The sequence below is a fragment of the Rossellomorea sp. NPDC071047 genome (assembly GCF_050270195.1).
GTDB lineage: Bacteria > Bacillota > Bacilli > Bacillales > Bacillaceae_B > Rossellomorea.
The window spans coordinates 541,203-771,888 of sequence record NZ_JBNNJT010000002.1; the positions used below are offsets into that span (position 1 = coordinate 541,203).

The 230,686-nt window shown below is 43.1% G+C and carries 213 protein-coding genes, 3 pseudogenes and 5 riboswitches (2 of these 221 only partly in view); of the genes and pseudogenes, 152 read left to right on the forward strand and 64 right to left on the reverse strand.

Annotated elements, in window-relative coordinates; translation table 11 throughout:
• On the reverse strand, window positions 1-239 hold the beginning of the coding sequence (locus ACQKFO_RS10660) for a sensor histidine kinase (protein WP_427598898.1). It extends 733 nt beyond the left edge of the window; the window shows 239 of its 972 coding nt (coding positions 1-239); it begins with the start codon at window positions 237-239; its stop codon lies off the left edge, out of view.
• Between the two features lie 24 nt (window positions 240-263).
• On the reverse strand, window positions 264-962 hold the full coding sequence (locus tag ACQKFO_RS10665; protein ID WP_427598602.1) for a LytR/AlgR family response regulator transcription factor: 699 nt from the start codon (window positions 960-962) through the stop codon (window positions 264-266).
• Window positions 963-1,128: 166 nt separating this feature from the next.
• On the opposite strand from ACQKFO_RS10665, the gene ACQKFO_RS10670 reads away from it, so the two are divergent.
• The 16 genes from ACQKFO_RS10670 (at window position 1,129) to ACQKFO_RS10745 (ending at window position 13,627) form a co-directional block, all read left to right on the forward strand.
• Window positions 1,129-1,881 (forward strand): ATP-binding cassette domain-containing protein, encoded by a 753-nt coding sequence (locus ACQKFO_RS10670; RefSeq protein WP_427598603.1) that lies wholly within the window; start codon window positions 1,129-1,131, stop codon window positions 1,879-1,881.
• Window positions 1,862-3,028, forward strand: coding sequence for an ABC transporter permease (locus ACQKFO_RS10675; RefSeq protein ID WP_427598604.1), 1,167 nt, complete (start codon window positions 1,862-1,864; stop codon window positions 3,026-3,028). Before ACQKFO_RS10670 ends, ACQKFO_RS10675 begins: the two co-directional genes overlap by 20 nt.
• Window positions 3,029-3,091: 63 nt before the next feature.
• Window positions 3,092-4,144, forward strand: coding sequence for a site-2 protease family protein (locus ACQKFO_RS10680; RefSeq protein ID WP_427598605.1), 1,053 nt, complete (start codon window positions 3,092-3,094; stop codon window positions 4,142-4,144).
• Between the two features lie 120 nt (window positions 4,145-4,264).
• A complete protein-coding gene (locus tag ACQKFO_RS10685; protein WP_427598607.1) occupies window positions 4,265-4,501 on the forward strand; it encodes a hypothetical protein in 237 nt (78 codons plus the stop codon).
• Window positions 4,502-4,575: 74 nt separating this feature from the next.
• Window positions 4,576-5,043 (forward strand): DinB family protein, encoded by a 468-nt coding sequence (locus ACQKFO_RS10690; RefSeq protein ID WP_427598608.1) that lies wholly within the window; start codon window positions 4,576-4,578, stop codon window positions 5,041-5,043.
• A 110-nt stretch (window positions 5,044-5,153) separates the two neighbouring features.
• Window positions 5,154-5,597, forward strand: a complete 444-nt coding sequence (locus tag ACQKFO_RS10695; protein WP_427598609.1) for a cell wall hydrolase — start codon at window positions 5,154-5,156, stop codon at window positions 5,595-5,597.
• A 120-nt stretch (window positions 5,598-5,717) separates the two neighbouring features.
• On the forward strand, window positions 5,718-6,110 hold the full coding sequence (locus tag ACQKFO_RS10700) for a nucleoside 2-deoxyribosyltransferase (RefSeq protein WP_427598611.1): 393 nt from the start codon (window positions 5,718-5,720) through the stop codon (window positions 6,108-6,110).
• Window positions 6,107-6,625 (forward strand): hypothetical protein, encoded by a 519-nt coding sequence (locus tag ACQKFO_RS10705; RefSeq protein WP_427598612.1) that lies wholly within the window; start codon window positions 6,107-6,109, stop codon window positions 6,623-6,625. The genes ACQKFO_RS10700 and ACQKFO_RS10705 overlap by 4 nt, the downstream gene beginning before the upstream one ends.
• Before the next feature lie 340 nt (window positions 6,626-6,965).
• Complete coding sequence (locus tag ACQKFO_RS10710) at window positions 6,966-7,556, forward strand: kinase (protein WP_427598613.1); 591 nt, start codon at window positions 6,966-6,968, stop codon at window positions 7,554-7,556.
• A 166-nt stretch (window positions 7,557-7,722) separates the two neighbouring features.
• Complete coding sequence (locus ACQKFO_RS10715; protein WP_427598614.1) at window positions 7,723-8,163, forward strand: NUDIX hydrolase; 441 nt, start codon at window positions 7,723-7,725, stop codon at window positions 8,161-8,163.
• An 80-nt stretch (window positions 8,164-8,243) separates the two neighbouring features.
• Window positions 8,244-8,426, forward strand: coding sequence for a hypothetical protein (locus tag ACQKFO_RS10720; protein WP_427598615.1), 183 nt, complete (start codon window positions 8,244-8,246; stop codon window positions 8,424-8,426).
• Window positions 8,427-8,771: 345 nt separating this feature from the next.
• Window positions 8,772-9,551 (forward strand): SDR family oxidoreductase, encoded by a 780-nt coding sequence (locus ACQKFO_RS10725; protein WP_427598616.1) that lies wholly within the window; start codon window positions 8,772-8,774, stop codon window positions 9,549-9,551.
• A 128-nt stretch (window positions 9,552-9,679) separates the two neighbouring features.
• On the forward strand, window positions 9,680-10,249 hold the full coding sequence (locus ACQKFO_RS10730) for a TetR/AcrR family transcriptional regulator (RefSeq protein ID WP_427598617.1): 570 nt from the start codon (window positions 9,680-9,682) through the stop codon (window positions 10,247-10,249).
• A 48-nt stretch (window positions 10,250-10,297) separates the two neighbouring features.
• Window positions 10,298-11,230, forward strand: coding sequence for an NAD(P)H-binding protein (locus ACQKFO_RS10735; protein WP_427598618.1), 933 nt, complete (start codon window positions 10,298-10,300; stop codon window positions 11,228-11,230).
• 469 nt (window positions 11,231-11,699) lie between these two features.
• Window positions 11,700-12,272: an ATP-binding cassette domain-containing protein gene (locus ACQKFO_RS10740; RefSeq protein ID WP_427598619.1), complete on the forward strand. Its 573-nt coding sequence runs from the start codon at window positions 11,700-11,702 to the stop codon at window positions 12,270-12,272.
• Entirely contained in the window at window positions 12,176-13,627 is a 1,452-nt protein-coding gene (locus tag ACQKFO_RS10745; protein WP_427598620.1) for an ABC-F family ATP-binding cassette domain-containing protein, read from the forward strand. Before ACQKFO_RS10740 ends, ACQKFO_RS10745 begins: the two co-directional genes overlap by 97 nt.
• Before the next feature lie 55 nt (window positions 13,628-13,682).
• Here the strand turns inward: ACQKFO_RS10745 and ACQKFO_RS10750 are convergent, their stop codons facing one another.
• Window positions 13,683-14,522, reverse strand: coding sequence for a LysR family transcriptional regulator (locus tag ACQKFO_RS10750; RefSeq protein WP_427598621.1), 840 nt, complete (start codon window positions 14,520-14,522; stop codon window positions 13,683-13,685).
• A 99-nt stretch (window positions 14,523-14,621) separates the two neighbouring features.
• Here ACQKFO_RS10750 and ACQKFO_RS10755 point away from each other — a divergent pair, with 99 nt between their 5' ends.
• The 5 genes from ACQKFO_RS10755 to ACQKFO_RS10775 all read left to right on the forward strand — a co-directional run bounded on the left by ACQKFO_RS10755 (window position 14,622) and on the right by ACQKFO_RS10775 (window position 20,713).
• Window positions 14,622-15,470, forward strand: coding sequence for a sulfite exporter TauE/SafE family protein (locus ACQKFO_RS10755; RefSeq protein ID WP_427598622.1), 849 nt, complete (start codon window positions 14,622-14,624; stop codon window positions 15,468-15,470).
• 612 nt (window positions 15,471-16,082) lie between these two features.
• Window positions 16,083-17,372, forward strand: a complete 1,290-nt coding sequence (locus tag ACQKFO_RS10760; protein WP_427598623.1) for a M20 family metallo-hydrolase — start codon at window positions 16,083-16,085, stop codon at window positions 17,370-17,372.
• Window positions 17,373-17,379: 7 nt separating this feature from the next.
• The gene (locus tag ACQKFO_RS10765; protein ID WP_427598899.1) at window positions 17,380-19,029 is read left to right on the forward strand and encodes an amidohydrolase; all 1,650 of its coding nucleotides are present in this window, start codon (window positions 17,380-17,382) and stop codon (window positions 19,027-19,029) included.
• Window positions 19,026-19,247: a DUF3311 domain-containing protein gene (locus tag ACQKFO_RS10770; protein ID WP_427598624.1), complete on the forward strand. Its 222-nt coding sequence runs from the start codon at window positions 19,026-19,028 to the stop codon at window positions 19,245-19,247. Before ACQKFO_RS10765 ends, ACQKFO_RS10770 begins: the two co-directional genes overlap by 4 nt.
• Window positions 19,247-20,713, forward strand: a complete 1,467-nt coding sequence (locus tag ACQKFO_RS10775) for a sodium:solute symporter family protein (protein ID WP_427598625.1) — start codon at window positions 19,247-19,249, stop codon at window positions 20,711-20,713. The genes ACQKFO_RS10770 and ACQKFO_RS10775 overlap by 1 nt, the downstream gene beginning before the upstream one ends.
• A gap of 173 nt (window positions 20,714-20,886) precedes the next feature.
• Here the strand turns inward: ACQKFO_RS10775 and nagZ are convergent, their stop codons facing one another.
• Window positions 20,887-22,557: a beta-N-acetylhexosaminidase gene (gene nagZ, locus ACQKFO_RS10780; protein ID WP_427598626.1), complete on the reverse strand. Its 1,671-nt coding sequence runs from the start codon at window positions 22,555-22,557 to the stop codon at window positions 20,887-20,889.
• 239 nt (window positions 22,558-22,796) lie between these two features.
• On the opposite strand from nagZ, the gene ACQKFO_RS10785 reads away from it, so the two are divergent.
• The 12 genes from ACQKFO_RS10785 (at window position 22,797) to ACQKFO_RS10840 (ending at window position 37,849) form a co-directional block, all read left to right on the forward strand.
• Entirely contained in the window at window positions 22,797-24,086 is a 1,290-nt protein-coding gene (locus tag ACQKFO_RS10785) for a spore germination protein (protein ID WP_427598628.1), read from the forward strand.
• On the forward strand, window positions 24,079-25,158 hold the full coding sequence (locus tag ACQKFO_RS10790; protein WP_427598630.1) for a GerAB/ArcD/ProY family transporter: 1,080 nt from the start codon (window positions 24,079-24,081) through the stop codon (window positions 25,156-25,158). The genes ACQKFO_RS10785 and ACQKFO_RS10790 overlap by 8 nt, the downstream gene beginning before the upstream one ends.
• On the forward strand, window positions 25,148-26,215 hold the full coding sequence (locus ACQKFO_RS10795) for a Ger(x)C family spore germination protein (RefSeq protein WP_427598631.1): 1,068 nt from the start codon (window positions 25,148-25,150) through the stop codon (window positions 26,213-26,215). Before ACQKFO_RS10790 ends, ACQKFO_RS10795 begins: the two co-directional genes overlap by 11 nt.
• 74 nt (window positions 26,216-26,289) lie before the next feature.
• Window positions 26,290-26,736: a hypothetical protein gene (locus tag ACQKFO_RS10800; protein WP_427598632.1), complete on the forward strand. Its 447-nt coding sequence runs from the start codon at window positions 26,290-26,292 to the stop codon at window positions 26,734-26,736.
• Between the two features lie 350 nt (window positions 26,737-27,086).
• Entirely contained in the window at window positions 27,087-27,920 is an 834-nt protein-coding gene (locus ACQKFO_RS10805) for an STAS domain-containing protein (RefSeq protein ID WP_427598634.1), read from the forward strand.
• A 162-nt stretch (window positions 27,921-28,082) separates the two neighbouring features.
• On the forward strand, window positions 28,083-28,637 hold the full coding sequence (locus ACQKFO_RS10810) for a hypothetical protein (protein WP_427598635.1): 555 nt from the start codon (window positions 28,083-28,085) through the stop codon (window positions 28,635-28,637).
• A 119-nt stretch (window positions 28,638-28,756) separates the two neighbouring features.
• Entirely contained in the window at window positions 28,757-29,089 is a 333-nt protein-coding gene (locus tag ACQKFO_RS10815; RefSeq protein WP_427598636.1) for a hypothetical protein, read from the forward strand.
• Window positions 29,090-29,301: 212 nt separating this feature from the next.
• Window positions 29,302-31,365 (forward strand): DUF4179 domain-containing protein, encoded by a 2,064-nt coding sequence (locus ACQKFO_RS10820; protein WP_427598637.1) that lies wholly within the window; start codon window positions 29,302-29,304, stop codon window positions 31,363-31,365.
• A 206-nt stretch (window positions 31,366-31,571) separates the two neighbouring features.
• Window positions 31,572-33,479 (forward strand): PTS mannitol transporter subunit IICBA, encoded by a 1,908-nt coding sequence (locus ACQKFO_RS10825; RefSeq protein ID WP_427598638.1) that lies wholly within the window; start codon window positions 31,572-31,574, stop codon window positions 33,477-33,479.
• Between the two features lie 84 nt (window positions 33,480-33,563).
• Window positions 33,564-35,633 carry a BglG family transcription antiterminator gene (locus ACQKFO_RS10830; protein ID WP_427598639.1) on the forward strand — a complete coding sequence of 690 codons (2,070 nt, stop codon included), beginning with the start codon at window positions 33,564-33,566 and terminating at the stop codon, window positions 35,631-35,633.
• Window positions 35,634-35,638: 5 nt separating this feature from the next.
• A complete protein-coding gene (locus ACQKFO_RS10835) occupies window positions 35,639-36,778 on the forward strand; it encodes a mannitol-1-phosphate 5-dehydrogenase (protein WP_427598641.1) in 1,140 nt (379 codons plus the stop codon).
• 420 nt (window positions 36,779-37,198) lie between these two features.
• Window positions 37,199-37,849, forward strand: coding sequence for a 2OG-Fe(II) oxygenase (locus ACQKFO_RS10840; RefSeq protein WP_427598900.1), 651 nt, complete (start codon window positions 37,199-37,201; stop codon window positions 37,847-37,849).
• Between the two features lie 35 nt (window positions 37,850-37,884).
• Here ACQKFO_RS10840 and ACQKFO_RS10845 read toward each other — a convergent pair whose 3' ends face one another.
• Window positions 37,885-38,844: a DMT family transporter gene (locus tag ACQKFO_RS10845; protein WP_427598901.1), complete on the reverse strand. Its 960-nt coding sequence runs from the start codon at window positions 38,842-38,844 to the stop codon at window positions 37,885-37,887.
• Between the two features lie 149 nt (window positions 38,845-38,993).
• Here ACQKFO_RS10845 and ACQKFO_RS10850 point away from each other — a divergent pair, with 149 nt between their 5' ends.
• From ACQKFO_RS10850 to lysA, 4 genes are all read left to right on the forward strand, one after another.
• Window positions 38,994-39,527: a helix-turn-helix domain-containing protein gene (locus ACQKFO_RS10850; RefSeq protein WP_427598902.1), complete on the forward strand. Its 534-nt coding sequence runs from the start codon at window positions 38,994-38,996 to the stop codon at window positions 39,525-39,527.
• 354 nt (window positions 39,528-39,881) lie between these two features.
• Window positions 39,882-40,418, forward strand: a complete 537-nt coding sequence (locus tag ACQKFO_RS10855; protein WP_427598642.1) for a sigma-70 family RNA polymerase sigma factor — start codon at window positions 39,882-39,884, stop codon at window positions 40,416-40,418.
• Window positions 40,399-41,799 (forward strand): DUF4179 domain-containing protein, encoded by a 1,401-nt coding sequence (locus ACQKFO_RS10860; RefSeq protein WP_427598643.1) that lies wholly within the window; start codon window positions 40,399-40,401, stop codon window positions 41,797-41,799. The genes ACQKFO_RS10855 and ACQKFO_RS10860 overlap by 20 nt, the downstream gene beginning before the upstream one ends.
• Before the next feature lie 120 nt (window positions 41,800-41,919).
• Window positions 41,920-42,096: riboswitch (Lysine riboswitch) on the forward strand.
• A 115-nt stretch (window positions 42,097-42,211) separates the two neighbouring features.
• Window positions 42,212-43,498, forward strand: a complete 1,287-nt coding sequence (lysA, locus tag ACQKFO_RS10865; RefSeq protein WP_427598644.1) for a diaminopimelate decarboxylase — start codon at window positions 42,212-42,214, stop codon at window positions 43,496-43,498.
• A 273-nt stretch (window positions 43,499-43,771) separates the two neighbouring features.
• Here the strand turns inward: lysA and ACQKFO_RS10870 are convergent, their stop codons facing one another.
• Window positions 43,772-44,431 (reverse strand): GTP pyrophosphokinase, encoded by a 660-nt coding sequence (locus ACQKFO_RS10870; protein WP_427598903.1) that lies wholly within the window; start codon window positions 44,429-44,431, stop codon window positions 43,772-43,774.
• A 461-nt stretch (window positions 44,432-44,892) separates the two neighbouring features.
• Between ACQKFO_RS10870 and ACQKFO_RS10875 the strand changes: the two genes are divergently transcribed.
• Both ACQKFO_RS10875 and ACQKFO_RS10880 read left to right on the forward strand, forming a co-directional pair.
• Window positions 44,893-48,618, forward strand: a complete 3,726-nt coding sequence (locus tag ACQKFO_RS10875) for a S8 family peptidase (RefSeq protein ID WP_427598645.1) — start codon at window positions 44,893-44,895, stop codon at window positions 48,616-48,618.
• A gap of 378 nt (window positions 48,619-48,996) precedes the next feature.
• Entirely contained in the window at window positions 48,997-49,248 is a 252-nt protein-coding gene (locus ACQKFO_RS10880) for a hypothetical protein (protein ID WP_427598646.1), read from the forward strand.
• Between the two features lie 85 nt (window positions 49,249-49,333).
• Here the strand turns inward: ACQKFO_RS10880 and ACQKFO_RS10885 are convergent, their stop codons facing one another.
• On the reverse strand, window positions 49,334-50,044 hold the full coding sequence (locus tag ACQKFO_RS10885) for a DUF1836 domain-containing protein (protein WP_427598647.1): 711 nt from the start codon (window positions 50,042-50,044) through the stop codon (window positions 49,334-49,336).
• A 154-nt stretch (window positions 50,045-50,198) separates the two neighbouring features.
• Between ACQKFO_RS10885 and htpX the strand changes: the two genes are divergently transcribed.
• The 3 genes from htpX to rlmD all read left to right on the forward strand — a co-directional run bounded on the left by htpX (window position 50,199) and on the right by rlmD (window position 54,031).
• The gene (htpX, locus tag ACQKFO_RS10890) at window positions 50,199-51,080 is read left to right on the forward strand and encodes a protease HtpX (protein WP_427598648.1); all 882 of its coding nucleotides are present in this window, start codon (window positions 50,199-50,201) and stop codon (window positions 51,078-51,080) included.
• 228 nt (window positions 51,081-51,308) lie between these two features.
• A complete protein-coding gene (locus ACQKFO_RS10895) occupies window positions 51,309-52,472 on the forward strand; it encodes an N-acetylmuramoyl-L-alanine amidase family protein (protein WP_427598649.1) in 1,164 nt (387 codons plus the stop codon).
• A 194-nt stretch (window positions 52,473-52,666) separates the two neighbouring features.
• Entirely contained in the window at window positions 52,667-54,031 is a 1,365-nt protein-coding gene (gene rlmD / locus ACQKFO_RS10900; protein ID WP_427598904.1) for a 23S rRNA (uracil(1939)-C(5))-methyltransferase RlmD, read from the forward strand.
• A gap of 143 nt (window positions 54,032-54,174) precedes the next feature.
• On the opposite strand, the gene ACQKFO_RS10905 is transcribed toward rlmD, so the two are convergent.
• From ACQKFO_RS10905 to ACQKFO_RS10915, 3 genes are read right to left on the reverse strand one after another with little or no spacing between them, the layout of a single operon-like run.
• Window positions 54,175-54,768: a hypothetical protein gene (locus tag ACQKFO_RS10905; RefSeq protein ID WP_427598650.1), complete on the reverse strand. Its 594-nt coding sequence runs from the start codon at window positions 54,766-54,768 to the stop codon at window positions 54,175-54,177.
• Window positions 54,765-55,790 (reverse strand): ABC transporter permease subunit, encoded by a 1,026-nt coding sequence (locus ACQKFO_RS10910; RefSeq protein WP_427598651.1) that lies wholly within the window; start codon window positions 55,788-55,790, stop codon window positions 54,765-54,767. Before ACQKFO_RS10910 ends, ACQKFO_RS10905 begins: the two co-directional genes overlap by 4 nt.
• Complete coding sequence (locus tag ACQKFO_RS10915) at window positions 55,787-56,692, reverse strand: ABC transporter permease subunit (protein ID WP_427598653.1); 906 nt, start codon at window positions 56,690-56,692, stop codon at window positions 55,787-55,789. The genes ACQKFO_RS10910 and ACQKFO_RS10915 overlap by 4 nt, the downstream gene beginning before the upstream one ends.
• A gap of 269 nt (window positions 56,693-56,961) precedes the next feature.
• On the opposite strand from ACQKFO_RS10915, the gene ACQKFO_RS10920 reads away from it, so the two are divergent.
• The 8 genes from ACQKFO_RS10920 to ACQKFO_RS10955 all read left to right on the forward strand — a co-directional run bounded on the left by ACQKFO_RS10920 (window position 56,962) and on the right by ACQKFO_RS10955 (window position 65,243).
• Complete coding sequence (locus tag ACQKFO_RS10920) at window positions 56,962-58,404, forward strand: protein adenylyltransferase SelO (protein WP_427598654.1); 1,443 nt, start codon at window positions 56,962-56,964, stop codon at window positions 58,402-58,404.
• 131 nt (window positions 58,405-58,535) lie between these two features.
• Window positions 58,536-59,108, forward strand: coding sequence for an isochorismatase family protein (locus ACQKFO_RS10925; protein WP_427598655.1), 573 nt, complete (start codon window positions 58,536-58,538; stop codon window positions 59,106-59,108).
• A 161-nt stretch (window positions 59,109-59,269) separates the two neighbouring features.
• Window positions 59,270-60,064 (forward strand): hydroxyethylthiazole kinase, encoded by a 795-nt coding sequence (thiM, locus tag ACQKFO_RS10930; protein ID WP_427598656.1) that lies wholly within the window; start codon window positions 59,270-59,272, stop codon window positions 60,062-60,064.
• A 20-nt stretch (window positions 60,065-60,084) separates the two neighbouring features.
• Entirely contained in the window at window positions 60,085-60,897 is an 813-nt protein-coding gene (gene thiD / locus ACQKFO_RS10935; RefSeq protein WP_427598657.1) for a bifunctional hydroxymethylpyrimidine kinase/phosphomethylpyrimidine kinase, read from the forward strand.
• Entirely contained in the window at window positions 60,894-61,541 is a 648-nt protein-coding gene (gene thiE / locus ACQKFO_RS10940; RefSeq protein ID WP_427598658.1) for a thiamine phosphate synthase, read from the forward strand. Before thiD ends, thiE begins: the two co-directional genes overlap by 4 nt.
• A 155-nt stretch (window positions 61,542-61,696) precedes the next feature.
• Window positions 61,697-62,320 carry a TetR/AcrR family transcriptional regulator gene (locus tag ACQKFO_RS10945; protein ID WP_427598659.1) on the forward strand — a complete coding sequence of 208 codons (624 nt, stop codon included), beginning with the start codon at window positions 61,697-61,699 and terminating at the stop codon, window positions 62,318-62,320.
• Window positions 62,321-62,322: 2 nt separating this feature from the next.
• A complete protein-coding gene (locus ACQKFO_RS10950; RefSeq protein WP_427598660.1) occupies window positions 62,323-63,024 on the forward strand; it encodes an ABC transporter ATP-binding protein in 702 nt (233 codons plus the stop codon).
• On the forward strand, window positions 63,024-65,243 hold the full coding sequence (locus tag ACQKFO_RS10955; RefSeq protein ID WP_427598662.1) for an FtsX-like permease family protein: 2,220 nt from the start codon (window positions 63,024-63,026) through the stop codon (window positions 65,241-65,243). Before ACQKFO_RS10950 ends, ACQKFO_RS10955 begins: the two co-directional genes overlap by 1 nt.
• 72 nt (window positions 65,244-65,315) lie before the next feature.
• Here ACQKFO_RS10955 and nei read toward each other — a convergent pair whose 3' ends face one another.
• Window positions 65,316-66,140 (reverse strand): endonuclease VIII, encoded by an 825-nt coding sequence (gene nei, locus ACQKFO_RS10960; protein WP_427598664.1) that lies wholly within the window; start codon window positions 66,138-66,140, stop codon window positions 65,316-65,318.
• Between the two features lie 137 nt (window positions 66,141-66,277).
• Window positions 66,278-66,384, forward strand: a riboswitch (SAM riboswitch).
• A 93-nt stretch (window positions 66,385-66,477) separates the two neighbouring features.
• Between nei and mmuP the strand changes: the two genes are divergently transcribed.
• Complete coding sequence (gene mmuP / locus ACQKFO_RS10965) at window positions 66,478-67,890, forward strand: S-methylmethionine permease (protein ID WP_427598665.1); 1,413 nt, start codon at window positions 66,478-66,480, stop codon at window positions 67,888-67,890.
• Complete coding sequence (gene mmuM, locus ACQKFO_RS10970; protein WP_427598666.1) at window positions 67,859-68,809, forward strand: homocysteine S-methyltransferase; 951 nt, start codon at window positions 67,859-67,861, stop codon at window positions 68,807-68,809. Before mmuP ends, mmuM begins: the two co-directional genes overlap by 32 nt.
• Window positions 68,810-68,878: 69 nt before the next feature.
• On the opposite strand, the gene ACQKFO_RS10975 is transcribed toward mmuM, so the two are convergent.
• On the reverse strand, window positions 68,879-70,231 hold the full coding sequence (locus ACQKFO_RS10975) for a glucoamylase family protein (RefSeq protein ID WP_427598667.1): 1,353 nt from the start codon (window positions 70,229-70,231) through the stop codon (window positions 68,879-68,881).
• Between the two features lie 316 nt (window positions 70,232-70,547).
• Here ACQKFO_RS10975 and ACQKFO_RS10980 point away from each other — a divergent pair, with 316 nt between their 5' ends.
• Window positions 70,548-72,041: an amidase family protein gene (locus ACQKFO_RS10980; protein ID WP_427598668.1), complete on the forward strand. Its 1,494-nt coding sequence runs from the start codon at window positions 70,548-70,550 to the stop codon at window positions 72,039-72,041.
• Window positions 72,042-72,089: 48 nt separating this feature from the next.
• Here the strand turns inward: ACQKFO_RS10980 and ACQKFO_RS10985 are convergent.
• Window positions 72,090-72,989 (reverse strand): annotated as a pseudogene (locus ACQKFO_RS10985) (Gfo/Idh/MocA family protein).
• Between the two features lie 195 nt (window positions 72,990-73,184).
• Window positions 73,185-73,288, forward strand: a riboswitch (purine riboswitch).
• A gap of 170 nt (window positions 73,289-73,458) precedes the next feature.
• Here ACQKFO_RS10985 and ACQKFO_RS10990 point away from each other — a divergent pair.
• The 7 genes from ACQKFO_RS10990 (at window position 73,459) to ACQKFO_RS11020 (ending at window position 79,835) form a co-directional block, all read left to right on the forward strand.
• On the forward strand, window positions 73,459-74,328 hold the full coding sequence (locus ACQKFO_RS10990; protein ID WP_427598669.1) for a 5'-methylthioadenosine/S-adenosylhomocysteine nucleosidase: 870 nt from the start codon (window positions 73,459-73,461) through the stop codon (window positions 74,326-74,328).
• A 59-nt stretch (window positions 74,329-74,387) separates the two neighbouring features.
• The gene (locus ACQKFO_RS10995; protein WP_427598671.1) at window positions 74,388-75,374 is read left to right on the forward strand and encodes a TRM11 family SAM-dependent methyltransferase; all 987 of its coding nucleotides are present in this window, start codon (window positions 74,388-74,390) and stop codon (window positions 75,372-75,374) included.
• A gap of 180 nt (window positions 75,375-75,554) precedes the next feature.
• A complete protein-coding gene (locus ACQKFO_RS11000; protein ID WP_427598672.1) occupies window positions 75,555-76,388 on the forward strand; it encodes an aldo/keto reductase in 834 nt (277 codons plus the stop codon).
• 344 nt (window positions 76,389-76,732) lie between these two features.
• On the forward strand, window positions 76,733-77,764 hold the full coding sequence (locus ACQKFO_RS11005; protein ID WP_427598673.1) for a fatty acid desaturase: 1,032 nt from the start codon (window positions 76,733-76,735) through the stop codon (window positions 77,762-77,764).
• Between the two features lie 79 nt (window positions 77,765-77,843).
• A complete protein-coding gene (locus tag ACQKFO_RS11010; RefSeq protein ID WP_427598675.1) occupies window positions 77,844-78,335 on the forward strand; it encodes a response regulator in 492 nt (163 codons plus the stop codon).
• Window positions 78,336-78,529: 194 nt separating this feature from the next.
• Window positions 78,530-79,330 (forward strand): AraC family transcriptional regulator, encoded by an 801-nt coding sequence (locus tag ACQKFO_RS11015; protein WP_427598676.1) that lies wholly within the window; start codon window positions 78,530-78,532, stop codon window positions 79,328-79,330.
• 88 nt (window positions 79,331-79,418) lie between these two features.
• On the forward strand, window positions 79,419-79,835 hold the full coding sequence (locus ACQKFO_RS11020) for a DUF1761 domain-containing protein (RefSeq protein ID WP_427598678.1): 417 nt from the start codon (window positions 79,419-79,421) through the stop codon (window positions 79,833-79,835).
• 61 nt (window positions 79,836-79,896) lie between these two features.
• Here ACQKFO_RS11020 and rluF read toward each other — a convergent pair whose 3' ends face one another.
• Window positions 79,897-80,604, reverse strand: a complete 708-nt coding sequence (gene rluF, locus ACQKFO_RS11025; RefSeq protein ID WP_148994458.1) for a 23S rRNA pseudouridine(2604) synthase RluF — start codon at window positions 80,602-80,604, stop codon at window positions 79,897-79,899.
• 189 nt (window positions 80,605-80,793) lie between these two features.
• Here rluF and ACQKFO_RS11030 point away from each other — a divergent pair, with 189 nt between their 5' ends.
• The 3 genes from ACQKFO_RS11030 to ACQKFO_RS11040 all read left to right on the forward strand — a co-directional run bounded on the left by ACQKFO_RS11030 (window position 80,794) and on the right by ACQKFO_RS11040 (window position 82,252).
• On the forward strand, window positions 80,794-81,567 hold the full coding sequence (locus ACQKFO_RS11030; RefSeq protein ID WP_427598679.1) for a MerR family transcriptional regulator: 774 nt from the start codon (window positions 80,794-80,796) through the stop codon (window positions 81,565-81,567).
• 85 nt (window positions 81,568-81,652) lie between these two features.
• Entirely contained in the window at window positions 81,653-81,802 is a 150-nt protein-coding gene (locus tag ACQKFO_RS11035) for a DUF3934 family protein (protein ID WP_082051258.1), read from the forward strand.
• A 249-nt stretch (window positions 81,803-82,051) separates the two neighbouring features.
• The gene (locus ACQKFO_RS11040; protein ID WP_060671790.1) at window positions 82,052-82,252 is read left to right on the forward strand and encodes a cold-shock protein; all 201 of its coding nucleotides are present in this window, start codon (window positions 82,052-82,054) and stop codon (window positions 82,250-82,252) included.
• A 95-nt stretch (window positions 82,253-82,347) separates the two neighbouring features.
• On the opposite strand, the gene ACQKFO_RS11045 is transcribed toward ACQKFO_RS11040, so the two are convergent.
• Entirely contained in the window at window positions 82,348-82,560 is a 213-nt protein-coding gene (locus tag ACQKFO_RS11045) for a hypothetical protein (RefSeq protein ID WP_427598680.1), read from the reverse strand.
• A gap of 307 nt (window positions 82,561-82,867) precedes the next feature.
• On the opposite strand from ACQKFO_RS11045, the gene ACQKFO_RS11050 reads away from it, so the two are divergent.
• From ACQKFO_RS11050 to ACQKFO_RS11085, 8 genes are all read left to right on the forward strand, one after another.
• The gene (locus ACQKFO_RS11050) at window positions 82,868-83,068 is read left to right on the forward strand and encodes a cold-shock protein (protein ID WP_064094055.1); all 201 of its coding nucleotides are present in this window, start codon (window positions 82,868-82,870) and stop codon (window positions 83,066-83,068) included.
• Window positions 83,069-83,503: 435 nt separating this feature from the next.
• Window positions 83,504-84,949, forward strand: coding sequence for a DEAD/DEAH box helicase (locus ACQKFO_RS11055; RefSeq protein ID WP_427598681.1), 1,446 nt, complete (start codon window positions 83,504-83,506; stop codon window positions 84,947-84,949).
• 128 nt (window positions 84,950-85,077) lie between these two features.
• The gene (locus ACQKFO_RS11060) at window positions 85,078-85,944 is read left to right on the forward strand and encodes an AraC family transcriptional regulator (RefSeq protein ID WP_427598682.1); all 867 of its coding nucleotides are present in this window, start codon (window positions 85,078-85,080) and stop codon (window positions 85,942-85,944) included.
• Between the two features lie 511 nt (window positions 85,945-86,455).
• A complete protein-coding gene (locus ACQKFO_RS11065; RefSeq protein ID WP_427598684.1) occupies window positions 86,456-87,472 on the forward strand; it encodes a LacI family DNA-binding transcriptional regulator in 1,017 nt (338 codons plus the stop codon).
• A 151-nt stretch (window positions 87,473-87,623) separates the two neighbouring features.
• A complete protein-coding gene (locus tag ACQKFO_RS11070; protein WP_427598685.1) occupies window positions 87,624-89,732 on the forward strand; it encodes a glycogen debranching N-terminal domain-containing protein in 2,109 nt (702 codons plus the stop codon).
• A 56-nt stretch (window positions 89,733-89,788) separates the two neighbouring features.
• Window positions 89,789-91,039, forward strand: coding sequence for an ABC transporter substrate-binding protein (locus tag ACQKFO_RS11075; protein WP_427598687.1), 1,251 nt, complete (start codon window positions 89,789-89,791; stop codon window positions 91,037-91,039).
• Window positions 91,040-91,190: 151 nt separating this feature from the next.
• Entirely contained in the window at window positions 91,191-92,090 is a 900-nt protein-coding gene (locus ACQKFO_RS11080) for a carbohydrate ABC transporter permease (RefSeq protein ID WP_427598688.1), read from the forward strand.
• Between the two features lie 13 nt (window positions 92,091-92,103).
• Window positions 92,104-92,934 (forward strand): carbohydrate ABC transporter permease, encoded by an 831-nt coding sequence (locus ACQKFO_RS11085; protein WP_149157402.1) that lies wholly within the window; start codon window positions 92,104-92,106, stop codon window positions 92,932-92,934.
• A 515-nt stretch (window positions 92,935-93,449) separates the two neighbouring features.
• Here the strand turns inward: ACQKFO_RS11085 and ACQKFO_RS11090 are convergent.
• The 4 genes from ACQKFO_RS11090 to ACQKFO_RS11105 form a co-directional block, all read right to left on the reverse strand.
• Window positions 93,450-94,442, reverse strand: coding sequence for a LacI family DNA-binding transcriptional regulator (locus tag ACQKFO_RS11090; protein ID WP_427598689.1), 993 nt, complete (start codon window positions 94,440-94,442; stop codon window positions 93,450-93,452).
• Window positions 94,443-94,569: 127 nt separating this feature from the next.
• Entirely contained in the window at window positions 94,570-95,400 is an 831-nt protein-coding gene (locus ACQKFO_RS11095) for a carbohydrate ABC transporter permease (protein ID WP_427598690.1), read from the reverse strand.
• Between the two features lie 33 nt (window positions 95,401-95,433).
• A complete protein-coding gene (locus ACQKFO_RS11100; protein WP_148967978.1) occupies window positions 95,434-96,333 on the reverse strand; it encodes a carbohydrate ABC transporter permease in 900 nt (299 codons plus the stop codon).
• Window positions 96,334-96,494: 161 nt separating this feature from the next.
• Entirely contained in the window at window positions 96,495-97,730 is a 1,236-nt protein-coding gene (locus tag ACQKFO_RS11105; protein ID WP_427598691.1) for a sugar ABC transporter substrate-binding protein, read from the reverse strand.
• 376 nt (window positions 97,731-98,106) lie between these two features.
• Between ACQKFO_RS11105 and ACQKFO_RS11110 the strand changes: the two genes are divergently transcribed.
• The 4 genes from ACQKFO_RS11110 (at window position 98,107) to ACQKFO_RS11125 (ending at window position 106,806) form a co-directional block, all read left to right on the forward strand.
• The gene (locus tag ACQKFO_RS11110) at window positions 98,107-100,272 is read left to right on the forward strand and encodes a glycoside hydrolase family 3 N-terminal domain-containing protein (RefSeq protein WP_427598692.1); all 2,166 of its coding nucleotides are present in this window, start codon (window positions 98,107-98,109) and stop codon (window positions 100,270-100,272) included.
• A 19-nt stretch (window positions 100,273-100,291) separates the two neighbouring features.
• Complete coding sequence (locus tag ACQKFO_RS11115) at window positions 100,292-103,618, forward strand: GH36-type glycosyl hydrolase domain-containing protein (RefSeq protein WP_427598693.1); 3,327 nt, start codon at window positions 100,292-100,294, stop codon at window positions 103,616-103,618.
• A 289-nt stretch (window positions 103,619-103,907) separates the two neighbouring features.
• Window positions 103,908-104,990, forward strand: a complete 1,083-nt coding sequence (locus ACQKFO_RS11120; RefSeq protein ID WP_427598694.1) for a glycosyltransferase — start codon at window positions 103,908-103,910, stop codon at window positions 104,988-104,990.
• 151 nt (window positions 104,991-105,141) lie between these two features.
• A complete protein-coding gene (locus ACQKFO_RS11125; RefSeq protein ID WP_427598696.1) occupies window positions 105,142-106,806 on the forward strand; it encodes a hypothetical protein in 1,665 nt (554 codons plus the stop codon).
• Window positions 106,807-106,879: 73 nt separating this feature from the next.
• Here ACQKFO_RS11125 and ACQKFO_RS11130 read toward each other — a convergent pair whose 3' ends face one another.
• On the reverse strand, window positions 106,880-107,302 hold the full coding sequence (locus ACQKFO_RS11130) for a hypothetical protein (protein WP_427598698.1): 423 nt from the start codon (window positions 107,300-107,302) through the stop codon (window positions 106,880-106,882).
• Window positions 107,303-107,985: 683 nt separating this feature from the next.
• On the opposite strand from ACQKFO_RS11130, the gene ACQKFO_RS11135 reads away from it, so the two are divergent.
• The 10 genes from ACQKFO_RS11135 to ACQKFO_RS11180 all read left to right on the forward strand — a co-directional run bounded on the left by ACQKFO_RS11135 (window position 107,986) and on the right by ACQKFO_RS11180 (window position 117,102).
• Complete coding sequence (locus tag ACQKFO_RS11135; protein WP_427598905.1) at window positions 107,986-108,516, forward strand: sigma-70 family RNA polymerase sigma factor; 531 nt, start codon at window positions 107,986-107,988, stop codon at window positions 108,514-108,516.
• Window positions 108,513-108,962, forward strand: coding sequence for a hypothetical protein (locus tag ACQKFO_RS11140; RefSeq protein ID WP_427598699.1), 450 nt, complete (start codon window positions 108,513-108,515; stop codon window positions 108,960-108,962). The genes ACQKFO_RS11135 and ACQKFO_RS11140 overlap by 4 nt, the downstream gene beginning before the upstream one ends.
• 1 nt (window position 108,963) lies before the next feature.
• On the forward strand, window positions 108,964-110,058 hold the full coding sequence (locus tag ACQKFO_RS11145; protein WP_427598700.1) for a hypothetical protein: 1,095 nt from the start codon (window positions 108,964-108,966) through the stop codon (window positions 110,056-110,058).
• Entirely contained in the window at window positions 110,055-110,990 is a 936-nt protein-coding gene (locus ACQKFO_RS11150; RefSeq protein WP_427598701.1) for a LiaF transmembrane domain-containing protein, read from the forward strand. Before ACQKFO_RS11145 ends, ACQKFO_RS11150 begins: the two co-directional genes overlap by 4 nt.
• Window positions 110,991-111,263: 273 nt before the next feature.
• On the forward strand, window positions 111,264-112,166 hold the full coding sequence (locus tag ACQKFO_RS11155; RefSeq protein ID WP_427598702.1) for a CBO0543 family protein: 903 nt from the start codon (window positions 111,264-111,266) through the stop codon (window positions 112,164-112,166).
• Between the two features lie 461 nt (window positions 112,167-112,627).
• Window positions 112,628-113,893 (forward strand): GTPase HflX, encoded by a 1,266-nt coding sequence (gene hflX, locus ACQKFO_RS11160; protein WP_427598703.1) that lies wholly within the window; start codon window positions 112,628-112,630, stop codon window positions 113,891-113,893.
• Window positions 113,894-114,101: 208 nt separating this feature from the next.
• Complete coding sequence (locus ACQKFO_RS11165) at window positions 114,102-114,578, forward strand: DUF2243 domain-containing protein (protein WP_427598704.1); 477 nt, start codon at window positions 114,102-114,104, stop codon at window positions 114,576-114,578.
• The gene (locus tag ACQKFO_RS11170; protein WP_427598705.1) at window positions 114,553-115,431 is read left to right on the forward strand and encodes a cytochrome c oxidase assembly protein; all 879 of its coding nucleotides are present in this window, start codon (window positions 114,553-114,555) and stop codon (window positions 115,429-115,431) included. The genes ACQKFO_RS11165 and ACQKFO_RS11170 overlap by 26 nt, the downstream gene beginning before the upstream one ends.
• 68 nt (window positions 115,432-115,499) lie before the next feature.
• On the forward strand, window positions 115,500-115,784 hold the full coding sequence (locus tag ACQKFO_RS11175) for a thiamine-binding protein (protein ID WP_427598706.1): 285 nt from the start codon (window positions 115,500-115,502) through the stop codon (window positions 115,782-115,784).
• Window positions 115,785-115,998: 214 nt separating this feature from the next.
• On the forward strand, window positions 115,999-117,102 hold the full coding sequence (locus ACQKFO_RS11180) for a carbohydrate-binding protein (RefSeq protein ID WP_427598707.1): 1,104 nt from the start codon (window positions 115,999-116,001) through the stop codon (window positions 117,100-117,102).
• 226 nt (window positions 117,103-117,328) lie between these two features.
• On the opposite strand, the gene ACQKFO_RS11185 is transcribed toward ACQKFO_RS11180, so the two are convergent.
• The 3 genes from ACQKFO_RS11185 to ACQKFO_RS11195 form a co-directional block, all read right to left on the reverse strand.
• On the reverse strand, window positions 117,329-118,747 hold the full coding sequence (locus tag ACQKFO_RS11185) for an alanine/glycine:cation symporter family protein (RefSeq protein WP_427598708.1): 1,419 nt from the start codon (window positions 118,745-118,747) through the stop codon (window positions 117,329-117,331).
• 286 nt (window positions 118,748-119,033) lie between these two features.
• Complete coding sequence (locus ACQKFO_RS11190; protein WP_427598709.1) at window positions 119,034-120,137, reverse strand: DUF1648 domain-containing protein; 1,104 nt, start codon at window positions 120,135-120,137, stop codon at window positions 119,034-119,036.
• A gap of 3 nt (window positions 120,138-120,140) precedes the next feature.
• Entirely contained in the window at window positions 120,141-120,524 is a 384-nt protein-coding gene (locus ACQKFO_RS11195; protein WP_427598710.1) for a GntR family transcriptional regulator, read from the reverse strand.
• Between the two features lie 326 nt (window positions 120,525-120,850).
• On the opposite strand from ACQKFO_RS11195, the gene ACQKFO_RS11200 reads away from it, so the two are divergent.
• From ACQKFO_RS11200 to ACQKFO_RS11230, 7 genes are all read left to right on the forward strand, one after another.
• Window positions 120,851-121,360: a GNAT family N-acetyltransferase gene (locus ACQKFO_RS11200; RefSeq protein WP_427598711.1), complete on the forward strand. Its 510-nt coding sequence runs from the start codon at window positions 120,851-120,853 to the stop codon at window positions 121,358-121,360.
• A gap of 108 nt (window positions 121,361-121,468) precedes the next feature.
• Window positions 121,469-123,169 carry a transglutaminase domain-containing protein gene (locus ACQKFO_RS11205; RefSeq protein WP_427598713.1) on the forward strand — a complete coding sequence of 567 codons (1,701 nt, stop codon included), beginning with the start codon at window positions 121,469-121,471 and terminating at the stop codon, window positions 123,167-123,169.
• Window positions 123,126-123,968 carry a putative bifunctional diguanylate cyclase/phosphodiesterase gene (locus tag ACQKFO_RS11210; RefSeq protein WP_427598714.1) on the forward strand — a complete coding sequence of 281 codons (843 nt, stop codon included), beginning with the start codon at window positions 123,126-123,128 and terminating at the stop codon, window positions 123,966-123,968. Before ACQKFO_RS11205 ends, ACQKFO_RS11210 begins: the two co-directional genes overlap by 44 nt.
• Before the next feature lie 124 nt (window positions 123,969-124,092).
• On the forward strand, window positions 124,093-124,434 hold the full coding sequence (locus ACQKFO_RS11215; RefSeq protein ID WP_427598715.1) for a zinc ribbon domain-containing protein YjdM: 342 nt from the start codon (window positions 124,093-124,095) through the stop codon (window positions 124,432-124,434).
• A gap of 155 nt (window positions 124,435-124,589) precedes the next feature.
• Window positions 124,590-125,168: a DUF402 domain-containing protein gene (locus ACQKFO_RS11220; RefSeq protein WP_427598907.1), complete on the forward strand. Its 579-nt coding sequence runs from the start codon at window positions 124,590-124,592 to the stop codon at window positions 125,166-125,168.
• Window positions 125,095-126,195 (forward strand): hypothetical protein, encoded by a 1,101-nt coding sequence (locus ACQKFO_RS11225; RefSeq protein ID WP_427598716.1) that lies wholly within the window; start codon window positions 125,095-125,097, stop codon window positions 126,193-126,195. The genes ACQKFO_RS11220 and ACQKFO_RS11225 overlap by 74 nt, the downstream gene beginning before the upstream one ends.
• Window positions 126,192-126,908, forward strand: a complete 717-nt coding sequence (locus ACQKFO_RS11230) for a sulfite exporter TauE/SafE family protein (RefSeq protein WP_427598718.1) — start codon at window positions 126,192-126,194, stop codon at window positions 126,906-126,908. Before ACQKFO_RS11225 ends, ACQKFO_RS11230 begins: the two co-directional genes overlap by 4 nt.
• Before the next feature lie 70 nt (window positions 126,909-126,978).
• Here the strand turns inward: ACQKFO_RS11230 and ACQKFO_RS11235 are convergent, their stop codons facing one another.
• The gene (locus ACQKFO_RS11235) at window positions 126,979-127,332 is read right to left on the reverse strand and encodes a DUF488 domain-containing protein (RefSeq protein ID WP_427598719.1); all 354 of its coding nucleotides are present in this window, start codon (window positions 127,330-127,332) and stop codon (window positions 126,979-126,981) included.
• 234 nt (window positions 127,333-127,566) lie between these two features.
• Here ACQKFO_RS11235 and ACQKFO_RS11240 point away from each other — a divergent pair.
• Together ACQKFO_RS11240 and ACQKFO_RS11245 are read left to right on the forward strand one after the other, a co-directional pair.
• Window positions 127,567-127,737, forward strand: a pseudogene (locus ACQKFO_RS11240) (Lrp/AsnC family transcriptional regulator); the annotation flags it as partial.
• A gap of 10 nt (window positions 127,738-127,747) precedes the next feature.
• Complete coding sequence (locus tag ACQKFO_RS11245; RefSeq protein WP_427598721.1) at window positions 127,748-128,371, forward strand: LysE family translocator; 624 nt, start codon at window positions 127,748-127,750, stop codon at window positions 128,369-128,371.
• Between the two features lie 85 nt (window positions 128,372-128,456).
• Here the strand turns inward: ACQKFO_RS11245 and ACQKFO_RS11250 are convergent, their stop codons facing one another.
• A complete protein-coding gene (locus ACQKFO_RS11250; protein WP_427598723.1) occupies window positions 128,457-128,789 on the reverse strand; it encodes a winged helix-turn-helix transcriptional regulator in 333 nt (110 codons plus the stop codon).
• A gap of 130 nt (window positions 128,790-128,919) precedes the next feature.
• Between ACQKFO_RS11250 and ACQKFO_RS11255 the strand changes: the two genes are divergently transcribed.
• The gene (locus ACQKFO_RS11255; protein ID WP_427598725.1) at window positions 128,920-129,414 is read left to right on the forward strand and encodes a lactoylglutathione lyase family protein; all 495 of its coding nucleotides are present in this window, start codon (window positions 128,920-128,922) and stop codon (window positions 129,412-129,414) included.
• A gap of 119 nt (window positions 129,415-129,533) precedes the next feature.
• Window positions 129,534-129,989 (forward strand): GNAT family N-acetyltransferase, encoded by a 456-nt coding sequence (locus tag ACQKFO_RS11260; protein ID WP_427598726.1) that lies wholly within the window; start codon window positions 129,534-129,536, stop codon window positions 129,987-129,989.
• Window positions 129,990-130,055: 66 nt separating this feature from the next.
• Here the strand turns inward: ACQKFO_RS11260 and brnQ are convergent, their stop codons facing one another.
• From brnQ to ACQKFO_RS11300, 8 genes and pseudogenes are all read right to left on the reverse strand, one after another.
• On the reverse strand, window positions 130,056-131,381 hold the full coding sequence (gene brnQ, locus ACQKFO_RS11265; RefSeq protein ID WP_427598727.1) for a branched-chain amino acid transport system II carrier protein: 1,326 nt from the start codon (window positions 131,379-131,381) through the stop codon (window positions 130,056-130,058).
• 298 nt (window positions 131,382-131,679) lie between these two features.
• Window positions 131,680-133,098, reverse strand: coding sequence for an NAD-dependent succinate-semialdehyde dehydrogenase (locus ACQKFO_RS11270; RefSeq protein WP_427598728.1), 1,419 nt, complete (start codon window positions 133,096-133,098; stop codon window positions 131,680-131,682).
• 21 nt (window positions 133,099-133,119) lie between these two features.
• The gene (locus tag ACQKFO_RS11275; protein WP_427598729.1) at window positions 133,120-134,508 is read right to left on the reverse strand and encodes a hypothetical protein; all 1,389 of its coding nucleotides are present in this window, start codon (window positions 134,506-134,508) and stop codon (window positions 133,120-133,122) included.
• A gap of 51 nt (window positions 134,509-134,559) precedes the next feature.
• Window positions 134,560-135,708 carry an iron-containing alcohol dehydrogenase gene (locus ACQKFO_RS11280; RefSeq protein WP_427598730.1) on the reverse strand — a complete coding sequence of 383 codons (1,149 nt, stop codon included), beginning with the start codon at window positions 135,706-135,708 and terminating at the stop codon, window positions 134,560-134,562.
• Between the two features lie 162 nt (window positions 135,709-135,870).
• A complete protein-coding gene (locus ACQKFO_RS11285) occupies window positions 135,871-137,472 on the reverse strand; it encodes a sigma 54-interacting transcriptional regulator (protein ID WP_427598731.1) in 1,602 nt (533 codons plus the stop codon).
• Window positions 137,473-137,569: 97 nt separating this feature from the next.
• Complete coding sequence (locus tag ACQKFO_RS11290) at window positions 137,570-137,740, reverse strand: hypothetical protein (RefSeq protein ID WP_427598918.1); 171 nt, start codon at window positions 137,738-137,740, stop codon at window positions 137,570-137,572.
• Between the two features lie 82 nt (window positions 137,741-137,822).
• Window positions 137,823-138,027 (reverse strand): annotated as a pseudogene (locus tag ACQKFO_RS11295) (DUF3951 domain-containing protein); the annotation flags it as partial.
• Between the two features lies 1 nt (window position 138,028).
• Window positions 138,029-139,006, reverse strand: coding sequence for a DUF4003 family protein (locus ACQKFO_RS11300; protein WP_427598732.1), 978 nt, complete (start codon window positions 139,004-139,006; stop codon window positions 138,029-138,031).
• 138 nt (window positions 139,007-139,144) lie between these two features.
• Here ACQKFO_RS11300 and ACQKFO_RS11305 point away from each other — a divergent pair, with 138 nt between their 5' ends.
• A complete protein-coding gene (locus tag ACQKFO_RS11305) occupies window positions 139,145-139,354 on the forward strand; it encodes a helix-turn-helix transcriptional regulator (protein ID WP_148994414.1) in 210 nt (69 codons plus the stop codon).
• Window positions 139,354-139,722, forward strand: a complete 369-nt coding sequence (locus ACQKFO_RS11310; RefSeq protein WP_262371798.1) for a permease — start codon at window positions 139,354-139,356, stop codon at window positions 139,720-139,722. Before ACQKFO_RS11305 ends, ACQKFO_RS11310 begins: the two co-directional genes overlap by 1 nt.
• 42 nt (window positions 139,723-139,764) lie before the next feature.
• Here the strand turns inward: ACQKFO_RS11310 and ACQKFO_RS11315 are convergent, their stop codons facing one another.
• From ACQKFO_RS11315 to ACQKFO_RS11325, 3 genes are all read right to left on the reverse strand, one after another.
• On the reverse strand, window positions 139,765-141,243 hold the full coding sequence (locus ACQKFO_RS11315) for a flavin monoamine oxidase family protein (RefSeq protein WP_427598733.1): 1,479 nt from the start codon (window positions 141,241-141,243) through the stop codon (window positions 139,765-139,767).
• Window positions 141,244-141,392: 149 nt separating this feature from the next.
• Window positions 141,393-141,710 carry an ArsR/SmtB family transcription factor gene (locus tag ACQKFO_RS11320; protein ID WP_427598734.1) on the reverse strand — a complete coding sequence of 106 codons (318 nt, stop codon included), beginning with the start codon at window positions 141,708-141,710 and terminating at the stop codon, window positions 141,393-141,395.
• On the reverse strand, window positions 141,711-142,136 hold the full coding sequence (locus ACQKFO_RS11325; RefSeq protein ID WP_427598736.1) for an SRPBCC family protein: 426 nt from the start codon (window positions 142,134-142,136) through the stop codon (window positions 141,711-141,713).
• 310 nt (window positions 142,137-142,446) lie between these two features.
• Here ACQKFO_RS11325 and ACQKFO_RS11330 point away from each other — a divergent pair, with 310 nt between their 5' ends.
• From ACQKFO_RS11330 to ACQKFO_RS11355, 6 genes are all read left to right on the forward strand, one after another.
• On the forward strand, window positions 142,447-143,298 hold the full coding sequence (locus ACQKFO_RS11330) for an AraC family transcriptional regulator (protein WP_427598909.1): 852 nt from the start codon (window positions 142,447-142,449) through the stop codon (window positions 143,296-143,298).
• A 163-nt stretch (window positions 143,299-143,461) separates the two neighbouring features.
• Entirely contained in the window at window positions 143,462-144,238 is a 777-nt protein-coding gene (locus ACQKFO_RS11335; protein ID WP_427598737.1) for an SRPBCC domain-containing protein, read from the forward strand.
• Window positions 144,239-144,298: 60 nt separating this feature from the next.
• Entirely contained in the window at window positions 144,299-144,733 is a 435-nt protein-coding gene (locus tag ACQKFO_RS11340; RefSeq protein WP_427598738.1) for an SRPBCC family protein, read from the forward strand.
• 167 nt (window positions 144,734-144,900) lie between these two features.
• Window positions 144,901-145,767 carry a DMT family transporter gene (locus ACQKFO_RS11345; RefSeq protein ID WP_427598739.1) on the forward strand — a complete coding sequence of 289 codons (867 nt, stop codon included), beginning with the start codon at window positions 144,901-144,903 and terminating at the stop codon, window positions 145,765-145,767.
• Window positions 145,768-145,882: 115 nt separating this feature from the next.
• Window positions 145,883-146,974: a serine hydrolase gene (locus ACQKFO_RS11350; RefSeq protein ID WP_427598740.1), complete on the forward strand. Its 1,092-nt coding sequence runs from the start codon at window positions 145,883-145,885 to the stop codon at window positions 146,972-146,974.
• A 39-nt stretch (window positions 146,975-147,013) separates the two neighbouring features.
• Window positions 147,014-148,036 (forward strand): hypothetical protein, encoded by a 1,023-nt coding sequence (locus ACQKFO_RS11355; protein WP_427598742.1) that lies wholly within the window; start codon window positions 147,014-147,016, stop codon window positions 148,034-148,036.
• A gap of 45 nt (window positions 148,037-148,081) precedes the next feature.
• On the opposite strand, the gene ACQKFO_RS11360 is transcribed toward ACQKFO_RS11355, so the two are convergent.
• The 4 genes from ACQKFO_RS11360 to ACQKFO_RS11375 form a co-directional block, all read right to left on the reverse strand.
• The gene (locus ACQKFO_RS11360; RefSeq protein ID WP_427598744.1) at window positions 148,082-148,735 is read right to left on the reverse strand and encodes an ABC transporter ATP-binding protein; all 654 of its coding nucleotides are present in this window, start codon (window positions 148,733-148,735) and stop codon (window positions 148,082-148,084) included.
• Between the two features lies 1 nt (window position 148,736).
• Window positions 148,737-149,774 carry an ABC transporter permease gene (locus ACQKFO_RS11365; protein WP_427598745.1) on the reverse strand — a complete coding sequence of 346 codons (1,038 nt, stop codon included), beginning with the start codon at window positions 149,772-149,774 and terminating at the stop codon, window positions 148,737-148,739.
• Window positions 149,775-149,846: 72 nt separating this feature from the next.
• Window positions 149,847-151,217, reverse strand: coding sequence for a sensor histidine kinase (locus tag ACQKFO_RS11370; protein ID WP_427598747.1), 1,371 nt, complete (start codon window positions 151,215-151,217; stop codon window positions 149,847-149,849).
• Between the two features lies 1 nt (window position 151,218).
• Window positions 151,219-151,887 carry a response regulator transcription factor gene (locus ACQKFO_RS11375; protein ID WP_427598749.1) on the reverse strand — a complete coding sequence of 223 codons (669 nt, stop codon included), beginning with the start codon at window positions 151,885-151,887 and terminating at the stop codon, window positions 151,219-151,221.
• A gap of 184 nt (window positions 151,888-152,071) precedes the next feature.
• Between ACQKFO_RS11375 and ACQKFO_RS11380 the strand changes: the two genes are divergently transcribed.
• From ACQKFO_RS11380 to ACQKFO_RS11400, 5 genes are all read left to right on the forward strand, one after another.
• Window positions 152,072-152,761: a sigma factor-like helix-turn-helix DNA-binding protein gene (locus tag ACQKFO_RS11380; protein WP_427598750.1), complete on the forward strand. Its 690-nt coding sequence runs from the start codon at window positions 152,072-152,074 to the stop codon at window positions 152,759-152,761.
• Between the two features lie 3 nt (window positions 152,762-152,764).
• Complete coding sequence (gene clpP, locus ACQKFO_RS11385) at window positions 152,765-153,364, forward strand: ATP-dependent Clp endopeptidase proteolytic subunit ClpP (RefSeq protein ID WP_427598751.1); 600 nt, start codon at window positions 152,765-152,767, stop codon at window positions 153,362-153,364.
• A 269-nt stretch (window positions 153,365-153,633) separates the two neighbouring features.
• On the forward strand, window positions 153,634-154,692 hold the full coding sequence (locus tag ACQKFO_RS11390; protein WP_427598752.1) for a C45 family autoproteolytic acyltransferase/hydolase: 1,059 nt from the start codon (window positions 153,634-153,636) through the stop codon (window positions 154,690-154,692).
• A 222-nt stretch (window positions 154,693-154,914) separates the two neighbouring features.
• Window positions 154,915-155,484: a helix-turn-helix domain-containing protein gene (locus ACQKFO_RS11395; protein ID WP_427598753.1), complete on the forward strand. Its 570-nt coding sequence runs from the start codon at window positions 154,915-154,917 to the stop codon at window positions 155,482-155,484.
• A 40-nt stretch (window positions 155,485-155,524) separates the two neighbouring features.
• Window positions 155,525-156,772, forward strand: coding sequence for an ATP-binding protein (locus ACQKFO_RS11400; RefSeq protein ID WP_427598754.1), 1,248 nt, complete (start codon window positions 155,525-155,527; stop codon window positions 156,770-156,772).
• Window positions 156,773-156,816: 44 nt separating this feature from the next.
• On the opposite strand, the gene ACQKFO_RS11405 is transcribed toward ACQKFO_RS11400, so the two are convergent.
• Window positions 156,817-157,491: an NAD(P)H-dependent oxidoreductase gene (locus tag ACQKFO_RS11405; RefSeq protein ID WP_427598755.1), complete on the reverse strand. Its 675-nt coding sequence runs from the start codon at window positions 157,489-157,491 to the stop codon at window positions 156,817-156,819.
• Between the two features lie 515 nt (window positions 157,492-158,006).
• On the reverse strand, window positions 158,007-158,966 hold the full coding sequence (locus ACQKFO_RS11410) for a sodium:calcium antiporter (protein WP_427598756.1): 960 nt from the start codon (window positions 158,964-158,966) through the stop codon (window positions 158,007-158,009).
• A gap of 231 nt (window positions 158,967-159,197) precedes the next feature.
• Between ACQKFO_RS11410 and ACQKFO_RS11415 the strand changes: the two genes are divergently transcribed.
• The 3 genes from ACQKFO_RS11415 to ACQKFO_RS11425 all read left to right on the forward strand — a co-directional run bounded on the left by ACQKFO_RS11415 (window position 159,198) and on the right by ACQKFO_RS11425 (window position 161,448).
• On the forward strand, window positions 159,198-159,755 hold the full coding sequence (locus tag ACQKFO_RS11415; protein ID WP_427598757.1) for a GNAT family N-acetyltransferase: 558 nt from the start codon (window positions 159,198-159,200) through the stop codon (window positions 159,753-159,755).
• Between the two features lie 43 nt (window positions 159,756-159,798).
• A complete protein-coding gene (locus ACQKFO_RS11420) occupies window positions 159,799-160,404 on the forward strand; it encodes a methyltransferase (protein WP_427598759.1) in 606 nt (201 codons plus the stop codon).
• A gap of 126 nt (window positions 160,405-160,530) precedes the next feature.
• Entirely contained in the window at window positions 160,531-161,448 is a 918-nt protein-coding gene (locus ACQKFO_RS11425) for a ketopantoate reductase family protein (RefSeq protein ID WP_427598761.1), read from the forward strand.
• A gap of 183 nt (window positions 161,449-161,631) precedes the next feature.
• On the opposite strand, the gene ACQKFO_RS11430 is transcribed toward ACQKFO_RS11425, so the two are convergent.
• Window positions 161,632-162,210: a biotin transporter BioY gene (locus ACQKFO_RS11430; RefSeq protein ID WP_427598762.1), complete on the reverse strand. Its 579-nt coding sequence runs from the start codon at window positions 162,208-162,210 to the stop codon at window positions 161,632-161,634.
• 86 nt (window positions 162,211-162,296) lie between these two features.
• On the opposite strand from ACQKFO_RS11430, the gene bioD reads away from it, so the two are divergent.
• Together bioD and bioA are read left to right on the forward strand one after the other, a co-directional pair.
• Window positions 162,297-163,025, forward strand: coding sequence for a dethiobiotin synthase (gene bioD, locus ACQKFO_RS11435; protein WP_427598764.1), 729 nt, complete (start codon window positions 162,297-162,299; stop codon window positions 163,023-163,025).
• Window positions 163,003-164,361 carry an adenosylmethionine--8-amino-7-oxononanoate transaminase gene (bioA, locus tag ACQKFO_RS11440; protein ID WP_427598766.1) on the forward strand — a complete coding sequence of 453 codons (1,359 nt, stop codon included), beginning with the start codon at window positions 163,003-163,005 and terminating at the stop codon, window positions 164,359-164,361. Before bioD ends, bioA begins: the two co-directional genes overlap by 23 nt.
• A gap of 248 nt (window positions 164,362-164,609) precedes the next feature.
• On the opposite strand, the gene ACQKFO_RS11445 is transcribed toward bioA, so the two are convergent.
• From ACQKFO_RS11445 to ACQKFO_RS11475, 7 genes are all read right to left on the reverse strand, one after another.
• Entirely contained in the window at window positions 164,610-165,929 is a 1,320-nt protein-coding gene (locus ACQKFO_RS11445; protein ID WP_427598767.1) for a (Fe-S)-binding protein, read from the reverse strand.
• Window positions 165,926-167,338 carry a glycolate oxidase subunit GlcD gene (gene glcD / locus ACQKFO_RS11450; RefSeq protein WP_427598768.1) on the reverse strand — a complete coding sequence of 471 codons (1,413 nt, stop codon included), beginning with the start codon at window positions 167,336-167,338 and terminating at the stop codon, window positions 165,926-165,928. The genes ACQKFO_RS11445 and glcD overlap by 4 nt, the downstream gene beginning before the upstream one ends.
• Window positions 167,339-167,437: 99 nt before the next feature.
• Window positions 167,438-168,337 carry an N-acetylmuramic acid 6-phosphate etherase gene (gene murQ / locus ACQKFO_RS11455; protein WP_427598769.1) on the reverse strand — a complete coding sequence of 300 codons (900 nt, stop codon included), beginning with the start codon at window positions 168,335-168,337 and terminating at the stop codon, window positions 167,438-167,440.
• Between the two features lie 23 nt (window positions 168,338-168,360).
• Entirely contained in the window at window positions 168,361-169,518 is a 1,158-nt protein-coding gene (anmK, locus tag ACQKFO_RS11460) for an anhydro-N-acetylmuramic acid kinase AnmK (protein WP_427598770.1), read from the reverse strand.
• Window positions 169,511-170,425 (reverse strand): BadF/BadG/BcrA/BcrD ATPase family protein, encoded by a 915-nt coding sequence (locus ACQKFO_RS11465; RefSeq protein ID WP_427598771.1) that lies wholly within the window; start codon window positions 170,423-170,425, stop codon window positions 169,511-169,513. The genes anmK and ACQKFO_RS11465 overlap by 8 nt, the downstream gene beginning before the upstream one ends.
• A gap of 16 nt (window positions 170,426-170,441) precedes the next feature.
• On the reverse strand, window positions 170,442-171,530 hold the full coding sequence (locus ACQKFO_RS11470; protein WP_427598772.1) for a DUF871 domain-containing protein: 1,089 nt from the start codon (window positions 171,528-171,530) through the stop codon (window positions 170,442-170,444).
• An 18-nt stretch (window positions 171,531-171,548) separates the two neighbouring features.
• Complete coding sequence (locus ACQKFO_RS11475) at window positions 171,549-171,881, reverse strand: PTS lactose/cellobiose transporter subunit IIA (protein ID WP_315635650.1); 333 nt, start codon at window positions 171,879-171,881, stop codon at window positions 171,549-171,551.
• A 160-nt stretch (window positions 171,882-172,041) separates the two neighbouring features.
• Here ACQKFO_RS11475 and ACQKFO_RS11480 point away from each other — a divergent pair, with 160 nt between their 5' ends.
• The 7 genes from ACQKFO_RS11480 (at window position 172,042) to ACQKFO_RS11510 (ending at window position 178,174) form a co-directional block, all read left to right on the forward strand.
• Window positions 172,042-172,908 (forward strand): MurR/RpiR family transcriptional regulator, encoded by an 867-nt coding sequence (locus ACQKFO_RS11480; protein ID WP_427598773.1) that lies wholly within the window; start codon window positions 172,042-172,044, stop codon window positions 172,906-172,908.
• A gap of 2 nt (window positions 172,909-172,910) precedes the next feature.
• Window positions 172,911-173,216 carry a PTS sugar transporter subunit IIB gene (locus tag ACQKFO_RS11485; protein WP_044339788.1) on the forward strand — a complete coding sequence of 102 codons (306 nt, stop codon included), beginning with the start codon at window positions 172,911-172,913 and terminating at the stop codon, window positions 173,214-173,216.
• 27 nt (window positions 173,217-173,243) lie between these two features.
• Window positions 173,244-174,524, forward strand: a complete 1,281-nt coding sequence (locus tag ACQKFO_RS11490; RefSeq protein WP_315635648.1) for a PTS sugar transporter subunit IIC — start codon at window positions 173,244-173,246, stop codon at window positions 174,522-174,524.
• Between the two features lie 232 nt (window positions 174,525-174,756).
• Window positions 174,757-175,047 carry a hypothetical protein gene (locus ACQKFO_RS11495; protein ID WP_427598774.1) on the forward strand — a complete coding sequence of 97 codons (291 nt, stop codon included), beginning with the start codon at window positions 174,757-174,759 and terminating at the stop codon, window positions 175,045-175,047.
• 19 nt (window positions 175,048-175,066) lie between these two features.
• A complete protein-coding gene (locus ACQKFO_RS11500; RefSeq protein ID WP_427598775.1) occupies window positions 175,067-176,398 on the forward strand; it encodes a 6-phospho-beta-glucosidase in 1,332 nt (443 codons plus the stop codon).
• A gap of 284 nt (window positions 176,399-176,682) precedes the next feature.
• Window positions 176,683-177,606 (forward strand): DMT family transporter, encoded by a 924-nt coding sequence (locus ACQKFO_RS11505; RefSeq protein WP_427598776.1) that lies wholly within the window; start codon window positions 176,683-176,685, stop codon window positions 177,604-177,606.
• Between the two features lie 16 nt (window positions 177,607-177,622).
• Window positions 177,623-178,174, forward strand: a complete 552-nt coding sequence (locus ACQKFO_RS11510; protein WP_427598777.1) for a cysteine dioxygenase — start codon at window positions 177,623-177,625, stop codon at window positions 178,172-178,174.
• A gap of 42 nt (window positions 178,175-178,216) precedes the next feature.
• On the opposite strand, the gene ACQKFO_RS11515 is transcribed toward ACQKFO_RS11510, so the two are convergent.
• Window positions 178,217-179,773: a glycoside hydrolase family 10 protein gene (locus ACQKFO_RS11515; protein ID WP_427598778.1), complete on the reverse strand. Its 1,557-nt coding sequence runs from the start codon at window positions 179,771-179,773 to the stop codon at window positions 178,217-178,219.
• Between the two features lie 416 nt (window positions 179,774-180,189).
• Here ACQKFO_RS11515 and ACQKFO_RS11520 point away from each other — a divergent pair, with 416 nt between their 5' ends.
• From ACQKFO_RS11520 to ACQKFO_RS11590, 15 genes are all read left to right on the forward strand, one after another.
• Window positions 180,190-180,522, forward strand: a complete 333-nt coding sequence (locus ACQKFO_RS11520) for a hypothetical protein (protein WP_427598779.1) — start codon at window positions 180,190-180,192, stop codon at window positions 180,520-180,522.
• 80 nt (window positions 180,523-180,602) lie between these two features.
• Window positions 180,603-180,953, forward strand: a complete 351-nt coding sequence (locus ACQKFO_RS11525) for a MerR family DNA-binding transcriptional regulator (RefSeq protein WP_427598780.1) — start codon at window positions 180,603-180,605, stop codon at window positions 180,951-180,953.
• Window positions 180,946-181,407 (forward strand): SRPBCC family protein, encoded by a 462-nt coding sequence (locus tag ACQKFO_RS11530; RefSeq protein ID WP_427598782.1) that lies wholly within the window; start codon window positions 180,946-180,948, stop codon window positions 181,405-181,407. Before ACQKFO_RS11525 ends, ACQKFO_RS11530 begins: the two co-directional genes overlap by 8 nt.
• Window positions 181,408-181,845: 438 nt before the next feature.
• Window positions 181,846-186,444 carry a glutamate synthase large subunit gene (gltB, locus tag ACQKFO_RS11535; protein WP_427598783.1) on the forward strand — a complete coding sequence of 1,533 codons (4,599 nt, stop codon included), beginning with the start codon at window positions 181,846-181,848 and terminating at the stop codon, window positions 186,442-186,444.
• A 17-nt stretch (window positions 186,445-186,461) separates the two neighbouring features.
• Window positions 186,462-187,949, forward strand: a complete 1,488-nt coding sequence (locus ACQKFO_RS11540) for a glutamate synthase subunit beta (protein ID WP_427598784.1) — start codon at window positions 186,462-186,464, stop codon at window positions 187,947-187,949.
• Window positions 187,950-188,211: 262 nt separating this feature from the next.
• Window positions 188,212-189,258 (forward strand): DUF5937 family protein, encoded by a 1,047-nt coding sequence (locus tag ACQKFO_RS11545; RefSeq protein ID WP_427598785.1) that lies wholly within the window; start codon window positions 188,212-188,214, stop codon window positions 189,256-189,258.
• 12 nt (window positions 189,259-189,270) lie between these two features.
• Window positions 189,271-190,185 (forward strand): ABC transporter permease subunit, encoded by a 915-nt coding sequence (locus tag ACQKFO_RS11550; RefSeq protein WP_427598786.1) that lies wholly within the window; start codon window positions 189,271-189,273, stop codon window positions 190,183-190,185.
• Complete coding sequence (locus tag ACQKFO_RS11555) at window positions 190,182-191,084, forward strand: ABC transporter permease subunit (protein ID WP_427598787.1); 903 nt, start codon at window positions 190,182-190,184, stop codon at window positions 191,082-191,084. Before ACQKFO_RS11550 ends, ACQKFO_RS11555 begins: the two co-directional genes overlap by 4 nt.
• A gap of 123 nt (window positions 191,085-191,207) precedes the next feature.
• The gene (gene nagE / locus ACQKFO_RS11560) at window positions 191,208-192,656 is read left to right on the forward strand and encodes an N-acetylglucosamine-specific PTS transporter subunit IIBC (RefSeq protein ID WP_427598788.1); all 1,449 of its coding nucleotides are present in this window, start codon (window positions 191,208-191,210) and stop codon (window positions 192,654-192,656) included.
• A gap of 232 nt (window positions 192,657-192,888) precedes the next feature.
• The gene (locus ACQKFO_RS11565; protein ID WP_427598790.1) at window positions 192,889-193,605 is read left to right on the forward strand and encodes a DUF2161 domain-containing phosphodiesterase; all 717 of its coding nucleotides are present in this window, start codon (window positions 192,889-192,891) and stop codon (window positions 193,603-193,605) included.
• A 114-nt stretch (window positions 193,606-193,719) separates the two neighbouring features.
• Window positions 193,720-195,588, forward strand: coding sequence for a squalene--hopene cyclase (gene shc / locus ACQKFO_RS11570; protein ID WP_427598791.1), 1,869 nt, complete (start codon window positions 193,720-193,722; stop codon window positions 195,586-195,588).
• 75 nt (window positions 195,589-195,663) lie between these two features.
• Window positions 195,664-196,602: a heme-dependent oxidative N-demethylase family protein gene (locus tag ACQKFO_RS11575; protein WP_427598792.1), complete on the forward strand. Its 939-nt coding sequence runs from the start codon at window positions 195,664-195,666 to the stop codon at window positions 196,600-196,602.
• Window positions 196,599-197,087, forward strand: a complete 489-nt coding sequence (locus ACQKFO_RS11580; protein ID WP_427598793.1) for a dimethylamine monooxygenase subunit DmmA family protein — start codon at window positions 196,599-196,601, stop codon at window positions 197,085-197,087. Before ACQKFO_RS11575 ends, ACQKFO_RS11580 begins: the two co-directional genes overlap by 4 nt.
• Window positions 197,084-198,037 carry a PDR/VanB family oxidoreductase gene (locus ACQKFO_RS11585; protein ID WP_427598794.1) on the forward strand — a complete coding sequence of 318 codons (954 nt, stop codon included), beginning with the start codon at window positions 197,084-197,086 and terminating at the stop codon, window positions 198,035-198,037. Before ACQKFO_RS11580 ends, ACQKFO_RS11585 begins: the two co-directional genes overlap by 4 nt.
• A gap of 90 nt (window positions 198,038-198,127) precedes the next feature.
• A complete protein-coding gene (locus tag ACQKFO_RS11590) occupies window positions 198,128-198,904 on the forward strand; it encodes an arylamine N-acetyltransferase family protein (RefSeq protein WP_427598911.1) in 777 nt (258 codons plus the stop codon).
• Between the two features lie 40 nt (window positions 198,905-198,944).
• Here ACQKFO_RS11590 and ACQKFO_RS11595 read toward each other — a convergent pair whose 3' ends face one another.
• The 5 genes from ACQKFO_RS11595 to ACQKFO_RS11615 all read right to left on the reverse strand — a co-directional run bounded on the left by ACQKFO_RS11595 (window position 198,945) and on the right by ACQKFO_RS11615 (window position 206,011).
• Complete coding sequence (locus ACQKFO_RS11595) at window positions 198,945-199,130, reverse strand: hypothetical protein (RefSeq protein ID WP_427598795.1); 186 nt, start codon at window positions 199,128-199,130, stop codon at window positions 198,945-198,947.
• A gap of 90 nt (window positions 199,131-199,220) precedes the next feature.
• A complete protein-coding gene (locus tag ACQKFO_RS11600; RefSeq protein WP_427598796.1) occupies window positions 199,221-199,472 on the reverse strand; it encodes a YuzF family protein in 252 nt (83 codons plus the stop codon).
• A 141-nt stretch (window positions 199,473-199,613) separates the two neighbouring features.
• A complete protein-coding gene (locus ACQKFO_RS11605) occupies window positions 199,614-203,690 on the reverse strand; it encodes a S8 family serine peptidase (protein ID WP_427598797.1) in 4,077 nt (1,358 codons plus the stop codon).
• Window positions 203,691-203,976: 286 nt separating this feature from the next.
• Window positions 203,977-205,227 carry a helix-turn-helix domain-containing protein gene (locus tag ACQKFO_RS11610; RefSeq protein WP_427598798.1) on the reverse strand — a complete coding sequence of 417 codons (1,251 nt, stop codon included), beginning with the start codon at window positions 205,225-205,227 and terminating at the stop codon, window positions 203,977-203,979.
• 310 nt (window positions 205,228-205,537) lie between these two features.
• Complete coding sequence (locus tag ACQKFO_RS11615) at window positions 205,538-206,011, reverse strand: acyl-CoA thioesterase (protein WP_427598800.1); 474 nt, start codon at window positions 206,009-206,011, stop codon at window positions 205,538-205,540.
• A gap of 149 nt (window positions 206,012-206,160) precedes the next feature.
• Window positions 206,161-206,351, reverse strand: a riboswitch (cobalamin riboswitch).
• A gap of 103 nt (window positions 206,352-206,454) precedes the next feature.
• Here ACQKFO_RS11615 and ACQKFO_RS11620 point away from each other — a divergent pair.
• The 4 genes from ACQKFO_RS11620 (at window position 206,455) to ACQKFO_RS11635 (ending at window position 209,940) form a co-directional block, all read left to right on the forward strand.
• On the forward strand, window positions 206,455-207,234 hold the full coding sequence (locus tag ACQKFO_RS11620; protein ID WP_427598801.1) for a helix-turn-helix domain-containing protein: 780 nt from the start codon (window positions 206,455-206,457) through the stop codon (window positions 207,232-207,234).
• On the forward strand, window positions 207,183-207,392 hold the full coding sequence (locus tag ACQKFO_RS11625) for a hypothetical protein (RefSeq protein ID WP_427598803.1): 210 nt from the start codon (window positions 207,183-207,185) through the stop codon (window positions 207,390-207,392). Before ACQKFO_RS11620 ends, ACQKFO_RS11625 begins: the two co-directional genes overlap by 52 nt.
• Before the next feature lie 13 nt (window positions 207,393-207,405).
• A complete protein-coding gene (locus ACQKFO_RS11630; RefSeq protein ID WP_427598804.1) occupies window positions 207,406-207,774 on the forward strand; it encodes a DUF1761 domain-containing protein in 369 nt (122 codons plus the stop codon).
• A 654-nt stretch (window positions 207,775-208,428) separates the two neighbouring features.
• A complete protein-coding gene (locus tag ACQKFO_RS11635; RefSeq protein WP_427598805.1) occupies window positions 208,429-209,940 on the forward strand; it encodes a flotillin family protein in 1,512 nt (503 codons plus the stop codon).
• 75 nt (window positions 209,941-210,015) lie between these two features.
• Here the strand turns inward: ACQKFO_RS11635 and ade are convergent, their stop codons facing one another.
• A complete protein-coding gene (gene ade, locus ACQKFO_RS11640; RefSeq protein ID WP_427598807.1) occupies window positions 210,016-211,758 on the reverse strand; it encodes an adenine deaminase in 1,743 nt (580 codons plus the stop codon).
• A gap of 75 nt (window positions 211,759-211,833) precedes the next feature.
• A riboswitch (purine riboswitch) is annotated at window positions 211,834-211,935 on the reverse strand.
• 227 nt (window positions 211,936-212,162) lie between these two features.
• Between ade and ACQKFO_RS11645 the strand changes: the two genes are divergently transcribed.
• From ACQKFO_RS11645 to ACQKFO_RS11680, 8 genes are all read left to right on the forward strand, one after another.
• Window positions 212,163-212,954 carry a DUF4397 domain-containing protein gene (locus ACQKFO_RS11645; protein WP_427598808.1) on the forward strand — a complete coding sequence of 264 codons (792 nt, stop codon included), beginning with the start codon at window positions 212,163-212,165 and terminating at the stop codon, window positions 212,952-212,954.
• A 14-nt stretch (window positions 212,955-212,968) separates the two neighbouring features.
• Window positions 212,969-213,574, forward strand: coding sequence for a class F sortase (locus ACQKFO_RS11650; RefSeq protein ID WP_427598809.1), 606 nt, complete (start codon window positions 212,969-212,971; stop codon window positions 213,572-213,574).
• Between the two features lie 122 nt (window positions 213,575-213,696).
• Window positions 213,697-215,085, forward strand: coding sequence for a bifunctional metallophosphatase/5'-nucleotidase (locus ACQKFO_RS11655; protein ID WP_427598810.1), 1,389 nt, complete (start codon window positions 213,697-213,699; stop codon window positions 215,083-215,085).
• A 141-nt stretch (window positions 215,086-215,226) separates the two neighbouring features.
• The gene (locus ACQKFO_RS11660; RefSeq protein ID WP_427598811.1) at window positions 215,227-216,189 is read left to right on the forward strand and encodes an alpha/beta hydrolase; all 963 of its coding nucleotides are present in this window, start codon (window positions 215,227-215,229) and stop codon (window positions 216,187-216,189) included.
• Window positions 216,190-216,203: 14 nt separating this feature from the next.
• Entirely contained in the window at window positions 216,204-217,301 is a 1,098-nt protein-coding gene (locus ACQKFO_RS11665; RefSeq protein ID WP_427598812.1) for a threonine aldolase family protein, read from the forward strand.
• A gap of 220 nt (window positions 217,302-217,521) precedes the next feature.
• Entirely contained in the window at window positions 217,522-218,919 is a 1,398-nt protein-coding gene (locus tag ACQKFO_RS11670) for an FAD-binding oxidoreductase (protein ID WP_427598813.1), read from the forward strand.
• The gene (locus tag ACQKFO_RS11675; protein WP_427598814.1) at window positions 218,916-219,899 is read left to right on the forward strand and encodes a bile acid:sodium symporter family protein; all 984 of its coding nucleotides are present in this window, start codon (window positions 218,916-218,918) and stop codon (window positions 219,897-219,899) included. The genes ACQKFO_RS11670 and ACQKFO_RS11675 overlap by 4 nt, the downstream gene beginning before the upstream one ends.
• Window positions 219,900-220,029: 130 nt before the next feature.
• The gene (locus tag ACQKFO_RS11680; RefSeq protein ID WP_427598815.1) at window positions 220,030-220,395 is read left to right on the forward strand and encodes a PH domain-containing protein; all 366 of its coding nucleotides are present in this window, start codon (window positions 220,030-220,032) and stop codon (window positions 220,393-220,395) included.
• A 167-nt stretch (window positions 220,396-220,562) separates the two neighbouring features.
• Here ACQKFO_RS11680 and ACQKFO_RS11685 read toward each other — a convergent pair whose 3' ends face one another.
• The 4 genes from ACQKFO_RS11685 to ACQKFO_RS11700 form a co-directional block, all read right to left on the reverse strand.
• Window positions 220,563-221,570, reverse strand: coding sequence for a FecCD family ABC transporter permease (locus ACQKFO_RS11685; protein WP_427598816.1), 1,008 nt, complete (start codon window positions 221,568-221,570; stop codon window positions 220,563-220,565).
• Window positions 221,570-222,574, reverse strand: a complete 1,005-nt coding sequence (locus ACQKFO_RS11690) for a FecCD family ABC transporter permease (protein WP_427598818.1) — start codon at window positions 222,572-222,574, stop codon at window positions 221,570-221,572. Before ACQKFO_RS11690 ends, ACQKFO_RS11685 begins: the two co-directional genes overlap by 1 nt.
• A gap of 71 nt (window positions 222,575-222,645) precedes the next feature.
• Window positions 222,646-223,575: an ABC transporter substrate-binding protein gene (locus ACQKFO_RS11695; protein WP_427598819.1), complete on the reverse strand. Its 930-nt coding sequence runs from the start codon at window positions 223,573-223,575 to the stop codon at window positions 222,646-222,648.
• Window positions 223,526-224,371: an ABC transporter ATP-binding protein gene (locus ACQKFO_RS11700; RefSeq protein ID WP_427598820.1), complete on the reverse strand. Its 846-nt coding sequence runs from the start codon at window positions 224,369-224,371 to the stop codon at window positions 223,526-223,528. Before ACQKFO_RS11700 ends, ACQKFO_RS11695 begins: the two co-directional genes overlap by 50 nt.
• A gap of 184 nt (window positions 224,372-224,555) precedes the next feature.
• Here ACQKFO_RS11700 and ACQKFO_RS11705 point away from each other — a divergent pair, with 184 nt between their 5' ends.
• Window positions 224,556-225,605 (forward strand): NAD(P)/FAD-dependent oxidoreductase, encoded by a 1,050-nt coding sequence (locus ACQKFO_RS11705; protein WP_427598821.1) that lies wholly within the window; start codon window positions 224,556-224,558, stop codon window positions 225,603-225,605.
• 33 nt (window positions 225,606-225,638) lie between these two features.
• Here ACQKFO_RS11705 and ACQKFO_RS11710 read toward each other — a convergent pair whose 3' ends face one another.
• From ACQKFO_RS11710 to ACQKFO_RS11720, 3 genes are all read right to left on the reverse strand, one after another.
• On the reverse strand, window positions 225,639-226,343 hold the full coding sequence (locus ACQKFO_RS11710) for a DUF421 domain-containing protein (RefSeq protein WP_427598822.1): 705 nt from the start codon (window positions 226,341-226,343) through the stop codon (window positions 225,639-225,641).
• Window positions 226,344-226,442: 99 nt separating this feature from the next.
• Entirely contained in the window at window positions 226,443-227,168 is a 726-nt protein-coding gene (locus ACQKFO_RS11715; protein WP_427598823.1) for a TerC family protein, read from the reverse strand.
• A gap of 203 nt (window positions 227,169-227,371) precedes the next feature.
• Window positions 227,372-227,680 (reverse strand): hypothetical protein, encoded by a 309-nt coding sequence (locus ACQKFO_RS11720; RefSeq protein WP_427598824.1) that lies wholly within the window; start codon window positions 227,678-227,680, stop codon window positions 227,372-227,374.
• Window positions 227,681-227,911: 231 nt separating this feature from the next.
• Here ACQKFO_RS11720 and ACQKFO_RS11725 point away from each other — a divergent pair, with 231 nt between their 5' ends.
• The 3 genes in view from ACQKFO_RS11725 to ACQKFO_RS11735 are tightly spaced (at most 53 nt apart) and all read left to right on the forward strand, a layout consistent with a single transcriptional unit that may run on beyond the window.
• Entirely contained in the window at window positions 227,912-228,919 is a 1,008-nt protein-coding gene (locus tag ACQKFO_RS11725; protein WP_427598912.1) for a tripartite tricarboxylate transporter substrate binding protein, read from the forward strand.
• Between the two features lie 53 nt (window positions 228,920-228,972).
• Window positions 228,973-229,431: a tripartite tricarboxylate transporter TctB family protein gene (locus ACQKFO_RS11730; protein ID WP_427598825.1), complete on the forward strand. Its 459-nt coding sequence runs from the start codon at window positions 228,973-228,975 to the stop codon at window positions 229,429-229,431.
• Window positions 229,432-229,443: 12 nt separating this feature from the next.
• A protein-coding gene (locus ACQKFO_RS11735; protein ID WP_427598826.1) for a tripartite tricarboxylate transporter permease crosses the window boundary here: on the forward strand, window positions 229,444-230,686 show its 5' portion. 272 nt of this gene lie beyond the right edge of the window; 1,243 of the gene's 1,515 nt are visible here — the first part of the coding sequence; its start codon is at window positions 229,444-229,446; its stop codon lies off the right edge, out of view.

Consider the following 230,686-nt stretch of genomic DNA (forward strand, 5'->3'; position numbering starts at 1 on the left):
CAGGAAGTCTTCATCACCAGGTACGGGAGCAACAGGAGGATCTGAATGAGAAAAAGGGCAATGTTCCACTTCATATCTAGTTTAAAGAAAAAGCTCCCTTTTTTTCTAGATAGTATATACAGAGTGAGAGAGACTACTAGAAATGTTATATAGAAAGGGACGTCCCAAGGCAGATTCAATAGAAGTGCATGCAGATGCACGAACCCGAGCAGGATGAGAGTAACCCAATAAAAATTCATGTGATTCACAGCGTTACCACCTTTTTAAAAGTAATATTTTTGCAGGAAATCGACCTTTTCCTTTGTAATCATGGCTTGCTTGTCGAGTCCTTCAAATGTGATCACATATGAGTTTTTCGCATAGAGAGAGAAGTTCTTGACGTAGTGAATGTTGATGATGAAGGATCGATGAGAGCGGATGAAGTCCCGCTCGCGTAGTTCACCCTCGAGTTCATTCAAGGTGAGATAGGTTTTGATTTCTTCATCCTTGGTGTAGATCGTAGTCGATCGCCCGGATCTTTCAATAAAGACAATGTCCTTCTTCTGCACAATATGGATATCATTCTTTTGTTTTAAATAGAGTCTTCCAGTCAATTCAGCGGACCTTGACTTTTCCATAAGTCGCTCGATGGATTTCATCAAGCGGTCATTTGTATAGGGTTTCATGATGTAGTCATGTACATTCAATTCAAAGGCATGGACGGCATAGCCACTGTTTCCCGTTACGAATATCACGGAAATATCCAGGGCATGGGAATGAATGATATCCGCCAGCTCATAACCTGACAAATGAGGCATCTCGATATCGGCTATCAACACGTCAATCGTTTCTTTCTTGATCTGATCATAGGCTTCTTCTGCCGAAGTGGTGGAAAAGACAATCTCCACATTCTGTATGCGGGAAATGATGCCATTCAATTTATCTAAATCTATCATCCGATCATCTACTAGACCGATTTTCATTTCTTCTCGCCTCGCATCTTCTGAAGTCCCCTTTATTTTACCATTTCTAATGAAGAATTTGGCATTTTCACGACATGAAATGGACTTTTCACGACATAAGTGGAGATTGTTTCCTTATTTGTTTGTATGATGGACCTAAGATAATAAATGGATGGGGTGAGAGAAAGTGATACAGATACAGGAAGTAACGAAACAGTTCAAGGACAAGAAGAAGTATGTCACAGCGCTTAAACATGTCTCTTTTTCAGTGGGGAAGGGTGAGGTCGTTGGCCTTCTAGGTGAGAATGGAGCCGGAAAAACTACCCTGCTCCGAACAATCGCAACGCTACTGACTCCTACTGAAGGATCTGTGAAAGTAGCAGGATACGATACGATTAAACACCCAAATGAAATAAAAACGAGAATCGGTGTATTATTCGGAGGGGAAACAGGACTCTATGACCGATTGACCGCCAGGGAAAACCTTCAATATTTTGCTCTGTTATATGGTTTAAGCAAGCATGAAACGAAGGTGCGCATCGATGATTTGGCGAGGATGTTCGGGATGAGGGATTACCTCGACCGGAAAGTTTCAGGTTTCTCGAAAGGTATGCGTCAGAAGGTTGCCATCGCGAGAACGTTGATCCACAATCCTGATATCATCCTGTTCGATGAACCAACGACAGGGTTGGACATCACGTCTTCCAACGTCTTTCGGCAGCTCGTCCATCAGCTGAAACGCGAAGGGAAAACGATTGTCTTCTCCAGCCATATCATGGAGGAAGTTTCCTTGCTATGCGACAAGGTAGCGATGATGCATAAAGGGGAATTGGTGTATCACGGCGACATCGAACACCTCTATCAAACAGAAGAAAGTCGGGATATGAACTATATCTTTATGAGCAAGTTGGTGAGAGGGGATGAACACTTTGCTTCTTAATATCTATTTGAAAGAATTGAAGGACAGCTTCCGCGACAGGAGAACCCTGTTGCTGACGGTCCTATTGCCCATCTTCATGATGAGTGGACTCGTATTATTCTATGAAAATATGTTTTCCGGTGACGAAGGAGAAACGTACACCCTTGCCGTCAATTCGTCTGTCAGTAAAGAAGTGACAGATCTATTTTCAGGATATGAAACGATTGATATTGTGAAAACTGCTGATCCTGAAAAGTCCCTTGAAGAAGGGGAGGCCCTTGCCGCCATGATTGTAAGTCCTAATTTCATGCGGAACATTGAACAAGGAAAAGAAGCAGGTGTGACCATCATAGGTGACTCCTTAAGCCAGAAATCCAGCAACCTTATGAATATTGTCACCACTGCATTGAGCTCCTATGAGAAACAAGTGACAGCAGAGAGACTCGAAGCTCAAGGGACGGACCTTTCCCTTATTGAGCCATTCAACATCACTCAACAGGAGATGTCAGACGATGACACAAGCATGTTCCTACTTGCCTTCCTTGTTCCATTGATACTGGCCATTTCTATAGGTGTGGGAACGGGTCCATCTGCCGCCGATTTGTTTGCCGGTGAAAAAGAGAAGAAGACGATGGAGGCATTACTCATGACTCCGGTCAAACGCTCCACACTACTGATGGCAAAGTGGCTGACCATTGCAACAGTGGGTGTGGTCACGGGAATCGTAACGCTGGTCGTGCTTGCGATTGAAATCAACCTTTTTACAGAAAATCTTAAAGCTGCTGTATCCTTTGGAGATAATGTGTATATGATCATCATCCTTTCCCTGCTTCTCACCATCGTGTACGCGGTGTTTGTTGCCTCACTTCAAATGATCACCAGCATTATAGGGAAAACCGTCAAGGAAGCACAAAGCTACAGCGCGCCGATCATGATGCTCGCAGCCTTTCCCGGTATGATCATCACGAATGTTGGACTGAATGAACTATCTTTTCAACACTTTGCCATTCCGGTCCTGAACCTGTTCAGCCAATTTAAAGAACTGTTCATGGGTGTGATCGATTATCAGCATCTCTTCCTGACATTCGGAAGCAACCTTCTCTTTATGCTAGTCATATTTGTGATTGGCAGAATCCTGTTCTTGAAGGATAAATGGGTAATGAACTAATAGTATGTATGAGCAATCACTATGGTGGTTGCTTTTATAAACAATGAGTTGGGAGTTATAAAAATGAAGTCATTCTTTACACCAAAATGGTTATCTCTTATTGGGTTATTCCTTTTATTAATGGGGGTTTGGTACGAGCCAACGAGGGAAATGACTGCCGTGATCGGTGGTCTTTTCCTGGCATGGCTGCTTGCGGTTGGCCTGCATGAACTCGGTCATGTGATGACAGGTAGGTGGAAAGGATTTGAATTTGGTTTTTTAGCATTCGGGCCGATTCAATTCGAACAAACGAAAAGTGGTATACAATTAAGAGAAAATAAGCGCTGGTTTTTCTTTGGAGGAGTGGCCATGATGGTGCCGCCCCTTGTGAAAAAAGAAGCCCTTATTCCAAAATGGGCAGCCTTTGCAGCAGGTGGACCGATTCTATCTTTCATAGCAGGAATCATCTTTTATCTATTATTCGATTGGACATCCAACGAGTTTTTCTTCTATCTTGCCATCATGAATGCCTGTATATTTGCCGCAACTATTGTGCCCCTTAAATCAAATATGCGAACCGACGGCTATATTCTCCTCACATTGATCAAAAAGAATGAGGAAGCAGGCAAGCTAATGGACGAATTAGTTATCATGAGAGAGATGCTCAGTAAGAAGCATCCTCTTGAATGGAACCGGGACTTTATACAAGAAGCAAAACAAAAGGAAGCAGTGGAGGAGAATGTGCAGTTTTTCTTGATGAACTACTACTTTGAAATTGAGCAGCATGGTTTTCCCTCCGCTGAAGAAGCCATGGTTCCATATGTTCAGATTCCCATCACGAAAAACAATAAATTCCAGATGGCATTTCTCACTCATATGAAGCAATTATCTTGCTTTTTAAACGGTGAAGCCAACATCAAAGAAATCACTCGCCTTCAGAACTCACTTTCCAACATTGAACCTGTCTCTTACTACAGAGGCAAAGCGATCATTGCCCATCTGCAGAATGATCATGAGAGAGCGAGAAGCTATTTGAAAAAAGTAAATGAAATCATATTAAACAATCAACCACTATACGGATTCTATCAAGCTGAGAAAACACTATCCAACTTGGTCGAAGCGAAGATGACTGGTTAAGAATCAGAGGGATATATCCTGGAGTAACGAGCATCAACAGGAAATCATTGCTGGAAGTAACCATGCAGAAGTTACAGCGTACAAAGAATAATTAGATGATACAACTAATGGAGGATAAACATGGACAATACAGACAAAAGAAACCGATTAGATGAAGCTCCTTTTCAGTATCGGATCAATAAAGATCAATCTGTCTTTATCGAATATGAAGGAAAACGGGTGAAAATTTTAAAAGGGAAGGAAGCGGAAAAGTTTATTAAAAATGTGAACGCGGCAGTAACTGACAAAGCCGTCCAACTGATCATGGCAAAGATAACAGGTAATTTTAAAAGGGGAAATGAACGGAAGAAGAGGTGAGTGTCAATCGCCCTTAACCAGGCCGAGACGGCATCAGCACCCTTTCTGAACAACTCACCTTGAAGGAGGTTAAGATGAATCCCTATTGTAAATCAGCATTACATCAAATTCAGGTTTGTATCGAAACCCTTGTGAAAATGATCAACCAATTGGAAGAGAAAGACCTGCTTGATAGACCTTCACCTGACAAGCATTCCGTCGGAGAACTTTTAGAGCATATTGCGCTTATTTGTGAAGCGGATTGGCGCATTTCCAATGAAGCTTCTCAAGAGGATATGGAAGTTTTTTATTTGTCGGTTTCGTATCAAGATCTAACATCGATACGGGAAGGATTACTGGAACATTTCGAATCACTTTGTTCTAAGTATCAGAACTTATCAGAAAAAGCTCTTCTCACGGAAACAACTTCCCATTGGGGAGTGACGTACACAAGATATGAATGGCTTTTACAAATAGTGGCTCATTTGTATCACCATAGAGGACAACTACATTCTATGCTGGTGCATTGTGGCAAGGACCCAGGGCTTTTAATGTTTGAATAGTGAGAAGGCAGTCAAGCAGTTCTGTCGTACTTAAAAACTAACCTCTCCAAATTTATAAATAATGACATCAATGTGGGCTTTTTTCATAAAATATTTCTGAGGTGAAAAAAATGCCAAGAGTCAAATACACAGATGCAGATGTTGCTTTGATGGCAAGGATGATGCGAGCGGAAGCCGAGGGTGAAGGGAAGCAAGGTATGTTATATGTCGGAAACGTCATCGTGAATCGTGCGAAAGCGGATTGTTTAGACTTTAAAAAGGTGAGAAGTATCCGACAAGTCATTTTTCAAGTACAGGGAGGAAATTATTCCTTTGAAGCCGTCCAAAAAGGGAACCTCTTTTATAACAGGGCGAGGTCGGTTGAAAAAAAATTAGCCAAAAAGAATTTGGATTATTGGGCTCAGCACCCGGCTAAATATGCTCTTTGGTATTTCAATCCCTATGCCCCATGTCCTCCAACCTGGTACGATCAACCTTTTTCAGGTCAATTTAAAAATCATTGTTATTATGAACCGGCAGCGGGATCATGTGCAAGTGTTTATACGGGTGGGTAAGCATACTATTTCCATCTGGCAAATTCTGAAGGGAGCCTCCTGGTTAGCGGGTGTTCCCCTTTTTAAATTGAGATATTATGGTAAAATCAGATTGTGATTTCAATAAGAAAGGAGCCTCTCATGAACTTTTATGTTGCATCAAGCTTTCATAACATTAAGCAAGTACGTGACGTCAGTGAACGATTGAAAAGGAAAGGGTATATCCATACATATGACTGGACGCTGAATGGCAGGGCTTTCACCGTTGAGGAGCTGAAAAAGATTGGTGAAGAGGAACGACAGGCCATCATCGAATCCGATCTGATCCTCGTATTGTTGCCGGGTGGAAAAGGAAGCCACGTTGAACTGGGGATAGCTCTTGGTCTCAATAAACGGGTAATCTTATATTCCCCTTATAACGAAGTAAGTGACTTTGATCAAACAACGACATTCTATCATTTGTCTGAGGTCGAAGTATGTACCGGAACCGTTGAGGAATTAGTAGACTATGTGTCTCCAGGGAAAGTTCTATGAAAAGAGTTCTCATAGCCCTTATACTAGTAGGCTATCCCCTAATTGGGTGTTCCAATCAAGAAGCGCATACCAACTATACTTCTCCTTCCCGGCAGGAAGTGGACGACTTTATCAAGGAAAATGATATCCATCCCTTAACCATTGAAGAGACAAAGGACTCTACCATCCTTTTACTTCAAAATGGAATCTATTATCTATCCAACAACGAGAGTGATAAGTTGGTAGAAGACTATGTCGGATGGAGTGGTAACGACGATCAAAAAGTGAACCTCGGAATGAGCAATACCGGAATGCCCCATGCCCATGTGATCATAAACGACGAGCTCCTCCTCGACGAAGCCAAGGAAGTGAAGGTTGAATTTCATGACGGCACAACGATCATTCAGCCATTAGACGGGAAACGTGGATTAATCTTATTTTATGATAAAAGTAAAAGGGATCTCACCATTCAGAGCGAGCTTCACCTATCGATCTACAATCAAGATGGTACAGTGGTATATGAAGACAGCTTGTAATAATAGAGGGACGGACCTTGATTCTGAATTTAGAATAACCGGTAAGATGTTCATATATTAAAAAGGTGGCACATAATCATAGAATTGTGATTCAGGTTCATAAATCTCGAATCCGGATCAAATGTTGGTCAAACAGGATCATTACTGTACTCTTGTGACCTCCAGACTCCTTTCAATAGACTTAAATATTCCTCTAAGACCTCTTTTTTGTTAAAAGAGGTCATCTCATGCATGAAACTGAGGGTTTATATGAGAGAACGAAGAGTATTTGATGCGAATTTTGCGATATTCCATAACGAACGATCCTATCGAACCAACATGTACAAGGGAGAAGAACATAATGAAAATTCAATTTGATGTAAAGGAACTCCTTGCTACTATTCAAACTAAAGACAGAACCATTTTAGGAATAGACGGCCTAAGCCGTTCCGGAAAAACAACGTTCGTGGAACAACTGAGGGAAACCCTGAAAAAAGAAAAGAGCGACCACCATATCTTTCACATCGATGACCACATCGTTGAACGAAGGCGACGGTATCATACGGGTCATGAAGAGTGGTATGAATATTTTCACCTGCAATGGGATGTTCGTTGGTTAAGAGAAAATTTTTTTAGAAAGCTGAAGCACAACAAGCAAATCACCCTTCCGTTCTATGATTCAAATACGGATTCCCATGACTGTAGAACCATTCCCATGCCTAAGTCCGGTCTCATCATTGTGGAAGGTGTCTTTCTCCAAAGGAAAGAATGGACGGACTTTTATGACCATCTCATCTTTTTGGATTGTCCACGGGAAAAGAGATTTATTCGGGAAGCAGAGTCTGCTAAACAGAAACGGGAAAAGTTTGAAAAGAGATATTGGAAGGCGGAAGATTATTATATGGAAACCTTTTCTCCATGGGAAAGTGCTGATATTGTTTTGAAGACTTGATAACGATTGGATAGCTTAACCAAGCTTGCCTATCATGAAAAGCCTACTTTATAAAAGTAAGACTGGGAACCAGTATCATGATTTTCCAGTATTAATAAATAACGATTGAGTTCCTTTTTGTTTTTTGAAATAATTGGTAGTAATAAGGAAGAGGAGGAGAGGTTTCTTGATTCCAAATGATCAACGCACATCAACTATTTATTCCCCACCCAAACACATCATCTCTGCAGCAACGATCGTACAGAATGAAAAAGGAGAAATCCTGTTAATCAAAGGTCCCAGAAGAGGTTGGGAAATGCCAGGGGGACAAGTGGAAGAAGGCGAGTCCCTGAAGGAAGCGGCCATCCGGGAAACGAAGGAAGAAAGCGGGATCGATATTGAAATAGTCAAATTTTGCGGGGTGTTTCAGAATGTAAGCCGTTCGATCTGTAACACACTGTTTTTGGCCACACCGGTCGGAGGGAAACCGACAACATCCCCGGAAAGTCTGGAAGTCGGGTTCTTTCCGGTTGAGGAAGCCTTGGATATGGTGGATTGGAAGAACTTCATGGAGAGAATCGAATATTGTTTGGATGAAACGAAGCATCCGTTTTACATCGAATTTTGATTGGGGGAGTACCATCAAATTGATAACGAAATAAGGGATAAATTCAATGTGCCTTCATACTCTGTATAAGGGGTGATACTATGTGGTGGTTTGTAATCTTGATTACAGGCACGTTATTATTCGCGTTCCTCATCGATATCCGCCGTAAGAAAAGAGGCAACGACCGACACGTACAGGGAATCCACCCTTCTACTAAAGCTGGTGAAGATCGGAATTACACCATGGGAGGGGGGCGTGACTCCGGTGGCGGTTCGGGGCATTGATCTGAAGAGCTCAGAAGTATTTGAAATTACTGAAGCTTTTTCGAAAACCATAGATTGTCTATTGAAAAAAATTCCATTATTCTTCTAAGTAAGAGATGTTGACGAAAGGGGACTTCAATCAGACATGTGGACAATCTTGTAATGATGAACGAGATCAATAGACTATGAACCTATCATACTGACGGGAGAAGTGTGTCTATGTGACCATCATATACAAGGAGCACCTGGTGTGATTGAATACCCGACACCCTGAGTGGATACTTGTGTATCCACTTTTTTGTGCAGGGATATATACATCTCTTAATGACATCTGCTAGCTTCCTGTAAAAATTGGAGGAATATGCAATGACCAATTTAATAGGTAAAATGGCAATCGTGACAGGGGCAAGCCGCTCAAAAGGAATAGGGGCAGCGATTTGTCGTTCGCTTGCTGGTGCTGGAGCTGATATATTTCTTACCCATTGGACCGCGTTTGATGAGGCGAGTGGAAATGGAGTAGAGAATGAATTTCCGGAAACCTTATGTGAAGAATTAAAACAAATGGGCGTACGTGCCTTTCATATGGAGGTTGACCTGAGCGAAGACGGATCGCCTCGTCGAATAATGGATCGGGTTGAGGAAACTCTGGGAACACCAAGCATACTTGTAAACAATGCCACATTCGAGTCCCCGGCCAATTTCCGGACTTTGAATAAAGACATTCTGGATAAACATTATCAAGTGAACAATAGCGGGACCCTCATGCTGACGATGGAGTTTGCGAAAAGATATGAAGTAGCGTTTCCTGAAAGAAAAGACGGGCGGATCATCAACATGGTTTCAAAGGGACCGGATCCCAATAACCTGGCCTATATCGCATCAAAGGGCATGTTGATCGCTATCACGGAGCCATTATCCGTCGGCCTCGCGCCAATTGGCATCACCGTCAATTCGATTGATCCGGGTCCGACCGATTCAGGGTGGATCAGTGACGAATTAAGGGAACACTTACTTCCAATGTTTCCAATTGGACGTCTAGGTGAACCCGAAGATGCAGCGAAGTTGATCCGATTTTTAGCCAGTGATGACTCCGGATGGATTACCGGGCAGCTAATAAAGTCAGAGGGTGGTTTTTTGGGTAAGTAAATAAGAGGGACGGACCTCCGGCTTAGCGGAGGTCCGTCCCTCTTATTGGTAAAAAATACCTTGACACCAATATCCTATACGAAGTACCATTTAATTAAACACTGGTCAATAAAAAGGATGAGAAATGTATGTCACCGAGAAAAGCAGTAGCACAGGAGCTAACAAAAGAAATGGTGATGGCGGCGGCACGGGAGCTTTTTCGGAAGAAGGGCTACCAGCAGGTGTCCATGAGACAGATTGCGTCTGAGCTTGGGTACAGTCATGGCTCCATTTACTACCATTTCAAAAATAAAGCAGAATTGTTCTATGCCATGATCGAAACCGATTTTAAGCTGTTGGATCAATGGCTGGATGATGTAATGGATCAAGATATGGATAACCAAGGGAAATTGAGGGGGATTCTCCTCGCATTCATTCGATTCGGGCTCAGTCATAAAAGCCAGTATGAAATGATGTTTCTGCTTGCGGATGAGGAAGTCAAAAGCTACGTGAACAAAGGACCGAACGAATCCTATGAAAAATTTGCTCAAGCCCTTATCCAGTTAAGCGAACAAGAGATCACCATCCAGCAGACATGGTCGATATTCCTGGCACTACACGGGTTTGTCAGTCATTACTGCCGTTGTGATGAAACCTATGAAGAAGTGGAGAACCTTGCACAATCGCACGTGAATTTTATCCTGAAATCAATAGGATAAAATTTTTTGGATGTATTTGACCAGTGGTTAATTAAAGGGGGGCTTTTAATGAAAAAGGTAATGGTGGTGGGTGCTTCTGGAGGAATGGGGTATGCCCTTGTAATGGAATTGATCAGCAGGGGTGTCGAGGTCGTTGCATTTGCAAGAGGGAAAGAGAAGTTGACCAGGTTATTCGGAGGTATGGAAACTGTCGAAATCAAGCCTGGGGACGCAGAAAATAAAGACCAGCTTAATCATGCCGCAAAGGGCAGTGACATCATCTTTCATGCGATGAACCTGCCTTATGAAGAGTGGAAACATAAATTAAGTACGATTACGGGGAACATCATTCTTGCAGCGGAACAAAATAATGCCAGGTTGGCCGTTGTAGACAACATCTATGCCTACGGACGAAGCGGGGGCGAAAAGCTGACAGAAGAAAGAGAAAAACACCCTCATACACGTAAAGGCAAACTGCGCTTAGAAATGGATCAAATGATCAAGCAATCTTCTGTTCCGGCACTTATCTGCCATTTTCCCGACTTTTATGGACCGAACGCGACCAACACTTATATTCACTTTACACTAGAGCAATTGTTGACAAAGAAGAAAGCAGGGTTCGTAGGTCCCCGGAATGTCGCCCGGGAATTCATTTATACTAAGGATGGGGCTAAAGCAATGGTGGAGCTTGCGTGCCATGAGGAAGCATTCGGGCATAATTGGAATATACCCGGGGTAGCACCGATAACAGGAAACGAGGTAGAGCAGATTCTAAAAAGGCAGCTTGGGAAAGATAAGGGGCTTTATTATATTTCGAAATCGATGTTTGCTGTGTACGCTCTATTCGCAGGTAAGGGAATGCGCGAGGCGTTGGAGATGCAGTATATTAACTTGGAACCTACCATTCTATCTGGAGAAAAGGTGGATGGATTGTTGGGCACGCGGCAGCACACATCCTATGAACAGGGGATTGCAGAAACAATAGCCTATATGAGAATGTAATCAGACACTGGACCTCCAGCCTGCCTATTTACAAATTTACCAAAAAGTGCAATAATTAAGAAAATGTCGGAGGAGGGAAAGTAAGTTTATGGAACCAACTATTTGCTAATTAATTTATTTTTTAATTAATACGGATTTTTTTATTGAGTGTGAACAGGTCTACGAAAGATAGGCTTATTTGTTATGCTCTTTATGGAATCAGGGCAATTAGAAGGAAACTTACTTTACTGATATCAGGATGATCATGTTTCGTGAAGCATTCAGCTTAGGCTTGCTGTGCCAGGCATTTTTTGCATATGCCTGATTGGGCAGCTTTATGAACATGACGATACATGGATGCTACAGGACTGTAAGAAGAAACCCTCTTCTTACGGTCTTTTTTATTATACAAATGAATAGAAGTGAAGGTCTTTCTTAACGCCATCCATAAAAAGTGTAACGTCAAATATGGATGAGAGAAGGAACGTGTATGTTGGAACTTAAATTAAATGGGATCAAAAAATATATGGAAGCGACGCTGGTCGTGAAGGATGTATCGTTAGAGGTGTATGAAGGGGATAAGGTCGGAATCGTTGGGGCAAATGGAAGCGGTAAGAGCACAATCTTGAAGCTGATTGCAGGAATCGAGCCGATGAATTACTATCCTGGTTACCCCCAGACATCGAGCCATGGGTATGACGAAGGCCTGATTCATATGTCGAGGGGAGCGACAAAAGCGTATCTCGAACAGTCTCCTGTGTACCCAAAAGGGGTGAAAGTCAGTGATGTCCTGAATCTGGCCTTTGAAGAGATTGACAAAGTCGAGAAACAGATGCGTGAACTGGAAGAGCAGATGACCTTTTTACAGGAGGATGAGCTCCAGCGGGCACTTACTAATTACAGTGATCTCACTCAGCTGTTTGAAGTAAAGGGAGGGTATGAACGAGAGGAGAAAATGAGCAGGGTGTGCACAGGGCTGCAGCTGACGGAGAGCTTCTTGGAAAGGGAATTCGACTTGTTGAGCGAGGGGAGAAGACAACGGTCATCCTCGGAAAGCTCCTGATTCACGAGCCGGATATCCTGCTTCTTGATGAACCGACCAATCATCTTGATATGGAATCGATTGAATGGCTGGAGGGCTATCTGAAGAGCTACAAAGGAATGGTTATCATCGTATCCCATGACCGTTATTTTCTGGATAACGTCGTGACAAAAATCATGGAAATCGAGGATATGAGTTCGATTAGCTATAAAGGTAACTACTCCGCTTTTATCAGCCAAAAAGAAGAAAATATGCGCATTCAATACGAGCATTTCAGGGAACAGCAAAAGAAAATCCACCGCATGGAAAAGACCGTGTTGAGTCTGCGTGACTGGGCGATGAGGGCTGATAATACCAAGTTCTTTAAAAGAGCCGCAAGCGTTCAAAAGAAGCTGGATAAGATGGATCGCATCGATAAGCCAGTGTTTGATCGAAGGAATATGAGGTTGGATGTGCGAGCTGCAGAGAGATCCGGAAATGAAACCATCAAGGCGGCGGGACTTTCTAAACGCTATGAGAATAAAATGATTTTTAACAACGCAGACGTCATGATTCATTTTGGAGAAAGGGTAGGCATGCTGGGTCCGAATGGAAGCGGGAAAACCACTTTCTTAAAAATGCTTATGGGAGAAGAGCGTCCGGATGAAGGTGTGTTAGAATTTGGTGCCAATGTAAAGCCAGCGTATTTACCACAAAACATTGCCTTTAATAATGAGGAAGTCACCGTGCTGGACTGTTTCCGGGAGGATATCTCCATACTTGAAGGGAAAGCCCGGGAATACTTGGCAAAGTTCATGTTCTACAAGGGCACCGTCTTCAAGAAAGTGAAGCATCTGTCAGGTGGGGAAAGAATCAGGTTGAAGCTTGCCATGCTATTATTTCAGGATATCAATTTACTGATACTTGATGAGCCGACGAATCATCTCGATATTGATTCAATCGAAACCCTTGAGGCTGCTCTGGATGACTTCGACGGAACGATTTTCTTCATTTCCCACGATCGGTATTTTATCAACCGGATGGCGGAGAGAATCATTGCTGTGGAGGATTATTCTTTGAGGAGCTATCATGGGAATTACGATGAGTATAAACGTGAAATCGAGAGGAAGCGGAGCCTGACGGAAAGGAAAAGGTCTTCTGATGAAAAGAATGAGAAACCATTACAAAAATCTGAAGGCAGCAATGAGGAAATGATAATACAGGCCAAAGCCTTGAAGAAAATAGAGAGTCTGGAAAACGAGATAAGAGAAATTGATCTAGCCATGGAGACAGGTAATATTGAATACGATGAGCTGAATAACCTGTATGGCAGAAAGCTGGATGTCGTGAAAGAACTGGATGCTGAGATGGAACTGTGGCTGCGTTATAGTGAGTGATATTTTAGAGGGACGGACCTTTGCTTCGTGTGGAAGCAAAGGTCCGTCCCTATATTTAAGAAGGACTCTCAATCAACCCGACTAACTCTCTTACGATTGATCCGGATTTTGGATTTTCGGTATACACGGCATAAAATGGCCGGTAAATCACATAAGGATCAATCGGGACTAGCTTTCCTTGAAACACTTCATCTTTGACCAATGAGGTTGACAGGAATGCGATCCCGAGCCCCCTCACTGCGAGCTGCTTGATTAAGTAATGACTGCTTGCTTCAAGGATTTCTGAGGGCACGATTCGCTCGGATCTTAGGAAATCGTCGGCATATTCCCTAGTTCCTGATCCGATTTCACGGAGGATGAGAGGGGAAGAAACCAGATTCATTCTGCTGCTTGCGAAGAAACGCAGTTCGTCCCGGCTGATTACTTCCAAATGAAAGGGCTCGAGTCCCCGTGTTCCCTCTACAAGAGCAAGATCTAGATCTTGGTGATTCAGTGCCTCCACAATGGTTTCATGATTGTGGATCATCAGCTGAAGGCGGACGTGAGGATAAAGGATCTTGATTTTTTTGACAAAGTCGGGAAGAAGTACGTCACTTACGGTGTGAGTGGCCCCGATCCTTAAAAGGATTTCCTCAGTCATTTGTGTGACCTGTTCCATCGATCTCCACAGCTTCAACATCTTCTTGCCTTGTTCAAACACTCCAATTCCTGCAGGTGTTAATTGGAAAGCCTGGTTCGTAGAGGAACGGTGGATAAGTTCGATTCCCAACGCTTGTTCCAATTTTTTGATATGGACGCTCACGGTCGGTTGAGACAGATTCAGGAATTCACTTGTCTTCGTAAAATGCTGAAGCTGGGCGAGAGTGACAAAAGTTCGAATCCAGTCAAGTTGCATAAGGCACCTCCATTACAAAACGTAATCGTCTACATTATTATTATTCATTTCTATTATAACCTACAGAGAGGTATAATGTGAGATGAAGGAAGTGAACTCATGGAATTGTTTTTATTTATGATAGGTGGCGCTGTCATCGGCATCCTGTCCGGTTTCTTTGGTATAGGAGGCGGGATTGTTCTCACGCCAACTTTACTTGTACTCGGCTATGAACCGAGCCAGGCGATCATTCTTTCCTTAATGCTGACATTGGGATCGACTGTGACAGGGACAATGTCACACATCCGATTAAAAAATGTAAATGGGAAATTAGCGATTCTCCTAGGGGTGTTCGGAGTGATGGGGTCAATCATCACCGTGCCATTTGTAAAATGGCTCGATTCAATCAATGGAGCTTCTACCGTTATCTCCATTGTTTATATAGGGATTCTCAGCTGGTTTTCATACCAGTTTTTGAGTAAAAGAAACAAAGAATCAAAAGCGAAAGGAGCAGCTATGGCTCCATTAATCGGACTGTTCACTGGTGTCATCTCGTCTCTTATGGGAGTCAGCGGTGGATTTGTCATGACACCGCTCCTTTCGAAATGGCTGAAGCTTGATCTCACGAAAGCGATCGGAACCAGCATATCGGCAGCCTCTATCATCGTGTTATCAGGAATCGTCTCGTACCTGTATGCAGGAGAAGCACTCGATTATCGTCATGGAATCATGCTGATCATCGGTGCCTTGATCGGAACCCCGATCGGTTCCATCCAGCTGAAACGATTCTCAGGTGTGGTTGTTAAAAAAATGCTGGCAGTATTGTACATGGTGGTCGCAGTCAGTGTTATTTTCAAGATGTTATCCATCTCATCTGTCTCACTGGGATTGATCTTGGCATCGGTGCTCGTATTCTTTGGGATGCTGATTTATTCACAGCAGCGATCGAAGAGAGCAGAGAATTATTGATAGGATTGAAGGCCGAAAATTGGTGGAGTAAGCGGTAGGTACGTATGTAAGTCTCAGGATGAGATGCATGAAATAGAGAGGTCATTCGCATAGCGAGTGGTCTCTTTATTTTTTACGGGGCTTAATGATGTTATTTGAAATTTATGTAAATCGGCTGGATTTTTTTCGAAAACGGCCGGATTATCACCAGAAATGGCCGGATTTATCGGGATTTTGGCTGGATTTTTATGAGAAACGGCTGGATTTATGCTCATTTCGGCTGGATCTTTTCTCCATCGCAGAGAATTGGCAAAGAGACAGGACCTAGTCTCCACAAAAGGGAAAGCTATCTATCCAAATCCCCTGTGTAAATCGCTTCATTTTCAAAAGTCTGGCAGGATTTAGTGAAAATGTTCTAGAAACTAGACTAAATAAGGGAGTGGAAGTCGAAAGGGGGTTGGTGTCCGGTATACAGTGAATAGAGGTTCCTGTTAATTTTTCTGAAATTTCTTTCTTTTTGTCATTCTGTACGTATCACAAGATCTTTTATAGACAAAGTGTCTAATGATAAACAAGCTTTTTCAAAATAAACTTAAGTTAAGTCAATAAAATATGTAAGCAAAGGATGATTCTATGTCAATCAATCGAGAAAGATTAAAGCGTCATCTAGAGGAGTTAGCTCAAATCGGAAAAATCGGGGAAACAGGAGTTTGTCGATTGGCCCATTCCAAAGAGGATCGCCAGGCGGTGGAAGTGGTGAAAGGCTGGATGGAAGAGGCGGGTTTGAAGGCAAAGATTGACGGCTTTGGGAATTTGATTGGAAGGATAGAAGGTTCCGACAAGGATAAGCCGATTCTTCTGCTGGGCTCCCACATTGATTCTCAGCCATATGGTGGAAGGTTCGACGGTACTGCCGGGGCTCTCGGTGCAATCGAAGTGGTTCATAGCTTTAAGGATAATGGGATCGTTCCTGACCGGTCAATTGAAGTGATTTGTTTCTCCGATGAAGAAGGCAGCCGGTTTAACAAAGGAGTGTTTGGAGTCCGGGCTTTAGCCGGGATGTTGGAAGAGGGCGAACTGGACCGTAAAGACAAGCAGGGCATGACGAGAAGAGAGGCGTTGATGGAATTCGGGGTCGAGCCGGATGTAACCGCCAGTCCAGTGTACGAGAAGGGGGATATCGCAGCGTTTCTTGAGTTACATATCGAGCAGGGTCCGGTCCTTGAAGAAAAGGGGAAACCTGTCGGCATAGTATCAGGCATCTCCGGACCGATTTGGCTGACGGTTACACTTGAAGGATTCGCGGGTCATGCAGGCTCGGTGCCGATGACGATGAGGCAGGATGCACTTGTCGGGGCATCGGAGATCATCCGGAAATTCGATGAGCTGGTTAAAAGGGAAGGAACCGAAACAACAGTAGGAACGGTAGGCAGCATGCAGGTGTTCCCGAACTCGAGAAACATCATTGCGGAAAAGGTGGAGTTCACCGTAGACCTTCGTGATATACACGTTGAAGCACGTACGAAACTCGAGGGAAAACTCTATCGAATCATAGAAGAGACGGCAATCGGTTACAACCTTAAATACGAAATCAAGGAAGATACCCGAAGCGAGCCGAGATATTGTGCAGACTGGATCAAGGACATTATGAGAGAGGAAGATGAAAAGCTAGGATTGGATTCTCCGACCTTAATGAGCGGCCCTTTCCATGATGCCTTATTCATGTCCTATATCAGCGATTACGGAATGATCTTTGTCCGCTGTGAAAAAGGCATCAGCCACAATCCACTGGAGTTTGCGGAAATGGATGATATCGAAAAAGGGGTGAAGCTCCTTTATGGGACGGCACTGAGGATCTGTCAGGGACATGGGGACAGGCACCTTGTCCCAAAAGACGGATCAGCTGCTGTTCATGAAAAGTAAGAGAAGAATGGGACGAGGGACCTCTGTCCCATTGGGAGGTGATCGTTTGGGAGCGAATATGCTCTTTATAAACGGAGAAGTGGTTACTGTGAATTCTGAATTTTCCGTTAAAGAAGCGGTTGCCATTCAGGATAATAAAATACTCGCAGTCGGCACGAATGAAGAAATTTTACGATATGCAGGTGAAGGAACGAAGATTGTGGACTTGGAGGGAAGAAGTCTCCTGCCCGGCTTTATTGACGCCCATGCCCACCTCGAACTTTATGGAACCAATAAGCTAGGGGTGAACGTGAAGGAGGCGGGGAGTATAAAAGAACTCCTCAGGAAGTTGAAGGAGAAAGCACGATTGACTCCACAGGGGGAATGGGTACGGGGCTGGGGATATAACCAAAACACTCTTAAAGAGGGAAGGCATATAACCCGGTGGGAACTTGATGAGGTTTCCACCGAACACCCGATTATTGTGGTACGGACATGCGGTCATATATCGTGCGTGAATACGAAAGCATTGGAGCTTGCTGGTGTTCATCCTGAAACACATGACCCGAGTGGAGGGAAATACAGCCGAAAAAATGGCGAACTAACCGGACTGCTGTTAGAAGCCGCACATATGAACATGTTTCTTTTAGCCAATTATTCCGGGGAGGAAGTGGAACAGGGATTGGCCCTCGCATCCCAGGATTATTTGGAAAAAGGAATTACGAGTGTCCATGATGCCGGGGGATACGGGCCTGAACATATTCGATTCCTTCAAAAAGCAGTAGGAGCAAAGAGAGTAAAGCAGAGGGTCTATGCACTATACGGCTCCCTGCATGATTCTGTAGAAATGGTGGGGAAAGGGCTGGAAAGCGGAATCGGGACAGGCCTTGGGGATGAGTGGATGAAAATCGGGCCTGCCAAAGTGTTCATCGATGGAAGCAGCAGTGGTCCTACTGCTAAGACAAGGAAGCCATACTCGAGCAATCCGGATGACTCAGGCATTTTATATTTGAACCAGGAAGAAATAAATGAGTGCCTCGGAAAAGCGCATGAGTCGGGGTGGCAAATCACCGCTCACGCCATCGGGGACAAAGCGGTTGAAATGATGATCGGAGCCATTCGCCAGGCTCTTGAACGACATCCCCGTGAAAATCATCGTCACCGCATTGAACATTCCGGCATGACACCACCGGACCTGATTCACCAGATAAAAGAGTTGGAGGTTGTTCCGATACCAAATCCAGCCTTCATTTATGAATTCGGCGACGGCTACGTGAATGATTATGGAGAACGGGTCGACGTCATGTTCCCCTTAAAGAGCTTTTCAGAAGCACAGATTCCTTATGCCATCGGTTCGGACAGTCCCATCACCATTGTGGATCCCCTCCACGGGATTTACTCAGCTGTCACCCGCATGAGTAAATCCGGTGATGCGATAGGGGCAAGGCAACGAATCACCATAGAGGAAGCGATTAAGGCCTATACGTGGAACGGTGCATATGCGAGCTTTGAAGAAACCATTAAAGGCAGCATTGAAGCCGGGAAGCTTGCCGATCTGGTTGTGTTGAATGAGTCGATTTTACAATGTGAACCTGAAAGATTACGAGAGTTAAAAGTAGAGTTAACGATCCTTGATGGGAAAGTGGAATATGCAGCAAAAAAGGAGGGTGTCTTATGAGTAAAAGCATGTTTACGAAAATCTATTGCTTGTCTCTGATTTTACCGTTTCTACTATTGATTTTCCCCTTGTTTTCAATCGGAAACAGGGCAACCCCGATCATAATGGGGATGCCGTTTTCGGTATTCTGGGTAATTTTATGGATAATCATTACGTTTTTAATCGTTCTTGTACTCTATCGAATCGATCCCGACAAAGATGAAGAGGAGGTCCATTAATGGCTGATTGGCAGATTGCAATGATCATGATGATCGGCTACCTTGTGATTGCACTGGTAGTTGGTGTGATGGCAGGAAGAGGTCATGATAAAAATTCTTTAGATGAGTTTACTGTAGCAGGCGGCGGCCTCGGCTTGGTTGTGATGTGGTTCCTGATGGGAGGGGCAGTGTTTAGCGCCTTTTCATTTCTTGGCGCTCCCGGGTGGGCGTTTTCCAAAGGAGCACCTGCACTTTATATATTAACTTATACCGCTTTTGCGATTCTCCCATGGTACATAATCGGTCCGAAAATCGGGAAAATCGGCCGTAAATTCAATATTTACACGGTTTCGGGCTTTATGAAAAAACGATATGGAGGAAAGACGCTCCCAATCTTAATCGGAGTCATTGCGTTACTCGCTTCCATCCAATACCTTGCGACGCAGATGAAAGGGATGGCCTACATCTTCAATATCATGACAGAAGGGCGAATTCCTCTTTGGCTTGGAGCCCTGCTCGCGTATGGAATCGTAGTCGTCTATGTTGCAACTGGAGGATTGCGGGCAGCGGCATGGTCTGACGTGTTCCAGGGGATCTTAATGATCGTCATCTCGTGGGTAGTGGGACTTGCCATTGTGAATAAGCTCCACGACAGTGTGGGTGGAATGTTTATAAATCTCGTACAGGACAACCCTTCCTTTTTCGAAATCGGAACTGAAGGGTCTGCCATGTCAGGGACAGCTTATACGACCACGATTCTCGTGTCTCTCATAGGGTTCTTAATGTGGCCACACCTCTTTTCGAAGTCATATGCCTCCAATGCGCGAACGATTAAGAAAACCGTATTGGTGTATCCGATCTTTGCCTTGTTCCTTATACCGCTATTATTTGTTGGCTTTTCTGCAGTGAACGTAGTCAACCCAGCTGACATTGGAGCACCCGATGAAATTCTTCCTTACCTGATCACCACCGTCCTTAGTCTTCCCGGTTGGGTTTACGGGCTTGTAGGTGCAGGAGCGTTAGCGGCAGCCATGTCTACTGCAGATGCCATCACTCACAGTGCCTCACTGGAATTTACGGACGGGGTCATTAAGAATGTTAAACCGGACCTTTCTGATAAAACCACTTTGCTACTGATGAGAATCGGTGTGTTTGTCGTCGGGGGGCTTGCTTATTTTATCACCGTATTCGGGGGGCAGGGACTCATCGCTCTATTGCTCGGAGCCTATGGTTCCATTGTTCAATTCGCACCCGGCGTATACGGAGCTCTCTATTCGAAGAGAGTGACAGGGTCGGCTGTCATTACAGGACTAATCGTCGGTACATTCGTCAACTACTATTATCAATTAGTCGCAGAATCTACACCGTTCGACATCCATGCAGGTATTCTTGGATTGATCTGCAACATCGTCATCGTCATCGCGGTCAGTGTTTTCACTCAGCAAAAGAGCGTTAAGATTGCCGAGGAATACCGTAATATCGGTTGATATTTGGTACAGGCAACTCGTTCAATTATGAAGGCTTATAGTCGAGTCCTAAAAATATTGTACATGGATAAAATGATAAATTCGCATGTGAATAAAACCCAAGGATGTAAACATTCTTGGGTTTTTAATTTTAATTATTATTTATTGACATTACATTTTCAGAACATTTTTGTTTATTGCTCGATTTTCTTATTGATGGACTCAATCGATTGATTTAGCTTCGTTAAGTCAACCTCTCCTGTTTGGATATCCTCCAGCTTGTATGCTCTTTTCAATTTAATAATTCGGTTAACGCTGGCGTCAATCCGACGTTCGGATATTTCCCCGTTTTGAACTGCCTTTTTAAGTGCTTCAATTGCAGAGAGTGCTTTATTATAGTCATGGGCGATTAGGATCAGGTCACTGCCCGCTTTTACGGCTTGAACGGTCGCTTGGCCCATCCCGTAGTTGTTCGTAATGGCTTTCATGGTCATATCATCAGTGATTACGGCACCGTTGTAGTTCATCTTTTTGCGTAAGAGGTCTGTGATGATGCTCTTGGATAATGACGATGGATAGGTGTCATCGATCTTGGGGAGCAGGATATGAGCAACCATGACAAGGTCAGCTCCACTGTTGATGGCTTCCCTGAATGGAATCAGTTCCAGGGATTCGAGTTCTTGAATGCTTTTGTTGACAACGGGAAGCTCCAGGTGTGAATCTACGGAAGTATCCCCGTGGCCAGGGAAGTGCTTGATGGTTGAAAGGATTCCCTCGGATTGAATACCTTTCATTGTTTGGATCCCTAATTCGCTGACGATATCAGGGTTATTACCAAAGGATCGATTACCGATCACCGGGTTATCCGGGTTACTGTTAACGTCTAGAACGGGAGCAAAGTTCAAGTTGAACCCATACTCTTTTAGTTCCTTTCCGAGTATCGTCCCCACTTCAAATGAAATATTCGGATCGTTTAAGGCTCCTATCTTTTTATTTGTAGGAAGGTTCACAAGCCCTCCTGGCAATCTTGTGACCTTACCGCCTTCCTGGTCGACACTTAAGAGGAGTGGTAATGGATTATTGACGTTGTCTGCTTTCATTTTATTAAGGAATTGGACCGTTTGATGGGGTCCTGACAAATTATCTGAGAAGAAGATAAATCCCCCTACTTTGTGCTGCTGGATTAGGGTTTTCGTATTTTCATCATCCTGAGTTCCATTCACACCGGCTATGATCATTTGGCCGATCTTTTCATCGAGGCTCATAGTAGAAAGGATATCTGAATCTCCAGTATCCACTTTCTCTTGAGCGATAACTGAAATGTGATCTACTTTGGGATTCTTATTTTCAATCGATGGTTTCGGCAATATCCATTTTAATTGGTAAAAGGAATTCACATCATAGATGAAAATGATCTGAGCATGTGAAGCATCCTGGTAATATTTCGTCGCATTGGGATTGCCACTGACTTCTTTAATGTCATTGAGTCGAATCTGTTGTAGGGCAGGGGCAAAGGAGCGCACATCAAAGATAACGTTATCTTTCAATCCGACTGTCGTAGAATGATTGGAGAAATCTTGGTAAATCCCGGCTTCTGTTTGAACGGAATTGTTTGGTTTCCCCCATTTATCTGTTATTTCATCCACCTGTGTCCTCCCTGCTATGATGGGGATATTCGGCACTTTTCCCTCTTTAGTAGCGGATAGGACTTCTTTTATTGAAGACCCAGGTGAAGACTCATCTTCTTCGGATGAATGTTCGCCCGGTTGATTCGAATCCTTATTTTTTTCGATGGGAAAATAGTTTAGAGTAATCAAAATGAAAGTTAGAGATAAAAGGAGATAAATTATCTTTTTATAAGACATAAGATTCTTCCTTTCTTTTTGAAAGGTAACTTAACGGTACCAGTACTAAGGAATGATATTTTTTCCCGTTTCCTTCTCCATCCTGTATCATGTTCTATTTCTGATAATCATAAACGTATATACTGCGTCAATTAAACGGTTGTATCGGCATTCCTTACATAATACTAGCCTCCCTTTACATATTCACCTTTGATTCGGGGATAGTATTCAAGAGATATGTATAGAAGGAGCCTATTATTATGGATTCTTTTTTAGTGGAAATCGATGCATCGATAGGGGACAATGATGATTTTTTTCAAGTTCATCAAGATTTTGGCGAATTCCCCTTTTTATTGATGGGGCTTAAAAGTCTTATAGATGTGCAGAAAACGATCCAAGCGATCGAGGACCAAGTCATTTCAGGGACGATGGGGGAGCTGCTTCATGATGGAGAGGAAGTCATTGAAGCGATTTTGAAAGGGCAGCTGATCATCTCCATTGTCGGGGGAAATGGGTCTTTTTTCAGTATGGACGCAGTGGTAAAGACGCTGAATCGTTCAATTGAACCTCCTACCAATGAAAATACCCTTCAAGGACCTTTGAGTTCTTTCAATGAGGACATCGATACAAACATTGGGATTATACGCAAAGAGATTGTTTCGAAAGACTTGAATGTAAGATCCTTTTCAGGAGGGAGCGGCCAGACAAGAACGCTTTCAATAGTGTACCGGAAAGAAAGCGCAGATAGGGAATATGTTAGCCGGGTCATCCACCAAATTGAGTCCAATATGGATAAACCACTTCATAACATTCAAGATGTGACGAAGATGTTAGGATTGTCGACCCGCACCCTGATTTCTCCCTTCAACACAACAGAGGCGCCACAAGAAGTATACAGGAGCCTGCAAAAAGGAAAACTTGTATTATTTCTGGATCGAATACCTTTTGCTCTTATTCTTCCAAGTGATTTCTGGGATATGTTCTTCCTTGAGAATGATCGGAACTTCTCTTTCCCGATCATGGTATCAATGAGGATGCTCAGGATTTTAGGTACATTGCTTGCCCTTGTCTTACCAGGGCTGTATGTAGCGTTAGTCGCAGTCAATCCTGAGATGCTCCGTATTGAATTAGCATTATCCGTTGCTCAGACCCGTGAAGGTGTCCCTTACCCGGCATTTGTTGAGACCATCTTCATGCTTCTTATTCTTGAATTAATATTGGAGGCGAGTATCAGGCTTCCGAAAAGCATCGGTCCTACCATTACGATGGTAGGAGGGATCATTCTGGGTCAGGCCGTTGTCGAGGCGAGATTGGTTAGCAATTTACTAATTATTATTTTAGCGGCCACTACGATTGCCAACTCTACCATCATTGGATTTCAAAATTCCATTTCAATCCGAATTTTTAAATATCTTATCTTGATTCTTTCTTCGATTTTCGGGGTATTCGGTATATTGGCAGGAATATTCTCAGTTTGTGCATACTTAGCGGGTATAAGTACTTTTGGGGTGCCTTACCTTAAGGTTAAAGGAGTTAGTAAAAGTGGATAAAAGCTTGTATGTTGTCATTATGTACATTTTAACCCACGTAGGACTTATTCTGTTTTTGTATCCTAGTAATATCATTGAAAGCTCATCTCAAGGACAATGGATTCCGATCATTATCGGAGTGATCGTACATTTCATCATTTTATTCTTGCTCTTAACGGGGCTTGACCGTTTTCCGCAACAAGATATCATTACCATTTATCTGCATGAGGGCAAGTTGATGACTTTCATTTTTCTGTTCCCCACGCTCCTCTATTTTTTTATGGCTAACATCATAACAGTCCGGGCGTATTCAGAAGTCGTTACCATTGTGTTTCTATCAAACACTCCCCTGTGGGCGATCATGGCATTGCTGCTTATCTTATCATGTTATTTAGCTATTAAGGGAGTGGAAGCCATCTTTCGTACAGCTATACTTCTCTTCTTTTTATTATTCCCGTTGGTTTGCTTTATATTGGTGGTTGCGTTTCAGAACGTGGATTGGCACTATGTATATCCCTTATGGAATGAAGACTTTTCATTTTTGACTGACTCCTCTTACCATAGAAGCTTCTTCGCCATTGGTGGTGTATTTCTGTTTATTGGATTTATAAGGCCGGTCCTTCCCTATAAGAGGAAAAAAGTTTTGCTTGCTGCGGTTGCCCTCATTCCCATCTTTATCATATCTGTATATATACCCGTCCTTACATTTGGCCAGGCAACAGCATCTACATTTATGTTCCCTTTCATCATGACGGTGGATGCCATCAATTTGACATGGCTTATGTTTGATCGACTCACCATGTTTTTCTTACTAAGTATAGTGATTTTTATATTGTTGTTTATCTCACTCGTATTATGGATGAGTGTGGAAATAATAAATAAATGTTTGCTTCCAACCATGAAATCATCTTATTTAGTAATAGCGGTTTCACTCATCATCTACATCATTTGTTTGTGGATTCCGAATTGGAGTGACGTTGAACAGCTCTTTAAATGGAATACTTCACTAAGATTCTATGTCATCTTTGGAGTCCCCATTTCAATTTGGATTCTTGGTGTCAGAGCAAGGAAGGAGAATGCAAGTGAGGTGTAAAAAAGTGGTTACCTGGCTTTTTCTCTTATTATTGGTTTTCATGATGAGTGGCTGCTGGGACACCAGGGACATTAATCATCGGGTGATGCCCGTTGTCTTGGGGATATCCAAGGATAGTGATCAATATAAAGTCTTTCTGCAGATTCCCCACCCTCAGCAGGATATGATACAAACGAAAGTGGTTGTTGGTGTTGGTGAAACGATTAATGAAATTGTAGATGATATTAGTGCAGACATGGAAAGCAGTGTCGATTTGCTTCACGTAAAGGTAATTGTTATCGATCGACTTCTTGCAGAAGAAGGTGTGAAGGACCTTATTTCAGGTATTATGAGGTCGAGGGATGTATCTTCAAAAGCACTGGTTGCCATTTGTAACGACGATATTGATCGATTTTTCGAAAGTATGGAGAAAAACACCTCTCCGCGAGGGACGACTCTGTTGGATTTCTTTGAAAAGAATGCCGGTTGGGACCCTCAGGTTGCTTTAACCAGAGTTTGGGAAGTTTATAGAAGTATTCACTCTTATACCCGAGACGTGGCCATCCCGATGCTCAGTCTTGGAGAGACGACGTTAGTGGACCATGTGGGGTCAGCGGTGATAAAGAACGGAAAAATGGTAGAAGAAATCAACCCTAATGAAACCCTTCTTTACAATGCATTTAAGGGTGAAAGCACTGAAGGGAAAATAGAGGTGCTCAATGAAGGAAGTGTCCTGATTTTAGGAAATACGATTGAACATACAAGTGAGGTGCGGAAAGAACCATTCTTATATACCAAAATTAAGTTAGATGTCATGATACTGGAAACAAAAGGGGATCCTACAGAGAAAATGATTGAAAAGGGATTGGAAAAGCTTCTAACAGACCGTTTGAATAAGATGTTCTCGAAGCTCCAGAATAGCGAGGCAGATATTTTAGGACTTGGCCAATTTTTCAGAAAAGAAATACCGAGGATGGACTTAAAGGAATGGAGATCGAAGTATTATCAAAACTTGTCAACAGACTTTGTAGTCGATGTCGATATCCGGAATTCCGGAAATTTAAAGAACCCCGGTTAAGCACATAATTTTCTTGTGTTTCAGCAAAATAAGGAGACGTATTCTTTTTAAAAAGATAAAGGGGTTGTTTCAGCTTGATGTTAGTATGGGGACTCATTCTCTTTTTAGTAGTCGCTCTGTTGATCATGCCAAAGAGGTTGACCGTTAAGGAAAATCTTATCATGTTCCCGTTCGTCGGATATTTTGCAGCAGTGGCACATATTCTGGTAGGTATCATGGTGGATCTTGTAGATTTTGGACCAACCAAAAGTGTGGAATTTACTGATTTTGTATTGGTTGCCTTTGCTCCCTCGTTCATTGCACTTTTATTCTTGAATTTTATGAAACCGGATAAGCCCTTGTTCTATACAATGATCTGGACCGTTTTCTCATTTTTATTAGAAGTATTACTAAGTTTTAACGGCTATATGGAACATTTAGAGTGGAAAATATGGTACTCAATCCCCGTTTATATAGTGGCATTCCTAACATTACATTGGTTTTTTGAACATGTAGTCAGAAATGGTTCTAAGAGTCCATAACTATTCAAGAAATGATAAAGTAAATTACTAATTAATAAAAGAGGATAGATTGGGATGCTTTTTCTTTATAGCATACACTCTTCACTCTTTTTTTTATGAAAACATGAAATCTTTCAAGGACCAATCGATCATTCTTTTGAAAAAATATAGGAATGAAAATGGTTCGTGTACACCATTTGTTTAACTTTTTCTTTCTTTTTGTGTAAGGACATAGTACATTACTCTTATAAGCATATGAATAAGTCATTTAGGGTATAGACCAATTGAGATAGCCTTAAACACTCCTGCCCGTCAAGATCATGGCTTATGAACTGATCACAATATCTTGTCTTATAGAAAGTAGGTCGAATATGCAGGTAGCGGAAAAGTTTTATGAATTTATGAGGGAACGTACATGGCAACTGACAGAGAACTGGTATGAGTCACTTGATAAAAGTGACCTGTCAGGAGTGTATGCGTCAACAGATCCTCAGGTCATCCAAACGTTGAAACGGCAAAATCACGAATTTCACGAACGCTTTTGTGTCCTTTTTAAGGATATAGGACAGGATGCACTCTGTAATTTCGCCCAATGGATCGAGGAAATTGCAAAAGATGAAGAACATTTACAAACCCCAACACACTTTATACTAAGGGAATTCTTCAGAACCCAGGAACAATATCTGGAGATCTTGAAAGAATTTAACCGCCAGCATGACAGTGAGTTTCCACCTGAGAGAATAGAATCATTCAGAGAATTGATCATTAAAACTTTTGGTCTGGTCATTTCAAAGTTTGCCGAAGAAAATTACGAATATGCACAGAGACGCCTGAAGGCTCAGCAGGAGATGATCAGGGAGTTAAGTTCACCGGTCATTTTAATTGATAAGAAGACAGGGGTGCTTCCACTTGTCGGTGATATCGATACAGGAAGGGCGAGGTATATCCTGGAGAATACCCTGGCCGAATGCGTCGAAAAAAATGTTGAGCACTTGTTCATTGATTTATCAGGTGTCATCATGGTGGATACGATGGTTGCTCATCAATTGTTCCAGATCATCGAAAGCTTGAACTTGATTGGTGTGAAGAGTTCGATTTCAGGCATTCGTCCGGAAATTGCCCAAACAGCCATTCAACTTGGTATATCATTTGAAAATATTTCTGTCACTTCGACTCTTGAACGAGCATTGAGTCAGCAAAGGTAGAAAGAAGTCATTCAACGAGCGGTTACTCTGTAATCGCTCGTTTCTTTTTGTTTTATGGGAACGATATGTTTGAAACTAATCTATATAGGGAATAACCCCCATTATAGAGTGAATTTGGTATGGAATGCCCTTGAGGAAATTCACGATAGAAGGAGGGGCAACATGCAATTCGTCAAAATGATCCGATTCGATCAAAATGGATTTACCAGCGGTCCACTTAAATCCGACCCTATCTTTAAAGGAAGAGAGCCGGTTTTTATAAACCGGGAGATCGACAATCTTTTTCATACAGGTCAATCGATTTACCCGTCCGAAATGATCCAGCCGCGATATACGGATCGGCAATGGTCCGGATGTTCTTGTTATTTGGAGGAGTTCACTCAGGTGGCTACAGAAACTCGTCATATAGGCTTCCTTCCCAGGGAAAGCGTGATATGGGTGAGAAATAAGAGCCATCTCGGGGGCGGGATTCCCTACTTTAATCGCTTTTTTCAGCCACTGGTTGAAAAAGCGACAGTTGATGATACGCTGATCATTGATACATGGGTGAAAATGACCGTAGAGGATGCACTGGAACGAACGTATCTATGGAAAAAAGAGTATGGTTCACTCCCTGACTGGATCACGGAATGCTATTTAATGGAGGAACAAGTGAAACGTCTTGTCTATCCTTCTGCTAGTGAAAAGACCATGGAATTTTGGTTGATTAAAAATTAAACATACTGAAAGTCATGAATGTCCCATCTTTTTGTTATAATACATAGTAATTGATCTTACAATCTAATGAGGTTGAAGTGTAACGTTTCGTTCACTTTCTATGTAAAAGGGGAATTCACTTGAAATTTGAAGAGATTAATCCAGAACTAGTGACATTATGCCGTACGGCAGATCCATTTCTTATGGCAGAATCTGTGATCGGAGACCGGTTAAGAGGATTGGATACTTTGTCGTTAAAGGGAATCGAGCGAAAAAGGGCCCTTCCCCGTGACGTGGTCAACCTGTTGATCATCTATTTCTTCTCAGAGGTCAAAGGCACGGTTTACCACAGGAACGCACTTTCTAAGTTATATAATCATTGGGTCTCTAACGAAGTATTTACCTTCTCCAAGGCAAAAAAGATGATCGAGCTGGACATGAATGAGCAGCTTGGTGAAATCGACCGTTTATAGATATTCTAAAGGTCTGGGTCCATTGGGATTCAGGCCTTTTTGATGTTTAATATTTGAATGATGAACGAGGTCGATCCTTATCACTGCATATTCTGTCATTTCGGATTTGGTCTTCTAATTTTTTATCCCAAATACAAACCCTAAATATGGTAAAATAAAATTATATGTTTTATTTTTGGAATATTTCGTTTTTGAAGGAGGGGAATACATATATGGTCACACCGCAAACACCTCCCTTTTTGGTCAGCGGCATGAGGGAAAAGGACCTGGAATCTGTCATGAATTGGTTTGTGCAGCGTAAACAATCGTTCTATGCCCTGGGACGAATTTTTGTAAGTAAGCAAGAGGATCTGGAAGAAATATTTTATCGTTCGATCATCGCAGTACATAATGAATTACACCGTTTGAAAAAAGAAACTTCATTTGAATCGTGGGCTATTTCTCATTTTATACATAGTGGCCGGAATCTCTCTGAAAATAAGAGTTTCCGGGATTCAGAGGGTCAGAAATCTGATCAAACGCTCCTTCATACCTTACTTCAATTAGACGATCAGGAGAAAGAGGCGATTGCTTTAACGTATTTCAACGAATGCTCTTTTGCAGAAGTTGGACGCATTATTGATATTTCAGTAGAGAAGGTTAAATCCTATGTGTTTTCAGGTGTACGAAAGCTTAGGGGAGAGCTGGGTCACGGTTCTTTCGAGGGCTGTCGGGAATTTCATGAGCATTATCTTGAGTACTTAGGTAGAACGATGGATCGGCCTGAAAAGGTAGAGTTTGAGATGCATATTTACCATTGTCAGGACTGTCAGGAGGATTTGGCCACTTTTCAGGAAGTGGTCCTGAATTTGGCAGGAATGACAGATGCCATAGAGATCCCTGCTGGATTCATAGAGAGGGTCAAGAGCAAGGTGGGGGAAAGAGAAGCGCGCAGGCAGAGGAAGAAAAAGAAACGGAAATCGGTCTGGCTTGCCTTCGCAGGTGTCTTCGCGATGGTCGTTTCGATCGGATTCGTGACAGGCGGATTCTCCAGTCTCTACTATGCATGGACGGAAGAGGATGAACAATTGCGTGCCATTCTCCAGCATGACCTGGGGGAACGGTTGAATCTCGAGTCGGAAAGCAATGGGGTGAAGATCACCATCAAGAGTGTCGTCGCCGATGATGTACAGACCCTTGTCTTTTATGAAGTTGAGGATACCAAGAAAGACAATCGCTATATGATGAATGCTCATGAAGGCGTCCATATCGATAATGAATACGACGTAATGAGGCGTGATGTTCAACATATGTACTATTCTCCTCCCGTCGATCAGGACGAAATACAAAATGAAGAGAAAAATGTGTATAAAGGTACCATGAGTCTCCTGCCGGTTTCGGTGGACAGCGGAACCATTAAATTGAATGTGGCAAGGCTCATGCAATTAGATCAGGACACTCGAAAAGGAGAGTATTTCAGTAAGGAGTTGAGATTTGCCGAAGGGGATTGGAGTTTTGATATTCCGTTTACAAAGCAGGCATCCAGGGTGCATAAGCTGGATAAGGAAATCGACATTGACGGGATTCCGGTCCGCCTGGATAAGCTTACGATCGCGCCGACTACGACGCTCCTCCAGTACAGCTTTCAGAATCAAGGCGGGGACAAACGAATTGATGTCATTACCTTTGACTCCATTGAATCGGATGAGGAGAGGGTGAAGGCAGACCTCTTTGGAGGCAATATGTACGTGGAATCCTTTGACCAGGAGGGATGGAGTGCTTTTACGTCAAGGTTTGACACGTTATTTTTTGAAGATCCACAAGAGGTGAACATTCATTTTGATTCCATCCATTTATCTGTAGACGATCGGAAAACCATCCCACTTGATAATCTCAAGGACCTGCCAAAGGCATTTGAGTATCAAGGGAATACCATCACCATTGATGAAGTCCAGGCAGGAAATCCGGCGAAGGTGTTTCTTACGCATGAAGTAACGAAGGATCGTGCCTATGAAAGAGTGCACTACGGGTTCTCCAGCGATTATTTGATGAATGAAAATACTTCAATCGGAGTTAGTGACGGCGATGGGGTATTGATGGACAAAAACGGTAAGATCCATGAAATTGATGTATATGAGTATGATAAATTGGATCAACCCCGCTACTTCGAAACGGAACAAACCATTGAATTTTATAACGATTCGTCCAGTGAAGATGTAAACTTGACCAAGCTTGAAATAGGGGGCTACAGCACAACGAAATATGTGGATGACCGGGTGAAGGTTAAGTTGGATTAGGAATATAGAAGAGGGACGGACCTCCTGCTTTTAAAGCAGGAGGTCCGTCCCTCTTCAGTGAGAATAACTTCCTCTACATGAGAAACAATAGGTTTGTCGTGACAAGGGTGACAAAGTTAGTTTTCATGGTTGTTGAAACCGTCACCATCGGGAGCCTATGATGAATATAAGAGAAATTATTATTCAATCATGAAAGGATGAGAGAAGTGGCGCAATCAAATATGAAAGTTGCGGTACAAAAATTTGGTAACTTCCTCAGTTCTATGGTTCTGCCTAATATTGGCGCATTTATCGCTTGGGGTTTAATTACAGCGTTGTTCATACCAACTGGATTCTTTCCAAATGAAAGCCTTGCCAAGCTAGTAGGGCCGATGGTTACGTACCTGTTACCGCTCTTAATCGGGTATACAGGAGGTAAGCTCGTACACGACCAGCGCGGTGGGGTCGTGGGTGCAATCGCGACAATGGGTGTCATTGTAGGTGCACCGGATACACCGATGTTCCTGGGTGCCATGGTCATGGGGCCATTGGGTGCTTACGTCATCAAGAAGTTTGACCAGATGATTGAAGGGAAAATCAGAGCAGGATTTGAAATGCTCGTCAACAACTTCTCCGCAGGTATTCTTGGTGGAATCCTTGCAATTCTGGCATTCCTCGGTGTTGGACCTGCCGTGGATGCATTCACCAATCTACTGGTTGCAGGTGTTGATTGGCTGGTAGCCGCAGGATTACTGCCATTGACAAGTATCTTGATCGAACCTGCAAAGATTCTATTCTTAAATAATGCCATCAACCACGGTGTACTATCACCGATCGGGTTGGAGCAAGTTCAACAGGGTGGTAAATCGATTCTGTTCCTACTGGAAGCAAACCCGGGACCGGGTCTTGGAATCCTGCTGGCGTTTATGTTCTTTGGAAAAGGAACAGCGAAGCAATCTGCTTCTGGAGCAGGAATCATTCACTTTTTCGGTGGAATTCATGAGATTTACTTCCCGTACGTATTGATGAAACCGATGCTGTTCGTTTCTGTCATCCTTGGTGGAATGAGCGGAGTGTTCACCCTTGTTTTATTAGGTGGAGGATTGGTTTCACCGGCATCACCTGGTAGTATCCTTGCCATTACCGCGGTTACTCCTCCAGAAGGAATGGCGTACCTGGCAAACTTTGCAGCTGTCTTTGTGGCAGCGGCCGTATCTTTCATCGTGTCCGCAATAGTGTTGAAATCAAGCAAAACAAGTGATGAAGACATCGAAGGCGCAACGAAGAAAATGCAGGAAATGAAAGGCAAGAAGAGTTCTGTAGCCGGCCAAGTGAGCCAAGGAACAATGCCTGAAGAAGTAAACAAAATCGTTTTTGCCTGTGATGCAGGCATGGGCTCAAGTGCCATGGGGGCTTCACTCCTCCGTAAGAAAGTGAAGGCGGCAAGTCTGGACGTCAGCGTAACGAATACATCCATCAGCAACCTTCCAGCAGATGCTCAAGTCGTCATTACACAGGAAGAACTGACACCGCGGGCGAAAAATAAGCTTCCGAATGCCTATCACATTTCCGTGGATAACTTCCTATCCAGTCCGGAATACGACAAGCTGATTGCGAGTCTCCAGGAAGGGATCACGGGTGAGCAGGCAGAGGTCGTCGAAAATGCAGAGGAAGAAGCGGTAAACGCTGAACCGAATGCAGATCACGATGATGATCTACTTCTTGAAGAAAATATCTTCATGAATAAGGAATTTGCTTCAAAAGAAGAGGCGATCCGGTTCGCCGGGGAAGCCCTCGTCAAAGCAGGATACGTGGAAGAAAGCTATGTAGATGCTATGATTGACAGAGAAGGAATCACATCTACGTATATGGGTAATAATGTAGCCATTCCACACGGTACGGAAGATGCGAAGAAAGCCGTCATCAAGTCCGGATTCACGGTCGTTCAAGTTCCGAACGGCGTCGACTTCAACGGAGAGAAGGCGAAGATGATCTTCGGTATCGCAGGGAAGGATGGCACACATCTGGAAATCCTATCAGGCATCGCCGTTGTCTGCTCCGAACAGGAAAACGTCGACAGAATGGTTCAGGCCAAGTCAGCCAAAGAATTGAAAGACATCATTAACAGCAACTAGAAAATTCATTCAGAAAGGCGGGATCCCTGCCTTTCTGTTCTCATTTGTATCGATAAAAGCTAATTCTGGGAAAGAGGGGAAAATATGTTTATTACATCAAGGGAAAAATCCATCATCGAATTGATTGTAAAAACATCGGGTAAGCATACCGTGTACTCTCTTTCTGCATTCCTGAATGTGAGCGGGAGAACCGTTCAGCGCAACCTGAAATCTATTGAAAGCATTTTAAAACAATATCATCTAGAACTGAAGCGAACGGCCAATGAAGGTCTGTTCATTGACGGGAAGAATGAACACATCTATCGCTTGATCCAGAATCTTGCGGAAGTGAATCCCACCGATGAAACTCCAGAAGAAAGAAAGCTGAATTTATTGATCATCCTTCTCCAAGAGGGACCTTCCTTTAAAAAACAGGTACTTGCACAGCAGTTGGGGATCAGCGTCACGACCCTCACTTCATATCTCGATGAGCTCGCCGATTGGCTGCGAAAATACGGCATCACCCTGACAAGGAAACGAGGGGTGGGGGTGGAGCTTACAGCAGATGAAGCCGACAAACGTCATGCCCTGGCAAGCTTTTTCCTCGTCTACTTTTATGAGGACATCATCGAGGCCCTGTACGGAATGCAAAAGGGAAATCAGCTCGAGGAGCCGGTGCTGGGGTATTTCAAGCCTGACTATTTAGTCGCTGTCGACCGGGTGGTGAATCGTCACTTGGCAGAGGGGCAGATCACCTTGACGGACAGTGATTATATCGGTCTCATTGTGTATACTTGCCTGACGATACAGCGATCCGAAAAGGGCTTCGAATTACAGAAATATGAGCCGGGTGAGGCTCATGATTCAACTGAATATCAGCTGATGGACACGATAGGCACGGAACTGAAAGAAACACTTTCTACTCCGATGACTAATCGGGACATACAATTTTTGACGGTCGTGTTAAAAGGGTCCAAAGTTCAGGATCCCGACGTCGTTTACTATGATAGCATCCTCCTTGGCCATCTCATCAAGAATGTCATCAAGGATGTATCAGAGGACCTCCATGTGGATCTGTCTGATGACTTTTCTCTTTTTCAGGGCCTGCTTGCCCACATGGGACCGTCGATCTTTCGCCTGCAGCAGGAGCTGGATCTTTTCAATCCATTGACGGATGAAATCAAGAGGAAGTATCCCGTGTTATTTTTAACTGTAAAAAAGAGCCTTGAAACGGAGTTCAAGGATATTGCTTTTCCCGATGATGAAGTGGCGTTCATTGTCCTTCATTTCGGATCGGCCATGCTGATGAATGAAGAGAAGGTGAACATCCAAGCGGTGGTCGTCTGTCCGACGGGAATCGGTACATCCAAGATGCTCGCAAGCCGCATACAGCGGGAACTGACAATGATCAACAAGGTGGAAATCCTGTCGATCAAGGATTTTCAGTCGGCGAACCTTGATGACTACGATATCGTCATTTCCACAGTCAGACTTCCCTTTACGGAAGTGGAGTATATCCTGGTGAGCCCGTTATTAAGTGAAAAGGATATCGGATTCATCCAAAGCTATCTGCAGAATAACGTAGAAAAGCTGACGAGAAAGAAATACTTGAAGGCAGCGACGCGATCGGGTGAGAAAACCGAAGTCAGGATGCTCCTCAAGGAAATCAAGGACGTCCATTCCAGCATGGAAGCCATACTCACCAATTTCCGCGTGTACCGGAAGCAATCGGCGGGAAGTCATCTCAGGATCCTCAATGAAATGGTGGAACAAGCGGAACGGGACGAACTTCTTCATCAGCCGCATGTGGTCATGCATCAGTTGATGGAAAGGGAGAAAAAGGGAGGACTCGGGATTCCGAAGACGAATATGGGTCTCTTCCATTGCCGGGACCATAGCGTGAAGAAGCTGATCTTCCAGGTAGCACATCTGGATGAACCATGCAGGATCAAGGGGATGGACGGAGTGGAAATGGAGATGAAAAGTCTCCTTCTCATGCTAGCCCCTGAAGAGTTGAGCAGGCGGGAACAGGAAATCCTCAGCCTTATCAGTACAAGCTTAATCGAAGATCATATTAGCATGATGATTTATTCGTCCACGAACGAAGCGATCATCATGAAGAAATTAGAAGATATATTTCTGGACTACTTACAAACTAATTTGATAAAGGAATGATGATGTTGAAACAAACCGTACATTTTGGAGCAGGAAACATTGGCAGAGGGTTTATCGGAGCATTATTTTCCCAATCAGGTTACCACGTCACCTTTGTGGACATTGCGGAGCAGGTGATCAACAAGCTGAATGAAGAAGGTCGCTACCAGGTGAAGCTTGCAACGGAAACGAAGGAAACGGAAACGATCGAGAATGTGTCCGGCCTGAACAACCTTCATCAAGAAGGGGAAGTAATCGACACAATCGGCCAGTCCACCTACCTGACGACGGCGATCGGACCGAATATCCTTCCGAGAATCGCACCCCTGATTGCAAAGGGGATTGCTAAGCGTATGGCGTCTACAGATGAGCCGTTATATGTGATCGCGTGTGAAAATCAGATCGGTGCGACGGACATTTTGAAAAAACATATTTTAGAAAATCTTGATGAAGAAACGGTAAGTAAGCTTGAAGGCAAGATTTTCTTCTTCAATTCAGCGGTGGATCGCATTGTTCCTATGCAGGATCAAGGTTCATTGGATGTCCTTGTTGAACCATACTATGAGTGGGTGGTGGAAACGAAGGAAGCGATCCCACCTGTTGAAGGGATGACGATTGTAGACGACCTAGCACCATTCATCGAGCGTAAGCTGTTCACGGTTAATACAGGACATGCGGTCATTGCTTACCTTGGTTACCTGCAAGGGAAATCTACGATCGATCAAACATTGGCGGATGACGCCATTGCCGATCAGGTCAAAGAGACGTTGAAAGAAACCGGTGCTTATCTAGTAAAACAATACGGACTTGATGGAAAAGAGCATCTTGCTTATATTGAAAAGAACATTGAGCGATTCAAAAATGCCTATCTGAATGATGATGTGACCCGTGTGGGACGCGCACCGATCCGCAAGCTTGGTCCCGATGACCGCTTGATCCGTCCTACAACAGAGGCTCAAAAAGCGGGGCTCTCTTATTCGTATCTTGCCAAAGCGATTGCAGCAGCGCTATTGTTTGACAATCCTGAGGATGAACAAGCAATGGAAATACAAGGTATTATCAAGGAATACGGCCCTGCCCATGTTTTAGAAAAAGTGAGCGGACTGGATGAGGATAGTGCGATTGTGAAGGAAGTTATGGTGCAGTATGAAGTTATGAAGAAATAGATAGGAGGGGCTGTCGAATTGATTCGGCAGTCTTTTTTATTTTAGTTTGACGCATAAAAGATAAGAGTCGACGCCAAATTTTCAAAAGATGAATATACGAAATTTGACGCATAAATCTCAAAAACGAACATAGAACCGATCCGTGTCTTTTCTGTGACGCCCCCGCACCCACGCCAATCCTCAAATCATCTACAATCCCATCATCTCCCTTATTTTTTATCAAAAAAAAAGATAGATTTCCCCTCATACCGGGTGTAAAATATATGAAAATACACATGCAGGAGGAAACAGCCAAATACAATCTACAGTTATGCCTATTGTTGCGATCGTTTTTCCAGATTGGAAGAATACAAGAATGCTTCCACTAACATAAAAATTCAGAATGTTAAAAATACGATAAGAGGTTGATTAAAGTTGACAATGGATACTACTGAAATAGCTGTAAAGGAACAAACGATTTTTCACCATACGGGGAATAAGATCAAGACGGAAGACCGGGATATACAGATTATCGCGAAAATGGAGGAGCCACTGATTGTCGTTCTTGGCAATGTGTTGAGTCATGAAGAATGTGATGAACTCATCCAGCTTTCAAAGGATCGTGTGCAGCGTTCGAAGATAGGGAATACCCGTACTGTCGATGAACTTAGAACGAGCAGCAGCGTTTTCCTTCAAGAAGGCGAACATGACGTTGTGACTAGAGTGGAAAAGAGAGTCTCTCAAATTATGAATATACCTGTGGAGCACGGGGAAGGTCTTCAAATCCTTAACTATAAACCGGGTCAGGAATACAAGGCCCACTTCGATTTCTTCTCGGCGTCATCGCGGCCGGTGAAGAATCCGAGAATCAGCACCCTTGTCATGTACTTGAATGACGTAGAGGAAGGTGGGGAAACGTACTTTCCGAAATTGAATTTCTCTGTCTCTCCGCAAAAGGGGATGGCCGTCTACTTCGAATATTTCTATGATAATCAGGAGCTGAACGACTTGACGCTTCATGGCGGGGCACCGGTTGTCATCGGAGATAAATGGGCTGCGACTCAGTGGATGAGAAGAAAGGTATTTAAATAAAGTAAAAGAGGAGCATCCCGGATGCCCCTCTTTTTTTAGCTTGCCGATTTAATTGGTTTAATAATTCCTGAGTTCATTTTTTTTACGTTCAGCGTGTGGTTGATCATGCCTGTGATGATCAGAAGGATGCCGATCAGGGCGGATCCTGATGGGAATGGAACGGACAGGATCGCCGCTTCCCCCATGATGACGAACAGGATTTGGGTGGACTGGGTCGCTTCCACTGCCGCAAGCTTCCCAGGATGATGGCGGGACTGATTTGTCGCAATGAAGAAAAGTGATGTCGCAATCACTCCTGAGCAGATGGCGACGATAAAAGATTGTGTCACTTGCGACGTGCTTGGTGCCCCCACCTTGAAAAACGCATAGCACCCCAGGATCAACCAGAAGGGAGTACTTGCGATCGTCATCCCCAGCACACGTTGGAAGGTATCAAGCTTTCCGCCGCACACCTCCATCATCTTACGGTTCCCTAGTGGATAAGCAAAGGCTGCGATGATCACAGGTAAGACACCTACGACCATTTCTGAAGGTGACAATCCACCGGCATTTTCCTGCTGGATGAAAAGAACCCCTATTAAAATGATCGAGGAAATGGCCAGTGCTCTTATTTGAATGGAGTGCCTGCGCTTCACCGGTCCCGAAGTATAAAACAAGGGAGCAAGCAAGATGCCAGCGACGATGGTAAACTGCCACGTGCCCGCGACGAGCCAGCCCGGTCCGTACGCAGCCGCATAGGTGATAGGGCCATAAAAGAGCACAAACCCGACAAAACTCCATGTCAGCCACTCAAATGGTCGCTTCCTTATTTCAATCCATACTTGATTTACATTCTTCCTTAAACCTACAATAAGGAATAGGAAGGGGAGCATGAACAGGAATCGCAGGGATGAACTCCACATCCAGCTTCCACCAGCCAGTTCCATTGAACGGTTCAGAATAAAGGTGACGGCAAAGAACATAGATGATATGACACCGAGAGCAAGCTCTTTGATGATGAACACTCCTTTCTGTTTCGTATACTATAGTTTATTTTATATATATTATAATATACTTACATACATTGTCTATAGAAAGAGGTAGGAATATGAACAATGACGGTTTGACGTGGCAGGACCCGGAAAAATTGGCGCTGCATGTGGGAATGACACTGAGACATATACGACATGAGCGGGGGCTTAACCTGCAGGAGATGGCGGCCATGACCGATGTCAGTACTTTGACACTGGGCAAGATCGAAAGGGGAGAGGCGAATCCATCTTTGACGATCATCTGGAAAATCGCGAATGGTTTAGCTATCCCCATATCTGCCCTCCTCGTGGAAAAACAAGAAGTCCAGATCTCCCGGAAAAATGAAGGGAGCAAAGTGATCAGTGCCAATGAGTCCTTGACCTTGGAACCGATGTTTACTTCTTCTGGCTATAACTCATTGGAAACCCACAGGGCCTTCCTGAAACCGGACAGTGAGTACCGTGCCGATGCCCACCAGCCCGGGGTGATTGAATTTGTCACCGTGATGGAAGGAAGGGTACGTGTTAAAGTGCAGGATGACGAATTCGAGCTAGGTCAGTATGACTCGATCAAATTTCATGCGGATAAAGGGCACAGCTACATCAATATGGAATCAACGGAAGCGGTCCTGCATTTTGTGATGATTTACACGGGACGGACAGATTGAAGCTTATCAATGGGGATAAGCTTCTTTTTTTGGCAAAAAGCCTAACGATGTAGGTTAAAAACGGTTTTTTCAAACGTTCTTTGGCTTTTGGATCATTTACATTCAATCTTCGTGGCGGCTGACCCCATCCAATCTAATTAATTGCGTCAGAATCATCCATGATTGCGTCATTTTCGAGGGGAATTGCGTCATTATCAAAGATAATTGCGTCGATTTTATATTTAATGCGTCTCTTTACATGATTTATGCGTGTTTTTGAAATATATGGTAGACACCACCTTTTCCACCACACAAAAAATTCCTTGAAACTTTTCCCACCCCACCGGACTCTAATGAATGACAGGAGGTTAATCAATGGATGTAAAACTTGTAAAAAAAGCAATAAAGGGGAATGAACAGGCATTCGAAAGGCTGATCCACTCAGAAAGTGAGAAGTTGTATCGGACGGCATTTCTATATGTAAGAAATAAAGAGGATGCTCTGGATGTTGTGCAGGAAACGGTTTGTAAAGCATTCACCTCGATATCCCGGTTGAAAAATCCGGAGTATTTCAGCACCTGGCTGATCAAGATCCTGATACATACGGCATACAGCATCCTAAAGAAACAAAACCGGCTCGTGCTGACAGGAGATGAGTTTCTCGATACCGCCATCGTCTCAGAAGAACAGGATGTAGAAGGGCGGATTGACTTGATTACAGCTATGGCGTCTTTGAATCAAAACTATCGAACGGTCATTATATTATTCTATTTCCAGGGTCAGTCGATCAAGATGATTGCTGATACGATGGGTACGCCTGAAGGGACGGTCAAGACGTATCTTCACCGGGCAAAGCTGGAATTGAGAATGCTATTGGAAGGAGTGAATCAGTATGGACAAAAAATGGTTTGAGGAAGAAATGAACAGCATCGAGGTACCAAAAGAAGAGGTTTTTGAGGCGGTCTCAACAGGAATACAAAAAGGTAGAAAACAAAAAGTCCGGAAAAAAACAGCCAAGATAAGTGCCGCTTTTACCACCGCTGCTGCCTCCATGGTACTCATATCGGGCTTCCTATTCGCCCCTGTGAACAATGCACTGGCCAAACTGCCTGTACTGGGCGGCATTTATGAAAAAGTAGGTTCCCAGGTCGGGAAAGAACTCTATTCAAGCGATAAAGTGACGGAAGTTAATCAGGCCGCCACTTCCAACGGTGTCGATGTAATGATTACAAGCACGTATTATGACGGGAACATCATCGGGGTCACCTTCAAGGCGAAGGGTGATGACCTTTCCATTGAACATATGGACGAAGGGAATCGTCCAGTGAACGGTTACAGCTATCACCTCTTCGACGGGAAGGATCAGAATCAATGGGGGTCGGGAAGTTCGGGTCTTAAAAAAGACGGGGATGAGTTCATAGGCTCGATCGAATTTTACCGGGACGGGAAAGAACCGCCGGAAAACTTCACCCTTCCGTTAACTTTCACCCATATGGCCGACGTGAAAGGTACCTGGACCTTTGATGTACCGGTCAAGAGGATTCCATCAGAAAAGATCCAAACAGATGTAAGGACAGAATCGCCCCATGGTGAATTTGAGCTGCAAGTGACATCTGTCACTAAAGGAAAAGCTACGACTACACTGGAGTATACATATTCGGTGGAGTCTGAGAAAGATACGTTAAATCTAATCGTGTTTGATGACCTAGGGAACCGGTTATCAAAGTCCAGTGCAGAGACACTGAATATCAAAGAAGTTGACGGTGATTATCAAAAGACTGTCAGGGAGCTGTTCACTAGTAAACTCAGTGATAATGCACAGTCGCTGAAAGTCCAAGCTGATATGGAGCGAGTAGATGAAGACGGCATCATCTCACTGAAGGATTCACCTCCATTCCAGGTGAAGAGCCCTCGTTTTGGTTATCAGGTCAAGGTACAAGATATCCAAAACGTAAAAGGGAAGGTGACACTGGACTTCACCCTCGATGCCATCAAAGAAAAACAATTCAAATATGACATTTTAGAGAATTTTGCTCAATTCATTCAGGTGATCCCATCAAAAGATATAAAAAGAAATGCAAAGGATGAATTGGATTATAATGAGATGTTGAATCATATGATCAGAAGTGCTAAAACGAAAACAGTGGATAAGGATACTCTCCGTTATCAATCCACGTTTACGTTACCTCAGGATGCCAGCCTTGAGGACTACTCTCTAATTGTTCCATTCGAGACATTGAGCAGAAATGATAAGCCGGTCAAAATGAAACCGTTCGAAATCAATCTGAAATAAAATGATCCACGAAATCCCCGGGCTCCATTCCGGGGATTTTGCCTATTTCTCTCTCAAAAACCAATTGACAACTATTTCAAGCGAATGTTATAGTAATTCAAACAAAATAATACGTCACTCTCTGATAATAGAGGCGCGAGTATGATGAGTATCTTCTTTGAGAATAATGGATTCTGAGAAAAGAAGGGAAAGGCAGATCGCCGAAGCAGAAAATAGCCAATTCTATTTTTTGTTGGGCCAGCATTGAAGAAATGCTGGACTGTCACAATGAAAAAGTTGTGGAGCACTATTGAAGAGATGTTAATACATAGTCTTCATCATGTTTCCAAAACTTTTGATGATAAACCGTATGAGCATCGCTTCATACGGTTTTTTTGTGTTTTTTTAGAGAGAGTCAAAAGGAGTTTAGGATATGAGTACAGTTGATGTAAATGTTCACGGAAATCTTGAAATTGGTGGGATGAGTACGGGTGAGTTGGTGGAAACCTATGGGACGCCTTTGATGGTCTACGATGAAAGAATGATCCGTGAGAATGCGAAGTTGTTCAGGGATGCATTCAATGAAAGTGGTCTGAAGTATCAGGTGGCGTATGCAAGTAAAGCGTTTCTATGTAAAGAAATGGTGCGACTGGCTGAACAGGAAAGTTTATCTCTGGATGTTGTGTCCGGCGGGGAATTGTATACGGCATTGGAGGCGGGATTTCCCGCTGATCGCATTCATTTCCACGGGAACAACAAATCGGAAGAGGAACTCATAATGGCGTTGGAAGCAGAAATCGGCTGTTTTGTCGTAGATAGTTTCCTCGAGCTTGAACTGTTGCATGACCTTGCAAAGGAACGTGAGCAACAGGTTCAGATCCTGATCAGGGTCACACCTGGCGTCGAAGCCCACACTCATGAATACATTACGACGGGGCAGGAAGATTCGAAATTTGGATTCAGCATTTCGAACGGGCAGGCAAGTACGGCGATCCAGCTGGCTATCCGCAAGCCATACTTCTCATTGCTTGGGCTCCATTCTCATATAGGATCCCAGATTTTTGAACGGGAAGGGTTTGATCAGGCGATTCAAGTACTGGCTGATTTCCTTCAGAGAATTCGTATCGAATTTGACGTGACCATGCCGGTGCTGAATATCGGCGGAGGATTCGGTGTCCGGTATACGGAAGAAGACCAGCCCTTGCCGATTCCAACTTATGTGAAATCTATTACCGATAGTGTGAAGAACTATTTTGCAAAGAATGAATATCCTCTTCCTGAAGTATGGGTGGAGCCGGGCCGGAGTATGGTGGCAGAAGCGGGTACGACGTTGTACAAAGTGGGATCAAAGAAAATCATCCCGGATGTGCGTACGTATGTCGCGATTGACGGAGGGATGACGGATAATATCCGCCCCGCCCTATATCAGGCGAAATACCATGCGGTCCTGGCCAACCGTCCACAAGAGGAATGCACGGAGCTTGTGAGTATTGCAGGGAAATGCTGTGAGTCAGGTGACATGCTGATTTGGGATCTGATGCTTCCCCCGACGAATTACGGTGATATACTGGCGGTGTTCAGTACAGGAGCCTACGGGTATTCGATGGCGAGTAATTATAACCGGATCCCCCGCCCTGCCGTTGTGTTCGTGCATGATGGGGAATCACGGGTCGTGATCGAACGTGAATCGTATGCAGATTTAGTTCGGAATGATCGATAAATAGGGTTGGTTTTCCCTTCCTGTTATGGAATGGGTACTAGTTCCTGCCCTGAAAGTCCATAGCTCAAACACACATCTGTATAAAAAAGAAGGCTGCGTCTCATTAGACGCAGCCTTCTTTTTTATCTATTCATAAATCCTCTTCCGAAAGTATTGTAAGTAATGGATGAACCTACCTGGTGGGACACAGGGATAGGTACTCTGTCCTGGTCTGAAGATCCAGATTTGACCCACAAAGAAGCTGCATTGAAGCATACAACCCTCTTTATATCGTCAATCCTCCTCTTTTGAGAGCTGCATCAGAAATTGATGAACCTCATTCGGCGTCATCAAACTTGAATCCTCTCCATCCTCTTTTTTTAATATATTGATTTCATGATTGAGCTGTTCCATTTTGCGATCAAGTAAAGCCGCCTGTGTAGCGGCTTCCTTCAACCCATCCTGAATATGGGAGGGAATCTGCTTTTTATATTTGTAGTAAATTTTATGCTCGAGACTTGCCCAGAAATCCATGGCGATTGTGCGGATCTGAATCTCCACATACACGACTTCCACGCGATCCGTCAAAAAAATCGGAACCTGAACGATGAGGTGAAGGCTTTGATACCCATTGGGCTTCGGAGTCTTGATATAGTCCTTCACTTCCACCACCGTAATGTCATGCTGGGATTGAATCAAGTCCGACACCTTATAGATATCCTCGATGAACGAGCAGGTGATGCGTACGCCTGCAATATCCCGGATTTGTTCTTTCATCTGATCAAAGGAAGGTTTCATGCCCTTCTTTGACATTTTCTTCAGGATACTTTCAGGGGACTTTAGGCGGGTCGAAATGTGTTCGATCGGATTGTATTCATGGATGACCTGGAATTCCTCCCTTAAGATATTGATCTTTGTCCGGACTTCTTCAAGGGCGAATTTATATGAAAGCATGAAGCGGTTCAGGTTCGTTCTCAGTTCTTTAAGGTTAATCTCATTCACGTTGACTGCTCCCTTAGATTGTAATGGTATCAGTATATCCAATTTGCCCCCTCGGCATCTAGTGTGGAAACGTGACAAATATGTATCTATTTTCATAAGTAAGTTGAATGAAATCGAGTAATCACATGGGGACTAGTTCTCTACTCCCGAAAAATAACCCCAATTGAGTATTGGCTGTGCTGAGACTTACAATTTAATTAACCACAGACATACAAAATGACTCCTAGAGAAACAAGCTTGCATCCCCGTATTAGCATACGACTATGTAAACTGGGAGGTGATCACTGACGAATTCATCCTGGTAGTCTACTTAAATATTTTTAGGACTACATACCTTCTTTATTTTTCCCTCAGCAAGAGTCTACTCATATGAATCAATCAACTGACGAAATGAATAGAATAGGAGAATGTTCATGAAAAAGCTTAACGTGAAACCACTTCTTGTTGGATCGATTGCTGCGACGATGATTTCAGGTTCGATGTTCCAGGTGGATGCACTCGGTATCTCTTCCAATGGGAAGGAACTCGAGGAGTCTAATGTTGATAAGAATGAAGTTATCAAAGGGGAACATACCATCACCCTCATCACTGGTGATGTGGTAAAGGTGTCGACCCTCCAAAATGGCAAACAAATCATCAATGTGGAGCCTGCTGATAAGAATGGCGAAGGTGTCCGGGTCATGACCATCAAAGACGAAACTTTCGTATTCCCGAACTCTGCCATGCCTTTTATGGCCGCTGGAAAAATGGATGAAGACTTATTCAATATTACAAAATTGATCGAGTATGGGTATGATGACAAGAATCAAGCGTCTGTACCTGTCATCGTAGAATACAAAGAAACCAAGGCTAAGACTTTCTCAGCAGCTCCGGCCCCAAAAGGATCGAAGAAAGTGAGGGACTTGGAAAGCATTAATGGAGCGGCCCTTTCTGCAGAGAAGAAGCAGGCAGAATCGTTCTGGAAAGACGTCACTGTTCAAAGCGAAAAGAAAGATTCGGAAAAAACACCCCAATTTGAATACGGCGTTGATAAAATCTGGCTGGATGGCCGTGTAGAAGCAGCCCTTGATCAAAGTGTACCGCAAATTGAAGCGGATTCCGCATGGGAGCAAGGTTTTACAGGAGAGGGAGTCAAGGTTGCCGTACTTGATACTGGAATCGACTCGGAGCATCCGGATATAGCAGGTCAGATTGATGATGCTGTAAGCTTTGTACCTGGTGAAGAAGTGAAGGACGTCAATGGTCATGGAACCCACGTTGCCTCTACCGTTCTTGGAACCGGTGCGGGCGATGGAAAACATAAAGGTGTCGCTCCCGATGCCCGATTACTAGTTGGAAAGGTATTGAGTGATCAAGGATTTGGGCAGGATTCCTGGATCATTGACGGAATGGAATGGGCTTCTGAGAATGCTAAAATTGTCAACATGAGTCTTGGAAGCGATATGCCAAGTGATGGGACAGACCCAATGGCAGAAGCTGTGAATAGACTGACAGATGAAAATGGAACTTTATTCGTCATTGCGGCCGGCAACAGGGGCGGGGAAGGTACGATCGGTTCCCCTGGTGCAGCAGATTCAGCCTTGACGGTTGGTGCAGTGGATAAAGAGGATGAACTGGCGTATTTCTCTTCCAAAGGTCCACGCTATGGGGATATGGGGCTTAAACCGGATCTTTCAGCTCCAGGTGTGGGAATCGTGGCGGCTCGTTCCCAATACTCCAGTGGGACCGGAGATTACAAAAGTTTAGATGGTACATCAATGGCGACTCCACATGTTGCCGGTGCAGCTGCCATTTTAGCAGAAAAATACCCTGAATGGGATGGAACGACATTGAAACAAGCTCTGATGAATACGACAAAGAAGCTTGATGGTTACCAGCCTTATCATGTCGGAACAGGACGGGTGGACGTAGCTGCTGCACTGGATACACAGGTTAGGGCAACGGGCTCGGTCTCATTCGGATTCTTTAAATGGCCTCATGATCAAGCAGTTCCAGTAGAAAAGGTAGTGACCTATACAAATGATAGTGAGGAAGAAATCACTCTTGAACTGGAGTCAACCTTTACAAATGCGGATGGAGAAGTGGCACCAACAGGTATGCTGACGGTCTCTGATCAAACTGTTACGGTTCCAGCAGGCGGAACGGTGGACGTGAATGTAGCACTCGATTCCAAGCTTGGAGAATCAGGGTCACGCTACCAAGGATTCCTGACAGCCAAAAAGGACGGAACAGAACTCGTACGCACCACGATGGCAATGGTCAAGGAAGAGGAAAGATATCCTCTTACATTGAATGCAACCGATCGTGACGGATCGAAAGGACAGGCTTATGTCGTACTGTTCAGTGAAAAAATGGAGCCTGAAGTTTTCGCTGTCGATGGTTCATTAGAACTTCGTCTGCCGCCTGGTACGTATTCCGCCATGTCACTTATGGATGTAGATGTGGACACGGATCAAGCAGGTGTAGCCCTTGTTGGAAATCCGGAAGTGAAGTTGAACGGTCCAAAAACCGTCGAGTTGGATGCACGAAAAGCGAAGGAAATCAAAGTAGAGGTACCGAAGAAAACAGAAGCGAATTATCGACGGATGGAGTACCATCAAACCATCGGTGATATGCCAATGACAAGTTTATATTTAATGCCGGTGTGGGTCGATAAACTATATGCCGTACCGACCAAGGAAGTGAAAAGTGGATACTTCGAGCAGCTGACACGCTGGCGCCTGACCAAGCCACTGTTGACGATCAATTTTAACGGAAAAGAATTGGATGATATCCCGTTAGCCGGAAGTACCTTATTGGATGGAAAATATAATCTGTCCACCGTGTATGCCGGAAAAGGAAGCGCTGCAGACTTTGATCGATTAAAGGCAAAAGGAAAGGCTGTCGTTGTGGATCGAAATGCAGAAGTGAGCGTTTCAGAGCAAGCAACAAATGCTGCAGCTGCAGGAGCAAAGCTGGTTATCGTTGTGAATAATGAAGATAAAGAATTCAGCGTATATGCAGGAACTCCGGACTATACAGACAATCCACTAGCTGTTGCAGCCATCAGCAAAAAAGAAGGGGATAAGCTTGTAAAGGCGGTCCGTTCAGGGAATATAAAGCTGAAGGTGGAAGGGAACACTGATTCTCCATACGTGTATGACCTTATGGATGTCCATGAAGGATCCATCCCGAAGGACTTGACTTATGCACCAAAAGGCAAGGATTTAGCGAAAATAGATACGCGCTACAATTCACATATTGAAACGGATGGGGGAGAATTCCGTTATGACCTTCGACCACATACAATGGGTGCGGTAGGTTTCCTTCAAAGGCTTTCAATGCCAAGTGCCCGTACTGAATATGTATCGGCTGTAGAAGGTACAGGCTGGTATCACCAGGCAAATGTACTTGATGCAACGTGGGAGATCCGTCAACCACTCGTTACGTATACAAAAGGACAAAAAATCACAGAAAACTGGTTCTCACCGGTCGTCCGACCAAGTCTTGGACAGGGCTACTGGGGTCCTAGAAGACAAGGGGATTCTCTCCAAATCAATGTCCCTGCATGGGCTGACGCAGGTAAAGGGAACACTGGCGGTACGGAATATAATGTATCTGTCCAAAATCAGACCACGCAATTGTACCGGGGGGAGACATTACTGAAAGAAGGAAAAGGCCAGGCGATTTATGCTTTCGGAATCGCACCGGAGGAACGCACCCAGTTCAGATTCGTTACAGAAGCCAAACGTGATGAAGAACGCTGGAATACATCTACGCGCACGCATACAGAATGGACTTTCTGGACAGAAGCATCAGAAGAATGGCAATATAACCTTCCATTCCTTACACTTGACTACAAAGTGGATACAGATGTCAACGGAGATGCTTTAGCTAACCGTCCGACTAACCTTGAATTATCGGTTGGCAAAGTAGAAGATGCGATTGGCTATGGCAATGTAGAAGGCGCTACCTTGGAAGTGTCCTTCAATGAAGGGAAGTCATGGAAGAAGGTGAAGCTGAACCAGGATGGCGATACATTTAAAGCATCTGTTCAGAATCCTAAGAGCGCAACGAATGTTTCATTGAAGGTTAGCGCGTGGGATGATGAGGGGAATAAGATCACACAAGAAATTATTAAGGCTTATGGGTTGAGATAATTAAGAAGGAAAGATGCCTCGATAAAGTGGAGGCATCTTTTTTTATGTCGCAATAGGAGAGGAACAGTCAATGAAAAAGCAGCCCTCATCGATTTAGAGAAACTGACGGAAATTCAGAGGAAAAGAGGATCCCTCAGGACGGTCATTGAAACTTTTTGAGCACATATCCGTATAGTATAATGATAGATTTTAATGTAATTCGTAACAGGGGGTGTTTCTTTGAAAATAACTACCTATAGAAGCATGACAGAGTCAGGTTTGAATAAAAAAGTGAATAACTTCTTGGAAGATCAGACCATTGAAATAATCGATGTTAAATTTTCAATGACCATATTTGATTACGGAGTTATGATATTGTACAAAAAGAAGGAGCAATAAATGAACAGAGAATTAGAAAGCATTTTCTTCCTGCCCATTTGGATTGGAACATGGATTGAGGAAAGGATTGGACAAGGAGTAAAAGGGGTCATCAGTTACGTGGTCATTTACTTCATTGTAACGTCATTCCTATCCATCATTACGAATGGGATAGAAGTATGGTTCATCAATCAGATGTTTTCCTTTTTCAATACATATCTTTTGTTAGGGATGTTATATGTATTTTTTAATTATTGGAAGAGATCAGAGTAGAAATCCTAACTGAAAAGATATCTAGATTTTCATCAAGAGGGACGGACCTTCATTTGCAAAATTGAAGGTCCGTCCCTCTAAAACATTAAGATAAAGCATCTTGTACATACTTCTTGGTCGCAGCCTGATAAAACCCTGCCTGAACCGTCAGTACGGATATGATCAGGACATTCAGGACAATGTTGAGGTTTTCTTCCTTGATTCCGTCAAAGGTCGATAACATGGTTTTGCATTCTTCATTGATGAATCCATCGATATGCTCGTTGACCGAACCATCCGCCTTCTTTATCGAAGGAAGGGTTTGATGATGGATCTGGTCAAAGACCGTCGCATAGGCAAGGTAAAGATCTGTGGGGTTGACGATGTCATCCGTGCGGTCTTCTATGTTGTTGAACACCAGGGTCAAGATCTTCCGGATGGATTCAAAATCCAGGGTAGCTTTGAGGTCTTCGACGATGAATAGCATGGCGGCTTGTTCGATGGTATATTTTTTTCCCAGCTGCGGGGAACCGATCAACCCTTTTACATCCCGCTTCACCCAGTTCTGGACAGTGCTTTGGGGGAAGTTGGTGAATTCGATCAGATTTCCCAGGGAGACGATCTCATTGAGTGAAAAACCGGTTTCTCCCTTGGACGGCCTGAGGAGTTTTTGAATGATGGGAGGAAGGTCTTTTTCTTTATGTAAATCCGTCCATGAATCCTGAAGCACCTCAATAGGGGACCTGCTGTTTATGCCGCTCAGAGAAAGCAGCAGGTCGGCCATATTTTTACGTGTCAGTATAAACGTTTTCATCATGATTACCCCGTCTCTTTTACAATATCTTCTTTTATACTACTGGTTCGGTCGGGTCTCGTCAATTTCACCTTTTACTTGTATTTTTCCTAAAAAGGACGTATAATTAATTCAGATACAGGTTCATATGAACTTGAAATAGGAGTGAGGAGACAAGATGGGGAAACGTATATTTTATTTCCTTTTAACAAACGTTTTAGTATTACTGACGATTAGTATCATTTTTTCCGTTACGGGAGCAGGGAACTACATCACTGCCTCAGGCGGAATTGATTTCGGCGCATTATTGATCTTCAGTGCGATCATCGGTTTTTCCGGATCATTCATTTCATTGGCCATGTCACGTTGGATGGCGAAGAAAATGATGGGCGTCCAAGTGTTGGATCCGAATGGGACCTTATCTTCTGAGGAACGGGCAGTTGTGGAGAAAGTCCATCGATTATCAAGAGCGGCTGGTTTAGTACACATGCCCGAGGTGGGAATCTACCATTCTCCTGAAGTGAATGCCTTCGCGACGGGTCCTTCTAAGAAACGATCACTCGTTGCCGTTTCGACAGGACTACTTCGTGAGATGGATGATGACGCGGTTGAAGGTGTCATTGCCCATGAGGTGGCCCACGTTGCGAACGGGGATATGGTGACGATGACCTTGCTGCAAGGTGTGGTCAATACCTTCGTCGTATTCCTGGCACGAATCGCCGCATGGATTGCTTCACGATTTGTAAGAGAAGAAATGGCACCAATCGTTCATTTTGTTGCTGTTATTCTATTCCAAATCGTTTTCTCGATCTTGGGAAGTTTAGTTGTCTTCGCTTACTCCCGTCACCGTGAGTATCACGCTGACCGTGGTGGAGCGGACCTTGCCGGTAAGGACAAAATGGTCCACGCCCTGCAAATGTTAAAAGCATACTCAAGTCGTATGAAGGGTGAAGATGACACAGCCATCTCCACATTAAAGATCAACGGCAGACGAAAATCAGCCATCTTCTCGACTCACCCTGATCTGGATGATCGGATCAGTCGATTGGAAGCGAAGTAAGTGGGACTGGGACAGTTTAGAAGTCCCGTTTCGTTATAAATGAAAAAAATGTCGATTCCATTAGTGGAGTCGGCATTTTTTTGATGTATGCCGATATACAGGGCGTTCGTAATCTGTTCACTGTAAATATCTATTCCATCTCCGGGCAGGGGCTGATGTTTTTTTGTCCGGCCGTGACCATTTGTACAAGCTGTGAATATTTTACTAGTAGAAGGGGTGATAGATTAAATGGTAAAAGCTAGTGATTATTTGATAGCTTTAGATGATGGTCATGGGATCGGGACAGCCGGGAAACGTACGCCTTATATCCAGTCGCTTGGCAGACAGATCCGTGAAAATGAGTTTAATGAGAAAGTGACTTTCTTTTTGAAAGTTGAATTAGAGAGATGTGGATTCAGGACTATACTGACCGCTCCGACTGATGAGGATACACCATTAAAGTCCCGTACAGAATTAGCCAATTCTATGAGGGCAAATGCCTTGGTTTCCAACCACTTTAATGCCTTTGATGGAAAGTTCGATGGTGCAGGAAAAGATGCTGAAGGGCATTCTCTTCATATATATTTCAATGATGTACAGGATAGAAGGCTCGCTGAAAGCATTGCGAAGTACTTGAAGCAGGGTACCGGGCAGGTATATCGAGGGATCATTGAGCAGAATCTTCATATGACAAGGGAGTTCAATGGGCCTGCGGTGCTTGTAGAAAATGGCTTTATGGATAATGAGAGAGAAGCGTTACTCATGATCAATGAGGAATTTCAAAGGGAATCGGCAAGGGAGCAGGCTCGTGGGATATGTGATTTTTTCAGCGTACCGTATGTGGCTGCAGGAAACGTTGTGGCACCTCCTGAAACAGATGTCAAAGGTGTGTGGACAATCAGGGATGTTATCGGAAAACGGGTTGAGAGCATATATAGAGGTGCTGAAGGACTGGACTTTTACAGTAAGCCGACCTTCCGTGATACCTACCGTGCAGGCACTTTGAAGTACGGATATGGGTTTCCGGAGATTATACGGAAGCTTAAGGTGGAAGGTGCTTATATGTATGTGGTCAAGAACTCAAGGGGACACGTGTATTATGTAACAGCAGCCCCGAAATTTGTGAAGGTGGAAGGAAGGGGTCAATCTACCGGGGGATCATCACCGCTGCCTTCATCGGGACCTGTCGCCATCGGGGAAATCAGAATTGTGGGGGTGGCGAATGCCGCCATCATACAGGATCGCCCTGATCGGTTGACATCAATGGGCTTGGGTACCATCGCAAAGGACAGGACGATTCCAGTCACAGGATCCCTTAAAGGGAGAAATAGCGGCTCCGGCTACTGGGAAGTTATCTACAACGGCAGGAGAGCTTATATAACCGGAGAATTCGGACGTTATAAAGCCTATTAATATGTCCGGCAATAATGAGGTCCGTCCTTTAGAGCGTTAATGCGTTCTGGGACGGACCTTCGTTGTCATTGTGGATGCAGGAAGGGGAGGAGCCCATATCCCTGTTGCATTCCTCCACTTTTTTTAATAAAGTATAAAGTTAGACAGAAGTTTTCAAGGAGGACCAGAAATTGACGAATATCAAACCAGAAACAATGGTTGTTACGATAGAAGATTTGGATCAAAAGGGCTCAGGGCAGGCTGTGGTCTGGCGGGAGAATGAGCTCGGGAATCCGAAGAAGTTAAGGCTGACGATTCCTCAGACCCTGCCTGGCGAAAAGGTGGAGGTTACGGTGGATCAACCTGATCGCCGTAGACGAAAGGCAATGCCGGATGAAATCCTCGAAGCCCACTCTGAGAGAATCCCTGCACCTTGTCCGCACTTTGAACGCTGCGGTGGATGTGTGTGGCAGCATTGGGATTATGAAGGTCAGTTAAAGCAGAAGACGGATCATGTGAAGCATGCCTTGGAAGAGCAAGGCTTTAATCCTGACCTGGTACGGGATACAATGGGGATGGATAATCCGTGGCGTTACCGCAATAAAATGGAATTTACATTTTCTCCTGAGGGCGCCCTCGGACTGCATGAGCAAGGGAATTTCCGGAAGGTCATTTCCCTTGAAACCTGCTTGATCGCAAGTGAAGAAATGGTGGAAGCGACCATGGAAGTCGCCGATTGGGTGAAGGACCATGGATTAAAAGGATATAACAAGGACGAGCACGAAGGGTTACTTCGTCACTTAATGGTCCGTCAATCGTTTGTAACGGGTGAGCTGATGCTTGGTCTGTTCGCGACTGAGGCTCCTGAAAACTATCAGGAGGCAGTGGACGATTTAGTAGCCCGCGTAGGTGAAAAATTCCCTCAAGTCAAAAGCTTATTATGGCTTGAAAATACGGCATGGGCCGATCGGACGCAAGCAGAAGAAATTCATCTTTTAGCTGGTCGTGACTTCATTTATGATGAAATGGATGGATACCGTTTCCGTCTTTGGTTTGATACGTTTTTCCAGACGAATCCGACACAAGCTCAGAAGCTCGTAGACCTGGCAATTGAAATGGGACAGCCGAAGAAAACAGAGAAGATGATCGACCTTTTCTGTGGAGTAGGAACATTTTCTCTTCCATTTGCAAGCAGAGTCGGAGAACTTGCCGGCATTGAAATTGTGGAAAGTTCGATTGAGTCGGCGAAACGCAATGCTGAAGATAATGGCATCTCAAACACGACCTTCCTTGCCAAGGATGCTCGAAAAGGAATCGACCAAATGCTTGAGAGCTTCGGTCATCCACAGCTATTGATGTTAGACCCTCCACGCTCTGGTGCAGGAGGAAAGGTCATGAGACGAATCGGACGTGCCAAACCGGAACGTATTGTCTACGTATCATGTAACCCGGATACATTCGCGACGGATATCAAGGAGCTTGAACCATTCGGATACACTCTGGATGGTGTTCAACCTGTTGACTTATTCCCTCAAACGGTGCACGTGGAATGTGTAGCGACATTGACACTGAATTCATAAGCGGCGAGGAGAGATTCTTGTCCGCATGAAAGGAAATACCTGACCCTATGTGGGTCAGGTATTTTTTTGTTTATGATGAAGGGGGACGGACCTCTCATTTGCCTCCCAACACAAAATCCAATTGAGGAATAGAGGTCCGTCCCTCATTTCACTGCCCTGGATTTTTTCGGGATGTTCGTCAGGTTCCATTTTGCTCCATTTCCGTTTGGGTCAGAGATGCTCACGATCGGGGCGACTTTGATCATCCCGGAGATGGTGTTTTCGTTGTACTCGAAATCGAAGTAGCCGATGTTCGGGGCGATGTCCTCCCCCCGGAGCCCATAGATTTCCTGAACCTTGGGTTTTTGGATGGCAGGGTTAAAGATGACCTCCAGCTTGTAGCGCGATTCCGGATTGATCCGTTCCACCTTGATCTGGAAATTCCCGTCTTCGTCCACCACCCCGGTACTTTCCGTGACGTATTCCTCACTTTCGTCTCCCTGCCAGTTGATGACCCTTGCGTAGGATTCGAACTCACCGTAATCCTTAAGCCCGGCAAACATGATGCTATCCTCAGGAAGGTTGGATTGGCCTTCTACAATAAGCTCTTTTCCTTGAAGCAGGACCGTTCCGGTTATATCGATCCTGACTCCGGACGGCGCCGCCTGCTTTTGAGGGAGTTCCGTTGCCATCTCAACCCGGCATCCGGTCAGGACAATCAGACTGACAGCCAGAATATACATCAGCCAATTCCTCAATGGAATTCCTCCTTTGAGCGGTTTTTGAACGTAAATGGATCTTCCAGTCGTGATGAGGGTACCGGCTTGTTGGAAGGGGTCTCGTCTTTCCCGACAGGAAGCGTATCCTCAAGAAGAATTTCTTTTAAAAACCTGCTTATCTCATTGATGCAAAAAATCGAAACGGCAAAAAAAGCAAGTGGTGTCAGGACAAGCCACGTATGCAAAAAGACCATTTGAATATTGATGCTCATCGTGGCCGCCCACTCATTCGTATAGGAAAAATATTCAGGTATGTGCTCCATGATCCCAAACTCCTCTGTTTTCAGACCTCCCAAACAAATATGGAGAACCCCAAGTTGAATGAGAAGGTACAGGGTCTGGGATATTTGCTCAGAAAACATGACAAGGGCATGCCTACTGAACTGTGGACGTAAATGGCGCTTGATGATATAGAATCGGGTTGCCCCGATTTGTTTGGATACGGTAACGAAATCATTTTTTAGATACTCCTTCATTTCTTCCCCGATATACATCCCAAGTGAGGGGATCACAATGATGGCGATCACCACTATTTCAATCATCAGAAATCGAAATGAATACATCGCCCCTGTCTCGAAGGCAAACTGGAGTGGGGTGAGAAGAACAAAGGCAATAATTGCAAGTGGGATGAAGTTGAACGTATCCCCGACCCCCTTGATCATCTGTCTCGCCCAATCAGGAAGAAAAGCATACACAATACCGAACGCGAACCCGCCGACCATCCGGAGCAGCGCAATGACTATTGCCGATAGCAGCGTATATTTAGCACCGGCAAGGAGTAAATAAAATAAATTCCGTCCAAGTTTATCACTGCCCAAAGGGGGCATTTCCTCCATTGTATATGGAGGATCCGCGATTACTCTTCCAGAATCATCCTTTAAATACGGCGGCCCGGGTTCGAGTAGCTCTGGATATATGGCCGGTACGACAAAGCTCGCTGAAAGCATGACCAGGAGAAGACCAAGGGGAAGCCAGAACCGGAATGATTTCAGAATTCTCATGAACTGACCTCCTCTCCGGACAGCCATTTTTTAAGTAAAATAGCTCCTAATGTAAACACGATGAAGAATGGTATGTAAATCATCAGCATCCCGATGAAGAAGGCACTTGGCGTATTGCTGGAAACATCGAGGAGCACATTCATAAATCCGTTGATATTAAAAAGAATCTCAATGATCAACAGGTTTGAAAGCATAAGCAGAAAAATCGGTTTGATGTGGTAATAAAAATGAATCCACACATTTCGGAACAAGTGAACCCATACTGTATACGCTTTTGAGAAACCCTTCGAATAGGAGTATTCGACATATGGTTTTTCCTCTTCTTCCCGAAGCTGGAACAAAAAATGCTTCGTTAAAAAAGCAATCGGCATGATCGCAAGACAAATGATCGGGAGCAGATAGATCTTTTCATCCCCAAGGGTGTAGATGTCAAACAACAAAATATCCGTCTTTTTGAAAAACCAGACAATGAAAAGTTGGATAAATACGATAATCAGAACATCCGGAAGGGAATCAAGTGAATCCAGCAAACGGAAGCAGATCTGATATATTTTCTTTGGCAGAAACATAAACAAGTAGCTAACAAGGGAAGACGTGAAGGCAGCAAGAAAAAAGGCCAGGAGTAAGAGCGAGAACGAATAACCGAACAGCTGAAAAAACAACGGATAAATCGGGTAGCTTTTGTAGTCCATTGGATCCCCGATTTTGATGATGATGGAGCCTGGTTGGAGCATTTCACGTCCCATCTCCTGCAGGGTTTGAAGATATTTTCCCAGCATGATCACCAATTCAGTATCATACGCAAGCAGAGACCCGGCCCCGCTGAAAAGGAATAATCCGATGCATGTGAGCAAAAATTGAATGGGAAGACCGAAGACATTGAACTTTCTCAGTAAAAACACCCCCAGAGTCTTTTAAAAATATTATATCTTTAGATTACAATAATTTCAAAATAATTTTAATTTTTACAATAATGTTAATTTACTGGATGTTATTCTCTGTATAGGAATTCGTGCCGGTGAAAATCCTATCAGTAGTGCTACATACGCAGGTGCGATTTAGGACATTAGCCGAGAAGAACGTTATAATGATGGTGACATAAAAGGAACTTAAAAAAATCATAGACGATCTATGGTTTTTTGTTTTATTACGAAAAAAGGAGAGGACGATAATGGGAAATCAAGCAGGTTGGAACCTCGAGAACAGCTATTCCACACTTCCTGGTTCTTTTTTTACAAGACAGGATCCAACTCCTGTTCAAGCACCAAAGCTGATCGTACTGAATGAACGTGTTGCTGAGTCGCTGGGGCTGGATGCAGAGAAACTTGGGGAAGAGGTTTTATCGGGCAACGAAATCCCCGAAGGTGCCGACCCCCTTGCTCAAAGCTATGCCGGGCATCAGTTTGGCTATTTTAATATGCTGGGGGATGGTCGCGCCGTACTGATCGGTGAACAGATCACCCCATCAGGTGAGCGTTTTGATATCCAGCTTAAAGGGGGAGGGAGAACCCCTTATTCCCGAGGTGGGGACGGTCGCGCGGGACTTGGACCGATGCTGAGGGAGCATATCATCAGTGAAGCTATGCATGGACTTGGGATTCCGACTACCCGAAGCTTGGCAGTGGTGATTACGGGTGAGCCGATTTACCGGGAAACAGAACAGCAGGGTGCGATTCTGACCCGAGTAGCGGCTAGTCATCTTCGCGTCGGTACTTTTCAGTTTGCTTCAAAATTCGGAACGGTAGAAGATCTCCGCGCACTGGCTGATTATGCGGTGGAGCGTCACTACCCGGAAGGTATGAAAGCACCGAACCGTTATCTTTACCTGCTAGAAGAAGTAATCAAGCGACAGGCTGCACTCATTGCCAAGTGGCAAATGGTCGGGTTCATTCATGGCGTGATGAACACAGATAACATGACAATCAGCGGAGAAACCATTGATTATGGACCATGCGCTTTTATGGATACGTATGACCCTGCAACGGTCTTCAGCTCCATTGATACCGGAGGGCGTTATGCCTACGGAAATCAGCCTCAAATTGCCGGTTGGAACCTGGCCCGATTTGCTGAAAGTCTATTACCGATTCTTCATAATGATCAGGAAGAGTCGCTGAAGCTTGCCCAGGATGCTGTGATGGAATTTCCTAAGTTGTATGAAGCTAATTGGCTGGACGGAATGAGAGGGAAACTCGGTATTTTCAATGAAGAAGATGGGGACGAATCCCTTGCGAAAGAACTTCTGGGTTTGATGAAAGATAATCGTGCCGACTATACAAATACATTCCGTTCATTAACAAACGAAGAAGAAATCGATCTGTTTAAAAATTCGGAATTTGCTCAATGGAAAGAACGCTGGGAAGAAAGACTTAACAGGCAAGAAGAATCGAAACAAGCAACTCATCAGTTAATGCGAAAACACAATCCAGCTGTGATTCCCCGGAATCACCGTGTGGAGGAAGCGTTGGAAGCTGCTGTGGAAAGCAATGATTACAAGGTTATGGAGCGTTTGCTTGAGGTTCTTGAAAATCCTTACCAGTTATCGACAGAACAGTGCAAGTACACGAAACTCCCGGATCCATCTGCTCGTCCTTACCGAACGTATTGTGGTACATGAAGTATGAACCTGTAGCAGGAAGCCTATAAAGGTTTCCTGTTTTTTTTTGAGTGTAAGAGGACTTTCTCACTGATAAGTCGAAACTATTTAAAGATTGATGAGGAGAAAAAGGAGATAAAGGAGTTTTTCTATTGAACCAAGCATTGCTCGTGATTGATGCCCAGCAGGAATTAATCGAAGGAAATGAAGGGGAACAAGCCGTATTTCAAAAAGAAAGGCTGATTAAAAACATAAATCAGGTCATCCAAAAGGCAACTGAAGTTGGTGCTCATCTCGTCTTTATACGGGATAAGGATGTCGGCGGCGGGGAAGGTGATGGATTCCAGGTTCACAAGGATATCCATGTTCCGGACAATGCCGTTGTGTATGATAAATTAGCGACCAATTCGTTTTACGGTACGCCATTACTAAGCTTTTTAAAAGATAAAAAGGTCGAACATGTCGTGATCATGGGATGCCAAACGGAATATTGTATCGACACCGCTGTTCGGTATGCAACCGTTAATGGATTGGACGTAACCCTGGTAGCAGATGGTCACTCGACAAAGGACTCACCTGCGTTAAAGGCTGAGCAAATTATTCAGCACCATAACAATGCGTTAAATGGTCATTATAATGTGGATCATTTCTCCGACGTCAGACAATCTGGTGAAGAGTTGTTTCAGCCGAAGCATGATTTTTATCGGGAGAAATACGGAATGTAGAATAGGAAAAGCCCATTTTGTCTGGCAGAAAGCAGATGGAATGGGCTTTTTTTGTTCCCGGATTGAAGTGTTTTCTCAAATGGATTCAACCCTGATATGCTATAGTAGTAGCATATCAGGGGCAGGTCCCGTCTTTCTTTCATAATGACAAAGGAGGAACAATGAGAATGTATGATTTAGTTCAGAAAGTACGAGAAGAAAATCCATTAGTACATAATATAACGAACGTAGTGGTCACGAATTTTACGGCCAATGGTTTGCTGGCTATCGGGGCATCCCCGGTGATGGCCTATGCGAAAGAAGAAGTAGGGGATATGGCGAAGTTGGCAGGGGCCCTTGTCCTTAACATTGGAACCTTATCAAGAGACATCATCGATAGCATGATCATCGCTGGTAAAGCGGCAAATGAAAAAGAGGTACCTGTTATTCTGGATCCGGTTGGAGCAGGGGCAACTTTATTCCGTACTGAGATGGCAAGGGAAATCCTGAATGAAGTAAACGTCTCCATCTTAAGAGGGAATGCAGCGGAAGTGGCTCATGTTGCGGGAGAACAATGGGCAATCAAAGGGGTTGACGTCGGTTCAGATGGGGGAGACACGGTGGAATTAGCCCAAAAGGTGGCGGCACAATTGGATTGTACCGTTGTCATAACCGGGAAAATTGATATCATTTCGAATCGGCAAGGTACCTATTCAGTTGCGAATGGTCATCCGATCTTAACGAAGGTCACCGGGACGGGCTGTTTATTATCATCGGTCATCGGTGCGTTCGCAGCCATTGAGAAAGATCCCTTAAAAGCTGCTGTATCGGCAGCTGCTGTATATGGAATAGCAGCAGAAAAAGCAGCACGTGTTACTTCTGAAAAGGGTCCGGGAAGTTTTCAAATTGAATTCATCGATCAACTTTCCTCCATTCGTGAAGAAGATGAAGCACTTGCAAATATAGAGAGAATCTAAAAGGGAAGGGTGTTAGTATCATGACTGTATATAAGGCATTGACGATAGCAGGTTCAGATAGTGGCGGAGGAGCAGGCATTCAGGCAGATTTAAAAACATTTCAGGAGCTTGGTGCCTATGGAATGTCGGTCATCACGGCCGTAACCGCTCAAAACACATTAGGCGTCCAAGGCGTTTATCCTGTTTCAATGGAAGGAATCGTTCAGCAATTGGATGCGATTGGCCAAGACCTTGGACCCCATGCTTCAAAAACGGGCATGCTGCATTCCGGAGAAGTCATTGAGGCGGTAAGTGAACGAATCCATCATTATGGCTGGAAGAATCTTGTGGTGGATCCAGTCATGATCGCAAAAGGCGGAGCCAAACTTTTACAAAATGAAGCCATTCAGGCATTAAAGGAACAATTAATACCACTATCTGCTGTCATTACTCCTAATTTACCTGAAGCAGAAGTCATCACCGGAATAAAGATTGAAACACTGGACGATCGAAAAGATGCCTCTAAGATGCTGATTGAAATGGGTACCAAATCAGTCGTCATAAAAGGAGGACATGCCGATGGCGAGCAGGTGATCGATCTCTTCTATGATGGAACTACGTTCGAGGAAATGGTCTCTCCGAGAATCGAGACGTTTCATACTCATGGTACAGGATGCACCTTCTCGGCTGCGATTACTGCTCAATTGGCGAAAGGGATGGACATCAAGGAAGCGGTCAAGACGGCTAAAGCGTTTATCCGGGCAGCGATTGAAAACCCGCTCGGTATTGGGAATGGTCATGGTCCGACGAATCATTGGGCTTACAATAAGAAGGCATTTGGTGAAAGTGAATGATGGATAAACGAGAACAATTAGTGGATTTTCTTACTCTTTATTTTATTATGGGAAGTACAAATTGTTTGAAAGATCCTGCCTATGTGTTAGAACAGGCAATAGAAGGAGGCATAACCCTTTTTCAATTCCGGGAAAAAGGAGTGGGTGCCTTAGAAGGACAGGAAAAGATGAAACTCGCTGAAAAACTGCAGAAGATTTGTAAGGATGCAGAGATCCCTTTTATTGTAAATGACGATGTGGAATTGGCTTTAGCCATTGAGGCTGATGGGGTTCACATCGGTCAGGAAGACGAAAGGGCAAGTATGGTACGGGAAAAAATTGGTCATAAATGGCTTGGGGTTTCCACTCATACACTTGCCGAAGCTCAGCAGGCGATTGCCGATGGGGCGGATTACTTAGGACTTGGTCCCATCTATCCCACCCTTTCAAAAGACGACACAGTCAAAATTCACGGCTTGGACATCATCAAAAGCTTTCGAATAAACGATATTCCTACACCGATTGTGGGGATTGGAGGCATCAGTTCAATGAATGCCAAAGAAGTCATTGATGCTGGTGCGGATGGGATCTCGGTGATTTCAGCCATATCAGGTGCCAAAAACATCAGAGAAGCGGCGAGAGAGCTGAAGAGAGCCGTTTCGTGAACACTCATTAAAATATGAAAACCGGCCTGGCCAACAATACGTTAATGGAATTAGCGTACTGGGGGTCAGGCCTTATTTGACAATCAATATTTTTCCATTTAAAATATGAATAGATTCATAAATGAACTCGTTCACTTTTTGGGAGGAACAACAATATGGCAGGGTTACGAGAAGATAAAAAACGGCAAACACAGCAGAGCATTATGGAAGCGGCAAAACATATTTTTTCTGAGAAGGGATACCAACAGGCTTCGATGGTTGAAATTGCAAAGGATGCAGGGGTAGGAACCGGAACCATTTATAATTATTTTCCTTCTAAGGGATCACTGCTGCTCCGCATTTTCACAGAAGAAGCGGAGGGGATGAAGGGGGCACTCGATGATCCATACGAGGATGAAGGTGATTTAGTAGAAAGTGTGATTGGAGCCATGCACGGGTTTGCGGAGTTTTTTCAGCACTATCCGAAAGCGTTTTGGCGTGAGCTGTTTCACGTGATGACGGAGGAAGTGGAGGAAAGTATTCGGCTGAGGCAGGGGTTATTTGGCATCGATGAAGAGATGATGAAATGGATCATGTTTATGATTGAAAGCCATTCTGGTTGTTTTCTCGTCAAGGTTGACCCACAGGAAGCGGCATATGCCATCTATAGTGCAGCCATGTCGGATACGATGTTTTACATGTATAACGAATCCATGAGTCACGAAGAGTACAAGGAACAGCTATCGAGGCATATACGATTTTTATTTGAAGGGAAAATAAGATCGGGAAAGAAGGAATGAAGATGAGCATCTTGAGTATCAATGGGGTTCATAAAACCTATCAAAGCGGTCAAACGACCTTTCAAGCACTGACGGATATTCACATACTAGTGGAACAGGGGGAAATTGTCGTCATTCTAGGTCCTTCCGGTTCGGGGAAATCCACCTTGTTGAATGCCATTGGCGGCATTGATGGGATTGATTCCGGGAGTATCAAGATCAATGAGAAGGATATCACCCAATTGAATGATCGTCATCTCGTGGATTATAGAAGGGAAGACGTTGGTTTTGTCTTTCAAATGTATAATCTGATCCCTAATTTAACGGTCTATGAAAATATCGAATTGACGGCGAATATCAGTCGGGAGGCATTGTCTATTCAAGAGGTGATTGATGCCGTGGGATTGTCGGGGATGGAGGATCGCTTTCCGCGGGAATTAAGCGGCGGACAGCAGCAGCGTGTATCGATTGCACGTGCGGTCGTTAAAGCTCCGAAACTATTATTATGTGACGAACCGACAGGAGCTTTGGATTCCGGTACATCGAAAGAAATTTTGCAGCTGATTGAGAAAGTGAATAAAGAGTTTAACACAACAGTCCTCATCATTACACATAATCAGGCGATTAAAAGCATGGCGAAGCGGGTCATCACACTTAAGGATGGAAAAATCGAATCCGACTTTGTCAATGAATATCAGACCTCTGCTGAAGGGGTTGAGTGGTGATGCCTCTTCGAAAAAAACTCTTTCGGACCATTATGGAAAAAAAGGCGCAGTTTTTCTCTGCGTGGTTTCTGATTGTGATCAGCTCCATTGTGTTTTACTCGTTTACCGCGGCTGGAGCGAATCTCATTGATAATTTACAGATGTTTTTTAAGGAGAATAAGGTTGAAGATGCTCAATTCATTACACAAGAGCCTTTGAAAGATATCAAAGGGATTGAAAAACAAAATGGGGCAGATATTGAGGAGAGGTATGTAGCGGATGTTCCATACAGTAAAGATACGACACTCAGGATGTTGGATGCCGCCACTGACGATGTTAATCTCCATTCTGTCGTTAAAGGTAAAAACCTGTCCTCGGAGCGGGATATTTTAGTAGATAAAGGTTTTGGCAACGCACATGATATTTCGATTGGAAACGAGGTTGAACTGGGAGGGGAAACGTTCCGAGTTGCAGGATACATGGCGATTCCTGATTATATCTATCCATTAAAAGAGGAAGCGGGCTTTCTGAAAAATCCTGATGCATTCGGGGTCGCAGTCGTGAAACAATCTGTTTTGGAAAAGTGGAAAGATCATCAGGTATACTATAGCGTCCGCCTTTCAGATGCCTCCCCCGAAGAACTGAAGAAGCAAATCAATCAAACGAATCAGATCATTAAATGGACAGATAAAAAAGATAATAATCGCATTTCCTTCATTAAAGGGGATATTGCCGGTGTCAAGAAGATGGGGCAACTTCTTCCGGTAGGCATTTTGTTCATTAGTATGGTGATCATTCTCATATTATTGTGGCGCTTAATGAAAAAGGAATATGTACAGATCGGCACATTGTATGCCCTTGGCTACAGGAAAAAAGAAATTATCCGTCACTATCTCTCCTATGCCGGGATTCTTGCCGTCTCAGGAAGTGTTGTGGGTACGATCCTTGGGTGGGTATGCTTGCATCCATTGCTCTCAACTTTCGCGGCTTATTATAATCTGCCTGTATTGGAAGTGAAACCACATGTGGGTTATTTGCTTACGAGTTTATTGTTACCACTTGTTCTGTTCATCCCGTTAACCTATTATTTGGTTCAACGCGTCTTGAAGATCCCACCCGTAAGTTTAATAAAAGGTGGGGAACGCAAGGTGAAAGTAAGCAAGCTGGAGAGGTTATTTAAACTTAAGGAGCTGCCGTTCCACCGGAAGTTCGTGATCCGGGAAATCATGCGCAACCTTCCAAGAGCGCTCTTTTTGATCATCGGTGTGATGTTTGCCTCGTTATTATTGTTGTTCGGCTTCGTCACCAAGAATTCGATGGAGTACCTGGTGACCGATAATTTTCAACAAGTGTACGACTATGAGTATAGCTATCTATTCAAAGCTCCACAGACTGACCATCCTGAATCGGGACAGATCGGAGCTGTGGCCCCATTTACCACAGATAAGGAGAGTTTGTCGATTACAGGCCTGAAACCGGATAATACAGCCATTCGATTAGAGGACTCCAGCGGTGAAAAGCTCAAGTTCAATTCAGTCATCATGAATAAGTCCCTCTCGGATAAATTAGGGATTCAAGAAGGTGATTCGATTCATGTGACAAATGAACTGACGGATAAATCCTTTACCCTCACCATTGATCACATCGCAGTATCGTATCTCGGAAGTATGATCTATATGCCTCTGGAGGAATTCAACCAATTAAATGACTATCCTTCAGGAAGTTATACAGAGATTTATTCAAACAAAGAACTCACGCTACCGAAAGAAAAGATCGTGTCGATATCCAAATCATCCGATACGATTGACGGATTCAAGGAAATGATCAAGCCGTTGAACTATGGAGTAGCAGCGATTGCCTTTGTTGCTGCCATCATTGCTGTCATCATCATCTATATACTGATTTCATTATTAATTGAAGAAAATTCATTCAAAATCTCACTCATGAAAGTCATCGGTTATCGGGAGAAATCAATCATGAGCATGATGATAGGTTACAATATTTGGTTTATCATCCTTGGGTATGTGATAGGCATTCCCGTGACGCTCCTGTCGATTTCAGCCTTTATGAATTCGATCACCTCAGAGATGAATGTGACGATTCCCGTAAAGCTGGACTGGATGAGTGTCCTCATCAGTTTTATCATCATCATCACATCGTATTATGTATCCCTATGGCTGAACCATCGAAAGTTGAAAGGGATTTCCATGAAAGAAGCGATTAACCGGAGTACGGAATAGAAACTGTGGGTTGACGTTAAACTGATAAAAGGGTACGAGGCATTAAGAAAGCCACGTACCCTTTTATCGTTATCATTCTAGTCCCTGACAAACAGGACAATAGTACAGCCTTCTTGAAGCTGCCACCGCCTTCTCGATTTCACTTCCACAGATGAAGCAGGATCCACTTTCCCGGTTAAAGACCCAGTGACGATAGCGGGAACGCTTCACTCCTTGTCCTTTCAGTTTCTGTGCTAGGTCGAGATCATTGGTGATCCCACCAGTCTCATACGATTGTCTCACTAAATCCTTGATGCTATGTGCAGCTTTCTTCAATTGCTTCTCTGTGCAGTCAACTGGCCTGAGGGAAGGGTGTATACCAGCAACAAACATGATTTCAGATCGCAAATAATTTCCGATACCTGCTACGAAACCTTGATCCAGCAATAGAATCGACCATTTGCGGTTTCGGAATCGTTTATCCTTCATCCGTTCCATCAGCTCATCTACGGATACCTCTTCGCTTAAAAGATCGGGGCCGACTTTTGAGACGAATGGGTGCCCGGGCACTTCTTCGTCACGAAGAACCTCGATATCAGATGCGCTATAGAGAAGTGCCGATTTATTCTCATTATGTAAGGCCAACCGGAGCTGACGGTTTGTTTTCGGGTAGTTATATGTGTTTCTGAAATACCATTTCCCGTAAAGCTGATTGTGGGAGTAGATGGTGTACCCATTGTCAAAGCGGATGAGCATGGCTTTTCCTTTCGTATCGACCCTCGTCACGATTGACCCCTTTAGCAGATCCCCGTAGTCTTCTAAATGAGGGAAGGCAAAATAAATATCTTCGACGGTTTTATTTTTTAGAGCACGTTCAACGGAATCTGCGGCTCGTCTGATTTCCGGACCTTCTGGCATGGCAGTTTCTCCTTTTTTAGTATAGTTGTTCCCTTTTTTCTTCCCAAAGTAACATTCGGATAGGCTGGGCTACTCATCTATTTCATGGTCTTGACATTATTCCAATATATTGATAGAGTTTTAAAAAATCTACATATTTCTTATCCAGAGAGGTGGAGGGACTGGCCCTTTGAAGCCTCAGCAACAGGTCTGTGAAGATACTGTGCTAATTCCAGCGGGTGACTCAAACCCTGATAGATAGGAGCAATCTTTTATTTGTCGGTGACGCACTCGTTCAGGGTGCGTTTTTTGTTTGTCTACCCATTCCACAATATATTTAGAAGGAAGGGTGTTTTTGATGGAAAACGCAGGACAGAGTTTTAAAAGAGCGATGAAGACACGTCATTTAGTGATGCTGTCACTTGGAGGGGTGATCGGAACCGGGCTTTTCTTGAGTTCGGGGTATACGATTCATCAGGCAGGACCATTTGGGACGATCCTTGCTTATTTGGTTGGGGCGCTGGTGGTGTATCTTGTGATGCTTTGTTTAGGTGAACTTTCTGTCCATATGCCGGAAACAGGATCCTTTCATAGTTATGCTGCAAAGTTCATTGGACCTGGGACCGGGTACACTGTTGGCTGGTTGTATTGGCTGACATGGACAGTGGCATTGGGGTCGGAGTTTACGGCGGCTGGTTTGATGATGCAGCGTTGGTTTCCTTCGATTAGTGTATCGATCTGGAGCGCGGTCTTTGCTGCGTTGATTTTTGTGCTTAATACGTTGTCTGTGCGTTTTTTTGCTGAATCTGAATTTTGGTTTTCTTTAGTAAAAGTGATTGCGATCGTTGCGTTTATTGTGATCGGGGCAGGTGCGATCGTCGGGTTCATCTCTCTCAGTCATTCAGAGCCCGCTCCGTTTTTCTCGAATATCACAAATTCAGGGTTGTTTCCGAATGGGGCATTTGCCATCTTGATGACAATGCTTGCTGTCAATTTTGCCTTTTCAGGAACAGAATTGATCGGGGTTGCGGCGGGAGAAACAGAGAATCCATCCAAATCGATTCCTAAAGCCATCCGCACCACGCTTGTGAGATTGATCATCTTTTATGTAGGGACGATTGTCGTATTATCCGCTTTATTACCGAGCCAGTCAGCCGGTGTATTGGAAAGTCCTTTCGTAGCGGTGCTTGGTCGGATTGGAATCCCGTATGCCGCCGATATCATGAATTTTGTGATCATAACGGCCATTTTATCAGCGGCAAACTCCGGTCTGTATGCTTCCTCCAGAATGCTGTGGTCGCTCTCAGATAAGCAAATGATCTCACCGGTTTTTGCCAAATTGACTGATCGGGGAGTCCCTCTCAATGCGATAGTTTGCAGCATGCTGGGAGGGGGGCTGGCATTGCTTTCAAGCATCATTGCACCGGGGACGGTCTACATCGCATTGGTGTCGATCTCTGGCCTTGCGGTAGTAATCGTGTGGATGAGCATTAGTGCTGCCCAATTTCTATTTCGAAGACAGTACATAAGGGAGGGAAACGACGTGAAAGACTTGACTTATCGGACGCCGCTCTACCCACTCGTTCCCATTGCGGCATTTCTGCTTTGTCTAGCTTCTTGTATCGGCATTGCCTTTGATACCACTCAGAGGATAGCCCTTTATTGCGGGATCCCATTTATAGCCCTTTGCTATGGAAGCTATTATCTAACACAATACATAAAGAAAAGAGGAAGAGGTAATGTCGAATCAACTGAAGCTAAATCCCATTGATGCTATTTTACAAATACATTCCCAACTGATTATAGATGGAGCATTAGCCACAGAGCTGGAATCCCATGGCTTTGATTTAAACGATCCCCTTTGGTCTGCCAGTATACTCCTTGAAAAACCGGAAGCGATTGAGAAGGTTCATGCTGATTATTTCCGTGCAGGAGCCGATTGTGCGATTACAGCCAGCTACCAGGCGACGGTGGATGGTTTTCGAAAGCGAGGTATAGAGAAACCTGAAGCTCTGGAATTAATCAAGAAAACGGTTACTCTCGCCAAACAGGCCCGAGATGACTTCTGGAAGGAAGAGAAGGGAAATTCGAATCGGCCGAAGCCAATCGTTGCAGGTTCTGTAGGACCTTACGGGGCATACCTTGCTGACGGTTCTGAATACGTGGGGAACTATGGAGTAAGCGATAAACAGTTAGCAGATTTCCATTTTCCGAGAATCCAGGCATTAGTGGAGGCGGGAGCTGATTTGTTGGCATTCGAAACCATCCCGTCCTTGCAGGAAGCAAAGGTACTAGCTTCACTTCTGAAAGAATTTCCCGATACCTGGGCCTGGCTGTCTTTTTCATTAAAGGATGGAGAGACGATAAGTGATGGAACGGGGATTGAAGAGTGCGCGCGTGTGTTCAATGACGATGAACAAATCGCTGCAATTGGTGTGAATTGTGCACCTATACCTGCGGCCGAGAAGGCGATAAGCGTATTAAGCAGAAACACTGACAAACCAATCATCGCGTACCCGAACTCAGGTGAGACTTACAATGCTGAGACCAAAACGTGGCATGGGGAGAAAGGGTGTTGCGCGTTTGATGAGGAATCAGTAATTTGGTACGAGGCAGGTGCTCGTATCATTGGTGGATGCTGCCGGACGGATCCTGGTCATATTGAGGCGTTGGCGAAGAGGTGGAGGTAGGCAATAATATTTAAATGCAAAAGCCCAAGTGATTCAGTCACTTGGGCTCTTACATCATTATCGCTACTATTATTTAATAGAAAACGTCTCTTTAATCAGCAAGTCCTCAGGTGATTTCCCAATTCGATCTTGATGGAAGTAATCTCTGATGACTCCATCCTTTAAATAGTTGACGATTGAGACCATTGTCATACCTTGATCTAAAGCGAGGTAGGCTTGTGTCACTTCTCCCGTTTCCACATTGACTGAATCAAGGAAGCCATATTTACCATACATATCGAAACGTTTCAACGCCTGGATGTTTTTGAATGCTTCCATCGGTGCGTATTCAAGTGCCAGGAATGTGGCATGTGGAGTGACAGTGCCATCTGACTTATAGCCGTCCATACCCAGAGGTGTAGCGGCAAATTCTGAATAATTATCCGGTGTGGCTGCTGGTGACATGCCCCAGGCTGCATACCCTTGTTCTTTAGCATATTGAATCTGGATGTCTACATGACGCTTATTGTTCAAGCCGAGTGCGTTCTTCCCGAGTTCTTTTTCCTTCAGTACAAGCTGTGGCATCAATGCTTCAAACATGCTTCCTCCCCAGCTTGGTACATATTTAGTGCCCTTGTAGCTGTAATGTCCTTCGAAGACATCTACGCCGTCATATGTTTCTGTATATCCTTCAGGAATTTGAGCCTGCCAATCCCAGCTTTCTGGCATGGTGCGGAACATTCTCCACCAGTGCTCTTCCGGTACGTCCTCTTTCCCGATCGCGATGTAGCTTGCCACACGTGGTTCCGTATAAAAGGCACCGTAATGGTGAGAAGTATAGCTCTCGGTTGCTACATCATATCCGCCACGCATTTGTCCTACTTCCGGGGTGTAAAGAGTGGAATAATCCATGTCCTCTACTAATGCGTGAGTTTCTTCATAGAGTTCCGGATACGCTTGTCCCACTACAATGAGACCTGCAGACAGCCATCCATTATCTACCGTTGAGATGAATTGACCCCAATCCGTCATAAGCGTTGCATCTTCTGTATAGTACCAGTTGTAAAATAATCCGTTCCATTTTTCCATATCTTTTAATGAATTCAACGTCTTTTCGATGTTGGTCACGGCTTCTTCACGTGAGATCAGGCCGACTTCCTCAGCTGAAATCGTACTCATCATATACATGGCAATGTTCGTTGGGGAAGTGAATTTCTGGGCATTGATCTCCCCGTTATCCATACGGACGGCATCATAAGTGAGTCCCGTTTTTTCATTTGTAAAATCCTCGAAGTATCGATAGGTATTCTTTGAAATCGCTTTCAATTGTTTGGATAAAGCGATCTCTTTTCCTTTGGTTGTGTGCTTTGCAGAAGCCGAAGCAGGGAGCGTGGCGCTGACGATAAGCAATAAAGCTAAAAGCAATGAAAAATATTTCTTCACATTTGACACTTCCTTTCATTTTGGTGAAACGTTTCGATTAAAAGTATACAAGAGTGATCAATAGACGTATATCACTCAATAGTAACAATTATCTGAAAATAACACGTCGGTATGTGACTTCTTTTTTGAGTCTTTTATACCAGTATCCATCGGCAGGTAAACTCTAAATACAGACTCTGCCACCAACTCTAATGTGATACTGTATTGGGTGACTACCTTCTTTTTTTGTCTACAGTGTTAATGATTTTTATTAAAAAAAGGATATTTTCCCATTATGTAGAAAGTCATAGATACATAGTCAATAGGGGTGAGCAGGATGCAGGGGTTTGATTATAAAAACTACGACGGTTTAGGGCTCGCAGAGTTAGTGAAGAAAAAAGAAGTTCATCCTAAAGAATTGGTTGAAGAAGCCATTAAAATAATAGAAGCCAACAATCCGAAGTTGAACGCAGTGATTCACAAAATGTATGAACAGGCGAGGGAGGTTGCAGACAAAGAGCTTACTGGAGCATTCGCCGGTGTACCAATGCTATTGAAAAATATCACTCAGGAAATAGAAGGGGAGCCTATGACAGCAGGTTCAAGATCACTTCAAACCTACCGAGCGAAGACAGATGCAGAGTACACCAGGAGATTGCGTGAAGTAGGTGTGGTCATTCTGGGACAAACGAATGTGCCTGAATTTGCTTTAGTGGCTATTACAGAGCCTTCACATCACGGTGCGACAAGAAATCCGTGGAATTTGGATTATACGCCTGGAGGTTCAAGTGGCGGTTCAGCCGCTGCGGTAGCATCCGGCATTGTTCCGATCGCGGGTGCCAACGATGGTGGGGGATCTATAAGGATCCCGGCTGGCTATTGCGGGTTATTTGGTTTGAAACCGACGAGGGGAAGAACACCTGTTGGTCCAACCTACGGAAGAACATGGCAAGGGGCCTCTGTTGAGCATGTTTTAACCCGATCAGTCAGGGATAATGCTGCCATGCTGGATGAATTACGAACGTATGAAAAGTCTGCTGCTTTTTATGCCCCTCCATTTGCAGGGAGATACTTGGAAGCATCACAAACCCCATTGGGCAAGAAATTAAGGATTGCCTATTCCACAGCTTCTCCCATAGGCACTGAAGTACATCCCGAGTGCGAGAAGGCTGTTGTGAGAGCTGCTAAATTACTAGAGTCCATGGGCCATTATGTGGAAGAAAAAGAGGTGCCGGTGGATGGACACAAGATTGCGAGAAGTTTCTTAACAATGTACTTTGGTGAAACCGCTGCACTGTTAACTTCGTTGGAAGAAGTGCTGGGACGAAAAGTTACTTACGCTGATGTGGAACCCTCCACCTGGCTCCTGGGATTGATCGGAAAGGTCACTCCTGCAGAAGAATTTATCCTGAGTATCAGGGAGTGGGACATAGCAGCTTATCAAATGGAAACATTTCATGAAACGTATGATTTCTACCTTACCCCTACAACAGCTTTTCCACCGGCCAGGATAGGAGAACTGGAACCGACCCAATCAGAGAAATTCCTGATCAGTTCAATAGGGAAATTGGGACTCAGGAGACTGGTGAAAAAGATTGGGATCGTTGATCAGATAGCACAGAAGAATCTGATGCGTACCCCTTTCACGCAGTTGGCCAATTTAACAGGACAGCCGGCCATGTCACTTCCGATACATCAGACTTCTGAAGGGCTGCCGGTCGGAGTCCAGGTGATGGCAGCAAAAGGCAGAGAGGATCTGCTGTTGCAATTGGCTGGAGAGATTGAGAAGTCCGAGCATTGGTTGCAAATTGAGAAAAACCCTTTATTCTAAAAAGGGGAAAGGGGCTTTCCATGTCCCCTTCCCCATCTATCTGACCTACTATTCAATCATCCCGACTATCCTCTCACAAATCTCATGGGTAACCAGTGAATCCTCAATCGATGGGTCAGGGGTTGTACCATTTTCCACACAGTCTATGAAATGATCCACTAAATCATAAAACCCACGCTTATATAAAGTATGCTCCCAATCTCCAAATGAAGAAAGGCTGACTTCTTTATTATGATAATGAGTCGTTTCAACGAGACTGTTGACGACATATTTATGATGACCTGCCGAGTACTCGATGATTTCTTCCGTCACACCGCCGTCCCGGTTCATGATTCCGACTGAGGTGCACTCCTCGCCGATGAGCTGGACGACTAAGTGATGGAGCATGTCATCTTTTATTAAATGCTGAACCTTTACATCCTGGACCTCTGTATCCATTAAGAATCGCAGCGTATCTACAACATGGATGAAATCTTCTACGACGAACCTTCTGGCGTAATCAGGTAAAGCGTATCTGTTTTTTTGCATAAGGAGAAAGCTGGGTTTGCCATGCTCTCTCAGCTCTCTCACTTTTGGTATGAATCGTCTGTTGAAACCAACCATGGCGACTTTGCCATTTTCTTTAGCGAGCTGGACGATTCTTTCGGTTTCGTGAATGTTCAAGGAAATCGGCTTGTCTATGTATACGTTGACCCCATTCTAGAGCAGTTTTTCCGTTATTTCAAAGTGGGCTTCTGTAGCCGTACTTACAAATGCTGCGTCAATATTGGTAGCAATCAACTCTTCAATACTCTGAACCTTTTCCTGGATGCGATATTTATGTGCAAGAGCATTTAGAGTTTCGACATTCCTTGTGCAAAGCACGAGTTCGATTCCTTCTTTTTCAGAGAGAACTGGCAGGTAGGCTTTCTTGGCGATATCTCCTAATCCTATAAGTCCGATTTTCATGTTTTTCACCCCGTTGTTTTTTGTTTAACGTTCTTTCATTATAGTATTCTCAATTTATATATCAAATCTAAGGCTGTGCAAGATGCCCATTATGTTGGGTTGGTTACCCTAAAATACGAACATTAAATATGAATAATTGAATAAAATTCGTATTTTGTGTTGATTGTTTAAATGGAGTTTGTTATATTAACACTGTACTAATTACATATCATTACTCGTATATCCTCGGTAATATGGTCTGAGTGTTTCTACCTGGTTCCCATTATAAGAACTAGACTACGAGTTGAAGTATTCGGTTTTTCGGTTTTTTGCCGTTGCCATTTTGTGATGGGCATTCCCATCATTCACGTATACTTTAACTTCAAAGGTCTGGATAGTAGAAAACACTCTACATGTTCTAGATCTTTTTCTTTTGGGCAAAACAGCGAGATATCACCATCTAGAAAAAAACGAAAAAGGAGAGATTTTGATGAAAAAGAAACTGGCTTTATTTGTATCATTATCCGTACTCGCATTATCCTTATTTACTGGGTGCAGTTCCACTTCTCAGACTGCAGCTAAGGAAGAAGAGGCAGAGAGACCCATTATGATTCAAGGTCCAATGCCTATTGAAGCTGAAAAATTTGCAGGTAAATTAGAAAATGTGAAAGAAGAAAAATCGGGATCATTTGTTTTTTACATAGGAACGCTTGATGATTATCCTGTCATCGTTGCCAAAACCGGTAAAGGGATGGAAAACACGGCAGCGGCTACTGCGGTAGCCATTGAGAAATACGATCCGATCGCCATCATCAACCAAGGAACATCAGGTGGACATGACCCTGAACTACATGTATTTGATATCGTATTAGGAGAAAGAACCGTTAACCTGGGTTCATTGAAAACAGCTGACAAAGCTGATAACGCAGGAATTGATCCAACCGTCTGGAAGCCGATGGACTTAATGGCCTCTGAAGGCAGTGCGGGTGAAGACCCGAATGCTGAGAAAATCCGATACTACGATGGAGACGAGGACTTACTCCAAGCTGCCAAAGCAGTAAAGGATACATACACCGATGGAAAGATCGTCGAAGGTACCATCGGTTCTGCCGACGTGTGGAATAATGAAGTGGACCGAATTCAATGGTTCCATGAGAAATACGGTACTTCTGTAGAGGAAATGGAAGGGGCTGCAGCAGCACAGATTGCAGGTGCTTATGATGTAGCGTTCCTGGGAATCCGCGTACTGTCCAATAACAAGACAAATGGTGGAGCATACAACCCTGAAACCGCATCTTCGAACCAGGAGTATGTCTATGAAGTGGTGAAAGAGTATATTTCCATGATGGAAACTAAATAAACTAAGGACCTGACCCCGGTGAATGAATGCGATGGCATGCCGGGGTCAGGTCTTTTTTTATGATACAATGGTCTAATGCAACACATCATTTTTATCATCACACGGAGTTGATCATAATAGAAACGAAAAAATATATCTATCATTATTCTTGGGAACCGAACGAAGAATCCTTATGTGCCTTGGAAAGAAGAGTGTTATTCGGAAAAAGTTCTGAATCTAGCATTCTGGAAAGTTCAGTGAAAATAGATCCCAGCAGAAGTCCATTTATTCGAGAGAGACTCGAGATTATCTGCGAGGGGAATGAGTTTGAAGAATTACTTGAAGAAATAGAAAAGTTAGAAGCACTTGATGGGTTCAAAGTCGTTTTTGTTCAAAATCTTGATGCGGATCGAGTAGGCTTTAAAAAGCTTCGCAAAATTGAAAAAGAAGTAGGAATGCATCTGAAAGGTGAAGCAGAGTTAGTCGATCCGGACATTTGGTTCGGGGTGATGAAGACCAATGATCGCTGGGTGTTTGGCAAGTATGTGAGAAATGAAGCAGTTTGGCTGCACCATGTGAAAAAGCCGCACAGCTATTCGACGGCACTCAGTACTCGTGTGGCAAGAGCTGTTGTGAATATCGCAGCACCGAATACTGAAGGAATCAAAATGATCGATCCTTGCTGCGGGATAGGGACGGTCCTTGTGGAGGCACTATCCATGGGAATCGATATCGTCGGGAGTGACCGCAATCCTTTGATCCTCGATGGAGTGAAAGAGAATATCGCTCATTTTGGATACAAAGGGGATGTCTCTTTAAAGGATATTAACGACGTAACGGACAGCTATGATACAGCTGTGATCGATCTACCCTACAATCTTTGTTCAGTTATTACAGATGACGAGCAGCTTGAAATGCTCCGCAGTGCGAGACGATTTGCAGCGAAGGTCGTGATTGTTACCTTGGAAGATGTGGATGCGAATATTGAAAAAGCCGGCTTTGAGATTGTGGATCGTTGTGAAGTGAGTAAGGGAAGATTTGTACGGCAGATCCTGGTCTGCAAATGATAGTGAATTGAGAGAGTGTGGAAGGTTGTTTCCATGCTCTTTTTTTATGGGAACCCCAGGTACTTTGAAGTACCTATCCCACAAAAAAGTACCTACTTCTCAAGCTCCCTTCCATCGTCCATACTATATCCATGTTCTTCTCATGAGGACCATTCATTTTATGAAAAGGAGAGTGTAGGTATGAGCGTCAAATCTATCACTTTAAATAATAATATAAAAATGCCTGAACTGGGATATGGGGTTTTCCGTGTGGATGACGGCCCGAAGCTTGAACGAGCTGTTCAGATTGCCATCGAAATGGGGTATCGCAGTATCGATACAGCAGCGATTTATGGGAACGAAGAGAGTGTCGGCAAGGGCATCAATAAAGCGATTGAAGCTGGACTTGTGACCAGGGAGGAACTGTTTGTCACGTCAAAGGTTTGGAATGACGGCCTATCCTACGATGAAACGATAGCGGCTTACGAAGAAAGCTTAGAGAAAATGGGGCTCGACTATCTGGATCTTTATCTGGTTCACTGGCCAGGAAAAGAGAAGTACATGGAGTCCTGGAAAGCTCTTGAATCACTTTATAAGGAGGGACGGATCAAAGCGATCGGTGTGAGTAACTTCCAAGTTCATCACTTGGAACACTTACTACAGGGTGCTGAAATCACGCCGGTTATTAACCAGATTGAATTCCATCCCAAGCTGATTCAAACGGAAGTTAGAGATTACTGCCGTAAGCACAATATTCAAGTTGAAGCGTGGTCTCCGCTTATGAATGCAGAGCTTCTAAACAATGAAACCATTAAAGGGATTGCTCAGTCCCATGCTAAATCACCCGCTCAAGTGATACTGCGCTGGGATCTCCAACACGGAGTCATCACAATTCCAAAGTCTATGACGGAGTCCAGAATTCAAGAAAACATTTCTATATATGATTTTGAATTAACTTCTGAGCAAATGAATCAATTAGATGCATTAAATGAAGACTTCCGCAGTGGCCCGGATCCTGATGAGTTCGATTTTTAATCAGTGAATAGTACAAAGGAGGAAGACCTGAAGAAAAACTTTGGGCCTTCCGCTTTATTTTATCTATAGCTGATACAAGAGTATTGAAGAACTTTTTATTAAAACCTCTCTAAAAAATCCCCCAAACAAGAATATTTTTCTAATCACAAAAAATAATATAACCAATTGGAAGCGTGAAGAAAATAGTGTGAATCCAGCAATATCAAGGGTTTGAGCAATTATGGGCTCATGACAAATTCTCCCTTATGACATTTGTCATACCCAGCATATGACACCTACTACTAACACGATGATATCGCTTATCCTATAATGAATCCAACGCCTTAAATGAAGGGAATTATGACATGACAAATATAAAAACGTTGAAAAAAGAAGTTGCTCCTTATGAAAAGTCAACAACAAAGGAAAGTGTATGGCAGATCATCAACACGCTGGGGCCATTCTTTCTATTATGGTTTCTTGCGTATCAAAGTCTTTCAGTATCTTACTGGCTGGCACTCGTTCCAATCGTGATCGCTGCAGGGTTCCTGACAAGAATCTTCATTATCTTTCATGATTGTACCCATTTCTCTTTTTTTAAAAGCCGTCGTGTAAACCGAATCGTCGGAACAGTTATGGGTGTGTTGACGCTATTCCCGTTCGATCAGTGGGGACATGATCATGCTGTCCATCACGCGACAAGCGGAAACCTGGATAAGCGTGGAACAGGTGACATCTGGACGCTGACGATTGATGAATATTTAGCAGCACCTCTTAAGATTCGTTTAGCGTATCGCTTTTACCGCAATCCGTTCGTTATGTTTGTATTAGGACCGATTTATGTATTCCTTTTGAAAAATAGATTTAACCGTAAAAATGCACGTAAGAAAGAACGTAACAACACGTATTTAGTGAACGTGATCATTGTGTCCCTTATCGCACTTCTATGTGTAACACTGGGCTGGCAGGAATTCCTCCTTGTACAAGGATCTATCTTTATGGTTTCAGGATCGATCGGTATTTGGTTGTTTTACGTTCAGCATACGTTTGAAGACTCGTATTTCGAAGAAGACAAAGAATGGCAATATGTGCTGGCGGCTGTTGAAGGAAGCTCATTCTATAAGCTTCCAAAAATCATGCAGTTCCTGACAGGTAACATCGGTTACCACCATATTCACCATCTAAGTCCAAGAGTACCGAACTACAAACTCGAAGAAGCACATAAAAACTCAGAGCCATTACAAAAAGTACCAACAATCTCACTTCTGACAAGCTTAAAATCATTGCGATTCAAGCTTTGGGATGAAGAAAACAAAACGTTTGTAAGCTTTAGAGGCATTAAGTCCCTGGATAAGTCAAAATCAAGAATTTCAACTGGAGCCAAACCTGAATTATAATCCTGACCGACTCTCCTTATGAACGCTTCATATAAGGGGAGTCTTTACTTGATAAGGCCTTTAAAAGGAGTGAACCTACATGATTCGAATCGTCATTGCAGAGGATCAGGAATTATTGCGTGGAACCCTGACCTCCATCCTCAACCTGGAAGAAGACATGGAAGTAGTCGGCCAGGTAAAGGATGGGCAAGAAGCACTCGCCCTTGTCCACCAATTAAAACCAGACCTCTTTATCATGGATATTGAAATGCTTGAGAGGGACGGACCTCTGGAAGCTGTGAAGACAGTGGGATGTCATCTGCTTGTTTTGACGACATTTCCGAAAAAGGGGTATTTAGAGCGGGCTCAACAATTCGATGCAGGCGGGTACTTATTAAAGGACAGTCCAAGTGAAGATTTGACTGCCTCGATTCGCTGTATAGTGGAAGGGACGCGGGTCTATTCTCCGAAATTAATCGAAGAGGTTGAGGAGGCCAAGGAGTCTGGTTCATTCCACATTTCCCACCCGCCTGGCCAGGTGAAGAACTATTTTACAATGATCATGAATAAGATGAAGTCACCGGCAGGGTGAATTTAAGGGGTCTGCCTCCCATGCGGTTTACGCAGTGGGGGCAGACCCCTTTTTCAATTTACATGCTTGAGTTAAATCACAACTTTTGAAATAATTGGTGTGAGCAATAGGGTTCTCTTAGTTAAGAAAAGGAGAGCCATACGTTTCTACTAAAGCAAGAGGTAATCCTGTACATAAAAGGTGAGATCTGTGTTATGAACTTTGAGGTTAGAAAGCCTGATAAGAATTTGAGACCGTGGATTGAATGCTACTGGAATGTAGAGTTGCACACGGGGACGGAAGACAAGACTGAATTAATCCTGCCCAACGGAAAGATTGAAATGATTTTTGCACTTGAAGGAAACTATAAAGTGATGAATCGGAGAACCAGCAGCGTAAATCAATCTTGGTTGTCGGGGTGTCACTATGAACCTTTAGTAATCAATTACCGGGGGAAATCAAACTTAATTGGCATACGTTTTTATCCACACGGGATTTTTCCTTTTTTAGAAATCCCCATCGGTGAAACGGTCAACCAGGTAGATCCCCTCCATTCCATTTGGGGAGTTTTTCAGGAGGAAATGTATGAGGCCCTATACATGGTAAAAGAAAACGCAGAGATTTATCCCCTTTTAGATCAGTTTTTGATTAGAAAAATATCTGAAAAGAAAACAAGACAATATAAAGTCATCACTTGTATCGTAAATCAACTGAAAGTGAACCCTAATCAATCGATTCCGACACTGGCAGATTCCTTAGGTTTTACTCAAAGACATCTTACGAGGATCTTTCATGATCACACAGGTGTGAATCCGAAGCTGCTGGCTCAAGTATATAGGTTTGAAAAAGCCTATTCGTCTCTCAATTCCCATTCTCATAACGATGTGGCAGGTTTGATTTCTCAGCTGGGGTATTATGATCAGTCTCACTTCAATAAAGAATTCAAACGGTTTTCCGGAATGTCTCCTGGAGAATATAAGAGAAGGGCATCCGGATCTGATAATTTTCTTTCATAAAAACATGTCCATTTTTTACAATACATTTCCTCGTCATGTACCTATAATGGATGAAGGATATACATAGTGTGCAGGAAGGAAGAGGAAAATGAATATGATAGCTCAATCAGCTGAATCGATTAATTACTTAGCGGTATTTGTAGCAGCACTATCTTCTTTTGTAATAGGGGGTTTATGGTATTCCCTCCTATTCGGAAAAGCTTGGATGGTGGAAAACAATTTTGATGAAGAAGACCTAAAGAATGGTCACATGGGGAAAATCTTCGGTGGTGCATTTATCCTCTCACTTATAATTTCGATTGTATTGGTACTGTTTCTAGGTCAGGACAGAAACGGGATGATCGGGGCTTCTGCAGGGTTCACGGCAGGGCTTTTCTGGGTGGCGACCGCGATGGGTATCACCTATTTATTTGAAAGGAAATCAATTAAACTTTTCTTCATAAATGCCGGGTATCATGTTGTGACCTTTACGTTGATGGGGTTCATCTTAGGGGTATGGAGATAGGTTTACACAGGTAAAAAAACGGGGGCACCATACGTTTCGTATGGTGCCCCCGTCCGAATGATTACCATTCCTTCGGTTCGTAATCCAAATCTTGAAACAGTCGCGTTTTCTCTTTCTTAGAAAGGTCGCGCCATTGTCCCACAGGGAGATTCCCCAGTTGAATATTCATTATGCGCGTGCGCTGCAATCTGTAGACCTCATATCCAAGGGCTTCACACATGCGGCGGATCTGTCGGTTCAATCCTTGGGTCAACGTGATTTGGAACACGTATTTTGACACCTGCTCCACTTTACAAGGCAGGGTTTTCGTTCCAAGAATCTTAACGCCCTCTGACATCTGCTTTAAGAAATCCTCTGAAATCGGGCGGTCAACAGTGACGATATATTCTTTCTCGTGTTGATTTTCCGCACGAAGGATTTCATTGACGATGTCCCCGTCGTTCGTCAGAAGAATCAAGCCATCTGAATCTTTGTCCAGTCGTCCGATATTGAAAATTCGCAGGGGATGATTGACGAGATCCACAATATTCCCTTTGACGCCCTTTTCAGTTGTACTCGTAATCCCAACAGGTTTGTTTAATGCAATATACACATTATTTCTTGCTACCCTGACAGGGGCTCCGCTAACCTTCACATCGTCCCCGGGATTCACTTGATCACCAATCTTCGCAATCTTCCCGTTGATGGTCACTCTTCCTTCAGTGATCAATTTATCTGCACCGCGCCTCGATGCCTTTCCAGCTTCACTGATATATTTATTTATTCGCATATTCAACACAACCTTACACTCATAATGACTATACTAAGAATATCGGACTGGCACTATATTTTCAAGGAGTTCCCTAATGAGATCCCTCTCAGATATGCAAAACCAACAGATACACAATTTTTTCAAAAAAACCCCTTTACATTCACGCAGCGTCAACCTGTAAAGTAAGAATTGTCAGGAGGTGACACCATGGAATATACCGTCAAGAAACTTGGAGAGATTGCTGGGGTGAGCACGAGGACCCTGCGCTATTATGATGAAATTGAGCTTCTGAAGCCGGCCAGAACCAATTCGTCAGGATACCGGATATACGGGCAAAAGGAAGTCGATCGCCTGCAGCAGATCCTCTTTTACAAAGAACTTGGTGTAGGACTGGACGAGATCAAGGATATTCTTGATGATCCTGCCTTTGACGCAACAAATGCTTTGATGGAACACCGAGGAAGACTATTGGCTAGACGCGCGCAGCTTGATCAATTGATTGCAAATGTAGATAAAACATTACGTGTAAAGGAAGGGAGAATCACTATGTCGGATAAAGAAAAGTTTGAAGGGTTCAAGGAGAAAATGGTGGAAGAAAATGAGAAAAAGTACGGAAAAGAAGTGCGGGGAAAATACGGCGATAAGGCAGTGGACGAATCCAACGCCAGAGTCATGAACATGTCTCAGGAAGACCATGAAAAGGTCACTGCACTTGAGCAGGAAATTAAACAAACCTTAGAGGAAGCATTTCAGACCGGTAATCCCGCAAGCGATGCTGCCCAGAAAGCGGCTGACCTCCATAGGCAGTGGATCTCGTTCTACTGGGGGCATTACAGTAAAGAAGCACATGCGGGCCTTGCTCAGATGTACGTGGATGATGATCGGTTCAAGGCTTATTATGACGCTGAACAAGACGGTATAGCCGAGTTCTTGCGGGATGCGATTCACATCTATACAGGACAGAAAAAAGAAGTGGAATAAACAAGAAGTACTCTCATCCGCCAATAAGTGTTATGATATGGAGATGAACGTGAAAGAACGAACCTTACCATAACGGAGTGAAAAAATGAGTAAACCAAAGAAAAAGAGCGGAACGGGCCAAGGCACTGGAAAGAAAGGCTGGAATCGCTGGCAGGCCGGAGCGAATAAGAAGAAGAGCAACAAGCCTTATACAAGTAAAGGCGTGAAGCACGGGAGTAAGCAGGAAGATAAGTAGTCATATGTAAGTCCATTTCCTTTCGGGGAAGTGGACTTTTTTATAGGAAGTATAAGCATTCCATAAGTGAGTCTTAAACAAACTTATAAAAAGCATTTGCTATTTTTACGATTTCCTGTTACTCTAAGAAAGAATTATTTTTGTTCGGTCTGTAAGGAATGAAAGTATTTAAACTTTTCGCCTTTGATATCTAATTGAGCAATAATAGTAATAAACCGTGGATTCGATTCCACACAGGAGGAAACACACATGCAAGAAGGTACAGTAAAATGGTTTAACGCAGAAAAAGGTTTCGGTTTCATCGAAATCGAAGGAGGAGAAGATGTATTCGTACATTTCTCAGCTATCCAAGGCGAAGGATTTAAATCTTTAGACGAAGGTCAAAAAGTTACATTTGACACTGAGCAAGGTCAACGTGGACTTCAAGCGACTAACGTAAACAAAGCGTAATAGCTTTTGATGAAGGACTCTCTCGCAGAGTCCTTTTTTATTTGTCAAAAAAAAAGGAGGTGCCTGTCGAACAAGTAGCAGACAGCCCTCCACAATTATGTTAACGCATACTTGATGATTCCTTGAATGTATACAGATGTTTCATTCTGAGCACATTCCCTGATTTTGATTTTTCCTTCTTTCTCTAACTCATTGGCCAGATTTTCAATGGTTTGCGCTTCTTCTTTTGACGTTATAGGAATGTCAATTGAAAAGAAGTTTCCGCGGCTGGCTTGATTTAAACTTTTTAATAATCCAATTTTATTCATTGAGTCATCCCCTTTATCTTTTACTTTCGACACAAGGATGGTTATTTCCTTTACTGATGGAGAGTTTTCAAAGCTATTTTAAAATGAGCCTCCTGAGTTAAAGGTGAAAGAGGGGCGGGAGGATCATTGGTTTGTGGAGGATATCGGAATAGATTTGCTTTTTCTCAGGTTATCTGTTATTCTAAGAAAGAATTATTTTTGTTCGGTCTGTAAGGAAAGAAAGTATTTAAACTTTTCGCCTTTGATATCTAATTGAGCAACGATAGTAATAAATCGTGGATTCAAGTCCACACAGGAGGAAACAATTATGCAACAAGGTACAGTAAAATGGTTTAACGCAGAAAAAGGTTTCGGTTTCATCGAAATCGAAGGTGGAGAAGATGTATTCGTACATTTCTCAGCTATCCAAGGCGAAGGATTTAAATCTTTAGACGAAGGTCAAAAAGTTACATTTGACACTGAGCAAGGTCAACGTGGACTTCAAGCGACTAACGTAAACAAAGCGTAATAGCTTTTGATGAAGGGACTCTCTCGGAGGGTCCTTTTTTTATTGGTGGGGAATCGATTTAAGTGTGGATTATTTGGGATGGAGCTGAACGAGCCGCCTCCGCTTTTGTGTCGTCCAGCTCCGGCGGCTAGAGGCTCGAGGTCATAAGTCAAACCGGCCAAAAAGGCAAAGAGCGCCTTTCCGGCCAATTCATCTTATGCTTGTCGGGGCTGGGCGAGCCGCCTGCGCTTTAGATATAAAAAGGGACCGACAGCGTTCGTCGGTCCCGGAGACAACATGTTACAAGTTAAAAATGGTTAGGTAAAGCATAACACACTATTGGTGGAATACCTAAAGATATTTGAAAAGAATTTGCAGGGGGTATTTTTCCATTGAATAGAATGGACACTTTCCTATGAGAATAAGAATAAATGAAGGAATAAATGAGGTATTGAAATGAGTATAAAACAATTTAAGGATTATAAGCTTAGTGATGATATTGTAAGGGCTCTATCCGATTTAGGCTATCAGTCTCCAACCGAGGTTCAGTCGAAGGTGCTGCCACTCGCTATAGAGAAGAAGGATCTTGTGGTGCGTTCCCAAACAGGAAGCGGTAAGACAGCCTCTTTCGGGATTCCGATTTGTGAGTTGGTAGAATGGGAGGAAAATAAGCCTCAGGCACTTGTGCTGACGCCAACCCGTGAACTCGCGGTTCAAGTGAAAGAAGACATCACGAACATCGGACGTTATAAACGAATCAAAGCGGCTGCAGTGTACGGTAAATCTCCTTTTCACCGACAAAAGCTTGAACTAAAGCAGAAAAATCATGTCGTAGTCGGCACTCCCGGTCGTGTCCTCGATCATATTGAAAAAGGAACATTCCCACTGGAAAAGCTTGCGTATCTTGTGATCGACGAAGCCGATGAGATGCTGAACATGGGGTTTATCGAACAGGTGGAAGCGATTATTCAGAAGTTGCCAACAGACCGGGTAACGTTGACTTTCTCTGCTACATTGCCTGAGGATGTGGAAGCACTCGGCCATAAATATATGAAGAAACCTGTTCATATTGAGATCAAGGCAACGGGCATCACGACAGATAAAATCGATCACTCCTTGATTGAAGTGAGAGAAGAAGAAAAGCTGACTCTTCTGAAAAAAGTCACAACCGTTGAGAATCCCGATAGCTGCATCATTTTTTGCCGTACAAAAGAAAACGTGGATACATTATGTGATGAGTTGGACCGATCAGGGTATCCCGTTGATAAAATTCATGGCGGTATGATTCAGGAAGCGCGCTTTGAAGTGATGGACGATTTTAAAAGAGGGGAATTCAGGTATCTTATCGCAACCGATGTGGCGGCGCGTGGAATTGATATCGAAAATATTACCCACGTCATCAATTATGATATCCCAATGGAGAAAGAAAGCTATGTTCACCGCACAGGAAGAACGGGCCGCGCTGGTTCTGCAGGAAAGGCGATCACCTTTTGCACACCATATGAAGAAAAATTCCTTGCCGAGATTGAAGACTATATCGGATTTGCGATTCCAAAGCTGCAGCCGCCGTCACAGGACACAGTTGCAAAAGCCAAGGCGGATTTTGAACGGAAATTAGACACGGAACCTGATTTTAAATCGGACAAGTCAGAGCAATTGAATAGAGACATCATGAAGCTCTACTTCAATGGTGGAAAGAAAAAGAAAATCAGAGCAGTCGATTTCGTCGGAACAATTGCGAAAATCGAAGGAGTGAGCGCCGATGACATTGGCATCATCACGATTCAGGAAAACCTTTCGTACGTGGAGATTTTGAATGGTAAAGGGCCACTGGTATTGCATGCGATGAAGAAAACCACGGTTAAGGGTAAGATGCTGAAGGTTCATGAAGCGAGAAAATAATTAAGTTGGTGGGCCTTCTCTAAAGAGGAGGCCACTTTTATAAAAATCAAATCCTGCAAATTGGTGCACGATAAGTCGGGTTGCTTTAATTCTATCTTGTTATTCTATTGAAGAAGGGGGTAGTGGAAATGGATTCATTGAAGAATATGAATGACGCTTTACGGTATATCGAAGAGAACTTGACTGAAGAAATCAATTTTGAAAAAGTGGCTCAGCGTGCGTATTGCTCGGAGTATCACTTTAAACGGATGTTTTCGTTCCTGGCGGGGATTCCCTTATCGGAATACATCAGGCGCCGCCGTTTGACCCTTGCAGCTCTTGAACTGCAAAACAACGATGTAAAGGTAATCGATATTGCCATAAAATATGGATATTCTTCACCCGATTCCTTTACGAGGGTGTTCCAAAAAATGCATGGCATCACTCCGTCACAAGTGAGCGGCCATTCACTCAAAGCATTTCCACCTATGACCTTCCAGTTATCCATCAGAGGAGGCAATGAAATGAATTATCGAATCGTAAAGAAAGAACCGTTTTCCATTGTAGGTATCATGAAACGGGTGTCAATCATCTTTAATGGGGTGAATCCTGAAATTGCAGACATGTGGCAAAGCTTGGACGAGGACATGATCAAGAGATTTAAGAGCATGTCAAATGTAGAACCACAAGGATTGATAAGTGCATCCGTCAATTTTTCTGAAGGCAGGATGGAGGAAAAGGGGGAGCTCGATCATTATATAGGGGCTGCAACAACAGAGGAGTGTCCAGATGGTTTATCGAAACTTGAAGTTCTCGATCTGACATGGGCTGTATTCGAAGCGGTCGGACCATTTCCGGACACTTTGCAACATGTGTGGGGGCGGATCTACTCTGAATGGTTCCCGTCTTCAAGCTACGAACAAGCAGAGGGACCGGAGATGTTGTGGAATGAGAGTAAGGATGTTGGGTCGGATGCGTTTAGAAGTGAAATATGGATACCGGTTAGGAAAAAGTAAGGGAAAAGCAGCGAATTCATTTGGATTCGCTGTTTTTTTAGAATGTAGGATTCATAAAGGGGGGGATTTTAGAAAAAGAATGGATGGATGGTTGAAAAGGTAAGGATTCTTAAAGGAATCAGTGATTTATCAGCGAAATTCAGATTATATCAGCGAAATCCTAAATTTATCAGCGAACCCAGACATTCAAAGATAGGCACATCCATGTCTTGTTGTCAGTGACCGGGTTCCGATTTGATCTGAGGTCAATATAACGGCGAAATTCTGATTATAACGGTGATATTTTCAATATAACGGCGAAATTCATGATTTAACGGCGAAATCCAAAATATAACGGCGAATGAAGCATTAAAGAGGAGCCAGTACCAAGGACCAACAAGCTATAAGTGGGACACGGTGTCTGTCCCCATGTCCCACCAAACAACGTTATAGAAAAATAATGTTGTAATCGTTTTCAAGCTGTTGTATTATTCAGTTAAAGGAAATCCGAAACGTTTTGGGAGATGTGCAAGTGACTACGATTAAAGATATTGCCAGAGTAGCAGGAGTATCAGTAACGACGGTATCAAGAGCGTTAAATGGATATTCAGATGTCAACGAAGACACGAGAAGGAAGATTGCAGAAGTTGCGAAGGAGTTAAATTATAGTCCGAATTCGATTGCCCGGAGTCTGGTCATGAAGAAGTCGAAAACGATTGGATTACTCGTTTCCGGATTTACGAAGGAAAGTGTGAAGGATAATTTCATCGTGGAAGTGCTGGCAGGCATTAATGAATTTGTTTCAGGTTCTGACTACGATCTTGTTTTATTCAATACCAATTCTTCGAAGCAGCGTGAGAAGACGTATACTCAACTTTGCAGAGAAAGAAGAGTGGACGGGGTCATTATCCAGGGGATTCGAACCGATGATCCATATTTACATGAAGTCGTCGAAAGTGATATTCCTTGCGTATTAATTGATATTCCCCTTGAGTCCGGGAATGTGAGTCATGTGACGACAGATAATGTTTTAGGAGCTGAAAAAGCCGTTCAACATTTACTGGATAATGGGCACAAGAACATCGGGATGATTAATGGACATGAGTTTGCGTTTGTTAGTCAGCAGCGTTTGGAAGGGTATAAAAACGCTTTGAAAGAAGCAAAGGTCGAACTCAATAGCAATTACATCGTCAATGGAAGGTTCACAGAAGAAAGTGGAAAGAAAGCGGCTGTCTCTTTGTTAACCTCACATCCTGAAATCACGGCATTATTTTGCGCAAGTGATTTAATGGCCATCGGAGCGATGAGTGCAGCGAAAGATTTGAAGTTACAGGTGCCGAAAAAACTTTCAATTGTCGGATATGATGATATTTTGTTAGCTTCATATGTTAGTCCCAAACTGACAACCATCCAACAAAATAAGTTTCAGCTGGGGTATGAAGGGGCAAGACTATTGCTGGATTTATTATCAAATCAGTCTAAGACCCATCGAATGGTGTTGGAGACAAAGTTAATCAAAAGAGAAAGTACGAATCATAGAAATGAATAAATGTTGGTTGAAAAGTAAAAGCCAACTTTTATTTATGCGATAATCCGAAACGTTTTGGAAGTCAAAGTTATTTTTTTGGATTTCTCCCAAAACGTTTCGGGAAACAGAGATATTCACAAAAAATTCGTTTTTGAAAGTAGGAGGAACCAATATGAACTACAGAGTGATTAAAGAAAACAACTTATTTCTTCTTACAGATGAGCAGGGAGATATCATTAAAGATCATAGTTATGGACTTGGTTTATACAAAAATGACACGAGATACCTAAGCAAGTTGAATGTGAAAATCAATAATGAAAAACCTATTCTATTACATTCGGATGGATCGGAGAACTATATGTCTACGATTCTATCGACGAACCCCCACCAAGAGAAGGATGGAAATCTTATTCTTTGGAGGGAATCAGTAGAAATTGAACGTAAGCGCTTTATTTATGACGATGTGTTATATGAAACGATTACGACGAAAAACTATTATCCAAAACCCGTATCGTTTGAGTTGAATGTGGAAGTCGATGTGGACTTTAACGATATGTTTATCGTACGTGGGTTCCAAACTGGAAACGTAGGAAAGAGAATAGGTCAGAAAGTTGGAGATCAATCCCTCACCTTCCGATATGAAGGAGCAGACGATATCAATCGTTCAACAAGGATTCAGTGGGATGCCAAAGCGAAAAACGTTGAGGAACACGGGGAGATCACTTTCCGTGTTGACCTTCAGCATGAGGAAGAACAGTCCACTACATTTATGATCGTTCCACTGGAAAATGTAGAACACAGAGATGATATTTTACCTGTCGAAGAGGCTCTTCAAAAATTAAAAGTTTCTTATAAAGAATGGTCCGCTCAGTTAACGAAGGTAGAAACGGATTACCAGCCACTTCAACGCCTGGTGGACAGAGGATTATCAGATCTTAGAGTGTTATTGACTGACACTGGATACGGAAAGTTTCCTGTAGCTGGCCTACCTTGGTTCGGGGTTCCATTCGGAAGAGACAGTCTGATTGCGGCCTTGCAAATGATTGCGTTTCAACCACAGGTTGCAAAAGGCACCCTGTTCACGATGGCCAGTGAGCAAGGGACGAAGGTGGATCCTTGGAGAGACGAACAGCCGGGCAAAATCATGCATGAAATACGTTACGGAGAGCTTGCGAATACGGACCAAATTCCGTTCACACCATATTACGGGACGATCGATGCCACACCGTTATTCCTTGTTCTTTTAACAGAGTATGTGAAATGGACTGGTGACTATGATACATTCCATAAGCTTGAAGACAATGTTAGTAGAGCGCTTGAGTGGATTGACCAATATGGAGATCGTGATGGAGATCTATTCGTTGAGTACCATCAGGAATCATCCAAGGGGATCGCCAACCAGGGATGGAAGGATTCCGGTGACTCCATCGTTCATCGAAACGGGGACTACGCTGATACACCGATTGCCTTAGTAGAGGTCCAAGGCTATGTGTACCAGGCGAAACGTGGATTGGCTGCTGTATATGAAGCACTAGAGAATAATGAAACGGCTTCTAGATTAATAACAGAAGCGAAAAACCTTCAAGAACGATTTGAACAGGAGTTTTGGATGGACGACCTGGAATTCTATGCCATCGCCCTAGACCAAAGCAAAGAAAAGGTCGGTACGATCACATCCAATCCAGGACATGTTTTATATTCGGAAATGATGTCAGGTGTTCGCGCTGAAAAGGTAAGTCAAACGTTAACAAATGACAAGATGTTTTCAGGATTTGGTATTCGTACCATGGGGAAAGGCGAGGCAGGCTATAACCCGATGAGCTATCACGATGGGAGCATCTGGCCCCATGATAACAGCATGACTCTGCTGGGGTTAAGTAAATTAGGATTTACTGAAGAATCGAAGAAGGTGATGAGTGGACTGATTGATGCATCCCGCCACTTCGAGTACGACCGCTTGCCTGAATTGTTCTGCGGGTATGAGTCTGCAATTGGGAAGGCTGTAAAGTATCCGGTCGCTTGTTCTCCACAGGCATGGGCAGCGGGGACACCACTCGTATTTATTCAATCATTACTGGGGTTGTTTCCAAACAGCTTAACGAAAGAAATACATCTCAATCCAATCTTACTTGATGAAATGAACATATTGACGGTTCAGGATATAACCATTGGTGATGGAGTGCTGTCTCTTGCCTTAACGCGAAAAGGAGACAAAGTAGAAACCACCATTTTAGAAAACTCAACAGGCTACGACATTGTGAAAGAAAAGCAGACGGTGTAAACACATCCAGGAATTACATTCCTATTTTATAAAAAATCAAAAAAGGGGTTATGAAAATGGCGAAGAAAAAATGGATGGCGAGTCTAGGTATTACGACGATGTTGGTGGGATCGGTTTTGGCTGGGTGCAGTGGATCAGATGAGAAGACGAGTTCAAATGGAGCAGATGGTGAGAAGGTAGAAATCACTTTAGCTGGGTGGGGAGGAAATCCATCTGAACAAAAGCTTTTGACTCAAACGATCGCTGACTTTGAAGAAAAACATCCTAATATTGATGTGAAGCATGAAGTCATTTCTGAGCAGTATATGGACGTATTGAAGACACGGTTGATCGGTGGGGAAGGTCCTGACGTTTTCTATTTGGACGCATTGGAAGCTCCTGCTCTGATTGAAACGGGTGTTGTGGAGCCGCTGGATGATTACGTGACGGAAGATTTCGATGTGAAGGATTTCGAGAAACCGATGCTTGAAGCGTTTCAGGTGGATGGAAAGACATATGGTTTTCCGAAAGACTACTCGACTCTAGCACTATTTTATAATAAGAAGATGTTTGAAGAAGCAGGTGTGGAAGTTCCGAAAACATGGGATGAACTTCGTGAAGTTTCAAAAGCCCTGACAAAAGATGGCGTTTATGGATTTGGAGTGGCTCCGGAACTCGCCCGCCTTTATCATATTGCTCAGGCAACAGGTGGGGAAGTCGTGAAGGATGATCAAGCGAACTTTGCTTCAGATAAAGTGGTCAATGCCCTTCAGCCTATCATCGACCAGCATAACGAAGACAAAACCTCTGCACAGGCCTCAGAAGTGGGAGCGAACTGGGGAGGGGAAATGTTCGGTCAAGGGAAAGCAGCCATGGTCATTGAAGGAAACTGGGCGATCCCGTTCCTGGCGGATACTTTCCCTGATGTAGAATATGGAACAGCTGAATTACCGATCATCAATGGAGAAAAAGCAACAATGGCCTACACGGTTGGTTATGTGATGAATGCGGCATCTGAGAAGAAGGAAGCTTCATGGGAGCTGATCTCGTATCTGACTGGTAAAGAAGGAATGGAAACATGGACATCTAAAGGATTTGCCCTTCCGACACGTAAGTCAGTAGCTGAAAAATTGGGTTATGACAAGGATGAATTACGCGGAGCACTGGTAGCCGGAGCACCATATGCAACGGTTTGGGCAGAAGGAAAGAACCTGCCGATCATCATGAATAACTTCAATAACCAATTTATCGCTGCATTCCTAGGTGACCGACCTCTGGATGAAGCACTGAAAGAAGCAGAAGAACAAGCGAATAGCGAAATTCAATAATCTTTTTAAAGGTACCTGGCACTCATGATTGTGTCAGGTACAGCTTTACCATTGGCTGTATTCTTTCTTTTGAGGTCTTGGACGCGGACCTGGGCGGAAAGAATACAGGTAATAGCTGAAGATTTTAGACAGATAGAAGGTAGGGATAAGAATGAACAAACAATCTTCTAAGAAGAGATTACAGGATGCAGGACAAGGATACTTATTTATGTCTCCCACGCTATTTGTATTAGCGGTGTTTATTATTGGACCGATTCTTTATGCCATCTTTTTATCCTTTCATAAGGTTCAACTCCTGGGGGATATGAGTTTTGAATTTGTTGCATTTGAAAACTTTGCACGGATCATGGAAGACAACCGGGCCATTATCGCATTGAAAAACACGGCAAAGTACGTATTGATTGTGGTACCGACACAAACCTTTTTGGCATTGGTTCTGGCTGCAACGTTGAACGCAGGATTAAAGGGTGAGAAGCTTTTCCGGATTGTCTATTTCTTACCGACCTTAACGTCTTCAGCTGTATTAACGCTGATCTTTATGTGGATGTATAACAAAGAAGGTCTGATCAACAACCTCTTAGATAAAGTGGGCTTGCCGACGTATAATTTCTTAGGTGATCCTGACATTGCCCTGAATGCGATTATGTTGATGAATATCTGGGCGACGGCACCGTTTTTCATGGTCATCTATCTTGCCGCCCTTCAGGACATTCCGGACTCGTTATACGAAGCGGCTGAACTGGACGGAGCGAATGCGATCCAGAAGTTCTTCTATGTGACCGTTCCGTTTCTCAGACCGGTTACATCCTTCGTCGTGATCATGGGGGTTATCGGAACGTTCCAACTGTTTGATCAATCGTATATTTTCTCAGGTGGATCCGGTGGACCGAATAACTCGACGTTAACAGTTGTCCTCTTAATCTATCAATATGCCTTTAAATCATTGGGGACCATGGGATATGCAGCCGCACTTGCCTTCGCGCTTGCTCTAATCATCCTGGTGGCGACATTGATCCAACGTAAATTCTCTAAAGAAGAATCACTTTATTAAGGAGGATGGAAGCATGAATTCGAAGAAAAAGACGTTCAGCAAGCGTCTTCTATACATTGTCCTGATAGGGTATGCGATCACAACTCTGATTCCATTCTTATGGGCACTCTCCTCTTCTTTTAAAACATTAGAAGAAATCATTAGCGGAACGATGAATTTCATTCCGAAGAATTTCACATTGGATAATTACAAACAGATCTTTATCGAGCAGGAGCTATTTCCAAGATGGTTATTCAATAGTTTATTCATTGCAGTAATCGGGACGGCATTGAATATCATCTTTAACTCCATGTCTGGTTACGCCTTGGCGCGCTTAAGCTTTCCAGGGAAGAAGGCATTATTCATCATGATCCTGGCTGTACTTATGATTCCGGCTCAAGTCACGATGATCCCGAACTATTTAATTTTAAAAGAAATCGGCTGGCTTAACTCGTATCAGGGGATGATCGTACCGGCGATGATCAATGCAACCTTCATTTTCATGATGAGACAGTTCTTCATCAACTTCCCGAAGGAACTGGAAGAGGCTGCTCAAATCGATGGTCTAAGCCGTTTCGGAATATTCTTCAAAGTGGTTTTACCATTAGCAAAACCAGCCTTGGCCGCACAAGCAATCTTTGTCTTCATGGGATTCTGGAACAACTTCATGACCCCATTGATTGTCATGACCGATACAGAAATGTATACACTGCCATTAGGTTTGAACACCTTCAAAGGTCAATACGTCAGTTACTGGAACTACATCATGGCAGCATCCATGGTCTTTACTCTGCCGGTACTCCTTCTGTATGCGTTCTTTAATCGCTATTTTATAAAAGGAATATCTTTCACAGGCGGGAAATAGTGATGGGAGGGCTTCTCTTTTGAGGGCTCTCTTTTTTTTGAATAAAAGGACTGAAGGATATGAAAAAGAGAGAGGGGGAAGCAGGAATCTTTATGGGTTTGCTGCTTTTTTTTCTGATTTGGTTGTTGTTTAGGGTGTTGGGAAGCATATTGGTGGGGTCTGGGGGGCAATTTGTTTATCAGAGATGGATTTATCAGAGATATTTTCAATATATCAGCGAACGATGGTAGTCAAGAGGTGGCACCAAGCGGAAATTGTTGCTTGTCTCCGCCTCGTTATTGGAGCAGAAATCCGTTTAACGGCGAAATTCTGATTTTAACGGCGATATTTTCAATATAACGGCGGAATCCACGATTTAACGGCGAAATTTCGAATTTAACGGCGAACGGGCAATAGAAAGTGGATCAACCCACCTAACATGCATAAACCAGCGAATTCCCCGAGAGAGTGTTTACCATCTGCCTCCATAAAAAAGAAGCAAATCCAGACATACCTGGATTTGCTTCCTATCAGAACTACCTATTGTCCTTAACCGATCTCCGCTCCACTAATTCAGTCGTCAACTTATAATAAGGATCGACTTCCTCTTTAGCGAGTTTCTGAAAGATAAGATGAACAGCGAGTGCGCCGGCTTCGTATTTCGGCTGCCTCATGGTGGTCAATGGGGGAGATACGTACTCTGCCAGTTGAATATCATCGAATCCGATAATGGAAATGTCTTCCGGGACACGGATATTCTTCTCTGATAGAGCCTGCAAGCCACCGATGGCCATTTCATCATTGGCATAAAAAATGGCTTCGGGGATATCCTGTTGGGCAATGAGCATTTTCGTTGCTTTATATCCGCCTTCACGGGTAAATCCGCCTGATGTTTTCCATTTAGAGCGATAAGGAATATCATGTTTCTCCAAGGCTTGCTTAAAGCCCTGGAAGCGGAGTTCATTGTCATGGGAGTTATAAGGTCCGCTAATATAAGCAATATTCCGGTGACCTTTCTTAATCAGATGTTCCGTAGCCTGAAATCCACCTTCGACATTATCGACTTCCACCTGGAGAACATAGTCATGTTTAATATCCCGGTCCAACACGACGATAGGGAATCCTTCGCGAGTGGATTCCAATATCGTTTCGTCTGTTATGTTATGTGCTAGAATGATGACCCCGTCGACTCTTTTTTCTTTCAAAAATTTAATAGCCGTAGATTGCGCACCGCCAATCGAGCTGCAGGCTATGAGATCATACCCGTTAGTAGATGTCACATCCTGGACGCCTTTAATTAATTCAGAGTAATAAGGACCTGATAAATCACTTAGGATCAAGGCGATGGTATTTGTGTTGGTACGTTTTAAATCGGATGCCAGTCCGTTCTTTTGGTAGTTCAATTGTTTTGCTGCATCCAATACTTTCTTTCTTGTTTCTTCGCTTACTTTGGTGCTGTTATTTAAAGCGTAGGAGGCCGTTGAGACGGCTACTCCTGAAAGCTTTGCCACATCTTTGATTGTTGCCATTTATTCACATCCTATGATTGCTATATGAATAGCGGTTGTTCATCCATCTCAATGGTTAAATCCATTATACCTTTATAGTATAGTCATTCACACTTTCTACTAATGGTGGGGGATGTTTTCCCATTTACTATTTAATCCCCGACATCGTAAAGCCTTCGACGATATATTTTTGGAAGAAAGAGAAGATGATGATAATCGGTACGACCATGAACGCAGCCCCGGCCATTTGAAGCCCAAAGTTATTCGCATACTGTCCTTGAAGGAGGGATAGTCCTACTGACAGGGTGTAGAGGCTTTCATCGTTGGCGATGATCAACGGCCATAGGAAGCTGTTCCATGCTCCGATAAACGTCAGGATCCCCTGTACAGCAAAGATCGGCTTCGCGATGGGAACGATTAATTTAAAGAAGATATAGAATTCTCCTGCGCCATCAAGGCGGGCTGCTTCAAGCAAATCAGTTGGAATCGTGGTCATAAACTGTCTGAATAAGAAGATACTGAATGCTGCTGCAAGCCCTGGCAGGATGATCCCAGCCATCGTATTCGTCAAGCCCATCTCATTCAAAATTAAGTAAACGGGTATCATCGTGACTTGTGCAGGAATCATCATGGTTGCAAGCACGATATAAAAGATCTTTTCTTTTCCTTTAAAATGAAACTTTGCAAATCCATAGCCAGCCATGGCATTAAAGAATAATCCTAAAAAGGAAAATAAGACGATGACAAGGGTATTTCTCAAGTACACACCAAAGTTCATGCTTTCAAATAAGTTAAGGTAGTTCTCCAATGTAGGATTCTCTGGAAACAGGGTAGGTGGGATTTGCAATACTTCACTTTCAGGTTTGAATGAGCTTGAAATCATCCAAATGAAAGGAATGGAAACAAGGATCCCCCCAAGAATCATGAGTAAAGCTACCAGCGTTTTTTCGGTTTTTCGTTTCATTGTATTTGATTTCATTGTTTCAGCCCCGATACTAATAAATTTTCAGACTTAATATTCTGTATCAGATTTTCTAAGCTTGAATTGGAATAGCGTAATCAAAATGATAAAGATAAATAGAATAAAGGAACCTGCTGCGGCATAACCAAATTCGCTGAATTGGAAGCCTTTTTTGTATATGAATAATGCCATTGAAATCGTACCATCCAATGGACCGCCATTGGTCATGACAAATGGTTCTTCGAAGAATTGCAACCAGCCGATAAGGGTGGTGATCGTCACGAAGAATGTAGCATATCGGAGTAATGGAATCGTGACATTGAACAGTACCTGCAATCGATTGGCACCATCCATCTCAGCAGCTTCGTAATAGGACTTCGGTATTCCTTGCAAGGCAGCAAGGAAGATGATCATGTTGATTCCGATTCCCTTCCATACGGCTAAAACAATCAACGATAGTTTTGCAATCGTTGGCTCTCCTAACCAAGGAATTTTATCCACATCCAATAGTGATAATAGGTAGTTGAACAACCCATACTCTGTATTGTAAAGAAATCCCCATATAACTGCGACGGCGATGATATTTGTGATGGAAGGCATGTAGTATACGCCCCGAAATACTTTGAACAACGAGCTTGTTCCGTAGTTGAGCAATAAGGCGATTCCCAGAGAGAATATAATGACAAGGGGAACCCCTATAACAACATAAAACAACGTATTAATGATCGACTTATGAAATAAATCATCCGTTATCAACTTTGAATAATTTTCAAGTCCGATGAAACTGATATTTGACCAATCGGCTAAGCCCTTTAAGTCAAGGTCTGTAAAGCTTATGAAGAAGGCTACAATGATCGGAATGATACTAAAGACAGTCAATATGATAACCGCAGGAGCTATAAACACATATGGATGTTTATTGTTTTTACTGAATTTGAATCCATTGCCCATGATATCCCACCTAACTAAAACTACGCTTCGTAAAGGTCAGCTTGTTAAAAATGGAGCTCAGGCAAAGGTTTGATCCATATGCCTGTAACTCCAAATGTACCTTACTATAACTTCATAATAGAAGCGTTTGTTTCATTTATTTTCGTCTTAAATGACTCGATTTACTCTTCTACCATTTCTTGTGCTTTTTTATTAAACTGTTCTAATTCTTTGTCTAAGTCAGCATCGCCAACGGTTACTCTCTCAATTGTTGAAAGGAATTCCTGTGCGATCTTTTCAAACTCTTTGATTTGTGGAGAAGCTTTAGTCGATTTCAGCTGTTCCCCGAACACGGATAATAGTGGATCTTCTTTTAATTTAGGCTCTTCCCATGCTTCTTTTCTTGATGGAAGAGTATTGGACATTTCCAGCCATTCCATTTGTGTATCCACTTCATTTACATAGGAGATGAATTTAAGGGACTCGTCTACATTCTCTGAATTATGGAAGATAGAGAAATTCGCTCCACCCATGCTGGATGTATTTCTTTCTTTCTTCGGCATAACGGCCACTGACCATTTATCCTTAAGATCCGGAGCCTGGTCATTAATGATATTAATCATCCATGGACCACTGAAGAACATCGGTTTCACGCCATCTTTAAACGCTTGGACAATATCCATTCCTTCAGTAGTGGGGCTGATTCCTTCCTTAAAGTAGCTTGTATAGTATTCCATCGCTTCTTTAAATTCAGGACTATCGAAATTCATCTTATCTTTGCCTTCAAATTCATATCCATTTTGCCAAGCAAAGATAAACGGTGTGATTTGGTCGTTGCGGTCGATATCAAGACCGTAAACGTCATCGCCTCTGTCGTTTAACTTTTTCGCAGCATCTTTCATTTCATCCCAAGTAGCAGGAGCTTGATCGTAGCCTGCTTCTTTTAACAGGTCAGTACGGTAGTATAAAACACGAGTATCGATATACCAAGGAATCCCGACCACTTGATCATCATAAGTCATGGAGTCCGCAGAACCTGCGAAATAATTCTCAGGTTTGAAGTCCGGGTAATCTTCTAAATAAGGAGTCAGATCAAGCAACGCTCCTGCGTCAGCGAATTCCGGTACCCAGGTTGTTCCCAATTGAAGGACATCAGGTCCATTTTTTGAAGCAACTGCTGTTAATAGTTTGTCATGAGCTGTTTCCCAAGGAATCGCTTGTACCTTTACTTTGATATCTGTGTTTTCTTTTTCAAATTCTTCAGCAAGTTTACTAAGCTTCTTACCTTCTTCACCCATTGCCCAGACAGTGATCGTTTTCTTCCCATCTTCAGACTCGCTTCCACCGCCGCAGCCTGCTAATACAGTAGATAGCGCCAGAACACAAATCATCAAGAAAGACCATGTTTTCTTTTTCATACCTTCATCTCCATTTCTATTAGTTTGAAACCCTATTAAAAAAATTGAATCAGAGGTGGCAAGAGTTAATTTCGTATTATGGAAAATATCTTACCAGGTGTTATTGAAACGTTTCGATGACTATATTATAATCAATGGTGTATCCGCTTTCAATACTTTTCTGAAAAATACTAGAATTTTAAGTTTCATTCCATATTATACCTATATATATTTTATTGTAATGGTTGATATAACAAGGTTTTGAAAAGAATGATAGAGTGTGATTCTATAGTTGACTGACGAATCATTTACCTTTATACTTTTCTTCAATTGTTAATCGAAACGTTTCAATAACTTGAAAGAACCAAAATGAAAAACCCAATTGGAGGTTCTACTTATGAATGGAAATAAACTGACTGCCTTACTTGACCAAATGACATTGGATGAAAAAATTGCTCAGCTTACACAGCTTGCTACTCCTTTTTTTAAAGGGGCAAGCGATCAAGGTGAAATTACCGGCCCGATGGTCGACATGGGGATCGACGAGGAAGTTGTCCGAAATAGTGGGTCCGTATTGGGAGCCTCTGGTGCAAGGAACGTTATGAACATTCAACGCACTCATATGGAAGAAAACAGACTGGGCATTCCTTTATTAGTTATGTCTGATATTGTACACGGTTTCAAAACGATCTTCCCTGTACCTCTTGGGATCGGATGCTCATGGGACCTGGAGTTAGCGGAAAAGAGTGCGGAAATCGCTGCAAAAGAAGCATCAGTATCAGGAGTCCATGTAACGTTTGCCCCTATGGTTGATCTCGTTCGCGATCCTCGCTGGGGCAGAGTGATGGAGTCTACAGGTGAAGATTCCTTTTTAAACAGCGAATTTGGCAGAGCGTTTGTAAGAGGGTTTCAAGGCAAGGATTTAACTCGTGATTATAACCGTGTGGCAGCTTGTGTCAAACACTTTGCAGCCTATGGTGCAGCTGAAGGCGGCCGTGATTATAACACGGTTGATATGTCGGAGCGGGAACTCAGGGAAACCTATTTACCGGCATACAAAGCGGCTCTTAATGAAGGCTGTGAAATGGTCATGACCGCTTTTAATACAGTGTTTGGGATTCCGGCTACAGGAAATAAAAAGCTTATGCGATCCATACTTCGAGAGGAAATGGGGTTCAACGGCGTTCTTATATCGGATTGGGGAGCGGTGAAAGAGATGATACCCCATGGTGTGGCTGAGGATGAAAAAGAAGCCGCCCTTAAAGCGATTACAGCGGGTGTTGATATCGAAATGATGACCTCGACGTATGTGAAATACTTAAAAACGCTTGTGGAAGAAAAAGCAGTGGATGAATCCATCATCGACGAAGGTGTATTGCGTATTTTAGAGCTTAAACAAAAGTTAGGATTATTCGAGAATCCTTACCGCGGTGCAGATGAAAAGCTTGAACAAGAAGTCGTGTTGAGCTCTGAACACCGCATGGCAGCTCGTAAACTAGCAGCAAAGTCTTGTGTTCTACTAAAAAATGAGAGCGTTTTACCTTTAAAACGGAACCAGAAAATTTCACTTATTGGACCTTTTGCTCAAAACAATGACATCTTGGGGCCTTGGTCATGGTTGGGGTCAAAAGAAGATGCCGTGACCTTAATGGATGGAATGAAGATGAAAGTGGAATCTTCTCACCTAACGATTGCTAAAGGATCTGAAATTGAGACGGTTTCTGAAGAGCAATTGCTTGAGGCAGAGAGAGAGGCGGAAGAAGCAGATATCATCGTTCTGGCACTCGGGGAGGATTCTGAAATGAGTGGAGAAGCAGGGTGTCGAGCGAATATCAAACTACCTGATGCCCAACTGGAACTTGTTTCGCGATTGAAGAAATTAAATAAACCGATGGTGGCCATTCTATTTAATGGTAGACCACTGGATTTACATGGGGTCATCGACCAGGTAGATGCGGTCCTGGAAGCCTGGTACCCTGGAACGGAAGGCGGGGCAGCAGTAGCCGATCTATTATATGGGGATGTAAATCCGTCCGGCCGCCTGACCATGTCCTTCCCATATAGTGTAGGGCAGGTGCCGGTTTACTATAATCACTTCAATACAGGGAGACCAAAGGGAGCACCGGATGCCCAGGTCCGTTATGTCTCGCAATACCTGGATATTCCGAATGATCCGCTTCTACCGTTTGGTTTCGGTTTAAGTTACACCACATTTTCGTATAGCGACTTGACTCTTTCAGAATCTATTATGACGCCCGACCAGACGATCACCGTTTCTGTCACCGTAACAAATAGCGGATCTATGAAAGGCGAGGAAGTCGTTCAGCTTTATGTGCGTGATGTGAGCGGGGAAGTGATCCGACCACTAAAAGAACTTAAGGACTTCCAAAAAATCGTCCTGGAACCGGGAGAGGCGAAGCGGATTACCTTTACTCTATCAGAACCACAGCTACGTTATCATCATTCAGATTTACAGTTTGACAGTGACCCGGGTACATTTATTGCCTATGCAGGTCCAAATAGCAAAGAAGCAATGGAGCAATCCTTTACATTAGTAAAATAGACGAAATGAGGGGAACAGAATGAATACTACGCATAAGCTTACATCCGGTGATCTTCAATTCACCTTTTTAAATAGCGGCGATCTTTTTGAAATAAATCATGCATCTACCATGATCAATCAATTATTGACGAATCCCATCGATGGCTCGTTAAACAATCTTTATTTACGAATCTATGAATCATCCGAAATCGACATTGTCCCATTAATCGGTGTTCAATCAACGAGTGAGGTGCGATTTTCAGAAACACAGGTGAAGTGGTCAGGGAATCATAAGACTCTTCAATACGAAGTAACATTTACTTTGACACAAACAGGAGTTTGGTTCTGGGATGTGATGGTAGATGGGCAGGCCGCGGAGGTCGATGTCATTTATGGACAGGACTTAGGATTGGCAGATAAAGGCGGCGTCCGTTCAAATGAAGCTTATATGTCCCAATACGTGGATCACAAAGTATTTGAAGATGATAAAGGATTTGTCGTCTGCTCTCGTCAAAATCAACCACAATCGAATGGCTTTCCGTATATTCAGCAAGGATCCATTGGAAAGACGGTCGGATACTCGACGGACGGGTTCCAATTTTTCGGCTTATCGTACAAAGAAACTAACCAACCGGAAATCTTGACCAAGCCTTCATTGGCAAACGAAGTCTATCAATATGAATTTGCCTATACGGCACTGCAATCAGAGAAGGTCCGATTATCAGGGCAAGAACATTTTGTCTTCTACGGTCTATTCAGAGAAAATCATTCTGATGCTATCACAACATTAGGATATCACCAAGAGGTGGAACATGCATGGAATGAAGTACAGCAGCTTAATGAGAGTTTCAGTGCTCCACTCGAAAAGGTGATTCTATCACCTGAAATTGGTGAACCCCTTCAAACGGAAGAAATGTCCAAAGAAGAAATTGATGGTCTCTTTACTGAGCGTCATACGGAAGAATGGGATGGCGACCGTTTGCTTTCCTTCTTCACAGACACCCACGAACATGTCGTGTTAAAAGAAAAAGAATTGGCTGTTGAACGACCTCATGGACACATCCTCATGTCTGGAGGAAATCATGAGCTGAAGGAAGGGACCATCACATCCACTTCCTTCATGTACGGAGTATTCAACTCCCAACTCGTGATTGGAAATACATCGTTTAACAAGATGTTAACGAATACCCGGAATCATTTGAACGTCATGAAAACGTCCGGTCAGCGCATTTATATTGAGGTTGAGGGAGTGTATCGTTTATTAACCATGCCTTCCATGTTTGAATTAGGCTTCAACTATGCACGCTGGTATTACAAGACGCAGAATGACACGATCATCATTACAAATTATACGACGGTTGATAAGCCTGAAGTCCGACTGAACGTACGATCTCGGAACGGAAAACAGTACCGTTATCTTGTTTCCAATCAGATTACAATGAACAACAATGAGTATGAAGTCCCTTATAAGCTTGAAAAAAATGGTGATATTCTCTCTATTACTGCTGATTCTCAATCTGAAAGCAGCCAGACGTACCCTGACCTATGTTACAAAATGAAGGTAGATGGGGCTGACATGATTGTGGAGAACGAGGAAAGATTGGGTAAGAATCTCCCAGCCGGAAGTGCATCACTTTGTGTACTCGACTTAACCGCCACATCAGAATGGACCATGACCATTCAAGGACTTCTTCACGGGGAAGATAGAGAATTCGAAGAGTCGGATATGACCGTTGAAATTGAGCGCTATCGAGAGTACTATCATCAAGTGATGAATGGGTTCAAGCTTTCTCAACATGGGGAGATTCCAAGTGAACTGGCCAAAGTCAATTCCTTATCGTGGTGGTACACTCACAACATGCTTGTCCATTTCTCCGTACCACATGGACTGGAGCAATACGGCGGAGCGGCATGGGGAACCCGCGATGTTTGCCAGGGCCCGACAGAGTACTTCATGGCCACTCACAACTACCAAAGTGTGAAAGATATCATCAAAACCGTCTATTCCCATCAATATGAAGACAACGGCAATTGGCCGCAATGGTTCATGTTTGACCGTTACTTCAAGATCCAGCAGGATGATAGTCATGGAGATATCATTGTTTGGCCGTTGAAAGTTGTGGGTGACTACATCGCTGCAACCAATGATTACCACATTCTAGAGGAAGAAATCCCTTATACGACACGGGATGGTTTTGATTTATCGGAAGGAAAGGCAACGCTATTAGATCATATTCATAAAGAAATCGCCTATATTAAGGAACATTTCTTACATGACACATTCCTTTCATCATATGGCGATGGGGATTGGGATGATACGCTTCAACCGGCAAACTCCCAGCTGAAAAAATTCATGGCGAGCAGCTGGACGGTAGCCCTTACCTATCAGGTCTTGAATCAATTGTCTAACGTACTTGAGGGAGTCCGGGATGGAGAAGCTTCGGAATTCAAAGCACTCGCATCAGGAATACAGAATGATTATAATCGCTATATTTTACAAAATGATGTGATACCAGGGTTTGTTTATATGGAAGATCCGGCCCATGCAGAATTAATGCTTCACCCGACGGACACGAAAACGGGCATAGAGTATCGACTGCTGCCGATGAACCGCAGTATCATATCTGAATTGTTTACTAGGGAACAAGCAGAATCCCATTACAAATTGGTGAAGGAACATCTCTATTGTCCAGACGGAGTCCGATTGATGAACCGCCCTGCAAACTACGAAGGTGGAGTAAGCACACATTTCAAACGAGCAGAACAAGCAGCCAACTTCGGCCGCGAAATCGGACTGCAATATGTTCACGCTCATATTCGCTTTGTTGAAGCGATGGCGAAGCTCGGAAATACGGATGAAGTATGGAAGGGACTTGAAATCATCAATCCTGTCGGGTTGACAGAAGTCGTTCCAAATGCTGAAAGAAGACAAAGCAACGCATACTTCAGCAGTTCTGACGGTAAATTCAATACTCGATACGAGGCGCAAGAACGCTTCAACGAGCTGCGCGCAGGGACCGTACCGGTAAAAGGCGGCTGGAGAATCTACTCAAGCGGACCTGGAATCTATATGAACCAATTAATATCCAACTGCCTGGGCATCCGCCAAGACGCAGAAGATTTGATCATTGATCCCGTTTTACCAGAGAAATTTGACGGATTGACGTTTGAATTCAAATTTATGAATCGTCCAGTGACATTCACTTATCATATGGGGCAAGAGAGCGGCCGCATTTTGGTTAATGGTGAAAAAGTGGAGACAGAAGAGATTTCGAATCGATATCGTACGGGTGGTATGAGGATTAAGCGTGAGGTTCTTGAGGGTCTATTGAGTGAGGAATCCAATCGAATTGAAGTGTATATTTAGGGGATTTTTAAAGGGGCAACCATTTAGTGGCTGCCCCTTTTATCCATTATAAGGGGGGATTCTGAAATTGAAGGGGAGCAGATACAGTACAGGTACCATATTACTCAGTAAGAGTCATTGTTTTCAAAACCAATAATTGTTTGTGGATATTTGTGAAAAGACCAATGAACAGTAGAGGGAGAATCGACTCTGAAATATGTAGTTTTTTGTAAAAAATGTGATATATTATTGTGTTTTCCAGGTGGTTTAGATATAGTTACATAGATTGAAATTTTTAGGGGGAGATATAATGCAATCCAAAAATGATATTGCCATCATTATTCCTGCCTATAACCCTGATGAAAAATTGAAAACTTTGGTGAATGAAATAGTTTCCGCTCATTTTTCTCGAGTTATTATTGTGAATGATGGAAGTAAGAAAGAGTGTTCCAGTATCTTTAAAGAGTTAGAGGAAATTGGTGAGTGTGTGGTTTTACACCATGGTGTAAATCAAGGAAAAGGTCGAGCATTAAAAACGGCTTTTACCTATTTTAATGAAAATTATCATGATTCGATGGGCCTCATTACCATAGATTCTGATGGACAACACACATTGGAAGATATGATAAAGGTTGCTGCTAAATTAAAGGAAAGTCCAACTAGTTTAGTATTAGGGTCGAGAAACTTTTCGGAAGAAAATATTCCATTTAGAAGCCGTTTCGGAAATAACCTGACAAAAGTAGTTGTGAAATTTGCCAGTGGTATTAAGGTTTCTGATACTCAGACTGGTTTGAGGGGGATTCCTACCCTTTTTGTAGAAGATCTCCTAGACGTTAAAGGCGAACGTTATGAGTACGAGATGAACATGTTGCTAGAATGTAAGAAGAAGAATTATAAGATTGAGGAAGTGAAGATTAAGACTATATATATTGAAGAAAATAAATCTTCCCACTTTAATCCCATCAAGGACTCTATTAAAATCTATTCAGTTTTTCTGAAGTTTATTGCCTCTTCTTTTGCATCGTTTGGTGTGGACATTATTTTGTTTACCATCTTTTCGTTCATGTTAAAAGAAGTGCTTCCTGATTCTTTTATTATCGTATCGACTGTTCTGGCAAGAGTTTTATCCTCGTTTATTAATTTTATGATTAATAGAAACGTAGTGTTTAAGTCAAGTTCTTCGAATACGATGGTAAAGTACTATGCACTTAGTATCGTGCAAATGGGTATTTCTGCATTAGGGGTACACTATATTTATACCGCTGTTAGTTCTGGAGAGGTAGTCATCAAGATCATCGTTGATTCACTTTTGTTCCTGGTCAGCTTTGTGATTCAAAGAGAATGGGTCTTTAAAAATGAAGTGGGTCGTCGAGAGCTGTTGAACAATGAATAATAGTATCTTTTCGTTTTTATTCCTATTCGCTTCTTTTAGCGGATGGGGGTTAGTCTCTTATTATAGATTAAAAGTACATATTGCTTTTATTCCTATTTTTATCTTCTCATCCATTACTACAGTTGTTTTTTGTGCAGGTTTAATTAATATTATGCCTCTAGCAGTAAATATCATTTACTTCTCGGGGCTTCTTCTCTTTGTTGTTTATATGGTTTTAATTTTCAAGGGGAAATACCAGGTAAAACAATTGTTTCACCCAAGTATCATTCTATTTTCCCTTTCGTTACTTGGCATGATGTTTTACTTAAAAGGGCTCATTTTGACTCACTATGATAATTTCAGTCACTGGGGATTAATTGTAAGGGAAATGGCACTAATCGATGGTCTGCCTGACAGCTCAACGATCGTCACGTTTCAAAACTATCCTCCAGGTAGTGCGGTGTTTATTTATTATATGTTAGAAGTACTAGGTAATCATGAAAGTTACGCTTTAATGGCTCAGGCTTTTCTAGTCATTGCATGCATTACCACGATGTTCTGTTTTAGTGAATGGAAAAGACCTGGAGTCATTCTCTTGACTACAGTAGCCACTTTTTCTTTGTTGCTGGCCAATTGGGGAAGTTTCTATAATCTTCTGGTTGATATCGTGTTAGGGTTGGCCGCTTTAGCAAGTATCCTTGTAGCTTTTTATTATAAAGAGGATTGGAAAAAGCAATTGATCGTCAATACCCCAATCTTGATCCTTACATTATTGTTAAAAGATAGTGGTAAAATCTTTTTGGCTTTCAATGTAATACTTATCCTGAGCTTTATTTATTACCATTCCTTATATAAGAAGCGTATAACGAAGGATGAAAGGAAGGTTATTTACAGGGCTTTATTATTTCTAATCGGTATTCCGGCTTTCCTAAACTATTTATGGTTGAAATACACTATTAAAGCGTACCAAACAGGCTATGGAGCCAATAAGTTTGCCGTGACACCCAGTAAGGTGACGAATAATGAAAAGTCAGAGGAGTTCATGGATAATATCGGTCCCATGTTATGGAAGGCGTCAACCAATTTAGACTCCAACAACTTTAAAGCTATGGTTTTTCTGAATCTCATCGCCTTCTTAATGCTTGTTTTCGTCTATAAAGTCAGGAAAAGGATTTCCAAACCACTGTTGTTCTCTATTTTGATTACAAATGGATTTTATATTCTATATATGTTGTCACTTTATTTCATGTATGTGTACTTAATGCCTGAATTTGAAGCGGCAAGAATAGCAGGTTTCGGCAGGTATCAATCCACGATCATTATTTATTGCGCAGGCATACTCATGGCAGCCATCATCTACGAGTGGAAGAACGCTATAAACAATCAAACTATGTTAAAGGCTGTGACCTTTCTGTTGATCGGAAGTCTCTTTCTCTACCCGTTTTATGGGAATTTGAAAGTCATTACTGAGAAACCGGAAACGATTACAACAATCAGGTGGGAAGTAAAGAGCCAATTCAACAAGATTGCTTCGACTGGTATAGCTGATCCTGATGTGACATATTATAGTCCAAAGAGTAAGGACGATAGGGGCTACTTGAAATATATCGTTTCTTATGAACAGCTATCAAAAAATTATTCCATTATTCATGGATTAAACTCTGAGGATGAAAAAGAAACTTTTTTCAAAAATCTGAGGAAGTCTGACTATTTAATCGTATTGGATTCTGATCAAGCACTGAATGAATGGTTATCAAAGTATATTGAGGTTGAAAATTTAGAGGGAGTTTATAAGGTTCATTGGACAGATGAAGAGTGGTCCTTTACTCCTATTTAATAAAAAAGACTATGTTCCTTGAATAGAAGGTTCATAGTCTTTTTTGAATTTACTTAAATTTAAATTATAGTGCTCATAGGTTCTGAGTCTTATTTTTATTTAGGTTTTGATAGAAGTACTTGATGGCTAAAATCACTGTTGCGAACCCGATATATATCAGGAAAAAAACAATGTATCCCCACAAACCAACGATGGCATCAATGAACTCCATCTGCCCCCGGTTTGTGATTGCCTGCTGAATCTCGATTGCGAAGACCAACACAAACATGAAGGTCAATGTATAGAAGAAAGCCAAAGCGGTGATCCCGAACTTAAGCCTCGATAATATCTTAGACAAAATGTATACAAAAAAGAACACGGAGATTCCTATAATCCCCATAATCCAAAAGTGCAGATCTTTATCCGTAAGGGTGAAACCGAGCTCACTCGTTATTCCAATTAACATGTCGTGGAGGTTGTTAATAATCTCCACAATTAAGGTAATGCCTGCTTTCATAATATCCACTCACTTTTTTATGAAGATAAGTACTTTACGAGTATACCAGGAATGTGGATTTCTTGTTAGGTGGTAAATAAGGGTGATTTTCTGGATGGGTGTGGCAGGGGGTGGTGGAGATTGATATAAATTGCGGTTTTCTTCAATTTTAATCGAGATAAATTGGATAAAGTTGCGTTGCTGGATCTTTTTATCGAGAACCAACGAATAACCTACAAAATTCGTATTGTTTCGATGAGTAAGAGGGAGCGGAATTCTGGAACTTGTCATTATATCAGCGAAATCGACCAGTTTATCAGCGGAATTTTCAATATATCAGCGAAATTCGAATTTTATCAGCGGAATTTCAAATATATCAGCGAACGTGCATTCAAGAGGAGATATCGATCCGCTACCCGGTTCATATAATCTCCTGTTGAGTCGATGAGAGAATCATTTAACGGCGAAATTTCAGATATAACGGCGAAATTCTGATTTTAACGGCGATATTTTCAATATAACGGCGAAATCCAGAATTTAACGGTGAAATCTCAAATCGTGAAGTTACGAGCCATGACCAGCTAAGAATCCAATCAAATGTAACGGGCACCATCTCCAACAAAAAAATTTCGAAAAAACTGTAGGGATTCATCATTTTCTTTCGTCTATTATTATGAGACCACAAGAAAGGGGGAGAGAGGTTGGTGGATCCGCTAATTGAAAAGGCGAAGAATGGCAGTGAGCATGCGTTTCGGATGTTGGTCGAAATGCATAAGCAGTATGTTTTTAAATGCATTTACGGGATCTTAAGGAACCAAAAAGATGCAGAAGATGCGTCACAGGAAGCGTGGATGAAGATTTATACCTCTCTCCCACAGTACGAGCATCAAGGGTTCAAGACGTGGATGACGAGAATTGCGGTGAACCATGCCATTGATTGTAAGCGAAGTCAGGCAAGACAGAAGGAAGATCTGGTCGACGTGCTCCCTGTTAAAGAGTCCCGGGATGCTGTTGAAAGAAGATTATTAAAAAAAGAACAAAAGCAGCTCGTGTTAAGGCATTTAGAAGAAGTTCCTGAATCTTACAGAGAAGTGATTGAAGGATTCTACATAAAAGAAAAGTCCTATCAGCAGCTTGCAACTGAACAGCATGTGCAGGTGAAGACGATTGAAACAAAGCTGTACCGGGCAAGGCTTTGGATGCGAAAACACTGGAAGGAGGAGGATTTCATATGAGCCATATTGCATTGGAAGAGTGGAAGAATTACGCGAGAGATGAAATGGATGATAATAAGCGTACGGAATACGAGGAGCATCTATACAGTTGTGATCAATGCATGAGTCTTTATATGGAAGCAATCGAAGCAGTTGAAGACAAGCTTCCTTCCATTGAAGGTCCGTCCCTCTATACAGATGAGGTGATGGAGCGGATTTCGTTTAAGCCGGATTCAGTGAAGAAGCCAGTGAAGAAACTGTGGTATGAGGAAAAAGTGTTTCATTATGTGCTGGCTACGGCGATGACGTTGATTTTGATGGCGACTGGTATTTTTGGTGAACTTATGAAAATCGCGACGGAATTTGAAAGAGTTCAGCAGTCGGCATCGTTTACAGAAAATATCTTAAATAAAACAACGTCTTTTCTTGATGAAGTAGAAAAAATTGAAGAACAGGAGGCAGAGTAAGATGGATAAAAAGAAGAATCCAATCATTGCGTTTTTGTTGGCTTTTATACCCGGTGTGGGATTGATGTATTTAGGTAAGGTTTTTAGAGGGGTCTTGTTTATACTCGTATTGATTGCGTCATTTCCCGTTGCATTCTTGGGAGCGCAGGTGTTGAACTGGGATGGTTTTGCTTTTATCACTATCGGGTTTGCGTTCTTATTATACCTCATCAGTATTGTGAATACGGCACTTGTGGCATCAAGAATGTTGAAAGCGAATGAAGCTTCAAGAGAACCGGTGGTAGATAGTGATGCTGGGCAGCTGAGCACGGAACGCTTCTATACGATCATCCTTTCCATAATACCTGGACTCGGTCATTTCCAACTCGGACTGATGAACCGAGGAGTCACATTTCTGGCAACGTTCCTCGGAGTAGCTGCGATGATTCTCTTTGTAACAGGGATGACGGGGAGAGGGGAGTTTATGGTGTTCTTGATCGTCCTGCCTGTCATATGGGTATACAACTTCTTCGATACGATGCAATTATTGAATAAAAAACAGGCTGGGGAAGTGCTGACGGATCGCTCTGTATTGGAAGACTTGGAAGCACAGCATGAAGGCGGAAGAAAGAGTAAGGCATTCGCCACATTTTTATCGATGTTTCCTGGAGCGGGGCATCTGTATCTTGGTTATCAGCGACGGGGCATTCAGCTTATGGCGGTGTTCTTATTCTCGATTTATATATTAGACGTACTTCGGTTAGGGATTTTTCTATTCTTAGTTCCGATCATTTGGTTCTACAGCTTCTTTGATGGATTGCAACGAGCTTCTAAACACGGAAAGGAACCTTTAGAAGATACGCCGATTGTGTCTTACTTAATTAATCAGCAGAAGTGGGTGGGAATCGGATTGATGGTGCTTGGGGTTTATTATATGGCTACGAACATCCTTATGCCCCTATCATTACCGTTTTTAGAGACGTACGGCATTGATTTGTATCATGTGATGTATAGCTATATCCAGCCGGGAATCGTCTGTCTTCTCTTGATTGGGGGAGGAATCAAATTGGTGGCCGGAAGTAAAAGAGTCCAGTCAAAAGAGGAGGTATCAGAATGAGAACTTGGAGAGTCGGATCCATATCAATGGGGACATCCCTGCTTTTTTTAGGAATCTTTTTACTGCTATCGCAGCTTTTAAAATGGGATTCAGCGTACGTGTTAGCAGGTTGGTGGCCTGTACTACTGATTGTGTTAGGGGCAGAAACCTTAATGTACTTATTTTTATCAAAGCAGGAGAAGCCGATATTAAAATATGATTTCCTCAGTATACTATTTGTGGCTGTCATTGGGACGGTGGGTATCGGGTTTACAGTGCTGCACGCGACAGGATTGATAGATGAGTTGCAAACGTTCTTGGATTCTGAAGTGAGTACAGAGGATCTACCTTCTTATAACCATCAGGTAGGTGATGAAGTGAAACGGATCGTCGTTGATTCCAGTCATTATCCACTAACAGTTGAGACCGTTACAGATAAAGAAGTGAGTGTGTTTGGTACGTACCGTTCTTCCTTTACAGGAGGTAAACCGTCACTTACAAAACCTGAAGATTACCTGATGACGGCACAAAAAGGAGACACACTGTATATCACATTGAAAAGTCTTCCCGACTCCAATGGCTGGATGCAATCAGGAAGGGACTTGGATGCGACACTCGTCATCCCGGCATCCAAGTCCCTGGAAATCTCCAGTGACTACAATGAAGTCACATTAAAGCCAAGGACCATTTCAAGCTCATGGGAAGTATCAAGCTCAGCAAGGGTCAATCTGGTTCTCTCTTCATCTGAAGACCTGACCATCAACGCCGATCACGTAGGGGACATTCAAGGGGAGGACGTTAAATGGCAATATACAGAACAAACCGCTGTTTCCGATCATGAGATCAACGACGAAGGAATCCCAAACAAATCGGCGACCCTCAAACTAGGAAACGGACAAAACCCCATCACCATCTCCCATTCAGACCAAGTGAATGTATCGGTCAAACACTGAGGGACGGACCTCTAAATCTTCCATTATTCCATGAAAACCAAATGGAATAGGCTGATTTGGAGGTTTTTCTTTAGTTGTCTAACGTGATGAGGGACGGACCTCCTCACTTATCTTCCGCCAACTTCTTTCGATCGGCGGCCATTTCAGCTGAGGTTAAATTTGTTTTGAACTGACATGTATATTCCTCCTACTGTTCAGTGAATGTATTCTTAGTATGGTTTGTCTTAATAGAATTATTTATGGTGGTATTGGTGGTTTTTAGAATACATTCCCATGAATTATGTGAATAATGAAGACATCATAAGAATGTCTGGGATGATGTTTATGCTATTGATGTGGATAACAATCTTTGCCCTGAATGGTTTAGTTTATATCGTAAGAAAAAGGCTTTTGGTCATCGAGATGTACGTCACCTCTATATTTTCGGTTTATTTAGCTTTATTTGCAGATTCCATTTTGGGTGGAAGGTTCAATTTATATTCCTATTTCGAAGCAGGGGTGGACTGGATTGATTTTGTAGGTGCAATTGGCATTTATCCAGCTATTAATATCCTGTTTTTAGCATTTTTTCCCGCAAAGAGGAATTTAATCATCAAGGGGATGTACATACTGGGGTGGACAATCTTTGCATTATGTTATGAGTTTGTGGCCGCTCACTATTCTAGCTTCTTTCAGTACAGTGGCTGGAGACTGATATACTCCGTTCCTATTTATCCAATCTTATATATGACTTTGTTATACAACCTTCGATTCGTTGATAAATTATTGGGTATAAAGAAGACGATCTTTCATTTGACGCCTTTGGAATGGTATGGAAGCCTATTCTTTATCTTATATATGAATTTGTTTATAGACGCGGTATTGAAGGGGAGATATGAGCTTTATTATTATGTTGTGAAAGACGTACATCCGTTTGATTTCTTCTATCGGTTGATATTTTTAAGTGTTCCGCTTTTGGTTTTTCTGAGCAGACAAGCGAATTATCCTACTTTATGGAGATACCTTGTTTGGATTGCGGTCTTGAGTGTGATTCAACAATGCGCAGCAGCGCTGAATCTCTTTCACACCAACAACTGGAACATCTCACTCTCCATTGCCCAATTTGCCGTCATCCTCCTTCTGTCCTGGCTGAACCTGCGGCTTCTCCGATATATGAAGAGAGGGACGGACCTCTAAACTAGCTTTTGCTCGAATTATATGTGTTGGAGGTCCGTCCCTCAAACCATATCTTCCCATCCTAAGCTGTTTGTGGTAAGATGATATTAATTTATGAGAAATGGAGGTTTTCCTTTTGATTTTAATCAGACTACGCATCCGCAATTTGAACGCTTAATTGAATATGTTCAAAGGCTCTGCCTGTGTGCAGGGTAAATGGGATCGGTCTGACTATTTTTAAAGGAATTCTTCATTTTACGTTGAATGGAGGAAAGGGATGCTACAGGGCTCCTCTTCCTCTTTTTAAAAATAGAATTGAATACTTGCCGAGTGTTGCTATAGGGTTTTTTTGTAAAAAAAGCCTTGAAGAAAATGCGGTCTTCTTCACCCGCCACCGGTTTATTCAAATCCATTTACAAAAAGCACAGGCAGAGGCCTGTGTTTTTTTCTGTACACACTAAAAGATAGGAAGTGACGAAGTAATGGAAGAACGTTTAAAAGCAATCGCCATAGGCGTTAATACAAAGGATAAAAATAATGACTTCGAATATTCGATGCTTGAGTTAAATGGTTTGGCAGAAGCGAGGCATATGGATGTGGTCGGTGAATTGACTCAAAACCTTCCCCGTCCGAATCATGTTCATTATATTGGTAAGGGGAAGATCGAGGAGCTCCTGCCACTTATTGAAGAGTGGGAAGCGGAGGTACTCATTTCGAATGATGAGCTGTCTCCTTCGCAAATTCGTGTACTGGAGGAGAAGCTCGATATTCGGGTAATGGACCGGACGATGTTGATTCTCGATATCTTCGCAGAACGTGCGAAAACCCGGGAAGCGCAACTTCAAGTAGAGGTAGCTCAATTGCAATACATGCTCCCGCGTCTTATAGGACGCCGTGAATCACTGGGGCGTCAAGGCGGCGGCTCAGGACTTGCGAACCGTGGTGCGGGTGAAACGAAGCTCGAGCTTGATCGACGTAAGATTGAAGAGAAAATCACAGCGTTGAATAAAGAGCTGGATTCCCTCGTCGACTTGCGAAGTACCCAGCGTAAGCAGCGTCGAAAGAGTGAGATACCGGTCGTATCCCTTGTCGGATACACAAATGCAGGGAAGTCTACGACTATGAATGCTTTCGTAGAAAAATTCCATCCAAACGAGAATAAACAAGTATTTGAAAAGGATATGCTGTTTGCGACTCTTGAAACATCGGTGAGAAATATCACCTTACCGGACAAAAAGGCATTTCTCCTGACAGACACGGTTGGATTCGTTAACAAACTGCCCCATCAGTTGGTCAAAGCGTTCCGTTCTACACTTGAAGAAGTCGTGGAGGCTGATCTCATCATTCACGTGGTTGATTATTCCGATCCTCACTACGAGAAATTGATGAAGGTGACTGATAAAACCCTTGAAGAACTTGGTATAGGTGATACACCAGTCATCTATGCGTTTAACAAAGCTGAACTGATGGAAGAAGAGATACCCAGAGTGGAAAAGGACCGCATTTATTTTTCTGCAAAAAATAGAATTGGGATCGACGAACTGCTTCAAGTGGTGAGAAGTTATATTTTTAAAGACTATAAACGTTGTCAAATGCTGATCCCATTTGACAAAGGACATTTAATTTCTTATTTTAATGAACAGGCAAATGTATTGGAAACAGAATATGAAGAAACCGGGACGAAAATGATTCTTGAATGTAAGGTAAGTGACTTTGAAAAATATCAGCAGTTTGTCATTCAAGAATAACCGGGAAAAACAGGACTTTTTCTAATCAAAAGGTCCTGTTTATATTTTAATACTATAGCAAGGATTTTCCTATAAAGCTTGGATTTAATAAGGTTAGACCGGAATCCTGATGCATCTACTGAACCCTTTAGACACCCTTATGAAAAGTTTACCCCCACAAAGGAAAGGGTAGAATGGCTAATAATTTACAAAGGAGGCTCCTGTAACCATGATAGCCAACTATACAAAATCGTCTTCAATCCGCAATTTGTGGTCCGGTATCTTATTTGGGATGGGAATCGTGGCATTTATCGATGAGACAGTATTCCACCAGTTGCTTCATTGGCATCATTTTTATGACAAGTCCACCACAGCTATAGGGCTTGTATCTGATGGTTTTTTTCATGCGTTTAGCTGGTTTGCTACAATCGGCGGGTTGTTTATGTTTGCCGATTTACGCCGAAAAAAAGCGTTATGGGTGAAGAGATGGTGGGGAGGCATTTTGCTTGGTGCAGGAGGTTTTCAATTGTATGACGGGACCGTGCAGCATAAGCTGATGGGTATTCATCAAATACGTTATGTAGAAAATGTCCTTGTGTATGATATTGTCTGGAATGTGATTGCGGCTGCTATGATTCTTGCAGGATCCGTAATAGTTGTTAATACTGGATACAAAAAGAATGAGACTGTTGCCAATGCACGCTGATCATCCTATCGTACACGTATCTCAAGACTTCGGAGCGGTTTCTCAGATTCTTCTAGCTATTCCTTTAGTAGTTGTATTGGTACTGTATCTGCTAGCTGTGATCGCTTCCAATCGTAAGCATAAAAAATGGCCAATCTCCCGTACAATTCTATGGATCATCGGTGTCTGCTGTGCATTAAGCGCTGTATCAGGACCATTGGCTCATCGGGCACATATTGAGTTTACTTCCCATATGCGTGGTCATTTGCTCCTTGGAATGTTGGCCCCCCTCCTCATGGTACTCACTGCACCGGTAACACTAGTTCTTCGGACGGTTCATGTCACCATGGCCAGGAGGCTTTCACGAGTACTGAAAAGCCGTTTTATGGGGATTATCAGTGACCCCATTGTCGCTGTCATCCTCAATGTGGGAGGGCTTTGGGTTCTTTACACAACCAGTTTGTACGCAGCTATGCATCAATACTTTCTCCTTTATTTATTCATACATATCCATGTTTTTCTGGCTGGATATTTATTTACGATTTCCATGATTTATATTGATCCTGCGCCACATAGAACCGGCTTTATTTACAGAGGGACTGTATTGATCCTTGCCTTGACCGGTCATGGCATTTTGTCGAAATACATATATGCCCACCCTCCAGCCGGTATACCCTGGGAACAGGCACAGAGTGGCGGGATGCTTATGTACTATGGCGGAGATATGATCGATTTAATCCTGATCATTATCTTCTGTTACCAGTGGTATAAGGCAGCCCGACCTAGAGCCGATGCTGGAAAGGGTATGAGCAGTAAGAATTTCTTGGGTACGTTGGACATTGAGGAACAGAGAAGTTCGAGTACATTTCGGTAAAATTCTACATGTTTATTCTTTTGTGTAGGAGGTAGAAGTATAGAACTAGTCTAGAAAGGAGCATACAGATGCCAACATTAACTGTAGGATTTCAAACCATGCCAAACGGAAAAGACGTGGATACACATGGCGTTATCCCGAAAATGATTGAAGTGGTAAAAGAATCAGGCTTAACATACGAAGTTGGCCCGATGGAAACGGTGGTCGAAGGTGATTATGATAAAATTATGAGCGTCATTAAAGAGACCCAGGAAGTAGGGATACAACATGGGGCAACCGAGGTTTTCACAAATATTAAAATGCATTATAAATCGGACGGAGTATCAATCGCAGACAAAAAGAAGGATGTTTGAAACCCCACTTGATTATTAGCACCTATGTTATAGGTGCTAAATTTTTTTGGGGGAAAGAATGGATATTTCTTTTATTAGAATATCTTCCTGTAACAGAGTTCTAAAGCCTTTATATTCTTTTCAAAGTTTAAGAAGAGGTTATTCATTGACAAGTATTGTACATGCTCCTTCATCTGGGCTTCTGCATAAAGTAAATGCAGAGGAGGGATGCAGTATGTTTTTTCCACGACGATATCCTGTGATACCATATGATGTTCAACAAGAATGCTATCCGTATTGGCCAGAAGTCAGAAATCATTATGAAGATGGTCTTTTACCACATACTTATCAACAGTATTATCCGGTCAACGAACAACAACGTGAGTTCACTTATTATCCACAACAGGTGAACTATTATGATCCTTATCAAGGATTCTATGAACAACCTGTCTACGAAGATCCATTTGATTGGCGGGCAAGCTGGAGGGAATGGGAGGACCTTGGGGCACCTCCGCGGGGGATGAAGGGTTCACCGGCGGTTGCTTCCTGGCAGGCGAACCGGCTGGATACATTTGTTCGAGGTGAGAATGACAGAATGTATCACAAATGGTGGAATGGTTCCCGTTGGAGTAATTGGGAGGATCTTGGTGCGCCAAGGAGAGGTTTAAGGAGTTCCCCGGCTGCTGTGTCGTGGGGATCGAACCGAATTGATACGTTTGTCAGAGGGAATCGGGATACTCTATGGCATAAATGGTGGGATGGCTCGAGGTGGAACGATTGGGAAGACCTTGGGGGACCACCAGGTGGATTCAAGGGTGACCCGACGGTTGCATCATGGCAAGCAAATCGTCTAGATGTTTTCGTGCAAGGGAATGACAACAATCTCTGGCATAAATGGTGGGACGGAAGACGATGGAGCCAATGGGAAAACCTTGGAGCACCAAGAGGCGGCTTGAGGGATTCACCAGGTGCTGTATCCTGGGGACCGAATCGAATCGATTGCTTCGTAAGAGGAAACAATGACCGGATGTGGCATAAGTGGTGGAACGGTTCCCGCTGGAGTAACTGGGAGGACCTGGGCTCACCGCCTAGAGGATTTGAAGGCGCTCCTGCTGCATCATCATGGGCTGCGAATCGGCTCGATACCTTTGTCCGAGGAGACAACAACAATATGTGGCACAAATGGTGGAACGGTTCCCGGTGGAGTAACTGGGAAGACCTTGGAGCACCAAGGGGAGGCGTTCGTTCTTCACCGGGAGCTGTGTCTTGGGGCCGTAACCGGGTGGATGCCTTTGTGAGAGGCAGAAATGATCATATGTGGCATAAGTGGTATGAGTGATAGATGGAACCGTCCCTGTGTTAATAGGGACGGTTTTTTCTTTTAAATGAAAGTGAAGGAATTGACAAAGTTTATGTCCACATGATGGGAAAGTGGGTACTCTACCAAATTTGGAAGGGAGAAAAAGGCTTGATTTTTAAATTGGGTGAAGAAGTTTATCAGTAAACATGAAATTATACAATAAAAAGAAAACCCGGCATGATCATAAATCACGCCGGGCTACTTTTTAACTGGCTTTCTTTCTCGGTTGAGCTTCCATCATTGGCATGTACTCATTGAAGTAATGATTCGTTTCACGGACGATGACCTTATAAAGTAAAATAAGGGCGATCAAGTTCGGAATCATCATCAACGCATTAGACATATCAGCAAATGCCCAAACGAGCTCCAGGTTCGCAACGGCACCAAGTCCGGTTGCTAAAATGTATATGAGTCTGTAGGAGTTAGCAAAGCGATAATTCGTCAAATACTCGAAGCATTTCTCTCCGTACATATACCATCCGACGATCGTCGAGAATCCGAAGAAGATGACGGAGAACGATACGATGTATTCCCCGACAGTACCGAGGGCGTGTCCAAATGCCGCACTAGTCAGTGCTCCGCCGTCAAGGCTTGGTGAATGCTCGACACCCGATATCGCTCCGCCTGTCGGATCCCAGAAGCCTGTGATCAGGAGGACCAGCCCCGTCATCGTACAGACGACGATTGTTACAATGAACGTACCCGTCATAGCGACAAGGGCCTGCTTAACCGGATGATCGGTTTTCGCGTTACCTGCAATCAATGCAGCCGTACCAAGACCAGCTTCATTGGAGAAAATCCCACGTGAAACCCCGCTGCGGATCGCTTCACTGATTATGATTCCAGTGAAACCTCCAGCGGCAGCCACAGGATTGAACGCATAATAGAAAATCATTTCAAATGCCGGAATGATCATGTCATAATTTAATACGATGATGATCATTGAACCACCAATGTAAAGGAATGCCATGATCGGTACAAAGAAGGAAGCGACGGTACTGATCCGTTGAATCCCTCCAAAGATGATCAAACCTGTCAGGACAGCCAAAACGATTCCTGTTACGACATTGTTAATTTGAAAGCTTGATGTCATGACGTCTGCAATCGTATTGGACTGTACGCTGTTTCCTATTCCCAGGGCAGCAAATGCGCCGAATAAAGCGAAGGCAACAGCAAGCCACTTCCACTTGCTTCCGAGGCCTTTTTCTACGTAATACATCGGCCCGCCGGAGTATTCTCCGTTTTTATTTTTTACACGGTATTTCATGGCAAGCAAAGCTTCTGCGTATTTCGTCGCCATTCCGAGAAGGCCGACAACCCACATCCAGAAGATGGCCCCGGGTCCGCCAATCGTCAATGCCGTCGCAACCCCGGCAATGTTTCCGTTACCGATTGTCGCTGACAAAGCAGTCATCAACGTTTTGAAGTTACTGATATCCCCTTCCGATTTGTCAGCAGAAGAAGAGGGTTTTTCTTTTGTAAAAGCAAGTTTAAAGGCATACAATAGCTTTCGGAACTGTAGCCCTCTAAGCATAAACGTTAAGAAAAGGCCTGTCCCAAATAACAGTACTAAACTTGGTGTCCCCCATAAAAATGAATTAATCTTGTCTAGCACATCTAACATAGAATCCTCCTTGTCATCTCATGTTGTAAACGTTTTCTTTGTGAGTTTCCATCTACTATTTATATAGTATTCCGAACAATCTGTCCATAATAAAAGTCGAATTTCCAGAGATTGAGCCTTTTTTAGTAGGAGGAGTAGTTGGAGGGACGGACCTCGGATTCAATCACAAGAAAAAGGTGTCCCAAGTGTTATTGAAGGGGGAAATCGCGTAACAAAAGGGACGGACCCTCTTCGCTGAACGTAGATGTAACTTTATCGCTCAGTTTGAGAGGTCCGTCCCTCACCGTTATATCAGTGTAATGAGTACTATCACGAGCAGCGGTCCTACCAGAATGAGGTATCCCAGTGGTCTGGCGAAGTTCAGGGTCCAGCCTACTCCGAAGCGTTTTTCGACGAAGATGGAGGGGTCTTCAGGGTTGAAATAGAAGAGGCCTCCTTTCCAGTATTGATCGTCATCTGCATTGATCACTTCGCCGGTACCTTCATCGATGACTTCTACGTCCAAGTCTGAATCCTTTTTACCGACCTTGATGGCCATAAGGACCGTCCCTATCAAGACAAGCGCAGAGAAGGTCAGTGGCATGGTGATGATCAGCAGGTCATTGACGCTATTTTCATACAGGGTTGTGAATTGGAGAAATGTAAATAGCATGCTTATCATAACGGAGATGAAGAATAACAGCCAGCTTGTGTACTTTCGCAGACGGAGCTGTCGGACACGTGATGCTTTTATATTTCCTGCACTCAGCTTGATCCCGGAATTCCTTGTAAGTTCATTGACCCCTAGGAACATTGTATTCATCACGAGTAATACAAGTGGCAGGGTCAAAGCAGACAGATAGGTTTTGGTAGTAAATGAATCCGGCTTGCCATCGGGTCCCCAGTGAGTAGGAATCTGGTCCGGCAAATTATTGTAATTCACTAATGTAAACACCATTAAACCAGCGGTGATCACCATGGGGACTACATATACTATCCAGGGCAGCATTTCATCTCTCGTTCTTAAGTTCAATTCTGAAACTTTCACCTGTTTGCGATCCTTGAACCATTGCTTTTCCCGTTTCAGTGTTGTCACTTTCATATGAAAATAGAAATAAAGAGACATCGAAATAAATAGTATGACGAAAGGCAGTAATAATCCTGCTAGAATGAGGTGATTTTCTGTGGATGGAATGTTTTTTGACCAGATAAAATAGAGAGCCAATGCCGCAATTGAAATGAAAAACGTTAAGATTGCATAGAGTTTTTTGTAATGTAGCAATTGTTCGTTCCGTATTTCATCAACAGGTATCGTTACACCAAAAACCACCGTTCGTTTTACGATAAAAGGAATGGTAATTTGCAGAACCATCAAAAATCCCACCGTGCCGAATAAAAGCGCCATTTCCATTTGTTACTCCCCCTTAACCTTTAGCATAATAGATGTAACTAATTCTTGAATTTCTTTTTCACTCATGCCGATTACCATAGATTCCACTACAATCGGCCGCAATTCTTCTGATATCTGCTCCAATCGGGCTGGCGGAATCTCTCCCTCAGATGGTGGACAAATAACAGCCCCGGACTTTGGCACGATCCGGATCACACCCTTGCTTTCCAATTCATGATAGCTTTTATTCACCGTGTGCATGTTTACGCCCAAGTCACCGGCAAGGCTGCGAACGGACGGGAGGATATCACCTGGAACTAATTCCCCGCGAACAATCCCCTCCATGATTCCATTCCTGACCTGAGTATAAATCGGTATATCTGATTGAGGTTCTATTTGGATAAACAAGGATTCACCTCCTAGTTTGTTATATGTTTAGTATAACAGAATTGTTCTAGTTTATGTAGAACAACAACCGTTTTTTCCAAAAAAAGTTAGATTATTGAAGAGTCGCTCGTTATAATTTGATTATATGAAAAAGAGAATGAGGAATTATGAAAAGTAAAAAACTCGCAGGTTAAAAGAATAGTAGTTTAGAAAGATGCATGAATCATAAGGTGAACTAATAGCGATCAACATCCATACCTTGTCATCAAATCTGACAAATAGATTGCAAAAACTAAATTAGACCACTGTAATAAAGACTGGAAGATATGCTAAGGAGTGAGATGTTCATGAGGAATCAAGGCCTGAAAATCGTAGAACTGAAAACGATAGAACAGCACATGGAGGAACTGTCTGAATTATTAATGAAAGTAGTGGATGATGGTGCTTCCATTGGTTTTTTATCCCCAATGGCTCGCGCTGCAGCGATGGACTTCTGGCAACATGCACTGAAGCCTCATGTGATTTTATTTGTAGCCTGGGTGGATGAAACTATTGCAGGAACCGTGCAGCTTCATCTATGTACGAAACAAAACGGTACCAACAGAGCCGAAATCGCAAAAATGATGGTCCATTCCAAATTCCGCCAAAAAGGAATTGCCCGGTCACTCATGCAAACGGCGGAGAAAAGAGCGAAAGAAGAGGGACGGACCTTGCTCATCCTGGATACGGTAGAAGGGGCACCTTCTAATCATTTGTATAAATCACTTGGATACATTCAGGGAGGGCGGATTCCCGACTACGCAGCTTCACCTTTTGGGGAATTAGAGGCAACCATTATCTACTACAAACAGGTTTAAAAGACTGCGAGAATAAAATAATAAGAGGGACGGACCTCAAATCTTCAAACCACTCCATTTTCAGGTGATTATGAATGTTTAGAGGTCCGTCCCTCCAAGGAGGAAAACATGCAGAGGAAAAATCCCTTTTTGTTTCTGTTGTTTGGTTTGTTAATAAGTTTCTTGTTCCTGACGGCATGCAGTAATTCAAGTGCCAACGGAGAAGAAACGAAGGCGGATAAGAAAGTAGAAGATCTGTATGAAAAGGAAAAGAATGAAATGGACGATGAAATTGGTGAAATGGAGCCACTTCAATTAACTTCCTACAGCGAGGAAATCGGCGTCACAATGAATGAACCGTCATACAAGGAATTTGCGGCAAATGGGCAAGTGACCGTTGATGGGGAAATTGAACAGCATTCAGAGTTGAAGTCGGAATACGCCTGGATCAAGGTTAGGGCAAGCGAAGAAGGCCCTGCGGGGAATCAGCTCGAATACTACACTCCCATCAAAGACGGCAAGTTCAAACAGGAGATCCATTTTTTCAATGGAGAAGGAGAGTATAGTGTGTCCGTTCAGCTGCCAAGCAAGGATCGTGAAAATTATTACTATGATACAGCTTCCTTCACGGTTCATAATGTGAATCCTGACATAATGAGGGATGTGACGCTCACACCATTCGGCCAGGATGCCGCCTTGTCATTGAGTTCTGAATCAAGCTTTATTAAAGGCAATGAAATCTTTCCATTGAAAGGAGAAGCTGCTAACCTGACGGATGAAGACACCATCATGCTCAGGTTAAAGAAGGATTCTCAAAACTGGACCCATGTCATTCCCGTTAAAAACGGAAAATTCAGTTATGATGTTCCTTTATTTTTCGGAAAAGGAAAACACGAGCTTGAGGTACTGGTACCGGATGAAGAGCGTGAAAGCTACTACCAGACGGCCACGACTCTAATCATTGATAATGAATCTGTTAGGGTGATGAGTCCGATTGAGTACGCTGATAAATATCGTGAGCGTGGCGTAACTCTGGAATCTCCTCAATTTGGCGGTGAGAAGTCGGATGGTGTTTACTCTATCAAAGGGAGCATCGATCCTAAAGCTGAATTCGGTCCGGAAACGACGCATATTTATATCACCACGAAAAAAGGGGAGGACGAAGCTCTGGATGTTATACCTGTAGATGATTTTACCTTTGAGGATTCCTTTTATCTCCGGTTTGGACCAGGTACTTATGAGGTGACCCTCAGCGTACCTGAAATCAAGGAGGAGAATAGCGATTATTTCAGATTTTTCGGTTTTGCGAAGTTTGAAGTGGAATCGACAGGTGAAGACAAGCGGGACCTGCTGCCTTCCCGTGGGGTACAGTCAGATGCGCAGGAAATCAAGGAGCAGGCGAAAACCGTCACAGCCGGGCAAACTAGCGACAGGGATAAGGCGAAAGCGATCTATGATTATGTAGCAAAAAATGTTTCCTATGACGTTGAGAAATATGAATATGACGACTTTAACTGGGATGATAGTGCATTAAAAACACTGGAAACCAGAACGGGTGTGTGTCAGGACTACGCCTACCTGGCGATTGCCCTGCTTCGAGCCAGTGACATCGAGGCGCGATTTGTTGAAGGGAGAGCAGGGGGGATTTTCCCGGGAAGGCATGCCTGGGTGGAAGCGAATCTTGATGGGGAATGGGTCACCCTGGATCCGACATGGGGATCAGGCTATTTAAAGGACGGTAAGTTTGTACCGGCTTTCAATGAGGATTATTTTGATCCGGATATGAATGAATTTAATAAGACGCATACACGGACAGGTGTGTCGTATTAGAAATGAATCATATAAAGGGACCGGCTCATTAAGAAAAGTATTGGAGCTTGAACAATTGACTCTCCATTATCAGCCAAAGGTGGATCTGGAAACTCTGGACATCATAGGTGTGGAAGCTTTGGTCCGCTGGGAACATCCGGAACTTGGAATGATCCCTCCGAGTGAATTTATTCCATTGGCAGAAGAGACGGGATTGATCATTCCGATCGGGGAGTGGGTTCTTCGGGAGGCTTGTCGACAAAGTCAGGAGTGGGAAATGAGCGGATTAGGCATCATTCCTGTTGCAGTTAATATATCTGTCAGACAGATAAAGGATGATGGATTTGTTGACATGGTAAAAGAAACCTTATCATGCCTTCAGTTTGACCCAGATCGACTTGAGCTTGAAATAACCGAGAGTATCATGCAGGACTTCGAAAAATCAACGAAAGTTCTCAATAAGTTGAAGAAGCTTGGAGTTATCATTTCCATGGATGACTTTGGAACTGGTTACTCTTCTTTGAATAATTTAAGGCATTTACCGATTGATAGTATTAAAATAGATAAATCGTTCGTAGATGATATCATGGAAGATTCAAATCAAGTATCAATCGTAAAAGCGATTATTGATATGAGTCAAAATATGAACTTTACTACTATTGCTGAGGGAATTGAAACAGAAAATCAAGTCTTGTTCCTGAAACGGAATGCCTGTAAGGTAGGTCAGGGATACCACTTTAGCCGTCCATTGCCTGGACCATTATTAGAAAAGTTTCTGGTGGAGTGGGGAAGGGAACATACTGAACGTGTTTGGCTGTGACGAAAACGCTTTGACTAAAAGGATGAAGGAAAATAATATATAACTCGCAGTGGGTCAGGTATAATGGAATGCGATGTCTTTTACATTGAACATGAATAAACAATCATTGGAGGAAATGAACACGATGTCAGAATGGCCAAATTGCCCAAAGTGCAACTCAGAATACACGTATGAAGATGGGAGCCTGTTCGTCTGCCCCGAGTGCGCTCATGAATGGACAACAAATGCAGCAACAGAAACGGCTGAAGAAGAAAATGTGGTCAGAGACTCAAACGGAAATCTCTTAGCCGATGGTGACTCCGTTTCGGTCATTAAAGACCTGAAAGTAAAAGGAAGCTCATCCGTCCTCAAGATGGGAACCAAAGTCAAAAACATCAGACTCGTCGAAGGAGACCACGACATCGACTGCAAAATCGACGGCTTCGGAGCCATGAAACTAAAATCCCAATTTGTGAAAAAGATATAATGCGTGAGTAATCTGAGAGGGACGGACCTCTGATGAGCGATTAACCAGATGGTTTGCTTATCTGAGGTCCGTCCCTCTTTCAGATTTACAGAAATGATAAACTTAAACAGCAGGTAATCAGAGTTTAGGAGGGATGAATGGTGAATGAGAATGCAATGGGCAGCCCCCTTCGGGTTGGTGCCCCGATTATAGAGAGAAAGATAGGTTATAACGGTAAATTGGTGGAACATCATTGCCGGCTCTTGAAGGCGGGAGTTGAAGACGTGGTCCTTTTTCATAGAATAAAAGATGCCTTTACCATGACGACAAACCAATCAAGCTTAACCATTCCTGAGGGTAGCTACACCTTGGCGTACTATTGGAAGGACCGCGCTTATAATGTGTATGTTTGGAGAAATCATAGGGGTGAGTATTTAGGGGCATATTTTAATATTGTCAGAAATACGAACATAGACAATGAAGTAGTGTCTTTCGAAGATCTTATCATAGATGTCCTCGTATTTGACGATGGAAACGCTTCTGTTCTGGATGAAGAGGAGCTACCCGTTTCCATTGAGGAGTTTGAGAACGGGTATGTACTGGAGGAATTGCAATTATTAGTGGATGGTCTTGGGAGTTTTCTTCCAAAGCTTATTTCTGAGACAAGGGTTCATTTTCCTCATGATGATCTTATTAGTTGGCTTAGCGATTCAAAAGATAGAAGGGAGGCATCTGAGCAACAGGATGAAATTTAAAGAAAATGAAGAATTCATCAATCCGGCTTCAGGGGCCGTCATTATGGCTCTTGGAATCTTTCTTTATGCTGCTATTGATGCTTTTACATGGATCAACCACACCACTGGAAAAATACTGACTTTGTCCCTGATTGTGTTGGCTGCCATTATTTATAAATCCCTTTTCACGCAGTTGTTAAATAAACCATATAAATTTGCTATTTTAGGTAATCCTGTTCTTTCTTTCGTGATTGGATCGTGGGTTGCCGGCATTTCGGTTTTGAGTAATGTGATCGTCAAATATTTCCCTGGTATGTGCGTGGGTGTACAGGGCATTATGCTTATGAATACTCTTTTATGGCTATATTTTTTGGTAAACTGCTTCTACCACTTTAACGAGATCATGAAACGACCGACAGCGCATTCTACTCATGGAATTGTGTTGCTTTCTACCGTTGCTACCCAATCATTGGTGATATTTTGGGTGAAGGTTTTTCCTTCTCTTCCGGAGGGACTTCTGATTGCAGTGATGTCACTTGGAATCTTTTTTTACTTGATCGGTATGACATTGATTGTGCTTCGATATGCGAGGGGAAATCCTTGGACGATGATAGATGATTGGACGAGCACAAACTGTATCATTCACGGCGCTTTATCCATTACAGGTCTGGCAATCGTTTCTTCACAGCTGATGTCTGGAATGTTAATAATGATTTTTTGGCTCATTGTGTTTGTCCTCCTGTTAGGTGTTGAATTGATGGAGATGGTGAGAGCTGTCAAACGGATTCAGAAGCTGGGATGGAAAAAAGGGATTTTCACCTATCATATAAGCCAATGGTCGCGTAATTTTACCTTTGGAATGTTCTATGCCTTTACAATCACCATGCATGAAAATCCTCATTATTTGAATGCGTTTTACGATTTTCATAGAGGCTTCTTGCATTTTTGGGCGTGGATTGTGTTCCTATTTCTAATAACAGAAATTGGTCTATGGGCGGGATCGAATGGTTATCTATTAGAAAGAAAGATAGAGGAGAATGTTTCTTGAGTACGTTTATCTTGTTCATGGGCATCATATTATGTGCATCGATATTGCAAACTAGTACAGGTTTTGGATTTTCCATAATGGCAACACCATTTTTATTGCTCTTGTTTCCACCTAGAGAAGCGATACAGATTAATTTGATCTTATCCCTAGTGATCTCACTTGCGCTACTTGTGAAAATTAGAAGGGATATTGATTTTCCACTTGTGAAAAGGTTTGTGGTCGGGAGCATACCCGGTTTACCCCTGGGTATATTGGTTTTCACTCTTATTGATATGAGTCTCTTAAAGGTGTTAATCAGCCTGATCATCATAGTGCTGACGGTTTTACTTATCATGAAATTCCGCATCAGACAGTCCAAAATGCGGGACTTTCTGGCAGGGGGATGGTCTGGAGCACTGACCACGAGTATCGGTATGCCAGGACCACCCCTGCTTCTATATTTTTCAGGCACTGAGACAAGAAAAGAGAAACTTCGGGGAACAACCCTTGCCTTTTATTTGTTCATCTATCTCATCAGTTTAGGGATACAGGTGAAAGTGGCAGGTACTACTCTAACAGTTTGGAAATCAAGCTTGCAAGCATTACCAGTAGTAGCTATAGGTCTAGTGTTAGGACAAGCATTATTCAACAAAATCAATCAAAAAATCTTTCAGATCTTTACCTATCTACTACTGTTATTTACGGGAATCTTTCTGCTGATAGAAAACATGTAATTTCAGAGGGACGGACCTCCAATGAGCGAATTACCAAATGGTTTTCTGCTGATTCAGAGGTCCGTCCCTCTTACATATCGTCTAATACTTCTTTTAACACAACGGCATGGTTGTACTGCTCATCTTTTGCACCGTAGAGGAGGACTAAGCGTTCCTTAGCAGACATTTCCTTCAGTTCCTGTAGCTTCTTTAGTTTTTTATCTTGATTAAGTTCTTCTTTGTAGGCATTTTTAAATTCCTCGAACTTTTCCTGCTCATGATTAAACCATTTTCTTAAATGTGGGCTTGGGGTAATTTCCTTTATCCACTCATCCAAGTTGGCATCCTCTTTTGAAATTCCACGTGGCCATATTCGGTCAATCAAAATGCGATGACCGCCTAATTGGGGAGGTTCATCATAAATTCTCTTTAGAACGATAGACATTGATCTTCCTCCAATCTTTGTTCACTTACTATAAGGATAAATTGAATCGGAGGATGAAGCAAAGATCTTTTATCTTTAGTTTCTACGTAAAAGGTACATAAAGGATTAGAAACTACGCATATATTAAATGAATTACTTTATAGCCTGACCGACTTTTTCAAGGGGAAGCCGAATTGAAGGTCCGTCCCTCTTTTACGAAAAATAACATGAATGTAACATTTCGCCGGGGAGGATGATTATCTTTTGGAAATACGGAGTAGAAATACAATAGATCTGAATCGTGTCATCAGTCATGAAATCAAGAGCCTGCCGGCAAAAGCCGGAACCCAAACGGCAATTGTTATAGGTTTGTTCAAAGTGAGTTCGGGACTGCCACTACCACAACACAAGTTTTCTATAGAATAGCGGCAGGACCATGATTGATTATATTTTATTTTTTAAGAGTCTCATCATCGGAGTCACCATTGCTGTTCCTGTTGGTCCTGTCGGTATCTTATGTATTCAGAGGACATTGGCATATGGGAAAAGGACAGGTTTTGTATCGGGATTGGGGGCTGCCACTGCAGATGCACTATACGGCTTGGTAGCTGTCATGGGGCTTACGATTGTTTCCGACTTCCTTCTTGATCACCAGTTCTGGATTCAATTATGGGGAGGGGTGTTTCTATTCTTGTTGGGGTGGAAGACATTCACTTCACAGTCGGCACCATTTAAGACTGGTGAATCGTCGCAAACCATTTCTACTTTGAAAGGGTTTCTTTCAGTCTTTCTTTTGACCCTTACGAATCCGATGACAATCCTTGCGTTCATCGCCATCTTTGGTGTCTTTCGCGTAACCGGTTCTGATGGCAGTATCTTGTCCGCATTGCTCGTCGTTGTGGGTGTATTTTGCGGATCCGCATTGTGGTGGGGGACGGTTGCCATGGTAGGAGGATGGTTAAGCAGCCGTATTGAATCGGACTCGTTAACAATGATCAATCGGGTGGCGGGAATCATCATTACGATATTCAGTTCGTATATTCTCATTGACTTGATTTAATTTTTGATTTTGGAGGGACGGACCTCCAACCGTCCAATAAACCCCTAATTCCAACTATATAATGAATTAGAGGTCCGTCCCTCTCCTAAAACTCACCATGTTCCTTACCCCAGGCATGCATTTGCTTGAGAATGGGGATGAGGGTCATACCTAGTTCTGTCATGGAGTATTCTACTTTTGGGGGGATGGTATCGTACTGGGTTCGATTGATGAAGCCGTCTTCTTCGAGTTCTTTTAGTTGCTGGCTCAGTACTTTATGGGCCACACCAGGCAGTAACCTGCGCAATTCGTTGTACCTGAGCGTCCCGTCTGTCCCTAAATGCCAAAGAATGACGGTTTTCCATTTGCCTCCGATTTTCTTCAGTGTGTACTCGATGGAGCACTTCAATTTTCCTTCTTGATCGATGGGTGTATCCATATACGCTTCAGTCCTTTCTTACCTTAAGGTTAGTTTCTCACAAAAAAGTGCATTCTTACATTATGTAGCTCAGCTTCGTATAATGAAGACGTGTTAGATGAAACTAATCAAAAGAGGAGGAATATTGACGATGTTACCATATCCAAGATCGTTTTCACATATTGGACTATCCGTCCCGAATCTCGAAGAGGCAATTAAATTTTACACAGAGGTGTTCGGATGGTACACCATCATGGAGCCTTCAGATGTGGAAAATGATGATACTGCAATCGGGCAGATGTGCCGTGATGTATTCGGGAATGATTGGGAGAAATTCAGAATTGCACACCTGGCAACGGGTGATAAAATCGGAGTGGAGCTGTTTGAGTTCCCTCACAACGAAAAGCCGGAGAATAACTTCGAGTATTGGAAAACAGGACTATTCCATTTCTGTATCCAGGACCCCGATGTAGAAGGCATGGTTGAAAAAATCAAACAGCACGGCGGTAAACAGCGCATGCCGATCCGTGAATATTATCCTGGTGAAAAGCCTTATCGCATGGTGTATGTTGAAGATCCATTCGGGAATATTTTTGAGATTTACTCCCACAGCTACGAATTAACGTATTCAGATGGGGCTTATTGATCAATTATTAAGGGGCACGCTCGAAGCAGAGCGTGCTTTTTCATTTAAATAGAGGTTTTCCTTTCTCCATCAAGAAACCTATTAAGGTACTTCTATTCAGTAAAGAAAGGAAATCTACTATGAAAATAATGGCGTTACAAAAGAATTCAAGTATTTTTGAGGAAGCTGTGAAAGCGTTCTGGGAACAGTGGGGAAGTGAGGAAAATTACAGGTTCTATCACGATTGTATGTTCCATTCCTGCCGTACCGAAGAAGACTTACCGCGATTTTTTATTGCTTTACAGGAAGAACAAATTATTGGGACGTACGCTCTGCTCAGAAACGATCTGAATAGCAGGCAAGACCTGTTTCCGTGGTTTGCTTGCCTGTATATTGATCCGGATCATAGAGGGAAAGGGCTTGGTTCCTATCTCCTAGAGCATGCTTTACAGGAAGCCCATGAAAAAGGCTACAAACATCTATACCTAACAACGGATCTGGAAGGTTATTATGAAAAATATGGATGGACTCACACAACTGAAGCCATTGGACTGAGTGGTGGTTCCATGAATGTCTACCAAAAAGCAACAGATTAAACTTCCTGAAAATAAAAAAGCAGCAAGGTCTGAGTGAGAAAATCAACTCATTACCTTGTTGCTTTTTTAGAGGTCCGTCCCTCTCTTTAAAGGAAAGGTGATTTTCCTTTGGGACAGGTCTGCTATATAACCAATCACGACTACCAAGAGGGTAGGGAGGGTCCAGGCCAGGCCGTTTTCACTGAGGGGGAGGTATCCCAATATAGCCTGAATTCCTTCCATTTTAATTTCTAGCGTCAACAGCATTTCGTAAAAGGCAAATAATGTGGCGACTCCAACCCCATATACATACATTCTCTTACTTTCCCCAAAGAAATGCTGAAAGAGAGAGAGGACTACAAGCACTATAGCTACAGGGTAAATCAGAACGAGTAACGGTGTAGCGACTTTCAATATCAAATTCAGTCCAAGATTGGTAACGGCCAACCCGATGAGGATGAAAATCATAACGTAAGTCTTATATGAATACCTCGGAAAATTTTCATTAAAAAAACGTCCGCATGCATTGATGAGGCCGATACAAGTTGTTAAACAAGCAATCATCACTATGGCTCCAAATAACACATTCCCGCTGTATCCAAATAATTGATGAGAAGCAAGAACCAATATTTCCGCCCCATTTTGAAGTGGCTCTTCATGGGGAACAACACGACCGATCCATCCGAGTGAGAGGTATACCATGATTAAGCCGACTGCTGCAATCATACCTGAACTGATTGTTCCTCGTATCAGATCCCTTTTATCCGTCGCTCCTTTATCTTTCAATCCATTGATGATGACAATCCCAAAGGCAAGGGCTGCCACGGCATCCATGGTGAAGTAACCTTCCAGAAACCCTTTGAGAAACGGATCGGTTTGGAAGTTTTCTGTTGCTTGTGCGGCAGTATAATCAAAGATCATAAAGGCACGTACACATAATATCGCTAATACAATGAGCAGGGCAGGCGTTAAAAACTGTCCGACAAGATCAATCACCTTTTTTGGATTGATACTGAGTAAGTAGGTCAATCCGAAAAAGACAAGAGAGAATAAGAATAAGGGTAACCGTCCATCCACACTGATCATTTGCATAAATCCTAATTCATAGGCAACATTCGACGCCCTTGGAATACCGTATAGTGCTCCAATCGACATATAAATCACGATGGCGAACACCAGTCCAAAGACGGGATGGACCCGTTGGCCAATTGACAATAATCCGTTAGTGGATAACGAAACGGAAATGATCGTTAAAAAAGGCAGGAACACTGCTGTTAAAATAAACCCGGCAATTGCGGCGGCAAAGTAGCCTCCAGATTCCATTCCAAGATAAGGCGGGAATATTAAATTCCCTGCTCCGAAAAATAGAGAAAATAGCATAAAACCTGAAACCAGCACATCTTTCTTTCTCAAATAAAACCCTCCAAATCCTTACCAAACCATGATAGTTTCTATTGATTATTCTGATTATTTCAAATAAAAAAACCCGTCCCTGACCAGGGACGAGTCATATATTCTCGTCGTGGAATTTTATTAATAAACACAATCTAGCATAGGAAGAAAGCGCAGTCAATAAGTTTTCCTAATATAATATCAATTTCTATTTTTCTAGATTTGTGTAAAAATATCAATCGGTAAAAATTGTATTAAATGCAAATTTTATTGAGTTTAATCTAAAAAAGGCACACATGTAATTGTGTGCCTTCAAGGTTTACAACCCTAATGAAATATATTTAACTTCCAGATACTCCTCAATGCCATGATGTCCGCCTTCACGACCAAGGCCACTTTGCTTGAATCCGCCAAATGGCGCCTGCGGGGTAGAAGGTAATCCATCGTTCAATCCTACAATTCCATATTCCAATTGCTCACTGATTCGTATGCCCTTTGTAATATTTTCAGTGAATACATAAGCAGCAAGACCGTAGATGGAATCATTTGCCCGGTCGATGGCTTCTTCTTCTGTTTTAAACGTAGTGATTGGAGCAACAGGACCGAATGTTTCGTCTTTCATGCAAAGCATGTCATCATGTACGTTGGTGATGACGGTCGGTTCAAAGTATAGTCCGTTTTTGCCTTTTCCTCCGTAAACCACGGATGCTCCTTTGCTCACAGCGTCCTCCACATGCTTCTGAACTTTTTCTACAGCATTCTCATCGATTAATGGACCAATGTCCACACCTTCTTCAAGACCGTTACCGACTTTGAGATCCTTCACTTTTTCGACCAGTTTTTCGGTAAATGGATCAACAATGGACTCATGAACATAGATGCGGTTCGAGCAGACGCAGGTTTGACCTGCATTTCTGAATTTGGAGGCAATGACGCCATCGACGGCCTTATCCAGATCAGAGTCAGCCATTACGATTACCGGCGCGTGACCTCCAAGCTCCAATGATATTTTCTTTACGGTGTCAGCCGAACCTTTCATCAGGACCTTCCCGACTTCCGTTGATCCAGTGAAGGTCAGTTTCCGTACGCGTGTGTCTTCCATCCACGCTTCCCCGATGGATTTAGAATCGCCTGTCACCACGTTGATGACTCCTTTTGGGATGCCGGCTTCTTCTGCAAGTAACGCCATCTTTAAAGCGGTCAAAGGGGTTTGGTTTGCCGGTTTAATCACGACCGTACAGCCGGTGGCGAGTGCCGGTGCAACCTTACGTGTGATCATCGCGGCAGGGAAGTTCCATGGGGTGATGACGGCTACGACCCCGACAGGCTGCTTATGAACAAATAGACGTTTGTTTCGTTGAGTGGCGGGAATCTGTTCACCGTAGACACGCTTTCCTTCCTCAGCGTACCAGGAGATGAACCCGTTGGCATACTGGATTTCACCAAGCGCTTCCTTTAGTGGTTTCCCTTGCTCCATGGTCATGGTCCGGGCAAGGTCCTCTTTATTCTCATCAATTAAATCATACCATTTTCGAATGAGTTCACTTCGTTCATATGCAGAATATAGGGACCAGTCCTTGAATGCACCATAAGCCGCGTCAACAGCACTTGCAGCTTCTTTTTTGCCCCCATCAGGTATGGTTGCAATCACTTCTGAGGTGGCTGGGTTGGTCACATCCCTTTTTGAAAGATTCGCTCCGATTTGTTCTCCGTCTATGATCATATTGTAGTGTTGCATAGTGATCCTCCTTTAAATGTTTTATGAAATTTTCTTGGCATCTTTATTTTCCAGATCTTTTGTGAAGATTTCATCGTTCTCACCGCTGAAGAATTTTTTACCGTAAATCAATAAGCATAATAAAATTCCAACTGCGAAGGCCCAAGTGGCACCTTTGGTGGCGAGTACTGCCCCTATAACTCCGGCAATGCCAAGATCACGATGACTTCGGGATTCTAATATTCCTACGCGAACGCTTACATAACCTTGGATCAGCAAAGTCAAGGCAAGGGCGATACCTAGAATTGGTTGTACTAAACTTACAATAGGGAGAAGCAGGAGTCCAGTATTTGTACCCCATCTGAAGGATCCAGAACCTCCAAATATTGAATGCATAGCTTTTTTACCTTCTTTAAAGCGTTCAATTACGACAACTTGCATGGCTGCCCATAGTGGACCTGCCATTGTGACATCAGGACCAAGTATACTCATAATGGTGTTGCGTCCACCGAAGACCATATGGGCACGATTCGGATTGTAATCGATCTTTTCATCACGGCGCACATCGTCTGCTTCATCGATCAGTGCTTTACTTTGTAAAACGTCTCCGAATAGGACAATATAAGCGGCTAATACAGTGGGCAAGGCTGTTAGAAATAACATTGCCGGAGGGAAACCAAGCCCAAAGATGGTGTATTCACTCCAAAGTGTACCGAAGTCAGGGTTAATGAGCCCCCACTCAATCGATGGCCACGGTGCTTCTCCAAAGAGAGGTGCGATGATAACAGCGAGAATAATAATCGGAAAGATTCCCAGTTTTCCAATTAGTCCCCATAGTGCACTTTTGGCTTTCAGATGATTGAAGTGTTGAGAGAAAATAATATAAAAGGCAATCCCTACTGCGATGGAAATGGTCCATGGAAAGCTTTCGAAACGTCCACCAACCTGGAAGACAGAAATGATTGCTGCAAACCCTGCTCCTAATATCACCCCGGATTTAATCGCCGGGGGAACGAATGTAACGACTTTTTTCGCTAATCCTGTCACCCCTAGCAGGATCGATAGTAGTCCGAGTGTAAGCTGGAAAGCGACTAGTGCATGCACACGTTCCGGTCCTTCTGGAAATGCGGATACGTAAGCCATGATTAATGGAATTGCTGGTGTGATCCATCCGGGAACGACGGGATCGCCAAGTAAGTGATGGGTTAAATAGAGAATTCCATTCAACAGTACAACGGCTAATGCGACTTCAAAAGGCATGCCCAGAAGTTCGATCATTAAAGGGATCGCTGCTAAATCAACGGCACACATTAGCAAACCTTGGACATAATCCGGCCATTCAAATTTGTAGTGAATAAACGGGAGTCTTAATTTAAAAGGCCCCATTGGAATATATGGTGATTCCTCACCATCTTTTCGAGTTCTCCACATCCTATATACCCCTTTTCTTATTTTGATAACAATGAACTGAAATCCTTTATATTAATAAGCAGATTGATAGATTTGTTCAATTTCACTTTTGTTTAACTGACGTGGGTTATTGTTTAATAGTCTTTCAATCTTACTCGCATCTTCAGCCATATCGGAAAGTGCCTTTTCTGGGATATCAAAGGAACGTAATCCAGTCGGGATATTGACTGTGGTGCATAATCGTTTCATGGCATTCACGGCTTTATCGGCTGCTTCTGCGTCCGATAAGGAGCGAACGTTTTCTCCAAGTGCCGCCGCAATGTCTCTGAATCGCTCCATACAGGCAATTTTATTCCATTCCATGACATATGGAAGCAGGAGAGCATTACTGACTCCATGAGGAATATGATAACGGCCGCCTAACGGATAGGCGAGTGCGTGAACGGCACCGACTCCAGCATTACCAAAAGCCATACCGGCCATTAAGCTTGCAGTCGCCATTTTTTCACGGGCTTCCAAATGGTTAGGATTGGCGTACGCTTTTGGCAGATTCTCTGAAATCATTCGTATCGCAGAAATGGCCAACGCATCTGTTATGGGTGAAGCGTGAACCGAGATATATGCTTCTATGGCATGAACCAATGCGTCCACACCGCTTGCTGCTGTGACTGAAGGCGGCATGGTCAGCGTCATTTCCGGTGCGACAATCGCCACATCAGGAAGCAGGTAGTCACTCACGATTCCTTTTTTGAGCTGAGCTTCTGTGTCAGAAAGAATCGATATATTCGTTACTTCTGAACCTGTTCCAGCAGTTGTCGGGAGTGTGATGATGGGTGCGCCTTTTTGTGGAACAAGATCTGTACCGATCAGTTCTGACAGGCTGCCATCAAAACCTGCGTATACAGATACACTTTTGGCGATATCGATCGCACTTCCACCGCCGATAGCAATCAAGCCATCATGTTTCCCTTTTATGAAAACTTTCGTGCAATCTTCCACAATAGAGAGCTCAGGGTCAGGTTTAACGCCTGTGAATATTCCGAAAGTAAGCCCTTTCAAAAATGGGGTGATTTGATCAACCACTCCGACTTTTTGGAGGACTTCATCTGTGACGATTAGTGGGTTTTGAATGTGGAGGCGCTTGATTTCGTCGGGTAAAACTTCTGTTGCTCCTTTTCCTGTAACCAATTTGTTTGCAATTTTAAAAGTTGAGATTGTCATGAAAAGTATCTCCTTTCGATTCTTCTATAAACAATAATGCAAGTTCTGTGCCAACTTTCTGAAAAGTATGAACAGAAGGAAGGAGGTTTGTGAGGCTGTCGAAAAATGGTCAAATCCGATTATAAAAATAATCAAAAAAGAGAGCTTTGATTCGAAAAGTAATCAAAGCTCCCATTTTTTCATTTTTTGGACAATCGTGGATTGGCTGACTTCGAGAATTTCGGCTGCTTTTCTCGTTGTTTTATATTTTCGTATTGCATTGGTGATTAATTGTTTCTCTACTCGATCCACTGCCTCTTTTAAAGGAAGAATTTCTCCTTCATAAAATGCGTCTGGTTTCTTGATGGATTCACTTAATTCAGGTGGGAGATCTTCACGTCCGATTGTTTCTAAAGGAGTGATAACGACTAAGCGCTCAATCAAATTTTTTAATTCTCGAATATTACCAGGCCAATCGTATTCATGTAAACAATCCAATGCCTCAATGCTCATCACTTTGCTTGATCCATATTCATCATTGAAGCTTTGTAAAAAGTGTTGAGAAAGCGGAATGATTTCTTCGCGACGCTGACGCAGGGAAGGAATTTGAACTGGAACGACGTTTAAACGGTAATATAAGTCTTCCCGAAATTCCCCTATTTCCACTAAGTTCTTAATGTTTTTATGAGAAGCGGCGATGATGCGAACATTAATTTGTTTGAGTTTTGAAGAACCAATGGGAATGAACGCTTGATCTTCAATGACCTTTAATAGTTTTACTTGAAGCTCCAAAGGAAGATCACCGATTTCATCAAGGAATAACGTGCCATTATCCGCAACTTCCAGCAGTCCCTTTTTCCCTTTAGATAAAGCACCGGTGAAAGCACCTGCTTCATAGCCGAATAATTCTGCCTCTATTAAACTTGGAGGGAAGGCTCCGCAGTTAAGCTCTAGAAAACTACCGGTCGAACGATTCGAATGCTCGTGTATGTATTTTGCGATCATTGTTTTCCCAACACCGGTCTCCCCCTGCAAGAGAACTTTTACATCGGTTTTGGCTACTCGATTAATGGTGGTGAAAACCTTTTTCATTCTTTCACTGGAATAGATGGATGACTTATCTGCTTCATTAGAAAACGTAGCATTCGAACTTTGGCGGAGGTTCTTTAGTTCTTGCAGCTCATCAATTTGCAGCTTTAATGTTAACAGTTCGGTGATATCACGAACACTGTTTACAACGTATAAAATTTCATCGTCATCATTGAAAATTGGTGTACCGGACACGATGATTTTCCTTCCATTGTGAATGGACTGCATCAATGTAATCGGTCTTTTTTCTTTCAAGACCTGGATGGAGGCAGACTTGGATATATATCCAGCCTTAATGAGCTCTTCCATATGATAGCCGATAAGTTGCTCGGATCTCAGGTCCGCGATTCTTTCATAGGATTTGTTTACCTTGACCGTAATACCATATCCATCTGTAATGAAGACCCCATCATAAAGGGAATTGATTATATCATTGAAGACAGGACTTTCAAGTAGCTCACTATATTGATTTTTCTTCAACCTTACCTTTGGAGGAGAATGATGGAACATTATTTTCTTGAGAATTTCACCAATTGATTCCCCTAGATGACCATCATGAAAAATCGTATTCAAATCATTAAGCGTAAGGATCCCGACAATCTCATCCTCATGATTCACAACCTCCAGAGCATCCACCCCAGATTCTGAAAATAATTCAATCGCACGATCCACCTCATCTGACACAAGCAGCTTCATACATAATCCCCTCCCAAATAACATGCTACTTCGTTAACTCTATTCTACACCAAAGTAATGAGGGACGGACCTTTGGAGGTCCGTCCCTCATTTTTTCTTATTTCATTTGTGAATCTTTTACTTTCTTGATGAAAAGGTTAAAATCGATTCCATCATAAATAAGTAAGAATAGTATTGCTCCTAAAAGAGCACAGATGGCGATTTCAGGACCAATGAAAGCGAAGATGCCCCCTAAGATAAACCCAAGTAAAATAAATAAAAACCTCAATGTATCCACTCCCGATTAAAATTGCTTTTAAATGGTAACATGAATTTAGGCTTATATGGAGGGGAACGAGAGGTTTCACTACTTTTTTCCCTTCACCTTGATCTTCATCTTCCGCAATCACTTCTTGCTCCTCATGAAATTCCACTTCCGTCTGCCCAGTCACTTGATCAAACGGTGTGTAAAAGGGAGACGCTTTTCTTTTTTACAAACACCTTATAAAAACCGATCAGCACCAATATGGTTACCGCTGTTGGGAAACCTACAACCAAAAGATTGATCGGATCCATATCATGAATCTCCACCCGCGGTTGTCACGGAAACAGTCGAAATGGTTGCAATCATCGTTGCTTGCTGAGCTTGTATGAGTGTCTCAATGGCTGTCGATAAACTCGCCTGCATTACAGTAGAATTCTCAATCTTATCACTGATCAAAAGGTTCACGGCCATCATCAAATTAAGATCTTTGTGCCATTTGAAGTGCTTTTCAGAGTTAAGTTCTTCCCAGACATCCTTTACTTGATTCACCAGGTTCAAGTCGGCATTTACAAAAGATAGTAGAGCGATTTGGGGATAGAACATCGCCTTCGTCTTGATGTCTGCTTGCTTCATGATATCAAACAAATAGTTGCAGCGGCTGACAAGCTCATCTTGAGACGCTTCATCGTGTAGGGAAAGAATGTGACTCATGCTTTGCAGATCATTCCCTTTCCTGAATCCGGAATCGTTCAATTTCGTATAGAAACCTTCAATCTTATAGATCAACTCACTCTGATCACCTTCTCTTTGAGCAAGCAGAGTGGCAAAGGGATAATCACTATGCCCGGTTAAAAAGAAATGTTGTGCTCTCATTTCTTTATAAACCTTCATTGCATGATTGGGCAGGTCTGTACTGTAATCATCATTCGAAAGCAGGGTCATGGCTGCTATATAGGTGAACGTTCCTCTTGAAAATCCAGCTTCTACTAAAGAATCATATAAGACAAGGAATTCATGGAATTTTGCTTCCGGCGTTTCACAGCGTGTATCAAGCATCGCCGCAAAAGTAAATCGGATTTCATGCTTTAACGTCGAAAATGCACCTACTTCATTTTTAATATAGTCACTGATCTCTACAAAACGGTCGAGGTCAAAAGCTCGTTCATTTGTTACGTACAATGAAGCGACCATCATTAAAGAACGGGAATCTGATACCTTCCAGCGCAATCGCTTCTTTAATTGTGAATAAATCTCCCTATATTCCTTCACTTTACTCATTACATCTTCCATCCAGTTCACATCCCTTATTTTGTTAGTTAGTAGGATATACGTTTGAATGGTAAAAAAGTTTCGTTAGAAAAATGTAAAGGGAACTTGACGTAAAGTTTCTTTTACATTATGATATGGAAATATAAGGAGGTATCCTTCTTGAAAAATAAACTAGTAGAATACCGGAAGACGTTTGGATACTCACAGGAAAGATTGGCGGCTAAGTTAGGGGTATCAAGGCAAACCATCATTTCAATTGAAAAAGGGAAGTATGACCCTTCTTTGACTCTGGCTTTTCAGCTGGCAAATGTATTTGAAACGTCAATTGAAAAGGTTTTTGTATATGAAGAGAAAGGGGATAAGAAATAGTGCTAACAAAAGGATATCTGATTTTAGGTTGGGTTCTTGCCTTACAGACTGCTTTCTTGTTCTTTGTCGGCATAACGGCAGAAGAATTTCCATATTTTGCTCTTACTCCCATGTCCTTGACTGTTTTGAGTTTTTGCATGCATTATCTATATCCACAGTTCAAGCAAAAGGATGAGCGGATGAAGGTGATCAGGGAGAAGGGGATCTTTTACTCGTATTTCGCCATCCTACTCTATCACCTTATTTTTATGACGGTTCTGCAATTCGACATGATCCAACTGACTGCAATAAATCTACTGAATATCATGACCAGCCTCATCATCATGACCGTATTCATCTCAATGGTCATTATGGCGAAGATCTACTAAACAGGGAGGGACGGACCTATGATTTGAAGGTCCGTCCCTCCTTCAGTCCGTTCTGTTATTGACCTCATAGGCCGCACGGATGGCGGATTCGATTGCCCCTTCCACCCAGCCGTGGAAAGGGGATGTGTGTTCACCTGCAAAGTGGATGCGGTGTTCAGGTAAGTACAGATGATCAGAAAAGTCCGAAGCCTGGTTGGGAGCGAATAGGGTAAAGCATCCGGCAGAAAATTGGTTTTCGCCCCAGCTGTAAGAGGCACCTTTAGAAAATTCTTTGTAAACCTGATCGCCATATATCTTATAAAGCCCCTGGAGTGCTTCACGAATCCGTTCATCCTCAGGCAAGCTATTCCACAGATTTGCATTTTGTCCCCAGCTGTAACTGCCGAGCATGACACCCGGGCCGGCGACTCCTATATTGTGACTGGGACGGTACGTATACCGGATGGGGAGGTCTGTTATGATATTTCCAATTTTAAAGGCTTCCCAAAACTTTGATTTGAATTCCAATCCGATCTTTACAGATGACACATAATTAAGTTCCCGTATCGCCTTCCATTTTTGAAAGGAGATCGATTCATGAGGGTGGACATCAATAAATTGAAAAACAGAATAAGGAACCGTAACGATCGTATAATCTCCCTGAAAACGATGATAACGGTTTGTGGTGCGGTCTCTCACTATGACTTCAACACCATCATCCTTCTGAATGATCCCATGGACTTTTTGGGAATAGAGGATATTCTGTTGGAGTTCTGGCAAAAAGGAGTAGGGAAGTTTATCATTCCCTCCATCAATTTCATAAAACTTTAATTTTTCATTGAAAACCGTACGGACAATGTCCAGGAGAATATCGACGAATGCCAGTTCCGGGAACCCTTCAATGCCCAAGAGGACCTTTACAATCCGGATGGCTTCCGGGGAAAGGGACGTTCCGATCGGATTGAATCGTAAGAAGACATCGAATGAATAATGATCAAACTTGATTCGCAGCCGTTCTTGTTCTTCAGGGCTTGCTTTTTCGTACAGGTCTAAAAAGGGCCTTACAGCTGACGATAATAATTCAATGGCGGTTTTCCCCTGTTCTTCAGGTGGTAAAGGGTAATTGAAAATATCAGGGTTAGTGTTGTAATTGGAATCTGTCGTCTGAATTCCATTCACGAGATAGAGATCGCTCTTATTAATAAACTCATTTGTCGGTAAGTTGAATTTACGAATATATTCGAATACTAAATCATGCGTTTCCGGGAATCGCATAGCACCGACATCGAGGTATTGACCTTCTGAAAAAGGCTGCCGCAAGGTGTATACCCTTCCACCTATGCGATCATTTCCTTCGAGGATCGTAACGGTATGACCTGCTTTTTTCAAAAGGGAGCCTGCCACCAGTCCGGCCATGCCTGCCCCGATAATAATCACATTCTTTGGTTCCTGCTTGTGAACCAAACCATTTTTCACGATGGATACCATATCATCTGGATAAGAAAGATCTCCGTAGTTGTGATTATCAGCTCTATTCCTCATTTCATTCTCCCCCTTAAGCCGAAGCTACACTACTTATATATATGATTCAGGAGAATGAGAATAGACGGTTTAGATGTAGTTCCTATTCTCTAACTTGTTAAAAAAATAAACAGGGACGGACCTTGAGAAAGGTCCGTCCCTGTTTATGATCAATCCTCGTCCTCGACAAGATATTTAAGCTTGGACAACTTGTTGGTCCAAAACTGCTCATAATACGCTAACCAGTCCTTTAGTTCTGCCAACGGCTCAGGCTGCAGGCGATAGATCTTCTCCCTGCCGACTTTTTTTCCATATACCAATTCGGCTTCAGAAAGAATGGTTAGATGCTTTGCAATGGCAGTCCGGCTCATTGGGAATTGGGAAGTCAGAGCCGAAATGGGCATTTCTTTTTCAGAAAGCAGTCGAAGCACTTCCCGGCGGGTCGGGTCTGCAATCGCTTGAAACACATCATGTTTAACAGCAGACATTTAACCTTCTACAACCTTTCTCAGCTTCTCATCCACAATACCAACCCAACCGTTGGACATTCTGTCACGGATGACAGAGCTTTTTTCATGAGCTTTTGAAACAACCGCATCATCATGCTTCCAGCCGCCATGGATAAGCGTAAATTCTGTTTGAGCTCCTACCTCTTTTAAAAGAAAAGAAACAACCCAGCCATCTGTATCCCATGAAAAAGACAACTTATGGGGAGGATCAACCTCCAATACCTTGCAAGGAGAAGGTCCAAAAGGGGATTGAATATGAAATTCATGTCCTACCTCAGGTTCAAAATCATTGGGCATGAACCAAGAGGAAATCCCATCTGACGTAGAAACTGCGTCCCATACCTTTTGGATGGGAGCATTGAATAGAACGGTTTGTTTAATATCTTCTAATTGATTTGATTTCATGAATATCTCCTCTTTCTTTAGGAATAAGTAACACCATTTGGTTTTGTTTTTTATGTTATAACACCATATGGTTTTATGTCAATGTGTTGAAATCAAAAAAGAAGGATATAGATCGATGTTTGTAGAAGTAGAGTCTCGGCATATAAAATTAGAGTAGTTTGTAGTATATGTTTTGCAGAAGAAATTTAATACGAAAACACGGTGGTCATATCATAATATAGCCACCGGTCACACAAAAGCACAGAATGACAGGATGACTCAAATTGAGATTGATACATTTAGATAGCGGGAAGGAGAAACGAAAGTGGAAATGTTGCACAGGATGAATGATTGCATTCAGTATATAGAGGACAACTTGGACGGGGAAGTCAGGATGGAAGAACTTGCCCGGTTGTCACTCAGTTCAAAGTTTCACTTTCAAAGGCTGTTTTCTCTTGTGACCGGGTATACAGTGGCTGATTATATCCGGAAGAGAAGGCTTACATTAGCCGCCCAGGAACTGATCAACCAGAATGCAAAGGTCATCGACGTTGCTTTCAAGTACGGATATGAAACACCGGAATCCTTCTCGAAAGCCTTTCGGAGGGCACATGGAGTTTCGCCGTCCCAAGTAAGGGAAGCCGGAACCTCTTTGAAGGCATTTCCGCGAATATCCTTCCAAATACAGCTTAAAGGAGAAGTCGAAATGGATTATAAAATTGTGGACAAAGAAGCATTTCAAGTGATTGGAAAAGGAAAAAGGGTTTCTACGTGTAATGGTGAGAATTTGAAAGACATTCCTGCATTTTGGGATGAAGTGAACACCACTGATTTAGACAAGTTGATTTGTGAAGCAGCAGGAAATAACGAGATGCTCGGCATTTGTATGGAGTTTGACCATCCTAATGAAGAGTTCACCTATTTTATCGGGGCGGAGAAAAAGAGTGAAGAGAAACGTTCATTGGAGGTAAAAGAGATCCCGGCTGCGACCTGGGCTGTCTTTGAATCTGTAGGTCCGATGCCACATGCGATCCAAGGTGTATGGAAGCGAATCTACTCTGAGTGGTTTCCTTCGACCGGGTATGAACATGGCGGAGGACCAGAGTTTGAATTGTACCCGCCAGGAAATCCGAATGACGAGAATTATCGCTGTGAGATTTGGATTCCGATAATGAAAAAATAAGGTTGGAAAGCCCCTTTGCAGATGACGCAAAGGGGCTTTTCGTATGAGCTGGATAGTATATTTTACACGTTCTTGACTCACCATGTTCATCATGTTACTATAAAGTCACATATTATATGTGACCAATCATTCACATGTAAATCACAATGAAAGGATCGTTAATATGAAGGACGAACTTTCCACATTATTTAAGGCGCTGGGGCACCAGATAAGAAGGGAAATCCTGGACCTGTTGAAGCAGTCGGCAAGAACAACAGGTGAACTGAACGAACATTTTCCCGAAGTGACAAGATACGCGATCATGAAGCATCTGACGATTTTGGAGGAAGGGAATTTGGTGGTGGTGAAGCGGGAAGGGAAGTACCGGCGAAATTACCTTAACGCGGTTCCACTTCAGGAAATACACAATCGGTGGGTAGGAAAGTATATGGAGTCTACCTCCAATTCGCTGTTAAAGTTACGGGCATTAGCAGAAAACAAAGGAGGAGAAAACGGAATGGAACAAAGTAAAGTATTTCGTATTGAGCAAGAAGTGATGATAGATGCACCAAGAGAACAGGTATTTAAAGCGTTAACCGAGCAAGCAGGAGATTGGTGGGAGTTTAAATTGGCTCCTGAGGGAGTAAGTTCACAATTCACATTCGATCCTATACCTGGTGGGCAATTTATTGAGAAATGGCGTGAAAATGAAGGGGCTCTGTGGGGAACGGTGTATTACGTAAACGCTCCGGAAGAAATCCGTCTTCACGGGCATCTTGGCATGCAAGGCGCAGTCAATAGTGCTTATACGTATAGGCTCGTTGAAAAAGGTGAATCCACTTTACTTCAATTATCCCATGCTGCTTCAGGAGTCATCGAAGACGATTGGGAAGAAAAACATTCTGAAGGATGGAAATATCTGCTTGGCACACTTCTGAAAAATTATGTTGAATCGAAATAATCACTAGGGATTAAATACACGGGCATCTTATGCTTTATGAAGTTAAAGGAGATAAAGAAAATGGTAGATGTTTTTACAGAAATCACGATTCGCTGTCCACGTCAAAAGGTATCAGAATATGCAGCTAACCCTGATAACGCACCAGAGTGGTACGTCAATATTGATTCAGCGGAATGGTTAACGAGTCAGCCATTGTCCATTCATTCCCAAATCACATTTAAAGCAAAATTTTTAGGCCGGGAACTATCCTATGTATATGAAATAAAAGAGTACTCACCAGGGGAAAAGCTTGTCATGAAAACAGCGAACGGCCCGTTCCCTATGGAAACGACCTATACGTGGGATGCGATTGATGACCAGCTGACAAGGATGACCCTTCAAAACAAAGGGAACCCCACTGGTTTCTCAAAATGGATGACTCCACTCATGTCCACCATGATGAAAAAAGCGAATAAGAAGGATTTAAAGAGAATCAAGGAGATATTGGAGAATTAAGAGAAGAAAAAAATCAATGATCGAACAATGACACTCTCTCCTATTTAGAGAAGAGTGTATTTTCTTTTGTATAGGAAGTTAAAAAACTCAAGCTGAATTCCTCCACCAATCACAGTGAATTTGTTACACTATCTAAGTTGCTAAATCGTTCAATCTTGGAGGAAGTCATGTCAAATCGTAATAAAGGAATACTCCTATTACTTCTATCAGCGTTTGGTTTCTCCCTTATGGCTGCGTTCGTGAAGCTGTCAGGAGATGTGCCGACGATTCAAAAAACATTTTTCAGGAACATCGTTTCTGCATTTATCGCATTCGGTTTTGTCCGATATCATAAGGAGAGGTTATTCGGAAAGAAAGAAAATCAGAAGCTGCTGTTGCTGCGTTCCAGTTTAGGTGCTGTCGGGATCGTCTTGTTCTTCTATGCGATTGATCATCTAGTGTTATCCGATGCCGATATGTTGAACAAGCTCAGTCCATTTTTGACCATCATCTTCTCGGCTATTTTCTTGAGGGAGAGGACCCGGGTGTTTCAGGTGGTGGCCATCATCATTGCGTTTATCGGAACGCTGTTCATCATCAAACCGGCTTTCTCCTTTGATGTCATTCCATATCTGGCAGGGGTGTTTTCCGCTATTTTTGCAGCAGGTGCCTATACAGTCCTGCGAGTACTAGGGAGCAGGGAGAAGTTTTATACCGTCGTCTTTTACTTCTCATTCTTTACGACGGTCGTGCTGCTTCCATTTGTCATCGGATTTTATGAACCGATGAGCCCTCAACAGTGGATCTATCTGTTATCCGCCGGCGTTTTCGCAACGGTTGGTCAGTTCGGAATCACGATGGCCTACAAGTTCGCACCAGCAAGAGAAATATCAATCTTTTTCTATTCAACGGTCGTGTATTCAGCCATGATCAGCATCTTCCTTTTCGGGCAGATTCCAGATGTATTAAGCATCATCGGATATGTCATCATCTTTGCTGCTTCGTTTTATATGTTTTTGAAAAATAATCAAGCAGCCAAAAGGCAGGAAGCATAATCGGCAAAGACCCATCCTACATATATGGATGGGTCTTTTTTATGGAGATAAAATGAAACATTTTCCATTTTTCGTTCGTACATACACTATCAAGGTTATGACAGGAGTGAATGGGATGAAGATTGCTTTCATTATAGTCGGTGTCTGTTTTGTCATTGGAATCGGTGTAATCGTTGCGGCGAGACACTATTTAACCAAAGAAGATCCAGAATATCTATTAAACTACTTAAAGAATCTCAGTAATAGCAGCTTAACCGTATCAAGGAACGGGCAAACCCTAACCGCTATCAGGGAAAATGAAATGTTCCCGTTAGCAAGTACGGTGAAAACCATCATTGCGATCGAGTACGCGAAACAGTGTGATGAAGGAAGGTTAGATCCATCCAAGAAGGTATCACTAGAGGAATTAGATCAGTACTATATTCCTGGTACCGACGGTGGGGCGCATGAAGCCTGGATTGAATACTCCAAAGGGGAAGGGGGGCTTCGAGACGGGTCATCAACTCTGGAAAACGTCGTGAAAGGCATGATTTTATTCAGCTCCAATGCTAATACCGAATATATGATGAACCTTCTGGGGATCGACAACATCAATGAATTGCGGGAAGAGATGAAAATGAAACAGCATGATCCTCTTTTCCCCATCAGTTCATCCATGCTGATTCCTACTTATATAAAAAAAAATTTTCCTGCTTATTCAGAGAAACAGATAGAAAACAAACTGAGAGACATGTCTAAAGAAGAATACATCGAGCTTTCCCATCTTATTTTCACTTCATTAAGAAAAGGCGAAAAGCACATATATATTGAAAGTATACACACCAACAAGTCCCTGCAGAAAATATGGTCAGACAGACTGACGAAAAGTACGACGGCTGAATATGCGGAAATCATGAGAAAGCTGAATTCAAAGACGTATTTTTCAAAAGGAGCACAGGAAAGGTTGGATGCGGTGATGGAAGGAATGATGGAGAATCCTAAGAACCAGGAATGGTTAATGCATGGAGGGCAAAAAGGCGGATCTACATTATTCGTTGCAACCAATGCTGCGTACGCAACCGATAGAGATGGAAACTCGACGGAGATCATCTTTTTTGCCAATGATCTTGAGGAAGTGGAACGTCAAAAGATCTTAAACAATTTAAACGGTTTTAATTTAAGAATATTGAGAGTTGAGGATTTCCGAAAAAAGCTGGAAGAGTTATAATGTAAGTATATGGAATTTATTGCGGGGAGGGGAGTTTTCATGGTACTGCGCGAAACGAAATTAGCAAAATGGGCAATCGCTTTAATAGGTGTCGTTCTCCTTAGTAATCTTTTATTATATCAACCCGTGGTTCAACGATTTCTTGCGATTGAATTGGAAAGTGGGGTAGTTATAGGGTCTCTGCTGGATTTGATGATTATTTTCCCGCTCCTGGCCTATGCAGCGTTTAAATTGTCAAAAAAGCAGGTCATTGGATTGATGGTATTCGGCCTTGTGTTAGCCAGATTCATCATTCCTGAAGAATTATTTGAACCGTTTACCATCCTTCTATATTCCGGGATAGGATTGGAAGTGTTATTCCTGGCTGCAGAGTTTGGACTTATCATCCTCGCTATTCGAAAATATCCCATGATTCGATCGGCCATGAGGTTATCCGGAGTAGGACCTATCTTTTCTTTCCTACCGGCAGTAGAGAAGAAAGTGGCAAGTCACATTCTGATTCGGATCCTTTCCTCAGAAGTGTTAATGGTATACTATGCCCTATTCAGCTGGCGCCGCAAACCGGTTGTCCATGATGGTGCTGTAACGATGCATCATAAGACCAGTGCCGTTGCCATGAACATCATGCTCATCCATGCCGTCGTGATCGAGACGATAGGTATCCACTGGTGGCTTCATTCCAAGTTCCCGATTCTGTCTTTCATTCTTTTGATTCTGAACGTTTATACCGTTCTATTGTTTATAGCAGAAATTCAGATTACCAGACTGCAACCACTGGAAGTGAAAAATGGTCATCTTTTTGTGACGCAAGGATTGATGCAACGAACAGAATTCTCTCTTAATCAAATTGAAAAAATTGAATGGGGTAGGGAACCGGGCAAAGAGGCCCTTGTTTTCATGCATAAAGACTTTGAAGAAATTTGTCCACAGGTGGTCCTGTTTCTGAAGGAACCAGTAGAAGCGACAATGTTTATGGGGAGAAAGCAGCTGGTATCAGAGGTTGCCCTGCGAGTGGATGAACCGGAGAAGTTAAAGGGATTATTGGAAGTAAGGAGTTTGTGATGAAAAAGTGCCTGACTTTTAATATAGCCAGGCACTCTGCATTGATCATGTCATCCGGTACACCCAATCACAGTGCCCGATCATCGTTTCATCATGTGTCACCATGATTGTGGCGATATTTCTTTCCTTCGTTTCCTTGGCGAGAAGTTCCACGACAGCTTTGCCGCGAGCTTGATCCAGGCTTGCAGTGGGTTCATCTGCAAGGATCAATCTGGGTTCATTCATGAGGGCACGGGCGATGGCAACCCGCTGCTGCTCCCCGCCTGACAGCTGTTCAGGATAATGGGACCTGCGTTCAGCCAATCCGAGATGAGACAATAAATCCCCTGCCCGTTTCCGAAGAACGTCCCCCTGTTTGTTCAGCTTTCCCACAAATACTAATTGCTCTTCCACGGTTAAAAAAGGAACCAGGTTTGATTGTTGAAAGATAAAGCCGATTTCTTTGAGCCGGAGAGATGTTTGTTCTTTCTCGTTGAGATTGTGGACGTTTCGCCCATTCATTTTCACTTCACCACTGGAGGGACTGGTTAAGGCTCCTATGATGGAGAGAAGTGTACTTTTTCCTGATCCGGAAGGTCCTAATATGGTACCGAACTCACCTGGATTCACCCTCATGGAAACATGGTCCAATACCGTCAGCTTCTCATTTCCCTGTTCATATGTTTTGCTCACATCATTTAACTCTAAAATGGCTGTCATCTTATTTCACACTCCCTATTGCTTGTAATGGATCCACAGTCACAATGCTTCTAAAGGATAAAAGGGAACCGATCCACGCCATCAGTAGAATTAAGGCACTGTCGAATAGAATCATGGTGACCGGTAGTTCAAAAGGTACGTCTGCCGGAATCACTAAAGTAAGTCCATAGGTAACGACATTCCCTGCAACGATGCCCGCGATAGTAAGGGTGGAAATTTGCGCGAATAGTGCACGGAGAAGAATGCCCGCTTTCGCCCCGATCGCTTTTAAAACGCCGTATTGGTGGAGCTTTTGCAAGGTCATTACATAGAAGAAAGTGGCTAGGACAATCGCTGATATGATGAGCAGAAAAATCACCATCATATTCAGTGATCCTTGCTCTGCGGAATAGCCAGGCACATTGGATAGAATGTCTTCTTTAGACGCGATATCCATTTCTGAAGGTGTATCTATCATTCCTTCATTCGTGAATAGAATGGCTTGGTATGTGAGTGTATCTCCGAAAAGATCCTCCCATGTTTCTAAAGAGGTAAAAATGGCCGGCGTGTGCCCGTAGCTGAATCGTTTTTCAGTAAATCCTTTGATCATCCATTTCTTGTCCTCGTAGGTGAATGAATCTCCAATCTCCAACCCTTCTTCCTTCAAGGCCGGATCAGCAACGACTTCATAGGGAGCAAGCTTCAGGATTTCTGCTGTCCTTGGCATAAAAGTACTATCTGGGTCAGCGGCAAATAGGCTTACATTCACGGTCTTACCTTCCTGATGTATCTCTACCATTTTCAGACCAAGAGGAGATCCTCCTTTTATAGAAGAAATATCCTGCTCTGTTAACTGTGATCGTTCAAGCTGATGCTTGTCACCCGCAGCAACAACATAGGTATCAGCAGGCATGTTCTTTATAGCCGAAGCGTTATCCACCGATAATCCATTGGCAAGTCCCGAGATTGATAGGACCAGACTTGTGATTAATGTGATAATGCCAATAATTAATAAAAACTTCATCTTCGCATAACGCATCTCTTTCCATGCTAGAAACAAAAAAATCACCTTCCCTTTCATTACTTCTCCTTTATGTTAAAAGAGAAGTATGAACGGAAGATGAACAACGGGTTAAGGAAGAGTCACCGTAAAGGTGGTTCCTTTATTGGTCTTACTCTCAACATGGATTTCACCATGGTGCAGGGTGATGATCTTTTTGACAATGGAAAGGCCAAGGCCGCTGCTATCCTTTTCATTACTCCGTGATGTATCCGCTTTGTAGAAGCGCTCAAAAATCTTTTCCTGGTGTTCAGGAGGAATTCCGATCCCTGTGTCTTGAATCATAAACCTGATTCCCCTGTGATGTTTGTGGAGGAACAGGTTGATTTCACCACCTGGGGGAGTGTATTTGATGCTATTTGCCAACAGGTTCTCAAATGCCTGATAGAGCAGCTCTTCGTGTCCGTTATAGGTTACATCATCGGCGTCCATGGACACAGCGAGGTCTTTTCTTTCCCACAACCATCGTGTTTGTTTTATGAGATCATGGAGCAATCGAGTCATGTTAATGGGTTCATGTTGAATCAAACCATTATCCTTATCAAGAGAAGCGAGGGTCAGCAGCTGCTTACTCAGCTTCGACAGCCGGGTGCTTTCTGATTCAATCACCTTTAAGTAGTGTTCCCGATCCTCTTCTGACAAGGAAGGGGAGAGAAGCAGATTAGCATAGCCCTTCATGGAGGATAGGGGCGTTTGAATTTCATGAGATACATTTGAAACAAACTCCTGTCGCATATTCTCCACCTGCATCAGTTGTCGGCTCATGGATGTAAAGGAACGGGCAAGGGTGCCGATTTCGTCCTTGCGGCTTTCATTCAATTGAATCGAATACTCACCACCGGCAATTTTCTTCGTGGCATTCGTCAATTCACGAATCGGTTTCACAAGATAGCGGGTACTGAAGAACACAATCAGCATGCTGAGTAGTATTGTAAAAAGAAGCAGGACAGACAAGAGAATATGAATTTCATTAAACTGTTGTTTCACATTGGGTCTCATGAACAGGGCATGGGGTTTTCCGTCGATTTCAATCGGGACACCAATGCTGTTGGTCAATTCGTTTGAGAAAAATCCAGTCACAAATGTGGTAGAGGGATAATTCGCAATTCCATGGTAAGTGGATCCGTTCAAAACGTTTTCTACAACTTCTGGAGAAAGGCTTCGATCACGAAAGTCCTCTCCGTAGAATGTTCCGGAAGCTTTGCCATCGGTTACATAAAATTGATAGCTGAGCTTCGCCGTTTTCTGAAAAAAAGCAGGAGCATCCATTGAAGCGGCATTATATAAATCAACGATGTCTTTTGCGATTTCAGTATTTTTTTCATCGTTGGCAGGCTTTAAAATGTGCTGGTAGTAAAGATTCGACCCGATGAAAGCAATGACACTGCTCGTCATCATGATTAGAAGGGTGACGACGACAATCCGGACATACAACGAGCGCATTTTAGGTCACCTCCAATTTATAGCCGACTCCACGAACAGTGGTGATCAAGAAATCATCGGAATGGCGGAACCGTTCACGGAGCCTCTTAATATGGACATCTATCGTTCGGTCATCCCCTTCAAAATCCATTCCCCATACTTGCTGAATGATCTCTTCCCGTGAAAAGGTTCTGTTTGGGAAGGTTGCTAAATAATATAATAATTCAAATTCCTTAAGAGGAAGAATGATTGTTTTTGACCCGTCCTTCACTTCATACGATCGTTTATCAAGGATCATATCATTGAGACGGATCTTCTGGGTAGTGGCACGGTGAAATCTCCTCAGGATCGCTTGTACACGAAAGAGCAGCTCTTCTTTTTCAAAGGGCTTTACCATATAATCATCGGTTCCGGCTGCATAGCCTTTTGCTTTATCCGTAAGAGTGTCCTTGGCGGTCAAAATAATGATCGGGATATCGTAGTTTTCCCTGATTTCCTTCGCCAATTGAAACCCATCCTTATTCGGCATCATCAAATCGACAATCGCCAAATCGATCGACTGTGCTTCAAGAGTGACAGAAGCAGCGTCCCCGTCTTCTGCTTCAGTAACCAGGTAGCCATTCTGCTCCAAATGAACACGTATAAGCTTACGTAAATGGGGATCGTCATCCACGACAAGTATTGAAATCATCACTAATCCTCTTTTCCATCACCTGTTTTTATGAATCAACTTTAGCACAACTCACGCTTCATAAACCAATTTATTACCCATTCAAGTACTGTTGGATATAATATAGATAAAAATATCTTTCGCCCATATCTTTTTCACCAATTCATCCGTTATAAGTATGAGAGGATTCAAAGGAGTGAGAACGATGTATACGAGATCTGGCTTAAAAGAGAATGTACGTCAGCCAAACGATGTAGTCATGGAAGAGCTTGTTCCCAAGCTCTATCGATACTGCTATTTTCTGACGAAGAGCAAATGGGACGGTGAAGACCTGGCTCAAGAGTCCATCTGTAAAGCACTGAGTCATTATCCTGCTGTTCAGAATTGGAGTTCATCTTTACTCAATAAAATCGCTTATCATCTGTGGGTGGATAAAGTCCGCAAACAGAGTAAGGAATCGATTGGAATAGTCCCGGAAGTGAATGCTCAAGACATTCCTAAAGAGGGAATCAGTCTTGAAATTATTGAGAAGCTTTCAAGAAAAATGACCCCCAAACAGTTAGTCACCTTTGTTTTGAAAGAAGCGTTTCAGTACAAGATTTCTGAAGTGGCAGATGTTCTGGGGATGACGGAAACCGCTGTGAAAGCCTTGCTGAATCGATCGAGGGAAAAGCTGAAAAAATTCTCCGATGATGGAGACGGGATCGGCGTTCAAACCTACTGGAGTAAAACTCTTCAGGAGGAGTTGAACGCGATTTTATACCGCAGCCTGATGGCACAGGATCCCGGTCTCCTTTTGGCATACATTCCAATCTTGCTTGCACATGCTCCTGCCCAAGGCCGATTTGTACGATCGTCCGGCTCTCCTTCAAGCGTCCTCTCATTAGCTGCATAACGAATGAAGGAGGAAGAATGGATGAATACCATACCTTATGTCATCGAACAGTCAAGCAAAGGGGAACGATCCTACGATATTTATTCACGATTGTTAAAAGACCGGATCATTATGGTGAGTGATGAAGTGAATGACCAGATGGCCAACAGCATTGTCGCTCAATTGTTATTCCTTGCTGCCGACGATCCGGAGAAAGACATTTCTTTATATATCAATAGCCCGGGTGGTTCCACTTCAGCAGGGTTCGCCATCTTTGATACGATGAACTATATTAGTCCCGATGTTCGGACGATCTGTACCGGAATGGCGGCTTCCTTTGGCGCAATGCTCCTGCTTGCGGGGACAAAAGGAAAACGTTTTGCCTTACCAAACAGTGAAATCATGATACATCAGCCATTAGGCGGTGCCCGGGGGCAGGCGACAGACCTGGAGATTTCAGCGAAACGGATCCTGAAACTAAGGCAGCACATTAACGAAATCATTTCTGAAAAAACGGGCCGTCCCCTTGAAAAAGTTGGACTTGATACCGATCGTGATTATTTCATGAGTGCGCATGAGGCGAAGGATTATGGGATTATTGATGAGATTATTGAGAAGAAGTGATGGAAGAGGGAGCGGTTATAGTGACCGTTCCTTTTTGTGTTTTTGGGAGGTGGGGCAGTGCCAGGCAAATGAGGCTATAGTACCTGGTACATTGAAGGGTGATTGTACCAGGTACAAACCAAACCTTAACCGATGTGCATTTCCAGCTTATTTAGGGTTATGGTATTTCACAAGTTGAAAGACGGATTTGCCAGGATTCCGATTCTTTATTTTTCCCTTCCTTTCAATTATCCTTAGAGAAGACAGTCTTATAAAAAAGAGGGACAATCATGAAAACAATACATAGCGATGTGATTCAATTCCGTGGATCTCATTACGATTTTGGTTATATGCAAGGATTAAGGATAAAGGATTCGATCACGGTGAGAAATCGCGAGAACCAATGGAAAGTAAGAAAGCCTCGTTTCTCAATAAACATAGAAGAAGCGAAGCGCGCGATACTGGGATTTGCTCCGGGTGTTTGGGATGAGCTTATCGGATTACAGGAAGCGCTAGGGTGGCCGCTGGAGAGAGTGCTGCAGGAGTTTGGCGGATACCGCGTTGAATATACGAAGTCGGGCTGCTCGATTATGACGGGTGAAAATTATTTGATCAGAAATTATGATTATCATCCGAAGACATATGAGGGAAGGTATACGTTTTTCCAGCCGACGGATGGCGGGTATAGTATCATCGGACCGAGTCAGCGGGTAACGGGACGGATGGACGGTATGAATGAGAAAGGGTTGGCGATTGGATATAACTTCATGCATCGGAAAAAACCAGGGGATGGCTTTATTTGCTGTATGATCGGGCGATTGATTCTGGAGTCATGTGGACATGTCCCGGAAGCCGTTGAGATGCTAAAAGAAATTCCTCACCGGCACTCGTTTAGTTATGTGGTGTATGACAGAAGTGGTGAAACATTTATTGTTGAAACGTCTCCTCGTGGTGTGGAGATTCGCCAGTCAAATGCGTGTACGAATCATTTTGAGGTAATGACTCATGAAAATCGAAATCATCTGGTCGATTCGAAACGTCGATTGAGTATCATTCAAGATAAGCAGGCTACGGATGCCCATGAAGCTTTCCGCTTAATGAATGACACGGATAAAGGCGTATTCTCTGATTTATACGGAAGCTGGGCAGGCACCATCCATACATCGGCTTATTTTCCTAACGAAATGAAAGCATGGTTTGCCCTGGGGGGAGATCGGGAACCGGTTGTGTTTGATTTTAGCAAGTGGCTTGAAGGGGAAGATGTTTCTCTTAATCAGATTAAGGGAGAAGTTGATACAGATATTCCGTTTGTTCATATGGATGAGGGAGCGGATTGGTTTAGTAAATAATAGGAGAACCTGGGGAGTATCCCTAAGGTTCTTTTTTTTGACAGAAAGAATGCTGAAGATATTCTTCCAGTTTACTAGAAAATATTTTCTGATTTTTCCTTAATTATGGGTCTTTTAGTCGGTTTTACGTTTTTTTGCAATAGTGACAAAATAGTCACATAGTTTTTGAAATTAGAATCAGTATAATAGAACTAGAAAGGTTGCTTTACAGGAGGGATGCGAGTGAGTCAGCAGAAAAGAAATTGGCTTGAAAGATTAAGAAAACTCAAAGGATATAGCCAAGAAGAGATTGCACATCTAGTTCACATCGACAGATCCTATTATTCAAAGATTGAAAATGGTGTGAGAGTACCAAGTAGGAAGCTGGCAGAGGACTTGGCCAATCTACTGAACTTTCATGTTTCCATCTTCGAATTGGAGGTAAGTCCATTTTATTTTGCCCTGCAAGATTCCCCCATGATTGTTGCCCATTTTGATCGAGAGCTCAGATATACTTGGATTTTTAATCCCCACCCGGATTTCGATCCTGTTTTCGTGATTGGCAGAAGCGATGTGGAGCTAGAAGATAATGATGGAACAAGAGAGCTAATGAGAATAAAACAAGAGGTCATCAAACAACGTAAATCGATTAGAAAGAAAATCTCCTTTCCCCTATCAGATAGTACTTATGAGTATGACGTTACCTGTCATCCATTATTTAATGAGAAAGGTGAATTGATTGGGGGAAGCTCTGCCTCCACTCAATTATTAAAGGAAGAGGTAACGAATTGTAGTCAAAAAATTCACTCCTGACCGGTAATTTTGATAGAAATGAGATAGGGGGTGTTTTCATATGATTGATTCTGCTTTAACGAACTTATTATTAAACTTTTTATTTATTATCGTAGGACTACTAGCCTTTGCATTGTATTTTGATTTCAAAAAGAAGACCCCTTCAAAAAGTATCGTCATATTTCTTTCAACCTTTACGATACTGTTATGTGTATTGTTTAGTTATAAGCTTACCGCCGGTGTTTATGTGGATTTAAGAAGGATTCCTTTTTTCTTGGCAAGTTTATATTTTGGTCCACTGGTTTCCTTCGTTTTAATGGGTGTCATCATTTTATTACGATATTTGTTCATAGGTAGTGGTCTTATCCACCTTGTCATTCTGAATTATTTTATTACATTTTTAATTTTGGCAGCGTTTTCTAATGGGTTTCTTCGTGCTAAGAAAAAAGTGAAAATGCTTTTCACTGTAGTGATCTGTTTTAGCATGACTGTATTCAATCTGGTGTTTGGATATGTTTATGAAGCTGAAATCTCGAGGAACGAATACATATATCTTGTGCTCATTCCTCTAGTCGCAACCATTATCTCAGTTATGATTGCTGAAATGATCCGAAAGCTAATCATAATGAGAAGAACATTGTCTCAACATGAAAAGCTTCAGGTTGAAAGTCAATTAGCGGCGAGTATCTCCCATGAGGTGCGAAATCCTCTAACTTCCTCCAAAGGATTCCTGCAGCTGGTGCGTGAGGAAAAAGATGAAGAACTTCAAAAGCAGTTTATTGATTTATCCTTGAAAGGAATAGATCAAGCTACTCACGTCATAGAAGACTATCTGACCTTTACCAACTCAACACCTGATAAAATAGAGCGTATCAATGTAAAACATTCGATTGTGGAACTAATAGAGATGGTAGAGCCGTTGGCTCAACATGTTTCATTTAGCCATCAACTCATTGATGATATATATGTAGAAGGCCAGGCCCATAGTTTTCGGAAATGTATCGGGAATATTATGAATAACGCTATAGAATCCATGCCACAAGGCGGGAAGCTTTCTGTAGAGATGATCGTGAATGAAAACCTTATTATTGCCGTAACTGATTCAGGATTGGGGATGACCAAGGAGCAGATCAAACGTTTTGGAGAACCATTTTTTACGACGAAAGACGAAGGAACTGGTTTAGGGGTAATGGCGGCAAACATTATTGTTCATTCTATGAAGGGTAATATTCAAGTGAAGAGTGAATTGAATAGAGGGACCACGGTTTATATAGAATTGCATAAATCTTTAAATCTAGATGCTGGGTAAATGTGAAGAAAAGGAATCCGGCAGATAATCCGGATTCCTTTTCATTAAACAAACTTCACGATATCCTCATAAGGGCGACGCGTTTTCGGTGCAGGATCCTTCACTCTGTAACCGAATGCCACCATGACCGAGATACTGAAACGGCCATCTTCCAACAATCCTTCTTCATCTAAAAGCTCATTCATCTTTCCAATGTCAAAGCCTTCGATTGGACACGAGTCCACACCGATTTGAGCGGCTGCTGTCATCATATTTCCAAGGGCTAGATAGGTTTGCTTTCCGGCCCAATCGTATAGGGGACGGTCGCCTTCAAGTAAATCGAAATCAACTTTTTGGAACTGCTCGATCTTTTCTAAGTATTTTGCCATATGATCTTCCGGCAGGTGTTTCACGTTTTTAAAATGATCCTGTAAGTATTGTGAATCGTATTTCGTATCTTTTTTCGTTCTGGCCAGGATCACGACGAAATGACTGGCTTCAGGCAGTTTTCCGTATGCTCCCCACGCCGTATTTTTAATTTTTTCCCTAAGTTCAGGATTTTGAATCACGACGAATCTCCAAGGCTCGAAGCCAAATGAGCTTGGCGACAAACGACCTGTTTCCATAATGAATTGGAAATCCTCATCTGATACTTTCTTGTTTGGGTCGAATTCCTTTGTTGCATGTCTGAAATGGTAAGCATCTAAAATGTCTTGCTTTACTTGTTCTTTACCAGCCATTGAACATTCACTCCTTATCCATTGATTCAATCATGTTTAATTTATCATAAGTGAAGAGGGGATTCATGTGATGTGCCTGAATAATTCTTTTTCGATTGGGATTTTGGGGAAGTTGTAACATAAGGCCTATTGGGAGAGGATATGAGGTAAGAGGACGATAGAGAAGCCTATTAAAAAGTAAGAGTAAAAAGTAAGAGGCTGGGAAAGAACTAAAAAACCATTATTTTAAGACGAATAATAGAAGTGTAGGCTCTTAATACCGCTAATGATTTCCGTGCAAGACTACGCTTTCCGCGGGTAGCCCGTGAGCCTCCTCGGCAAGCCTGCGGGGTCTCACATAAGCTACTTTTCCCGCAGGAGTCTTCGTCTTGCACTCCAATCAACCGCTGGGTACAGCTAAAATCAAATGTATAGAAATAAATAATAAACCCGAACAAATCCACCTCCTAGGAAGCAGGTGGATTTGTTCGGGTTTTACTCAGACTAATACACTTTTGTCCCGACCTCTTTGATGTTTAAAATAATACATACGATACCACAATATACAAAACGGTTATAATGAAGGATGGAGCCATGTATCTCCACTTACTCAGGACATTGGCTGGCCGCAGTAGCAAGTATACGATGACGAGTGTCATCAATAATCCCAGTCCAGCGATAAAGATATGTGACGTGTCGACTGCTTCAAGTATGGCACCTTTTCGGTAAAGGACATCGGTGAGGACAAGCAGTTGGATGTTAAACAGGTTGCTTCCGAGAATAGAGCCGATTGCCATATTGTAATTTGCCAGTTTAAAAGCAGCAAGGACCGTAACGAGTTCAGGCAGGGAAGTGGAGGCAGCGATGAGAAAGCTTCCGACAAAGCTTGCGTTCATGCCCGTTGCCTTTGCCAATTGGTCACCTGCAATCGATAGCGCACTTCCTGATGCAAATACGACCAGTGCAGCAATGATAAAACCGATGACGGCTGTTTTGAGGGAATAATCCTTTGTAGGTACGGATTCTCCTTCAGTATCATCGCCTGATACAAATTTCATCGCAACGAAGTATAGGATAATGATGATGAACATCTCAAGCCCAACACCAAAAAATTCAATGGAACCAGGCATGAATAGGGCGAAAATGATGATCATGAGAAACAGGAATCCAAATAGGGCAGAAGGAATATTTGCCTTCCTGTTCACCTTTTGGAACAATCTTCTTTTACGATAAATCAGATCGACCACTGCCAGGATAAAGAGATTGAACACATTACTACCGAGCATGTTTCCTACGGCAATATCAGGGTTATCGATATAAACCGCCGTTAAACTCGTTGTCAATTCAGGGAGTGACGTTGCCCCTGCAATGAGGAATGTCCCTACGACAGCCCCACTTAATGAAGACTTCTTACTGATGACATCTCCGAACTGATTCAGGTAAATAGCGGCCGCAACCACAATGGCTGCAGCGAGTAAAAAAACAATGTAAACCATATTATCTCCTCCAAGCCAGCGCATACAAAAAAGACCCCGGCACAAATTTTTGTACCAAGGTCTTGCGTGCTGAAGAATGAGCTAAAGCCTGATGAACCAGGTATTTTCATACCGGGATGACGATTCACCAGCCGATTACCGGTCGCTACTCCCCTTGTTACTATTAATGTATTAGGATTTTGAAGGTTTGTCAACGAAAGTGCTTATATTATTTTATGAGGAGGAGAACGTGTGAAAGTGGTAAGGGAATATCAAGTGAAACAAATAGTTGATTATGATATCAAAGGGAAAATGAAAGCTGAAATACAAGAATTATTAAATGAATGTTTTGGAGATGGCTATCCTGATGATAGAATTTACTTTAAACAGATTCCTCATTTCAGGTATCTCGTCCATAATGAAGATCAACGTTTAGTGGGGCATGTCGGGGTGGATTACCGAGTCATGAAATTGGAAGGTGAGTCTATCTATGTATTGGGAATAATCGATTTGTGCGTTTCAAAGGGTAGTCGCTCCCTGGGAATCGGATCACAGCTCCTATTCGAATTAGAAAGGTTCTGTGATGGCCGAAACATCGATTTCCTTCTTTTATTTGCCGATGATCCATCCTTATATGAAAAAAATGGCTTCCAATCGGTGTCCAACCAATGTACGTGGATGAAGATCAACGACCAAAACCAGACCACACGGGGCATTGGCACCGAAACCATAAACGAACTCATGATCAAACCAATAGGTACCAAAAAATGGTCAAGCGGCCAACTGGACATGCTTGGTTACCTCTACTAAACTTTGAGGTCCGAGAGGGACGGACCTTGATTAAGGAGAATGTATGAAGGAAGAGTATTATGATGAATTATTAGGTGTTCGTACGAGTGAGTTGCAGATGGGGTTTCACCGGTCTTTTCATTATCATCGGTACGAGCCGACTCCGTATAAGGCACTGGATGAATTATTCCAACATTATAGGCTGAATGACAGTGATCGTGTGGTCGATTTCGGATGTGGAAAAGGGCGATTGAATTTTTTTATCCACCACCTATTTCAATCCACCGTTATTGGTATAGAAATGAATGAAGAGTTTTATAGAGAAGCCGTGGCGAACCGGGAAAGCTATTTTAAAAAGGCGAAAGCCAGTGATAATCTCTACTTTCATCACTGCCTGGCAGAAGAGTATAAGATCCATCCAAAGGATAACCGATTTTACTTTTTTAATCCGTTCACTGTTCAAATTTTCATGAGGATCATCAATAACATCCTCTTTTCAGTGGAACAATCACCACGTGATATCGAAATCGTGTTGTACTATAGCTCGGATGATTATGTTCATTATTTAGAAGATCACCCCCTTTTCGTTTTACGGAAAGAGGTGAATTTGTCAGGGGATTATGAAAAGAATAAGTATGAGCGATTTTTGGTGTACGGTTTGATGTATTGAATGGGGTGTCTCCTGACTATCATTGGGGGCACCTCATTTTTCTGTAAAGCCAATATTTTTGATTTATGCGCTTTCATATCGGAGAATAGTGACATGATGTGTGAAAAGTAAAAGGAGGCGGATGGAATGAGAATACTAGTTGTTGGTGCAGGTGCCGTTGGTGGCTACTTCGGAGGTAGATTGGTAGAGAAAGGCGAGGATGTTACGTTTCTCGTCCGTGAGAGAAGAGAGCAGCAGCTGAAAGAGCATGGATTGAATATTGAAAGTGTACATGGTGATTTTCACTGCGAGCCGAAAACGGTGAGATCAGGAGAAAAATCAGAGCCTTTTGACGCTATTATCCTTTCGACCAAGGCCTATCATCTTAAGGGAGCGATTGAGAGCCTTCACTCCTTCGTAGGTGAAAATACGATGATACTTCCACTCTTAAACGGAATGTCTCACTTAGACGATCTTATAGAAACATTCGGGCAAGAAAGAGTGATAGGCGGTTTATGCTTTGTGGAGTCCACGCTTGGCGAAACAGGGAAGGTCATTCAATCGAGTCCCATTCATGACCTTGTATTTGGTGAGAGAAGCGGTGAGCGGACGGATAGAATCGTGAAGCTTGAGGAGGCATTTTCAGGAACGAAGGCTAACTTTCGATTATCGGACACCATCGAGCAGGATATGTGGCATAAGTATTTATTTATCACCACTCTTTCAGGTGTAACATCCTTATTCCGGGCACCGATTGGACCGATTCGGGAAATAGCAGAGGGTTCGGTTAGGATCAAAGGGGTACTTTATGAAGCCGCAGCGATTATGAGAAGATTGAAAGCTCCACTTGCTGAAAAGATAGAAGAAGCTCAATACGATAAGATCAATCAAATGGGGTATAGCATGAAGTCATCCTTACAAAGGGATATGGAAAAGAGTCTCTCTGTAGAAGCAGATCATTTATACGGTTATTTATTGAAGGCTGCTGAAGCAGAAGGGATAGAAGCGAGTGGGTTGCGTTTGATTTATGGGAATTTGAAGATTTATGAGACAGCGAGTAAATAAAGATGGAAGACATCTGATACCTGTTTAAGGTGTCGGGTGTTTTTTTGTGGAATGGAGTTGGTTTTATGGGGGATTCGGTTGTAAAATAAACGCTGTAAATCAGCTGCTGGATATTGGGCGAAAATCAGCAGCTGAATCCAATCCCTCAGCTGCTAATCTATACAAATTTGCTGCACCATCCTCTTATTTATGAAAAGAAGGACTCATATTCCTCGACGGTACCACCTTATACAATCGCTGAAGAACCACCATCGAAACAGCCGTCACTGCTACATCCAGCGGCAGATACGCAACCATCCAGCCCCAGGCAACCGTGTAGCTGAATCCGCCAGGTGCTTCTGCCCAGAACGTTAGGGCAAGGTACATGAAATTCGTTCCGATTATGTAGTTTAACAATAAAGCGAGGATTCCTGCAGTGAGATATCCTCCCATTGTACGTTTCCTTTCCAAAATGATTCCTACGGCGAACGCTACTGCGATAAAGGATAGAATAAATCCGAAGGTAGGACTGAGTAAACTTGACGGTCCTCCTTTGAATTGTGCAAACACCGGTGCCCCCACTAATCCCAAAGCCAAGTATACCGTCATCGCCTTCGCTCCCACCCGGCTTCCGAGCATTCCTCCGGCAATGATGGCAAACATCAACTGAAGGGTGACAGGCACTCCTCCGATCATTAGAAACGGAGACACATTCGCTCCCACTGCCATTAAAGCAACAAAAAGACCACATAAGACCAATTCCCTGGTTTTTCCCATTTTCATTTTCTCCTCCTTAAAACTGTGGTATGATTGTTATTATCTTAAATGTTAACCATTTTGTAAATATAGTTAACATAAAAAGGAGGGAAATGATGAAAGGCTTTTTCATTACCGGCACAGATACGGATATCGGTAAAACGATAACAACTGGATTGTTAACAAAGTACTTCTTGGAAAAGGGCATTGATGCATTTCCCTATAAGCCGGTGCAAAGTGGAGCTGTCTTGAAAGAAGATAGACTAGTAGCACCCGATACTGAATTTTATGAAGAGGTCACTAATCGTTCTTTTGGAAGAGATGCGAATACATATTTATTAAAAACGCCAAGCTCTCCCCATCTGGCAGCTGCAATTGACGGGGAGACGATTGAAATGAAGCCAATTTTAGAACAGGTGGAGAAGTTACAAAGCACTCACGAACTTTTGTTGGTTGAAGGAGCGGGAGGACTGATTGTCCCGCTAAACGAAGAAGAAACCATTCTTGATTTAATCGAACGAGTGTCGCTCCCTGTCATTCTTGTCGCGCGAGCTGGACTTGGCACAATTAATCATACGGTCTTGTCTGTGATGGCATTGAAACAGAGAAGTATTGAAATCGCAGGCATCATCCTTAATCAGACATCCATAGATGAAATGCCGGAGATCGAGCGGGACAACAAACGAATGATTGAGAGATTAACCGGCGTAAAGGTAGTCGGTGAACTGCCATACTTATCGCAGGAATCTATTGCAACAGTCGATGTAGGTGAGTTATTTAAGAATTGGAAACTTGAAAGGTCAGAGGAGGACGTTCAGAATGAATCAACAGCAGCTTATTGAAAAAAGCAGTCAATATATGTGGCTTCCTTTTACTCAGATGAAGGATTATGATGAGAACCCGTTGGTGATTGAAAGCGGGGAAGGCGTTTATCTTCGGGACATATACGGGAACGAATACCTTGATGGCTATTCTTCCCTTTGGCTAAATGTGCATGGCCATCGCAATGAGGAAATCAATCAAGCGATCAAGGATCAGCTCGATAAAATTGCTCACTCTACTTTGCTCGGTGCTACCAATGTTCCTTCTATTTTGTTAGCCGAAAAGCTGGTTGAACTTTCCCCGGAGAGATTAACGAGAGTCTTTTATTCAGACAGCGGTGCAACCTCTGTTGAAATTGCCATTAAAATGGCTTATCAATACTGGCAAAATAAAGGAAAACCGGAAAAGCAGAAGTTTATCACTCTTCAAAATGCGTACCACGGTGATACGGTCGGTGCGATCAGTGTAGGGAAAGTGGACATTTTTCATAGAGTCTACAAATCTCTTATGTTTGAATCACTCGTTGCTCCGTTCCCGGACGTGGTCCATCATCCTGATTTAGTAGATAAGGAAGAGATTCGAGATCGTGCACTTGAGAAACTGGAAGGGATTCTGAAAGAGAATCACCATGAGATTGCCGGGATGACGGTAGAGTCGTTGATACAGGGTGCTGGCGGCATGAATATTATGCCAAATGGCTACTTCAAAGGGGTAGAAAAGCTTTGCCGTAAATATGAGGTGCTCCTGATTGTCGATGAAGTGGCTACAGGCTTCGGCCGTACAGGGAAAATGTTCGCTGTTGAGCATGAACAAATCCAGCCGGACATCATGACTGTGGCAAAAGGGATCACCGGAGGATACCTCCCGATTGCAGCAACCCTCACCACCGAAGAAATCTATGAAGCTTTCTATGATGATTACACATCACTGAAAACCTTCTTCCACGGTCATTCCTATACAGGGAACCAGCTTGGTTGTGCTGCGGCATTGGCGAATCTGGAGATCTATGAAAGAGAAGATCTGATTGGGAAAGTTCAAGAGAAAGTGAGAATCATGGAATCCCTGTTGGCTCCATTAAAGGATCATCCCCATGTAAGCAGCATTAGGCAGCTTGGGATGATATGCGGCATTGAGCTGGTACAGGATAAAGCCGGTAAAATACCGTTCCTGTGGGAAGAAAGAGTAGGCTACCGGACCACCATCAAAATGCGTGAATTGGGTATGCTGACCCGGCCGATCGGAGACACCATCGTCTTCATGCCGCCCCTCGCCACAACCAAAGAAGAGCTTGAGAAAATGATACAGATTATGGTCGAAGCCATAGATATCACAACGAAGGGAGCGGTTGGGGTTTAGGGACGGACCTTCAACCACCTGCGCAGCTAATCAAAACGGTAGAGAGAGTAGAGAGAGGGACGGACCTTGAGTGGGTTCGTCTTTTTTTTGTTTGACATGGTGGTAGTTTAACAGGTGATATATATATGGATTTTAACAGTTAAATAATTTGATTTGTGAAAAAAGAAGGGACGGACCTCCAATCACCCCACCCGAAGTCAAATCGTTGATTTAACTGGATTTGAGTTAAATGAAGAGGTCCGTCCCTCTCACTGAATTGCCTCCAATAAAAAGTCTACGATGTGGATGGCGCGCATTTTGTTGGATAGGCCTTCTCGTTCGATTCCGAGTTTCATTTGGAGGAGGCAGCCCGGGTTTGATGTGATGATGGTGGTTGCCTGGGTTTGTTCGACGTTGTCCATTTTGTGATCGAGGATCTTCATGGACATTTCGGATTCAACGATGTTGTAGATCCCGGCTGATCCGCAGCAGTGATCGGCTTGTTTCATCTCTACGTAATCAGCACCTTCCACTGATTGAAGGAGGATCCTTGGTTCCACAAATGTACGCTGCACGTTTCGCAAGTGACACGAATCCTGATACGTGATTCGTTGAGAGGAAACGTTCAATTTCTTTTCATGAAACTCTAATTCTACAAGAATGGACGAAATGTCTTTGATTTTATTTTTAAACTGAACTGCACGATCTTTCCAATTGGGATCATCTTTCAGTAAGTGATCATAATCGACGAGAAAGGCTCCGCATCCCCCGGCATTAGTGATAATGTAATCGACCCCATCCGCTTCAAATGCCTCAATGTTTCGCTTTGCCAAATCCTTTGCCAAGTCCTTTTCACCGCTATGACCATGCAAGGCTCCGCAGCAGGTTTGCGTCTTCGGAATCACAATGTCACAGCCTGCCAGCTGTAATAGTTTGGTAGTGGCATTATTTGTTTCCAGAAACATTGTATCCATCAAGCATCCAGAGAAAAAAGCGACTTTTTTACGGACGTCACCAATCGAGGAAAGAGACGTTGGGCGCTCCTTCATGTCTTTCAGCTTTGGAACTTGAGGAAGGACCCGTTCCATAGTCGCCATGCTTTCCGGAAATAGCTTCATCACACCCGTCGTGTGGACTGCCTTTTGCAATCCATAGCGCTGATAGATTCCAAGAAGGTTCGTGACCATTCTCATTCTGTCCGGGTGCGGGAATAATCCTTCAAAAACGGTTTTTCTAAGAACCCGTACATGAAGCGAGTGTTTTTTATTTTGATTGATGATATCACGTGCCTCTTCTAAAAGGTGTCCGTAGTTCACACCGGATGGACAAACGGGTTCACAGGCTCTGCACCCTAAGCATAGATCCAATGTTCGTTCGACTTCTTCATCGGGTTCGATGACACCATCTACCACTGCCTTCATTAAGGCAATCCGACCGCGCGGGGAGTGGGATTCTTTAAATCCTGACTCAATATACGTAGGACAGGAAGGGAGACAGAAACCGCATCTCATACAATTCAATAGTTCATCTTCATCCATGCGGTTTTTAAATTCCTGTTGTATCTTTTGCTTTTCTAGAAGGGTTGTCATCTTGAAATCACCACACGTTTTCTTGATTCTTTCGCGAATACTTTATTCGGATTCATAATGTTGTTCGGATCGAATGATTGCTTGATCATTTTCATGGCCCCGATTCCTCCAGGTCCCAGTTTCCATTCGAGGTAAGGGGCTTTCATCATCCCGACACCGTGTTCTCCGGTGATGGTGCCGCCCAATTCGATGGCATGGGCAAAGATTTCTTCGAATGCCCCTTCCACCCGTTCCATTTCATCATGATCCCGGGCGTCAGTCGCAACCGTCGGGTGAAGGTTTCCGTCCCCGGCATGTCCAAAGGTACAAATCTTCAACTCATAGCGCTCGGAAATATCATTGATCGCTTTCACCATCTTGGCGATTTCAGATCGGGGAACTGTCGCGTCCTCTAAAATCGTCGTCGGTTTGAGACGGGCCAGTGCCGATAAGGCAGAACGACGGGCGGTACGAAGGGCGTCTGCTTCTATTTCTGTTTTAGCTAATTGAACGGATACAGCATTATTCTGTAAACACACTTCTTCCATTCGTTTCATGTCACGCGCAACCAATTCCGGTGGACCATCCTGTTCGATCAAGAGAACCGCTTTTACATCGGTTGGCAAGCCGATTTTGGCGAAATCCTCGACCACCTCAAGTGTGGGCTGATCTAAAAATTCAAGAGTAGTCGGAATGATACGATTGGCGATGATGCTGGAAACACTTTTGGCCGCTGCTTCAATATCCTGATATAGGGCGAGCATCGTTTGCTTCGTTTCGGGCATGGGAACAAGCTTTAAAGTCGCTTCGGTGATGACACAAAGCGTTCCTTCCGATCCGACAAATAGACGGGTCAGGTCATATCCAGCAACATCTTTCGCAAGCTTCCCCCCGGTACGGATGATGTCTCCATTGGGGAGGACGGCTTCCAATGCCAGCACATAATCGCGGGTTACCCCATATTTCAGTCCTCTCAAACCACCGGAGTTCTCATTGATGTTCCCACCGATCGTTGAGATTTTCATGGAGCTTGGGTCAGGAGGATAGAATAGACCTTTTGCTTCAACTGTATGAATAAGATCCAGGGTCACAACACCAGGCTGGACGGTAACCGTCAGATTCTCCTCGTCCACCTCCAGAACCTTGTTCATATGGGTGAATAAGAGAACAAGTCCGCCTTCAGTAGGGCAAGTGCCAGCACAGAGATTCGTTCCGGACCCCCTCGGGACGATGGGAATGCGATGCTCATTGCATATTTTCACGATTTCTGATACTTCCTCTGCTGAGCGGGGGACGATGACCCCATCAGGCATGGATTGGTAGTTAGGAGTTGCGTCATAGGAATAGACAAGCTTTTCCGCAGGAGTATCCCGGTAATTTTCGTCGCCGACGATTTCGATGAACCGTTTTTTTATGTCAGGAGTGATCATACTAATTTCCACCTTTTTTAACATGTTTTTCAAATCTGGTATAAAACGAGTAAAGAGACGATACCTGACGATGGGTCAAGGTCCGTCCCTCTTATAAGGTTATTTAATTGCGGCTTTGATTGCCGAGCGCAGGTGGCCTTTATGAAGCGTGAGAAGCGTGTAGACTTCTTTTTCTTCGAGACCTGTCAGAAGCGATAGGATGGCAGGTTTGACGCTGCCATATGTTTCAAGGGCTTCGGTTGCTTGTTGTTCGGAGACGTCTGCTGCTTCCATGATGATGTTGCGCGCTCTGATTTTCAGTTTTGCGTTTGAAGGCATCACGTCGACCATGAGGTTACTGTATACTTTGCCAAGCTTGATCATGGATGCCGTTGTAAGCATATTCAGGATCAGTTTTTGTGCTGTACCTGCTTTCATGCGCGTAGAGCCTGTGACGACTTCCGGACCGACTTCTGCGACGACTGAGTGATCGGCCACTTCACACATAGGGGATTGAGGTGAGCACACAACAGACGCCGTTACAGCACCTCTTGATTTTGCTTCCTTCAAAGTCCCGATCGTATAAGGTGTTCTTCCACTTGCAGCAATGCCTACCACGACATCATTTGCACCGACTTCACGGATGGCGATTTCGTTGCGGCCGCCTTCTTCATCATCCTCGGCACCTTCCAAGGGAAACTGGATGGCTCTTTCACCACCCGCGATGATCCCAATCACCTGGCCGGGATCTGTGCTGAAGGTAGGCGGGCACTCCGATGCATCAAGGATGCCCAGGCGTCCGCTTGTGCCTGCACCTACATAAAGAAGACGGCCGCCATTTTCTAAACCTGAGACGATATCATCCACCAAACGTGCCACAACAGGGATGGTTTTTTCCACAGCATATGCAACGGTTTGATCTTCACCATTGATTTTTTCTAAAATATTTTCCGTGCTTATTGTATCTATGTTCAATGTATTAGGATTTCTTGTTTCCGTCAGGATCTTATGAAGGTCCATTTGTACTGTTACCTGCCTTTCATTTATATGGGACGTGGTGTGATGGTGCCTAATATGACAGACTTACTTGCCCCAGTTGCTCCTGGTACGTTGCTTGGATTGCCATGCAGTGTTTCGTTTGCCAGTAGGGCAAAGGCAATCGCTTCTTTCGCATCGGAAGAATAACCGATATCTTCCTGAATAAGAATTCTTAACTCTGGAAGAAGCTCCCGCATCATACGGAGAAGCGTCCCATTATAGCTTCCGCCGCCACCGATGATCACTTCATTTATCGAATGTTCAGGAAGAACGAAATTCTCATATGCATCCGCAATCGTCAGAGCTGTAAAGAAGGTTGCCGTCGCAATCAGATCTTCTTTCGAAAGATCACCAAACTCGTCAAGGATCCGATTCACGAATACTTCTCCAAACAGCTCACGACCCGTTGATTTTGGAGGGTCTTTAAGGAAGAAATCCTTCTCCCATTCCATCCATTTCTGTGCAACGCCTTGGTGAACCGTCCCTTTCGCAGCAATCGCTCCATCCTCGTCAAAAGATAGACCGAATAGTCGCTCACATAATCCATCTATAACCATATTTCCAGGACCAGTATCAAACGCGAATACTTCTTGAAGAGCGCAATCTTTAGGAAGTACGGTCACATTTCCGATGCCTCCAATATTCTGAAGAAGTCTACCCCGGTCTTTTTTCCTGTAGAGAAGGAATTCTGTATAAGGTACAAGTGGTGCCCCTTCACCACCGGCAGCCATATCCATGGAGCGGAAATTGGAGACGACTCTGGTGTTTGTTCGATACGCAATCACGCTCGGCTCACCGATTTGAAGAGTGGAAGGAACCGACTCTTCCGTATGAAAAGGCTGGTGATAGACCGTTTGCCCGTGAGATCCGATAAAGTCTAACTCCTCTACTGAAGTGCCAGCCTCTCTACACACCTTCAACACAGCATCGGCATAAACGTCTCCAAGTTCAAAATGCAAGCTGGAAAGGAGGGGAGTGGACGATTCTGTGACACTCATAACGTCGAAGATTTTCTTTTTTACGTGGGAAGGGAAGGGACTCGTCGAATAATGAACGAGCTCCACTTTTGAATCCGTGCCACTCCCTTCAATTGAAACAAGGGCAGCATCCACCCCATCCACAGACGTACCGGACATTAATCCGACGGCTAAACGCTTACTCATATGACAACCTTCCTTCCCTGATGGCCTCTGTTACATCGACTGCCCCTGTGGCAGGGGAGGTAGAGTCGATAATATAGGAAGCGTCTGGAAAACGCTCTGAAACCCCTTCTTTAAAAGTGGATTGCACCACCACATTATGTTCAAGGACACTTCCTTTTAAGGCAATAACCGGTTTCGCAGTGATCTGCAGTTTCTCCAATAAGGTAGTTGTCTGTCGGGCCAGCTGCTCCCCGGCATTTTTAAATAAAAGAAGGACCGATTCATTACCAGCTTCAGCCTGCTTGTGAACCACTTTCGCAAGCTTTGCAATTTCACCTTTGGCAGAAGAATAGATAAACCCTTTTAAGCCTTTCCCATCACCCGCTCCGATTTCGTTTAATACATCAAGGGAGAGAGGGGAAAGGGGGCTACCGGAATCCATCTCCATAGAAATCTGTTTACATGCTTCAATCGCAATATGATAGGCACTGCCTTCGTCACCAAGAAGATGTCCCCAGCCACCGGTTGTTCCTTCCTGTTTCCCGTTTCGTCCATAACAAATCGAACCCGTTCCCGCAATGGTCATTACACCGTTCTGATTCCCGAGTAGACTGAAATAGGCAAGGGTGGCATCATTTAAAAGGATAATAGGCAGGGAAGTCATCCTTTGTAACTCCGTCTTGATTCGATGAGCCAGATTACCAGACTCGGCACCTGCCATCCCGATCACAATATGGGACACCTCTTCAGAAGAAGTGTGATCCAGGCATTGTTGAATAACGGATGAGAGATTGGTTAATGCCTCTTCAAAGGAAACCGTGGGATTACCGTGCCCGGATAAGCTTTGAAACAGGATGTTCTTCTCTAAGTCAAGAACGAGTCCCTGTATTTTCGTCCCGCCTGCATCGATTCCTATTACTCTAGTCATTTAAAGAAACCTCCACTTACTTGGTTTGAAAGGCAAATTTACCCCAAGGCTTCAGGTAATCCAATAAGAAGATTTCTTCTTCGCGGATCCGTCCCACCACATTGGTTTTGCCTGAGTTCTCCATATCTTGAAGCGCTATCTGAAGTTCACCTGCATACTGGGCATATAGGTCGTTTTCAATCACAATATCGCCCCGTTTAATGTCTGCCGTATTATGTGGAGCAAATTCTCTTCCACGATATTTCACGCGGCTTTGAGTCGAGCGGATCATATAATCAGATACGTCACCACGATAGAAGTGCGGTTCTTCAAAAATAATCGTCTTTTCTAAGTCTGTTGTCGTTTCATGGGTTTCGACTGTAAAGGTAAGCTTCGATGTGTTCAGTTCGCTAAGCAATTGCATTTCACGTTCTGATGCATAAGCGTTACTGATAATGACATCATCAATTAACCCTGTGGCAAAAAGGTGCTTCGCCTGAACATCGATCGGAAGGTTCCGGTGCATTTCTAACGTAGGCAAACCTTCCGTGACCGGCCAGGGACCGAATGTTGCATCGGAAGAAGAGACAAACGCAGCCGTTCTCATCCCGAAGTCTTTAAACTTTTTACTGCATTCAATAAAGAATGGATAGGATAATCCGGAGTAGCGGTGCGGATAGAAGTTATGACATCCAAGCAATTGATCCTTATTCGGTTGATACGTCATGATGTTGTCGATATATTTCGTAGCATTACTCATATTGAGTTCAATTTTCAGATCATATGGGTTATACGACATCATCGATTCTTCATGCCCTGTATACCCGAGATCAAGGCGGATACCGTGAGCCCCGAGATCCGCAAAAAAGGATAAATCATCATACGAGATGTTCAGTTCTTTGAAAATGCGTGGACTGATGTCAGCGATGACTTCCATATTTTTTTGACGGGCAAACTTAATCGTTTCTTTAAAGTTCGAGATGATCCCATCCTTGTCACCCTCTACTGATAATAAACAGGTGAACACACGCTTAAAACCGTAAGACGCAGCCAGTGCCAGATATTCTTTATCCATTTCGGTCGTGGAATGGTTCGGGTATATTGAAACTCCCAGTCTTTTACTCATTGATATGCCTCCTTAGAATTAGTTGTTTTCAAGTTTTTCTATTCTTTTTAACAAGGGAATCATTTGTTCGATCAACGAGATTTCACTGATAGAGGTCATCAAGTGGTCCTGGGCATGAATCATCAGAAGGGATTTTTCGAAATTCTCCCCATTGATTTCAGCCTGAATGAGACTCGTTTGCGTTTTGTGAGCTTTGTTCAGTTCAGCATGTGCTGTTTTCAGCATCTCTTCAGCTTCATCAAACTTACCTTCATGTGCCTTAGCCAGTGCCTCATATGCGGTGCTTTTTGCATTCCCGCCGTTTGATATAATTTCAAAAATCTCCATTTCTACGTTGCGTACCTCTGCCATTGTGTATTCCTCCTCATTCCTGTTTAGAACTGGTTTCTACTAGAGTAGTAAAATAAAAGTTTAAATATTTTAAAATAATATTGAAATTTAATTTCATTATCGCATATAATCATATTAAACTGAAAGCCTTTTCAAGACAATCATTTTTTTGGAGGTGACTATGACGGAATTTCAAGTTTTAAAACACATCAAAAGTCAGATGGAGAGCTACACCCCGTCTGAAATTGCGGTTGCTCAATATGTGTTGGAGTTTCCTGAAAAAGTAATGGAAATGACAACAAAGCAACTCTCACAATCATGCGGCAGCAGTGAAGCGGCCATCATCCGGTTCTGCAAACGAATCGGAATCAATAGTTTCAGCGGTCTGAAGATCGAACTGGCCAAAAGCACGAATAGTGAAGAAACAAAGAGTCATGACATCAATACACTCCTCCATTTTGAAGATAATATTGAAACCGTATTCAACAAAGTACTGGTGAACACCTATCAAGCGATCAAGAACACGGAAAAGCTTTTTTCCATAGATGAACTGGATCGGGCTGTGAACGCGTTCCATAAAGCTGAAAGGGTATACCTGTATGGAGTAGGCGGTTCTGCTGTAGTAGCGGAGGACTTTACGCAAAAGCTGTTACGGCTCAATTATCTCGCATTTCAAGCAAGTGATATCCATGTGCAAATGATGATGGCAGCAAACTTAACCGAGAGAGACGTTCTCTTCGTCGTCTCCACATCGGGTCAGACAAAGGAAATACTGAAGCTGATGAACGTCGCGCAGGAAAAAGGGGCCACAATCGTTCTATTGACACAGCATGGGAAATCCCCGGCAAGAAAGCTCGCTGATATCGTCTTGACGATTTCCGAGGAAGAACACAATATCAGAATCGGGACCATGACGGCAAGAATTGCTCAACTCGTTGTGATTGATGCTTTATTCGTCGCTTTATGCATGAAAAAAGGACATGGCGTTTACGAGCAAATTATTCATACACATGAAGTAGTTCAAAGGATGAAAGAGGAGGAAGAGTAGAAATGAGAGTATTATTCGTATGTTCAGGTGGAATGTCCAGCGCAATTGTCGTGAATGCACTGAAAAAAGAAGGGGACAAAGCAGGGATTGAGATGGAAGTCCATGCAATCGGTACTGGTGAAGTATCCGAGGAGATATCCAAGGGATGGGATGTTTGTATGGTAGCACCGCAAATCAGACACCGTTTTGATCAAGTGAAAAAAGCCGCTGATGAAGCGAATGTTCCTTGTGGTCCGATTCCTCCACAAGCGTACACGCCACTTGGTGGTCCTACTTTACTGAAAACAGTAAAAGAATTAACCAACTAATTTAATAGGAAACAAGGGGGTACAAACATGCAAAAGTTTGTGAATTTTCTAGAGAACAACTTGTCAGGTCCAATGGCCCGGCTCTCTGAACAAAGGCATTTGCAAGCAATCCGGGATGGGGTTATTTCAGCACTGCCATTTATTATCGTCGGTTCATTTTTCCTGATCTTGGCTTTTCCACCGCTTCCTGATGGCGGAATATTCGGAGACATCAAACAGTGGGCAGCTGACAACATCGTCGAAATCCTGATTCCTTATCGACTGACCATGTTTATCATGTCACTCTATATAGCCTTCGGGATAGGATACAACCTCTCGAAAAGCTATAACCTGGATCCATTATCAGGTGCACAAATTTCAGTGGCAGCACTTCTACTAACGATTACACCTAAAGTAATGGACGGAGAAGGCTGGGTCCTGCCAATGACGAACCTCGGGGGTCACGGATTGTTCGTCGCCATGGTCGTCTCGATTCTGGCAGTTGAAATTTTGCGGTTCTGTAAAACGAAAAACATTACGATCAAAATGCCAGAGCAAGTACCGGCATCTGTATCAAGAAGCTTTGAAGCACTTATTCCTGTAGCGATTGTTATCATTTTGGTTTCATCCATCACAGTACTAGCTGGAGTCGACCTCCATCATATAGTCGGTGTCGCTGTTGCTCCATTGGTTACAGCGGGTGACAGTATTTTCGGAGTATTGGTTCCAGTATTCCTTATAGATTTCTTCTGGTCATTCGGAATTCATGGTGTATCAGTTGTAGGAACGGTAGCACGTCCGCTTTGGGAAGTATTCCTTGTGAACAATGCTGATGCTGTTGCCAGTGGCAATCCGATTCCGCATATCGCTCCAGAAACGTTCTATCAGTGGTTCATTTGGATTGGTGGATCGGGAGCAACTCTTGGATTGGTTCTTGCTATGGTCTTCTTTGCACGTTCGAAATACTTGAAAGCACTGGGGAAAACATGTCTAGTTCCAGGTGTATTCAATATTAATGAGCCTATCATCTTTGGAGCTCCAATCGTATTGAATCCGATTCTAATCATACCTTTTATCACGGTTCCTTTAATAACGGCAACAATTTCGTATGTGGCAACGACAGTCGGATTAGTATCACCAACTTACATCATGCCGCCATGGACTCTTCCTGCACCGATAGGAGCTTACCTGGCAACGGGTGGTGACTGGAGAGCGATCGTTATGGTTCTGATCAATATCGGAATTTCCTTCGCAATCTACTTCCCATTCTTAAAGATGTACGATAAAAAAATGTTAAAAATGGAAGAAAACGAGCAACAAGCGGCGTAAAAGAAAAGCGGAGGCGGCTTGGTCAGCCCCGACAAGCATAAGGCGAATCAACCGGAAAGGCGTTCTTTGCCTTTTTGGTTGAGTTGACTTATGACTTCGAGGGGCTAGCCGCCAGAGCTGGACAAAAAGAAAAGCGGAGGGGCTTTGCCTCCAGCAAAATACGATCATATCAAAAAGCAGAAGTGGGGGTCCTAGGATTCCCACTTCTTCATTAGCATTAGGAGTGATTTATATGACAGAATCGGTTGTCCCGAAGCGTATCGGTTTTAGAAGTGTGTTTGTTCTACTAATCTCTGTATCCATCGGACTTTTACTTCTTTCCGAACCTTTAATGAGTGCGGGACTCGCAAAGGATTGGAGCGTATTTTTAGCAACGGGGATTTCGGCTTCGATCGGGCTTTCATTTGTTCTCTTGAAAATTGAAGGTCCCGTTGAAAAAGCTTCTGTTAAAAGGAAGCGCGTTTTATTAGCAGTGGTTGTAAGTTTCTTAATAAGCTTTATTTTGGCCTTTGTTGCAAAGTAATCTCGGGGAGGCATTCAGTATGAAAAAAGGAATCAAGGTTGTTACGATCGGTGGGGGTTCAAGCTATACTCCCGAGTTTGTTGAAGGATTGATCAAGCGTTATGATGAGCTTCCAGTGAGTGAGCTTTGGCTGGTGGATATTGAAGCAGGAAAAGATAAGCTAGACATCGTTGGGAATTTGGCGAAGAGAATGGTAGAAAAAGCCGGGGTTCCCATGGAGATTCACCTTACACTGGACAGGAAAGAGGCTCTCGCAGAAGCTGATTTCGTCACGACTCAAATGAGAGTCGGACAACTAAAGGCAAGAATACAAGATGAGAGGCTTCCGATCAAGTACGGGATGATCGGCCAGGAGACGAATGGGGCCGGGGGATTATTCAAGGGAATGAGGACGATTCCGGTTCTCCTTCAAATCGCAGAAGAAATGCAGCAGCTTTGCCAGGACGCCTGGTTGATTAACTTCACGAATCCCGCAGGCATGGTGACGGAGGCTTTACTGCGTTACGGGTCACACCCTAAGGTCGTAGGCGTATGTAATCTTCCCATCAATACGAGAATGACATTGGCCAAGCTTTTAGATGTGGAGGTAGAACGACTCCATATCGACTTCGCCGGATTGAATCATATGGTGTACGGATTGGACGTTTTGGTGGATGGTGAATCTGTTTTAGGGGACGTTCTGGACATCATGAGCAATCCTGACAAGCAGGTCAGCATGAGGAATATTGCGCCGCTTCCATGGGAACCGGAGTTCATTAAGAGTCTCGGGATCATTCCTTGTCCTTATCATCGTTATTTTTATAAAACGAGTGATATTTTAGAAAAGCAGTTAGAAGAGTTCAAGACGGGGACCACCAGGGCTGAAGTGGTTCAGCAATTAGAAAATGAACTTTTTCAACTTTACAAGGATGAAAACCTTGATATCAAGCCTCCACAGCTTGAACAAAGGGGAGGGGCTTATTACAGCGATGCGGCATGTAATCTCATCTCATCCATTTATAATGACCGTGGAGACGTTCAAACGCTGAATATACGGAACGACGGTGCAATCAGTGATCTACCACGGGGGTCTGCTGTAGAAGTGAACTGCGTCGTTACGAGGTCTGGTCCTAAGCCGATTGCAGTTGGTGAGCTGCCCGTGGCTGTGAGCGGACTTGTTCATCAAATTAAATCCTTTGAACGTGTTGCTGCGGAAGCATCGGTAACAGGTTCCTATGAGAAAGCGTTGCTTGCCATGACGATCAATCCGTTGGTGACGAGTGATGTGAAGGCGAAGCAGCTGCTAGATGAGATGCTTGAGGTGCATAGAGAGTATTTACCGCAATTTCGTGAGCAATTTACACATAGTTAAGGTTGGGAAGTGTCTCAAATATTGATTTGGGGCATTTTTTTGTGTGGAACGGCGAGGGGAATGGGTGTTGGAATTGGTTTTGGTAGAGATATTATCGCCTTTTAGCTGTTTATTATCGACTTTCGATGGAAGAGGGATGCCACAACGGATCCGGATCCCAATTTATTTTCAAAACCTCCCAAATCCATCCCATCCCAAACCAAATTCCACCACAATCCCCACATCTTTCTCCTGGACGGGCATACCATGATACAAATACCCTTTTCCGAAAGGATACCACGCCAATGATTCCAGTTAAGTCAAAGATTGCCGCCTCCTTATATGCCACGATGTCCATCAGCTTCTGGGGCATATCATTTGTATCAACGAAAGCAGTGTTAAACACCCTTGATCCTTATACCCTGCTCGTTCTCCGGTTTGCTATTGGAGCACTGTTTCTGCTCTTGCTCTTATTTTTAAAAAGATATCGCCTCACGATTCCGATCAGATATATCCCTCACCTGATAGTGCTGGGTGTACTGGGCGTCTTCATCCATCAAGTGATCCAGGCGACTGCCCTTCTTACAATTGATGCATCATCCGCAGGCTGGATGATTTCATTCTCTCCCGTATTCACCGTAATCCTTTCCATGATTTTTTTACATGAAAAGATGACGGTTCCAAAAGCGCTAGGCATGATTATAGCAATAACTGGTGTTCTGATGGTGACGACAACGAGGGGCGGGCAGTCTATCGGATTTGCCGTTAACATAGGTTATATCCTGATGATCCTGAGTACATTAAACTGGGCAATCTATTCAGTGTTGCTGAAAAAACTCCGTATCGAGCTGCCATCCCTCGTCATCACCTTTTATATGAGTCTACTGGGTTTCAGCTTGACCATCCCTTTTCTTATCCGAAACCGTGGGTGGGAAGGCATTTCTCTTCTATCAAATGTGGAATGGGCCCACTTGATGTTTCTCGGTGTGTTTGTGTCTGGCATCGCATATTGGTACTGGGCGAAAGCATTGGAGGTGTTGGATGCGACAAAGGTGTCGATGTTTCTCTATTTAGAACCCGTTACCACACTTATTGCGGCGATCCTTCTCCTGCATGAAAAAATTTTCTTCATAACGATACTGGGTGGAGTCATAATTATAATAGGGGTCGTGATTGTAAATGGCCAGATGATTTCTGTTTTCCATCGGTATCTATGGAGGAAACGATAACACAGGGGGAATCGCGGTGACCTTAAGGGAACGGATAATGGATAGATTGAATGAAATGACCACCCCTTCCACGAAAGAACTTAAAGAAGTCTTGCAGTCTCTTCAAATAAGTCTCGATGATTTACAGCCATACTTACAGTCTCCGGAGGGTAAGCCATATTATCGAAAGCTCCTTTATCAAAATGAAGTATCAGAGCTTCTGGTGATGAATTGGTCCGACATGGAATGTGCTCCACATGATCATGGGGACTCAAGGGGATGGATCCAAGTTCTGAGCGGAACTTCAGTCAATACAATCTTTGAAGTAAAAGAGAACCAGCTTCCACAGGAGATATTTGATCGCGAATATAGGGAAGGTTCTTTCTTTTTTGCTCCGAAAAAAGGTGTTCACAAAATGAAGAAAGGGAGAGGGGAAGGCCTGGTGACCCTACATCTCTATTCTCCGCCCATTCAGGGTATGATGGTGTACGACTTGGAAAAATGTGCTGCCTGTGTGGTATCGGAAGAATGCGGGGCATGGTGGCCGGACCATATCAGGCAAAAGGTAAAGGAAATGCAGTTGAAGTAAAAAAGAGAGTTTCTCCATAGCGGAGAAACTCTCTTTCTATCATTATCGTACTCTTACCCGTATTGTTTTGGCATCCTTACTTTCCACACCCGTCGGAGAAACGGAGGTAATTCCATATGTGTACATTCCACCTTCTTCAGCTGAAGTATCTTCATATGTTGTAAGCCCTTTTTGAGAATACACGACATCCACAATGTTAGCTGGATTCTTGTAATCTCCTTCTTTCACTCCATCAAAGCGATAAATGACATATTTTCTGGCATCGGTATGCTTCTTATCATCGATTTTTATCGTAATGCCTTCTTTATGCTTATCTGCTTTAACCTTGTTCGGTTTTTTTGGAAGCTCCGCATTGTTCCAAGGAGTGGCTGGGGTTAAAGCAGGCTCGGTGTAAACCTCATTTCGTATAATATCGGCGTAACCAAGCGGATTTTCAAATATCTGTTTGAGAGAGAAATGCATTTGCCCAAGTGCCGTTCCATTTTCACGGTTGTCCAAGATTTGTTCAGGCAGCTCGTATGGATTGAACCATTCCTGGTCAAAGTTGTCCCCTACTTTATAGTCAGCCATCCCTATATAGAGATTAACAGGATGATTGTACGCATACTCATTCACTTCCTGACTCCACCAATCCAATAGAACGGAGTAGTTGGCAACAGCGAGATTCCTGGACCAATAGATTTGAGGGGTAATATAATCAATGCTTCCATCCTTGATCCATTGACGTGTGTCTGCATACAGATCGTCATAATTCGTTTGTCCCGCTTGTGTGTCGCTTCCAGTCGGATCATCAGCAATATTTCTCCATACTCCAAATGGGGAAATCCCGAATTGTACCCACTCTTTAATGTCTTTGATGGCTGAATTGATGTCAGCTACTAGTACATCAACGTTATTTCGTCTCCAATCTTCAATATCGTCAAAAGAGTTGCCATATTTCTCGTATGTATCTTGATCTGGGAAGGTTTCTCCTGCAATTCGGTAAGGATAGAAGTAATCGTCCATGTGAACGGCTTCGATATTATAATGACTCACTAATTCTTTGACTGTATCAATCAAGTATTCTTGTACTTCAGGTATACCAGGGTCCAAATAATATTGCTTGCCATATTTCACGACCCATTCAGGATGAAGCTTGGCTACGTTATTATCTGCAAGTGACTCGATCGTTTGATTCGGCATCGTGATTCGATACGGGTTCACCCATGCATGAACCTCGATTCCGCGCTTATGGGATTCATCGATCATGACCCGAAGTGGATCATATCCCGGATCCGTTCCTTGTTTGTCACCTGTAATGTACTGAGACCAGGGAGCCAGTTCAGAAGGATAGAAGGCATCTACAGTAGGCTTCACCTGATAGATGACGGTATTAAACTTCAACTCTTTCAGCTCATCAAGGGTCTCTTCCACCCAAGCCGTATACTCCTGCTTGTCCATTCCTGCTTTCACATCAATGTTTTGAACCGTGGCAATCCATGCTGCACGCATTTCATGTTTAGGCGCCTGAGTTTCTGAAGCTTTTGCTTTTCCAGTAGAAAAAGGAAGGGCAAGCGAGAATAACAAAACGGCCATAATCATGTACTTCCCTGCTTTCATCAACAAATCCCCCGCTTTCATTAACTGATTTCTTATGAAAGAAACCGTTTTCATTTTATTGAAATAATACTTCACGAAATAATAAAAAAACATGAAATAATATTTCTATTTTCATTATAAGGTGTTGGGTTCTAATGGTATATAGTACCAATGAGGTGAAAAAACTGAATATTCTATCGATAAGAGGGAGGATTTGACTAGATAAATAGTTCTAAAAAGAAAAGAAAGGGAAAGGATGATTACAGAATGTTTCGAACAATTGGGTTGAAGTGGTGGTAAAATGGAGTTAGAAGGAGCTGCAGGAATCTCCCTTAATATTATTTGAAGCAGAAAGCAAACGGATCGGAAAGCTGCTTCTCCCTGACTTTTTAGTAGAGAAAAAAGAGGGCGGTTTTCACATCTTTATTGAGATGCCAATGAAAGAGAGAGTCAATCATATTTTAAAGGAATACCGATTACACGAGCATCATGATGAATTTGCAGAAGCGTTTCGGTGTATCAAGAGACGTATACATAGCCCGATTGCCAATAGAATAGAGGACGAGCTGAAAGAGAAGAACTATGAGCGGATTTTGGAGTTTTTATTGGAATACTATTATGATCCAAGATACTGCCATACTGCGAGTCGGTATTCTGAAGATCAAAAGGTGACGATAAAAGCGGGTTCGATTGAAGAGGCATGCGAAGAAGTGAAGAAATTTCTGGAAGGATGTGCATCGATTCATGAAAACCTTATTTTACAAAGATAGGGTCCGGAAATCAATTTAAAGAAAGGGATTGACCGTGTGGTGCACCACATGGTTTATGATTTAGGTGTGAGGTGGAAAGAATGTACAAGGTGAGCGAGTTTTCCAAGATAACAGGACTGAGTAAGGAAACACTGCGTTATTACGCTGAGATCAAATTGCTGGAACCTGTGTATATCGATCCTGCAAATAACTATCGATATTATGATAATGGATCCTATCTTGTAGGACGATTATTGGTCTACCTAAGGAGATTCAACTTTACCATTCAAGAAATGCTAACCGTTGTGAATGACGAGTCCTTTGAGAATTTGGAACAATTGATCCGGGCCAAGAAAAGGGATTTAGAAGCGGAAGTTCAGCGAATACAAACAGTGATCGAAGAAATGGATGATTTCTTCGAGATGGGAATAGGAGAGGGTAATAATGATTAAATGGCATGAAGAGAGGATCATTCCAGTCAATATTGAAACGATTTGGCATTTGTTTGAGATTGAAAACATTCAACGAATCATGCCGAACGTCGTTGAAAACAAGGTACTGGAGCAGAAGGAAGGCGTGGTAGGCTCAACTTACCAACAGAAATACAAAGAGGGGAAGCGGATCGAGACGTATATCGTAGAAGACCTCGAGTATGAGAACACCCTTGAGAAAAAACACAATAAAATCGGTTTCACACTCGCAAAAGCATTTGAAATCGAAGCCGAATTCACGCTTCACAAAATAGACGACGGCCAAACCAGATTCATCTACAAAGGCGAAAACAGAGGAGTGAACTTCCTGGGAAAAGTCTTATTAAAACTGGGCGGAGAAAAAAACAACAACAAAGTCGTCACCGATTTCATGGACCTGGTTGAAAGCGAAGCATTGAAAGAAGCGAATAAGTAGTGAAGAAGAGGGACGGACCTCCGGGATTTTCGGAGGTCCGTCCCTCTTCTTGTGGTTTGAATTTTGGTATTGAAGGGAAAAGAAGGAGAGTTTAAGTAGCTGAAATTTAAGGTGCAAAAAAATTTTTTCAGTTAACATTTTGTATGAAAATTCATGTTGGATTTTGATGAAAAATGTTCCAATGGGTGATTATTTGAAAGCGATTTCTTTGTGATTACATCAAGCTTTAAAAGATTCTGAATATTAAGTCAAAATAAACATTTATATATCAACGTTCACCCGTTCTATTACATATATATTTGGAAAAACACCTCTCTTCCCATTAACTTAATTTTTCGTTTTTTCTAAATTTCATGATATACTAACGAAAATTAAGAAAATTTAATTAACCGGTTAATTATTCAAAAAATATACAAGTTTGGTAGAGGAGGACATTGGATGAAAACGAATCTTCCTGTAGCGCAAGGCATGTATGATCCTGCGCAAGAACATGAAGCATGTGGAATTGGAATGATTGCAAACATTGATGGCACGAAGAGTCATAACATCGTTCAAAATGCAATTAACATTCTATGTAATTTAGAGCACCGCGGAGGACAATCAGCTGATACAAGTACTGGGGACGGTGCAGGTATCCTAACCCAAATCCCTCATCATTTCTTCAAAAAGCAATGTGAGAAAGAAGACATCATCCTTCCGAGAAAAGGTGAATATGGAATCGGAATGGTATTCCTTCCTGAAAATTATGAGAAGCGCATGAAGAGTAAAGAAATCTTCGAACGCATCATTGAAGAAGAAGGTCAGAAGACTCTCGGATGGAGACCAGTTCCCCTAAACGATTCTTTTGTAGGGAAAGTGGCTTCAAAGTCGAAGCCGTTCATCCGCCAGGTATTCATTGGGGTATCGGATGACATTCAGTCCCGGATGGATTTTGAACGAAAGCTATATGTAATCCGGAAACGAATTGAAAAAGAAGTGGCGACTGTTGAGGGACAAGAAGATGTCTATCTTTGTAGCTTGTCGTCCACGACCATTGTTTACAAAGGGATGCTCATCCCGGAACAGCTCGATTCCTTTTATATTGACCTCAACCACCCTGAGTTCCGGTCAGCTTTAGCTCTTGTACATTCCCGCTTTAGTACAAACACTTTCCCAAGCTGGCAGCGATCTCATCCAAACCGATATACGATCCATAATGGAGAATTCAATACATTAAGAGGTAATGTGAACTGGATGCGCGCACGTGAGAAACTATGCCATTCAAGTGCTTTTAAAGAAGAAGATCTGGAAAAAATCCTTCCTGTCATTGATGAGACAGGCAGTGATTCCTCCATGTTTGATAACTGCTTTGAATTCCTTCATTTATCAGGAAGATCTCTTGCTCATACGGCCATGATGATGGTACCGGAACCTTGGGAAAATGATGACACGATCCACCCGAAGAAAAAGGACTTCTACGAATATCATAGCTGTTTGATGGAGCCATGGGATGGACCGGCAGCCCTTGTGTTTACAGATGGAAAACAGATTGGCGCATGCCTTGACAGAAATGGACTTCGACCTGCCCGCTACTATGTGACAAAGGGCGGCATGATCGTTCTTGGTTCTGAAGTTGGGGCCCTTGATATTTTTGCCGACGATATTGTATATAAAGACCGATTACAGCCGGGGAAAATGCTGTTGGTGGACCTTGAAAAAGGCAGGATCATTCCAGACGAAGAGATCAAGTTGCGCGTTGCTTCCGAACAACCATACAGACATTGGCTGGATAACAATAAGTTTGAGCTTGAGGATTTGCCTGAAACGACCCAGGAAGTGGTTCAACTGGATTCAGAAGAAGTTCTCCTGCAGCAACAGGCATTTGGCTACACAACAGAGGAATTAAACAAAATCATCAAGCCGATGGTGACGGACGGGAAAGACCCGGTCGGTTCCATGGGATATGATTCACCACTTGCGGTATTATCAAAAAAGCCACAGCTTCTATATAACTACTTTAAACAACTATTTGCTCAAGTGACAAACCCGCCGATTGATGCGATACGGGAACAGATCATTACATCTGTAGGAACAACGATTGGAGCAGAAGGTAACCTGGTTAACCCGGGTCCTGAAAGCTGCAGGCATATCCATCTAAAGACACCGATTTTAACCGGGGAAGAGCTTGAAAGGCTCCGTCATCAAAACGAAGAGGGCTTTAAAGCCGTTACTTTATCGATTTTATTTGATGTAACCGATGAAGAAAATCAGCTTGAAAGCGCCCTGGATGCTCTATATGAAAAAGCGGACCAGGCCGTTGAAGACGGTGCGACCCTTCTAGTTTTATCAGATCGTGGCGTTATGAAAGATAAGGCAGCCATTCCAGCACTCCTTGCCGTATCAGGGCTTCACCATCACTTAATTCGCCAGGGAACCCGCACAACTGTCAGCATCCTCTTAGAATCAGGGGAACCAAGAGAGGTTCACCATTTCGCAACCCTGCTTGGATATGGTGCAGAAGCCATCAATCCGTATTTAGCTTATGAAACCCTGCGTGATCTTATCGATAAAGGCGAGCTGCAGGACACCACTTACGAGCAGGCTGTGCAAAGTTTTGTGAAATCAGGGACTGACGGTGTCATCAAAGTTTTATCTAAAATGGGTATCTCGACGATTCAAAGCTACCGTGGAGCACAAATATTTGAAGCGGTAGGCATCCATAAAGACGTGATCGATAAATATTTCACCCGTACAGCGTCGAGACTCGGCGGAATCGGAATGGATATCATCGAAAAAGAAGTGCTTTTAAGACATAGAAAAGCATTCAATGACCGTAAAGACAATCAACAAACATTGGATTCCGGAGACGAATTCCAATATCGTAAAAATGGAGAGGATCATGCGTACAATCCAAGTACGATTCACACTCTTCAACATGCATGCCGTACGAATAATTATGAGTTGTTCAAAAAATATTCCAATATGCTGACAGATGAAAAGCAGAATCTGCAATCTCTGCGCGGACTTCTTTCGTTTAAAGAAACGAAGCCTATCCCGATTGAAGAGGTAGAATCAGTGGAAGAAATCTGTCGCCGTTTCAAGACCGGTGCCATGTCATTCGGCTCCATCAGTCAGGAAGCCCATGAAGCATTAGCGATTGCCATGAATAAAATCGGGGGACGCAGCAACTCAGGTGAAGGTGGGGAACATCCAAGCCGCTTCACCCCGGACGAAAATGGGGATTCAAGGCGCAGCTCAATCAAGCAAGTAGCGTCAGGACGCTTCGGTGTAACAAGCCATTACCTGGTGAATGCGGACGAAATACAAATCAAGGTTGCACAAGGAGCAAAACCTGGTGAAGGAGGGCATCTCCCTGGGAAGAAAGTATATCCTTGGGTTGCTGAGGTGCGGGGGTCCACTCCTGGAGTGGAATTGATTTCTCCACCGCCCCATCATGATATCTATTCGATTGAAGACCTTGCCGAGCTGATTTATAACCTGAAGAATGCGAACCCCCAAGCCCGAATCAGCGTAAAGCTGGTATCGGCTGTGGGTGTTGGAACGATCGCTGCAGGTGTGGCGAAAGGCCGGGCGGATGTTGTGTTAATCAGCGGATATGACGGAGGGACAGGTGCTGCCCCGAGAACGAGTCTGAAACATACAGGATTACCATGGGAGATCGGTCTTGCCGAAGCCCATCAGACCCTGTTACTGAACCGTCTTCGTGACCGGATTGTCGTCGAGACTGATGGGAAAATGATGACGGGCCGGGATGTTGTGGTTGCATCGCTTCTAGGAGCGGAAGAGTATGGATTCTCGACTGCACCACTTGTTGTCCTTGGATGTGTCATGATGCGTGTTTGTCATATGAATACATGTCCAGTCGGTATTGCGACTCAAGACCCTGAGCTGCGTAAAAAATACACAGGTGACCCTGAGCATGTAGCGAATTTCATGCGTTTTGTTGCCCAGGAAACAAGAGAGCTTATGGCTCAACTTGGTTTCAGAACGATCAATGAAATGATCGGTAGAACCGATATTCTTGAAGCAAACGAAGCAATCGATCATTGGAAAGGGAAAGGAATCGACCTCTCTGCTCTTCTGCATCAGCCGGATGTGCCTGCAAAGGTGGGCCGCTATGCGACAAAAAAGCAGGATCACGAACTTGAGAAAACACTCGATTATCAAGAACTGATTCCCCGCTGCCGCCAAGCGATTGAAAAGGGAGAACCGGTTGAATGGACGACAGCGATCCGGAACATTCACCGCGTAACCGGCACGATGCTTGGAAGCGAAATCACTAAACGTTACGGGGCAGAAGGATTACCGGAAGATACAATCCGCCTGACGTTTAAAGGATCTGCAGGACAAAGCTTCGGTGCCTTTATTCCAAAAGGTCTGACGCTGAGACTTGTCGGTGATTCAAATGACTTCGTAGGAAAAGGTTTATCAGGCGGGAAAATCATCGTTCATCCTGATCCGACCGCTACGTTCATTCCTGAACGAAACACGATCATCGGTAACGTTTCCTTCTACGGGGCATCAGGTGGAGAAGCATACATTTACGGAGTGGCCGGCGAGCGCTTCTGTGTCAGAAACAGTGGAGCACAGGTAGTCGTTGAAAGTGTCGGCGATCACGGATGTGAATATATGACAGGTGGAAAAGTGGTTGTACTCGGTCTTACAGGTCGAAACTTTGCAGCCGGTATGTCAGGTGGAGTCGCCTATGTACTGGATGAGGATGAAAACTTCCGATCAAGATGTAATCAGGAACTGGTACTTGTTCAACCATTATTTGATCCGGAGGAAATGAAAGATGTATACGACATGATCGAGAAATACGTTCATTATACAAACAGTAACAACGGCAAGAAGATTTTAGCGAACTGGGATTCCTACGTATCAAAATTTGTACGCGTGATTCCGAAATCGTACCTCAAGATGAGAGAGCGGATCAGTGAGCTTGAAAATAGTGGATTAGAGAAATTCGATGCCGAAATGGCAGCATTTGAAGAAGGTACAAAAGAAGAGAAAAAAGTGTTAGAACCAGCGAAATAAAGAGGGAGGGGGATATTATGGGAAAACCAACTGGATTCATGGAATATAAAAGACAAACATTAGATGAACGAAATCCAGCTGAAAGGACGAAGGATTGGAACGATTATACCTCTCCTCTTTCGGAAGAAGAGGTCAAGAAACAGGGGGCGCGTTGTATGGATTGCGGCGTTCCCACCTGTCAGTCTGGAATGGAAATCAATGGAGCAACAACGGGTTGCCCTGTTTATCACTTAATACCGGAATGGAACGATCTTGTGTACCAGGGACAATGGAAGGAAGCCCTGAAGCGCGAGCATCAGATGAACAACTTTCCTGAATTTACCGGTTTTGCTTGTCCTGCACCATGTGAGGGAGCATGCGTACTTGGAATCAACGAGCCGCCTGTTGCGATTAGAACCGTGGAACGCTCGATCATCGAAAAAGGGTTTGAAGAAGGCTGGGTCATTCCGGAACCACCCGAATACCGCACCGGTAAACGGGTGGCGGTTATAGGTTCTGGTCCGGCAGGATTGGCCTCAGCTGCTCAATTGAATAAAGCTGGCCATCTTGTGACCGTTTTTGAAAAAAATGATCGTGTAGGCGGGTTATTAACGTATGGCATTCCAGAAATGAAATTGCCTTATTCAGTCGTTAAGCGCCGCGTCGATATTTTAGAAGAAGAGGGCATTGAATTCGTTACGAATACGGAGGTTGGGAAAGACTACACTGTCGAAAACCTGCGTGAAAACTTTGATGCAGTCATCCTTTGCGGGGGAGCCGCCGTTCATCGCGACATCCAAGTGGATGGGCGAGATTTGAAAGGCGTTCATTACGCAATGGAATTCCTTCATTCGAATACAAAAAGCTTGTTGGATTCCAACCTGGAGGACGGAAATTATATTTCTGCAGAAGGGAAAAACGTCATTGTCATCGGTGGTGGAGATACAGGTACAGATTGTTTGGCCACTTCGGTAAGACATAACTGTAAAAGCCTCACTCAGTTTGATATCTATGATAAAAAGGGCGCCATGCGTGATGAAGTCGGCAACCCTTGGCCGCAATACCCGGTCATTCACCGGGTGGAGTACGGTCAAAAAGAAGCAGCAGAAGTACTTGGAGAAGATCCACGTGCGTATGCCGTCATGACCAAGAAGTTTGTCGGTGACGAGCATGGTCATATCAAGGAAGTCCATACGATTAATGTAAAGCTTCGTTATGACGAAGATGGAAACAAAATCCGTGATGAAATTCCCGGAACGGAAAAAGTATGGCCAGCTGATCTTGTCCTTCTGGCCATCGGATTCAGTGGTCCGGAACAAGACCTGATCAAAGAGCTTGAAGTCGAAACAAACACCAATTCAACGGTTAAAGCAGAGTACGGCAAATACCTGACCAACGTCGATGGTGTCTTCGCCGCAGGAGACATGCGCCGAGGCCAAAGCCTCATCGTCTGGGCCATCAACGAAGGCCGCGAAGCAGCACGCGAATGCGACCGCTACCTCATGGGCACAACTGAACTACCTTAATAGAGGGACGGACCTCCGTCGGGCTTGATGCCTGACGGAGGTTTTTTTGCGTGTTTAAAGAGGGACGGACCTCCCTAAGGACCCATCCACCGCCACGAATTTCCATAACCACACCATTTCTTCAATTGAAATCCGAGGTCCGTCCCTCAATATCCTCTAACCACTCTTGACAGATCCCTCCATATACCGTAAGTTATGTTTAATTTATCCAGTTATAGGGTTTGATTAGATAAATAGCTAATCAGTTAAAGGTGGGATCTTGATGGGTATTGAAATTGTGTTTTCACCATTTAATGAATTGGTGGCGAGTTTGCATGTGCTGTGTAATCCGGTTCATCATCCATACCGCAGGAAGTGGGCGACGGAAACAGAGGCGTTGCTCTCAAAAGAAATGGTCTCTGATATTCGCATGATTGGATCGTTGACCTATGAGTGGTATTATGTCATGAATATCCGTAACGAATACAAGCTTAATGAGTCCTCTACAGAGGAAGCAATCGAATTTATTTGTTCCATGCCTGATGAGGCTTTCGTTTTTTATATGCTGGGAGAGCAGTACAGTGTTGAATCGCTTCAAGGCTGGAGGAAGGATAATCGTATGTCACCGCTAAACCATCATCAAAAGGATTTGCTGAAGCATCCGAAGCAGTGGAAGGATCGCATTCACCAGCTCCTTTATGAATACAACGAAAAGTTATTCCAACGGGAATTGTTTCGGATCCAGCCTTGGATTACGAGGGCATCCGCCACTTTCCAGCAAAAGCTTGATCAGTCTTCTTTCGATGCCCTGAATGAGCTTCACCCGGATGTTACACTAAAAGGCTCAATCATTAAGGTGCAAAAGGGTGAGACGTACCGATTTTCGTTAACAGAATATACCCATCTCACATTACAGCCTTCTACCTTCATTACCCCACATGTCATGCTCGGTGTATATCCTGGCAGGCTTTGCCTCGGCTTGCACGTAGCGGTGCCTGAGACGGAAGCTTCTAATGATGAGCCGCCCACAGACTTAGTTCTCATGTTCAAGGCCTTGGGAGAATCAACAAGATTAAAAATATTACGGGATGTTCTCATGCATCCATACAGCACCAAACAGCTCGCGGAAAAATATGACCTTGCTGAAGCGACCATTTCCAGTCATATTAAAACTCTTCAAAAGTCCGGCCTGGTAACGAGTGAACGGAAAGGCTATTACATCTTCTATTCAGGAAACAGAGAAAAAATGGAGTCACTGCGAGCGGATCTTAGTCAGTTCATCTCGCTTCCTTTATTGAAGCAATTTATTTATGAGTCTGATTTAACTTAAGGGGTCATGTTCATGATGAAATTAATTAAAGAAATTGGACAATATGGATTGACGTGCACAGGTATCATTCTCCTACTGGCTTCTCCTTCATTAACTGGAGGCTTAAAGACTTTTACTTCAACTATCCAAACGATCATTAGCAATATTCTGCAGCCTGACAAACTTCTCATCTATGTACATTCAGAGACCCGATCCTACGCCAGAATGCCTGAAGTGAGGTCCGAGGAATTCCATCAGCAGACGGTCACAATAGACTTATTTCCCTATATAGCAGATTCCTATTTTTATAGTCTATCCTTGCTTCTGGGAAGCTTTATTATAGCTGTATTCATAGTCGTGATTGCGAGTTTGATGTATACACAGTTCCATCCATTTTTGAAGAAGATAATACTTGCCACTATAGGAATCTTTGAATCACTTCCGGACGTCTTTTTTATCTTTAGTATTCAATTATTTGTTGTGTGGTTTTATAAACAGACAGGGGTTGAACTAGCAGCAGCCTATTCCACCGATAAAAAACCGGCTTATCTCTTACCACTTTTAACCTTGAGTGTTGTCCCATGCATTTATCTCCTTAAAATGAACCTTCTTTTTATGAAAGAAGAGATGGAGAGGGATTATGTACTCTTTGCAAAATCAAAAGGGATCTCCGATGCTGCCATTTCGTTTCATCATATTTTAAGAAATACGGCCATGGAGTGCCTGACGCATTTACACGTCATCATCCTTGTCTTGCTCACCAATCTCGTTGTCCTCGAATTTCTGTTTCATAGCAGTGGGATCATGAGATTTATAATGGAAGACCAGCCTGCCGCATCACGGGCATTCATGCTGATCCTCTTCATGACACCACTATTCGTATTGATTAAAGGTACAATCCATTACCGGCAGCGATTTTATGGAACGAAAGGAGGAGGGAAAGGTTGATATCAACAAAGATGATTCCAGCGTATCTACTCCTTTTCATTTTTCTCGTGAGCGTCTTCTGGCCAATTGTAACAGAGGAACCTGTCGCCCAGTCATTTCTCTATGATGAAAATGGGGCAGTGGTGGATACTACACCATATCCGCCTTCAAGCCTATATTGGCTTGGAACGGATCGGGAAGGCCGTGATCTATTTTATTTGTTGGTGATTGGAGCGAAGTGGACGATGTTTTTTGCGCTAGTGGTCACCGTATTTAGAATCATCCTTGCGCCTTTCCTAGGTGTCTGGCTTAAAAGCTGTTTCACTTCATCATGGGTGGAAGGCTTGCTGCAAGCATTCAGCTTCGTTCCCCAGTCGCTGGTTGCGATCATCTGGCTGTCACCTTTTTTGCTGTATGAGCTGAGAAGTGCCCCGCCCCTTACTATGACCCAATCTCTTCTTTTACAGCTCATTGTTCTCACAATGGCAGGTGTACCGACTACAGCAAAAATGATCGGAGAAACTGTACGGCATATTCACTCCCATGATTTTCTGGATAGTGCACGTGTCCTTGGGGGATCACCCTTTCATCTTGTTAAAAGACATGTTTTCCCTCACCTCTTCCCCAGGCTCATCATTTTGACAGGCAGGCAGCTCGTACAGGTTCTCAACCTGCTGTTGCATCTTGCTATTTTTCATATTTTTATAGGAGGGACGGTTATTACCTCGGGGCAGGAGCATGATCAGTTCAATGCTTATTCAAGCGCGACGTATGAATGGGCGGGTTTGATCGGAAGTCAATACGGAGAATTGTTGTTGGAGCCATATATCGTGTTTTTTCCTGTAATGGCATATTCGTTATTGATCCTGTTGATGAATATGACGGTCAAACAACTGGAAAAATACTATAAAAGGTGTTGAATATTCATCCCTATTCACTTCTAAAAAGTTTGGAACCAGAATATTTTTTATGGGAGAGGTTTTGTCCTATTTACTAGACAAAACATCTAGAGGTGAAAAATAGACTGATAGGGGGAAAACAAAATGATGAAATATCTTCAGCGCATTGGTCGTTCGTTGATGCTTCCGGTTGCCGTTTTGCCGGCTGCTGCGATTCTTATGGGGATTGGGTATTGGATCGATCCGACTGGCTGGGGCGCGGATAGTCCGATTGCAGCCTTCTTAATCAAGGCTGGCGCTTCGATCATTGATAATATGTCGATTCTGTTTGCAGTAGGTGTAGCACTTGGTATGGCCAAAACAAAGGATGGTTCTGCAGCACTGAGCGGGTTGGTAGCTTATCTCGTGATAACGACACTCCTTTCAACGGAATCAGTTGCACTGCTACAAGGTGTGGATGCCGCAGCGGTCAATCCCGCATTTGAGAAAATCGGTAATCAGTTTGTCGGGATACTTTCAGGGATAGTGGCCGCGAGTATGTACAATCGCTTCAGTCACGTGAAGCTTCCGGATGCACTTGCCTTTTTTAGCGGAAAACGATTGGTTCCGATCATGTCGGCGGTTGCCATGCTGGTAGTATCAGGCGTGATGCTGTTCGTTTGGCCGGTCATCTATACTGCTCTGGTTTCATTCGGGAAAGAAATCAGTGGATTAAGCTTCACGGGTGCTGGTTTATATGGATTCTTTAATCGATTATTAATTCCTACTGGTTTACATCATGCATTGAATTCCGTGTTCTGGTTCGACGTTGCCGGTATTAATGATATCGGGAACTTCTGGTCGGGTAAGGGTGAAGAAGGTGTGACGGGTATGTATCAGGCTGGGTTCTTCCCGGTTATGATGTTTGGTCTTCCTGCTGCGGGACTTGCCATCTATCATGCTGCTAAGCCAAGTAAGAAGAAGCAGGTGGCGTCACTTATGCTGGCAGCCGGTTTTGCTTCCTTTTTCACAGGAGTGACAGAGCCTCTGGAATTTGCCTTCATGTTTGTGGCACCTGCCCTTTATGTAGCACATGCGGTGTTGACAGGATTATCCTTGGCCATTGCTTCCTTCTTTCAATGGACGGCCGGGTTCGGCTTCAGCGCAGGGTTCGTCGATTTTGTCTTAAGCTCAAGGCTCCCGCTAGCGAATCTTCCATACATGCTGCTCATACAAGGTGTCGTATTTGCCCTTCTCTACTATTTCTTGTTCCGTTTCATGATCGCGAAATTCAATCTTATGACTCCTGGGCGTGAAGAAGACAGCGAAGAAGCAACAGGGGAGAGTGCAGTGGTGCTCACTCAAGACGAAAAGTTTGCTGTGATGGCCAATGAAATCTATGCCGGACTCGGTGGGGATGAAAATGTAACCTCCGTAGATAACTGCATTACCAGATTGAGAGTTGAAGTGAAGGACATGGATGCCGTGGATCAGGCTAGGATCAAAGCGACAGGGGTGCCGGGCATACATGTGGTTGGGGAAAATAACATTCAAGTAATTGTAGGCACGTCGGTGCAGTTTGTGGCTGATGAAATTGAGAAGATTCGAGGATAGGATAAGGAAAGGGGACTTGTCGTTTTTTGTAGAATGGCAGATAAAAGCTGATTTTGGCAGGTATATTTCTCAAACGGCTGGTATATCGCAAAAACGGTAGATAAACCATTTCCAATAGCTTCCCCCAACTTACGAACCATGAGTTGGGGTCTCTTTTTCTTCCAAACTGCAAAAATCTCTCGAATAGTCTATACTTTACCCTATAGAATTCTTTCCCAGAAAGGTTTTTACCATGAAGAAACTTAAAGAATCGGATCTTTATCAACCGATCCAAAAACATTTTCACAAACAGGGTTACCAGGTAAACGGTGAAGTGAACGATTGTGATGTGACTGCCTTTAAGGAAGATGAACTTGTGATTGTAGAATTAAAGCTTTCATTGAATGTCGAACTTCTTATTCAAGCGACAAAGCGGCAGAGACTCACAGACCTTGTATACATAGCAATCCCGAAACCAAAGCGTCCCCGATCAAAGCGGTGGAATGATGTCTGTCACTTGGTGCGCAGACTAGAGCTCGGTCTGATTACCGTGTCGTTTACAACGAAAACCCCAAAGCTTGATTTTGTCATACATCCGGAAACCTTTGACCGGAATAAGAGTATGAAGAACAGTAAGCGGAAAAGGGCAGCTCTTGTAAAAGAAATCGAAGGGCGCAGTGCAGATTACAATGTAGGCGGAAGCAATAAAACGAAAATCATGACGGCTTACAAGGAAAATTGCATTCAGATTGCCTGTTACCTGGAGGAATACGGTCCCATGTCACCGAGGAATTTAGCCAAGTTGGGCACGGGTGCGAAAACTCCATCCATTCTCCAGAAGAATTATTACCGCTGGTTTGAGCGGGTGAAAAGGGGAGTTTACCAGATAACGGAGCAAGGAAAAAAAGAGCTTGAGAAGTATCCCGAGCTTGTAAGCTACTACTCTAAGAAAATAGAAGAAGAACAATAGAAAGAGCCTGCCCCGCAACCGGAGAGCAGGCTCTTCTTTGTATCTCACTACTAGTACCCGCATTCTTCACATATACATTACATCAGAGCAGATATTGGGAGGAAGGATACATGTATGAAAAAGAAGATTGAGAACACGATTCATAAAATGGTGAGTGATCTTCAGCATAAACAGAATGCAGAAGGAAGCTGGTCCTTCTGCTTTGAAAATAGCGTGATGACCGATGCGTATATGATCATCCTTCTGCGTTCCCTTGAGATGGATGATGAAGAGCTCATGGAACGGCTCGTGAACCGTCTTTGGAAAGTACAATCAAGGGAAGGGACATGGAAGCTTTTTGAGGATGAAAACGAAGGAAATCTGTCTTCAACGGTTGAGGCATACTTTGCCCTCTTATTTAGTGGATTGGTGGAGAAGGAGGACAAGAGACTGGAGAAAGCCCAGCGTTTCATAGAGAAAAAGGGTGGTTTTCACGGGGCACACTCGATTACGAAATTCATGCTTGCCATTCATGGACAATATGATTGGAGGCATTTGCTTCCGGTTCCCATCGAGTTTTTAATGATTCCAAAGCAATTCCCATTGAACTTCTGGGATTTCAGCAGCTATGCACGAGCTCATTTGGCACCACTATTGCTATTAAAAGATCAGCGATTCTCTTTAAAGACAACCAGCACTCCTCATATAAAACATCTGTCCCGTGCATCCCATGAAGTACGCTACAACGACCGTGAGTTGAAATTATTCGCAAAAATCAACGAGGGACTACAGTCCCTTATCAGCATCCCATCCCAGCTCCATCAACAGTCACAACAATTTGCCCAACAGTATATGCTGCAAAGAATAGAATCCGATGGGACGTATCTTAGTTATTTCAGCACAACGTTTTATATGATTTATGCCCTGCTGGCTTTGGGGTACAAAAAGAGTGACCCTATAATCGTAAACGCAATGAGTGGATTAAAAGAGATGGCCTGCGAAACGAAGAAAGGCATTCATATTCAAAATTCTCCCTCAACCGTGTGGGACACAGCCTTGATCGGCTATGCCCTTCAGGAAGCAGGAGTGGATGCACGAGAACACTCCATTGAGAAATCGGTGGAATACCTTCTTAAGAAACAACATTTCCGCTATGGAGATTGGGCGATGGAGAGCGGTGTGAAGCCTGGGGGCTGGGGCTTTTCAAAGAGCAACAGCATTCACCCTGACGTGGATGATACGACGGCTGCACTCCGGGCCATTACCTATTCAGCCGCTGAGAAACCACTTGTGCGGCAATCGTGGGACCGTGGGCTCGAATGGACACTTGGTATGCAGAACCGTGATGGAGGCTGGCCGGCTTTTGAAAATAACAAGACAAAAGGTATCCTTACTTCATTTCCTATGGACGGGGCAGAGGCAGCGGCAATCGATCCATCAACCCCTGATCTAACAGGTAGAGCACTTGAATTCCTGGGCAGCCGGGCAGGGTTGACCAAGGACCATCAACAGGTGAAAAGAGGGGTTCAGTGGCTGAAACTGATGCAAAAGGACGAAGGATCCTGGTACGGGCGCTGGGGTGTCTGCTATATCTATGGGACATGGGCGGCCATCACGGGAATGAAAGCAACGGGAGTACCCTCTTCTGATAAACATATCCAAAGAGCAAAAGCTTGGCTGGAAAGCATTCAACATAAAGACGGGGGATGGGGAGAATCCTGTTACAGTGATCAGGAAAAGACATACGTGCCTCTTTCCTTCAGCACCCCCTCACAAACCGCATGGGCACTGGAATCTCTCATATGTATCGAAGACAAACCCACTCCCGCCATTGACCTGGGCATCATGGCGCTTCTCGAATTCATGAACGGAGAAGCAGATGACTCATCCAAAACGTACCCCACGGGAGTAGGCCTGCCAGGGAACTTCTATATTCATTACCATAGCTATCAATGGATTTGGCCCCTGATCACACTCAGCAAGTACAAAGAGAAATACGGGTGAGGGACGGACCTCTTGAGGTCCGTCCCTCCATGCGATAAAATAAAAGTAAGAATTTTCGGACAAAGGTGTGGTTTTATGGTGAAAGTGGATTCGTTTCCTTATCCCTTTAAGGGGGAGGTATATCGGTATTCGAATAATTCGGTTCCTTTGGATGAGCCGAGCAGTGTGGAGATTACATCGTCTTATCAAAAAGAAATCAAGCTTAAACGGGATTTGCTTACGCATCATCCCGAGCGGTGCTTTCAGTCCCGGTGGCATACTTTGAAAGCTCAATGGGAAATAGTAGAGCTGGTCATTCAACATCTCACTACGTGCTATCCTCAACAGTTTTCCCTTGAAAAAAATGAGGGGAAATGGACATTCCACAATCACATTCTAAATGAACAAACAACTTTTTCACTCGGGGATGAAACCATTTTATCCATGGAACCACTCGATTTTATCGGTCGACATGTACAAGAGGATCTAATATTGATGATGCAGCGGGATGGGGATTTATACTTGGATGCGGGACAGCTTTGTTTTCCTGCTAATTGGTCCCTTGCGTTTAATACAGGAATGAGTTTTAAGGAGATTCATAAGCCGATTCCGGGTTTTAAAGAAGAAGGCTTGGATCAGCGGATTTTGACATTTTTAATGCGTATGGAAGCCGGAGACCCATGGGTCAGGAGGAATTGGTCGTTAATGGCGGGAAATCGCTTGGATACTTCACTTGAAACCTTTGATCAGTGGGGGAAGGACAGAAGGCAGGTTACGGTGGAAAATGCGGGTGAATTCGTTCATTTGCGGGTAGAGGTACAGAAATTGTTCCGTTTACCGGGCTCGAACGGATTACTGTTCACGATTCATACCCACCTTCTCTCACTGGAAAAGTTCGCTCGAAATCCGGAATGGACCGAGGAGTTTTATCAGATCCTGCAGGAGCTTCCTTCACATATCTCTGATTACAAAGGGATTTCCTTATTTAAAGATGTTGTCATCGAGTATTTGAACGGGAAGCGGGTGAAGAAATGAAGGGCGAGAAAAAGCCAGCGTTCGTCACGAGCAAGCGAAAGTACTTATTTTGTTGTGATCAAAAGGGGATGAAACGTCTGACTCCCATCATTAATAAAGTAATGGAGGAGAATGTCTCCTTTGAAGTGGTTTTCCTGGGTGAAAAGGAAGATACCGATATCTCAATGTGGTTGCGAAATCAGAAGATGGGCACTTATCTTTACATAGCAATGGAGTGGAGTAAGCTGGAAGATTTCAAGCACCTGGCTATGGAATATGGTTTTTCTGAAGAGGAGATGCAGTTTATTGGTCACGGAATCAGATTGATCGATGTGTTCTGTTGCAAATGTCACCAGAAAACAAAGATTGATAGAGGAAAACTGTACAAACTTATGACGACCTGTTCCCATTGCCACTTAAAGCTGTCCGTTTCCAACCATTACTCTCCCTTACGAGGGTCATTCCTCGGTTACGTTACCTTAGAAACCGGGAGTGATAGAAGATGAATTTTCATAAAACCATCCCTGTCCAGGTCAGGTCCATACATCAGGAAACCCCTCATGTTAAGAGTTTTACGCTTGTTCATGAACATAATGAACCCCTTCCTTATTTTAGCGGGGGATCCCATATCACTACATATGTTGAACTGGATGGACAATTCATTGCCAGATCGTACTCCTTAACGAATCCACCTGGTCAAACAGCCTCCTATCAAATCGCCATCCGTCTAAATGAAACGTCCCAGGGAGGATCTCTGTATTGGCATGAACGGATGAAAGTGGGGGATACCTTACAAGTGGGATTTCCACAAAACCATTTCCCATTGAGTTTTAAAGCAAAACATCATGTATTCTATGCAGCGGGAATCGGCATTACCCCTTACCTGTCCATGATGGCAGAGCTTAAGGAGGAGGGACGGACCTTCGAACTCCATTATGCAGCGAAATCGAGAGAGGCTTGTCCTTTCTACTCCTTTCTTACAGAAACCTATCCTAAGCAGACTCACTTTTATTTTTCAAAAGAAAAGAGATTAACAGATGCAAGTCTTTGGGAACACAGAGTGGGAACCCACGTTTATTTCTGTGGTCCTCCTCGATTTATAGAAGAGTTTACCAGAAGTGCCCTGGAAATCGGATATCCTTCATTGAGTGTTCATTACGAACGATTCACTCCTCCACAAACATTAACACGGAGAAGGTTTAAAGTGGAATTAACGAATGGTCAAATCGTTTCTGTTTCAGAAAATGAGACTTTGTTAGAGGCACTGCTCGAGTCGGGGATCAAGGCCCCCTATTCCTGTCGGGCCGGCCGGTGCGGGACGTGTGAATTAAAAGTGTTAGAGGGAAAAGTCGATCATGCTGATTCCTTTCTGAGTGAGGAAGAACGGAATGACCATCGCTCGATTCTGTCTTGTGTATCCCGTGCCCAGTCTCGGAAGTTACGAATTCAACTGTGACAGTGGCATACAGTTGTTTTTCTTATAGAGTGTAGATAATATACAGATACAGCATATTGTAGACTGATGTTAAGAAGTGGAGGGCTCACCATCACCGAACTTAATACATTATTTCGCAAAAGAATACATTATCCAATTCAAGCTAAAATAACCTTTCAACAATTAGATACCATCTTAGAAGAAACAGCTAAAAGCATCCCATTCGAAAATCTATGTGTTATCAAAAATACATTCACCGATCTTACCAAAGAGAATCTATTGAATAAAATGCTCGTGAAGAACGAAGGTGGTCTATGTTATGAACTCAATTCATTATTTTATTTATTTTTGATTGAAAATCAATTCGATGCGGTTCTTGCTCGTGGAGTTGTTTACAATCAAGAGAAAGAGCAGTTCCAGACGATAGGAAGAACCCATGTAGTCATTTTAGTCTCTCATAAAGATACAACATATGTGATTGATACCGGTTTTGGAGGAAATCTCCCGTTAAAACCAGTACCATTATCTGGAGAAGTGGTTGTCTCTTCAAATGGTGAGTTTAGAGTGAAAGAGGCCGTCAGTCCCCATGGAGATTATATTCTTGAAATGAAATTAAAGCATAAGCATTCGGGATGGAAAACAGGATATGCTTTCGATTCAAGGGATCACATAAAGGATGTCACTCTATTGAATGACATTCAAACGATTATTGCCAAACATTCAGATTCCCCTTTTAACAAGCATCCATTGCTGACCAGAAGGACTGATGACGGGAATGTAACGTTAACCGATACGTCCTTTACACATTGGAAGGATGGAGAGCTGACAAAAGAGGAAATCGATCATGAGGGCTATAAAAAATTTCTGAACATCTGGTTTGAAGAATAAGCATAAAAAAAGACTCAGAAAAAAATCTGAGTCAATATTTTTACTTCCGGAGTATTTCCATGACGCCTTTATATATTAGGAAAAGTGAGAATATGAGAATTGCCAATATGCCAATGACGTCCGTTACCGGGGCAATGCTTGCTAAAAACGTCCCTGCTAAAGGAACTTTCAACAATGCAAACCCGGATAAAATACCCGCTACTAACAAAAGAATAAAACGATCCATTCTGTCATACCTCCTCTCAGTGGTAGTATATGACGGAGGGAAGGGGAAGTTGAACCCAAGATTCGCGAAGTTGCCTATTGGGCAAATGGATTACACAGGCATAATGGAAACGATCTGTTGAATCCTTACGTAAAATACAGAGTCACCAGCTTTTAGGGAAATATGATCTGGTTGAACCTCAATCAAGTCGCCTCGAATCGTGTCTTTCGTGGTCTCCACAATGAGCATTTTTCCCATAACGGACTGCAGCCTACTGACTACGAAAGGATCAATCAAAGTGGTATAGGAAGTATTAACATTCATGCCCTGGTTACGATCATAAGGCTGATAATATTTATACATGAAGCACTCTCCTTCAAGCGGAAGTATATAAGGTATCCATTCATTTGTATGTAAGATGGGTGATTTGTAGTATTATTCAAAGCAGAAAGGAATGAACCCTGATGAAATGAGGGTTCATTCCTATAAATTCTGGCATGATCTTTAGTTCAGTCCTAATTCCTCTAAAATCGAATCCAACGTTTTTCCGTCGGCTGATTCAACTGGAGCAGGGGCATCCTTGACATGCTCATTCTGTAATAAATAATTCTTTTGAACAAACTTCATATCGTTCGCATCCACCACTTCATCGAAATTGATGTCGGCAGCACGATCATTTGTATTCCAGGCATCCTGAATGGCGATGGCATCCTGAATGTCGATGACGTTATCCTGGTTGACGTCTCCTCCAACGGGTTTCATATTGCTCATTCTATGATATTTTCCATAAAGCTCCCCATTGTACTCATATCCGATTTTCTCATTATACTTCTTAGTTAAGAAGTGACCAGGAAGAGTCACCGTTATCTCATAAGGGTCTTTATTTAATGGAAGTTTCCCGATGGAGTACTCACCATTATCCGTAATGGAGGATGGAATGAAGACGTCCCCGGTTGAGTTTTTGAATTCTACGTTTGCACCTGCTTTTGTCCAATCCTTCTTGGCATTGTAGCCATTCCCGCTATCGAATCCTTCAGGGCTTATGAATCCCTTTATTGAATTAAAGTCAGGATTTACAGTGAATCCTGCACCAGCATGCAATAGGTTCATTGTTTCGTTGTTAGAATTAGTAATGGTTACTGTTGGGTCCAGAACGTCTTGTTTAGTGAACACTTCATCTTGAAGCTTTACTTGAACATCAACAATGGTACTATGATCAAATGTTTGAACAGGTTCGTTGAACGTCACTTTGATTTGATTTCCTTCAAGTGTCAAGGACGCTCTATCTGAAAATTCCCCGGATAGTTTGGCATCGATCACTTCCGGATTTTTTCCGTAGTAATCTTCGAATGTCCAGGTGGCTTCCTTAGCATCCTCAACATTATCAAGTACTAAAGCTGCCTTTACTGTTTCACCTGTTACAACGGTATCGACATCGGTTTGCAGGTAGGCATTCGGTGTACCTTCTTTAATGAAGAAATAGTTCTTCTCAGGAGTGTTGTTTCCGGCCATATCATACCCCTTCATTCTAAAGTTGAGGGCATCCACGTTCTCGTTCATTGCAATTTCTTCGACAAACTTACCGCTCTCATCCATATAAAGCGGAGAGGAAGGGAACGGTGAATTCCAATAATAAATCATAAAGTTTTTGGATTGATCTGCGTCGACTCCTGCTGCTTGCATATCTTCAATAAGTGGATCTGTAATTTCAATCTCAAATGGATACGTTTCCTGGCCTGGTTGATATTCAAGGAACGGGGAATCACCATCCAGGGAACTCTTGAATGTAGGACCATCAATATCAATATAGAAATGCTCTGTTTTTGTTTTTACTTTGCCTTTTGGATCTGTCATCGCGTATTTGATTTTATAGTGTCCAGGTTTGGCGATGGTCATTTCTTCTGAAACCGGATTTTTCTTATCGCCTGTAAATGCGAAATAGCCACCCTGGAAAGCCCTTAATAGATAATCGTTATCCAACAGGGCCCCCTGTAAACCAATTGTACCGATCAATCCCAAATCTTCACCTGTTTCCCCATCCTGCAGGATCACGTCCATGCTTTCCATCGGTGAACTCAGGTTGAACTCAACCAGTGCCCAAGGATAGCGGAATGGATCATAACCATGCGTATAGTGTGGAGAAGCATAGGTAGGGGATAGCAATTCAAGGGTATTAAAACCTTCCTCCGATCTCTTCACACTAAATGGCACACGGTAGCTTTCTGTATGATCATTACGGTTCGTAACGATTAGGTATCCCTCGTAAATCCCTTTCGCAGCGGTTTTAGGCATCGTCAGGAAGAGATTTGAAGTCTTTTTGCTGCCACCATTTACCTTAATGGACTTGCCAGAAGTTAGGTTAACCCCATTTTCTTTGAGACTTAGGGTTCCTTCCTGTATATTTTCTTCAAATGTTATGTCAAAGGTTTTCTTTTCATCGCTATTATTGGTGATTTCAAAGCTTTTTTGAACGCGGAGGTGAGCTCCTTCAGCCACTACCTGATTACCAAAGCTCAATCCCCCAGTTGGATTATCGATTGCAATCAGTTCTTCCCCGCTAGGAAGCAACGTTTCATCTTTTATCTGGATCTTTGTCTGACTGTGAAGGGCTTGATACGGATCTACTCTTCCTGCACCAACCTCAAATACGCTGTAATCGCCATTCAAAGGATCAGATGAGTTCATGAGAATGGTTTTAATATCAGCAGGCTCGAGATCAGGATTCTCACCTAACAGTAAAGCTGCAATTCCCGCTGTGAAAGGAGAAGCCATAGAGGTACCTGATAATCTAGAGTAAGCATACTGATAGTCATCCGTTTTTTCTGGATCGATCATATAGGAAGGGAAGGTCGACAGAACGCTGACTCCGGGTGCTACGACTTCTGGTTTCATATCATAGCTTTTATTAACAGGGCCCCGTGAACTGAAGTCCGCTAAATGGTCACCCTCAGTCACGTTTTCTTCTAAGTTTGTAAAGGTGAAGTTTGATTCTCCACTTGCGATCGCAGCTTTTAATTCTTCCCCGGCAGCCATTGACATAGAGAAGGTTGGGACAAAATTTGTTGATTCACCAAGATTATATCCTACATGTCCTTCAGCATTGTTATACATGATCACGGCTTTGGCACCATGTTCCTTAGCAAATTTCACTTTGTCATTGAGTGCGAAATTTCCTCGCTGAACAAAGGCAATCTTTCCTTCAACATTTTTATTCTCATAGTCTTCTTCATAACCAAGGCCGACATCTACCAACTCTAATGATCGATCTTCTAAACTGGCAAAGGAATGTGCGAATCCTCTTGCCATACTCACAATTTCCGCTGACCAACCATCTGACGTTTGACCGGTAAAAGTGGTTTGCGAGACAGGAACATCACTTGCTCCCACTGTTAGCGCTAAAGCAGCTGTACCCGGAGAGCCGAGGGTAAAGTCATTTGGTCCTGCATTCCCTGCTGAAACAACAGCTGTCACACCGTTTAATACGGCGTAGTTAAGGGCTGTACTTGTAGGATAATATGGATCATTGACACTGGCACCCAATGAAAGGTTGATGACATCCATTCCATCCTGCACAGATTTTTCAATTCCGGCAAGGACGTCTTCTGTGTAACCACTTCCGTATGGACCTAGGACGCGATACACATAAAGATCTGCATCTGGGGCAACTCCCTCTACGGATACTTCACTATCATTCTCGTTTTGTCCTACGATGGTTCCGGATACATGAGTACCATGAGAAGTATAATAGGAACTGCCAGTATAACTAAATTCCGGTTCACTCGTACTCTCCCAATCTTCATACGTTGCTTCCATTGGGTCAGCATCATCGTCAACAAAGTCATATCCACCTTTGTAAGCATCTTTAAGGTCAGGATGGTTATAGTCAATACCTGTGTCGATGACACCGACTTTGATTCCCTCTCCTGTTATTCCTTCCTTATGTAGTTCATCTACATTTAAATAGGGGATGCTTTCAACAGATGTTGTGATTTCTCTCTCAACATCATTTGGATGGTCTTCTTTAACGGGATCGACCGTAAAGGCCTGATTTTTAAACACAGCTTTAACAGCTTCGGATTTAAGCAGTTGTTCTACCTGATTAGCTGGAAGGGTCATGGCGACACCGTTATACGCTTCTTTATAGGTTTGGTTGATTTTCGGCTCTTTCTTTTTCCCTTTTACAAGACTAGAAGATAGATGTTTCGCAACATCTTCTTTAAATATCTTATGTTCTTTCTCCACTTGGGCTTTGGCGTCTGCTTTCTTTAGTGATTTACCTTGTACTGCCGCTTCCAATACTTGCACATGTCCAGGTTTGGATTCAAATTGAACGATAACGGAGATCTCTTCGTCAGATGCCAATTCTCCCGACTGAAATCCTTGGAGACCCTCTACGTTATTTACCTCCAGTTGATGCAAGGCTTGTCTTTGTGTTTCAGTCAAGGAAGATAAAACTGTTTCTGCTTTCCAATCCTCAGCTGTAGCTGTTGGCATGGAGTAGTTCGACACTGGGGATAACAGTAATCCAGTGGATAGTGCAATCACAGCCGATTTCTTTGTGATGGAAGATCCATTCATCATTTCTACCTCTTTTCTGTTTTGTTTTGGTTAGATTATTCAAAAGATTAGTACAATTATTATTGTAAATACATATTTATCATGTTTGTATGGGGGTTTATTTAGGGACCATTTGACTATTAATTAGTCTGGTTTCATTGATTTTTGTTTGATTTTGAATGGTGTTTCAGGAGAAAAGATGTAAAAAAATGATGGCGAATGGGGGTTGTGAGCAATGCCAACGATCGATGTGAAAAAAGAAAAAATGATAAAAAGACTCAACAGTCCTTTTATCATTTCAATAGGAGGGTCACTCTAATTCATAATAACTTATTTCATTAGACATCTTATCAGATGCAAGTCTGAATCCTTTCTCTGTTTGCCCGGTTTTCACATAATATAAAAATAGTTGTCTTTCATAATGCTGATACATCAACTGGCTCCCCGTTTTTTTGAAGTGGGGAAGAGCTGTACGTTCAATATACTCATATAGTTCTTTTTCATCCTCATTAATGGTAAGTAAGTAAATCTCAAAGAATACATAGCTTGGATCCTGATGCTGAGTGGCCATATTCAGTCCTTTTGTCGCTAAGTGATTGAGTTCCCGGGAAGATAGTAGATTCCCTTTCATGCAAGCAAGTATATATCCACTGAGCGTAACTAAATAATGTGATGCCGGCGTTTCGTCATTGATAAGATTTAATGCTTCTTCATAGGATGTCTTTGATTCAGAATATCGTTTTCTCCTAAAATATTCGAATCCAAGATTATTATGTATCTTATGCGCCCGATCGTTTGAATTGACTGATTCACAGACTCTGAGGAGCTTATCGTACTGTTGTTTTGTTTCTTCCATATCAAAGGGTTCCTTGGCATTCAATTGGATTAAAATTAACGTTTCCGAATCGATAACCCTAAGGATATTTAATGTTTTCTGGAAAAATTGCAAAGCTTTTTGCCCATAATAATAGGCAAAGGTGTTTGAATGAATGGAATGATAGGCTAATGCCAAATGAAAATAATATTCGGAGTTGGGATATTCATCGTCAATCTGTTTCAATACATTTATGCACGTGTTAAATTGTCTTGTTGAATGATAGTAGATCCCTTTGACATGAAGCAATAAATTTTGTTCGAAAGGGGATAGAGAATAGTTTTTATTTTCGAACATACCCAGGATTTCCTTGGCTTTTCCATGCTTGTTCAAAAATAAATAATATCTTGCCAGGAAAAGGTTGTATTGAATGATGAAGTCAGATAAAAACCTTAAAGGTTCCTTTTCAATTTCCCCTTTAAGTTGATGGATGTCATTGGTCCGAATCATAATAATCGCATCGTTCCATCCCGATAGCTTAGCCTGTAAGGAATGATAACGGGAACGTTCAACATCCATTTTAATTCCAAGCTTCCTTGCGAGTAAATCAGTAATTTCACTTGAATACTCTGTGATGCCTCTTTCAATTTTACTAAGATGTGTGGTGGAACAGATACCCTGAGCAAGCTGTTCCTGAGTCAATCCTGAATCTTCTCGATGAAATTTAATTAATTTACCTTCGATCATAGTACACCCCGAGTGATCAGTTTGTTTATCATTATAGGGAAATATCTTTGTTTGTTCTATAGATGGGGGACAAGACGGAGGTCTGAAGGCAAAAACATCCAAATCCAATGGAATCTGCTTTACTATACTGATTTTCTCTATTCTGCATCCAGCTCATTCAGGACTTCTATCCTTTCGACAAAACGATAAACTAGATAGATGATTCCTGGAACGGAAGAAAGGATCACGGGATAATAATCTCCAAAGTTACACTCAGAGCTTAGAAAACTCTGAGTGTTATTGTTATATTAGTTAGTGACTCAGAGATTGTTTATAAAATAAGCGCGCGATTCTTTCTATGCTCTTTTCGCAAAGGAGCCGTTTTGAATAGTCTCGTTTCTTCTTCCGTTTGAGGAATGACCATTGGCACCGGCTTCGGCTTTCCATCCTCATCAACGGCGACCATTGTAAGGAATGATTCCGTCGTCAGAGTTTTGACACTCGTTACGAGATTCGTAGAGTACACCTTTACATACACTTCCATTGATGTCCTGCCGGTGGAAGTGACGTATGCCTCAAGGCTTAGAGCATCGCCGACCGTGGCGGATGATAAGAAGTCGACGGAGTCAATCGATGCCGTGACGACGACTGAACTGGAATGTTTCATGGCGGATAGGGCCGCAATCTCATCTATATAGGATAAAACCTTTCCTCCAAAGATGGTCTGCATATGATTGGTGTCGGGTGGCAACACCAATTTTGTTTGTATGGTTCGTGAACGTTCGACTGAATAAGCTTGTTCCATTTTCTCATCTCCCAGTTTGTAGTATGAAACAAAAAAGCATCTCCTTTTAAAAAAGAAGATGCGGCTATTCCAGGTAAACGTTCTGAGGACTGTGATTCCCCTTGTGACGTCTCATTAGCGCAACACCCTCCTATCTCCCGTAGGAACTTCTGTGTTCTTCTCATTTGGCAGGTCTCCTGGCTCAGCGTCAGCGATTTCGCATTCCTTCCCATTTCGATTCGAAACAGTGGATCCATACGAATTCTCAGCCTTACAGTGGCGGGACCGCGTTGGACTTTCACCAACTTCCCTTTTAAGAAAATGTGCTAAAGATCATCTTCACCAATGAGCAATGATTAAATTGTGAACGCTTTTATTTTATCATAACCCTTAGTGAGTGAGGAGAAGGATTATGGTAAAATTTATAAACAAGTGCTTTTCAAAAAGGTAGTGAGGTCTGAAAAATGCCACAAGACAAAATACATAGAAACCAAATCGATAAAGTAGTAGAATATATCGATCAACATCTAAGCGAAGATTTATCCTTAGAACAGTTAGCCAAAGTATCAACCTATTCCCCTTATCACTTTCAGAGGTTGTTTAAAGGGCTGATCGGTGAAACACCGGCAGGTTATGTGAAAAGGATGCGCTTGGAAAATGCAGCGCATATGCTCATCTACGAGCCACAGCTTCCTATCACACAAATTGCGTTCATATGTGGTTTTTCATCGTTATCCTATTTCACCTATTCTTTTAATGCTTACTTTAAAGCGAGCCCCAAAAGCTGGCGGGAAGGTGCCTATTTAGAGCGTTTTCCGCGGGAATATCTTAATAGCAAGAAATCTAAACTTTTCAGCACAAAAGCCAAAGCATTCCAGGATGAAGAATCCTATAATGAGTTTAAATGGCTGGATTTATCGAAAGTGAAGATCGCTCATTTTCCAGAGTGTTCAACCGTCAATAGATTCTATATCGGGTCATATATCGAAGGCATTCCAGAAGCCTGGCAAGATCTATACAGATGGGGAAATGCCAGGAACCTCATAGAGAAGAGTCCTTTGATATTCGGAGTGCCAAAGAGCAACCCTTATATTACCCCACCTGAAAAAAGTAGGTTGAGTGTCGCTTGGCTGTCGAAAATCAAGAGGACGCGGAAGGTGAGGAACTCTATCTATTTCGAGGCAGTAAGCATGTGGTTTATGAATTCGATGAACCTGTCGACTACCGGGAAAGAGGGAAGTTAATCGAATGCTATTCTGAACTTTACAGCTATTGGTTGCCGAAAAGCGGATACAGATACCTGGGGAATCCAGTTGAGCTTGTGGAAATGATCAGTCTACAAGGAACACTCGATATTGGATGTAACATTAAAGCGATCGCTTTAGCCATTGAGCCGAATTAATGGAGGAATAGAGATGGAATTAAATGTGAATTTGCTCGCGATATTGGCGGGGGCTGTGGTGTATATGGTATACGGCGGAATTTATTATTCTATTTTACTAGGAAAGAAGGATCAGGATAGTACTGGACCGATTAAATATGCAGTGGCTGTTATTGTTGCATTTATCAGCTCACTTCTTGTTGGGGTTTTCGTTCAAGCCACCGGTTCCAATGGTATAGTCGAAGGAGCTTTGACAGGTGTACTCATGGGAATTCTTATTTCCATTGTCTACTTGAAAAATGCTTTATTTGGTCTTATGACAAAACGGATGTTTCTTATCGCGATTGGAGATCATCTCATCATATTTACCCTGTTAGGGGCCATACACGGCTGGTTGTTGTAGATTGTATGCTCGAACCTTTAAAGGTTCGGGTTTTTTTATATGGCTCTTTTCGCAAAGATTGTTGTTTTTAACATAAGTTCTGCAAGGCTCTGTCAATTAGTGTGTGCTAGATGGTGAGGGGAACTGCTTCGCTTGCAGCTAGCGTTCGGCCGAGCCTCCTCAGCTTCGCTTCCGGGGTCTCGGCACGACCGTACTTCCGCAGGAGTCTACGCAGTTCCCCTCACCATCTTCACGAGAATTTTCGTGACAGAGCTACAAGGTGTCCAAAAAACAATCTAACTAAAAAACAGAATTCTTCTTTAAAAGGGAATCATCAAAAGGGAATCATCTTAAAAGAGGTTGTTTGCTAAAATTCTTGTTTTAATTGTTTTCCGTTAAGGATTCATGCTCAGAAAGTTGATTGGAGCGGAAGGAGGCTCACCGCCAGCCCCGCGGAAAGCGAGCATCCTGTAGCGGAAATCAACTATTACTCTCTCCTCTACAATAGCAACAAACTTTGTGAAAACAGCCTTTTATATAAAATTAGGATATTCACCTAAATTATTGAAACTTTTCTAACATTCTTTCGTAGATAGTATTGTAGCTAGCACTTTTATTTAAAATTAAATCAGATTTCATGCTGGTTTAAACAAAATGTCGAGAGGGGTTGTCAGAATGCTAGGATCATTAAGTGTCATCGGATTTTTCATGTTCCTGATTCCTGTACTGGTTATTGCTGCAATTGCAGGGATTGCCTATTATTTCTGGATGAGGTTTCGTTATCGTACAGCGAGATCCAACCAGGCACTGATCATTACAGGACCTAAACTGGGGGATCCTGAAAAGGAAACGAATATTTTCACCGACCAGGAAGGGCGTTCCATGAAAATCATCAGAGGTGGAGGGTACAGATTAAGACGTTTCCAAACATCCACACCTGTTAATCTTACATCCTTCCAATTAAAGCTATCGACACCGAGAGTATACACAAATGGCGGAGTACCGATCGTTGCAGACGCCGTGGCGATGGTGAAGGTGGCCGACACATTAAACGGTATTGCGAACTATGCCGAGCAGTTCCTTGGTAAGGATCAAAAGGAAATTGAAGATGAAATCATCGAGGTACTGGGAAGTAATCTTCGTGCGATTCTTTCAAAAATGACAGTTGAAGACATTAACAGCAACCGTGAAAAATTTAACGCTGACGTATCAGAAATCGCCCAGAAACAGCTGGATCTCATGGGCTTCAAAATTACGTCACTCGGGTTAACTGACATAAGAGATGCAGACGAAGAAAATGGATACTTAAAAAATCTTGGTCGTCCACGTATCGCCGAAGTTCGCAAGCAAGCTGAAATTGCAGAAGCAAACACCGAGCGTGAAACCCGTATTCACCGGGCCCAAACCGATCAAGAAGCGAAAGAGGAAGAATATAAGCGTCAAATTACCATTGCCCAATCGAAAAAAGAGAAGGACATTAAAGACGCAGCCTTCAAAGAAGAAACAGAGCGGGCAAGAGCAAAGTCCGAGCAGTCCTATGAGTTGGAAAAAGCCAAACTTACCAAGGAAGTGAAAGAAGAAGAGTTAACCCTTCAATTCCTTGAACGTGAACGTGCCGTTAAGCTTGAGGCAGAAGAATCAAAGGTTCGTAAAACGAAAGCCGATGCCGAATACTACGAAACCACTCGTAAAGCGGAAGCGGAAGCGCGCAAGGCTGAAATTGACGGGGAAGCGAAAGCCAAGATCCGAAGAGAAGAAGGTTCTGCCGAAGCTGATGTTATCAGAGAAAGAGGTAAAGCGGAAGCAGAATCCCGTAAACTGCTAGCGGAAGCAATGGAGAAACATGGCGATGTCATCATTACAGAGAAACTTATCGAAATGCTGCCAGTTTTCGCAGAGAAAATTGCCCAGCCTCTTAACAATATTGACTCTGTTAAAATCATTGATTCCGGTAATGGCCAGGGAGTCCCTTCCTTTGGGAAAAGCATCACCAGAACGATGCTTGACATGCAGGAACCACTTCGCGAAATGACTGGTATCGATGTAGGTGAATTACTGAAGTCATATGCAAACAGATCCCATGAAAGACCTTATCAGCCAGCAATTTCAGAGTCGGCTGACAAGGAAGTTGCTGTGACGAGCGAAAAGGAAGAAGCAGATATAAAAGAAGAGAGTCTAAGTAAATAAAGAGAAGGAGATGTCTCGGGTGTGTGGAGACATCTCCTTTCTTAATGTTATAAAAAATCGATTTCTTTGAAGTTCTTACTCTACCCCAACCTCAATATGCCGGGAACCTATAACATCAAACAATCCTAAATCTGTGAGCTTCAACTCGGGGATCACAGGCAAAGTGAGAAAAGAGAGAGTCAGAAACGGATTAAAGTCCCCGGAGAAGCCCATTTCTATAAACGCATTCTTCAACTCACGGAGCCCTGATACCACTTCTTCAAATCCCTGATCCGACATCAACCCTGCAATTGGTAATGGAAGAGAGGCGATGACATTTCCGTCGCTCACCATCACCAGGCCACCATTCATTTCGTAAAGCGCCTCAATCGCTTGCAGGATATCACGATCATTTGTACCGGTTGCGACAATATTATGGGAATCATGAGCAATGGTGGTAGCGATGGCCCCTTTTTTCAATCCGAAGCCTTTTACGATCCCCAAGCCAATATTTCCTGTCCCATTATGTCTTTCAACGACAGCCATTTTAAGTTGATCTTGCTGAATAGAAGGGATAAAGAATCCATTTTCTACTTGAACCCTTTCAATCAGTTTATGGGTTCTAAGGTGGTTAGGGATGATTTCGATAATATGTGCTTCTTCTGTAACGCCCATTTCAATTTGGAGATGTTTTTCAGTTAGTTCAGGAATATGAACAGTTGAAGTCAGAGATGGTTTTGGCGTCGGTTTTACGATTGAGTTGCCGAGAAACTGACCATGTGCAACTACTTGTTTCCCTTCTTTGTACACCTCTGATATAGAGATCGTTTTAATATCATCCAATAAGACAAAATCCGCATCGTATCCAGGTGCAATTGCCCCTTTACTGTGTAACCCATAACATTCAGCAGCATTTAAAGAGGCGATGCTAATCGCCAATAGAGGATCGAGACCTTCCTTGATTGCTAAGCGGATATTGTGATCGATGCTGCCTTCCTCGATTAAGTCATCCAGGTGCTTATCATCTGTACAGAATAGACAGCGACGGGCATTTCTTTCGTTAACAACCCCAATAAGTGATTTTAAATCCTTGGCCACGGATCCTTCACGAATGAGAAGGTACATACCCCGGCGTATTCGTTCCAAAGCTTCAGTGATAGTGGTGCATTCATGATCGGTTCGAATTCCTGCAGATTTATAAACATTGATCGCATTTGTATCAAGCCCCGCTAAATGTCCGTCCATATTGTGACTATACTCTGAAGTGACAGTGATTTTTTCAACAATGGAATCATCGCCTTTTTGGAGGGATGGGTAGTCCATGACCTCTGCGAGTCCAAGGACACGCTCATGCTTATAGAAAGGTTTCAGCTCTTTTGCTGTAAGCGTTGCTCCTGCATTTTCAAATGGAGTTGCCGGCACGCAGGATGGAAGCATGGTAAACACATCTAATGGAATGTTCTCAGAATCACTGAGCATGAATCCAATTCCTTCTTCTCCGGCTACATTCCCGATTTCATGAGGGTCTGTAATAACGGTCGTAACCCCATGAGGCAGGACGACTTTCGCAAATTCGGATGGTGTGACCATGGAGGATTCAATGTGGACATGGGCATCGATAAAGGACGGACTAATATATCTCCCCTTGGCGTCGATTACCTGTTTCCCTTCAAATTCCCCAATTCCAACGAACATGCCATCAATAATTGCGACATCTCCATCCATGATGTCGAGATTAAACACATCTATTATTTTCCCATTTTTTATGACTATGTCTGCGAGGCTTTCTTTATTTGCAGCTGCAATTCGTTTTTTCAATATATCTTTATTTGTACCCATGAAATCCTCTCCTTATCTAAATAAAAACCCCGGGAATCACCCGGGGTTTGACATAGAGAGAGAAGAGAAGGGACTCCTGCCCCTGCTCCCTCTCGTAGTCAAACCATTTACGGTAGTTTGGTAGAAACTTTTGGACCATATTTCCAATATTATACGAGTATTTGGATAAGATTATTTGTTGAAATGATTATTTCACATTTTATCTGCATCGGATGGAATGTGTCAATGGTAATCAGTTTAAGTGCTTTATTGAAAATAGTCTTCCTTTTGTGAGTGAAAATGTCTTCAGAGAGTTGAATGTGCTAACCTGACAGTTTATTGATTGATATATTTCTCTATTAATTATACATTTTATATACAAGTAAAATACAAAACTTGTACAAAACACAAAAGGAGTGAAAGAAATGAAAAAGATTTTCTCGATTTTGGCAACTGTCATGTTAATGTTATCACTGGCTGGAGGTGCGTTTGCGGCTGAGAATGATGCAATGGTGCGCATTGTCCATGCTTCTCCCGATGCTCCTGCTGTCGATGTGTATGTGGATGGAAATGCAGTGGTTGAAGGTGCAGAATTTAAAGCAGCAACAGATTATATGAATCTTCCTGCAGGGGATCACAAAGTTGAAATTTATGCTGCGGGAACAATGGGAAGTGAAGATCCCGTCATTTCTCAAGATTTAACAGTTGAAGCAGGAATGGCTTACACAGTAGCGGCTGCCAATACAGTGGAAAACCTGGAATTGGTAGTAGCACAAGATTCAATGGAAGTAACAGAAGGTATGACTAAGGTGCGCGTCGGGCATCTTTCCCCTGATGCACCTACTGTTGATGTTGGTCTTGTAGGTGGAGATACGTTATTCAGTGGAGCTGAATTCAAAGCGATTACTGATTATCAGGAATTAGATGCAGGAACATATGACTTAGAGATCAGAACACCAGAAGGAGAGCAAGTGTTGGACCTGTCTGGAACGATGCTTGAAGAAAACACAGTATACAGCGTGTTCGCAATCAATACAGCAGATCAATTGGAAGTACTTGTCCTGAAAGATTATACGCTGATGCCTGGCAGCATGCCTGAAACAGGTATGGGTGGAGCGGCAGCTGAACAATCATCTACCCTTCCAATCGTCCTTGCAACAGTAGTATTAGGTGGAGCAGCATTACTGTTTGTATCTCGTAGAAAACTGCAAAAATAATGAAAAGGCTACTATTGTCTATTCCCTTGATGGCTCTTCTGGCAGCATGTGCTGCCGAAGAGCCTCAAGCGGTTACGGAAAATGAAGTTCAATCATCCACGATTGTAAAACCTGTTCAACCCGTCAGCCCTGTAAATCATGCATCAAATGAAGAAATAATCAGTATTAAGCCAACCTCTCTATCAATTCCTAAGCTTGATTTAGAAGCACCAATTAAAGAATTCGGTCTTGATAAGGAAGGAAATATGGAACTTCCTGAAAACGGAGAGGATGTTGCATGGTTTGAACCGGGCTTTCAACCGGGGGAAAAAGGGAATGCCGTCCTTGCAGGACATGTAGATGATGAGAAAAAGCCTGCTGTTTTTTTTGAATTAAAAGAACTTGAGCGTGGGGATGAAATCCATTTACAAGATAAAGATGGAGCAATCCTGACATTTGTAGTGAGGGAAAAAGTCGCTTATCAAAAAGATGACGCGCCTCTTAGAACCATTTTTGGTCCCAGTGAAAAACGCATGCTTAATTTGATAACGTGCACAGGTTATTTTGACAGGGAAATCCATAATTATGTAGAACGATTGGTTGTCTATACAGAACTGGTCGAAGAGAATAAAGGAATCTGAAGAGCTTATCTCCCATTACGTGGAAGATAAGCTCTTTTATTTCCATAAAAATCCTTTACACATAGCTGTTTTCCCTTAATATTAAAAGAGAGAGTTTTCTGAAAAACATTTTGGAGGTTAAGATGAAATTAAAAATTATTCATACCAATGATCTACACAGCCATTTTGATGCGTTCTCGAGAGCAGCGTCCTTGATTAAAGCGCATAAAGACGAGAACACACTTATTCTTGATGGGGGGGACTTTGCTGATTTTAGAAGCGTCGAGCTTCAAGGAACGAGAGGAATGGCAGCTATCGAACTGTTGGAATCTGTCGGCTATGATGCGTTAACAATTGGAAACAATGAAATGTTCAATGGATTCGATACGCTTGAGCATATGGCAAGTAATACTCCCGTACCGTTTATTAGTAATAATCTTTATAGGAAAGATAAAACGTTGGCCAATGGGGTGAAACCAAGCGTCATTCTGGAAAAAAACGGTTTACGTATCTTGATTACAGGCTCGTCTCCGGACTTAGGAGGTTTCAATGACGGTCTGGGTGTTCATATCACCAATTATAAAAATGCAATCGTAGAGGAAATAGAGCGTAATCGTGGAAACTATGATGTTTGCATTCTTCTTAATCATGTAGGGACACCAGCGGATGATGGGCTGGCGAATGAACTGGATGGAGTCGATATCATCCTATCTGCTCATGACCACAAGCTTTATTCACAAGCTAAAGTTATGAACGGGACCGTGATGAATAGTGCAGGTTGTTATGGGGAGTACATTGGAATTGTGGAAGTGGATGTAACAAAGGATGGTGTCAAATTACTCCGGGGGGAAACGATTGCTACGGGATCTTCTCCTATCGATCAAGAGGTCGTTGCCATTTTAAAAGAAAATAAAGAGAAAGCGATTGACGTATTAAGCAGGCCATTATATAAACTCGACCAGTCCCTCTGGCATGATGTGATTGCGGAGAACCCAATCACGAATTTAATCGCCGACGGGCTGCAGGACATGTTGGAATGTGATCTTGGCTTGATCAATAGTGGAATAGTGAACGCTGGTGCATTTGATCATATCAGCAACAAAAAATTGGTCGAAATCTGTCCATCTCCCTTGAATCCAACGTCTTTTGACATTCAAGGAAAGTATATTCGTACGGCCATCCAGCAGTCTCTGGATGCTGGAGTTTGTTTAGCTGATGGAAGAGGCCCGGGATTCCGGGGGAAATTCGTTGGAAGGCTCCATGTTTCTGGAGCAGAGATTACTCATGATGGTAAAAGAATATCGGAAATCCTCATTAGGAATGCTCCTCTCGAAGATGAGAAGTGGTATTCCGTTGCGTCATCTGATTATTTGCAAAGAGGATCCGGCTATGAATCCCTCGCCCATAACCGGAATGAAAAATACCTGGCGGAAGAAATCCGCGATGTGATCAGGATTTATGGGGACCGGAAGGATTTTATCGAGAAAGCTTATTTGACCAGGTGGAAGGAAAGTAGTGACGTCATGGTTTAGAGCGCAAGAGTACATTGGTGATTTTGAATATGAATTTGAAAAACATCAGCTAAATAGCACATATGAATATGCCTTATTCTATGAAACTCATACCAGCTTCAAGTAAAATAGACTTAACTACGTGTACGAAGGGGCCGTGTCATGAAAAAACGTATCGCATGGATCATGAGCAGTTTGTTGTTGTTATTGGTGGTAGGTCTAATTGTAGCCGGAAACTATTTTTACGAAGTTGCAATTAATAGAAGTAATGAGGCAATAGAACTATATGGCGGGACGGAAGAAGCGGTTGAAGCCGTCAGTGCTTTGGAGGAAGAACAAAAAAGATTAGAAGAATTAAGGAACTGGACAAGTAAGCGGAACTTCGAATCGGTTGAGGTAGAAACAGAGGACGGCTTGACCCTTAGGGCTCAATTCCTTGAAAATGAGTCACCGAATGGGAAAGTCGTTATCCTCGCCCATGGGTATAAAGGGAACAGCGAGCAGATGCCTGAAATCACAAGATTCTATTACGAGGAAGGCTACAATATTCTCAAACCCGATGCGAGAGGGCATGGAAAAAGTGAAGGGGATTATATCGGTTATGGCTGGGACGATCGATTGGATTATAAAGAATGGATCAATCTCTTAATCAATGAAAAAAGGGAAGAATCCATTTTTTTGCACGGTTTTTCCATGGGGGCAGCAACCGTATTGATGACAAGTGGTGAGGACCTTCCCGAAGAGGTGAAAGGAATCATTGCAGACAGCGGATACACCTCTTTGGAAGAAGAACTGACTCATCAATTAAAATATCTTTACCGCTTGCCGGCATTTCCGATTATGGAGGTAACGAGTGTGGTGACGAAGGTGCGAGCAGGCTATACCTTCAGAGAAGCCTCGGCACTCGACCAGGTGAAGAATAACAAATTACCTCTATTCATCATTCATGGAGATCAGGACGAACTTGTTCCAACCGAAATGGCTAATCGCCTGTACGAAGCAACGAATACCATGAAAGAATTATGGATTGTACCAGGCGCCGGTCACACAGAAGGCTTTACGGTAGAAGAAGAGGAATACAAGAAACGAGTGAAGGGATTCATTGAAAAAGTGATGAACTCATAAAAGGGAGCAAATCGATGGGAGAAAAGACTTTATTTGAAGCGTATAAACAAACTGCTAATCAACTTCAGGGACATGGGAAACGAAATCTGGATGTTCTTAAAGAAGCTTTAGTAGATGTAGATGGTGATTTGGAAAGTGATATATACGGATCGGGTAGGATAATAGAGGACTTCCAAAAGAAGATGGCAAACTTCCTGGGTAAAGAAAGTTCTGTTTTCTTCCCGAGTGGAACGATGGCTCAGCAGATCGCCCTGCGTATCTGGTGCGATCAAAAAGATTTGCACAGAGTGGCGTACCATCCTTTATGTCATTTAGAGATTCATGAAGAAGATGGGCTGAAGAAGTTACATGGAATTGAACCGATTCTATTGGCTGACAAGGAGCGTGTGATTGGACTCGAAGACGTGATTGGACTTGAAACTGATATCGCATGCTTACTGTTAGAGCTGCCTCAAAGGGAAATCGGTGGTCAACTACCAGACTACGAGACTCTCGAAGCCATCTCAGAATACTGCCGGGATAAAGGAATCAAGCTTCATTTAGACGGTGCCAGACTTTATGAAATTCTGCCCCATTATGGGAAAACATCAGAGGAAGTCTGTACTCTTTTCGATAGTGTCTATATTTCATTCTATAAAGGGATCGGTGGAATTGCAGGTGCGATCCTGGCAGGAAGTGAGGAGTTTACGAAAGAATCAAAAGTATGGAAAAGACGTCATGGCGGTGATCTCATCAGCCTCCATCCATACATCCTGAGTGCAGATCACTATTTTGACCAACGAATCAACAATATGGAACAGTATTATGAAGGAGCAAAAGAATTGGCCTGTCTTTTTAACGCCTGCCAGGGTGTATCAACTCTTCCTGAAAAGCCTGTTTCCAATATGTTTCATGTCTTCTTCCACTATCCACAAAAAGAAATAGAAACGATTTTGATGGATGTCTATGACGAGACAGGTATCGGTTTAACTGGTTATGTAAAAGAAGTGACTGAAAATGAATGTGCATATGAAGTAAGTATAGGGGATCAATACGAGAACGTATCAAAACAAGAATTGAGTAAGCTATTTGTAGTGTTGGTTGAGAAATTGAAAAAATTGATGGAGAAATAAACGATTGTATTGCGGTACCGGATGATTCCGGTACCGCTTTTTTTGAGGGACGGACCTCTACCAATACAGAATCCGTGCCATTATAGCATTCTTCTCATCATTCACTATTTTGGAGGTCCGTCCCTCACCGGAGAAAGAAATACCTTTTTTACTATTGAAATATTCTGATTATTAGGTATAATTCGATACATTATACATTTTTAAGAAGGGGAGAGGGCATATGAGTGTGAAGGATAGTCGATTGGTGGATGAACTGGGGGAAGTCGTAGATAGTCATCGGGTGACGTTGAATGAAACGATTTTGGAGCAGCATGGGAAGGATGAATCCTATCATAGGCCAAGCTCTCCGGATATAGTGGTGTTCCCTGAAAGTGCGGGGGAGGTGAGCGAGATTGTGAAGGTGGCAGCCGCTCATCATACACCCATTATCCCGTTTGGTCTTGGTACAAGCCTTGAAGGTCATGTGATTCCATATGATAAAGGAATCACCATTGATTTTTCCCGGATGAATAAAATTCTCGAGGTGAGGGAGAAGGACTTTCTTGTAAAGGTCCAACCTGGTGTTACACGTTCACAATTAAATAAAGAATTGAAGAAGTATGGTCTCTTTTTTTCAGTTGACCCCGGTGCTGATGCGACCCTCGGAGGGATGGCTGCAACGAACGCAAGTGGGACGACTTCTGTAAAATATGGAGTCATGCGGGATCAGGTCCGGGATCTAGAAGTGGTACTTCCGGATGGAGAAGTGATTCACACAGGCAACATGGCTCAGAAATCGTCGTCCGGCTATCACTTAAACAGTTTATTCGTAGGTTCAGAGGGCACGTTGGGATGCATTACGGAGTTGACCCTACGCGTATATGGCATTCCTGAGCATATTGTGGCGGCACGTGCATCCTTCAATCATATTAATGATGCAGTGGAAGCAGTCGTGTCCATTTTACAAGCCGGCATTCCAATTGCGAGAGTGGAGCTGGTGGATGAACCATCTATGGTTCAAGTAAATCGATTCAGTGAGACGGATTATAAAGAAAAACCTACTCTTTTTCTTGAGTTTCATGGTAATGAAGCAGGTCTCCAACAAGATGTGGAATTCACCAAAGAAATTGTGGCTGATCATGACTGTGAAGAGATCGTGTTTGAAGAAGACACTGCAGCAAGGAATAGATTGTGGGAAGCGAGACATAATCTTGCCTATGCTTATGTACACGGAAACCCAGGAAGGAAGCTCATGGTGACAGACGTGTGCGTGCCCATTTCAGAACTGTCCGGTGCCGTGCAGCATGCACGAAAAAGGCTGGAAGAATTAGAGTTGATAGGGGGAATACTCGGACATGTCGGAGATGGGAATTACCATACATCACTCATGATTGATTTAAACGACCCTGAAGAGGTGAAGAGAGCGGAAATATATAACGAACAAATTGTGGAGTATGCCCTTGAACGAAATGGCACTTGTACGGGTGAACATGGTGTAGGAGTCGGAAAGATGAAATATCAACAGCGGGAACACGGTGGTGCTTTGCAGGTCATGAAAAAAATCAAGCAGGCCATAGATCCAGTTGGAATCTTTAACCCTCACAAACTAGTACATAAAAAGAAGGAGGAACAGAAATGAAACTACTCGAAACGATCAGCAATATGGCAGGTAGATATTTCGCTCTTTGGGTCATCCGCGTAGCGGCGGTAGCTTATTTTGTTCCTGCTCCATTCCTGCCATTAGGCGGTTATATAACGATACTATTAGGTGTCGTGATGTTCGGTATGGGACTTACGTTAAAGCCCGTCGACTTTCAGCTGGTACTGAAGAAGCCGTTGCCAGTCATCACCGGAGTCCTGGCCCAATTTATCATCATGCCATTGGGTGCCCTGTTGATAGCATACATACTGAACCTACCGAATGAATTAGCTGCTGGGTTGGTATTACTGGGGTCGGTTCCCGGTGGGACGGCATCCAATGTCATGGTGTATCTGGCAAAAGGGAATCTGGCATTATCCGTGGCCATGACATCACTGTCAACATTATTGGCACCGATTGCGACTCCACTGATTTTGTTAGCATTAGCGGGTCAATGGCTCCCTGTCGATCCAATCGCCATGTTTCTATCCATCGTTCAAGTGATCATCGTTCCCATCACTCTTGGGTTAGTCATTCGTAAACTATTCCCGAGCACAGTGGAAAAAAGTTTAAATGTCATTCCGTTGATTTCAGTATTGGCAATCATAATCATCGTATCGGCTGTTGTTTCAGCAAATGTTGAAAATATCGCAACCTCGGGCTTGATCATTTTCACTGCTGTGATCCTGCATAATCTATTTGGGCTTGGACTGGGATATGGCACAGGAGTCCTAATGAAATTAGATGAAAGTAAGCGGAGAGCGATTTCGATTGAAGTCGGTATGCAAAACTCTGGACTTGGAGTGGCGCTTGCAACTGCTCACTTTGGACCACTTGCCGCGCTCCCAAGTGTGATAGCAGCCGTGTGGCATAATATTTCTGGGCCGATTCTTGCGACGTTCTGGAGTAAGAAGCCTGTGAAGGAAGAGCAGGGGGGGGAATTTATAGAGGGCACAGCCAGTCGGACTGTGAGGTTATGAAGCTGAGAAAGGTACCGGATGACTCCGGTACTTTTTTATCTGGTTTGTATATTGGAATTAACCTATTACCTAATAATGGATAAAACATCTGCTATACTTAATAAGAAGAATTTAGTGGGGAGGTATGACCATGGTTGAAGTGAAAAAAACAATGAGATTCACATTTTTTGAAGAAGTGGAGGTACCGCAGGAGATACATACGATGCTCATTGAGGGGGAAGAAGCAGAAGTAGCTTATAAAACAGTAAGGGATGTTGCTGTAGTTACGAATAAGAGAATCATGATAGCGGACAGGCAGGGCATCACAGGAGAAAAGCTGGAAGTCTACACGATTCCTTTCAAGTCAATCATAATGTATTCAAGCGAGAATGGGGGAGCTCTTGATATCGATTCCGAGATTGAATTGTGGACCAAGCTGGGAAAGCTTAAACTGAGCATAAATAAGAAAGTGGACATCAGGAAGCTTGATCGGATGATTGCTGGACATATTTTGTAGGAAAAAGGACTGCATTACCAATCGTAAATGGTAATGCAGTCCTTTTCAATCAGATCAGAAAGGGACGGACCTCCACGCATCTCCTCCAACGCACAAAAGCCTGTTCCTATCAAATTCCTCGATAAAATGACATACACCAAGGTCCGTCCCTCGATTCTTAACCCATCTTATTTTTTCAACAGCAAATACATGAAATAAGGAGCCCCGATCAATGCGATCATGATTCCGGCTGGAATGCCATCGGGTTCCAGGATATTACGACCGACTGTGTCAGCGAGTAATAATAGCCATCCGCCAAGCAGTATGGCTATCGGGATGAACATTTGATTGCGTGGTCCGACCAATGCTTTGGCGATATGGGGAGCCATTAATCCGATAAAGGCGATTCCTCCTGTAACCGAAACAGCCGATGCGGCTAATGCAACAGCTACCATCAGCATGATGAAACGTTCACGATTGATGGAAACTCCTACGCCTACAGAGACAGGTTCACTTAATCCCAGAAGATTCAACATCTGAGATTTATAGAGTGCAAATGGAATCAGGATCACCAACCAGGGGAGAAGAGCCCAGATGAACGGCCAGTCTGACCCCCAGATATTCCCCGCCAGCCACATGGCAATGAAATCCACTTTTGCCCGTTCGGCACTGGAGATGAGAATGATCATGAGCCCCGACAGTGCCATGGAGAATCCGACCCCTACTAAGACTAATCTGACAGGCTGAATCCCATTACGCTTACTATACGAAAATAAGTAGATCAAGCAAGCTGTAATCAGTGCTCCCGCAAATGCAACAATAGGCAAGAGATATGCAAATGAACCGGCATCTATCGGGAAAAATAAGAAGAAGATGGCAATGGAAACCCCTGCCCCGGAATTGATTCCGATAATACCTGGATCCGCTAAGTCATTACGTGTGATACTTTGTAAAATGCAACCGGAAAGGGCAAGGGCCATCCCGGCCAAAATCGTAATGATGATTCGGGGTAAACGAATGGAAAATAGGATGAATTCTTCTTTAAATGATCCTTCACCGAAAATAGTAGGCAGTAGACGATCATATGAAACAGAAGAATAGCCCAGTCCAATACTAATAAATGTTGTTGCTGCTATAAGGATCAGCAGTCCAATAAGAAGTAATCTTTGTTTTTTGATCAAATCCGGATGTATCATCAGAAGCCTTTCCCTCCTTTATGCACGATAAATAGGAAGAAAGGTAAGCCCATCATCGCGACGATCGCCGCCACAGGTGTTTCGTATGGGGCGTTGATTGTTCGGCCGAGCGTATCTGCGAGCAACATGAATGTTGCTCCAAACAGGGTGGAGGTGGGGATGATCAAGCGGTAATCTGTCCCAACCACAGCCCGGACAATATGGGGGATCATCAAGCCGATGAATACCATATTCCCGACAAGGGCAACGGCTGCTCCTGCGAGTAGAACTATCACGATAAACAGGATCGTTTTCACAAAAGCCGTACGTTGACCCAATCCGACGGCAACTTCCTCATTTAAACTTAGGATCGTTAGTTGTCTGGATAAAAAGATTGAAACCACGATCCCGATTAAAATAAATGGAACAATCACTTGAAGCTGATTCCACGTTGTCCCGATCATTCCACCGGCCGTCCACATCGACACATCTTTGGAAAGTTTAAAATAGAGGCCGATTCCTTCAGAAATGGCAAATAAAAAGGCGGAAACGGCAGCACCGGCCAATACAATTCTAAAGGGAGAGAAGCCGCCCCGTTTCATTGAGCTGATGCCGAATACCAACAATGCCCCTACAGCAGAGCCGATGAAGCAAGCAATCATAATGCCGCAATAGCTGATGGAAGGAGAGAAGGCAAGAGCAACGGCTAATGCTGCGTTTGCTCCGGCTGTCAATCCAAGTAACCCCGGGTCTGCAAGGGGATTTCGCGTCATGCCCTGCATGATGGCTCCTGAGACGGCTAAAGAAGCTCCGACAACAATGGCGGCAACTTCCCTAGGGAAGCGGATCTCCCTCAGGATGGTGACCTTATCTCCGTCACCGCCAGGAGTCAATGCTAGCCATACGTCCTTCACAGTTGTCTCCGCAGCCCCATACACCACAGATATAAGAAAAGCAGCAACAAATAAGAAGGCGGCCCCGATTAATTTATAAAAAAATGGAATTCGCTGATCTTGAGTTTTCATAATCAATCATCTTTTCTTTATTGGAGTAGAAAGAAAGGGAATTCTTGTGATAAGAATCCCCTTTACGTTAATTAGTTGCCTAGAAATTTCTCTTTGAAGAAATTCAACTGGTAATCCAGTGTTAATGGATCATTAAAGTAGAATTCCATCATGTTCACTTCATATACTTGGTTGTTCTTTACTGCAGGAATGTTTTTGTATGTTTCTGTATCCATAAATGAGTTATCTGCTTTCGGATCTTTGCTTATAATCAGATAATCTCCGGCATACTCAGGCATAACCTCTGTTGAAAGTGCGAAATATCCAGGTTCCAACGCTTGTTCTTTTACTTTTTCAGGCATCTTCAGGTTTATTTCCTGATAAAGGATCTCTGTACCGCGACCCCAGTTGTTTCCATAAACGTATAATTGCTTATTGAAGCTTTCTATAACGGAAACGGTTGTATCTTCTCCAATTTTCGCTTTGATGTCTTCTCCTGCAGTTTGGGCACGCTTCTTGAAGTCATCTACCCATTCTGTCGCTTCTTTTTCTTTATTTAGTAGTTTACCAATTTCGATGTGCTGTGTTAAATAGTCTACTTTTCCATAAGTGTATGTAACGGTAGGGGCAATTTCATTTAACTTATCGACATTTTTAATATTGGATAGGCCGATGATTAAATCCGGTTCAAGCTCGATGATTTTTTCCAGGCTTTCGTCGGTTACTTCTTCCACATCTTTTAATTCCTTATCCCAACGGGGGTTCATTTTAGACCATGAGTCCACACCTACAACATTCACATCCAATGCCATGACGTTTCCGGCAAATGAGGATAGTACGACTACACGCTGTGGATCTGCCGGCACTTCAACCGGTCCATTTTCTGATTGATAGGTGATGGTATCAGAAGATTTGTTTTCCTTTTCTTTTGAATCTGAACCTTCTTCTTTAGTAGAACTGTTGCCGCAGGCACTAACGAGCAGCACTAACAGCAGAGTAAACGGGATGAGCCATTTCTTCATGTTGATCTTCTCCTTTTAGTAGATTATATGTGTAACACATTGGCTTGTTTGTTCGAGGATCTCTTCCTATCTCAGCATCGATCTGAAATACTTTTTTCAGGACCTCATGGGTGATGACTTCCTCACAATTTCCGGCTTTCACGATTTCTCCTTCTTTTAAAGCAACGATGTAGTCGGCAAATCGTGCAGCTTGATTTAAATCATGGAGGACCATCACAATGGTGCGTTCCTGTTCTCTATTCAGCTTTTGTAAAAGCTCTAAAACTTCCAGCTGGTGAGCCATATCTAAATATGTAGTCGGTTCATCGAGGAAGATGATATCTGTTTCCTGGGCAAGAGCCATGGCAATCCAGACGCGTTGTCGCTGACCGCCTGATAAGGCATCGACTTCCCTGAACTTAAACTCCAGGGTCCCTGTCACTTCAAGCGCCCAGTTGATGACGTCATAATCTTTCTTTGATAGACGGCCCATTCCTTTTTGATGAGGAAAACGACCATATGAAACCAATTCCCCCACAGTCAGTCCACTGGCACTCTCGGGAGTTTGCGGAAGAATCGCCATCTTCTTCGCTAATTCCTTTGTGTTTCCTTTAGAAATGTTTTCACCATCTAACAGGACGTTACCAGAATGATGGGGGATGATACGGGTAATCGCTTTCAGTAAAGTCGATTTTCCACAACCATTTGAACCAATGATCGTTGTAATTTTTTTATCAGGGATGTCCACGCTTAAGTTTTTCACGATGAGGCGTTCACCGTAGCCAATGTTTAATTCGTTTGTATAGAGGCGAACCATGTTAAGACCTCCGTTTATAGATTAGTAAAGTGATAATGATTCTCAATCTCGAACAATTTAAATACTATAATCCTTTTTTACTAATGTCAATAGAAATTTGTATTGTCAAAGCATAAAAAAAGATGTAGGATGTAATTGAGAATGATAATCAATTATATCTTGGTTACTCAAGGAGTGGACGGAAATGAATAATCACGAACTATTTGATGTGACAGTCATTGGGGGAGGTCCGGCGGGACTTTACTCAGCTTTCTATAGTGGACTTAGAGAAATGAAAACAAAGATCATCGAGTATCAACCAACATTGGGTGGAAAGATACATGTGTATCCTGAGAAAATGATTTGGGATGTGGGGGGACTCACTCCTATTCCCGGGGCGAAATTAATTGAGCAGCTTGTTCAGCAAGGATTGACTTTCGATCCGTCTGTCGTCTTGAACGAAAAAGTTGAATCCATTACACGCAATGAAGAAGGTATCTTTATATTAAAAGGTTCATCCGGGGAAAAGCACTACTCGAAAACGGTCATCATCGCAGTGGGAAGCGGAATCATCAATCCTCAGAAGCTTGATATCGATGGGGCAGAACGATTTGAAGTTTCTAATTTAAACTACACAGTCAAGTCACTGAAAAGGTTTAAAGATAAGACGGTCATCATTTCAGGTGGAGGGAACTCAGCCATCGATTGGGCAAATGAATTAGAACCAGTAGCGAAGAAAGTGTATGTTGCCTATCGAAAGGAAGCATTGAACGGACACGAAGCTCAATGTGCCCAGCTCATGAACAGCTCGGCCTCCTGCCTGCTCAACACATCTATTACCAAGCTGATTGCAGCCGCCGATCACGAAACCATTGAAAAGGTGCAACTGACCAATCATCAGACAGGAGAGGTTTCCTATTTACCCATTGATGAAGTAATCATTAATCATGGGTATGAAATAGATACTTCCCTGCTTAAAAATAGTTCATTGAATATCGACATGATCGATCAGTATTACATAGCTGGTACGACTACCAGCGAATCATCGATAGAAGGCATTTACGCAGCGGGTGACATCTTGAAACACGATGGAAAGGTGAACTTGATTGCTGGAGCATTCCAGGACGCGGCCAACGCAGTCAATAAAGCGAAGCAATTCATTCAACCAGAAGCGAATAAATTCGCTATGGTCTCTTCCCATAATGAAGTATTCAAGAAGAGAAATAAAGAACTGGTCAAGCAGATGATGAAGTAATGAATAAAGCTCTCTCCAAATGCGGAGAGAGCTTTATTTATACAAATAAATTTTAATTTTTTCTTGTTTATCGATCGTGGCAAGTAATACATCGTGCACGGTGACATTGTAAGAGGTCTTTAGCTGATCATGCAGCCAGTGTTCATCCTTATCCAGCTTCAGTAAGAGAGAATGATTGATTTTCCGATCTTCAATAACGGGTTTGGGGAGATCGAACCCTTTGGGAGACAGGGACAGATCTTTTTGAGTCACAGGCTGGTATTGTGGTTTGAGAAATATGGAGATTTCTCCCCCGGTTTCCCAAAGGGCCAACGCCACATTATCAACTTCTTCGGTCTGTTGCTTTCTTAATTCAGATAAAAGGCTGTCTAAGGGGATTCGCGCTTTCTTTAGATTTTGATATAGAATTTCCCCATTATCAATCAATGGGATAGGGGAGGGGTCGAGTATTTTCCGTATGAAGGTTGAATGCAAACTAACGTATACCCCAATCAGGTAGAGAGCGACCAATGTGCCCATGGTAAGCATGGAGCCTTTCAAACCCAGTCCTTCATCAGACAATGGGTGAGCCATGATGTTCCCTATTAGGAGCGCCATGACAAAATCAAGGAATCTTAACTGTGAAATCGATCGTTGTCCCATTAATTTAGCGATGACAATTAGAAAAATGAAGCCGAAAATAGCGCGTAAAATCCATTCCAGTGCAGTCAATGATTCTTGACTCATATAGAAATCCAAACGAACACGTCCTTACTTCTATCAACTGCCAATTAGTATCTCCAAAAGATTCCCGCACAAAACAAAAAAGATGCCTACAAATGTAAGCATCTTTTGGAATTAAGCATTATATTGTTCAATGTTTTTATTGTGGTGTGAGACAGCTTTCTTATTTACTAAGTATCCAATGAGCAATACCCCAACCGTAAGACCGATTGTGATCATATACGTAACAGGACCATGATGGATATTAAGTAAGTCTAAGAATTTCTCGTCTCTAACAATCATTTCACCCGCTGTAAATGCAAGAATTCCTGCACCCAGATAGGCAATCCAACGATATTTTTCAAGTACTCTGACAATCGCCTTTGATCCAAATATCATAATCGGAATCGAGATGAATACGCCCAGGGCAATCATACCGATATGTCCATGTGCTGCACCCGCAACGGCCACCACATTATCCAGGCTCATGACGGCATCTGCGATAATGATTGTCGTGATCGCTTGTCTAAGGCCGGTGTGAGATTTAATATTGGCTTCTTCTTCACCTTCAACCAGTACTTTATAGGCGATCCATAAAAGAAGGACCCCGCCGATCAGATGAACATAAGGAATTTTTAATAAGTACACAATAATGGCAGCAAAGAAAATGCGAAGGATGACAGCTCCTGCTGTTCCCCAGAAAATCGCTCTGTTTTGATGTTCTTTCGGTAACCCTCTCGTTGCCATAGCGATGACAATCGCGTTATCCCCGGATAATATAATATCGATTGCAATGATTTTTAAAAGTGCAATGATGGCTCCGGATGAGATGGCAAGTCCAAGTGGAAATAAGAAATCCATATTCAGTTCCTCCTTGATTCTACTAATCTATGAACGAAACACTAACTAATCTATAGTATCACAATTGATGGAATTTTGAACTGCTATTATTTCTAAGATAAATATTTCCAATTTGTGCTTGTACTATTTAATCAATGAAGGATAGGTACTTATAAAGAAAAGCTCCATCCCTTTTTTACTTAGAGATGGAGCTTTTTCATTAATTAAGATTGAGGGTAGGAAGGTGGATACGGATAAGGATACGGATAAGGGTAAGGATAAGCTGGAACCGGTACAGGGTATGGACCCGGTGAAGCAGCAGCCCCCACAGCTAAGCCAGTCACCGTTCCCGCCGCAAATCCAGGATAGTAGCCACCTCCGTGATAACCCCAGTTGCCTCCGTGATTCCAATTTGCTCCCTGGTTCCAACTTGTTCCGTGTCCCCATGTGGCGTGCCCGTGTCCATTCCCCCAGCTCGCATGCCCTCCGCCTCCGTGTATGGGTCTGTACATACTGAATCGTTTATCAAACATTACTCTCACCTTTCTCAAATAAGGAAGTTGCTTTATCATATGTGGTTTGTTTAAAAGGGTTTAAAAGTTTTAGCTGGTAAATACGAGATGAGTCAACTCCGTGAACTTTATAAACAATATACCCACAAAGTTCCTTTTGCCGTTTATTTACGATTTATTTTATTAAGTTTCTGAATTTTCTATAATGAAAGCGTTATCAATAATATTCAGAGGGGGAAATGGTTGATGAAAATGAAAACAGGTATCATGGCTATCATTTTATCAAGTTTACTAGTTGTCACTACGGCATGCGGAGGATCGAATTCTGCAAGTAATTCTGAAAGTGATGGGGAATGGACTCCGTCTAAACCAATTGAAGTCGTTGCTCCAGCTGGTGCCGGCGGAGGTTGGGATACAACGGCCAGGACCGTTTCAAAGGTTATGGAAGAACAGAAAATCATTGAAGAGCGTATGGCTGTAGTCAATAAACCAGGTGGCGGGGGCTCTGTCGGCTGGTCCTATATTAATAGTAAAAAAGGAGATAACCACACGATGTTCGTCACGTCTCCACCGATGTTCTTTGTTCCCTTAAATGGGCAGTCGACATTGTCTCATAAGGACTTTACACCTATAGCCGGGGTGATCGCTGACTATGCAGCCTTTGTTGTAGACGCCGATTCACCTTATGATACGATGAATGATCTTGTCGATGCATTAAAAAAGGATCCGACATCAGTATCCATTGTAGGGGTTTCTTCACCGGGAAGCATGGATCACATGCAGTTCGTAAAAGCGGTTAAGGCAGCAGGGGTAGATGTTAAAAAGCTGAAATATGTTTCGGCTCAAGACGGATCCGGAATGAGCATGCTCCTCGGGGGAAAAGTGGATGTGTACTCGACGGGACTTGCGGAAGCTTCTGAACAAGCCCGTGCAGGCAAGGTAAAGGTTCTGGCGATTACAGCTCCCGAACGTTTGGAAGGAGATACGGTTTCAGAGTTCCCGACGTTAAAAGAACAGGGGATTGATGATGAATTTGTTGTGTGGCGTGGATTCTTAGGACCAAAGGATATGGATCCCGATGCCGTTGCTTATTATGAGAAAGCGTTTAAAGACATGATCGAAACGGATCAGTGGAAGGAAATGCGGGATAAGTTTGGCTGGACGGACAACTACATGTCTTCAGAAGAGTTCAGTTCCTTCCTGGATGAAGAGTACAAAGAAATTGAAGCATTAATGGAGGAAATCGGCTTGAAAAAATAATGGGGTATGGAGCAGAAACATCTGCTCCTTCCATTTTAATAGGAGTGAGTCACATGAGAACAAAACCAGATCGAATCATCTCAATACTTTTACTAGTTTTTGCCGGGATCTATTTAGCTCTCAGCTTTCAGCTTCCTGCATTTCCATACGCCATTATCGATAGTGACGTCCTTCCGAAAGGGCTTGGATTCCTGCTCATTCTTTTAGCGGTTGTTTTGTTTTTCCAGGCGAAGGATGATACAGGAGAAGATAAAAAAAGACGATATGTCAAAAAAGAAGATGTCATCATTCTTTTATCGGTATTAGGAGCACTGCTCGTATATATTTCTTTACTTGAACCGCTCGGATTTTTATTATCTACTATTCTATTTTTGTTAGTCATCCCGTTTGTATTGGGCTTCAAAAAGAAACTCACAACGGTATTAGTGGCCTTTCTATTTTCAGGCATCATGTATTATTCATTTAACTATTTACTCAACATTACATTACCACAGGGGATTCTACCCTTTTAGGAGGTGACGGGCATGATTGAAAGTATATTATATGGATTTCAAGTAGCATTCACCCCGGAAAACTTATTTTTCGCATTTATTGGGGTGTTGGCTGGTACGATTATCGGGATGCTGCCTGGATTGGGTCCGATCAGCGCCATTGCGATCATGATTCCCCTGAGTTATGGGATGTCTCCGGCTTCCGCCTTGATCCTGATGGCAGGGGTTTATTACGGTGCCGTGTTTGGCGGCTCGACTTCTTCGATTCTATTAAATGCCCCTGGTATTTCAGGGACAGTGGCAACAGCTTTTGACGGATATCCCATGGCAAAGCGGGGGAAGGCAGGCAAAGCACTCGCCATAGCGGCCATATCATCTTTTGCAGGTGGAACGATAAGTGTAGTGGCACTTATGCTGGTCGCACCTTATATGGCTAAGCTTGCCATTACGTTTGGGCCAACTGAGTATTTCGCTCTAATGCTTCTGGGACTCACAGCGATTTCGAGTTTATCTGAAGGGTCCACGAATAAAGCATTGATCTCGGCGACGATTGGATTGATCATCGCAACTGTCGGGATCGATCAGCAAACAGGTACACAGCGTTTCACATTCGGGAACCCGGGTTTATTAGAGGGGATCGACTTTCTGATTATTGCTTTAGGATTATTTGCATTATCCGAGGTTTGTCAGTTAATTATCTCACGGAATGAAAATACGTTGAAAGGGAAGAGTGCTGTTGGCAGCTTAAAGCTTGAGAAGAAGGAATTAAAGGAGATGGCAGGACCGATTGGCCGTCATTCCGTCCTTGGCTTTATTTTGGGAGTCCTGCCTGGAGCAGGAGCAACAATCGCTTCATTCCTTTCCTATATTTCAGAGAAACGTTTATCCAAAGATCCATCTTCTTTTGGAAAAGGGAATATCAAGGGACTGGCCGCGCCGGAAACGTCCAATAATGCTGCGACAAGCGGGGCATTCGTTCCCTTGTTAACATTAGGGATACCAGGGTCTGGAACCACTGCTGTACTACTTGGTGCCTTACTTGTTGTAGGGGTGCAGCCGGGGCCATTGATGCTTCAGGATCACCCGGACGTTTTCTGGGGAGTCATCGCAAGTATGTATATCGGGAATCTTTTTCTATTGATACTTAATTTACCGCTCATCCCGGTACTGGCAAAAATCTTGTATATTCCGAAGCAGCTGTTGATCGCATTGATCATTGTATTCTGTTTAATAGGGGTATACGCAGTCAGCTTCAACACGTTCCATCTGTACTTGC

What these genes read in the sequence shown, in the direction of transcription:
- ACQKFO_RS11490 (WP_315635648.1), top strand. Translation starts at nt 173,244, where the DNA reads ATGCAAAAGTTTGTGAATTTTCTAGAGAACAACTTGTCAGGTCCAATG.
- ACQKFO_RS11665 (WP_427598812.1), top strand. Translation starts at nt 216,204, where the DNA reads ATGGGAGAAAAGACTTTATTTGAAGCGTATAAACAAACTGCTAATCAA.
- ACQKFO_RS11675 (WP_427598814.1), top strand. Translation starts at nt 218,916, where the DNA reads ATGAAACTACTCGAAACGATCAGCAATATGGCAGGTAGATATTTCGCT.
- ACQKFO_RS11285 (WP_427598731.1), bottom strand. Translation starts at nt 137,472, where the DNA reads ATGAAGCTGCTTGTGTCAGATGAGGTGGATCGTGCGATTGAATTATTT.
- ACQKFO_RS11155 (WP_427598702.1), top strand. Translation starts at nt 111,264, where the DNA reads ATGAATTATGTGAATAATGAAGACATCATAAGAATGTCTGGGATGATG.
- ACQKFO_RS11615 (WP_427598800.1), bottom strand. Translation starts at nt 206,011, where the DNA reads ATGGAACAAGCTTATTCAGTCGAACGTTCACGAACCATACAAACAAAA.
- ACQKFO_RS11530 (WP_427598782.1), top strand. Translation starts at nt 180,946, where the DNA reads ATGATTAAATGGCATGAAGAGAGGATCATTCCAGTCAATATTGAAACG.
- ACQKFO_RS11550 (WP_427598786.1), top strand. Translation starts at nt 189,271, where the DNA reads ATGATGAAATTAATTAAAGAAATTGGACAATATGGATTGACGTGCACA.
- ACQKFO_RS11445 (WP_427598767.1), bottom strand. Translation starts at nt 165,929, where the DNA reads ATGACAACCCTTCTAGAAAAGCAAAAGATACAACAGGAATTTAAAAAC.
- ACQKFO_RS11680 (WP_427598815.1), top strand. Translation starts at nt 220,030, where the DNA reads ATGGTTGAAGTGAAAAAAACAATGAGATTCACATTTTTTGAAGAAGTG.
- ACQKFO_RS11110 (WP_427598692.1), top strand. Translation starts at nt 98,107, where the DNA reads ATGAATGGAAATAAACTGACTGCCTTACTTGACCAAATGACATTGGAT.
- ACQKFO_RS11380 (WP_427598750.1), top strand. Translation starts at nt 152,072, where the DNA reads ATGTATACGAGATCTGGCTTAAAAGAGAATGTACGTCAGCCAAACGAT.
- ACQKFO_RS11300 (WP_427598732.1), bottom strand. Translation starts at nt 139,006, where the DNA reads ATGGAAGATGTAATGAGTAAAGTGAAGGAATATAGGGAGATTTATTCA.
- mmuP (WP_427598665.1), top strand. Translation starts at nt 66,478, where the DNA reads ATGGAAAACGCAGGACAGAGTTTTAAAAGAGCGATGAAGACACGTCAT.
- ACQKFO_RS10895 (WP_427598649.1), top strand. Translation starts at nt 51,309, where the DNA reads ATGGTAAAAGCTAGTGATTATTTGATAGCTTTAGATGATGGTCATGGG.
- ACQKFO_RS11425 (WP_427598761.1), top strand. Translation starts at nt 160,531, where the DNA reads ATGAGAATACTAGTTGTTGGTGCAGGTGCCGTTGGTGGCTACTTCGGA.
- ACQKFO_RS10690 (WP_427598608.1), top strand. Translation starts at nt 4,576, where the DNA reads ATGAATCCCTATTGTAAATCAGCATTACATCAAATTCAGGTTTGTATC.
- glcD (WP_427598768.1), bottom strand. Translation starts at nt 167,338, where the DNA reads ATGATCACTCCTGACATAAAAAAACGGTTCATCGAAATCGTCGGCGAC.
- ACQKFO_RS11120 (WP_427598694.1), top strand. Translation starts at nt 103,908, where the DNA reads ATGCAATCCAAAAATGATATTGCCATCATTATTCCTGCCTATAACCCT.
- ACQKFO_RS11070 (WP_427598685.1), top strand. Translation starts at nt 87,624, where the DNA reads ATGAACTACAGAGTGATTAAAGAAAACAACTTATTTCTTCTTACAGAT.
- ACQKFO_RS10755 (WP_427598622.1), top strand. Translation starts at nt 14,622, where the DNA reads ATGGAATTGTTTTTATTTATGATAGGTGGCGCTGTCATCGGCATCCTG.
- ACQKFO_RS11015 (WP_427598676.1), top strand. Translation starts at nt 78,530, where the DNA reads ATGAACTTTGAGGTTAGAAAGCCTGATAAGAATTTGAGACCGTGGATT.
- ACQKFO_RS11205 (WP_427598713.1), top strand. Translation starts at nt 121,469, where the DNA reads ATGCAGAGGAAAAATCCCTTTTTGTTTCTGTTGTTTGGTTTGTTAATA.
- ACQKFO_RS10990 (WP_427598669.1), top strand. Translation starts at nt 73,459, where the DNA reads ATGAAAAAGAAACTGGCTTTATTTGTATCATTATCCGTACTCGCATTA.
- ACQKFO_RS11075 (WP_427598687.1), top strand. Translation starts at nt 89,789, where the DNA reads ATGGCGAAGAAAAAATGGATGGCGAGTCTAGGTATTACGACGATGTTG.
- ACQKFO_RS11170 (WP_427598705.1), top strand. Translation starts at nt 114,553, where the DNA reads ATGAGACTGTTGCCAATGCACGCTGATCATCCTATCGTACACGTATCT.
- ACQKFO_RS10860 (WP_427598643.1), top strand. Translation starts at nt 40,399, where the DNA reads ATGGACAAAAAATGGTTTGAGGAAGAAATGAACAGCATCGAGGTACCA.
- ACQKFO_RS11520 (WP_427598779.1), top strand. Translation starts at nt 180,190, where the DNA reads ATGAAAGAGAGAGTCAATCATATTTTAAAGGAATACCGATTACACGAG.
- ACQKFO_RS11185 (WP_427598708.1), bottom strand. Translation starts at nt 118,747, where the DNA reads ATGTTAGATGTGCTAGACAAGATTAATTCATTTTTATGGGGGACACCA.
- ACQKFO_RS11475 (WP_315635650.1), bottom strand. Translation starts at nt 171,881, where the DNA reads ATGGCAGAGGTACGCAACGTAGAAATGGAGATTTTTGAAATTATATCA.
- ACQKFO_RS11330 (WP_427598909.1), top strand. Translation starts at nt 142,447, where the DNA reads ATGTTGCACAGGATGAATGATTGCATTCAGTATATAGAGGACAACTTG.
- ACQKFO_RS11545 (WP_427598785.1), top strand. Translation starts at nt 188,212, where the DNA reads ATGGGTATTGAAATTGTGTTTTCACCATTTAATGAATTGGTGGCGAGT.
- ACQKFO_RS11030 (WP_427598679.1), top strand. Translation starts at nt 80,794, where the DNA reads ATGGAATATACCGTCAAGAAACTTGGAGAGATTGCTGGGGTGAGCACG.
- ACQKFO_RS11405 (WP_427598755.1), bottom strand. Translation starts at nt 157,491, where the DNA reads ATGGCTGGTAAAGAACAAGTAAAGCAAGACATTTTAGATGCTTACCAT.
- ACQKFO_RS10720 (WP_427598615.1), top strand. Translation starts at nt 8,244, where the DNA reads ATGTGGTGGTTTGTAATCTTGATTACAGGCACGTTATTATTCGCGTTC.
- ACQKFO_RS11145 (WP_427598700.1), top strand. Translation starts at nt 108,964, where the DNA reads ATGGATAAAAAGAAGAATCCAATCATTGCGTTTTTGTTGGCTTTTATA.
- ACQKFO_RS10750 (WP_427598621.1), bottom strand. Translation starts at nt 14,522, where the DNA reads ATGCAACTTGACTGGATTCGAACTTTTGTCACTCTCGCCCAGCTTCAG.
- ACQKFO_RS10680 (WP_427598605.1), top strand. Translation starts at nt 3,092, where the DNA reads ATGAAGTCATTCTTTACACCAAAATGGTTATCTCTTATTGGGTTATTC.
- ACQKFO_RS11340 (WP_427598738.1), top strand. Translation starts at nt 144,299, where the DNA reads ATGGTAGATGTTTTTACAGAAATCACGATTCGCTGTCCACGTCAAAAG.
- ACQKFO_RS11495 (WP_427598774.1), top strand. Translation starts at nt 174,757, where the DNA reads ATGACAGAATCGGTTGTCCCGAAGCGTATCGGTTTTAGAAGTGTGTTT.
- ACQKFO_RS11250 (WP_427598723.1), bottom strand. Translation starts at nt 128,789, where the DNA reads ATGGATACACCCATCGATCAAGAAGGAAAATTGAAGTGCTCCATCGAG.
- lysA (WP_427598644.1), top strand. Translation starts at nt 42,212, where the DNA reads ATGAGTACAGTTGATGTAAATGTTCACGGAAATCTTGAAATTGGTGGG.
- ACQKFO_RS11010 (WP_427598675.1), top strand. Translation starts at nt 77,844, where the DNA reads ATGATTCGAATCGTCATTGCAGAGGATCAGGAATTATTGCGTGGAACC.
- clpP (WP_427598751.1), top strand. Translation starts at nt 152,765, where the DNA reads ATGAAGGAGGAAGAATGGATGAATACCATACCTTATGTCATCGAACAG.
- ACQKFO_RS11695 (WP_427598819.1), bottom strand. Translation starts at nt 223,575, where the DNA reads ATGAAGAAATGGCTCATCCCGTTTACTCTGCTGTTAGTGCTGCTCGTT.
- ACQKFO_RS11600 (WP_427598796.1), bottom strand. Translation starts at nt 199,472, where the DNA reads ATGTATAAATATTATCAGCCTTATGATCGTAACCAGGGCATGAATGTT.
- ACQKFO_RS10875 (WP_427598645.1), top strand. Translation starts at nt 44,893, where the DNA reads ATGAAAAAGCTTAACGTGAAACCACTTCTTGTTGGATCGATTGCTGCG.
- ACQKFO_RS10775 (WP_427598625.1), top strand. Translation starts at nt 19,247, where the DNA reads ATGGCTGATTGGCAGATTGCAATGATCATGATGATCGGCTACCTTGTG.
- ACQKFO_RS11635 (WP_427598805.1), top strand. Translation starts at nt 208,429, where the DNA reads ATGCTAGGATCATTAAGTGTCATCGGATTTTTCATGTTCCTGATTCCT.
- ACQKFO_RS11080 (WP_427598688.1), top strand. Translation starts at nt 91,191, where the DNA reads ATGAACAAACAATCTTCTAAGAAGAGATTACAGGATGCAGGACAAGGA.
- ACQKFO_RS10740 (WP_427598619.1), top strand. Translation starts at nt 11,700, where the DNA reads ATGTTGGAACTTAAATTAAATGGGATCAAAAAATATATGGAAGCGACG.
- ACQKFO_RS11175 (WP_427598706.1), top strand. Translation starts at nt 115,500, where the DNA reads ATGCCAACATTAACTGTAGGATTTCAAACCATGCCAAACGGAAAAGAC.
- ACQKFO_RS11225 (WP_427598716.1), top strand. Translation starts at nt 125,095, where the DNA reads ATGATGATCTTATTAGTTGGCTTAGCGATTCAAAAGATAGAAGGGAGG.
- ACQKFO_RS11095 (WP_427598690.1), bottom strand. Translation starts at nt 95,400, where the DNA reads ATGAAATCAAATACAATGAAACGAAAAACCGAAAAAACGCTGGTAGCT.
- ACQKFO_RS11595 (WP_427598795.1), bottom strand. Translation starts at nt 199,130, where the DNA reads ATGGATCGTTTTATTCTTTTGTTAGTAGCGGGTATTTTATCCGGGTTT.
- ACQKFO_RS11500 (WP_427598775.1), top strand. Translation starts at nt 175,067, where the DNA reads ATGAAAAAAGGAATCAAGGTTGTTACGATCGGTGGGGGTTCAAGCTAT.
- ACQKFO_RS11040 (WP_060671790.1), top strand. Translation starts at nt 82,052, where the DNA reads ATGCAAGAAGGTACAGTAAAATGGTTTAACGCAGAAAAAGGTTTCGGT.
- ACQKFO_RS11705 (WP_427598821.1), top strand. Translation starts at nt 224,556, where the DNA reads ATGAATAATCACGAACTATTTGATGTGACAGTCATTGGGGGAGGTCCG.
- ACQKFO_RS11620 (WP_427598801.1), top strand. Translation starts at nt 206,455, where the DNA reads ATGCCACAAGACAAAATACATAGAAACCAAATCGATAAAGTAGTAGAA.
- ACQKFO_RS10710 (WP_427598613.1), top strand. Translation starts at nt 6,966, where the DNA reads ATGAAAATTCAATTTGATGTAAAGGAACTCCTTGCTACTATTCAAACT.
- ACQKFO_RS11140 (WP_427598699.1), top strand. Translation starts at nt 108,513, where the DNA reads ATGAGCCATATTGCATTGGAAGAGTGGAAGAATTACGCGAGAGATGAA.
- anmK (WP_427598770.1), bottom strand. Translation starts at nt 169,518, where the DNA reads ATGAGTAAGCGTTTAGCCGTCGGATTAATGTCCGGTACGTCTGTGGAT.
- ACQKFO_RS11125 (WP_427598696.1), top strand. Translation starts at nt 105,142, where the DNA reads ATGCCTCTAGCAGTAAATATCATTTACTTCTCGGGGCTTCTTCTCTTT.
- ACQKFO_RS11345 (WP_427598739.1), top strand. Translation starts at nt 144,901, where the DNA reads ATGTCAAATCGTAATAAAGGAATACTCCTATTACTTCTATCAGCGTTT.
- ACQKFO_RS10810 (WP_427598635.1), top strand. Translation starts at nt 28,083, where the DNA reads ATGCAATTCGTCAAAATGATCCGATTCGATCAAAATGGATTTACCAGC.
- ACQKFO_RS11220 (WP_427598907.1), top strand. Translation starts at nt 124,590, where the DNA reads ATGGGCAGCCCCCTTCGGGTTGGTGCCCCGATTATAGAGAGAAAGATA.
- ACQKFO_RS10735 (WP_427598618.1), top strand. Translation starts at nt 10,298, where the DNA reads ATGAAAAAGGTAATGGTGGTGGGTGCTTCTGGAGGAATGGGGTATGCC.
- ACQKFO_RS11235 (WP_427598719.1), bottom strand. Translation starts at nt 127,332, where the DNA reads ATGTCTATCGTTCTAAAGAGAATTTATGATGAACCTCCCCAATTAGGC.
- ACQKFO_RS11410 (WP_427598756.1), bottom strand. Translation starts at nt 158,966, where the DNA reads ATGGTTTACATTGTTTTTTTACTCGCTGCAGCCATTGTGGTTGCGGCC.
- ACQKFO_RS11515 (WP_427598778.1), bottom strand. Translation starts at nt 179,773, where the DNA reads ATGAAAGCAGGGAAGTACATGATTATGGCCGTTTTGTTATTCTCGCTT.
- ACQKFO_RS10850 (WP_427598902.1), top strand. Translation starts at nt 38,994, where the DNA reads ATGACACTGAGACATATACGACATGAGCGGGGGCTTAACCTGCAGGAG.
- ACQKFO_RS11605 (WP_427598797.1), bottom strand. Translation starts at nt 203,690, where the DNA reads ATGATGAATGGATCTTCCATCACAAAGAAATCGGCTGTGATTGCACTA.
- ACQKFO_RS11005 (WP_427598673.1), top strand. Translation starts at nt 76,733, where the DNA reads ATGACAAATATAAAAACGTTGAAAAAAGAAGTTGCTCCTTATGAAAAG.
- ACQKFO_RS10730 (WP_427598617.1), top strand. Translation starts at nt 9,680, where the DNA reads ATGTCACCGAGAAAAGCAGTAGCACAGGAGCTAACAAAAGAAATGGTG.
- ACQKFO_RS11255 (WP_427598725.1), top strand. Translation starts at nt 128,920, where the DNA reads ATGTTACCATATCCAAGATCGTTTTCACATATTGGACTATCCGTCCCG.
- ade (WP_427598807.1), bottom strand. Translation starts at nt 211,758, where the DNA reads ATGGGTACAAATAAAGATATATTGAAAAAACGAATTGCAGCTGCAAAT.
- nei (WP_427598664.1), bottom strand. Translation starts at nt 66,140, where the DNA reads ATGCCAGAAGGTCCGGAAATCAGACGAGCCGCAGATTCCGTTGAACGT.
- htpX (WP_427598648.1), top strand. Translation starts at nt 50,199, where the DNA reads ATGGGGAAACGTATATTTTATTTCCTTTTAACAAACGTTTTAGTATTA.
- rluF (WP_148994458.1), bottom strand. Translation starts at nt 80,604, where the DNA reads ATGCGAATAAATAAATATATCAGTGAAGCTGGAAAGGCATCGAGGCGC.
- ACQKFO_RS10665 (WP_427598602.1), bottom strand. Translation starts at nt 962, where the DNA reads ATGAAAATCGGTCTAGTAGATGATCGGATGATAGATTTAGATAAATTG.
- ACQKFO_RS10945 (WP_427598659.1), top strand. Translation starts at nt 61,697, where the DNA reads ATGGCAGGGTTACGAGAAGATAAAAAACGGCAAACACAGCAGAGCATT.
- ACQKFO_RS11525 (WP_427598780.1), top strand. Translation starts at nt 180,603, where the DNA reads ATGTACAAGGTGAGCGAGTTTTCCAAGATAACAGGACTGAGTAAGGAA.
- bioD (WP_427598764.1), top strand. Translation starts at nt 162,297, where the DNA reads ATGATGAAAGGCTTTTTCATTACCGGCACAGATACGGATATCGGTAAA.
- ACQKFO_RS11725 (WP_427598912.1), top strand. Translation starts at nt 227,912, where the DNA reads ATGAAAACAGGTATCATGGCTATCATTTTATCAAGTTTACTAGTTGTC.
- ACQKFO_RS11575 (WP_427598792.1), top strand. Translation starts at nt 195,664, where the DNA reads ATGGTGAAAGTGGATTCGTTTCCTTATCCCTTTAAGGGGGAGGTATAT.
- thiD (WP_427598657.1), top strand. Translation starts at nt 60,085, where the DNA reads ATGACTGTATATAAGGCATTGACGATAGCAGGTTCAGATAGTGGCGGA.
- ACQKFO_RS11470 (WP_427598772.1), bottom strand. Translation starts at nt 171,530, where the DNA reads ATGAGTAAAAGACTGGGAGTTTCAATATACCCGAACCATTCCACGACC.
- ACQKFO_RS10765 (WP_427598899.1), top strand. Translation starts at nt 17,380, where the DNA reads ATGGGACGAGGGACCTCTGTCCCATTGGGAGGTGATCGTTTGGGAGCG.
- ACQKFO_RS10870 (WP_427598903.1), bottom strand. Translation starts at nt 44,431, where the DNA reads ATGCTTTCATATAAATTCGCCCTTGAAGAAGTCCGGACAAAGATCAAT.
- ACQKFO_RS10760 (WP_427598623.1), top strand. Translation starts at nt 16,083, where the DNA reads ATGTCAATCAATCGAGAAAGATTAAAGCGTCATCTAGAGGAGTTAGCT.
- ACQKFO_RS10880 (WP_427598646.1), top strand. Translation starts at nt 48,997, where the DNA reads ATGAACAGAGAATTAGAAAGCATTTTCTTCCTGCCCATTTGGATTGGA.
- thiM (WP_427598656.1), top strand. Translation starts at nt 59,270, where the DNA reads ATGAGAATGTATGATTTAGTTCAGAAAGTACGAGAAGAAAATCCATTA.
- ACQKFO_RS10995 (WP_427598671.1), top strand. Translation starts at nt 74,388, where the DNA reads ATGATACAATGGTCTAATGCAACACATCATTTTTATCATCACACGGAG.
- ACQKFO_RS11715 (WP_427598823.1), bottom strand. Translation starts at nt 227,168, where the DNA reads ATGGATTTCTTATTTCCACTTGGACTTGCCATCTCATCCGGAGCCATC.
- ACQKFO_RS10700 (WP_427598611.1), top strand. Translation starts at nt 5,718, where the DNA reads ATGAACTTTTATGTTGCATCAAGCTTTCATAACATTAAGCAAGTACGT.
- ACQKFO_RS10685 (WP_427598607.1), top strand. Translation starts at nt 4,265, where the DNA reads ATGGACAATACAGACAAAAGAAACCGATTAGATGAAGCTCCTTTTCAG.
- ACQKFO_RS10695 (WP_427598609.1), top strand. Translation starts at nt 5,154, where the DNA reads ATGCCAAGAGTCAAATACACAGATGCAGATGTTGCTTTGATGGCAAGG.
- ACQKFO_RS11355 (WP_427598742.1), top strand. Translation starts at nt 147,014, where the DNA reads ATGGTACTGCGCGAAACGAAATTAGCAAAATGGGCAATCGCTTTAATA.
- ACQKFO_RS11085 (WP_149157402.1), top strand. Translation starts at nt 92,104, where the DNA reads ATGAATTCGAAGAAAAAGACGTTCAGCAAGCGTCTTCTATACATTGTC.
- ACQKFO_RS11165 (WP_427598704.1), top strand. Translation starts at nt 114,102, where the DNA reads ATGATAGCCAACTATACAAAATCGTCTTCAATCCGCAATTTGTGGTCC.
- ACQKFO_RS11730 (WP_427598825.1), top strand. Translation starts at nt 228,973, where the DNA reads ATGAGAACAAAACCAGATCGAATCATCTCAATACTTTTACTAGTTTTT.
- ACQKFO_RS11245 (WP_427598721.1), top strand. Translation starts at nt 127,748, where the DNA reads ATGATTGATTATATTTTATTTTTTAAGAGTCTCATCATCGGAGTCACC.
- ACQKFO_RS11275 (WP_427598729.1), bottom strand. Translation starts at nt 134,508, where the DNA reads ATGTGGAGAACTCGAAAAGATGGTGAGGAATCACCATATATTCCAATG.
- ACQKFO_RS11430 (WP_427598762.1), bottom strand. Translation starts at nt 162,210, where the DNA reads ATGAAAATGGGAAAAACCAGGGAATTGGTCTTATGTGGTCTTTTTGTT.
- ACQKFO_RS11580 (WP_427598793.1), top strand. Translation starts at nt 196,599, where the DNA reads ATGAAGGGCGAGAAAAAGCCAGCGTTCGTCACGAGCAAGCGAAAGTAC.
- ACQKFO_RS11045 (WP_427598680.1), bottom strand. Translation starts at nt 82,560, where the DNA reads ATGAATAAAATTGGATTATTAAAAAGTTTAAATCAAGCCAGCCGCGGA.
- ACQKFO_RS11360 (WP_427598744.1), bottom strand. Translation starts at nt 148,735, where the DNA reads ATGACAGCCATTTTAGAGTTAAATGATGTGAGCAAAACATATGAACAG.
- murQ (WP_427598769.1), bottom strand. Translation starts at nt 168,337, where the DNA reads ATGGACCTTCATAAGATCCTGACGGAAACAAGAAATCCTAATACATTG.
- ACQKFO_RS10855 (WP_427598642.1), top strand. Translation starts at nt 39,882, where the DNA reads ATGGATGTAAAACTTGTAAAAAAAGCAATAAAGGGGAATGAACAGGCA.
- ACQKFO_RS11420 (WP_427598759.1), top strand. Translation starts at nt 159,799, where the DNA reads ATGAAGGAAGAGTATTATGATGAATTATTAGGTGTTCGTACGAGTGAG.
- ACQKFO_RS11645 (WP_427598808.1), top strand. Translation starts at nt 212,163, where the DNA reads ATGAAAAAGATTTTCTCGATTTTGGCAACTGTCATGTTAATGTTATCA.
- ACQKFO_RS11270 (WP_427598728.1), bottom strand. Translation starts at nt 133,098, where the DNA reads ATGCAACACTACAATATGATCATAGACGGAGAACAAATCGGAGCGAAT.
- ACQKFO_RS11200 (WP_427598711.1), top strand. Translation starts at nt 120,851, where the DNA reads ATGAGGAATCAAGGCCTGAAAATCGTAGAACTGAAAACGATAGAACAG.
- ACQKFO_RS11180 (WP_427598707.1), top strand. Translation starts at nt 115,999, where the DNA reads ATGTTTTTTCCACGACGATATCCTGTGATACCATATGATGTTCAACAA.
- ACQKFO_RS10830 (WP_427598639.1), top strand. Translation starts at nt 33,564, where the DNA reads ATGTTTATTACATCAAGGGAAAAATCCATCATCGAATTGATTGTAAAA.
- ACQKFO_RS11485 (WP_044339788.1), top strand. Translation starts at nt 172,911, where the DNA reads ATGAGAGTATTATTCGTATGTTCAGGTGGAATGTCCAGCGCAATTGTC.
- ACQKFO_RS11315 (WP_427598733.1), bottom strand. Translation starts at nt 141,243, where the DNA reads ATGAGGAATAGAGCTGATAATCACAACTACGGAGATCTTTCTTATCCA.
- ACQKFO_RS10920 (WP_427598654.1), top strand. Translation starts at nt 56,962, where the DNA reads ATGGGAAATCAAGCAGGTTGGAACCTCGAGAACAGCTATTCCACACTT.
- ACQKFO_RS11400 (WP_427598754.1), top strand. Translation starts at nt 155,525, where the DNA reads ATGATTGATTCTGCTTTAACGAACTTATTATTAAACTTTTTATTTATT.
- ACQKFO_RS10705 (WP_427598612.1), top strand. Translation starts at nt 6,107, where the DNA reads ATGAAAAGAGTTCTCATAGCCCTTATACTAGTAGGCTATCCCCTAATT.
- ACQKFO_RS11465 (WP_427598771.1), bottom strand. Translation starts at nt 170,425, where the DNA reads ATGACTAGAGTAATAGGAATCGATGCAGGCGGGACGAAAATACAGGGA.
- ACQKFO_RS11325 (WP_427598736.1), bottom strand. Translation starts at nt 142,136, where the DNA reads ATGAAATCAAATCAATTAGAAGATATTAAACAAACCGTTCTATTCAAT.
- ACQKFO_RS11000 (WP_427598672.1), top strand. Translation starts at nt 75,555, where the DNA reads ATGAGCGTCAAATCTATCACTTTAAATAATAATATAAAAATGCCTGAA.
- ACQKFO_RS10840 (WP_427598900.1), top strand. Translation starts at nt 37,199, where the DNA reads ATGGATACTACTGAAATAGCTGTAAAGGAACAAACGATTTTTCACCAT.
- ACQKFO_RS11020 (WP_427598678.1), top strand. Translation starts at nt 79,419, where the DNA reads ATGAATATGATAGCTCAATCAGCTGAATCGATTAATTACTTAGCGGTA.
- ACQKFO_RS11050 (WP_064094055.1), top strand. Translation starts at nt 82,868, where the DNA reads ATGCAACAAGGTACAGTAAAATGGTTTAACGCAGAAAAAGGTTTCGGT.
- ACQKFO_RS11480 (WP_427598773.1), top strand. Translation starts at nt 172,042, where the DNA reads ATGACGGAATTTCAAGTTTTAAAACACATCAAAAGTCAGATGGAGAGC.
- ACQKFO_RS11320 (WP_427598734.1), bottom strand. Translation starts at nt 141,710, where the DNA reads ATGTCTGCTGTTAAACATGATGTGTTTCAAGCGATTGCAGACCCGACC.
- ACQKFO_RS10725 (WP_427598616.1), top strand. Translation starts at nt 8,772, where the DNA reads ATGACCAATTTAATAGGTAAAATGGCAATCGTGACAGGGGCAAGCCGC.
- shc (WP_427598791.1), top strand. Translation starts at nt 193,720, where the DNA reads ATGAAAAAGAAGATTGAGAACACGATTCATAAAATGGTGAGTGATCTT.
- ACQKFO_RS11035 (WP_082051258.1), top strand. Translation starts at nt 81,653, where the DNA reads ATGAGTAAACCAAAGAAAAAGAGCGGAACGGGCCAAGGCACTGGAAAG.
- ACQKFO_RS11335 (WP_427598737.1), top strand. Translation starts at nt 143,462, where the DNA reads ATGAAGGACGAACTTTCCACATTATTTAAGGCGCTGGGGCACCAGATA.
- nagE (WP_427598788.1), top strand. Translation starts at nt 191,208, where the DNA reads ATGATGAAATATCTTCAGCGCATTGGTCGTTCGTTGATGCTTCCGGTT.
- ACQKFO_RS11090 (WP_427598689.1), bottom strand. Translation starts at nt 94,442, where the DNA reads ATGGCAACAATCAAAGATGTGGCAAAGCTTTCAGGAGTAGCCGTCTCA.
- ACQKFO_RS11215 (WP_427598715.1), top strand. Translation starts at nt 124,093, where the DNA reads ATGTCAGAATGGCCAAATTGCCCAAAGTGCAACTCAGAATACACGTAT.
- ACQKFO_RS11105 (WP_427598691.1), bottom strand. Translation starts at nt 97,730, where the DNA reads ATGAAAAAGAAAACATGGTCTTTCTTGATGATTTGTGTTCTGGCGCTA.
- ACQKFO_RS10950 (WP_427598660.1), top strand. Translation starts at nt 62,323, where the DNA reads ATGAGCATCTTGAGTATCAATGGGGTTCATAAAACCTATCAAAGCGGT.
- ACQKFO_RS11690 (WP_427598818.1), bottom strand. Translation starts at nt 222,574, where the DNA reads ATGAAAACTCAAGATCAGCGAATTCCATTTTTTTATAAATTAATCGGG.
- ACQKFO_RS11685 (WP_427598816.1), bottom strand. Translation starts at nt 221,570, where the DNA reads ATGATACATCCGGATTTGATCAAAAAACAAAGATTACTTCTTATTGGA.
- bioA (WP_427598766.1), top strand. Translation starts at nt 163,003, where the DNA reads ATGAATCAACAGCAGCTTATTGAAAAAAGCAGTCAATATATGTGGCTT.
- ACQKFO_RS11630 (WP_427598804.1), top strand. Translation starts at nt 207,406, where the DNA reads ATGGAATTAAATGTGAATTTGCTCGCGATATTGGCGGGGGCTGTGGTG.
- ACQKFO_RS11150 (WP_427598701.1), top strand. Translation starts at nt 110,055, where the DNA reads ATGAGAACTTGGAGAGTCGGATCCATATCAATGGGGACATCCCTGCTT.
- ACQKFO_RS11390 (WP_427598752.1), top strand. Translation starts at nt 153,634, where the DNA reads ATGAAAACAATACATAGCGATGTGATTCAATTCCGTGGATCTCATTAC.
- ACQKFO_RS11190 (WP_427598709.1), bottom strand. Translation starts at nt 120,137, where the DNA reads ATGGAAATGGCGCTTTTATTCGGCACGGTGGGATTTTTGATGGTTCTG.
- ACQKFO_RS11585 (WP_427598794.1), top strand. Translation starts at nt 197,084, where the DNA reads ATGAATTTTCATAAAACCATCCCTGTCCAGGTCAGGTCCATACATCAG.
- ACQKFO_RS11130 (WP_427598698.1), bottom strand. Translation starts at nt 107,302, where the DNA reads ATGAAAGCAGGCATTACCTTAATTGTGGAGATTATTAACAACCTCCAC.
- ACQKFO_RS10980 (WP_427598668.1), top strand. Translation starts at nt 70,548, where the DNA reads ATGCAGGGGTTTGATTATAAAAACTACGACGGTTTAGGGCTCGCAGAG.
- ACQKFO_RS11655 (WP_427598810.1), top strand. Translation starts at nt 213,697, where the DNA reads ATGAAATTAAAAATTATTCATACCAATGATCTACACAGCCATTTTGAT.
- ACQKFO_RS11700 (WP_427598820.1), bottom strand. Translation starts at nt 224,371, where the DNA reads ATGGTTCGCCTCTATACAAACGAATTAAACATTGGCTACGGTGAACGC.
- ACQKFO_RS11565 (WP_427598790.1), top strand. Translation starts at nt 192,889, where the DNA reads ATGAAGAAACTTAAAGAATCGGATCTTTATCAACCGATCCAAAAACAT.
- ACQKFO_RS10770 (WP_427598624.1), top strand. Translation starts at nt 19,026, where the DNA reads ATGAGTAAAAGCATGTTTACGAAAATCTATTGCTTGTCTCTGATTTTA.
- ACQKFO_RS10785 (WP_427598628.1), top strand. Translation starts at nt 22,797, where the DNA reads ATGGATTCTTTTTTAGTGGAAATCGATGCATCGATAGGGGACAATGAT.
- ACQKFO_RS10910 (WP_427598651.1), bottom strand. Translation starts at nt 55,790, where the DNA reads ATGAGAATTCTGAAATCATTCCGGTTCTGGCTTCCCCTTGGTCTTCTC.
- ACQKFO_RS10820 (WP_427598637.1), top strand. Translation starts at nt 29,302, where the DNA reads ATGGTCACACCGCAAACACCTCCCTTTTTGGTCAGCGGCATGAGGGAA.
- ACQKFO_RS10805 (WP_427598634.1), top strand. Translation starts at nt 27,087, where the DNA reads ATGCAGGTAGCGGAAAAGTTTTATGAATTTATGAGGGAACGTACATGG.
- ACQKFO_RS11115 (WP_427598693.1), top strand. Translation starts at nt 100,292, where the DNA reads ATGAATACTACGCATAAGCTTACATCCGGTGATCTTCAATTCACCTTT.
- ACQKFO_RS11720 (WP_427598824.1), bottom strand. Translation starts at nt 227,680, where the DNA reads ATGTTTGATAAACGATTCAGTATGTACAGACCCATACACGGAGGCGGA.
- ACQKFO_RS10675 (WP_427598604.1), top strand. Translation starts at nt 1,862, where the DNA reads ATGAACACTTTGCTTCTTAATATCTATTTGAAAGAATTGAAGGACAGC.
- ACQKFO_RS11210 (WP_427598714.1), top strand. Translation starts at nt 123,126, where the DNA reads ATGAATTTAATAAGACGCATACACGGACAGGTGTGTCGTATTAGAAAT.
- ACQKFO_RS11060 (WP_427598682.1), top strand. Translation starts at nt 85,078, where the DNA reads ATGGATTCATTGAAGAATATGAATGACGCTTTACGGTATATCGAAGAG.
- ACQKFO_RS10955 (WP_427598662.1), top strand. Translation starts at nt 63,024, where the DNA reads ATGCCTCTTCGAAAAAAACTCTTTCGGACCATTATGGAAAAAAAGGCG.
- ACQKFO_RS11540 (WP_427598784.1), top strand. Translation starts at nt 186,462, where the DNA reads ATGGGAAAACCAACTGGATTCATGGAATATAAAAGACAAACATTAGAT.
- rlmD (WP_427598904.1), top strand. Translation starts at nt 52,667, where the DNA reads ATGGTTGTTACGATAGAAGATTTGGATCAAAAGGGCTCAGGGCAGGCT.
- mmuM (WP_427598666.1), top strand. Translation starts at nt 67,859, where the DNA reads ATGTCGAATCAACTGAAGCTAAATCCCATTGATGCTATTTTACAAATA.
- ACQKFO_RS11350 (WP_427598740.1), top strand. Translation starts at nt 145,883, where the DNA reads ATGAAGATTGCTTTCATTATAGTCGGTGTCTGTTTTGTCATTGGAATC.
- ACQKFO_RS11375 (WP_427598749.1), bottom strand. Translation starts at nt 151,887, where the DNA reads ATGATTTCAATACTTGTCGTGGATGACGATCCCCATTTACGTAAGCTT.
- thiE (WP_427598658.1), top strand. Translation starts at nt 60,894, where the DNA reads ATGATGGATAAACGAGAACAATTAGTGGATTTTCTTACTCTTTATTTT.
- hflX (WP_427598703.1), top strand. Translation starts at nt 112,628, where the DNA reads ATGGAAGAACGTTTAAAAGCAATCGCCATAGGCGTTAATACAAAGGAT.
- ACQKFO_RS11505 (WP_427598776.1), top strand. Translation starts at nt 176,683, where the DNA reads ATGATTCCAGTTAAGTCAAAGATTGCCGCCTCCTTATATGCCACGATG.
- gltB (WP_427598783.1), top strand. Translation starts at nt 181,846, where the DNA reads ATGAAAACGAATCTTCCTGTAGCGCAAGGCATGTATGATCCTGCGCAA.
- ACQKFO_RS11280 (WP_427598730.1), bottom strand. Translation starts at nt 135,708, where the DNA reads ATGACAATCTCAACTTTTAAAATTGCAAACAAATTGGTTACAGGAAAA.
- ACQKFO_RS11660 (WP_427598811.1), top strand. Translation starts at nt 215,227, where the DNA reads ATGAAAAAACGTATCGCATGGATCATGAGCAGTTTGTTGTTGTTATTG.
- nagZ (WP_427598626.1), bottom strand. Translation starts at nt 22,557, where the DNA reads ATGTCTTATAAAAAGATAATTTATCTCCTTTTATCTCTAACTTTCATT.
- ACQKFO_RS11100 (WP_148967978.1), bottom strand. Translation starts at nt 96,333, where the DNA reads ATGGGCAATGGATTCAAATTCAGTAAAAACAATAAACATCCATATGTG.
- ACQKFO_RS10885 (WP_427598647.1), bottom strand. Translation starts at nt 50,044, where the DNA reads ATGATGAAAACGTTTATACTGACACGTAAAAATATGGCCGACCTGCTG.
- ACQKFO_RS11610 (WP_427598798.1), bottom strand. Translation starts at nt 205,227, where the DNA reads ATGATCGAAGGTAAATTAATTAAATTTCATCGAGAAGATTCAGGATTG.
- ACQKFO_RS11670 (WP_427598813.1), top strand. Translation starts at nt 217,522, where the DNA reads ATGAGTGTGAAGGATAGTCGATTGGTGGATGAACTGGGGGAAGTCGTA.
- ACQKFO_RS11260 (WP_427598726.1), top strand. Translation starts at nt 129,534, where the DNA reads ATGAAAATAATGGCGTTACAAAAGAATTCAAGTATTTTTGAGGAAGCT.
- ACQKFO_RS11055 (WP_427598681.1), top strand. Translation starts at nt 83,504, where the DNA reads ATGAGTATAAAACAATTTAAGGATTATAAGCTTAGTGATGATATTGTA.
- ACQKFO_RS11370 (WP_427598747.1), bottom strand. Translation starts at nt 151,217, where the DNA reads ATGCGCTCGTTGTATGTCCGGATTGTCGTCGTCACCCTTCTAATCATG.